Source organism: Cupriavidus malaysiensis, from assembly GCF_001854325.1.
Taxonomy (GTDB): domain Bacteria; phylum Pseudomonadota; class Gammaproteobacteria; order Burkholderiales; family Burkholderiaceae; genus Cupriavidus; species Cupriavidus malaysiensis.
Genome location: NZ_CP017754.1, coordinates 1,017,997 through 1,248,682, shown reverse-complemented (window position 1 = coordinate 1,248,682; position 230,686 = coordinate 1,017,997). Strand labels below are relative to the sequence as shown.

At 69.3% G+C, this 230,686-nt stretch carries 191 protein-coding genes and 1 tRNA gene (2 of these 192 running past the window's edge); 90 read left to right on the top strand and 102 right to left on the bottom strand.

Going from position 1 to position 230,686, the window contains the following annotated elements:
• On the top strand, positions 1-192 hold the 3' portion of the coding sequence (locus tag BKK80_RS05415) for an SGNH/GDSL hydrolase family protein (protein WP_071068687.1). 549 nt of this gene lie to the left of the window's left edge; the window shows 192 of its 741 coding nt (coding positions 550-741); its start codon lies beyond the left edge, outside the window; its stop codon occupies positions 190-192.
• A gap of 329 nt (positions 193-521) precedes the next feature.
• Here BKK80_RS05415 and BKK80_RS05410 read toward each other — a convergent pair whose 3' ends face one another.
• A complete protein-coding gene (locus BKK80_RS05410; protein ID WP_071037420.1) occupies positions 522-1,430 on the bottom strand; it encodes a LysR family transcriptional regulator in 909 nt (302 codons plus the stop codon).
• 115 nt (positions 1,431-1,545) lie between these two features.
• On the opposite strand from BKK80_RS05410, the gene BKK80_RS05405 reads away from it, so the two are divergent.
• A complete protein-coding gene (locus tag BKK80_RS05405; RefSeq protein ID WP_071068686.1) occupies positions 1,546-2,514 on the top strand; it encodes an NAD-dependent epimerase/dehydratase family protein in 969 nt (322 codons plus the stop codon).
• A 36-nt stretch (positions 2,515-2,550) separates the two neighbouring features.
• Here BKK80_RS05405 and BKK80_RS35355 read toward each other — a convergent pair whose 3' ends face one another.
• Positions 2,551-3,435, bottom strand: a complete 885-nt coding sequence (locus BKK80_RS35355) for a LysR family transcriptional regulator (RefSeq protein WP_162287343.1) — start codon at positions 3,433-3,435, stop codon at positions 2,551-2,553.
• 213 nt (positions 3,436-3,648) lie between these two features.
• Between BKK80_RS35355 and BKK80_RS05395 the strand changes: the two genes are divergently transcribed.
• Together BKK80_RS05395 and BKK80_RS05390 are read left to right on the top strand one after the other, a co-directional pair.
• Positions 3,649-4,764, top strand: coding sequence for a Bug family tripartite tricarboxylate transporter substrate binding protein (locus BKK80_RS05395; RefSeq protein WP_084545486.1), 1,116 nt, complete (start codon positions 3,649-3,651; stop codon positions 4,762-4,764).
• 86 nt (positions 4,765-4,850) lie between these two features.
• Positions 4,851-6,566, top strand: a complete 1,716-nt coding sequence (locus tag BKK80_RS05390) for an N-acyl-D-amino-acid deacylase family protein (protein ID WP_071068685.1) — start codon at positions 4,851-4,853, stop codon at positions 6,564-6,566.
• Positions 6,567-6,594: 28 nt separating this feature from the next.
• On the opposite strand, the gene BKK80_RS37945 is transcribed toward BKK80_RS05390, so the two are convergent.
• The 6 genes from BKK80_RS37945 to BKK80_RS05360 form a co-directional block, all read right to left on the bottom strand.
• Positions 6,595-7,155, bottom strand: a complete 561-nt coding sequence (locus tag BKK80_RS37945; RefSeq protein ID WP_236903723.1) for a LuxR C-terminal-related transcriptional regulator — start codon at positions 7,153-7,155, stop codon at positions 6,595-6,597.
• 327 nt (positions 7,156-7,482) lie between these two features.
• A complete protein-coding gene (locus BKK80_RS05380) occupies positions 7,483-9,081 on the bottom strand; it encodes a sensor domain-containing diguanylate cyclase (RefSeq protein ID WP_084545485.1) in 1,599 nt (532 codons plus the stop codon).
• A gap of 130 nt (positions 9,082-9,211) precedes the next feature.
• Positions 9,212-9,784, bottom strand: coding sequence for a DUF4337 domain-containing protein (locus BKK80_RS05375; protein WP_071011365.1), 573 nt, complete (start codon positions 9,782-9,784; stop codon positions 9,212-9,214).
• A 46-nt stretch (positions 9,785-9,830) separates the two neighbouring features.
• Positions 9,831-12,932 (bottom strand): efflux RND transporter permease subunit, encoded by a 3,102-nt coding sequence (locus BKK80_RS05370; protein ID WP_071068682.1) that lies wholly within the window; start codon positions 12,930-12,932, stop codon positions 9,831-9,833.
• 1 nt (position 12,933) lies between these two features.
• Positions 12,934-14,103, bottom strand: coding sequence for an efflux RND transporter periplasmic adaptor subunit (locus BKK80_RS05365; protein WP_071068681.1), 1,170 nt, complete (start codon positions 14,101-14,103; stop codon positions 12,934-12,936).
• Between the two features lie 30 nt (positions 14,104-14,133).
• Positions 14,134-15,552 carry a TolC family protein gene (locus tag BKK80_RS05360; protein WP_236903722.1) on the bottom strand — a complete coding sequence of 473 codons (1,419 nt, stop codon included), beginning with the start codon at positions 15,550-15,552 and terminating at the stop codon, positions 14,134-14,136.
• A gap of 584 nt (positions 15,553-16,136) precedes the next feature.
• Between BKK80_RS05360 and BKK80_RS05355 the strand changes: the two genes are divergently transcribed.
• Positions 16,137-17,123 (top strand): YeiH family protein, encoded by a 987-nt coding sequence (locus BKK80_RS05355; RefSeq protein WP_071068680.1) that lies wholly within the window; start codon positions 16,137-16,139, stop codon positions 17,121-17,123.
• Between the two features lie 10 nt (positions 17,124-17,133).
• On the opposite strand, the gene BKK80_RS05350 is transcribed toward BKK80_RS05355, so the two are convergent.
• The gene (locus BKK80_RS05350; RefSeq protein ID WP_236903744.1) at positions 17,134-18,873 is read right to left on the bottom strand and encodes a chloride channel protein; all 1,740 of its coding nucleotides are present in this window, start codon (positions 18,871-18,873) and stop codon (positions 17,134-17,136) included.
• A 442-nt stretch (positions 18,874-19,315) separates the two neighbouring features.
• Between BKK80_RS05350 and BKK80_RS36230 the strand changes: the two genes are divergently transcribed.
• From BKK80_RS36230 to BKK80_RS05320, 6 genes are all read left to right on the top strand, one after another.
• Positions 19,316-21,034, top strand: coding sequence for a CHASE2 domain-containing protein (locus BKK80_RS36230; protein ID WP_071068679.1), 1,719 nt, complete (start codon positions 19,316-19,318; stop codon positions 21,032-21,034).
• A gap of 4 nt (positions 21,035-21,038) precedes the next feature.
• Positions 21,039-21,437, top strand: a complete 399-nt coding sequence (locus BKK80_RS05340) for a hypothetical protein (RefSeq protein WP_071011357.1) — start codon at positions 21,039-21,041, stop codon at positions 21,435-21,437.
• Between the two features lie 4 nt (positions 21,438-21,441).
• Positions 21,442-23,100 (top strand): M48 family metalloprotease, encoded by a 1,659-nt coding sequence (locus tag BKK80_RS05335; RefSeq protein ID WP_236903721.1) that lies wholly within the window; start codon positions 21,442-21,444, stop codon positions 23,098-23,100.
• Between the two features lie 576 nt (positions 23,101-23,676).
• Entirely contained in the window at positions 23,677-24,087 is a 411-nt protein-coding gene (locus BKK80_RS05330; protein WP_231907981.1) for a hypothetical protein, read from the top strand.
• On the top strand, positions 24,084-26,408 hold the full coding sequence (locus BKK80_RS05325) for a S53 family peptidase (RefSeq protein ID WP_071068678.1): 2,325 nt from the start codon (positions 24,084-24,086) through the stop codon (positions 26,406-26,408). Before BKK80_RS05330 ends, BKK80_RS05325 begins: the two co-directional genes overlap by 4 nt.
• 217 nt (positions 26,409-26,625) lie before the next feature.
• Positions 26,626-27,687 (top strand): HPP family protein, encoded by a 1,062-nt coding sequence (locus BKK80_RS05320; RefSeq protein ID WP_084545630.1) that lies wholly within the window; start codon positions 26,626-26,628, stop codon positions 27,685-27,687.
• A 142-nt stretch (positions 27,688-27,829) separates the two neighbouring features.
• Here the strand turns inward: BKK80_RS05320 and BKK80_RS05315 are convergent, their stop codons facing one another.
• From BKK80_RS05315 to BKK80_RS05300, 4 genes are all read right to left on the bottom strand, one after another.
• Entirely contained in the window at positions 27,830-28,834 is a 1,005-nt protein-coding gene (locus BKK80_RS05315) for a tripartite tricarboxylate transporter substrate binding protein (protein WP_071068676.1), read from the bottom strand.
• Between the two features lie 38 nt (positions 28,835-28,872).
• On the bottom strand, positions 28,873-29,193 hold the full coding sequence (locus tag BKK80_RS05310) for a DUF4387 domain-containing protein (protein ID WP_071011350.1): 321 nt from the start codon (positions 29,191-29,193) through the stop codon (positions 28,873-28,875).
• A gap of 19 nt (positions 29,194-29,212) precedes the next feature.
• Positions 29,213-30,574, bottom strand: coding sequence for an acyclic terpene utilization AtuA family protein (locus BKK80_RS05305; RefSeq protein ID WP_071068675.1), 1,362 nt, complete (start codon positions 30,572-30,574; stop codon positions 29,213-29,215).
• Between the two features lie 166 nt (positions 30,575-30,740).
• A complete protein-coding gene (locus BKK80_RS05300; protein WP_071068674.1) occupies positions 30,741-31,754 on the bottom strand; it encodes a sigma-54 interaction domain-containing protein in 1,014 nt (337 codons plus the stop codon).
• 305 nt (positions 31,755-32,059) lie between these two features.
• On the opposite strand from BKK80_RS05300, the gene BKK80_RS05295 reads away from it, so the two are divergent.
• Complete coding sequence (locus tag BKK80_RS05295; protein WP_071068673.1) at positions 32,060-32,458, top strand: hypothetical protein; 399 nt, start codon at positions 32,060-32,062, stop codon at positions 32,456-32,458.
• A gap of 232 nt (positions 32,459-32,690) precedes the next feature.
• The gene (locus tag BKK80_RS05290; RefSeq protein ID WP_071068672.1) at positions 32,691-33,770 is read left to right on the top strand and encodes a helix-turn-helix transcriptional regulator; all 1,080 of its coding nucleotides are present in this window, start codon (positions 32,691-32,693) and stop codon (positions 33,768-33,770) included.
• Positions 33,771-33,791: 21 nt separating this feature from the next.
• On the opposite strand, the gene BKK80_RS05285 is transcribed toward BKK80_RS05290, so the two are convergent.
• Positions 33,792-35,159 carry an FAD-binding oxidoreductase gene (locus BKK80_RS05285; RefSeq protein ID WP_231907980.1) on the bottom strand — a complete coding sequence of 456 codons (1,368 nt, stop codon included), beginning with the start codon at positions 35,157-35,159 and terminating at the stop codon, positions 33,792-33,794.
• Between the two features lie 209 nt (positions 35,160-35,368).
• Here BKK80_RS05285 and BKK80_RS05280 point away from each other — a divergent pair, with 209 nt between their 5' ends.
• Both BKK80_RS05280 and BKK80_RS05275 read left to right on the top strand, forming a co-directional pair.
• Positions 35,369-36,154, top strand: coding sequence for an IclR family transcriptional regulator (locus BKK80_RS05280; RefSeq protein WP_071037435.1), 786 nt, complete (start codon positions 35,369-35,371; stop codon positions 36,152-36,154).
• A gap of 266 nt (positions 36,155-36,420) precedes the next feature.
• Positions 36,421-37,566: an IS481 family transposase gene (locus tag BKK80_RS05275; RefSeq protein ID WP_071037586.1), complete on the top strand. Its 1,146-nt coding sequence runs from the start codon at positions 36,421-36,423 to the stop codon at positions 37,564-37,566.
• A 1,646-nt stretch (positions 37,567-39,212) separates the two neighbouring features.
• Here the strand turns inward: BKK80_RS05275 and dmpG are convergent.
• Together dmpG and BKK80_RS05265 are read right to left on the bottom strand one after the other, a co-directional pair.
• Positions 39,213-40,220, bottom strand: a complete 1,008-nt coding sequence (dmpG, locus tag BKK80_RS05270; protein ID WP_071011341.1) for a 4-hydroxy-2-oxovalerate aldolase — start codon at positions 40,218-40,220, stop codon at positions 39,213-39,215.
• 11 nt (positions 40,221-40,231) lie between these two features.
• On the bottom strand, positions 40,232-41,173 hold the full coding sequence (locus BKK80_RS05265; protein ID WP_071011340.1) for an acetaldehyde dehydrogenase (acetylating): 942 nt from the start codon (positions 41,171-41,173) through the stop codon (positions 40,232-40,234).
• A 454-nt stretch (positions 41,174-41,627) separates the two neighbouring features.
• Between BKK80_RS05265 and BKK80_RS05260 the strand changes: the two genes are divergently transcribed.
• From BKK80_RS05260 to BKK80_RS05240, 5 genes are read left to right on the top strand one after another with little or no spacing between them, the layout of a single operon-like run.
• A complete protein-coding gene (locus BKK80_RS05260) occupies positions 41,628-42,725 on the top strand; it encodes an AI-2E family transporter (protein WP_083383963.1) in 1,098 nt (365 codons plus the stop codon).
• Between the two features lie 8 nt (positions 42,726-42,733).
• Positions 42,734-43,453 (top strand): paraquat-inducible protein A, encoded by a 720-nt coding sequence (locus BKK80_RS05255; protein WP_084084571.1) that lies wholly within the window; start codon positions 42,734-42,736, stop codon positions 43,451-43,453.
• Positions 43,450-44,205 (top strand): paraquat-inducible protein A, encoded by a 756-nt coding sequence (locus tag BKK80_RS05250; protein ID WP_071011338.1) that lies wholly within the window; start codon positions 43,450-43,452, stop codon positions 44,203-44,205. Before BKK80_RS05255 ends, BKK80_RS05250 begins: the two co-directional genes overlap by 4 nt.
• Positions 44,198-45,859: a PqiB family protein gene (locus BKK80_RS05245; RefSeq protein WP_071011336.1), complete on the top strand. Its 1,662-nt coding sequence runs from the start codon at positions 44,198-44,200 to the stop codon at positions 45,857-45,859. The genes BKK80_RS05250 and BKK80_RS05245 overlap by 8 nt, the downstream gene beginning before the upstream one ends.
• Positions 45,859-46,542 (top strand): PqiC family protein, encoded by a 684-nt coding sequence (locus BKK80_RS05240; RefSeq protein WP_083383961.1) that lies wholly within the window; start codon positions 45,859-45,861, stop codon positions 46,540-46,542. The genes BKK80_RS05245 and BKK80_RS05240 overlap by 1 nt, the downstream gene beginning before the upstream one ends.
• A gap of 102 nt (positions 46,543-46,644) precedes the next feature.
• Here the strand turns inward: BKK80_RS05240 and BKK80_RS05235 are convergent, their stop codons facing one another.
• The 3 genes from BKK80_RS05235 to BKK80_RS05225 form a co-directional block, all read right to left on the bottom strand.
• Complete coding sequence (locus tag BKK80_RS05235; RefSeq protein WP_071016121.1) at positions 46,645-47,145, bottom strand: nucleoside 2-deoxyribosyltransferase; 501 nt, start codon at positions 47,143-47,145, stop codon at positions 46,645-46,647.
• Positions 47,146-47,224: 79 nt separating this feature from the next.
• Positions 47,225-48,022 carry a TetR/AcrR family transcriptional regulator gene (locus BKK80_RS05230; RefSeq protein WP_236903720.1) on the bottom strand — a complete coding sequence of 266 codons (798 nt, stop codon included), beginning with the start codon at positions 48,020-48,022 and terminating at the stop codon, positions 47,225-47,227.
• 97 nt (positions 48,023-48,119) lie between these two features.
• Entirely contained in the window at positions 48,120-49,463 is a 1,344-nt protein-coding gene (locus BKK80_RS05225; protein ID WP_071011334.1) for an MFS transporter, read from the bottom strand.
• Positions 49,464-49,829: 366 nt separating this feature from the next.
• On the opposite strand from BKK80_RS05225, the gene BKK80_RS05220 reads away from it, so the two are divergent.
• The 4 genes from BKK80_RS05220 (at position 49,830) to BKK80_RS05205 (ending at position 55,924) form a co-directional block, all read left to right on the top strand.
• The gene (locus BKK80_RS05220; protein ID WP_071037437.1) at positions 49,830-51,107 is read left to right on the top strand and encodes an alkyl sulfatase dimerization domain-containing protein; all 1,278 of its coding nucleotides are present in this window, start codon (positions 49,830-49,832) and stop codon (positions 51,105-51,107) included.
• Positions 51,108-51,224: 117 nt separating this feature from the next.
• Positions 51,225-53,378: an acetate--CoA ligase family protein gene (locus tag BKK80_RS05215; protein ID WP_071068671.1), complete on the top strand. Its 2,154-nt coding sequence runs from the start codon at positions 51,225-51,227 to the stop codon at positions 53,376-53,378.
• Between the two features lie 125 nt (positions 53,379-53,503).
• A complete protein-coding gene (locus BKK80_RS05210) occupies positions 53,504-54,550 on the top strand; it encodes a Bug family tripartite tricarboxylate transporter substrate binding protein (RefSeq protein ID WP_084545483.1) in 1,047 nt (348 codons plus the stop codon).
• A gap of 72 nt (positions 54,551-54,622) precedes the next feature.
• Positions 54,623-55,924, top strand: a complete 1,302-nt coding sequence (locus tag BKK80_RS05205; RefSeq protein WP_071068670.1) for a DUF1254 domain-containing protein — start codon at positions 54,623-54,625, stop codon at positions 55,922-55,924.
• Positions 55,925-56,182: 258 nt separating this feature from the next.
• On the opposite strand, the gene BKK80_RS05200 is transcribed toward BKK80_RS05205, so the two are convergent.
• The gene (locus BKK80_RS05200; RefSeq protein ID WP_071068669.1) at positions 56,183-57,340 is read right to left on the bottom strand and encodes a porin; all 1,158 of its coding nucleotides are present in this window, start codon (positions 57,338-57,340) and stop codon (positions 56,183-56,185) included.
• Positions 57,341-57,761: 421 nt separating this feature from the next.
• On the opposite strand from BKK80_RS05200, the gene BKK80_RS05195 reads away from it, so the two are divergent.
• Together BKK80_RS05195 and BKK80_RS05190 are read left to right on the top strand one after the other, a co-directional pair.
• The gene (locus BKK80_RS05195; protein WP_071068668.1) at positions 57,762-58,703 is read left to right on the top strand and encodes a 2-hydroxyacid dehydrogenase; all 942 of its coding nucleotides are present in this window, start codon (positions 57,762-57,764) and stop codon (positions 58,701-58,703) included.
• 109 nt (positions 58,704-58,812) lie between these two features.
• Entirely contained in the window at positions 58,813-59,007 is a 195-nt protein-coding gene (locus tag BKK80_RS05190; RefSeq protein ID WP_071011323.1) for a DUF1059 domain-containing protein, read from the top strand.
• A gap of 52 nt (positions 59,008-59,059) precedes the next feature.
• On the opposite strand, the gene BKK80_RS05185 is transcribed toward BKK80_RS05190, so the two are convergent.
• Together BKK80_RS05185 and BKK80_RS05180 are read right to left on the bottom strand one after the other, a co-directional pair.
• On the bottom strand, positions 59,060-59,908 hold the full coding sequence (locus BKK80_RS05185) for a tetratricopeptide repeat protein (protein ID WP_083383960.1): 849 nt from the start codon (positions 59,906-59,908) through the stop codon (positions 59,060-59,062).
• Positions 59,909-59,915: 7 nt separating this feature from the next.
• Positions 59,916-62,000, bottom strand: a complete 2,085-nt coding sequence (locus BKK80_RS05180; protein ID WP_071011321.1) for a bifunctional 2',3'-cyclic-nucleotide 2'-phosphodiesterase/3'-nucleotidase — start codon at positions 61,998-62,000, stop codon at positions 59,916-59,918.
• A 341-nt stretch (positions 62,001-62,341) separates the two neighbouring features.
• Here BKK80_RS05180 and modA point away from each other — a divergent pair, with 341 nt between their 5' ends.
• The 3 genes from modA to BKK80_RS05165 all read left to right on the top strand — a co-directional run bounded on the left by modA (position 62,342) and on the right by BKK80_RS05165 (position 64,607).
• Entirely contained in the window at positions 62,342-63,136 is a 795-nt protein-coding gene (gene modA, locus BKK80_RS05175) for a molybdate ABC transporter substrate-binding protein (protein WP_071068667.1), read from the top strand.
• Between the two features lie 69 nt (positions 63,137-63,205).
• Positions 63,206-63,880 (top strand): molybdate ABC transporter permease subunit, encoded by a 675-nt coding sequence (gene modB / locus BKK80_RS05170; protein WP_071070694.1) that lies wholly within the window; start codon positions 63,206-63,208, stop codon positions 63,878-63,880.
• 7 nt (positions 63,881-63,887) lie between these two features.
• Complete coding sequence (locus BKK80_RS05165) at positions 63,888-64,607, top strand: sulfate/molybdate ABC transporter ATP-binding protein (protein ID WP_071011319.1); 720 nt, start codon at positions 63,888-63,890, stop codon at positions 64,605-64,607.
• Positions 64,608-64,630: 23 nt separating this feature from the next.
• Here the strand turns inward: BKK80_RS05165 and BKK80_RS05160 are convergent, their stop codons facing one another.
• The 5 genes from BKK80_RS05160 to BKK80_RS05140 all read right to left on the bottom strand — a co-directional run bounded on the left by BKK80_RS05160 (position 64,631) and on the right by BKK80_RS05140 (position 69,867).
• On the bottom strand, positions 64,631-65,143 hold the full coding sequence (locus BKK80_RS05160) for a class IV adenylate cyclase (protein ID WP_071011318.1): 513 nt from the start codon (positions 65,141-65,143) through the stop codon (positions 64,631-64,633).
• Positions 65,144-65,330: 187 nt separating this feature from the next.
• On the bottom strand, positions 65,331-66,125 hold the full coding sequence (locus BKK80_RS05155; protein ID WP_071016114.1) for a TOBE domain-containing protein: 795 nt from the start codon (positions 66,123-66,125) through the stop codon (positions 65,331-65,333).
• A gap of 111 nt (positions 66,126-66,236) precedes the next feature.
• Positions 66,237-66,479 (bottom strand): RNA recognition motif domain-containing protein, encoded by a 243-nt coding sequence (locus BKK80_RS05150; RefSeq protein WP_071011316.1) that lies wholly within the window; start codon positions 66,477-66,479, stop codon positions 66,237-66,239.
• A gap of 100 nt (positions 66,480-66,579) precedes the next feature.
• Complete coding sequence (fabI, locus tag BKK80_RS05145; protein WP_071011315.1) at positions 66,580-67,359, bottom strand: enoyl-ACP reductase FabI; 780 nt, start codon at positions 67,357-67,359, stop codon at positions 66,580-66,582.
• Between the two features lie 99 nt (positions 67,360-67,458).
• Positions 67,459-69,867 (bottom strand): DUF3141 domain-containing protein, encoded by a 2,409-nt coding sequence (locus tag BKK80_RS05140; protein WP_084545629.1) that lies wholly within the window; start codon positions 69,865-69,867, stop codon positions 67,459-67,461.
• Between the two features lie 445 nt (positions 69,868-70,312).
• Here BKK80_RS05140 and BKK80_RS05135 point away from each other — a divergent pair, with 445 nt between their 5' ends.
• Complete coding sequence (locus BKK80_RS05135; RefSeq protein WP_071011313.1) at positions 70,313-71,254, top strand: phosphate acetyltransferase; 942 nt, start codon at positions 70,313-70,315, stop codon at positions 71,252-71,254.
• 58 nt (positions 71,255-71,312) lie between these two features.
• Positions 71,313-72,548: an acetate/propionate family kinase gene (locus BKK80_RS05130; RefSeq protein WP_071016113.1), complete on the top strand. Its 1,236-nt coding sequence runs from the start codon at positions 71,313-71,315 to the stop codon at positions 72,546-72,548.
• 329 nt (positions 72,549-72,877) lie between these two features.
• On the opposite strand, the gene BKK80_RS05125 is transcribed toward BKK80_RS05130, so the two are convergent.
• A complete protein-coding gene (locus tag BKK80_RS05125) occupies positions 72,878-73,699 on the bottom strand; it encodes a tyrosine-protein phosphatase (RefSeq protein WP_084545482.1) in 822 nt (273 codons plus the stop codon).
• Between the two features lie 294 nt (positions 73,700-73,993).
• Here BKK80_RS05125 and BKK80_RS05120 point away from each other — a divergent pair, with 294 nt between their 5' ends.
• Positions 73,994-75,517 carry a DASS family sodium-coupled anion symporter gene (locus tag BKK80_RS05120; protein WP_084084579.1) on the top strand — a complete coding sequence of 508 codons (1,524 nt, stop codon included), beginning with the start codon at positions 73,994-73,996 and terminating at the stop codon, positions 75,515-75,517.
• Between the two features lie 69 nt (positions 75,518-75,586).
• Positions 75,587-76,279 (top strand): transglycosylase domain-containing protein, encoded by a 693-nt coding sequence (locus BKK80_RS05115; protein ID WP_071011310.1) that lies wholly within the window; start codon positions 75,587-75,589, stop codon positions 76,277-76,279.
• A 79-nt stretch (positions 76,280-76,358) separates the two neighbouring features.
• Here BKK80_RS05115 and BKK80_RS05110 read toward each other — a convergent pair whose 3' ends face one another.
• From BKK80_RS05110 to BKK80_RS05095, 4 genes are read right to left on the bottom strand one after another with little or no spacing between them, the layout of a single operon-like run.
• Positions 76,359-76,580 (bottom strand): formate dehydrogenase subunit delta, encoded by a 222-nt coding sequence (locus BKK80_RS05110; RefSeq protein WP_071011309.1) that lies wholly within the window; start codon positions 76,578-76,580, stop codon positions 76,359-76,361.
• Positions 76,581-76,640: 60 nt separating this feature from the next.
• Entirely contained in the window at positions 76,641-79,490 is a 2,850-nt protein-coding gene (gene fdhF / locus BKK80_RS05105; protein ID WP_071011307.1) for a formate dehydrogenase subunit alpha, read from the bottom strand.
• A 39-nt stretch (positions 79,491-79,529) separates the two neighbouring features.
• Positions 79,530-81,113, bottom strand: coding sequence for a formate dehydrogenase beta subunit (locus tag BKK80_RS05100; RefSeq protein WP_071068666.1), 1,584 nt, complete (start codon positions 81,111-81,113; stop codon positions 79,530-79,532).
• On the bottom strand, positions 81,110-81,652 hold the full coding sequence (locus BKK80_RS05095) for a formate dehydrogenase subunit gamma (protein ID WP_071016108.1): 543 nt from the start codon (positions 81,650-81,652) through the stop codon (positions 81,110-81,112). The genes BKK80_RS05100 and BKK80_RS05095 overlap by 4 nt, the downstream gene beginning before the upstream one ends.
• Positions 81,653-81,865: 213 nt before the next feature.
• On the opposite strand from BKK80_RS05095, the gene BKK80_RS05090 reads away from it, so the two are divergent.
• Positions 81,866-82,963: a substrate-binding domain-containing protein gene (locus BKK80_RS05090; RefSeq protein WP_071011304.1), complete on the top strand. Its 1,098-nt coding sequence runs from the start codon at positions 81,866-81,868 to the stop codon at positions 82,961-82,963.
• A gap of 285 nt (positions 82,964-83,248) precedes the next feature.
• On the opposite strand, the gene ppk2 is transcribed toward BKK80_RS05090, so the two are convergent.
• The 3 genes from ppk2 to BKK80_RS05075 all read right to left on the bottom strand — a co-directional run bounded on the left by ppk2 (position 83,249) and on the right by BKK80_RS05075 (position 87,094).
• Complete coding sequence (gene ppk2, locus BKK80_RS05085) at positions 83,249-84,163, bottom strand: polyphosphate kinase 2 (protein WP_071011303.1); 915 nt, start codon at positions 84,161-84,163, stop codon at positions 83,249-83,251.
• Positions 84,164-84,250: 87 nt separating this feature from the next.
• Positions 84,251-85,312, bottom strand: a complete 1,062-nt coding sequence (locus BKK80_RS05080) for a transporter (RefSeq protein ID WP_071011301.1) — start codon at positions 85,310-85,312, stop codon at positions 84,251-84,253.
• An 84-nt stretch (positions 85,313-85,396) separates the two neighbouring features.
• Positions 85,397-87,094, bottom strand: a complete 1,698-nt coding sequence (locus BKK80_RS05075) for a M14 family metallopeptidase (RefSeq protein WP_071068665.1) — start codon at positions 87,092-87,094, stop codon at positions 85,397-85,399.
• Between the two features lie 134 nt (positions 87,095-87,228).
• Here BKK80_RS05075 and BKK80_RS05070 point away from each other — a divergent pair, with 134 nt between their 5' ends.
• Positions 87,229-88,125, top strand: coding sequence for a LysR family transcriptional regulator (locus BKK80_RS05070; RefSeq protein WP_071068664.1), 897 nt, complete (start codon positions 87,229-87,231; stop codon positions 88,123-88,125).
• 41 nt (positions 88,126-88,166) lie between these two features.
• On the opposite strand, the gene BKK80_RS05065 is transcribed toward BKK80_RS05070, so the two are convergent.
• The 6 genes from BKK80_RS05065 to BKK80_RS05040 all read right to left on the bottom strand — a co-directional run bounded on the left by BKK80_RS05065 (position 88,167) and on the right by BKK80_RS05040 (position 94,394).
• Positions 88,167-88,670 (bottom strand): lytic transglycosylase domain-containing protein, encoded by a 504-nt coding sequence (locus tag BKK80_RS05065; protein WP_084084581.1) that lies wholly within the window; start codon positions 88,668-88,670, stop codon positions 88,167-88,169.
• Between the two features lie 75 nt (positions 88,671-88,745).
• Complete coding sequence (locus tag BKK80_RS05060; RefSeq protein ID WP_071068663.1) at positions 88,746-89,105, bottom strand: hypothetical protein; 360 nt, start codon at positions 89,103-89,105, stop codon at positions 88,746-88,748.
• A 14-nt stretch (positions 89,106-89,119) separates the two neighbouring features.
• Positions 89,120-89,443: a hypothetical protein gene (locus BKK80_RS05055; RefSeq protein WP_071038453.1), complete on the bottom strand. Its 324-nt coding sequence runs from the start codon at positions 89,441-89,443 to the stop codon at positions 89,120-89,122.
• A 773-nt stretch (positions 89,444-90,216) separates the two neighbouring features.
• Entirely contained in the window at positions 90,217-91,398 is a 1,182-nt protein-coding gene (argE, locus tag BKK80_RS05050; protein ID WP_071037446.1) for an acetylornithine deacetylase, read from the bottom strand.
• Positions 91,399-91,475: 77 nt separating this feature from the next.
• Positions 91,476-93,083: a thiamine pyrophosphate-binding protein gene (locus tag BKK80_RS05045; RefSeq protein ID WP_071037447.1), complete on the bottom strand. Its 1,608-nt coding sequence runs from the start codon at positions 93,081-93,083 to the stop codon at positions 91,476-91,478.
• A gap of 111 nt (positions 93,084-93,194) precedes the next feature.
• Positions 93,195-94,394 (bottom strand): pyridoxal phosphate-dependent aminotransferase, encoded by a 1,200-nt coding sequence (locus BKK80_RS05040; RefSeq protein ID WP_071068662.1) that lies wholly within the window; start codon positions 94,392-94,394, stop codon positions 93,195-93,197.
• Positions 94,395-94,520: 126 nt separating this feature from the next.
• On the opposite strand from BKK80_RS05040, the gene BKK80_RS05035 reads away from it, so the two are divergent.
• A complete protein-coding gene (locus BKK80_RS05035) occupies positions 94,521-95,423 on the top strand; it encodes a LysR family transcriptional regulator (protein WP_071037448.1) in 903 nt (300 codons plus the stop codon).
• A gap of 39 nt (positions 95,424-95,462) precedes the next feature.
• Here the strand turns inward: BKK80_RS05035 and acdA are convergent, their stop codons facing one another.
• From acdA to xseA, 4 genes are all read right to left on the bottom strand, one after another.
• A complete protein-coding gene (gene acdA / locus BKK80_RS05030; protein WP_071011290.1) occupies positions 95,463-96,650 on the bottom strand; it encodes a 3-sulfinopropanoyl-CoA desulfinase in 1,188 nt (395 codons plus the stop codon).
• A gap of 81 nt (positions 96,651-96,731) precedes the next feature.
• Positions 96,732-97,922 (bottom strand): CaiB/BaiF CoA transferase family protein, encoded by a 1,191-nt coding sequence (locus tag BKK80_RS05025; RefSeq protein WP_071068661.1) that lies wholly within the window; start codon positions 97,920-97,922, stop codon positions 96,732-96,734.
• A gap of 644 nt (positions 97,923-98,566) precedes the next feature.
• The gene (sodB, locus tag BKK80_RS05020; RefSeq protein WP_071011287.1) at positions 98,567-99,148 is read right to left on the bottom strand and encodes a superoxide dismutase [Fe]; all 582 of its coding nucleotides are present in this window, start codon (positions 99,146-99,148) and stop codon (positions 98,567-98,569) included.
• Between the two features lie 126 nt (positions 99,149-99,274).
• Positions 99,275-100,660, bottom strand: coding sequence for an exodeoxyribonuclease VII large subunit (xseA, locus tag BKK80_RS05015; protein WP_071068660.1), 1,386 nt, complete (start codon positions 100,658-100,660; stop codon positions 99,275-99,277).
• 1,010 nt (positions 100,661-101,670) lie between these two features.
• Here xseA and BKK80_RS05010 point away from each other — a divergent pair.
• From BKK80_RS05010 to BKK80_RS04980, 7 genes are all read left to right on the top strand, one after another.
• Entirely contained in the window at positions 101,671-102,291 is a 621-nt protein-coding gene (locus tag BKK80_RS05010) for a MotA/TolQ/ExbB proton channel family protein (RefSeq protein WP_071016100.1), read from the top strand.
• 42 nt (positions 102,292-102,333) lie between these two features.
• The gene (locus tag BKK80_RS05005) at positions 102,334-102,765 is read left to right on the top strand and encodes an ExbD/TolR family protein (protein WP_071011285.1); all 432 of its coding nucleotides are present in this window, start codon (positions 102,334-102,336) and stop codon (positions 102,763-102,765) included.
• Positions 102,766-102,919: 154 nt separating this feature from the next.
• Complete coding sequence (gene lpxK / locus BKK80_RS05000) at positions 102,920-104,026, top strand: tetraacyldisaccharide 4'-kinase (protein ID WP_071011284.1); 1,107 nt, start codon at positions 102,920-102,922, stop codon at positions 104,024-104,026.
• A complete protein-coding gene (locus BKK80_RS04995; protein ID WP_071011283.1) occupies positions 104,007-104,195 on the top strand; it encodes a Trm112 family protein in 189 nt (62 codons plus the stop codon). Before lpxK ends, BKK80_RS04995 begins: the two co-directional genes overlap by 20 nt.
• Positions 104,196-104,205: 10 nt before the next feature.
• Positions 104,206-105,015, top strand: coding sequence for a 3-deoxy-manno-octulosonate cytidylyltransferase (gene kdsB / locus BKK80_RS04990; RefSeq protein WP_071068659.1), 810 nt, complete (start codon positions 104,206-104,208; stop codon positions 105,013-105,015).
• 368 nt (positions 105,016-105,383) lie between these two features.
• Complete coding sequence (gene adk / locus BKK80_RS04985) at positions 105,384-106,049, top strand: adenylate kinase (RefSeq protein WP_071011281.1); 666 nt, start codon at positions 105,384-105,386, stop codon at positions 106,047-106,049.
• Positions 106,050-106,287: 238 nt separating this feature from the next.
• Positions 106,288-107,046, top strand: coding sequence for a 3-hydroxyacyl-CoA dehydrogenase (locus BKK80_RS04980; RefSeq protein WP_071011280.1), 759 nt, complete (start codon positions 106,288-106,290; stop codon positions 107,044-107,046).
• Between the two features lie 64 nt (positions 107,047-107,110).
• Here BKK80_RS04980 and BKK80_RS04975 read toward each other — a convergent pair whose 3' ends face one another.
• Positions 107,111-107,998, bottom strand: coding sequence for an MmyB family transcriptional regulator (locus tag BKK80_RS04975; protein WP_084545481.1), 888 nt, complete (start codon positions 107,996-107,998; stop codon positions 107,111-107,113).
• 145 nt (positions 107,999-108,143) lie between these two features.
• Between BKK80_RS04975 and BKK80_RS04970 the strand changes: the two genes are divergently transcribed.
• On the top strand, positions 108,144-108,902 hold the full coding sequence (locus BKK80_RS04970) for a class I SAM-dependent methyltransferase (protein WP_071068658.1): 759 nt from the start codon (positions 108,144-108,146) through the stop codon (positions 108,900-108,902).
• A gap of 71 nt (positions 108,903-108,973) precedes the next feature.
• Here the strand turns inward: BKK80_RS04970 and BKK80_RS04965 are convergent, their stop codons facing one another.
• On the bottom strand, positions 108,974-109,879 hold the full coding sequence (locus BKK80_RS04965) for a LysR family transcriptional regulator (RefSeq protein ID WP_071011278.1): 906 nt from the start codon (positions 109,877-109,879) through the stop codon (positions 108,974-108,976).
• 136 nt (positions 109,880-110,015) lie between these two features.
• On the opposite strand from BKK80_RS04965, the gene BKK80_RS04960 reads away from it, so the two are divergent.
• Positions 110,016-111,044, top strand: coding sequence for a bile acid:sodium symporter family protein (locus BKK80_RS04960; RefSeq protein ID WP_071011277.1), 1,029 nt, complete (start codon positions 110,016-110,018; stop codon positions 111,042-111,044).
• 131 nt (positions 111,045-111,175) lie between these two features.
• Here the strand turns inward: BKK80_RS04960 and BKK80_RS04955 are convergent, their stop codons facing one another.
• Positions 111,176-112,723, bottom strand: coding sequence for an N-acetylmuramoyl-L-alanine amidase (locus BKK80_RS04955; RefSeq protein ID WP_071011276.1), 1,548 nt, complete (start codon positions 112,721-112,723; stop codon positions 111,176-111,178).
• A complete protein-coding gene (gene tsaE / locus BKK80_RS04950; protein WP_071011274.1) occupies positions 112,717-113,229 on the bottom strand; it encodes a tRNA (adenosine(37)-N6)-threonylcarbamoyltransferase complex ATPase subunit type 1 TsaE in 513 nt (170 codons plus the stop codon). The genes BKK80_RS04955 and tsaE overlap by 7 nt, the downstream gene beginning before the upstream one ends.
• 16 nt (positions 113,230-113,245) lie before the next feature.
• Between tsaE and queG the strand changes: the two genes are divergently transcribed.
• Positions 113,246-114,472 carry a tRNA epoxyqueuosine(34) reductase QueG gene (gene queG, locus BKK80_RS04945; RefSeq protein ID WP_071011273.1) on the top strand — a complete coding sequence of 409 codons (1,227 nt, stop codon included), beginning with the start codon at positions 113,246-113,248 and terminating at the stop codon, positions 114,470-114,472.
• Here the strand turns inward: queG and BKK80_RS04940 are convergent.
• Positions 114,469-115,362: an AEC family transporter gene (locus BKK80_RS04940; protein ID WP_071011271.1), complete on the bottom strand. Its 894-nt coding sequence runs from the start codon at positions 115,360-115,362 to the stop codon at positions 114,469-114,471. The two genes, queG and BKK80_RS04940, sit on opposite strands and share 4 nt — an antisense overlap.
• A 181-nt stretch (positions 115,363-115,543) precedes the next feature.
• Between BKK80_RS04940 and BKK80_RS04935 the strand changes: the two genes are divergently transcribed.
• The 4 genes from BKK80_RS04935 (at position 115,544) to xerD (ending at position 119,181) form a co-directional block, all read left to right on the top strand.
• Positions 115,544-116,164, top strand: coding sequence for a chalcone isomerase family protein (locus tag BKK80_RS04935; RefSeq protein ID WP_071011269.1), 621 nt, complete (start codon positions 115,544-115,546; stop codon positions 116,162-116,164).
• A gap of 287 nt (positions 116,165-116,451) precedes the next feature.
• Positions 116,452-117,423, top strand: a complete 972-nt coding sequence (locus BKK80_RS04930) for a tripartite tricarboxylate transporter substrate binding protein BugE (protein WP_071011268.1) — start codon at positions 116,452-116,454, stop codon at positions 117,421-117,423.
• A 340-nt stretch (positions 117,424-117,763) separates the two neighbouring features.
• Positions 117,764-118,240 (top strand): methylated-DNA--[protein]-cysteine S-methyltransferase, encoded by a 477-nt coding sequence (locus BKK80_RS04925; RefSeq protein WP_071016096.1) that lies wholly within the window; start codon positions 117,764-117,766, stop codon positions 118,238-118,240.
• Positions 118,237-119,181 carry a site-specific tyrosine recombinase XerD gene (gene xerD / locus BKK80_RS04920; RefSeq protein WP_071011266.1) on the top strand — a complete coding sequence of 315 codons (945 nt, stop codon included), beginning with the start codon at positions 118,237-118,239 and terminating at the stop codon, positions 119,179-119,181. The genes BKK80_RS04925 and xerD overlap by 4 nt, the downstream gene beginning before the upstream one ends.
• Here xerD and BKK80_RS04915 read toward each other — a convergent pair.
• Positions 119,178-119,876 carry a GntR family transcriptional regulator gene (locus tag BKK80_RS04915; RefSeq protein WP_071011264.1) on the bottom strand — a complete coding sequence of 233 codons (699 nt, stop codon included), beginning with the start codon at positions 119,874-119,876 and terminating at the stop codon, positions 119,178-119,180. The two genes, xerD and BKK80_RS04915, sit on opposite strands and share 4 nt — an antisense overlap.
• A gap of 287 nt (positions 119,877-120,163) precedes the next feature.
• On the opposite strand from BKK80_RS04915, the gene BKK80_RS04910 reads away from it, so the two are divergent.
• From BKK80_RS04910 to plsY, 4 genes are all read left to right on the top strand, one after another.
• A complete protein-coding gene (locus BKK80_RS04910) occupies positions 120,164-121,585 on the top strand; it encodes an amidase (protein WP_071068657.1) in 1,422 nt (473 codons plus the stop codon).
• A gap of 64 nt (positions 121,586-121,649) precedes the next feature.
• A complete protein-coding gene (locus BKK80_RS04905) occupies positions 121,650-122,660 on the top strand; it encodes a Bug family tripartite tricarboxylate transporter substrate binding protein (protein ID WP_084545480.1) in 1,011 nt (336 codons plus the stop codon).
• Between the two features lie 97 nt (positions 122,661-122,757).
• Positions 122,758-123,252: an aminoacyl-tRNA deacylase gene (locus BKK80_RS04900; protein ID WP_071011261.1), complete on the top strand. Its 495-nt coding sequence runs from the start codon at positions 122,758-122,760 to the stop codon at positions 123,250-123,252.
• A 175-nt stretch (positions 123,253-123,427) separates the two neighbouring features.
• Entirely contained in the window at positions 123,428-124,039 is a 612-nt protein-coding gene (gene plsY, locus BKK80_RS04895) for a glycerol-3-phosphate 1-O-acyltransferase PlsY (protein ID WP_071011260.1), read from the top strand.
• Positions 124,040-124,195: 156 nt separating this feature from the next.
• Here plsY and BKK80_RS04890 read toward each other — a convergent pair whose 3' ends face one another.
• Both BKK80_RS04890 and BKK80_RS04885 read right to left on the bottom strand, forming a co-directional pair.
• Positions 124,196-125,479, bottom strand: a complete 1,284-nt coding sequence (locus BKK80_RS04890) for an ATP-binding protein (RefSeq protein ID WP_071011258.1) — start codon at positions 125,477-125,479, stop codon at positions 124,196-124,198.
• A complete protein-coding gene (locus BKK80_RS04885; protein WP_071011256.1) occupies positions 125,476-126,207 on the bottom strand; it encodes a response regulator in 732 nt (243 codons plus the stop codon). Before BKK80_RS04885 ends, BKK80_RS04890 begins: the two co-directional genes overlap by 4 nt.
• A gap of 345 nt (positions 126,208-126,552) precedes the next feature.
• Between BKK80_RS04885 and BKK80_RS04880 the strand changes: the two genes are divergently transcribed.
• Genes BKK80_RS04880 through BKK80_RS04865 form a run of 4 tightly spaced genes read left to right on the top strand, consistent with a single transcriptional unit; the run spans position 126,553 to position 136,118 of the window.
• Positions 126,553-128,040: an MdtA/MuxA family multidrug efflux RND transporter periplasmic adaptor subunit gene (locus BKK80_RS04880; RefSeq protein WP_071068656.1), complete on the top strand. Its 1,488-nt coding sequence runs from the start codon at positions 126,553-126,555 to the stop codon at positions 128,038-128,040.
• A gap of 9 nt (positions 128,041-128,049) precedes the next feature.
• Positions 128,050-131,211, top strand: a complete 3,162-nt coding sequence (locus BKK80_RS04875) for an MdtB/MuxB family multidrug efflux RND transporter permease subunit (RefSeq protein WP_071037459.1) — start codon at positions 128,050-128,052, stop codon at positions 131,209-131,211.
• Positions 131,208-134,507, top strand: a complete 3,300-nt coding sequence (locus BKK80_RS04870) for an efflux RND transporter permease subunit (RefSeq protein ID WP_071068655.1) — start codon at positions 131,208-131,210, stop codon at positions 134,505-134,507. The genes BKK80_RS04875 and BKK80_RS04870 overlap by 4 nt, the downstream gene beginning before the upstream one ends.
• A 9-nt stretch (positions 134,508-134,516) precedes the next feature.
• Complete coding sequence (locus BKK80_RS04865; RefSeq protein WP_418235881.1) at positions 134,517-136,118, top strand: efflux transporter outer membrane subunit; 1,602 nt, start codon at positions 134,517-134,519, stop codon at positions 136,116-136,118.
• Positions 136,119-136,215: 97 nt separating this feature from the next.
• Here BKK80_RS04865 and BKK80_RS04860 read toward each other — a convergent pair whose 3' ends face one another.
• A complete protein-coding gene (locus BKK80_RS04860) occupies positions 136,216-137,706 on the bottom strand; it encodes a sensor histidine kinase (protein WP_084545478.1) in 1,491 nt (496 codons plus the stop codon).
• On the bottom strand, positions 137,699-138,409 hold the full coding sequence (locus BKK80_RS04855; RefSeq protein WP_071037460.1) for a response regulator: 711 nt from the start codon (positions 138,407-138,409) through the stop codon (positions 137,699-137,701). The genes BKK80_RS04860 and BKK80_RS04855 overlap by 8 nt, the downstream gene beginning before the upstream one ends.
• Positions 138,410-138,586: 177 nt before the next feature.
• Between BKK80_RS04855 and BKK80_RS04850 the strand changes: the two genes are divergently transcribed.
• Both BKK80_RS04850 and BKK80_RS36225 read left to right on the top strand, forming a co-directional pair.
• Entirely contained in the window at positions 138,587-139,588 is a 1,002-nt protein-coding gene (locus BKK80_RS04850; RefSeq protein ID WP_071068654.1) for a tripartite tricarboxylate transporter substrate binding protein, read from the top strand.
• Positions 139,589-140,165: 577 nt separating this feature from the next.
• Positions 140,166-141,020, top strand: a complete 855-nt coding sequence (locus tag BKK80_RS36225) for a hypothetical protein (RefSeq protein WP_157903157.1) — start codon at positions 140,166-140,168, stop codon at positions 141,018-141,020.
• Positions 141,021-141,032: 12 nt separating this feature from the next.
• Here the strand turns inward: BKK80_RS36225 and BKK80_RS04840 are convergent, their stop codons facing one another.
• Positions 141,033-141,947 (bottom strand): LysR family transcriptional regulator, encoded by a 915-nt coding sequence (locus tag BKK80_RS04840; protein ID WP_071011246.1) that lies wholly within the window; start codon positions 141,945-141,947, stop codon positions 141,033-141,035.
• A 106-nt stretch (positions 141,948-142,053) separates the two neighbouring features.
• Between BKK80_RS04840 and BKK80_RS04835 the strand changes: the two genes are divergently transcribed.
• The 6 genes from BKK80_RS04835 to dacB all read left to right on the top strand — a co-directional run bounded on the left by BKK80_RS04835 (position 142,054) and on the right by dacB (position 148,015).
• Positions 142,054-142,527, top strand: a complete 474-nt coding sequence (locus BKK80_RS04835; protein ID WP_071016090.1) for a PACE efflux transporter — start codon at positions 142,054-142,056, stop codon at positions 142,525-142,527.
• A 139-nt stretch (positions 142,528-142,666) separates the two neighbouring features.
• Positions 142,667-143,938 carry a flavin-dependent oxidoreductase gene (locus BKK80_RS04830; RefSeq protein ID WP_071011245.1) on the top strand — a complete coding sequence of 424 codons (1,272 nt, stop codon included), beginning with the start codon at positions 142,667-142,669 and terminating at the stop codon, positions 143,936-143,938.
• Positions 143,939-144,054: 116 nt separating this feature from the next.
• Positions 144,055-145,197 carry an ABC transporter substrate-binding protein gene (locus BKK80_RS04825; RefSeq protein WP_157903156.1) on the top strand — a complete coding sequence of 381 codons (1,143 nt, stop codon included), beginning with the start codon at positions 144,055-144,057 and terminating at the stop codon, positions 145,195-145,197.
• Entirely contained in the window at positions 145,194-145,718 is a 525-nt protein-coding gene (locus BKK80_RS04820; protein WP_071037463.1) for a DUF3237 domain-containing protein, read from the top strand. Before BKK80_RS04825 ends, BKK80_RS04820 begins: the two co-directional genes overlap by 4 nt.
• 48 nt (positions 145,719-145,766) lie before the next feature.
• On the top strand, positions 145,767-146,297 hold the full coding sequence (locus BKK80_RS04815; protein ID WP_071011239.1) for a MarR family winged helix-turn-helix transcriptional regulator: 531 nt from the start codon (positions 145,767-145,769) through the stop codon (positions 146,295-146,297).
• 170 nt (positions 146,298-146,467) lie between these two features.
• Positions 146,468-148,015 (top strand): D-alanyl-D-alanine carboxypeptidase/D-alanyl-D-alanine endopeptidase, encoded by a 1,548-nt coding sequence (dacB, locus tag BKK80_RS04810; protein ID WP_071068652.1) that lies wholly within the window; start codon positions 146,468-146,470, stop codon positions 148,013-148,015.
• 82 nt (positions 148,016-148,097) lie between these two features.
• Here the strand turns inward: dacB and BKK80_RS04805 are convergent, their stop codons facing one another.
• The 7 genes from BKK80_RS04805 to BKK80_RS04775 form a co-directional block, all read right to left on the bottom strand.
• A complete protein-coding gene (locus BKK80_RS04805; RefSeq protein WP_071068651.1) occupies positions 148,098-149,090 on the bottom strand; it encodes an L-threonylcarbamoyladenylate synthase in 993 nt (330 codons plus the stop codon).
• 80 nt (positions 149,091-149,170) lie between these two features.
• Positions 149,171-150,415, bottom strand: a complete 1,245-nt coding sequence (locus BKK80_RS04800) for a 5-(carboxyamino)imidazole ribonucleotide synthase (protein WP_071011233.1) — start codon at positions 150,413-150,415, stop codon at positions 149,171-149,173.
• Positions 150,416-150,453: 38 nt separating this feature from the next.
• A complete protein-coding gene (gene purE, locus BKK80_RS04795; RefSeq protein ID WP_071011231.1) occupies positions 150,454-150,951 on the bottom strand; it encodes a 5-(carboxyamino)imidazole ribonucleotide mutase in 498 nt (165 codons plus the stop codon).
• Between the two features lie 431 nt (positions 150,952-151,382).
• Positions 151,383-152,291: a phosphoribosylaminoimidazolesuccinocarboxamide synthase gene (locus BKK80_RS04790; RefSeq protein WP_071011229.1), complete on the bottom strand. Its 909-nt coding sequence runs from the start codon at positions 152,289-152,291 to the stop codon at positions 151,383-151,385.
• Positions 152,292-152,431: 140 nt separating this feature from the next.
• Positions 152,432-153,496, bottom strand: coding sequence for a class II fructose-bisphosphate aldolase (gene fba, locus BKK80_RS04785; protein ID WP_071011227.1), 1,065 nt, complete (start codon positions 153,494-153,496; stop codon positions 152,432-152,434).
• Positions 153,497-153,600: 104 nt separating this feature from the next.
• Positions 153,601-155,037, bottom strand: coding sequence for a pyruvate kinase (gene pyk / locus BKK80_RS04780; RefSeq protein ID WP_071011225.1), 1,437 nt, complete (start codon positions 155,035-155,037; stop codon positions 153,601-153,603).
• A gap of 99 nt (positions 155,038-155,136) precedes the next feature.
• Positions 155,137-156,333 carry a phosphoglycerate kinase gene (locus BKK80_RS04775; protein WP_071011224.1) on the bottom strand — a complete coding sequence of 399 codons (1,197 nt, stop codon included), beginning with the start codon at positions 156,331-156,333 and terminating at the stop codon, positions 155,137-155,139.
• 362 nt (positions 156,334-156,695) lie between these two features.
• On the opposite strand from BKK80_RS04775, the gene BKK80_RS04770 reads away from it, so the two are divergent.
• Together BKK80_RS04770 and BKK80_RS04765 are read left to right on the top strand one after the other, a co-directional pair.
• A complete protein-coding gene (locus BKK80_RS04770; RefSeq protein ID WP_071070685.1) occupies positions 156,696-157,802 on the top strand; it encodes a helix-turn-helix transcriptional regulator in 1,107 nt (368 codons plus the stop codon).
• A gap of 52 nt (positions 157,803-157,854) precedes the next feature.
• Positions 157,855-158,982, top strand: a complete 1,128-nt coding sequence (locus tag BKK80_RS04765; protein ID WP_071068650.1) for a helix-turn-helix transcriptional regulator — start codon at positions 157,855-157,857, stop codon at positions 158,980-158,982.
• Positions 158,983-159,033: 51 nt separating this feature from the next.
• Here BKK80_RS04765 and BKK80_RS04760 read toward each other — a convergent pair whose 3' ends face one another.
• From BKK80_RS04760 to BKK80_RS04745, 4 genes are all read right to left on the bottom strand, one after another.
• Positions 159,034-159,357, bottom strand: coding sequence for an AzlD domain-containing protein (locus tag BKK80_RS04760; RefSeq protein ID WP_071011220.1), 324 nt, complete (start codon positions 159,355-159,357; stop codon positions 159,034-159,036).
• Positions 159,354-160,148 carry an AzlC family ABC transporter permease gene (locus tag BKK80_RS04755; RefSeq protein ID WP_071011218.1) on the bottom strand — a complete coding sequence of 265 codons (795 nt, stop codon included), beginning with the start codon at positions 160,146-160,148 and terminating at the stop codon, positions 159,354-159,356. Before BKK80_RS04755 ends, BKK80_RS04760 begins: the two co-directional genes overlap by 4 nt.
• 294 nt (positions 160,149-160,442) lie before the next feature.
• Complete coding sequence (locus BKK80_RS04750; protein WP_418235890.1) at positions 160,443-161,456, bottom strand: Bug family tripartite tricarboxylate transporter substrate binding protein; 1,014 nt, start codon at positions 161,454-161,456, stop codon at positions 160,443-160,445.
• Positions 161,457-161,895: 439 nt separating this feature from the next.
• Positions 161,896-164,901: a DEAD/DEAH box helicase gene (locus BKK80_RS04745; RefSeq protein WP_084545477.1), complete on the bottom strand. Its 3,006-nt coding sequence runs from the start codon at positions 164,899-164,901 to the stop codon at positions 161,896-161,898.
• Positions 164,902-165,406: 505 nt separating this feature from the next.
• Between BKK80_RS04745 and BKK80_RS04740 the strand changes: the two genes are divergently transcribed.
• From BKK80_RS04740 to BKK80_RS04720, 5 genes are all read left to right on the top strand, one after another.
• Entirely contained in the window at positions 165,407-165,601 is a 195-nt protein-coding gene (locus tag BKK80_RS04740) for a zinc-finger domain-containing protein (RefSeq protein WP_071011215.1), read from the top strand.
• 124 nt (positions 165,602-165,725) lie between these two features.
• A complete protein-coding gene (gene waaF, locus BKK80_RS04735; protein WP_071011213.1) occupies positions 165,726-166,748 on the top strand; it encodes a lipopolysaccharide heptosyltransferase II in 1,023 nt (340 codons plus the stop codon).
• A gap of 41 nt (positions 166,749-166,789) precedes the next feature.
• A complete protein-coding gene (locus BKK80_RS04730; RefSeq protein WP_071011211.1) occupies positions 166,790-167,233 on the top strand; it encodes a YybH family protein in 444 nt (147 codons plus the stop codon).
• A gap of 125 nt (positions 167,234-167,358) precedes the next feature.
• Positions 167,359-168,345 carry a YheT family hydrolase gene (locus tag BKK80_RS04725; protein ID WP_071070680.1) on the top strand — a complete coding sequence of 329 codons (987 nt, stop codon included), beginning with the start codon at positions 167,359-167,361 and terminating at the stop codon, positions 168,343-168,345.
• 89 nt (positions 168,346-168,434) lie between these two features.
• A complete protein-coding gene (locus BKK80_RS04720) occupies positions 168,435-169,025 on the top strand; it encodes a DUF2946 family protein (RefSeq protein ID WP_071068649.1) in 591 nt (196 codons plus the stop codon).
• Positions 169,026-169,125: 100 nt separating this feature from the next.
• Here BKK80_RS04720 and BKK80_RS04715 read toward each other — a convergent pair whose 3' ends face one another.
• Positions 169,126-170,880 (bottom strand): M48 family metalloprotease, encoded by a 1,755-nt coding sequence (locus BKK80_RS04715; protein ID WP_083383949.1) that lies wholly within the window; start codon positions 170,878-170,880, stop codon positions 169,126-169,128.
• Between the two features lie 120 nt (positions 170,881-171,000).
• Between BKK80_RS04715 and moaC the strand changes: the two genes are divergently transcribed.
• The 3 genes from moaC to BKK80_RS04700 all read left to right on the top strand — a co-directional run bounded on the left by moaC (position 171,001) and on the right by BKK80_RS04700 (position 172,810).
• Complete coding sequence (gene moaC, locus BKK80_RS04710) at positions 171,001-171,477, top strand: cyclic pyranopterin monophosphate synthase MoaC (RefSeq protein WP_071037472.1); 477 nt, start codon at positions 171,001-171,003, stop codon at positions 171,475-171,477.
• A gap of 324 nt (positions 171,478-171,801) precedes the next feature.
• Positions 171,802-172,227, top strand: a complete 426-nt coding sequence (locus BKK80_RS04705; RefSeq protein ID WP_071011192.1) for a hypothetical protein — start codon at positions 171,802-171,804, stop codon at positions 172,225-172,227.
• Positions 172,228-172,285: 58 nt separating this feature from the next.
• A complete protein-coding gene (locus tag BKK80_RS04700; RefSeq protein WP_071068648.1) occupies positions 172,286-172,810 on the top strand; it encodes a YMGG-like glycine zipper-containing protein in 525 nt (174 codons plus the stop codon).
• An 87-nt stretch (positions 172,811-172,897) separates the two neighbouring features.
• Here BKK80_RS04700 and BKK80_RS04695 read toward each other — a convergent pair whose 3' ends face one another.
• From BKK80_RS04695 to recA, 9 genes are all read right to left on the bottom strand, one after another.
• The gene (locus BKK80_RS04695; RefSeq protein ID WP_071011188.1) at positions 172,898-174,736 is read right to left on the bottom strand and encodes a PglL family O-oligosaccharyltransferase; all 1,839 of its coding nucleotides are present in this window, start codon (positions 174,734-174,736) and stop codon (positions 172,898-172,900) included.
• 229 nt (positions 174,737-174,965) lie between these two features.
• A complete protein-coding gene (locus BKK80_RS37820; RefSeq protein WP_084545475.1) occupies positions 174,966-175,436 on the bottom strand; it encodes a pilin in 471 nt (156 codons plus the stop codon).
• A 34-nt stretch (positions 175,437-175,470) separates the two neighbouring features.
• Positions 175,471-175,941 (bottom strand): pilin, encoded by a 471-nt coding sequence (locus BKK80_RS04690; protein ID WP_071070677.1) that lies wholly within the window; start codon positions 175,939-175,941, stop codon positions 175,471-175,473.
• A gap of 368 nt (positions 175,942-176,309) precedes the next feature.
• The gene (locus BKK80_RS04685) at positions 176,310-177,005 is read right to left on the bottom strand and encodes a TerC family protein (protein ID WP_071011186.1); all 696 of its coding nucleotides are present in this window, start codon (positions 177,003-177,005) and stop codon (positions 176,310-176,312) included.
• 376 nt (positions 177,006-177,381) lie between these two features.
• Positions 177,382-178,263 (bottom strand): succinate--CoA ligase subunit alpha, encoded by an 882-nt coding sequence (sucD, locus tag BKK80_RS04680; protein ID WP_071011185.1) that lies wholly within the window; start codon positions 178,261-178,263, stop codon positions 177,382-177,384.
• A gap of 94 nt (positions 178,264-178,357) precedes the next feature.
• On the bottom strand, positions 178,358-179,524 hold the full coding sequence (gene sucC / locus BKK80_RS04675) for an ADP-forming succinate--CoA ligase subunit beta (RefSeq protein ID WP_071011183.1): 1,167 nt from the start codon (positions 179,522-179,524) through the stop codon (positions 178,358-178,360).
• A 62-nt stretch (positions 179,525-179,586) separates the two neighbouring features.
• Positions 179,587-180,258: a DUF2889 domain-containing protein gene (locus BKK80_RS04670; RefSeq protein ID WP_231907977.1), complete on the bottom strand. Its 672-nt coding sequence runs from the start codon at positions 180,256-180,258 to the stop codon at positions 179,587-179,589.
• Between the two features lie 396 nt (positions 180,259-180,654).
• Complete coding sequence (gene recX / locus BKK80_RS04665; RefSeq protein ID WP_071011182.1) at positions 180,655-181,134, bottom strand: recombination regulator RecX; 480 nt, start codon at positions 181,132-181,134, stop codon at positions 180,655-180,657.
• A 349-nt stretch (positions 181,135-181,483) separates the two neighbouring features.
• Positions 181,484-182,539 (bottom strand): recombinase RecA, encoded by a 1,056-nt coding sequence (gene recA / locus BKK80_RS04660; RefSeq protein ID WP_071011180.1) that lies wholly within the window; start codon positions 182,537-182,539, stop codon positions 181,484-181,486.
• Between the two features lie 315 nt (positions 182,540-182,854).
• Between recA and BKK80_RS04655 the strand changes: the two genes are divergently transcribed.
• The 12 genes from BKK80_RS04655 to BKK80_RS04600 all read left to right on the top strand — a co-directional run bounded on the left by BKK80_RS04655 (position 182,855) and on the right by BKK80_RS04600 (position 195,527).
• The gene (locus tag BKK80_RS04655) at positions 182,855-183,583 is read left to right on the top strand and encodes a response regulator (RefSeq protein ID WP_071011178.1); all 729 of its coding nucleotides are present in this window, start codon (positions 182,855-182,857) and stop codon (positions 183,581-183,583) included.
• Positions 183,584-183,632: 49 nt separating this feature from the next.
• Positions 183,633-185,210 (top strand): sensor histidine kinase, encoded by a 1,578-nt coding sequence (locus BKK80_RS04650; protein WP_071037473.1) that lies wholly within the window; start codon positions 183,633-183,635, stop codon positions 185,208-185,210.
• 2 nt (positions 185,211-185,212) lie between these two features.
• Positions 185,213-185,515: a DUF4212 domain-containing protein gene (locus BKK80_RS04645; RefSeq protein ID WP_071011175.1), complete on the top strand. Its 303-nt coding sequence runs from the start codon at positions 185,213-185,215 to the stop codon at positions 185,513-185,515.
• Between the two features lie 274 nt (positions 185,516-185,789).
• Complete coding sequence (locus tag BKK80_RS04640; RefSeq protein WP_071011173.1) at positions 185,790-187,490, top strand: MFS transporter; 1,701 nt, start codon at positions 185,790-185,792, stop codon at positions 187,488-187,490.
• A gap of 153 nt (positions 187,491-187,643) precedes the next feature.
• Positions 187,644-187,720 (top strand) — tRNA-Met (locus BKK80_RS04635).
• A 513-nt stretch (positions 187,721-188,233) separates the two neighbouring features.
• On the top strand, positions 188,234-188,608 hold the full coding sequence (locus BKK80_RS04630) for a type IV pilin protein (protein ID WP_071068647.1): 375 nt from the start codon (positions 188,234-188,236) through the stop codon (positions 188,606-188,608).
• 3 nt (positions 188,609-188,611) lie between these two features.
• On the top strand, positions 188,612-189,109 hold the full coding sequence (locus BKK80_RS04625) for a GspH/FimT family pseudopilin (RefSeq protein WP_071011169.1): 498 nt from the start codon (positions 188,612-188,614) through the stop codon (positions 189,107-189,109).
• Positions 189,106-189,696 (top strand): type IV pilus modification PilV family protein, encoded by a 591-nt coding sequence (locus tag BKK80_RS04620; protein ID WP_071068646.1) that lies wholly within the window; start codon positions 189,106-189,108, stop codon positions 189,694-189,696. Before BKK80_RS04625 ends, BKK80_RS04620 begins: the two co-directional genes overlap by 4 nt.
• Complete coding sequence (locus BKK80_RS04615) at positions 189,693-190,733, top strand: PilW family protein (protein WP_071068645.1); 1,041 nt, start codon at positions 189,693-189,695, stop codon at positions 190,731-190,733. Before BKK80_RS04620 ends, BKK80_RS04615 begins: the two co-directional genes overlap by 4 nt.
• Positions 190,734-190,736: 3 nt before the next feature.
• Entirely contained in the window at positions 190,737-191,288 is a 552-nt protein-coding gene (locus BKK80_RS04610) for a pilus assembly PilX family protein (protein WP_071011164.1), read from the top strand.
• Between the two features lie 65 nt (positions 191,289-191,353).
• Positions 191,354-194,593 (top strand): pilus assembly protein, encoded by a 3,240-nt coding sequence (locus BKK80_RS04605; protein WP_071070675.1) that lies wholly within the window; start codon positions 191,354-191,356, stop codon positions 194,591-194,593.
• Between the two features lie 229 nt (positions 194,594-194,822).
• Positions 194,823-195,527, top strand: a complete 705-nt coding sequence (locus BKK80_RS04600; protein ID WP_071068644.1) for a dienelactone hydrolase family protein — start codon at positions 194,823-194,825, stop codon at positions 195,525-195,527.
• A gap of 119 nt (positions 195,528-195,646) precedes the next feature.
• Here the strand turns inward: BKK80_RS04600 and BKK80_RS04595 are convergent, their stop codons facing one another.
• The 21 genes from BKK80_RS04595 to BKK80_RS04495 all read right to left on the bottom strand — a co-directional run bounded on the left by BKK80_RS04595 (position 195,647) and on the right by BKK80_RS04495 (position 225,475).
• Entirely contained in the window at positions 195,647-195,862 is a 216-nt protein-coding gene (locus BKK80_RS04595) for a leukotoxin secretion protein D (protein WP_236903718.1), read from the bottom strand.
• Between the two features lie 32 nt (positions 195,863-195,894).
• The gene (locus tag BKK80_RS04590; protein ID WP_071068643.1) at positions 195,895-196,131 is read right to left on the bottom strand and encodes a hypothetical protein; all 237 of its coding nucleotides are present in this window, start codon (positions 196,129-196,131) and stop codon (positions 195,895-195,897) included.
• Between the two features lie 1,189 nt (positions 196,132-197,320).
• A complete protein-coding gene (locus BKK80_RS36220) occupies positions 197,321-197,797 on the bottom strand; it encodes a DUF5625 family protein (RefSeq protein ID WP_157903155.1) in 477 nt (158 codons plus the stop codon).
• A 690-nt stretch (positions 197,798-198,487) separates the two neighbouring features.
• Positions 198,488-200,449 (bottom strand): putative Ig domain-containing protein, encoded by a 1,962-nt coding sequence (locus tag BKK80_RS04580; RefSeq protein ID WP_084545473.1) that lies wholly within the window; start codon positions 200,447-200,449, stop codon positions 198,488-198,490.
• Between the two features lie 250 nt (positions 200,450-200,699).
• A complete protein-coding gene (locus BKK80_RS04575) occupies positions 200,700-200,891 on the bottom strand; it encodes a hypothetical protein (RefSeq protein ID WP_071011155.1) in 192 nt (63 codons plus the stop codon).
• A 179-nt stretch (positions 200,892-201,070) separates the two neighbouring features.
• Complete coding sequence (locus BKK80_RS37815; RefSeq protein ID WP_071011154.1) at positions 201,071-202,120, bottom strand: OmpA family protein; 1,050 nt, start codon at positions 202,118-202,120, stop codon at positions 201,071-201,073.
• A gap of 244 nt (positions 202,121-202,364) precedes the next feature.
• Positions 202,365-210,131 carry an ESPR-type extended signal peptide-containing protein gene (locus tag BKK80_RS04565; RefSeq protein ID WP_071068641.1) on the bottom strand — a complete coding sequence of 2,589 codons (7,767 nt, stop codon included), beginning with the start codon at positions 210,129-210,131 and terminating at the stop codon, positions 202,365-202,367.
• 499 nt (positions 210,132-210,630) lie between these two features.
• Complete coding sequence (locus tag BKK80_RS04560) at positions 210,631-211,143, bottom strand: lytic transglycosylase domain-containing protein (protein ID WP_071037482.1); 513 nt, start codon at positions 211,141-211,143, stop codon at positions 210,631-210,633.
• A gap of 197 nt (positions 211,144-211,340) precedes the next feature.
• Positions 211,341-212,084: a TadE family protein gene (locus tag BKK80_RS04555; protein ID WP_071011149.1), complete on the bottom strand. Its 744-nt coding sequence runs from the start codon at positions 212,082-212,084 to the stop codon at positions 211,341-211,343.
• Positions 212,069-212,431: a DUF192 domain-containing protein gene (locus tag BKK80_RS04550; RefSeq protein WP_071011148.1), complete on the bottom strand. Its 363-nt coding sequence runs from the start codon at positions 212,429-212,431 to the stop codon at positions 212,069-212,071. Before BKK80_RS04550 ends, BKK80_RS04555 begins: the two co-directional genes overlap by 16 nt.
• Positions 212,428-213,309 (bottom strand): type II secretion system F family protein, encoded by an 882-nt coding sequence (locus tag BKK80_RS04545; RefSeq protein ID WP_071011146.1) that lies wholly within the window; start codon positions 213,307-213,309, stop codon positions 212,428-212,430. The genes BKK80_RS04550 and BKK80_RS04545 overlap by 4 nt, the downstream gene beginning before the upstream one ends.
• A 3-nt stretch (positions 213,310-213,312) precedes the next feature.
• The gene (locus BKK80_RS04540) at positions 213,313-214,161 is read right to left on the bottom strand and encodes a type II secretion system F family protein (RefSeq protein WP_071011144.1); all 849 of its coding nucleotides are present in this window, start codon (positions 214,159-214,161) and stop codon (positions 213,313-213,315) included.
• Between the two features lie 9 nt (positions 214,162-214,170).
• Positions 214,171-216,039, bottom strand: a complete 1,869-nt coding sequence (locus BKK80_RS04535; RefSeq protein WP_071068640.1) for an ATPase, T2SS/T4P/T4SS family — start codon at positions 216,037-216,039, stop codon at positions 214,171-214,173.
• Between the two features lie 20 nt (positions 216,040-216,059).
• The gene (locus BKK80_RS04530; RefSeq protein WP_071068639.1) at positions 216,060-217,781 is read right to left on the bottom strand and encodes a type II and III secretion system protein family protein; all 1,722 of its coding nucleotides are present in this window, start codon (positions 217,779-217,781) and stop codon (positions 216,060-216,062) included.
• A 12-nt stretch (positions 217,782-217,793) separates the two neighbouring features.
• Entirely contained in the window at positions 217,794-218,828 is a 1,035-nt protein-coding gene (cpaB, locus tag BKK80_RS04525; protein WP_071011139.1) for a Flp pilus assembly protein CpaB, read from the bottom strand.
• An 18-nt stretch (positions 218,829-218,846) separates the two neighbouring features.
• Positions 218,847-219,077 carry a hypothetical protein gene (locus tag BKK80_RS04520; RefSeq protein ID WP_071011137.1) on the bottom strand — a complete coding sequence of 77 codons (231 nt, stop codon included), beginning with the start codon at positions 219,075-219,077 and terminating at the stop codon, positions 218,847-218,849.
• The gene (locus BKK80_RS04515; protein ID WP_083383941.1) at positions 219,078-219,845 is read right to left on the bottom strand and encodes a hypothetical protein; all 768 of its coding nucleotides are present in this window, start codon (positions 219,843-219,845) and stop codon (positions 219,078-219,080) included. It lies immediately after the preceding gene.
• Positions 219,842-220,732: a hypothetical protein gene (locus BKK80_RS04510; RefSeq protein ID WP_071068638.1), complete on the bottom strand. Its 891-nt coding sequence runs from the start codon at positions 220,730-220,732 to the stop codon at positions 219,842-219,844. The genes BKK80_RS04515 and BKK80_RS04510 overlap by 4 nt, the downstream gene beginning before the upstream one ends.
• Positions 220,729-222,348, bottom strand: a complete 1,620-nt coding sequence (locus BKK80_RS04505) for a hypothetical protein (RefSeq protein ID WP_071068637.1) — start codon at positions 222,346-222,348, stop codon at positions 220,729-220,731. Before BKK80_RS04505 ends, BKK80_RS04510 begins: the two co-directional genes overlap by 4 nt.
• 17 nt (positions 222,349-222,365) lie before the next feature.
• A complete protein-coding gene (locus BKK80_RS04500) occupies positions 222,366-222,662 on the bottom strand; it encodes a Flp family type IVb pilin (RefSeq protein ID WP_157903154.1) in 297 nt (98 codons plus the stop codon).
• Between the two features lie 482 nt (positions 222,663-223,144).
• Positions 223,145-225,475, bottom strand: coding sequence for an IPT/TIG domain-containing protein (locus BKK80_RS04495; protein WP_084545471.1), 2,331 nt, complete (start codon positions 225,473-225,475; stop codon positions 223,145-223,147).
• Between the two features lie 330 nt (positions 225,476-225,805).
• Here BKK80_RS04495 and BKK80_RS04490 point away from each other — a divergent pair, with 330 nt between their 5' ends.
• On the top strand, positions 225,806-226,699 hold the full coding sequence (locus BKK80_RS04490; protein WP_071068635.1) for a hypothetical protein: 894 nt from the start codon (positions 225,806-225,808) through the stop codon (positions 226,697-226,699).
• Positions 226,700-226,855: 156 nt separating this feature from the next.
• On the opposite strand, the gene BKK80_RS04485 is transcribed toward BKK80_RS04490, so the two are convergent.
• The 3 genes from BKK80_RS04485 to BKK80_RS04475 form a co-directional block, all read right to left on the bottom strand.
• Complete coding sequence (locus tag BKK80_RS04485) at positions 226,856-228,004, bottom strand: GGDEF domain-containing protein (protein WP_071037488.1); 1,149 nt, start codon at positions 228,002-228,004, stop codon at positions 226,856-226,858.
• 286 nt (positions 228,005-228,290) lie between these two features.
• Positions 228,291-228,557 carry a hypothetical protein gene (locus BKK80_RS04480; RefSeq protein ID WP_231908026.1) on the bottom strand — a complete coding sequence of 89 codons (267 nt, stop codon included), beginning with the start codon at positions 228,555-228,557 and terminating at the stop codon, positions 228,291-228,293.
• A gap of 249 nt (positions 228,558-228,806) precedes the next feature.
• Positions 228,807-229,403 carry a ParB-like protein gene (locus BKK80_RS04475; RefSeq protein WP_071011127.1) on the bottom strand — a complete coding sequence of 199 codons (597 nt, stop codon included), beginning with the start codon at positions 229,401-229,403 and terminating at the stop codon, positions 228,807-228,809.
• 236 nt (positions 229,404-229,639) lie between these two features.
• On the opposite strand from BKK80_RS04475, the gene BKK80_RS04470 reads away from it, so the two are divergent.
• The gene (locus BKK80_RS04470) at positions 229,640-230,092 is read left to right on the top strand and encodes a PA2169 family four-helix-bundle protein (protein WP_071011125.1); all 453 of its coding nucleotides are present in this window, start codon (positions 229,640-229,642) and stop codon (positions 230,090-230,092) included.
• Between the two features lie 58 nt (positions 230,093-230,150).
• Here the strand turns inward: BKK80_RS04470 and BKK80_RS04465 are convergent, their stop codons facing one another.
• Positions 230,151-230,686, bottom strand: the 3' portion of a protein-coding gene (locus BKK80_RS04465) for a cyanate transporter (RefSeq protein WP_084545470.1). It continues 784 nt past the right edge of the window; 536 of the gene's 1,320 nt are visible here — the last part of the coding sequence; its start codon lies beyond the right edge, outside the window — the gene reads right to left on this strand; the stop codon is at positions 230,151-230,153.

Genomic DNA, 230,686 nt, shown 5'->3' with positions numbered 1-230,686 from the left:
GACCGCCTGCTGCGGCGCTGGATCGACCAGGAGGCGCGGGCCCGCTACGTCTCGCTGCAGTGGGCGGCGGTGCCGGAAGAGATGGCGCGCGACCGCTTCCATCCCGGGCCGCTGCAGTATCGCCGCTGGGTGGAAATGGTGGCGGCCCAGGTGGTCGACCTGCTCGCCTTGCGGACGCAGCAAGGCACCTGAACCAGGACCGGCGAGCGCTCGTGGAAGGCGGGCGCCATGGTGCCGGCGAAGGCCGGCCCTCTCCCCCGGCCCCTCTCCCGCAAGCGGGAGAGGGGAGCAGACCGGCGCGGTGCGAATCACGTCGCGCTGGACAAAGCCGACGATGCACCAACACCAATCGCCAAGCACACGGTCTTGGCTCCCTCTCCCCTCATGGGGAAAGGGTTGGGGAGAGGGGTGGTCTAGCAAGGCGCCACACGCAAGCGAAGCCAACGGTGTAGTCCAGCACGCGAGCACAGAGACGAAGCCGATGGTGTGTGATCCCAGCCACCACGGCACAGCCGACGGCGTCATGCCGGCCGCTGCTCCCCCTCGATATACGCCTGCAGCCCCGCCACCAGCGCGGCGAACACCGCCGCGCAGCGCGCGCTGTCGCGCAGGTCTTCGTGCATGGCGACCCACGTCTCCAGGGCCGGCGCGAACGCGCGTGGCAACACGCGCACCAGTTCGCCGTCGCGCGCCGCCAGCGCGGCCTGGCACGCGCCGATGCCGAAGCCGGCGCGGATGGCGCTGAGCTGGGCCAGGTCGCTGTCGGCGCGGAACGCCACGCGGTCGCGCACGAGCATCGGGTATTGCTGCTGCAGGCGGCGGATGAAGGCGGTTTCACGGTCGTAGCCGATCAGCGTGTGGTGCGCCAGTTGGTCCAGCGATTTCGGCGTGCCGTGCGCGGCCAGGTAGCGCCGGTGCGCGTGCAAGCCGATTTCGATGGCGCCCACGCGCCGCGCCACCAGCGCTTCCTGCTCGGGGCGGAACATGCGCACGGCGATATCGGCCTCGCGCCGCAGCAGGTCGTCGGGCTGGTTGGACAGCACCATTTCGATGGTGAGCGCGGGATGCGCGGCGCGCAGCGCGGCCAGGACCGGGGGCAGCACTTCGACACCGATCACTTCGCTCGCGGTCAGGCGCACCGTGCCGCGCACGCCGTCGCCATGGCCGCTCGCCACGCGGCGCAGCGAGGCGGCGGTGGCGGCCAGGGCGGCGGCATGGGGGCGCAGTTCGTGCGCGGCATCGGTGGGCGCGAAGCCGTCGAAGGAGCGCGTGAACAGCTTGAGCCCCAGCGTGGCCTCCAGGTGGTCGATGTGGCGGCCGACGGTGGGCTGGGTCAGGCCCATGGCGCGGGCGGCGGCCGACAGCGAGCCCGTTTCCAGCACCTGCAGGAAACTGCGGTACCACTCCCAGTTCGGTTCGGCATCGGACATGCTATGCATTTTTCTATAGTGGCTACGCGATTCTAGGCGATTTTCTTTTCACTATCGCCGGCGCACACTGCGTCCATCCAACCCGGCCGCCAGGTCGTCTGAAGGGAGTCTTGCCATGTCCAAGGTTGCATTGTTCGGCGCCGCCGGTGCCATCGGCCAAAGCCTTGCCGCCGCGCTGCGCGCCCAGGGCCGGCCCTATCGCGTGGTGGGCCGCAGCGCGGACAGCCTGCGCCGGGCCTTCGGCGCGGATCCGCTCGCCGAGATCGTGGCCTGGGATCCGCAGGTGCCGGCATCGGTGCGGGCTGCGGCGGAGGGCATCGACACGCTGATCTACCTGGTCGGCGTCAACTACTGGCAGTTCGAACTGCACCCCGAGCTGATGCGCAAGACGCTGGATGGGGCCATCGCTGCCGGGGTCAAGCGCGTGGTGCTGATCGGCACCGTCTACCCCTATGGCCGCGCGCAGCAGAACCCGGTCAGCGAAGACCATCCGCGCGTGCCGCATACCTTCAAGGGCCGCATGCGCCTGGCGCAGGAAGACCTGCTGATGCAGGCCCACGCCGAGGGCAGGATCCAGGCCACCGTGCTGCGCCTGCCGGACTTCTACGGCCCCGGCGTGGCCAACAGCTTCCTGCACCGTGCCGCGCTGGCGGCGGTCAACGGCGGCACGGCCGACCTGATCGGCCCCATCGACCGTCCGCACGAGTTCGTCTTCGTGCCGGACGTGGGGCCGGTGGTGATGCGGCTGATCGACACGCCCGCCGCCTTTGGCCGCATCTGGCACCTGGCCGGCGCCGGCGTGACCAGCCAGCGCGCGCTGGTGGCCGAGATGGAGCGCCAGAGCGGCCGCCCGATGCGGCTGCGCATCGTGGGCAAGCCGATGCTGCGCCTGCTCGGCCTGTTCAACCCCTTGCTGCGCGAAATGGTGGAGATGCACTATCTGCTGACCGACCCGCTGATCCTCGACGACAGCGCGCTGCAGCGCCTGCTCGGGCCGCTGCCCAAGACGCCCTATGCGGAAGGCATCCGGCAGACGCTGGCGGCGGTGGATCGCAGCGCCAGGCTGGCGCCGGCGGCCGCCTGAGCAGAGCCGGCCCCGCCGGCGCCCCGCTCCCGCCCCCTACTCCCTGAAATACGCCTGGATCCGCTCCATCATCCAGCGCGCCGCCGGCGACAGGTAGCGGTGCTCCGGATAGACCAGCGAGAGATCCAGCACCCCCTCGGCTTCGCTCATCACGGGCAGCCAGACGAACTCCCCGCGCAGCAGCTCTTCACGCAGGTTCTCGCGGGTGGAGAACAGCACCACGTCCGAGCGCAGCGCGAGGCGCTTGAGCATGGGCGCGTTGTCGCAGCGCAGGCCGCCGATCTCGTCGAAGGCGGGCTTGCCGAACAGCCGCGCGATGCGCTCCTTGGCCGCCGCCGGCATCTCCGGCGACAGCAGGGGATAGCCCTGCAGGCGCGCGCGGATCTCGCCGGCACCGGCGCCGGCGAGCGGATGGCTGCCGCGCACGAAATATCCCTGGTGCTGCGGCGGCAGCGGGATGATGCGGTAGCCGGAAATGGGCGGCAGGCTGCGCGTCATGGCCACGACGAAATCCAGTTCGTCGCGCTGCAGCCGCTCATACAGGCGCACCCAGCTGGAGATGTCGGCGTGCACGGTCAGGTGCGGCCGCTCCGCCGCCTGCCTGGCCAGCACTTCCTCGAGGAAGACCGCTTCCGGCAGCACCCCGACGCCGAAGTTGACCTGCCCCACCTCGATGCCGCGGATCTGCTCGGCCTCGGACTGCATGGCGCCGGCCTCGCCCAGCACGCGCTTGGCGCGCGCCAGCATGGCGCTGCCGGCGCTGGTCAGGGTGATGCCGTCGTGGCGCCGCTCCAGCAACTGCAGGCCGAGGGATTCCTCCAGCGTCTGCATGCTGCGCGTCAGCGCCGGCTGCGTCAGGTGCAGGCGGCGCGCGGCGCGCGAAAAGGCGCCTTCTTCGGCAAGGACCAGGAAGTGTTGCAAGCGGCGGAGGCTGACCATAACTTTTATTTTGTTTTGCGCCCAGCAATATGCATTGGATTTGAATCCTAGCGGGCACCACAATGGTCTGGCAATGCCCCCGGTACCAGGGCGCCGAGGCGCCAAGGCTCGCGCCCCGGCCCCGGGCGGCATGACGGCCTCGCAGAAGGCCAAGCCGACGATGCACATTGCGTTGCACAACGAGGAGACAAGGACATGAACCACGCCCCCATCCGTACGGGTGTCGCCCCCGGCTGCGCGCCGGGCGGCGGCCGGCACGCCAGCCATGGCAGCTCGACCGCCAGGACCACCACCCGGACCGCCACCCGGGCCGCCACCAGCATCGCCAGGACGGCAGCCGCGGCCTGGCTGCTCGCCGCCACCGCAACGGCACAGGCGCAGCCCGCCCCATCCGCCTCCGCCGCCGACTGGCCGCAGAAGGGCCGGCCGGTGCGCGTGGTGCTGCCCTTCCCCGCCGGCGCCGGCAGCGACGCCTCGCTGCGCGTCATCCTGCAGCGGCTGGCGGAGCAGACCGGCGGCAGCTTCATCGTCGACAACAAGCCCGGGGCCGGCACCTTGATCGGCGCGCAGGACGTGGCACGCGCGGCGCCCGATGGCTACACGCTGCTCTACACCATCGTGGTGACGCACACGCAGAACCCGCACCTCTACCGCAAGCTGCCGTACGACCCCTTCAAGGACTTCACGCCGATCGTGCAGGCGGTGCGCTCGGCCACCATCCTGGTGACCCAGCCGAACGCGCCGTACAACAACGTGCGCGAGCTGGTGGCCTACGCCAGGCAGCATCCCGGCGAGCTGAACTACGCCTCCTACAGCATCGGCTCCACCTCGCAGCTCAATGCCGAGATCCTGAAGCGCAACGCCGGCCTGGACATCGTGCACGTGCCCTACAAGGGCGTGACCGACGCCACGCGCGCGGTGATGGCGGGCGACGCGCAGCTCTACTTCGACGGCACCGCCTCGGCCATCGAAAGCGCGAAGGGCGGCAAGTTCAAGCTGCTCGGCGTGGCCGCGGACAAGCGGCTGGCGGTGCTGCCGGACCTGCCCACCATCGCCGAGCAAGGCGTGCCGGGCATCGACATCGTGGGCTGGCAGGGCTTCTTCGGCCCGGGCGGCATGCCCAGGCCGCTGGCCGAGAAGATCGCGCGCAGCCTCGACAAGGTGCTGCGCTCACCCGAGATCGCCGAACTGGTGCGCACCCAGGGCAACGAAGTGAGCGGCGCCGGACCGGACGCCTTCGCCCGGATCGTGCGCCAGGACTACGAGCGCTGGGGCGAGGTGATCCGGCGCGCCGGCATCCGCCTGGACTGAGGCGGCGCCCTCCATCGCCATCCATCACTCCTCTGCGGCATCGACCACCACCAGACTCTACGCACTACTCACCACTACCAGCCACTATGTACGATCTCGTTATCCGCGGCGGCACGCTCGTCGACGGCAGCGGCGCCCCGGCGCGCACCGGAGACCTGGCCATCCAGGACGGCATCATCCAGCAGGCCGGCGGCAGCGCGGGTCCCGCCCGCCGCGTCATCGACGCCAGCGGCTGCCTGGTCACGCCGGGCTGGGTCGACATCCACACCCACTACGACGGCCAGGCCACCTGGGACCCCTACCTGACGCCCTCCACCTGGCATGGCGTCACCACCGCCATCATGGGCAACTGCGGCGTGGGCTTCGCCCCGGTGCGGCCGCAGGACCGTGACTGGCTGATCCGCGTGATGGAGGGCGTCGAGGACATTCCCGGTGCGGTGCTCTCCGAGGGCATCCAGTGGGACTGGGAGAGCTTTCCGCAGTACCTCGACGCGCTGGCGCGGCGCCCCAAGGCGCTCGACATCGGCGCCCAGGTGCCGCACTCGGCCTTGCGCACCTACGTGATGGGCGAGCGCGGCGTGCATCACGACGAGGCCACGCCGGAAGACATCCAGCAGATGTGCGCGCTGCTGGGCGAGGCCATGCGCGCGGGCGCGCTCGGCTTCTCCACCTCCCGCACCTTCCTGCACAAGTACGAGGGCAGGAAGTACCCGCCCGGCACCTTCGCCACCCTGGCCGAGATCGGCGCGCTCGGCGAGACCTTGGGCGCGGCCGGCCACGGCGTGTTCCAGATGACCTCCAACCATGTGTCGATGGACGGCGAGATCCCCTGGCTGCGCAAGCTGGCCCGCCACAACCGGCTGCCGGTGCTGTTCAACCTGCAGCAGACCGATCCCGAGCCCGACCTGTGGCAGACGCTGCTGGCGGCGCTGGAAGACGCCCGGGCGCAGGACATCCCGCTCTTCGGCGGCATCTGCGGGCGTCCGCTGGGATTGCTGTTCTCGTGGGAGACCAGCCTGCATCCCTTTATCCAGTCGGTCGCCTACCAGCGCCTGCAGGGCCTGCCGTTCGCGCAGCGCATCGCCGCGCTGCGGCAGCCCGATACGCGCCACGCCATCCTGCACGGCGAACGCACGCTGGCGGACAAGAACCTGGAGCGCATGTTCAGCCAGTTCTCCCGCATCTACCCGATGGAGGCACGGCCCGACTACGAGCCCGCCGAGGACAAGAGCGTGGCCAGCCTGGCGCGGCAGAGCGGGCGCGACCCGCTGGAGGTGATCTACGACCTGATGCTGGAGCAGGACGGCAAGGCCATCCTCTACTACCCCAGCTTCAACTACTCCTACGGCGAACTGTCGCAGATCCACGCCATGCTGCAGACCCCGAGCACCGTCAACAGCCTGGCCGACGGCGGCGCGCACTGCGGCTATATCTGCGACGTCAGCATGCCCACCTTCATGCTCACCCACTGGACCCGCGACCGCCGGCGCGGCCCGCGCCTGAGCGTGGAAGCGATGGTGCGGCGGCAGACGCTGGAAACCGCCCGGCTCTATGGCCTGCATGACCGCGGCCTGCTGCAGCCGGGCAAGAAGGCAGACATCAACGTGATCGACTACGCGCGCCTGAACCTGCACGCGCCGCGCATGGTCTACGACCTGCCGGCCGGCGGGCGCCGCCTGGTGCAGGACGCGGACGGCTACGTGGCGACGCTGGTGGCCGGCATGCCGATCTTCGAGCACGGGCAGGCCACCGGCGAGCTGCCAGGACGCCTGCTGCGCGGGGCCGCGGGCGGGGCGCGCTAGCTGGTGGTTGGCGGCTGGTGGTTGGCGGCTAAAGCAGCGAGAACGGCCGCATCAGCACCATCACCTGCGAGCGGGTACTGGCGTTCAGCGCCCGCAGGATGGCCGTGACGTGCCCCTTGACCGTGTCCTCTTTCAGCCCGAGCTGCCGCGCGATGCCCCGGTTGCCTGCGCCGTCGAGCAGCAGCCGCAACACATCGGCCTGGCGTGCCGTCAGGCCGAGCTGGGCCGGGGAGATCGCCTCCCCGCGCGCAGGCTCCCGCCGCGCCAGGTGGGTCGGCGGCGTGTGGCAGCCGGGCAGGCAGGCCTGCCGGATCAGCTGCCGGCGGTTGCCCACGCCCAGCCTGGCGAAGATCGCCGAGACGTGCTCCTTCACGGTGTATTCCTGCAAGACCAGCCGCTGGGCGATCCGTTTATCCGGCTGGCCATCGAGCAGCATGGCGTAGACCTCGGCCTGCCGCGGGGTCAGGATGGTGACCTGCTCGCCTTGCCCTGCCTCGGCAGGCAGGCCCGCATGCCCGCCCACCGGGTGCAAGGAGGCCGAGGAGGCCGAAAGCGGTGAAAAGGGTGAAAAAACGACGTCGAACCGCACCACGACACCGCCCGACCTGGAAATATTATTGTTAGAAATACGATACATGTAACCCCCAAGCGCTCCCATTCTACACAATAGACTCCCGGTATATGAGACACGGAGATGGCGGTCAGGGCTGGGGCGAAGGTTGCCCCGCACCGCCGGCGGCCTTGCGGGAATACTTGTGGGAATACTTGTGGGAATACTTGTGGGAATACTTGTGGGAATCGGCCTGCCCGCACGCAAAGGCATGGACATGCGCGGCGCCGGGAGCCATCGGCAAGCACCGCCGGCAGCGCGCGGCGGGCCTTGGCCGCCCCTGGCGGGAAGCGGCACAGCGGGGGTTCAGCCCCGCTCGGTGAAAGGATGGGCGGCGCCCCCGCCGGCGGCTGGTGTGGCGGCTGGTGTGGCGGCTGGTGTGGCGGCTGGTGTGGCGGCTGGTGTGGCGGCGGCCGTCGCCGGCCGCACCGTATTGCGCCCGCCGGCCTTGGCTTCGTAGAGGCGATGATCGGCGGCGAGCAGCAGTTCCTGCCGGCTGCGATAGCGCTGTGTATCGCCATCGAAGGCGGCGACCCCGATGCTGACGCTCAGCCTGTCCTCGCCTGCGCCCAGCGCAGCCGGATCGATGGCCTGCACGGCGGCGCGGATCCGCTCGGCAACGCGGATGGCATCGTCCAGGCCGGTGCCGGGCAACAGCACGCAGAACTCTTCGCCGCCGTAGCGGCCGACGAAGTCTCCCGGCCTGCGCGCGCTGGCGGCGATGCATTGTGCGATGGCCCGCAGCGCGGCATCGCCCGCCGCATGGCCGAAGCGGTCGTTGAACGACTTGAAGCGGTCGGCATCCACCATCAGCAAGGACATGCGCTGCCGCTGCCGCCTGGCGGCGCGCCAGGCAGTGTCCAGCGTCTCGTCCAGCAGGCGGCGCGTGCCGACCCCGGTCAGGCCGTCGGTGCTGGCTAGCCGGTGCAACTGCGCTTCCATCGCCAGGCGCTGGCGGAGCTGGTTCGCGAAGAGGACGGAGATAGCGATGAAGAAGGCATCGAGCAAGGCCACCACCATGCCGATGGCCCAGGCACGGCGCCGCCATTCGGCATAGATGTCCTGCGTCGACAGCCCCACCACGATGATCAGCGGCGGGGTGCCGATATGGCGGAAGCTGTAGAGCCGGCGCTCGCCGTCCAGCGCCGCGGTGCCGATGAAGCTGCCGCTGCTGGCCAGCAGCAGCGGCTTGAAGGAAGCCGCCGCGGCGATGCTGCGCCCGATCTCCGACACGCTGTAGGGCCGGCGCATCAGCACCGTGCCGTCGCTGCGCAGCAGGGTCAGGGAACCGTGGTCGCCGAGCGTCATGCCATCGAACAGGCGGTGGAAATAGTTCAGGCGAAGCGTGCCCACCACGGCCCCGGCAAAATCCCCGTGCGGGCCGGCCAGCCGCCGGCTCAGCGCGATCGCCTGGTCTGCTGCCTGCGCGCCCGGCACGAAGGGACGGCTGATGAAGAGTCCTGCCCCGGCGGCGCGCTGATGGACGGTGAAGTAGTCCTCCTCGGCGAGATTGCGCCGCCTGGGAGGATAGCCTGCGGAGTCGAACACGACCTCGCCTGTCCGGTCGGCCACCAGCAGCGTCCCCATGTCGCGCGCGTGGGTGGAACGGTCGAACAGGACGCGCTGCCGGATCCCCGCCGGCAGGCGCAGGGTGGCCGGGTCGCTGACGCCGTCCACCACGGCGTCGATGGAGAGCTCGTAGACCTCGAGGTTGCGTTCGATATCCCGCTGCAGGATCAGCGCCAGGTTCTCGGCGCCGTCGCGCGCACGCCCCAGCGCGTCCATGCGCATCTCGTAGAGCACCATGGCGGCGATGCCGGCGAGCGCCAGCGCGCCGGCCACCGCGCCGACGATGAACAGGGTCGGCCGGCTGAAGAAGATGCCGGAGATCCGCTTCAACGGCATCGGCTGCCCTCGGCCGGGACGCACGCCGGCGGCGGACGCGCAGGACCCCGCCGGCCGGCCCTGTTTCGGCCGGCTCGCATGGCGCGCCCGCTTTCCTGCCGTACCGCCCGCCGCACTGGCTGCGCCCCGATTACAGGTGCAGCGCCGCGAGCGCCGCCAGGATCCCGCCGACCGTCGCCACGCCATAGGAGACGGCCTGCAGCCAGCGCCGCCGCGACAGCAGCGTGATGGCGGCCAGCGCGATCGACACCTGGATGGCGACGACCGCCTGCGCCCAGCGGTGGTGATGGTGCACCGCGGCCTCGCTGGCCTCGTCCGCCTGCCGGGCGGCCTGCTCCTGGGCGTCGGCCTTCTGCCGGATCACCTCCTTCTCGGCGGCGTAGCGCTGCGCCTCGCGCCTGGCCGCCGCCTGGTCGACACCCGGCAACTGCGCCGTCAGTTCGGCGATGGCCTGCTTCTGCCCCTTGGCCTGGTAGTAAGCCCATTGATTGGCCGCCTCGGTCTTGTGGATGGCGGCCTCGTTCTTCAACAGCAGCGCCTCGTTCTGCGTGGCGCCGCCCTGGTAGCCGAACACCGCGCCCGCCGTCGACAAGATCGCCGTCATGACCGCGATGCGGCCGGCGAAGCGGTCCGCATGGCCCGCCTCCGCAGCGTGCTCGAGGGCGTGGTCGTGCGCGCCATGCACGTGAAAACCTTCCGACATGCTTTCCTCCTTCCCTTGCCTTACTGTTTTCCTGCCCGGCGCATGCTCACACCCCTTCGGCCGGCGTCAGCGATGCCGCATCCGCGCCGCCCTGGCCGCCACGGCGGCGGTTGACCCAGGCGAACACCACCGGCAGCACCAGCAGCGTCAGCAGCGTGGTGGTCACCATGCCGCCCACGATCACCAGTGCCAGCGGACGCTGCGCCTCCGAGCCGATGCCGTGCGACAGCGCCGCCGGCAGCAGGCCCAGGCCGGCCAGCATGGCCGTCATCACCACCGGGCGCAGCCGCAGCGAGGCGCCCTCCACCACCGCTTCATGCAGGTCGTCCGCGCCGGACTGCGACAGGCGGTTGATGTAGGAGATCAGGATCACCCCGTCCTGGATGGCGATGCCGAACAGCGACAGGAAGCCGATGCCCGCGGAGATGCTCAGCGTCTCGCCGGCGATATGCAGCGACAGCAGGCCGCCGATGGCCGCGAACGGCACGTTCAGCACCACCATCAGCGCGTCCTTGAAGTTGCCGAAGGTGCTGTACAGCAGCAGGAAGATCACCAGGATGGTGAGCGGCACGATCACCGCCAGCTTCTTCTGCGCCACCTTCATCTGGTTGAACTGGCCGTCCCAGAACATGGTGTAGCCGGCCGGCAGCGCGACCGCCTGCTTGACCTTCTCCTGCGCCTCCGTCACGGCGCTGCCGAGGTCGCGCCCGCGCACGCCGAACTTGATGGCGATGTAGCGCTTGCCGGATTCGCGGTAGATGAAGAAAGGACCGTCGGTGACTTCGACCTTGGCCACCATCGACAGCGGAATGCGCTGCCCGTCGGGCGTGTCCACCAGCAGGCGGTTGATCACGTCGGCGTTGTTGCGCGCGCTGTCGTTCAGGCGCACGGTCAGGCCGAAGGTCTTCTCGCCGTCGAGGATCTGCGTGACCGGGTCGCCGCCGATGGCGTACTGCACCAGGGTCTGGATGTCGTTGACGCTGAGGCCGAAGCGGGCGGTCTTCTCGCGGTCCACCGAGATGTTCAGCGTGGGCTGGCCCAGCTCCTTGAAGATACCCACGTCGGCCAGGCCCGGCACGCGCTTGAGGATGGACTCCACTTCCTTGGCCTTGTCCTGCAGGGCGAGCAGGTCGGGGCCGAAGATCTTGACCGAGTTCTCGCCCTTGACCCCGGACAGCGCCTCGTTGACGTTGTCCTGGATGTACTGCGAGAAGTTGTACTCGATGCCCGGCACGCGGTTCAGCCGCTTGGTCAGGCGATCGACCACCTGCTGCTTGGTCGTGCCCTTGGGCCAGTCTTCGCGCGGCTTGAAGTACAGCGCGTATTCCTGGTTGAACACGCCGGTGGAATCGGTGCCGTCGTCGGGGCGGCCGATCTGCAGCGAGACCGCGCGCACCTCGGGCTGCTCGCGGAAGTAGGCGCGCAGCTCGCGGCCGATCGAGGCCGAATAGTCCAGGTCGACGGTATTGGGCAGCGTCACGCGCAGCCACAGGTTGTTCTCTTCCAGCGTGGGCAGGAACTCGGTACCCAGGTAGCGCGAGCTGTACAGGGTGCCGCCCAGGCCGAGCGCGGCGGCCAGGAAGACCATGCCGGGGCGCTTGAGCAGGGCGCGCAGCAGCGGCTTGTAGCCGTTGAGGATGATCTCGATGAAGCGCGGCGAGTGCGGCCGCAGCGAACCGCTGAAGACGAAGGAGGTCACCGCCGGCACGAAGGTCAGCGCCAGCACGATCGAAGCCAGCAGCGCGAAGCCCATGGTGAAGGCCATCGGCTTGAAGATGATGCCTTCCACCCCGCCCATGAAGAACAGCGGCGAGTAGGCCACGATGATGATGCCGGTGGAGAAGATCATGGCCCGCTGCACTTCGCTGGTGGCCTTGACGATGGCTTCCTCGGTGTTCGACTGGCCTTCCTCCAGGTGGCGCATGATGTTTTCCATCACGATCACCGCCGCGTCGACGATCAGGCCGAAGTCGATGGCGCCGAGCGAGATCAGGTTGGCCGGCACCTTGAAGTGGTCCATGTTGATGAAGGACACGCACAGCGCCAGCGGGATCACCGCCGCCACCACCGCGGCCGCGCGGAAGCTGCCGAGGAAGACGAACAGCACGATCAGCACCAGCGAGATGCCGACGAACAGTGCATGCTCCACCGTGCCCATGGTGAGATCCAGCAGGTTCTGCCGGTCATAGAAGGGCTTGATCTGGATATGCTTGGGCAGCGTGTTCTCGTTCAGGTCCGCGATCTTGTCGCGCACCCGGGCCAGCACTTCTGAGGCGTTGTCGTCGCGCTTGAGCAGCACGATGCCCTCGACCACATCGTCCTGGCGATCGAACTGCACCATGCCCAGGCGCTGCGCATGGCCCTCGCGCACCTCGGCGATGTCGCGCACGCGCACCGGCACGCCGTTGGTCGTCGCCACGGCGACGTTGCGGATATCCTCCAGCGTCTGCAGCAGGCCCACGCCGCGCACCACGAACTGCTGTTCGCCGGCCTTCATCAGCCCGCCGCCGGTGTTGGCGTTGGCATTGGTCACCGCGTCGATGACCTGCTTGAGCGTGAGGCCGTAGGCCTGCATCTTCTCCGGCGTCGGCACGATCTGGTACTGCTTGACCATGCCGCCGAAGGCGGACACGTCCGCCACGCCGGGGATGTGCTTGATTTCCTTGTAGACGGTGTAGTCCTGGACGGTCTTGAGCGTGGTCAGGTCCACGCCGTCGCCCTCCAGGCGGAAGCGCATGATCTCGCCGGTGGCATCGCTGTCGGGCGACAGCGCGGCCTGCACGCCTTGCGGCAGGTTGGCCTGCGACAGGTAGGTGACGAAGTTCTGGCGCGCCTTGAAGTTGTCGACGCCTTCCTTGAACTTCACCGTCACCACCGACAGCCCGAACAGCGACACCGAGCGGAAGGACTGCACGTCCGGCACGCTGGCCAGCGCGTTCTCCACCGGGATGGTGATCTGCTGCTCCACCTCCACCGTGCTGCGGCCCGGCCATTGCGTGATGGCCTGCACCGTCACCGGCGCCACGCCGGGATAGGCCTGCAGCGGCAGGCGCAGGAAACTCAGGACCCCGGCCACCAGCAGGGCGACGGCCAGGAAGACGATCATCAGGCGGCGCTTGAGGATGGCGCGGATCGGGGTGAACGCCATCTCAGGACTCCTGCTTGAGCAGCATCTCGTTGAGCAGCATGCCCCCTTGCGTGAACACCTTGAGCGGCTGCGCCAGCGGCACGCCGTCGGTCACGGCGAACATGCCGTCGCCGTGCGGCATGCCCTGCACCACCTGCCGGCGCACGTGCTGCGCGTCCGGCTGCGTCAGCAGCACCAGCTTGCCCTGGTCCTTGACGATGGCCGACTGCGGCACCACCAGCGCCTGCCGGCTGCCGGTCACGATGCGCGCGGTGGCGTACATCTCCGGCTTGAGCAGCCCGTCCGGGTTGGGCACGTCGCAGCGCACCTGCAGCGTATGCGTGTCGGCATCGACGTTCGGCGCGATGAAGCTCACCCGGCCGGTGTAGCGCCGCCCCGGGTAGGCCGCCGTCTCGATCTCGATGGCCTGGCCCAGCTTGACGTTGCGGATATCGTGCTCGTACAGGTTGCCGGTGAACCAGACCGAGCTGGTGTCGATCACGCTCATCAGCGCGTCGCCCACGTTCAGGTAGGAACCCTGGTCCATCTCACGCTTGACGATGGTGCCGCTGATCGGCGCCCGGATCGTCAGCGTCTCGCTGACCGTGCCGCGCTCGCGGATGCGCGCGATGTCCTCGCTGCTCGCGCCCAGCACGCGCAGCTTGTTCTCGGCCGACTGCATGGTCTGGCGCGCATCGTCCAGCAGCTCCTTCAGGTCGCTGCCCGACAAGGTGTGGTAGGCGTTGTGCGACAGCAGGAACTCGTTCTGCGCCGCGATGTACTCGGGCGAGTACAGCTCGGCCAGCGGCTGGCCGGCGCGCACCTTGGCGCCCTCGTACACCAGGATGCGTTCCACCCGGCCCGCCACCCGCGCCGAGGCCAGCTTGGCCTGCTGCACGTTGTAGGCCAGCCGGCCCGGCGTCGGCATGTCCACCCGCACCGGCTGCGCGCTGAAGGTCGCGCTCTGCACGATCTTCGGGTCGAAGCCGCCTTCGGGCAGCGCCAGCGTGGTGGGGATGGCGCGCGCGCGCGGCTGCGCGGCCTGTCCGGCCGCCGCGTCGGCCAGCGCCGTCGGCTTGCCGGCAGCGCCCGGCACCTGTCCGGCATTGCGCTGCGCCCAGAAATTGCCGCCCACGGCGCCGCATGCCAGCGCCACCACCAGGCCGGCGCCCATCATCAGGTTCTTGTTCATCCGCTCAGATCCCGCTAATCCTGCATTCCATCAAAGAGATTCCCGCCCCACCGCCGCCGCCAGCGTGTAGTACGCCTGGCGCGCGTCCGCCTCCGCCTGCGCCACCGCCAGCTCCGCGTTCTTCAAGGCGGTGCTGGCCGTCAGCAGGTCGGTGAAAGCGGCGTTGTTGTTGGCGTAGTTGGTGAAGGCCATCTTGTAGGCGGCCATCGCCTCGGGAAGCTGCCGGCGGCGCAGGAACTCCATCTGGTTGACGGCCTGGCGCAGGGTGTTGTGCGCGGTGTTCACGCCCAGCAGGGTCTGCTGGCGCACGGATTGTTCGTTGGCGTCGGAGGCCACCTTGTTGGCCACCGCCTCATCCACCCCGTAGCGTTCCTTGGTGAAGAAGAACAGGGGAATGATGATGTCGAATTCGATGCCGTAGCTGGCCGGCCGGAAGCCCAGCGGCGGATTGTTGCCGTTGAAGGTGCCGATCACCTGGAAGTCCGGCAGGTAGGCCTTGCGCGCCAGCCGCACGCCCTTCTCGGCGGCCTCCACCAGGTAGCGCGAGGCGCGCACGCCCGGGTGCTCGCGCAGCGCCATCTCCTCCAGCTCCGGCAGCGGCGCGGCCGGCAGCCGCGTCGCGCTGCTGTCCTGGCGCAGTTCCAGCGGGAAGGCCGGCGCCTTGCCGATCAGCGTGTTGATCGACTTCAGGCCGTTCTCGTACTGCCGCTCCAGCGTGAAGGCATCGTTCTGCGCGCTGCTCTGCGCCACCTGCGCGTTCAGGTAGTCGACGTAGCCGGCGGCGTTGTTGGCATAGCGGATGCGCGCCACCTGCTTGACCTGTTCGAGCCGCTTCAGGTTGAGCCGCAGCACCTCGAGCTGGGCCTTCTGCGACAGCGCCTGGAAATAGGTGGTACTGAGCTGGGCGTAGAGCTGCAGGAACAGCGCATCGCGCTGCGCGTCCAGCGACTCGGCCTGGGTGTCGGCGATCTCCGCCGCCAGCGCCTTCTTGCCGGGGAAGGGGAAGGACTGCGTCAGCGTGTAGCTGAACTGCTCGGCGCGGGCAAAGGCCAGCGGGCTGTTCTTGGGCAGGTTGTTCCAGATGAAGCCGACCTGCGGGTTGTTGGGCGCGGCGATCTGCGGCACCTGGGCCTTGGCGGCCTGGTACAGCGCGCGCGCCTGGATCAGCTGCGGGTTGTTGGCGCGCAGTTCCTGCGTCAGTTCCCACAAGGAGAAGCCAGGGCCGATCACACCGTTGGCCACGCTGCCGTCGGCGCCAGCCGGCGCACCAGCGGCGCTTGCCGGAGCGGCTGCCGCCGCCGAAGCCGGCGCGGCGCTGCCGCCGCTGCGGCCCCAGCCGCCGGCTTCGCGCACGCGTTTCCCCGCGCGCATGGCGGCGCCCGGGTCGGTATCCCCATTCAGCTCCACAGCAAAAACCGGCTGGCCGAACTGGGCCAGCAATGCCAGCATCCCCGTCGCGAGGCCGGCAGACGTCATCCGCTTCAACACGCGTATCCCTTCTTATTGACTTGTCGCGCGCATTTATCGCAAGCAAGGCTTTCAAATGCATTTCAGAAACGGCCGGCTCGCCACATCGACACACTAGGACTTACCCTGTCAACCGTAAGGCCGCCTCATGCGTGCCGAAGGCAGGCGCCAGCACAGGTCAGCATCGTGTCAGCGCGCCGGCCCGGCAGCGGCCCGCTGGCAACGCACCGGACCCCGGCCAGCCGATCCGGATGCCCATGCGCGCCGGCCGGACGGGGCGTGGCCGCTGGGCGGGCCCTGCGGAACCCGTCGACCCGACCCCCAGCCCCCCCCCCCCGCGGCGTACAGCTGCGCCGCCATCTCCGCAGAATTCCCCCTCCCGAATGGCAGACGCCCCGGCGCTGATCCGCCTGGCATGGTCGAATCGCGCCGGCTGAGCGCCCTATAGTCGACTTTTTCCAGCCTTCTTATCGATTTTTCAGATAGAAGATAGAAACTTTATTCGTTTGTCTCCTTAGACATAAAACAAATAACGTTATGCAAAATTCGAACATAAGCCGACGACCATGCATAACAAGCTTCTCAGCGGTAAAGCCCCCGGCCTGGCCCTGGTGATCGCCATCGCCGTTCCTGCCATGTTCCTGGGCCATCTCTTCCCCTTGCTGGGCGGGGCGGTGATCGCCATGCTGCTGGGCCTGGGCTGCCGCAGCGTCTACCAGCCGGGCGCGGCGCTGCAGCCTGGCCTGCAGTTCGCTTCCAAGCAGGTGCTGCAGTATTCGATCGTGGGGCTGGGCTTCAGCTTGCCGATCCATGAGGTGGTGCGCACCGGGCTGACCTCCCTGCCCGTCTCCCTGATCACGCTGGCCGTGGCCTTCGCGGTGGCGCTGGCGGTGGGCAAGCTGCTGCACATCCCCGAGAAGCTGAAGATCCTGATCGGCGCCGGCACCGCCATCTGCGGCGGCTCGGCGATCGCGGCCATCACGCCGGTGCTGCGTCCCGACGACCATGACACCGCCTACGCGCTGTCGACCATCTTCCTGTTCAATATCGTCGCGGTGATGATCTTCCCGGCGCTGGGCCGGCACTTCGGCATGTCCGACACCGGCTTCGGCCTGTGGGCGGGCACCGCCATCAACGACACCTCATCGGTGGTGGCGGCGGCCTACGCCTGGAACAACTTCGCCGGCGAGTACGCCACCATCGTCAAGCTGACCCGCGCCATGATGATCGTGCCCGTCACGCTGGTCCTGGGCCTGCTCTTCAGCCGCGGGCGGGGCGGCGCCGCCGTGCCGCTGCACAAGAACGTACCCTGGTTCATCGTGCTGTTCGTGCTGGCCTCGGTGGTCAATGAATGGCTGCCGCCCGCCCTGACCGCGGCGATCCGCCAGCTCGCGCCGTTCATGATCGTGCTGGCCCTGGCCGGCATCGGCCTGAGCACCGACGTGCAGCGCCTGCGCCGCGCGGGCTGGAAGCCCCTGCTGCTAGGCCTGGTGGTGTGGTGCAGCGTGGCGGTGAGCAGCCTGCTGGTGCAGCACCTGACGGGGATGATCTGAGCCGGCGGCTTCAGCTCACCGCCGACGCCGCCTCGCCCGCGGCGCTGGCACTGCCGCCACCCCCGCCGCGCAGCCGTTCGCGCTGCGTCTCCTCCAGCCACAGATGCCGGCTCGGGCGCAGCAGGTCGCGCAGGGACACGATGCCGGCCAGCCGCATCGACCGCGCATCGTCCACCACCGCCAGCCGGCCCACGCCCAGGGCCGCCATGCGCCCCGCCGCCGCGCGCGCCGTCTCTTCCGGCAGCAGCACGGCCGGCGCGGCCGCGCCGGCGAACAGCGCGGCGCAGGGCGTACCCTCCTGCTCGCGCCCGCGCAGCAGGGCGCGGTCCAGCAGGCCCAGCACGCGGCCGTCCTGCACCACCGGGTAGCCGCGATGCGCGGCGTGCTCGCCGAAGTAGGCCTGCGCGGCCTGGGCCAGGGTCAGGCCCCCGTCGATCCAGATCACCTCGCGCGTCATCAGGTCCGCCACATGCTGGCGCGCGAGCGGGTCGACGCTGTATTCGCGGTAGATGTGCAGGCCGCGCCGGGCGATCTTCTCGGTCATGATGGAGCGCTTCATCAGCAGCGCCGTCAGGCCATAGGCCACTGCCGTGGTGAGCAGCAGCGGCAGCAGCGCCTCGCTGTCGCGCGTGAGGCCGAAGGCGAACACGATGGCGGTGAGCGGCGCGCCCAGCACGCTGCCCAGCACCCCCGCCATGCACACCAGCGCCCATAGCTGCGGCGAGCCGCCCGGCAGCCAGGGCGACAGCACCGTGCCGAGGCCGGCGCCGAGCATCAGCAGCGGCGCCAGCACGCCGCCGGAGGTACCCGAGCCGAGCGCGATCACCCAGATCACTGCCTTGACCGCGAGCAGCGCCAGTGCGGCCTCCAGCAGCAGGCGATGGTTGAGCAGGTCGCCGATGACGTCATAGCCCACGCCCAGCGCGCGCGGCACGAAGTAGCCGCCGATGCCGACCGCCAGGCCGCCCAGGGCGGGCCACCACATCCAGTGCAGGCGCAGCTTGCCGAAGGCATCTTCCACCTTGTACAGCCCCAGCGTGAGCACCGCGCCGAGCACGCCGCTCAGCAGGCCGGCCACCACGCAGGAGGCCAGCGCCAGCGTGGATGCCGGCGCCGTCTGCAGCGGGAACAGCGGCCCCGCCTCGAACAGCCAGGGCCGCAGGAAGCCGGCCACGCCGCAGGCGAGCGCCACCGGCAGCAGGCTGCGCGGGCGCAGTTCGAACAGCAGCAGTTCCACGCCCAGCAGCACCGCCGCCACCGGCGTGCCGAAGATGGCGGTCATGCCGGCACAGGCGCCGGCCACCAGCAGCGTCTTGCGCTCGGCGGCTGTCAGGTGCAGGTACTGGGCCAGCAGCGAGGCGATCGAGCCGCCGGTCATGATGATCGGCCCTTCGGCGCCGAAGGGGCCGCCGCTGCCGATCACGATGCCCGAGGCCAGCGGCTTGAGCACCGCCACGCGCGGCGACATCTTGCTCTTGCCGAACAGCACCGCCTCGATGGCCTCCGGGATGCCATGGCCGCGGATCTTGTCGCTGCCGTAGCGCGCCATCAGGCCGACGACGAGGCCGCCCAGCACCGGCACGGCAATCACCCAGGCGCCCGGCGCGTGGCCCGCGGGCGAACGCTCGGCCAGCGACAGCGACTGGAAGAAGAACAGGTTGGTGAAGAAGCGGATCAGCTTGAGCAGCACGTCCGCCGCCAGCGTGCTGACGGCGCCGATGCCCAGCGCCACGCCGGCCAGCAGCAGCATGCGGCGGTCGACGTGGTAGTCGCGCCTGGAGATCGGTGGCGCGGCAGGCGGGTGGCAAGACGGCGGGGAGGACGGCACGGGGGGCGGCAGGGAGGACATGGCTAGGTGCGGACGGCTGGAGAGGGCGGGAGTCGTGCAAGGGCGCCGGCTGGCGCGGCACGGCGCCCGCCCTGGGGACCGAGGCGCGGCGCATCGGCCGGAAGCGTCTAAATATATCATGGCATGATATATCTGCGCAGACCGCGGCGACATGCCGGGGCCGCCCGCCGAGGTGTCGGCGCCATGCCACAGCGGCGGCAAATGTAAGCATTTGTAATGTCCGCGATAGTATGATGGCGCACATTGCCCGCATTGATATCGCTTCTGACACATTTGGCACTCCGGCCCGAGCCAGGCCGCCGGCGCCATGGCGGGAGCCGCAACAAGACACAAGAAGAAGCACGTGCCCAGTTCGCACCACTCCCACGCCGCGCCGGCCGCCGCCGGCGCCCTGCCGGAAGCCGGCGACCAGGACCGGACCGCTCCGCACAAACCCGCCACGCGCTTCGCCTTCTCGCTGCCGGTGGCGCTGGTGATCTCCTTCCTGATGCTGTGGGGCATTCCCAAGGTGGTGCCGTCCAGCGACGCCATCACCCATGTCACCGCGCGCCTGCAGAGCGCGCTGGTCGGCGCCTTCTATCCCTCTACCCACCGCGACGACGTCACCGTGCTGCTGATCGACGACGCCTCGCTGACCGAACTGGGCCAGGGCTGGCCGGTGCCCTACCGCACCCATGCACGCTGGCTGTCGGTGCTGGGGCAGGTCTACAAGCCGCGCGCGATCTTCCTCGACATCACCTTCACCCAGGCGCGCGACGATGCCACCCTGCCCGCCCTGGTGCAGTCACTGTGCCGGTTGCGCGACCGCGGCGTGCCGGTGTTCCTGGCCGCGCTGCCCGGCCCCGACGGCAAGCTGGCCCTGCGGCCGGGGCTGGAAACGCCGCCCGGCGAGGCGCCGTGCTTCCAGCTGGTGGGCGTGGACTACGAGGCGGACCGCATCGACCGCCTGGTGTGGAGCTATCCGCTGTGGCGCGAGGCGGAAGGTCATGAAGGCGGCCACGCGGGTAGCGACGCCGGCGCCCATGCCGGCAGCCATGCCGGCAGCCATGCCGGCGAAGGCGCCGGGAAGGGTGCCGCGCCCGGCGGCGAGGCCGGCCACGGCGCCGGCCAGCCCGCGCGCAGCGCGGCATTGGCGATGGCCGAGGATGCCGGCGGCCTGCGGCTGGCGCGCGAGGAGGAGCCGATGGCCCTGGTCTGGGGCGTGCGCAACGGCGACCTGCCGCGCTACGCCGAGTGGTGCCGCCCTTCCTCCGGCCTGGCCGAGGTCCTGCCGGCGCCGCTGCGCGCGCTCTGGCAAGGCAAGGAAGCCTACCAGCCGATCTGCCCCTACAGCCGCGCGCTGGCCATGCGCCAGCTCAAGCCGTCGAGCGAGGCCGACGAGCGCACGCTGCGCGAGCGCCTGGACGGCCGCTTCGTGCTGATCGGCACTTCCATGGCCGGCTCCAACGACCTGGTGGCCTCGCCGGTGCATGGCCCCATCCCGGGCGTGTTCCTGCATGCGATGGCGCTCGACAACCTGCTGACCTACGGCACCCGCTACAAGCGCGCGCTGGAATGGGAACTGCTGCCGCCCTGGCGCCTGGCCTTGCTGGGCACGGCGGTGGTGATCCTGGCGCACTGGCTGCTGCACCGGCGCTACCTGCTGTCCGCCGGCCACGGCGGCAACGACGCCCCGGCGCGGCGCCACGCCTGGCTGGGCCGGCGCTGGTGGCGCGCGGCGCGTGCCTGGCTGGCGCGCCGCCGCCATGCGCTCGAAGCGATCGCGCGCGGCCATGCCCGCTGGACGCCGCAGCACCTGCTGGCCGAGGCGCTGCTGGCCGCCGGCCGCCTGACCGACTTCCTGGCGCGCCAGCTCGGCCGCATCGTTTTTTCCACCGCGGTGATCCTGCTGGTGATCCTGCTGGCGCAAGGCGTGCTCGACATCGGCACCCTGCCGGTGGTCGACCTCGCCGCCATGGCGCTGGCCGCCGAATGGCTGGGCTGGACCCGCAAGATCACCGATGTCGCCCTGGGCGAAGACCCGGACGAGCCGCCGCTTCCTGAATCGCACCACTCGGAGTAGAACCATGCGCCGCTTTGCCCTCCGCCAAACGCTTGCCGCCGCCTCGCTGTCGCTGCTGGCCGGCCTGTCCGCCACCGCCATGCAGGCCGCGCAGGCCGCCACGCCGGCCACCCTGGGCCAGGTCACCGCCGCCGTGCAGAAGCCGCTGCCGCTGTATGCGCATCCGGGCGATGCCAACGCCGCACAGACGGTGGCCGCCGACAACCTGCCCTGGGCCATCCTGGAGGCCAAGGACGACTTCTACCGCGTGCGCGTGGGCGGCCGCGACTACTGGGTCGACGGCATGACCGTGCGCGTGGCGCGCGCCGCCAAGGCGGCCTGCGACGCCACCGTGACCCAGGGCAAGACCAATAACAGCCCCACCGGCTCCACCCCGGGTGCCGGCGAGAACGCTTGCCGCTGAGCCCATGCGAGCCGGCAAGAACCTGGCGCGCCATGGCCGCATGGCGCGCATGGCACGCATGAGGGGCTGGACGCGCCTGCTGCGCGCCACCGCGCTGGCGGCTGCCGCGGCACTGCTGGCCAGCGCCTGCGCCACGCTGCCGGGCGGCGACAGCTTCGTCGTCACCACCGGCGAGCTGCCGCCGGTGCCCACCGGCCGCACCTGGCCCGATGCCGCGCAGGACGTGCGCAACCAGCGCGCGCGCGGCAATGGCCTGGTCGAGATGCCCGAGATGCAGGCCTACCTCAACGGCCTGCTGGCCAAGGTCAAGACCGCCGCCGGCGTGCCGAACTGGCCGGGCGCGGTCTATATCACCGCCTCCAACGACCTCGAAGCCTACTGCACCGGCGCCGGCAACATCTACCTCTCGCTCGGCTGGCTGTCGTCGGCCGAGTCGGAAGACGAGATCGTGGCCATCCTGTCGCACGAGTACGGCCACGTCTATCTCGACTACCACCAGCTCGAGGGCGCGAGCAACACCGCAGACAAGATGGCGCTGTGGGCCTCGGTCGGCATGGTGCTGGCGCAGAAGGCCGGCAATGCCACCGGCTGGGGCATCGGCGACAGCATGGTGGCCTCCTACCTGCTCGGCAAGGGCGTGCTGGTGCCGGCCTGGGGCCGCCAGCAGGAGGAGAACGCCGACCGCTTCGGCGCCACCGTCAGCCTGCGCCTGGGCTACTCCTTCACGCAGGGCTTCAAGGCTTTCCTGGAGCGCCAGGACACCTGGGAGCAGCAGAATGCGGCGCGCCGCGAGGCGCAGAAGCAGCGCGTGCTGGAGCAGGTCAAGCTGGCCGCCGCCGACAACGCGCGCAAGAAGAGCGCCGCGCAGGGCAACGACGCCGTCAACCACGCCATGCGCGAGATGCAGGCCTCGCTCGAATCGGGCACCGCCGGCCTGTTCCAGAGCGTGGACAGCGGCGTGCGCGACCTGTGGGGCCAGTTCACCGAGTCGCACCCGTCGACCAGCGCGCGCCTCGACTCGCTGACCGCGCAGGTAATGCCGCTGATGGCCGGCAGGCCGCGCCCGCGCCCGAGCGTGGAGCCGTGGACGCGCGCCCTGGCGCAGAAGCGCAGCGCCGCCACGCTGAAGAACTACCAGCTCGCGGCCGATGCCCAGGGCGCGCTGCAGGCCCAGGATTTCGTCCGCGCGCGCAAGCTGGCGCTGGACGCCGCCTCGGGCCCGACCGCACGCCAGGCGCTGCCGCTGCTGACGCTGAGCCTGGCCGAGATCGGCCCGGGCGGCAACGGCATGCAGATGCAGCGCGCCGCCATGGTGCTCGACCGCAACCTGCAATCCGAGCCGGACCGCGCCTGGACCGTCTACGTGACACGCGCCAACGGCCTGCTCGGCTCCGGCCAGGGCCGCGCGGCGCAGACGGTGATGGACCAGGGCTTCACCTACTTCAACGACGCGCCGGCCGCCTGGCCCGATGCGATCCGCTTCTACGGCCAGGCCGGCGACTGGAACCGCGCCAAGCAACTGGCCGCGCAATGCGCCAGCCGCTTCCCCACCTACGCCAACGGCTGCAACACCGCCGCGCTCACGCCGGCGGAAAAGGCCGAGCAGGAGCGGCGCAACGAGCAGAAAGCCAAGAGCCTGGTGGACCGGTTGACGAAGAAGTAGCGGAAGTCTGCGGCGGAATTCGATAGCGGAAGCCGCCGCGGTCGGCCAGCGCCTGCCCTCTCCCCCGGCCCCTCTCCCGCAAGCGGGAGAGGGGAGCAGACCGGCGCGGTGCGAATCCCCTCGCGCTGAATAGAGCCAAAACGATGCGCCAACACCGCCGGCCAAGCACGAGGTCTTGGCTCCCTCTCCCCGCACGGAGAGGGCGGGGGAGAGGGGTGGTTCAGCAAGGTGCCACATCCAGCGAAGCCCTCGGTGTGATCCGGCTCACGAACGCCCAGCGAAGCCCTCGGTGCGATCCAGCACGCAGGCCTACAGACCCTGCCCCGCCCGCCGATATCCCTAGCGTGCGCCAGGGCCACACCACCACGAGGAATCCACATGCCGCGCGACGCCTGTTTTGCATGCGAGTCCGGCCATCCCGTGCCTGGCGGTGCCACACATTGCCCGCCACCTGCGCAGCACCCGCTTTCCTGCACGCCATCTTCCCCGCGCACGACACCGGCAGCCGTCCGCTGCGGACGGCCGGTGCCGCGCCGACCCAGCCATCGACCTCGATGGCAAACCCGGTGAGACACCATGAGGCACAGCCAGATTGACGCGGGCATCGCGCCCGCCCCGGAACAGGCGATTCCCGCCCCCGACACGGTTCACTCCCCCGCCACCACGCCGGCGCCCGACGCCAGCGGCACCAGCGCAAGCCATTCGCTGGCCCGGCTCGGCTGGCGCCAGACGGTCGTCGCCGGCGGCAGCGCGCTCGCCGCGGCGGCCCTCGCCGGAGGCTGCGCGGCCGACGCGCCGCCGCCGGCGGTGCAGGCCCAGGCGCCCGCCGCCCAGCAGCTCTGGTGCCAGGCGCCGGAAGGCTACTACCCCGAGGTGCAGCAATGTGCGGGCGGCTGGGTCCGCCGCGCGCCCGCGCATGCCGCTTCCGATGCCGCGCCGCCGGTGCTGGTGATTCCGGTGCAACCGCCCGCGGGAGTCCGCCCATGAAGCGCCCCGCCCTGCCGAAGCGCCCGCTGCTGCCGGCTCCGATATCCGCCCTGGTGCCGCTGCTGCTGCCTGCGCTGCTGTCCGCCTGCGGCGGCAGCACCGACGGCTCGGGCAATGCCGCGGCCCCCGCCACGTCGACCAGCATCACCCTGACGCCGCTTGCGGCCGACGTCGCCAGCGCGGCGCTGACGCCGCACTTCTCGCTTGCGCCGGTGGTGCTGGCCGCGCCCGCCGACCTCGACAGCCTGGCCCCGTCCGCTTCCGCGCTGCAGCCGGCCGCGACGCAGGCCGTCCCGGCGGCCCTGGCGGCCACGTCCACCACCCGGCTCACGCCCCAGGCGCTGGCCGCCAACCCGTTGGCAGCGGCCCCGGCGGCGAGCGGCTCGACCACGGTCACGACCTACACGCCGGCACAGATCCGCGCGGGTTACGGCCTGCCCGCGCTGCCGGCCTCGTGGACCGGCCTGAGCGCGAGCGTGGCCGCGCAGATGGGGGCCGGACAGACGGTCTACATCGTCGACGCCATGAGCGATCCCAATATCGCCGCCGAGCTCGCCGCCTTCAGCCAGAAATTCGGCCTGCCCGGCTGCACCACCACCGCGATCGCGCCGGGCGCCACCCTGCCGCTGCCGGCGGCGAGCACCGGGGGGTGCCAGTTCTCGGTGGTCAATGCCACCAGCTCCGGCGCCATGACCTCGATCGCTCCGCCCTACGATTCCGGCTGGGCCACCGAGATCGCGCTCGACGTGCAGTGGGTCCATGCCACCGCCCCGCTCGCCCGCATCATCCTGATCCAGGCCTCGAACGCCTCCACCGCCAGCCTGCTGGGCGCCATCAACCTGGCCAACGCCATGGGCCCGGGCGTGATCTCGATGAGCTTCGGCGCCGCCGAAGGCAGCTGGACCAGTTCGGTCGACTCGGCCTTCACGCGCACCAACATGACCTACATGGCGGCGACCGGCGACAGCGGCACCGGCGTGGAGTGGCCATCCGTCTCGAAGAACGTGCTCGGCGTCGGCGGCACGCACCTGGTGCTGAACGGCAGCACCCGCACGGAGTCGGTCTGGAGCGGCACCGGCGGCGGCATCAGCCAGTACACGACGGTGCCGTCGTACCAGACGCCGGCCGTGCCCGGCGTCGGCTCGCTGTCGATGCGCTCGGTCGCCGACGTCGCGTTCAACGCCGACCCCTACACCGGGCAGTACGTGGCGGTCATCCCGCCGGGAGGGTCGACCGCCAGCTGGTACAGCGTCGGCGGCACCAGCCTCGCCACGCCCCAGTGGGCCGCCATCGCGGCCATCGCCAACGCCTTGCGCGCGCAAGGCGGCAAGGCGCCGCTGGGCCTGGCGCAGACGCTGCTCTATGGCAACGTCGGGGCCAACGCCGGCGCCTATGCCGCGGCCTTCCGCGACATCACGCAGGGCAGCGACGGCGCTTGCGCCACCTGCGCGGCGCACACCGGCTATGACCAGCCCTCGGGCCTGGGCACGCCCAATGTGTCGAGCCTGCTGACGTCGTTGACGGCGAATGCCCAGCCGCCGGCACCGGTGGTCACGCCGGTGACCGTGAATGGCACGGCCGGCAGCGCGCTGAGCTTCACCATGGCGGTGAGCGCGCCGGACGCGGTCACCTGGTCGCTGGCCAATGCGCCGGCGGGCATGAGCGTCAGCGCGGCGGGCCTGATCAGCTGGCCTCAGCCGGTGGCGGGCAGCTACGCCGTCACCGTGACGGCGACCGACAAGGTCACCGGCAGCGCCGGCCACGCCACCGCCACCATCGGCATCGCCGCGCCCCCGGCGCCCGTGGTGGAGGCCACGACGGTCGCGGCCCAGCCGGGCAGCGCGCTGCGCTTCCAGGTCCAGTTCAGCGCATCGGATCCGGTCACCTTCGCGCTGAGCGGGGCACCGTCCGGCATGACGATCAGCAGCGCGGGCGTGCTCTCCTGGGCCTCGCCGGTGGCCGGCAAGTACAGCGTGACGGTGACCGCCAAGGACACCACCACCGGCAAGAGCGGCAGCGCCGTGCTGACGGTGCAGGTCTCCACCAGGCCGATCGGGCCGGTGCTCTCCGCGGCGCCGATCCGCGGCGTGGCGGGCCGGGCCCTGAGCGGCGTGATCGGCGTGTCGGACCCGGGCGCGAGCGCCATCCTGGTGAGGATTTCGGGCGCGCCGCCCAGCATGACCTTCGCCGCCAGCGGGCAGGGGATCCTGCTCAACTGGACGAACCCGGTGGCCGGGACCTACACGCTGGTCCTCAGCGCGACCGATTCCGCCGGCCTGAGCACGCAGAGCACGCTGGTGCTGACCATCAGCGCCAACTGACGCTGACGTGTGGCCGGTGCGCCGCGTGCGCGCCGGCCGGGGTGGCGGTGCGGGCACCTGCCTGCCGCGGCAGGTGCGGGCGCCGGCGACTTATATCATCTTCTGATATATTTCGCCGACGCCCTCTCCCGATCCTCCCCGCCGTACCGTGCCGCCCTCCACTTCCCTGCCGCTCGCCCCCCAGCGCACCGCCGCGTGGCTGCGCACCTTCCTGCCCATGCCGATCGCGGCCAGCCGCCGCGAGCGCATCAAGTCCTGCGCCGGCGCGCTGCTCGGGCTGTTCTGCACCGAGTGGATCAGCCGGCATCTGCTGGCCGGCTTCAATCCCTGGTTCGTCGCCCCGATGGGCGCCTCCGCCGTGCTGCTGTTCGCGGTGCCGTCGAGCCCGCTGGCGCAGCCGTGGTCGATCATCGGCGGCAACCTGGTGGCGGCCCTGGTGGGCGTGGCCTGCGCGCAATGGATTCCGGCCCCCGGCCTGGCCGCGGGCGTGGCGGTGGCGGTGGCCATCGCGCTGATGTTCCAGCTGCGCTGCATCCACCCGCCCAGCGGCGCCGTCGCCATCACCGCGGTGTTCGGCGGCCCGGCGGTGCGCGCGCTCGGCTTCGGCTTCGTGGTGATGCCGGTGCTGGTCAACTCCATGCTGCTGCTGTTGCTGGCGCTGGTCTTCAACAACCTCGCCCGCCGCCGCTATCCGCACCGCCCGCCCGAAGCGGCGCCGGGACACGGCACCGCCGACCCGCCGCCCGCGCAGCGCGCCGGCATCACGCGCGCCGACCTGGACCAGGCCCTGGCCGAGCGCGGCGAGTTCCTCGACATCGAGGAAGACGACCTCGAAGCCATCCTGATCGCCGCCGAGCAGCACGCCTACCGGCGCCGCTTCGGCGAACCGCGCTGCGCCGACATCATGTCGCGCGATGTCGTTGCCGTGCAGCCGGGGCAGGCGCTGGAGGACGCCTGGGACCTGCTGGCCCGCCATCGCATCAAGGCGCTGCCGGTGGTGGACGAACAACGGCGCCTGCGCGGCATGCTGAGCGCCACCGACCACCTGCTCGGCCGCGACGCCGCCGGCCCGCGCCAGCGCGTGGCCGACCGCATGACCCCGGCCGTGCTCACGGCGCGCCCCGACCAGCCGATGATCGAACTGGCGCAGGCGTTCTGCGATGGCGGGCTGCATCACGTGCCGGTGGTGGACGCCGGCGGCATCGTGGTGGGCATGGTGACGCAGTCGGACCTGATGGCGGCCCTGCTCAAGGACAGCCTGCTCGGCGCCGGACGCTGAGCGCCGCATGGCTGCCGCGGGCGACGTGCGGGGTGTCGCTGTGGCGAATGCCTGCCCTCTCCCCCGGCCCCTCTCCCGCAAGCGGGAGAGGAGAGACAACCAGCGGCAAAGGCGAGCGAACCCGCGCCCTGCCCCCTCCCGACTACTCCACCACGATCTTGTGCTCGACCGCCAGCCGCTTCCACTGCGCCAGTTCCTGCTTCATGCGCGCAGCGAAGTCCGCCGGGCTGAGCGCCTGCGGCAGTGCGCCGTCGGGATCGAGCACGGCACGCATCTCGCTCGAGGCAGCGGTGTCGTTGATCTCGCGATTGAGCCGCTGCACCAGCGCCGCCGGCGTGCCGGCCGGTGCCAGCACGCCGACCCAGATGTCCATCTCGTAGCCCGGCACGGTGGCCCCCAGCGCGGGCAGGTCGGGGAAGGCGGCACTGGGGCGCTGCGATGTCACCGCGAGCGCGCGCACCTTGCCTGAGCGGATCTGCGGCGCCATCGAGCTGTAGTTGCCGATCATCACGTCGATCTGGCCGGCCGACAGGTCCAGCAGCGCATTGGAGGCGCCCTTGTAGGGCACATGCATCATGCGCACCTTGGCAGCGTCGCTCAGCAGTTCGGTCGCCATCTGGCCGAGCGAGCCGATGCCCGCCGAGCCATAGGTGATGGCGCCCGGGCGCGCCTTGGCCGCGGCCAGCAACTCGGCCGGCGTGTGGAACGGCTTGGCGGCCGACACCGCCAGCAACAGCGGGCCGTTGCCCACCATCGCGACCGGTGCGAAGGCGGCGATGGCGTCGTAGGGCGACCTGGGCTGGGTGGCCGCCGCGGTCAGGAAGGTCGACGACGTCAACAGCAGCACGGAGCCGTCGCGCGGCGCGCGGGCGACGAAGTCGGCCCCCATGGCGCCAGCCGCGCCAGGCTTGTTCTCGACGATCACATTGGCGCCCAGGCGGCGCGCCAGGCCGGGGGCGAGCGCGCGCGCGATGACGTCGTTGCTGGCTCCGGCCGAGAACGGCACCACGATGCGCACCAGCGGCGGCACGGCCGCGGCGGTATCGGCGCGCGCCGGCAGCGGCGCGATGGCGCCCACCAGGGCACCGGCGGCCGCAAGGCCTTGCGCGAAGCGCGCCACCCGCTGCAAAGCGGAGTTCTTGTGCATGGCTACCTCTTCGATCTGGTTGGCCTGGCGCGGCGCGCTCAGGCGGGAATGTCGAGGTCGAGCAGCGGTGCGTACTGCTGCGCGCCGAAGATGTCGCCATCGCCGGCGCTGCCGCTGGGCCGGCTGCGGTAGATGGTGAACTTGATGGCGAAGGCCGGATCGTAGGCGACGAAGTCGGAGATGCGCTCGCCGGCAATGCCGTACAGCGCTGCCACACGCTCGCGCGACAGCACGCCCGAGCGCTTCACGCGTTCGTACTCGGCGGCATCGCGGAAGATGATATCGAAGGTGATCTTGTTGACGCCGGCATTCTTGCTGCGAATGGTCTTGGCCAGCTCGTGCAGTTTCTGGGTGCTCATCGTGGTCTTCCTCGGTCCTTCAGATACCGGCTTCGGTCAGGTGGGTGGGGAACAGCGCCATCGGATCCGCCACCTCGATGGTGTGGTTCAGCGTCCAGCGGTAGGCCGGGCTGGCGCGCAGCACTTCGTCGAGCGGGAACGAGACCGAACCCGCCGTGCCCTTCACGTCCGGCAGGCGCGCGTAGAACATCTGGCGCAGGCCGATCATGGCCACCTCCTCCGCCATCCCGGCGGTGGGGGCCACGCCCTGCACCATCACGCACAGCTCGTGGCCGGGCCGGTCGCGCAGCGGCTCCAGCTCGCCCATCACGCCGTCGCGCCCGTACACGTTGTAGTGCAGCGCGTAGCCATCGGGGCCGAAGCGCGCGCGCACCTGCTCGCGTGCCCAGGCGATCACGCGGTCGACGTTGGCGATGGTGTAGGGATCGCGGATGCCGCACAGGCCGACGTAGCGTTCGCCGACCTTGCCCGCGCCTTCCAGCTTCACGCGCACCGTGCCGGCCTCCTCGAAGCGCGCGCCGGTGATGCGGGTGGTGCGGGCATCGACCTGTTCGTAGCGGCAGTGCGTCATGTCGAGCCGGCCGCCGGCGACGAATTCCTCGAAGGGATTGGAGCGCTCGTACATGGCGTGCCCGGCGACCGAAGCCACCGTGCAGCGCTGCTCGGGATGCATGGCGGTGACGCGCACGTCATCGTGCGAGATGGTGCCCATCACCGTCTCCTTGCCGCCATAGGGCTCGGCGCAGAAGGAGGCGCATTCCAGCACCTTGCCGAGGTAGTAGGCGTGGTCGGCCGGGAAGCCGTGGTGCAGGGCCGGCGCGGCGAACAGCGCGGCGTCCGAGCTGCGCCCGCCGATGATCACGTCCACGCCCTGCGCCAGCAGCGCGCGGTAGGGATGCACGCCGGCCATGGCGACCACGCGGTCGGTGGCATCGAGTTCGGCGCGCGTGAGGTCGGCGAAGCCGTCCAGGCCGCGGATGGCCTGGCCCCGCTCGAGCGCGGCGCGCAGCGTGGCCTTGTCCACCTCGGAGTAGAAGTAGCCCAGGCGGAAGCGCTTGAGCCCGTGCTTCTGTGCCAGCTCGCGGATGATGCGCACGTAGAGGTCGACGCGGCTGTTGCTGCCGGTGTCGCCGGCCGAGCCGATGATCATCGGCACCCCCAGCCGGCGCGAGGCCAGCAGCATCTGTTCGAGGTCATGCCGCTGCCAGGCCTCCGGGCTGGTCGAGGTGTCCGAACCCAGCGGCACCGGGCCGACGTCGTCGCTGCCTGAATCGGCGGCGATGTAGTCGGGCCCGGCCGCCACCCCGAGTTCGAAGCTGGCCGTGCGCAGCGGCGCAAAGCCGAGATGGCCGTTGGGGCAGATGATCTTCAGCGACTGCATGGAGGAAGCTCCCGAGAAGCGCCGGCTGGCGCGGATGCCTGTCCCTACGCAGAAGCCGTGCCATCCGCCGGCGCGAAATACTTCCCTTTTTATTCAACCACTTAGGAATTCCGACCCGCAGCCTGCGTGCATTTCACGCGATAATCTCCACGCCAATGCGTGGATTTCACGCATCTGTCAGGCCGAGCTTGAGCATCTGGTGGCGCAGGGCGTGGCGGCTCAGGCCCAGCCGCTGCGCCGCCTGGCCAGCGTTCTGCCCGCAGGCATCGAGCGCCGCGCGGATCAGCCGCGCCTGGAAGCGCGCGGTGGCGGCGTGGTAGTCCTCGCCGGGCACCGGCGCTGCCGCCATGGCGGCGTCCGTGCCGGCGGAGGCATCGGCGGACGCATCGGCGCGTGCGTCGACCTCGCGCAGGATGCGCGCCGGCAGGTGGCGCGGCAGCACGCAGTCGCCCTCCTCCAGCAGGCAGATGCGCTCCAGCAGGTGTTCCAGCTCGCGCACGTTGCCGGGCCAGCGGTAGGCGCGGAAGATGCGCTCGACCTCGGGGTCCAGGTGCGCCATGCGGCTGCCGTACTGCTGCCGATAGCGCGCCAGGGCCTGCTGCGCCAGCAGGAAGATGTCGTCGCCGCGCTCGCGCAGCGGCGGGATGTTGATGGCGATCACCTGCAGGCGGTAGTACAGGTCTTCGCGGAACTTGCCATCCTTGACCTCGCTCAGCAGGATCTTGTTGGTGGCGGCGATGAAGCGCACGTCCACGCTGATGGGGCGTACCGCGCCGACCCGGCGGAAGCGCCGCGTGTCGAGCAGCGTCAGGATCTTGGACTGCATCACCGGGTCGAGCTCGCGCACCTCGTCCAGGAACACGGTGCCGCCGTTGGCGGCCTCGACCAGTCCTTCCTTCTTGCCGACCGCGCCGGTGAAAGCGCCGCGCTCATGGCCGAACAGTTCGGATTCGAGCAGCTGCGCCGGGATGGCCGCGCAGTTGATGTCGATGAACTCGCGCGCGGCGCGGTCAGACTGCTCATGGAGGATGCGCGCGACCAGGCTCTTGCCGGTGCCGGTCTCGCCATAGATCAGCACCGTGCGCGCCTGGCTGCGCGCCACGCGCGCGACCAGGTCGCGCAAGGCGGCGATGGAGGGATGGCGGCCGGCCAGTTGCAGGCCGGAAGGCTCTTTCGTCATCGGGAACGGCGGGTGGCGGAATACGGGATTACGGATCCCGGGATTGCGGGGCAACCGCGGGCGCGGCCATCATACCGCGCCGGACCCCGGGCGCTGCCGGCGCGCTCCATCGCCGCCCCCGGGCCTGGCCGAAGACAGCAAAAGACAGCCAAAGACGGCATGGCACCGCGATGGGGCAATGCTTCGGCATCCCCTCGACAGGAGTAGCAATTCCGGCCGCGTGAACGCGCACAATGTCCTGGCAGCACAGCATGGCGGTGGCGTGCGATCGCCATCGGTGGCGGCAGCTCCACGGGATACCGCATATGAAGCAGCACGCACTTCTGATTCTCCTCGCCCTGAGCGCCGGGGCACACGCCGGCACCTACGGCTCCTATGCCTCGATGTCCGGCCTCGGTCCGACCGGACGCGCGCTGTACGGCGGCGGGGAGGCTGGCGGCGCAGCCGGCGGCGTCTACGGCCAGGCAGCGAACTCGACCTATTCCGGCATCCGCACCACGCCGGACCAGATCAAGATGTACACGCGCGGCGGTGTCAATGCCGGCATCGGCGAGCGCTACAGTGCCGTCGGCAGCAAGGCGGCCGCGCGCAACGCGCCGCCCGATCTCGACCAGATGCCGACCTCGAAGTCGCAGTCGCGCTCGCTGTCGCACTCCGCCGGCGGCGCGCAGCGCAGATCGCCGGGCGATTCTTCCGGCCAGTAGTACCCGTTGCACCAGTAGTACCTTCCCCGCTCCGCCCCTCCCGCACGCGGCACCCACACCGCGTGCGCTGCGCCACGCCCTCCTCGTTGCTCCCCTCGTTGCTCCCCCGCGCCCCGTCGTGCCGGGCCGGCACCGCTGACAATCCCCTCCGCAGCAGCGCTTGACGTCGTGCCGAACCGCTCACCAGAATGCCCGCAGGAAGAATCCACCAGAAAAACGAGGGGAACATCACGTGCACAGCACCACCAGCTTCCGGCGCGCCAAAGACGCCGTGCAGGCGGTCGCCTCCGGCCAGGGCTGCTGGCTGGATGTGATACGGACCGCGAGGGATTTCCTGGGCGCGGACAGCGCCTCCTTCGTCTGCCACGACAAGGCCAGCCAGACCGTGCGCTACCTGGAGCACGTCGGCGTCGACGAGCAGGCCGTCATCGAGTACGGACAGCACTTCTTCCAGTATGACGACTCCCGCCGCCGCTACTGGTACGCGCCGGCCGGCACCTGGAGCGACTCGTGCGCCGAGCGCGAGCACGAGACCGCGCACGACCGCCTGTTCTGGACCGACTTCATGCTGCCCCACCAGATGCGCCAGCTGACCGGCGTGGTGGTCTGCAACGACGACGAAGTAATGTGCGGCCTCAGCGTGCAGCGCACGCGCGTGAGCACGCCCAGCCACGCGCATGCCGATCACCTGGCCGAGTACGGGCGCCTGCTGACGCACGCCTACGCGGCGCGGCGCCTCGCCGCGCAACGCGGCATGGACCTGCTGGGACAGGTGCTGGATGGCGGCCGCGAGAGCTATCTCGTGTGCCGCAGCGACGGCTGCGTGCAAGCCTGCATGCCCGCGCTGGAGGCCCTGCTGTGCGGCGACAGCTACCTGAGCCTGCAGGCCAGGCGCCTGGTCCACCGGGAACCGGCATGGCAGGCGCGCCTGCTTGCCGGCATCCGGCAGGTGGCCGCCACCGGCCGGCCCGCCATGCTGGCCATGCCCGACGGCTGGGGCCGCTCCTTGCGGGTGGCCATGCGGCCGGTGGACAACGACCTGAACCAGGGCCTGAGCGGCTGCGTCGGCATGCGCGTGGAGCGCCGCAATATCTTCGACGTGCCGAACGCCGAGATGCTCGCCGAACTGTTCGCGCTGACGCCCGCCGAGGCACGGCTGTGCCACCACCTCGCGGCCGGCCTCACGGTGGACGACTGCAGCAAGGTGCTGGAAGTCAGCCTGCACACGCTGCGCAAGCAGCTGTCGGCCATCCTGCGCAAGACGGGCTGCACGCGCCAGGCCGAGCTGATGCGCCTGGTGACGACACTGTAGTGCCGCGGCGGGGCCGGCAAGCTACAGGATGCGCCCTGCGTTCAGCGCGTCGCCCGCATCCAGCGTGCGCTTCAGCGCGCGCATCACCTCCAGCTCGGTCTCGCTGCGGCTCAGATGCAGGAAGGGCTTCTTGATGCGGCCGATGCCATGCTCGGCGGAGATGCTGCCGCCCACTTCCGCCACCAGCCCGTAGACGATCTCGTCGACCGCGAGCTGGTCGGCCTCGCTGGCATGCGGGCCGCTGACGATATGCAGGTTGCCGTCGCCGAGGTGGCCGAAGAACAGGTGCGAGGCCTGCGGGAAGGCCGCCTGCAGCCGCGCGCGCGCCGTCTCCACGTAGTCGGCGGTGACGCGCAGCGGAATGCCCACATCGAAGGAGACGAAGGGCGAAAGCTGCTTGAGCAGCTCGCCGATGGCATCGCGGAAATCCCATAGCGACTGCGCCTGCTCCTGCGTCTGCGCGACGATCACGTCGGCCACCACGCCCTCTTCCAGCATCTCGCCGAGGAAGCCTTCGAAGATCTCCTGCATCTGCGGCGCGGTGCTGCCTTCGGCCTCGACCAGCACGTAGATGGGGTGGCCGCCGCCCAGCGGCACCGCGCGCCCGAGCGCGCGCGCGGCGGCCACCAGGTATTCCTGCCACATCACCTCGAACGAGGACAGCCCGGGCAGGCGCCCGCGCGCCTGCTTGAGGAGCTGGGCCACCTGCGCGAACGATGCCACCGCGCACAACGCGCTGCGCCGCACCGCCGGACGCGGGAACAGGCGCAGCACCACGCGGGTGACGATGCCGAAGGTGCCTTCGGTGCCGATGAAGAGGTGCTTGAGGTCGGGACCGGTGTTGTTCTTCACCACGCGGTTCAGCATCGGCATCACGGTGCCATCGGCCAGCACCACTTCCATGCCCAGCACCAGGTCGCGCATCGGCCCGTAGCGCAGCACGCGGTTGCCGCCGGCATTGGTGGACACGTTGCCGCCGATCTGGCAGCTGCCGCGCGCGCCGATGTCCAGCGGGAAGTACCAGTCCCTGGCCTCGACGATCTCGGCCAGCTTCGCCAGCGGCACGCCGGCCTGCACGGTGATGGTGCCGCCGATGTCGTCGAAATCCTCGACCTGGTTGAGGCGCTCCAGCGAGATCACCACGTCGCCGGCATCCGGCGCGGCGCCGCCGGCCAGGCCGGTGAGGCCGCCCTGCACCGTGATGCGCGCGCCCTGCGCGCGGCAACTGCGCACGATCGCGGCCACCTCGGCCGTGCTGGCCGGCCGATACACCACGGCCGGCAGCCCGCCCTTGAGGCCGCTCCAGTCGCCGCGGTACTTCTCCAGGTCGGCGGGCTCCCGCAGCGTGCCGGGAATGTCGATCGGATCGACGGGCTTGGCTTGGGTCAACGTATTCTCCTTCTGGCCATCCATGCCTCCATGGATTCGTTCACTGATGGCGCGCCCGCCACGGCGGCGCGCCGCATCCGCTGCAGCGGATTATCCTCCCGCCCGCGCCGGCGTTCCAGTGCCATCGCACTGCGCGCGGCGCGCACTGGACTAGAATGGAGCGCCGCCTGCCACGCGCGGCGAACACCCCGCACCACACGCTCCCATCCATGCCTACCCGCACGCCCGACTCCGACGAACCCGCCAAGCGCACCAGCGCCAGCCAGACCCTGTTCCGCGGCCTGGAGATCGTCGAAACCGTCGCCAAGGGCTTCACCTCGCTGCCCGAGATCGTCAAGCACACCGGCCTGTCCTCCAGCACCGCGCACCGGCTCGCCTCCGCGCTGGTCGAGGCGCGCTACCTGCAGCACGAACCACGTCGCGGCTACAGCCTGGGCAGCAAACTGATCGAACTCGGCTTCCAGGCCCACCGCGAGTCCGACGTGCTGGCCAGCGCCAAGCCCTTCCTCGAACAACTCGCCGCGCAGACGCGCGACACCGTGCACCTCGCCACGCTGGTCGACGAGGAAGTGATCTATCTCGACAAGCTGCCCGGACAGCGCGCGGTCGAGATCAGCTCGCGCATCGGCGGGCGCAATCCCATCACCACCACCGGCGTCGGCAAGGCCCTGGTACTCGACCGCGGCGAGGACGAGTGGCGCCGTATCCGCGCGCACGAAGCCGCCGCCGGCAAACCCGCGCCGGGCGAGGAAGAATGGCTGCGCCTGATGCGCGGCTATGCGGCGCGCGACAGCGCCTTCGACCTCGGCGAGGACGAGCCCTCGATCCGCTGCGTGGCAGCGCCCGTGCGCGACGCCACCGGGCGCATCGTGGCGGCCATCAGCGTGACGAGCGCGGTGCAGTATATGGGGCCGGAGCGGATGGAGGAGCTGGTGGGGGTGGTGAAGGAGGCCGCGGCGGGGGTTAGCCGGCAGTTGGGGGGGAGGAGGAGGTGATGGTCGAGGGGGTGATGGTCGAGGGGGTGATGGTCGAGGGCTTGGATTCGAGCGATGTCGGATTGCGAGGCAACGGCCTGTCTCGGCCCTCGTGACTCTGTGCTTGTCTTCGGGCGGTGTCGGTGTGCGAGGCAACGGCCTGTTTCGACTCCCCTGCGGGGAGCCGACTCACTTTCTTTGTCTCGCTGTATAGACCGGGGACATAGGTGACACCTGTGCGAGGACATGGTTGACACTTCACGGCAGAGTTTCTGCCGGAGTCCGTCATGCCGTGGAGCCCACGCGACACCATGAGCCTGCGCCACGAATTCGTCCTGCTCGCCCAGCAAGAGGGCTGCAATCGCCGCCAGCTATGCCAACGCTACGGCATCTCCCCGCAGACCGGCTATAAGTGGATTGCTCGGTACACCGAACAGGAGATGGCTGGCTTGGTCGAGCGGTCGCGCCGGCCCGCGACCAGTCCGACCCGAACGGCGGAGGAACTGGAGCGACTGGTCGTCGCCCTGCGCCTGCAGCACCCGGCTTGGGGCGGGCGCAAGATCAGCCGGCGGCTTCAGGATCTGGGCCACACACCGGTGCCGGCTCCGAGCACCGTGACGTCCATCCTGCATCGACATGGCCTGATCTCACCCGAAGCCTCGGTCAAGGCCCAGCCCTGGCAACGCTTTGAACATGCGGCGCCCAATCAGCTGTGGCAAATGGATTTCAAGGGCGGCTTTCGCACGCACGATGGCCAGATGTGCTCACCATTGACGGTACTGGACGATCATTCCCGCTTCGCCGTCACGCTGGCCGCCTGTACGCAGACCCACACCGCTGTGGTCCAGGAGCACCTGGCCCAGGCCTTTCGCCACTTCGGACTGCCTTGGCGTATCAACGCCGACAATGGGGCGCCGTGGGGCAGTCCTTCACAACCGGGGCAGCTCACCGGCCTGGGGGTCTGGCTCATCCGGCTGGGCGTGCGCCTGACCCATAGCCGTCCGGCCCATCCTCAAACCAATGGCAAGGACGAACGCTTTCACCGCACCCTCAAAGCCGAAGTGATCAATGCCCGTGGCTTTGCCTCCAGCCTGCAAGCCCAGCATGCGTTTGATGCCTGGCGCGATATCTACAACTTGCAGCGCCCACACGAGGCACTCGGCCTGGCGACGCCGGTGACACGCTATCAGCCCAGTCCTCGCTCCTATCCGGAGGTGCTACCGGAGATCGAATACGGCCCTGACGATCTGGTGGTGAAGATCAAATGGGACGGACAACTGCGCTTTCGCGGGCAAACCTTCAAAGTGTCCAATGCCCTACGAGATTTCCCGGTCGCCTTGCGCCCACAACCCAACCACGATGGACGATTCGATCTGTATTTCGTCGATCACTGCTTCGGCTACATCGATTTGAACGACCACCAGGCGGCTTAATATGTGTCAACCATGTCCTCGCACAGGTGTCACCTATGTCCCCGGTCTATACATCTCGCCAAAGAAAGTAAGCAAAGAAAGGCGACCCGGGTGCGGCGAACCCCCCTCGCGAATGGGCCCCGGCCGCCGCGCCCGTCCGAACTCGCGGCCTGCGGCCGCTCAGACAGCGGACGGGCTTCATCGGCGGCCGGGGCCCATTCGCGAGGCGCCGCACACGGGAGGGAAAGGCCAACCGTTGGTCTGCGAGCGGGCTCACTTTTGCGTGACGGCCTGGTTGGCTGAGCCTTGTGTTCGGCCAGCGAGCTGGCCGAACACAGCCCACCCGAAGCGAAGCGAGGCGTGGCGTCTGTTCCCTGCCGTGTGCGGCGCCTCGCGGGCTGGGGCAAAGAGCGGATTAGAGGGCCCCCTGTCTGAGGATCGCCCTAAGGCGATCCGAGTTGGGGCCCGGCCGCTCTTTGCCCCAGCCCGCGAGGGGGGGTGAGCCGCACCCGGCGCGCCTTCTTTGCCTACTTTCTTGGGCAAGACCAAGAAAGTAGGTCGGCTCCCCCGCAGGGGGAGTCGAAACAGGCCGTTGTCACACTGACCGATACCACTCGAATCCACGCGCAAAAGCCTTGCGTCACGAAAGCGAGTCGGCTCCCCGCAGGGGGTCGAAACAGGCCATTGCCCCGCACACCAACACCACCCGAAGACAAGCGACAAGGCATCGAGTCACGCGTGCATTGGTGTTCGGCCAGCAAGCTGGCCGAACACCGCCCACCCGAAGCGAAGCGAGGCGCGGCGTCTGTTCCCTGCCGTGTGCGGCGCCTCGCGGGCTGGGGCAAAGAGCGGATTAGAGGGCCCCCTGTCTGAGGATCGCCTTAAGGCGATCCGAGTTGGGGCCCGGCCGCTCTTTGCCCCAGCACGCGAGGGGGTTTTAAGCCGCACCCGGCGCGCCTCCTTTTGCCTACTTTCTTGGGCAAGACCAAGAAAGTAGGTCGGCTCCCCCGCAGGGGGAGTCGAAACAGGCCGTTGTCACACTGACCGATACCACTCGAATCCACGCGCAAAAGCCTTGCGTCACGAAAGCGAGTCGGCTCCCCGCAGGGGAGTCGAGACAGGCCGTTGCCCCGCACGCCAACACCGCCCGAAGACAAGCGACAAAGCATCGAGTCACGCGTGCATTGGTGTTCGGCCAGCAAGCTGGCCGAACACCCCCCACCCGAAGCGAAGCGAGGCGTGGCGTCTGTTCCCTGCCGTGTGCGGCGCCTCGCGTGCTGGGGCAAAGAGCGGATTAGAGGGCCCCCTGTCTGAGGATCGCCTTAAGGCGATCCGAGTTGGGGCCCGGCCGCTCTTTGCCCCAGCACGCGAGGGGGGGGTTGAGCCGCACCCGGCGCGCCTTCTTTGCCTACTTTCTTGGGCAAGACCAAGAAAGTAGGTCGGCTCCCCCGCAGGGGGAGTCGAAACAGGCCGTTGTCACACAGACCGATACCACTCGAATCCACGCGCAAAAGCCTTGCGTCACGAAAGCGAGTCGGCTCCCCGCAGGGGAGTCGAAACAGGCCGTTGACTCGCACACCAACACCGCCCGAAGACAAGCGACAAGGGGCACCGAGTCACGAATGCAAATCAGGCCACCGGGACACCGGAAAGTCGATCAGCGCTGCTCAGCGCGCCAGATCGAGCGCCACGTCGACGATCATGTCCTCCTGACCACCGACCATGCGCCGCTTGCCCAGTTCCACCAGAATATCCACCGTAGGCACACCGTACTTGGCCGAAGCCGTCTCCGCATGGCGCAGGAAGCTCGAGTAGACCCCCGCGTAGCCGAGCGCCAGCGTCTCGCGGTCCACCCGCACCGGGCGGTCCTGCAGCGGACGCACCAGGTCATCGGCAGCGTCCATCAGCGCGCGCACGTCGCAGCCGTGGTTCCAGCCCATGCGGTCGGCCACGGCGATGAAGACTTCCAGCGGCGCGTTGCCGGCGCCCGCGCCCATGCCCGACAGGCTGGCGTCGACGCGGTTGGCGCCTTCTTCCACCGCCACCACCGAGTTGGCCACACCCAGGCTCAGGTTGTGGTGGGCGTGCACGCCGATCTCGGTCTCGGCCTTGAGCGTGTCGCGCAGCGCACGCACGCGGTCGCGCGCGTCGTTCATGGTCAGCGCGCCGCCGGAGTCCACCACGTAGATGCAGGTGGCGCCGTAGCCTTCCATCAGCTTGGCCTGCTCGGCCAGCTTCTGCGGCGTGGTCATGTGGCTCATCATCAGGAAGCCGACCGTGTCCATGCCCAGCTTGCGCGCGCTCTCGATGTGCTGGCGCGAGACGTCGGCCTCGGTGCAGTGGGTGGCCACGCGCACCACGCGCGCGCCGGCGTCGTAGGCGGCGTGCAGGTCGTGCACGGTGCCGATGCCGGGCAGCAGCAGGGTGGCGATCTTGGCGCGCTTGACGCTTTGCGCGGCGGCGCTGATCCACTCCACGTCGGTGTGGGCGCCGAAGCCGTAGTTGAAGCTGGCACCCGACAGGCCGTCGCCGTGCGCGACTTCGATGGAGTCGACGCCGGCGGCATCCAGCGCCGCGGCGATCGCCTTGACGTGCTCGACGCTGTACTGGTGGCGGATGGCGTGGCTGCCGTCGCGCAGCGTGACGTCGGAGATATAGAGTTTGTTGTCGCTCATGTCGGCTCCTTTCAGGCGGCGCAAAGCTGGGTTTCTGCCATGCGCTCGGCGCAGGCCAGCGCGGCCGAGGTCATGATGTCGAGGTTGCCGGCGTAGGCCGGCAGGTAGTGGGCGGCGCCCTCCACTTCGAGGAAGACCGAGGTCTTGAGGCCGGCCACGCGGCCCAGGCCCGGGACGTTGGGCGCGTTGCCCGCGTCGAAGCGGTCGAACTGCACGGCCTGCTTGAGGCGGTAGCCGGGCACGTAGCGCTGCACCTTCTCGACCATGGCGTGCACGCTGTCTTCGATGCGCGACTGCTCGGTGAGGTCGGACAGCACGAACACGGTGTCGCGCATGATCAGCGGCGGCTCGGCCGGGTTCAGCACGATGATGGCCTTGCCGCGCTTGGCGCCGCCCAGCACCTCGATGGCGCGCGAGGTGGTCTCGGTGAACTCGTCGATGTTGGCGCGCGTGCCGGGACCGGCCGACTTGCTGGAGATGGAGGCCACGATCTCGGCGTAGTGCACCGTCGCCACCTGCGACACCGCCGCCACGATGGGAATGGTGGCCTGGCCGCCGCAGGTGACCATGTTGATGTTGGGCGCGTCGAGCTGCTGGTCCAGGTTGATGGCCGGGATCACGTAGGGGCCGATGGCGGCCGGCGTCAGGTCGATCACGCGCACGCCGTGCTGCTGCAGCCTGGCGTTGTGGTGCTCGTGCGCGCCCGCCGAGGTGGCGTCGAACACCACGCGGATGTCCTGGAAGCCCGGCAGGGCCAGCAGGCCGTCGATGCCTTCCGCGGTGGTGGGAACGCCCAGGCGCGCGGCGCGCGCCAGTCCGTCCGAGGCGGGGTCGATACCGACCATCGCGCCCATTTCCAGATGCTGGCCGTGGCGCAGCACCTTGATCATCAGATCGGTGCCGATATTGCCCGAGCCGATGATCGCGACCTTGACCTTGTCTCCTGTTGTCATCAGAGCACTCCTAAGTGGCGGTGGATGTCTGCCGCGGCGGCGCCCGGCATGCCTTTGGTGCTGCCATCCTAGGCGGCCACTCCTTTAGTGTCAATATATAATATTGACTCCCATATATTGGTACTAAAAAGCTTCGCTTACGCCATAAGGAAGCACGCTGGCGCTGCCGCGGCGTGGAAGGGCGGACAATGGACAAGGGGACAAGGGGGCAAGGTCTCTGCAGCGGCTGGCGCCGCCTTGCGCGCCGGGCACCGGCAGGCGTAGCGGGCGCGGCCGCCGCGGCTTTCGTCATGGCTTGCCGGCCGCGAACGAAGTGGCGCCGGCGCGGTCTGAGCCACCATCGCGCACCGGCGGCACGGCGGTGTGCACCGCAGCAATCATTTCCGGACCAGAAACGGTTTTCCGATATATTTACGTTCCAATCGTCACACCGGCAGCAAGGGAGAGCCATCCAATGAGTTCCGGCCAATTGATCGAAAGGCTCGCCGCCGTATTCGCCCTGATCGTGCTGATCGGCGGCTCGCTGCTGGTGCTGGCCCCCTTCACCACCGCCCTGCTGTGGGGCGCCATCCTGGCCTACAGCTCCTGGTATCCCTACACGGTGCTGTCGCGCTGGCTGGGCAACCGGCGCGGCGTGGCGGCGCTGATCTTCGTGCTGCTGGCCTTCGTGGTGGTGCTCGGCCCCTTCGTCTACGCGGGTGCGAGCGTGTCCGCCCATATCGACGAGATGTCGGCCCTGGTCGACCGCTACGTGGAACACGGCCTGCCGCAGCTTCCCGACTGGCTGACCAGCCTGCCCTACCTGGGCAGCTACCTGCAGACCTCGTGGGACAAGCTGTTGCATGCCGACTCGGAGATGCTGGCCAATGTGCGCAAGCTGCTGGCGCCGGTGGGCCATGCGCTGCTGGGCGCCGGTCTGTCGGTCGGCGCCGGCCTGGGACAGCTGGCCCTGTCCATCGTGCTGGCCTATTTCTTCTACACGGGCGGCGAGTTCGCCGTGGCCTGGCTGCGCGCCGGCATGCGCCGCATCGGCGGCGAGCGTGCCGACCACCTGCTTTCGCTGGCCGGCAACACCATCAAGGGCGTGGTCTACGGCGTGCTCGGCACCGCCTTCGTGCAGGCCCTGCTCGCCGGCATCGGTTTCTGGATCGCGGGCGTGCCCACGCCGGCGCTGCTCGGCCTGGTCACGTTCTTCCTCTCCGTGATCCCGGTCGGCCCGCCGCTGGTGTGGATCCCGGCGGCACTGTGGCTCTATCACGCGGGCTCGGTCGGCTGGGCCATCTTCATCGTGGTCTGGGGCATGGGCGTGGTCGGCATGGCCGATAACGTGATCAAGCCGCTGCTGATCAGCAAGGGCACCGATATGCCGCTGATCTGGATCATGCTCGGCGTGCTGGGCGGCGCCCTCGCCTTCGGCTTCCTCGGCGTCTTCATCGGGCCGACCGTGCTGGCGGTGGCGTACGCGCTGCTGCGCGACTGGACCGTGGGCCAGGCGGTGGCACTGCCGGGCGCCGCCGCGGAGGCGCCGCCCGTGCGCAAGGAAGCGCCCTGAGCCCGCCCATGGATCCGCGTCCACCGACCCCATCCGCACCGCCGGGCGATGCGCCACCGCAGAGCGCCGCGCCACCCGCGCTGCCGCCTTCGGCTGCCGCCGAACTCGCGGCCAGCGGCACCACCAACGCGCTGGTGGCCTGCCACTATTGCGATGCGCTCTACCAGCGCGCGGCGCTGGCGCCGGGCGAGCGCGCCTGCTGCCTGCGCTGCGGCAGCCCGCTCTACCAGGACAGCCGGCGCGCCTACCGGCGCCAACTGCCGCTGACCCTGACCGCGCTGATCCTGTTCCTCATCTCCAACGCCTACCCCATCGTGGCGATGGACCTGCAGGGCGTACGCACCCACACCACGCTGCTGGGCGCGGTGGAAGCCCTGTATGCCGACCACATGGAGCTGGTCGCCTTCCTGGTCTTCGCCACCACCATCCTGTTTCCGCTCACCGAACTGCTGATGATGTGCTACCTGCTGGTGCCGATGACGCGGCACCGCATGCCGGCCGGCTTCGAGCGCATCGTGCGCGGCATCTGCCAGACCCGGCCGTGGGGCATGATCGAGGTCTTCATGATCGGCGTGCTGGTCACGCTGGTGAAGCTGTCGAGCATGGCCGAGGTCCTGCCCGGCGTCGCGCTGTGGTCCTTCGGGGCCCTCGTGGTGGTGCTGGCCGCGCTGCTGTCCTTCGATCCGCGCGACCTGTGGCAGCACCTGGACGAGGCACCCGCGCCATGACACCAGCAGGCAAGCCCTCCCCCGCGGAGGAACGCGGCACGGCGGCCGGCCCTTCGCGCCTGCAGCGCTCGCGCGCGCTGGCGGCGGAAGTGGTGGCCGGGATCACCGATGACGACGAGCGCACGCCGCTGGCCCAGGTGCCGACAGCGCGCGCGCAGGGGCTGCTGTCCTGCCACGCCTGCGCCGGCGTCAGCCCGGCCAGCCTGGCCGGCGAGCCGTGCCCGCGCTGCGGCGCCACGCTGCACGTGCGCAAGCCGGCCAGCCTGACGCGCACCTGGGCCTTCCTGCTGTCGGCCTACATCCTCTACATCCCGGCCAACCTGCTGCCGGTGATGATCACCCAGACCATCCTCGGCACCCAGCGCGACACCATCTTCTCCGGCGTGGTCTACCTGTGGCTGTCGGGTTCGCACCTGCTGGCCGGCGTGGTGCTGGTGGCCAGCATCGTGGTGCCGATGCTGAAGATGGCGATCCTCACCTTCCTGCTGCTGTCCGTGCAATTCCGCTCCACCTGGCGCATGCGGCAGCAGACCAAGCTGTACGAACTGGTGGAAGTGATCGGCCGCTGGTCGATGCTCGATGTCTTCGTGGTGGCGCTGCTGGCCTCGCTGGTGCGGGCCGGTGCGCTTGCCACCATCATCCCCGGAGGCGGCGCCCTCGCCTTCGCCTCGGTCGTGGTACTGACGATGCTGGCCTCGCTCAGCTTCGACCCGCGCCTGCTGTGGGATTCGCTGGAAAATGAACATGTCTGAAGAAACGGACCGCAACGCTCCCCCGCCCGCCCGCCCTCCTGCTCCCCCATCGCCACCGCTGCCACCCGAGCCCGCGCGCAAGCGCCGCGCGCGCTGGCTGCCCTCGGTGGTGTGGCTGATCCCGATCGTGGCGGCGGTGGTCGGCATCACCCTGCTGGTCCATACCATCACCTCGCGCGGGCCGGAGATCACCGTCACCTTCCACACCGCCGTGGGGCTGACGCCGGGCAAGACCGCGGTACGCTACAAGGAGGTCGACATCGGGCTGGTGAAATCGGTACGGCTGGCCCCCGACCGCTCGCACGTGGCCGCCATCATCGAGCTGACCAAGGACGCCGAGTCCTTCGCGGTCAAGGACACCCGTTTCTGGGTGGTGCGTCCGCGCTTTGCCATCAGCGGCATATCGGGGCTGGAAACCCTGCTGTCGGGCGCCTACATCGGCGTGGACGCCGGCAAGTCCGACGAGCACGTGCGCGACTTCACCGGCCTGGAAGCGCCGCCGGTGGTGACCTCCGACTCCTCCGGCAAGCAGTTCGTGCTGCGCGCCGCCGACCTCGGCTCCCTGGAGATCGGCTCGCCGATCTACTACCGGCGCCTGCCGGTCGGCCACGTGGTGGCCTACCAGCTCGCGCCCAACGGACGCGACATCACGCTGCGGATCTTCGTCAACAAACCCTATGACAAGCTGGTTACGGCCGACACCCGCTTCTGGCACGCCAGCGGCGTCGACCTGAAACTCGATGCGGGCGGCCTGAAACTGTCCACCCAGTCGCTGGTGACGGTGCTGCTGGGCGGCGTGGCCTTCCAGCAGCCGGAGCATTCGCCCGCCACCGAGGCAGCGGCCGAGAACACGCAGTTCCTGCTCGCCGCCGACCAGACCGAGGCCATGAAGGAGCCCGAGGAGCTGGCGCCGACGCTGGCCGTGCTGAACTTCGACCAGTCGGTGCGCGGCCTGGCGCCGGGCGCACCGGTCGACTTCCGCGGCGTGGAGGTGGGCCAGGTACGCTCCATCGGCATCGAGTACGTGCGCGCGACAAAGACCTTCCGCCTGCCGGTGGTGGTGGAGTTCTACCCGTCGCGCATGGGCTTCCGCCAGCGCGACGTGCGCGACGAGCAGCTCGCCCACGCCATCGTGCAGGGCCTGGTCAAGCGCGGCCTGCGCGCGCAGCTGCGCACCGGCAACCTGCTGACCGGCCAGCTCTACGTGGCGCTCGACTTCTTCCCGAAGGCGGCCCCGGCCACCTTCGACGGCAACGCCACGCTGCCCGAGCTGCCCACCACGCCGGGCACCTTCGACGAACTGCAGGCGCAGCTCGGCGACATCGTGGCCAAGATCGACAAGATCCCGTTCGAGCAGATCGGCCAGGACCTGCGCACCACGATGGCCTCGCTCAACCGGATGATGGCCAATGCCGACAAGCTGGTGAACCAGCTCAACGGCGACGTCGCGCCGCAGGTCACCGCGGCGCTGCAGGACGCGCGCAAGACGCTGAACGCGGCCAACGGCACGCTGGCTGCGGACGCACCGCTGCAGCAGGACACGCGCCGCATGCTGCAGGAGCTGACGCGCACCGCCGCCTCGCTGCGCGCGCTGACCGACTATCTCGAACGCCACCCCGAAGCGCTGTTGCGCGGCAAGACGGAGAAGCCGTGATGAACCGCCCCCGATTCGACGCCCGCCGCACCGACCCGCGCCGCCTGCCGGCCGCCACTGCGCGCACCGGCGCGGCAACCCTGGCGAACACCCTTGCCGCGGCCGCCCTGGCTGCCCTGCTGGCCGGCTGCGCCTCGCCCGAGCCGCGCTACTACACGCTGGCGCAGGCCAGCGGCACCGGCGCGGCCGCCGCGCCGCAGGCCACGCCTCAAGGCAAACCCGTGTGGATCGAAGTAGCGCCGGTACACGTGCCCGAGCGCCTGAACCGCGCCGAACTGGTGGTGGGCGAGGACGGCAGCGCCGATGGCGACAGCCGGCTGCGCCGCCTCGAACTGGCGCGCTGGTCGGCGCCGCTGCCCGATGAGCTGCGCGATGCGCTGTCGCAGCGCCTGCAGGCCGCGCTGGACGCCCAGGACACTTACCGGCAGGGCCTGTCCGGCGTCGAGCCAGTCTACCGAATCACCGCCGACGTGGTGCGCCTGGATGCCGCGCCCGGCGGCCGCGCCGGCGCCCTGATCAACTGGACCGTGCGGCGGCTGCCGGACGGCAAGCTGGCCAGCGGCCAGAGCCGTGCCGACCTGCCGGCCGGCAGCGGTGTGGACGGCGTGGTGGCGGCCTACCGCCAGATCCTGGCGGGCGCGGCCGACGACATCGCCGGCGGCGTGCGCGCGCTGCAGCCTTGATGCCGCGCGGAGGCGGCCAAGCAGCCAGGTGATTAGGCGGAGTTAAGCGGGTTAAGCGGGTTAAGCGGGTTAAGCGGGTTAAGCAGCCAGGCGGCTTGTCCACTAGGACGCCGCGCGTGCGATCGCCTGCAGGCATTCGCGCGCGCCACCCTGCACCATGCGCGCCGCGCACGCCAGCATCAGGTTCTTGCCCAGGCCGAAGTCCTCCACCACGTAGCCGCGCGCATCGAGGCCGCGGCCCTCGGCGTCGGTCACCACCGCCACGCGCTCCAGCAGCGTGCCGGCATCGGCGCTGTAGGCCCACACCGGCTTGCCCAGCGCCACCGCGTAGCCGACCTCGAAGGCGGTGCCGGCATCCGGCTCGCCCGGGCCGCGGAAGTCGTCCAGGTTGGCCATCAGCAGGTCGGCGCGCCGGATCAGCGCGAGATTGGCCTGGTAGATCCACTGCGCCGCGGCGGGACCGCTCAGCCCGGGCGGCAGGGCATGGTCGAGCGGGTAGAGGCCGTCGCAGCCGTAGGTGGCGCACAGCGCCTTGAGCGCTTCGCCGTGGGCGATGGCATCGCGGCGGAACACGTCGAAGCCGGCGAGATAGATGGTGGGCATCTTGATGGGTCCGGTCATGCGGGCGCGGAACACGCCCGCTGCGCTGCAAGCATACGCGCGCGGCGTGCGGCGTGCGGGCTCAGGCCGCGCGGCCCTTGCTGCTGCGCCAGACGCGGCGCCCCTTGCTGACCGGCGCGGTCAGCGCGGCGGTGCAGTAGTCGGCCAGGTCGGCCACGGGTGGCTGCTCTGGCTTGCCCTCGGACTGCTGGCACCACTGCGCCAGCGCGTAGACCACGCTCTGGTTGAACCACTGCTGCCGGTGATGCATCACCTTGCGCGGGATGCCGGGCAGCGCAGCGGCGATCAGGCGGCGCGCGCGGATCACGCCGGACATGGCCGCCGGATCGATCATCTCCTCGTTGACCAGGCCCGGGCTCAGGGTAGCCTGCGCCAGCACCTTGACGTAGCGCGCGCCCCACGGCGTGTCGCAGATGGTATCGGCCAGCGCGCTGATCGAGGCCTCGACGATGGTGCGCACGTCGCCGCCCAGGCCGGCGGCCTCGACCTCGTCCAGGTAGCGGTCGCGCAGCACGTTGACCTGGGCCAGGCGGAAGTTCAGCAGGTGGCTGACCAGGGCCTCGCGCGAGCCGAAGTGATAGTGCAGCGCGGAGCGGTTGCGCTGGCCCGCCTCCACCACGATCTGGCGCAGCGGCACCAGTTCCACGCCGTGCTCGGCAAAGAGGCGCTCGGCGATCTCCAGCATGCGCCGCGCGGTCTCGTTCTCCAGCGGGTTGGCGGCCGGGGCGCCGGGCGTGCCGGCGGGCGCCGCCTTGCGCGGGGCAGGCGCCGGGCCGGGCGGCGGGTCCATCACGCTGGCGTCGGCCAGGAAGGAGGAGAGCGATCGGTTGCGCACGCGGCTCATCTGCCAATACCTCATAAGCTAATCCGGAGGATTATCGGCGCAGGCCCTGGTACCGGCAAGCCGGGACAAGTGCGGAGTCGCCCCTGCCCTTTGCGGGCGGGGCCCCGGCGTCTCAGGCGCGCAGGCGCTGCCTGGTGCGCTCCGGGTGCTGGCCGAGGATGCCGACCAGGCAGCCCGCCACCATCACCGCGCCGCATACGCCGAAGCCGAGTTCGAAGCCGTGCGCGGCGCCGGCGTGGGACTGCGCCTGCACCAGCTTCCCCATCACCACCGGCGCGACGGCACCGGCGCTGGTGGAGACCGCAGTGCTGATGGCGATGAGCGCGCTGCGCTGCGCGTCCGGCACGATCTCGCCGAGCACGGCCGGTCCGAGCGCGAAGGTGATCGGCGGCAGCACCGCGGACACCGCCAGCAGCGCCACCTTGCCGCCCGGCGGCAGCGGCAGCAGCGGCAGTGCCAGCAGCAGCACGCCGCCGAGGCCGACACAGACGCAGCTGAACACCACGCGCGCGGAGCGCGAGGAGGCGCCGCGGCGCAGCATGCGCTGCGAGCACCAGCTCAGGCCCATGCTGACCGGCACGCCCGCCGCCACGATGATGGCGAACATGCGGCCGGCGGCGGCGGCGTCGAAGCCCAGGCCCTGTTCCAGGTAGGACGGCAGCCAGGTGAGGGCCAGGGCCAGCCCCCAGTAGGCAGCGAAGCCGGTCAGGAAGCCGCACAGCACGGTGGTGTCGGTCAGCAGGCGGCGGTAGGACACGGGCGCCTGCGCGCGCGCCGGCTCGCTGCCGCCCGCCTGCACCTCGGTGCGCAGCGTGCCTTCGCGCCCCCAGATCAGCCAGCCCAGCGCCCACAGCAGCGACGCGGCGGCCAGCACGACGAAATTGGCGCGCCAGCCCCACTGATGGGTCACCAGCGGCACGCCCAGGCCGGCCAGCAGCAGGCCGATGGTGGCGCCCTGGTTGATCAGCGAGACCGGCAGGTTGCGCTTCTCGTGCGGGAACCACTTGTAGAGCGCGTGGACCGAGACCGGGAAGCCGGGCCCCTCGCCCGCGCCGAGGATGACGCGCGAGACCAGCAGCGCGGTGGCGCTGGAAGCCAGCGCCACCGGGAACTGCACCAGCGACCACAACACCGCCATCGCCAGCAGCAGCCAGCGTGCCGGCACCCGGTTGCCGACGAAGCCGACCACCGCCGCGGAGATCGAGAACAGCCAGAAGAAGCTGCCGGCAACCACGCCGAACTGGGTCGGGGTGAGTTGCAGGTCGCGCATCAGCGGCACCGCCACCATGCCGAGCACGACCTTGTCGAGGAAGTTGATGGCCGAGAAAGCGGTCAGCCAGGTGGCGATGGCCCAGGCCTTGCGCGGCTGGTAGACGCCAGCGGCGGCGGCCGGAGCGCCATCCGCGTCGGCCCGGGCGGTGCCTTGCGGCGGTGAAGTCGTCAGCGTGTCTGCCATGCTTCCTGCGCTCCTGTCTGGTGCCGCCGGCCGCCCCCTGGCGCCGGCGCCGCGCCTGCCGCCGAGCGGCCGCGGGCGCTTGCCTGGTCCCGTCTCCCCTCGCCTGCCGGTACCGCATGCAACACATGCACCGGCCGGAATTAATGCAGGGGATTACCTGATCTTCCGAGAGTAGAGGGTCGCCCGGATTCAGCCCACTGGGGTTTTCCCCGGCACGGCCCGCCGGCCGAGACGCGGCGCCGGCTGACGGCCGATACGCCCCCGGCGCGGCTCCGCAGGAGCCCCACATGTGCTTGACAACGCGGGGCCATCCGGTAAATTTAATCTCCATGCTTAATCCAAAGTATTAAAAAGAGGAGACTCCGCATGACAGACAACACACGCAAGGCCGGCGCCGACCGGACCCCGCTCGACACCGGCAGCGGCATCGAGCCGGTCGCCGCGGGCGTCTGGCTGCTGCGCGGCCAGGGACAGAGCTTCGTGGCCGAGATCGACGAAGGCCTGGTGGTGGTGGACGCCGGCCCGGGCGGGCGCGTCACCGCCGGCATGATCGCCAGCCTGCGCGAGGTCAGCACGCGGCCGGTGGTCGCGCTGTGCTACAGCCATGGCCACGTCGGCTACAACGCCGGCGTGCCGTTGTGGCTGGAGGATGCGGTGCAGCGCGGGCACGCGCGCCCGCGCCTGGTCGCCCATGCCAACGTGCCGGCCCGCTATGCGCGCTACCGCCGCACCGAAGGCCTGCAGAACCGCATCAATGCGCTGCAGTTCCGCCGCCAGCCGGACCAGGCCGCCGGCCTGCTGCGCCTGCACGATCCGGACCAGACCTATGCCGAGCAGCTGGTGCTGGGCAGCGGCGCGCGCCGTGTCCACCTGCTGTGGGCGCCGTCGGAGACCGACGACGTCAGCGCGGTGTGGGTGCCCGGGGCGCGCGTGCTGTACGGCAGCGCCGCGGTCATCGACTCGATTCCGAACATCGGCACGCCCTTCCGCACGCTGCGCGACACCCTGCGCTGGGCCGGCACGCTGGAGCGCCTGGCCGACCTGCGCCCGCTCAAGGTAGTGCGCGAGTTCGGCGCGGTGCTGGAGGGCGAGGAGACCGTGCAGCGCGTGCTGGGCCATACCGCCGGCGCGCTGCGCTGGCTGCACGCCGAGGTGGTGCGGCTGATGAACGAAGGCCGCGGCGAGCGCGAGCTGCTGGCCGAGATCACCTATCCGCCCGAGTGGTTCGACGTGCCCTGGATGAAACCGACCTACGGTGATCCGAGCTATATCGTGCGGGACATCTACCGCTCGGAGAACGGCTGGTGGGACCGCAACCCGACCAGCCTGCATCCGGCGCCCCCGGCCGCGGCCGCCGCCGAGCTGGCCGCCGCCATCGCCGACAAGGGCGCGCTGCTGCGCCACGCCGAGGCCCTGGCCGCGCGCGGCGAGCACCAGCTCGCGCTGCACGTCATCGACGCGCTGGCCACCGTGCCCGACGGCGGGCCCGGTGCAGCACCCGAGATCGCGCAGGCCCGCCGGCTCAAGGCGGCGTGGCTGCGCGAGCGCGCCGGCCAGGTGCGCAGCTATGTGTCGCGCAGCATCTACCTGGGCTGCGCCGACCGCATCGAAGACGGCAGCGCGGCGGCCTTCGGCATGCGCTGAACGATGCGCTGAATGATGCGCTGAACACGCACGATGCCCCCGGGGCGTGCCCCCGGAGGCTTCCCTCCTCTTGCCCAGGGGCCGGAACCGCTTCCGCCGCCCCATTCGTCCACGCCCATGCCAGACACCACCACCCCAGCCTCCGCCGCTGTCTCCGCCTCCCTCGACAGCTTCTTCTCGCCGCGCAGCATCGCCATCGTCGGCGCCTCGGCCAGCGCCGGCAAGATCGGCGCGATCCCGCTGCGCTACCAGCTCGAATGCGGCTACCAGGGCAAGGTCTATCCGATCAACCCGGCCCGCGCCGAAGTGCAGGGGGTGCGTGCCTGGCCGTCGCTGCGCGGGGTGGAAGCGCCCATCGACCTGGCCGTGTTCGCGGTGCCGTCGGCACAGGTGGACGGCGCGCTGGACGATGCCATCGCCGCCGGCGTGCGCAATATCGTGCTGTTCTCGGCCGGCTACGCCGAGGTCGGCGCCGACGGCGCGGCCATGCAGCGCCGCCTGGCCGACAAGGCGCGCGCGGCGGGCATCCGCCTGCTCGGACCGAACTGCCTGGGCTTCATGAACGTGGCGCAGGATGTCTACGCCACCTTCTCGCCGGTGGTCGGCGCCGGCAAGGCACGCGCGGGCTCGATCGCCATCGTCAGCCAGAGCGGCGCCTTCGGCGCCTATGCCTACGCGCTGGCGCGCGAGCGCGGCCTGGGGCTGTCCTGGTGGGCCACCACCGGCAACGAGGCCGACATCCAGGTGGCCGACTGCATCGCCTGGCTGGCCGCCGACCCCGCCACGCGCGTGATCCTGGCCTATCTCGAAGGCTGCCGCGACGGCGAGCGCCTCAAGGCCGCGCTGGCGCTGGCGCGCGCGCACGGCAAGCCGGTGGTGGCGGTCAAGGTGGGACGCACCGGCCTGGGCGCCGCCGCGGCCGCCTCGCACACCGCTTCGCTGGCAGGCGACGACGCCGTCTACGATGCGCTGTTCCGCCAGTACGGCGTGTGGCGCGCGCACGGCATCGAGGAGTTCTTCAGCATCGGCTACGCGCTCTCGGTGGGGCGGCTGCCGCCCAACGACAAGCTCGGGCTGCTGACCGTCTCCGGCGGCGTCGGCGCGCTGATGGCGGACGACGCCGCCGACGCCGGCCTGGACGTGGCACCCATGCCGGAGGCGGCGCAGCGCTGGCTGACCGAACGGGTGCCGTTCGCGGCGCCGCGCAACCCGGTCGACGTGACCGGGCAGGTCACCTCCGACCCGGGCCTGCTCGAAGCCACCGCGCAGCGCATGCTGGGCGACGGCGGCTATGGCAGCCTGCTGGTTTTCCTCGCCGCCGGCGGGCTGTCGCCATCGATGGCGCCGGTGCAGACGCGCATGGCGGCGGCGCTGCGTGCCGCCTGGCCCGATCGCCTGATCGTGTTCAGCACCCTGTCGCATGCGCCGCTGCGCGCCGAGCTGGACGCGCTGGGCTGCCCCAGCTTCGACGAGCCTGGCCGCGCGGTGCGCGTGGTGGCCGCGCTCAACCACTTCCGCCGCCACCTGGGCAGCGGCGCCGCAGCGCCCGCGCCGACACCGGTGCTGCCTGCGCTGGCGCTGGCGCGCGGCACGCAGAACGAGGCGGACTCGATGGCCCTGCTGGGCGCGCACGGCCTGCCCTGCGTGCCCTGCCGTGCCGCGCGCGATGCCGATGCCGCCGTGGCCGCCGCCGAGGCGCTCGGCTACCCGGTGGCACTCAAGGTGCTGTCGCGCGACATCCTGCACAAGAGCGATATCGGCGGGGTAGCGCTCGGGCTCGCCGACGCCGGCGCGGTGCGCGCCGCCTGCGCGCGCCTGCAGGACAACCTCGCGCGCCACGCGCCGCAGGCCGTGCGCGAAGGCTTCCTGGTGGCACGCATGGCCGCGCGCGGCGGCATCGAGTGCATCCTCGGCGCGCACCGCGACCCGGTGCTGGGGCCGGTGGTGATGTTCGGCCTGGGCGGCGTCAACGTCGAGGTGTTCCAGGACGTCAGCTTCCGCCTGGCGCCGGTCGATCGCGCCGGCGCGCTGGAGATGATCGGCGCGCTGCGCGCCGCGCCGCTGCTGTGCGGCCATCGGGGGCAGCCGCCGGCCGACCTCGACGCGCTGGCCGACGCCATCGCCGCGCTGTCGCGCCTGGCCGCGGCGGCGGGCGATTCGCTCGAGTCGATCGACATCAACCCCTTGCTCGCCTACCCCGCCGGCGCAGGCGCGCTCGCCCTCGATGCGGTGGTGACCGGAACCGCGGCGACAGCGGGACCGGCCGCTTGATTGCAGCACGCGGGCCGGCGCCGGCCCGTCCGCACATACGTACATACGCACGCACATACGCACACACACAAGCCAGCGATACAGCCGGCATCGCGGCCCGATGCCGCCCCGAACAGGAGACAACCATGCATGCCACGCCATCCCTTGCCCCGTCCCATCGCGCCGCGCGGGCGCCTGCGCGCCGGCGCTCTCCCTCGCACGCCTGGCGGTTCGGCACCGCACTGCTGGCCGCCACCAGCCTGGCGGCCGGCGCCGCACCCGCGCAGGAAGCGGCCTGGCCGTCCCACCCGATCCGCCTGGTGGTGGCCTCCGGCGCGGGCAGCGGCACCGACATCTTCGCGCGGGTCTTCGCCGAACAGCTCGGCAAGGCGCTCGGCCAGCCGCTGGTGGTGGACAACAAGCCGGGCGCCAACGGCATCCTCGGCAGCGCCGCGGTGGCCAAGGCCAGGCCCGACGGCTACACCCTGCTGTTCACCTACGCCGCCTCCATCGTCATCAACGCCACGCTGCAGCCGGCCCTGCCCTACGATGCGCAGAAGGACCTCGTGCCGGTGGCGCAGGTCGGCTCGGGCGGCAACCTGCTGGTGGTCTCGCCCGACCTGCCGGTGCACGATATCCGCGAGCTGGCCGCCTACGTGCGCGCACAGCCGCAGGGGCTGGACTATGCCTCGTGGGGCATCGGCTCGGGCGGCCACCTGACCATGGAATCGCTGAAGGCGCAGACCGGCCTGAAGCTGCGCCACGTGCCCTACAAGACCGTCTCGCAGATCCTGACCGATATGCAGGGCGGCATCGTCAAGCTCGCCTTCGTCGACGCCAGCTCGCCGCTGCCGCTGATCCGCGCCGGCAAGCTGCGGCCCATCGCCGTCTCCGGCACGCGCCGCGCGCCCGCCTTTCCCGCGCTGGCCACCATGACCGAGCAGGGCTACCCCTTCCAGGCCGACAGCTGGTACGGTCTGTTCGTCCCGGCCGGCACGCCGCCGGCCATCGTGCAGCGCCTGAACGCCGAGATGAACCGCGCGCTGGCCGCGCCGGCGCTGCGCGAGCGCTTCACCGCCTACAACATGGGCACGCCGCCGATCAAGAGCGTGCAGCAGTTCGCCGACACCGTGCGCGCCGACACGCGCATGTGGGGCGACGTGATCCGCGCCGCCGGCGTCACGCCGGAGTAAGGGCCGCCGGCCGCGCCATCGCTTGTCCATCCGCATTCCCCGCATCCCCCACCACCGACGAGAGAGACATCCATGCACGACGACACCACCCTGCACGCGCGCATCCGCGACGCGCTGGTCTACAGCTTCCCGGTCCACGACGTGGCGCAGACCCGCTGGCAGTTCACGCAGAACCCGGATAACCACAGCCAGCGCGGCGCGCCGCCCAATGTGCTGCATCACAACCGGCGCCTGCTCAACCACCGCGCGCGCACCGTCACCATGCCGAACAACGACACGCTGTACTCGATCGCCTGGCTGGACCTGTCGGGCGGGCCGCTGCTGCTGTGGCTGCCGGATATGCAGGACCGCTACTACAGCTTCGCCTTCCTCGACATCTTCACCAACAACGCCGCCTGCATCGGCCGGCGCACCACCGGCACGGCCGCCACTGGCTTCCTGCTGGCCGGCCCCGGCTGGCAGGGCGAGGCGCCGGCCGGCACCCGGCTGCTGCGGCTGCCCAGCAACGACATCTGGGCCCTGGGCCGCGTGCTGGTCGACGGCGAGGAAGACCTGCCCGCCGTGCACGCGCTGCAGGACGCCATGCGCCTCGCGCCGCTCGACGCCGGCAGCACGCCCAGGCTGCTGCAGGCGCGGCCCGACGAGCGCTCGCCCGAGCACTACCTGGAACTGGTCAACGAGGTGATGGGCCGCAACCCCGTGCCCGCGCACGAGCAGGCGCTGGTGGCGGGCTACGCCGACCTCGGCCTGCGCCCCGGCGCGCGCAACGCCTGGCAGGCGCTGGACCCGGCGGTGCGCCAGGCCTGGACCGAGACCCACGCCGCCAACCTGCACGCCCTGCGCAAGGCGCCGCCCGACACCTCCTATCGCAGCGGGCGCGGCGGCAGCTGGTCGTCCGGGGTCGACCACCTGGGCAACTTCGGCGACGACTATGCCTACCGGGCCTTCGTCTCCCTGGTCGGGCTGGGCGCGCTGGAGCGCGAGGAAGCGATCTACTTCACCGCGCTGACCGACGGCCGGGGCGAAGCCCTCGACGGCGCCCACCGCTACCGGCTGGCCATTCCCGCCGACATGCAGGTGGACGCCTTCTGGTCACTGACGATGTACGAATTCGCGCCCGACGGGCGTCGCTTCTTCACCGACAACCCGCTGCAGCGCTACGCGCTGGGCGACCGCACGCCCGGCCTGGTCCGGCACGCCGATGGTTCCTTCGACATCTGGCTGCAGCACGCGGCGCCCGACAGCGCCGACGCGCGTGCCAACTGGCTGCCGGCGCCGGCCGGCCGCTTCTCGCTGGCACTGCGCTTCTACCAGCCCCGGCGCGCGCTGCTGGACCGCAGCTTCGATATGCCGGAAGTCGAGCGGGTCGACTGAGCGACCTCGGCCGGCCGGCATTCGCCAGTACGTCGGCGCTCGCTTCGTGCCAGCGCCCACCCTCTCCCCCGGCCCCTCTCCCACAAGTGGGAGAGGGGAGCGAACCGATGGCATAGCTGAAGCCGTCGTTCGCCCACGCGGCACATTGCCCATCGCACCTTGCCAGCCCGGCGCAGCCACAAAAAAGGCCCCGCCGGCATCGCCGGCGAGGCCTTGCGAATCCGGCCGGCAGGCCGGACTGGGTCCGCCCGGTCCGGGTCAGAAGATGGTGCGGATGCCCAGGGAGATGCCCAGTTGCCCGCTGGAACCCGGCGTCTTGTAGTAGGTCTGCGCGGTGGCGGGCAGGTAGCCGACGGATTGCCCGCTCGGCAGGTAGCCGATGTTGTCCCAGTTCAGCGAAGCGTTGTGCGCGTAGATGACGGCGGCGAACAGGTCGGTGCGCTTGGACAGGTTGTAGTCGGCCAGCGCCAGGTATTGCTGCGGGTTGGGCGGATTGACCACGGTGCCGCCGATGTTCGCGCGCTTGATATTGTCGTAGTACCACGCCAGCGTCAGTTGCAGCGCCGGCAACGCCTGCCAGTTCACGCCGGCCCAGTACATATCGTCGCGATGCGGCAGCAGTGTCGGCGTGCCGGTGGCCGGCGCCACCGAATTGCCCCAACGGTACCCGCCCATCAGCTTGACCGGGCCCAGCATGTAGCTGAGGCCGATGGCGGCACGCATGTCGCGCCCGTAGTCGCTGCCACCGGAGGCGCCGGTCGCCTCGGCCGTGTTCAGCGTCTTCACTTCGTCGTAGCCGACGCCGATGCCGAAGCCGTTGCTGAAGTAGGTCGCGCCGGCGCCGTAGGCCGAGCCCGCCGTCACCGAACCGGCGCGCTCGCCGAACGACCAGTGCGTGTAGAGCGTGACCGGGCCGAAGGTGCCGGTGTACTGCGCCATATTGCTTTCGCGGAAATTGGGGCCGGCGAAGCCGACCACCGGTTCGAACTCGGGCGCGTAGGCGGTGGGCATGAAGTTCGCCAGCGCGAAGAAGGACGAGGTGTACTGCCGGCCGAAGGTGACCTTGCCGTAGGCGCGGCTGTTCAGGCCGACATAGGCCTGGCGGCCGAACATCAGGCCGCCGGCGAGCTGGCCGTTCTCGGTGGCGAACTGGTTCTCCAGCACGAACACGCCCTGCAGGCCGCCCCCCAGGTCCTCGGTGCCGCGCAGGCCCCAGCGCGAGTTGGCGATACCGGACGAGTTCATCAGCACGGCCGAGCCGCTGCCGGGCGCCAGCACGCCGCCGACGGTGTTCTGCGCGTGGTTGACGTACTGCACGGCGGCGGTCACCACCCCGTACAGGGTCACGGAGGTCTGGGCGTGGGCGCCCTGCGCCATCAGCGCCGATGCGGCGGCGGCAAGCAACAGCTTCTTCATTACCTGGTCTCCCATGTCTCGGCGGCACGGCCCGCGCCCGTGCGCGAGCGGCGCGGTTCGCCTTGCCGCGCCGACTAATCCCAGAGATTAATCACTAATCCGTGAGATTAATCCCGGAGATGAATTCGCATAGGTGGGGATTTCCCGAGGGGCGGCCGCGGTGCGGCAAGCGCGCAACGGTGACTTGGGCTACCATTGCCTGCCGCCGCGGGAGACCACCCCGGGTGGCCGCGACACGCACCGCGCAGGTGCCGCTTCTTCCGACTCCCGACGTCCTGAGTCCTGCATTCGTTGAAGAGCGCTGTCTGTCGGGTAGCCGCGCGAGCCTGTGTGATGACGGATCGCGCTGCCCCTCGGCGGAATCAGGGCGGACTCAGTCGACGAACCTGCGGTTCAGGACCCAATCCTTCACAGATCTCCCATGTCCGACAACGCCATCCTCCAGGTCGGCCCGCTGGCGCCGCAACTCAACGACACCCTGCAACAACAGTACGGCGCGGTGGCGCTGTGGCAGCAGGCCGACCGCGCGGCCTGGACGGGCGCGCACGGCGCCTCCGTGCGCGTGGTGGTGACCTCGGCGCGCCATGGCTGCGATGCCGCGCTGATCGCGGCGCTGCCGAAGCTGCAGGCCATCGTCAGCTTCGGCGTGGGCTATGACTCCATCGATCTCGAGGCAGCGCGCGCACGCGGCATCGTGGTCAGCAACACGCCCGACGTGCTCAACGATTGCGTGGCCGACCTGGCCTTCGGCCTGCTGCTGGACAGCGCGCGCGGCATCGCCCACGGCGACCGCTTCGTGCGCGCCGGCAGCTGGCTGCAAGGCGCCTTCCCGCTGACCACGCGCGTGTCCGGCAAGAAGCTCGGCATCCTCGGCCTCGGCCGCATCGGCGAGAAGGTGGCGCGCCGCGCCGCCGGCTTCGACATGAAGATCGCGTACCACAACCGCGGCCCGCGCGCGGGTGCGCCGTGGCGCTTCGAGGCGGACCTGCTGGCGCTGGCGGACTGGGCCGACTTCCTCGCCATCACCTGCGTGGGCGGCCCGCAGACCGAGGGACTGGTGTCGCGCGCGGTGATCGAGGCGCTGGGCCCCCGCGGCATCCTCGTCAATGTGTCGCGCGGCAGCGTGGTGGACGAGGACGCGCTGGTGGAGGCGCTGCGCACGGGCCGGCTCGGCGGCGCCGGACTCGATGTCTTCCGCGACGAGCCGCGCGTGCCGCAAGCGCTGCTGGCGCTGGACAATGTGGTGCTGGCTCCGCACATGGCCAGCGGCACGCACGAGACGCGCGCCGCCATGGCGGCCCTGGTGCTGGAGAACCTGGCCGCCTTCCTGGCCGGGGGCAAGGTGGTGACGCCGGTCGCCTGAGCGCCCCCTATACTGGATAGGCCGGCCGCGGGGCGCCCCCCCGCCGTCCCCCGCCGTCCCCCACCCAGACGCCTCATCCGCGCCGGATCCTTCGCTCCAGGAGGCAAGCATGGCACGCAAGTACATCGACTGCCGCGACTATCCCAGCGAGTCGCAATGCACGGTCGCGCTCAGCGCCGACACCGAAGAAGAACTGCTGGAGGCTGCCGTGCAGCATGCGGTGCAGGTGCACCGGCACCAGGACACGCCGGAGCTGCGCAGCCAGCTCAAGGCCTGCTTCAAGGAAGGCAGCCCGCCGGCCTGAGCGGCGAGCACTGCCAGCACCAGCAGCCGGGCCCGGCGGCCCGGCCGCACCCTCAAGGCGCCAGCGCCGGATGCCGCAGCGCATGCGCGGCTTCGGCCAGGTGCGAGCGGAAGCGGCGCTCGTCGCGCGCCAGCCCCAGTTCACCATTGCGGTAGGCCATGGCCAGCGCCTGGCTCGATTCCGGATGTTCGCGCTCGGCCGCCTGCTCGTACCAGGCCAGCGCGCGCGCCGGGTCGAGCGGCACGCCGTCGCCTTCGCGATAGGCGTTGGCGAGCATGAACATCGCATGCGGCACCCCGCCCTGGGCGGCCAGCGTGAACCAGTGCGCCGCTGCCTTGGGATTGGCGGGCTGGCCGTAGCCGCCACGGTGCAGCAGGCCGAGGTAGTAGGCGGCACCGGGGTCGCCCGCGTCCGCGGCGGCGCTCAGGTGCGCGCGGGCCCGGGCCGGATCCATGCCGCTGCCGGCCGGCACGCCGAGCAGGGCCGCCTTGCCGAGCAGCAGGTGGGCGCGCACGTCGCCGCCCAGTGCCGCCTTCTGCAGCCACTGGCGTCCTTCGGCAAGCGGCTGCGCCTCGGCGCGGTCCCACAACGCCTCGCCCAGCGCGGTCTGCGCCGCCGTCTCGCCGCGCGCGGCGGCCGCACGCAGCGCGGCCAGCGCCTGCGCATCGCCGGCCGGGCCGGCCAGCGTGCGCAGTTCGGCGAGCTGCGCGCGGCGCGTCTCGGTGTGGTGGCGCCAGGCCCCGGCGCCACCGACGCCGGCCGCCGCGACCGCCACCGCCGCCAGCGCGGCGGCCAGCAGCGGATGGCGCCAGCGCGCCGGGCGCCCCCCGGGCGCAGGCTGCGCCCGCGGCACGCTGGCCAGGCCGCGCCGGGACCCGCCCGGCACGGCCGGGGCGCGCATGGCACGCTCAGCCATTGAGGTCCACCAGGTAGCGCGACAGGTTCTTGCCCGAACCGTCATCGGCCTTGTCCAGGCTGATGTTGGTCAGGCCGGCCGCCTGTGCCTGCGGCAACTGTCCCTGTGCCGAGCTGAACACCACCTTGCCGGCGGTCGCCACCTTGGTGAAGCGCCAGCTGCGCGCGTTGCCGTTGGCCGCGCGCGTGATCGAGGCTGCCTTCTTGATGTAGGCGATCAGCACGTCGCGGTTGGCATCCGGCGAGGCATAGACCGTCTTGCTGCCGTCCAGGCCCGGGAAGTTGCCGCCGCCGCTGGCGCGGTAGTTGTTGGTGGCCACGATGAACTGCTGCGCGGCGGTCAGCGGTGCGCCCTTGTAGGTCAGGTTCTTGATGCGGCTGCCGACCGGCTGCGTCACGTCGATCTCGTACTGCAGGTCGGGCGTGGTGAACATGTCGAAGTTGTAGCCGGGGAAGCTGCTGATCAGCTGCTGGTCGGCGGTGGTGGTGGTGCTGATCTGGTTGAAACGCTTGGCGGCGGTCTCCAGCCAGGCCTTGACCTCGTCGCCGTTGACCTTCACGGCGTAGACCGTGTTGGGGTACAGGTAGAGATCGGCCGCGTTGTTGATGGCCAGGTTGCCGGCCTGCACGTCGGTATAGTCGTTGCCGCCGCCGAAGCCGCTCTTGAACGGCGCCGACACCGACAGCACCGGCAGCGACTTCAGGGCCGGCAGGTTGGCGTCGATGTAGTCCTTCACATAGGCCGCCTGCGCCTGGTTGACGATCTGGATCGCGCCCGGATCGCCGACGTCGGCGAAGTAGCTGCTCATGCGGTAGTCGGTGGTGCCGATCGGCGTCTTCACGTAGGTGATGGTGGCCTTGTGCTCGGTATCGACCTTGGCCGCGACGGCGGCGTCGGCCGCCACATAGGTCTTGTCGGCGTTCTGGATCGAGCGCGCTTCCACCTTGGTGGCGCTGGTGTCGACCGTCCAGCGCGAGCCGGTGTGGGCGAGCTGCAGCTTGATCACGCCCAGGTGCTTGCCCCAGTAGTTGGCCATCACGGTGGGCACGCCGTTGACGGTGCCCTTGGCCTTGTCCACGCCCGGCAGGTTGAACTGCGGCACGGTGCTGGCGGCGTCGGGGAAGATCTGGTGCGAGTGGCCGATCAGCATGGCGTCGACGCCGGCCACCTTGGACAGGTGCCAGCTGCCGTTCTCCATGTCGGGCGAGTAGGCGGACGAGTCCAGGCCGCCGTGCGAGATCACCACCACCAGGTCGGCGCCCTTGGCGCGCATTTCCGGCACGAACTGTTCGGCGGCTTCCTTGACGCCGACGGTGTAGACCTTGCCGTCGAGCCAGCGCTTGTCCCAGCTCATGATGGCCGGCGGCGCGAAGCCAATGATACCGATCTTGACCGGCACCGTGACAGCCTTGCCGTCGGGAGCGGTGGCCTTCACCTGCTTGGTGATGATGGTGTAGGGGTTGAACAGCGGCTTGCGCGTCTTGACGCTGTAGACGTTGGCCAGCACCTGCGGGAAGGCCGGGCCGGCGCACGCGGTCTGCTGTGCGGGATCGGGCAGCCCTTCGACGCTGAACTTGTTGCCGGTGACCTGGTTCAGGTAGGCCAGGCCGTAGTTGAACTCATGGTTGCCGATGCCGCCGCCATCGTAGCCGGCGTCGTTCATCACCTTGTACATGGCCAGCGTCTCGCTGCACTTGAGCGGATTGACCTGGGCCTGGTAGTCGGCCAGCGCGGTGCCCTGGATGGTGTCGCCGTTGTCCAGCAGCACCGTATTGGGAAACTCGGCGCGCGCCTGCTTGATCAGCGTGGAGACGCGCTCGAAGCCGAGCGAGCTGTCGTCGGCCAGCTTGAAGTAGTCGTAGCTGCGTACGTTGGTGTGCAGGTCGGTGGTTTCCAGCAGGGCCAGCGTGGTCTTGGTACCGGCCGCGACGGCGGCCTGGCTGGTGCCGCCGGCGGTGCCGGCGCTGCCGCCCGCGCCGCTGCCGCCGGCGCTGTCATCGGAACCGCAGGCCGCGAGGGCGGCCGCTGCCGCGGCCAGCACCGCGAGGCGGGCGACCTGGTAGTGAACATCGGACATCTATGAGCTCCCTTCTTTGTTGTGATGTGCTCGGAGCCCCGGATTCTGGACAGCGGGAGTGGCAAACGTTTTGCAATCCGGTGACAAGACCGTGACGAACGCGCGGCAGCCTGCCTTGACCAGCTGGCAGGCGAAGCGCGCCCACGCCCCGGGCTGCCGTGGGCGGGAATATGCCGCAAAGAGCCTATTCAGCCGACGTGATGTCGATCTTGCGCCGCACCGCATGGACGCGGGCCTCGGCCTGCCCTACCATTGACCCTCGTTATATACAGATTTATATTGCGCCTGCGACGCCGCTTTCCGCCGGCGCCGGCCCGTTCGTCCTGCCACCGGATCCCGACATGCCCTTCCGCTCGCCCTTGCCCGCCCGCCGCCCGCTCGGCGCGCTCCGCGCCGCCGCCGCCACCGCCCTCTCGGCGCTGGCCTTCGCCGCCGCGCCGGCCCATGCCGCCGACCTCGTGGTGTCGGCCGCGGCCAGCCTGACCAACGCCTTCAAGACCCTGTCGGAGTCCTACGAGCGCGCCCACCCCGACACCAAGGTGCTGCTCAACTTCGGCGCCTCCGATGTGCTGATGCAGCAGATCATCAAGGGCGCGCCGGCCGACGTGTTCGCCTCGGCCGACCAGACCGCGATGGACAAGGCCGAGGCCGAGCACGTGGTGCAGCCCGCCAGCCGCCGCGACTTCGCCGCCAACCAGGTGGTGATGATCGTGCCGGCCGACAGCAAGCTGAAGCTGGAGTCGCTGCAGGACCTGGCCCGCCCCGAGGTCAAGCGCGTGGCCTTCGGCAACCCGGCCTCGGTGCCGGTGGGCCGCTATACCAAGGGTGCGCTGGAAGCCGCCGGCCTGTGGGACGCGGTCTCGGCCAAGGGGGTGCTGGCGCAGAACGTGCGGCAGAGCCTGGACTACGTCGCGCGCGGCGAGGTGGAGGCCGGCTTCGTCTTCGCCACCGACGCGGCCGTGATGCCCGACAAGGTCAAGGTGGCGGTGCGCGTGCCCTCGCGCACCCCGGTGACCTACCCGATCGCCGTCACCACCCAGAGCAGGCAGGCCACGCAGGCCGCCGCCTTCGTCAACTATGTGCTGTCGCCGGAGGGCCAGGCCATCCTGGCCAAGTATGGTTTCCACAAGCCCTGAGCGCCTGTGCCTGTGCCTGTCCCTGTGCCTGTGCCTGTGGCTGCTCCGGCGGCCTGACCGGACCGGATGATGGACGCCGCCTGGGTACCGCTCGCCCTGTCCCTCAAGGTGGCCGGCTGCGCCACCGTGCTGAACGCCGTGCTGGGCGTGGCCGCCGCCTTTGCGCTGGCGCGCTGGCGCTCGCGCGCGCGCGACGTGGTCGATGCGCTGCTGACGCTGCCGCTGGTGCTGCCGCCCACCGTGCTGGGCTACTACCTGCTGGTGCTGGTGGGCCGGCGCGGCGTGCTCGGCGCCTGGCTGGACCGGCTCGGCATCGAACTGGTCTTCACCTGGCAGGGGGCCGTGCTGGCCTCCACCATCGTCGCCTTCCCGCTGGTGCTCAAGTCCGCGCGGGCGGCCTTCGAAGGCGTCGACCACCAGTTGGAAAATGCCGCGCGCGTGCTGGGCGTATCGGAAGCCGGCATCTTCTTCCGCGTCACGCTGCCGCTGGCGATGCGCGGCATCGTCGCCGGCGTGCTGCTGGCCTTCGCGCGCGCGCTGGGCGAGTTCGGCGCCACGCTGATGGTGGCCGGCAACCTGCCGGGCCGCACGCAGACGCTGTCGGTGGCGATCTACGAGGCGGTGCAGGCCGGCGACGACCGCACCGCCAACCTGCTGGTGCTGGTGACCTCGGTCACCTGCGTGGTGCTGCTGGTGGTGGCCGCACGCCTGGTCCCCGCCTCCGCGCGCCAGCCACTCCGCTGAGTCCACCATGAGCCTGCAAGTCAGCCTGCGCAAGCGCATGGAATCCGCCGAGCGGCACTTCCTGCTCGATATCGCCTTCACTTCGGCGAGCCGCCGCATCGCCCTGTTCGGCCCCTCCGGCGCCGGCAAGAGCCTGACGCTGCGAGCCATTGCCGGGCTGCTGTCGCCCGACGCCGGCCGCATCGTGCTCGGCGAACGCGTGCTGTTCGACACCGCGGCGCGCATCGACGTGCGCCCGCAGCAGCGGCGCGTGGCCTATCTGTTCCAGGACTACGCGCTGTTCCCGCACCTGACTGTCGGGCAGAACATCGCCTTCGGGCTCGCCACCGGCTGGCGCAACCCGGGCCGCCGGCAGCGCCACCCCGAGGCCGAACGCTGGATCGACGCCTTCGGCCTGCGCCAGCTGGTAGGCCACTACCCAGCGGAGATCTCCGGCGGGCAGAAACAGCGCGTGGCACTGGCGCGCGCGCTGGTGGCGCGGCCCGACATCATCCTGCTCGATGAACCGTTCTCGGCGCTCGACCCCGCGCTGCGCGCGGCCCTGCGCGCCGAACTGCGCGCCCTGCAGGCCAGCCTGGACGTGCCGATGGTGCTGATCTCCCACGATCCCGAGGACGTGGAGGCGCTGGCCGAGCACGTGCTGGAAATCCGCGACGGCCGCATCCACGCCGCCGCGACGAACGGCCACGCACGCGTCTACGCGCCGGCCGACGCGCGCGTGGCCTGAGCCGCGCACGCCGCCGGCGCGCGCTACGCGGCGCGCAGCAGGTCGACGTAGGCACCTTCCAGCAGGCGCTCCGGCCCGACCCCCAGGTGCGCCAGCAAGGCGTGCGCCTCGGCCACGCCATCGGCCTCGCTGTCGCCGTCGGCCAGCACCACTTCCAGCTCCAGGAAATCGCCCAGTCCCTCCACGCGGTCCAGGTGGATGCGGGTGCGGCCGGCCAGGTACAAGGTGCGCAGCTTGCGCACGCGGCCGCTGACGCCATAGGCATCGGCCAGCGCGGCGCGCAGCGCATCCGGCTCGGCGGTGGGCACGATGCGGTAGTCGCTCAGCTTGGGCCCCGCGCTGTCGGCGCGCCGGTAGAAGATCAGTTCGCCGCGCTCGGGGCCGAAGGCGCGCAGCTTGAGGCGGCCGGCAGCGCAGGCGAAGAAGGTGTCGTCCTGCTGCAGCAGTTCCGGGCCGCGAGCATCCAGCGCCGCCACACGCGGCAGCAGAGCGTCGATGTCGTCGAGGCGGGCTTTGATTTCGATATTGCGTGGCATGGTGTCACCTTGCTGGCGGATGGAAGGCGGGCCGGCGCTTGCGCCAGGCAGCGCGCAGGCACGGCAGCACGGGGAGTGCGCCGGGCGTGACCCGGCATTGTGACAGGTGCGCCGTCGGGCGTGCTTCGGCCCGTACGTCGGCCGTACGTCGGCATGTGCCTGGAAGGCCGGCAGGCGCGTAGCGCGCTCAGCCCAGGGTACCGAGGATCACACTCGAAGCCTTGAAGATGGCGTGCGCGCGGTGGCCCGGCTGCAGCCCCAGCGCCTCGGCGCTGGCCAGCGTGATGACGGCGGCCACGGTGCCGCCGCCATCCAGTTCCAGCACCACTTCGCTGTTGACCGCACCCGCGATCACCCGGGTCACTTTGCCTGCCAGCTGGTTGCGGGCCGACAGGCGCAGGCCGGGCTCGGGCAGGCCGAGCAGCACGGAGGTCGCCTTGACCAGGGCGAAGGCTTCCACGCCGGGCGCCAGGCCGAGCGATTCCACGCTCTCGCGCGTGACCGTGGCGACCACCTGCTGCCCGCCCGGCAGCGCCAGCACCACCTCGTCGTTGACCACGCCGCCACGCACCTGGGCCACCGTGCCGAACAGCTTGTTGCGGGCACTGGTCTTGACCTGGAAGCGCCGCATCAGGTCGAGGTCGTCGGCGGCCGACTCGCCCAGCCGCGCCAGGTGCTCGACGAAACGTCGATGCTCCGCCTCCAGCGCGCGGTAGGTGCGGATCAGGCGCTCGGCGCGCTCGGTCAGGCGGGTGCCGCCGCCGCCCTTGCCTCCGGCGGCACGCAGCACCAGGGGCTCGCCGGCGCTGTTGTTCATGGCGTCGATGGCGTCCCAGGCTGCCTTGTAGCTGAGCCCGACCGCCTTGGCCGCGGCCGTGATCGAGCCCTGCTCGCCGATCGCCGCCAGCAAGGCGATGCGGTCGTGCCCGCCCCAGTCGCGTGAGCCGGAGCGGAACCAGATCGCCCCGTCGAGTTCGAGCATCGAAGCCATGGCAGGACGGCGCCTGCGCGGCGCCGGGAACAGTGGAGGAACGCTATGGTACCGCTGGAAACACCGCGCGGCGCCGCGCCCCGCGTGCTGCGGTCGCGGCCGTCAGTCCTGGTGGGCGGGGATGTACCAGCGCATCATGCTGCCGGCGAAGTATTGCCGGTCGAAGCGGCGCAGCAGGTTCCAGGCGGAGAAGACATCGACGCCGAGGTCGACGAACGCCCAGGGATGGTCGGGATCGCCATCGCGCACGAGCTCGACCGAATTGACCGGCGCGTACGGCGACAGCTTGTCTCGCAGCATCTGCTCGGTCACATCCCGATGAAGCCCGCGGATCAATACCTGCATGTCGATATTCCTTGACTGGCGCAGCGCCTCGAACAGTACGGCAGTACTCCAAGCGGCGCCCCTGCATTTTCAATTGTAGGCGCCGCCACGGCGGCCGCCATCAACCCATGACGTGGACACCGCCGTCCACATAGACGGTGTTGCCGGACAGCCGCCGCGCGTAGCGTGTGGCGAGATAGGCAGTGGCGAAGCCCACGTCCATGATGTCGACCAGTTCGCCCAGCGGCGCGCGCCCCGCCGCCTGTGCCAGCAGCAGGTCGAAGTCCTTCAGGCCGGAAGCCGCGCGCGTCTTCAGCGGCCCCGGCGAGATCGCGTGCACGCGGATGCCGCGCGGGCCGAGCTCGTAGGCGAGGTAACGGCAGCAGGCCTCGAGCGCGGCCTTGACCGGCCCCATCAGGTCGTAGTTGGGCACCACCCGCCGCGCGCCCTCGTAGCTCATGGCGAACAGCGTGCCGCCATGCGACATCAACGGCACCGCGCGACGGGCCATGCGCACGAAGGAGTGGCACGAGATATCCATGGCGCGCGCGAAACCGGCCGCCGACGAGGCCAGCAACCCGCCCTGGAGATCGGCCTTGGGCGCGAAGGCGATCGAATGCACCATCGCGTCCAGGCTGCCCCAGGCCTCGCCGATACGGGCGAACAGGGCCTCGGCCTGCTTGTCGTCCTCGACGTCGAGCGGCATCAGGATCGGCGCGCCGATCGCTTCGGCCAGCGGCGCGACGTGCGGCAGGGCCTTGTCGTTGAGGTAGGTCAGCGCCACTTCGGCGCCCAGCTCATGGAAAGCGCGCGCGCATCCCCAGGCGATGGAATCGGCGTTGGCAACGCCTGCCACCAGCACGCGTGCCCCGTCCAGCGGCCGTCCGGCTGCTTCGTTCATGGTGTTTCTCCTGCCGCCCCCGGGCGGCCTCGAGCCTCATGGTCCTGCGCGATGGCAACGCCCGCCGCCTATGCCGGGCCTATGCCGGGCCTACGCCGCCTAAGCCTTGCGCTGCGCGCGCGCCGGCGCGCGCTTGCGCACGGCGGCACCCGCCCCGGCCTGCGCGGACTTGGCCGCCGTCCCCGCGCGACGCGTGGTGCGCCGGTTGGCGCCTGCCGCCGCGGCCGGCCTGTCGCCGGCATCGGCACGCGCATCGGCATGGGTATCGGCATGGGTATCGACCTCCGCGCCCGGTGCCGGGATGTCGCGCCCGGCCTGGCCGCCATCCGCGGCGCCGCCCTGCGGCAGCGCCTCCTTGTGGTCCGTGCCCAGCACATGCGCCACCTCGCGATAGCGTTCGAGCTCCCCACCTTGCAACGGGCCGGGCAGCGTCAGCACGCGATGGATGGCGATCATCAGCAAGGGCCGCAACGACAGGTCCGGCATCAGCGCCGGCAGCGTCTCGAGTGCGCGCCGCGCGTCGAGCGAGACCAGGAAGGTCTGCTGCCGCGCGGCCTGCTTGAGGTCGTTCAGCGAGGCCTGCTGCTGCATGTGCTCGCGCGCCATCTTGCGCATCAGGTTGAAGGGACGCTCCTCGATCGAGGCATAGTCGCTCTTGACGTAGGCCAGGATGCGCACGAAGGCATCGACCGGGCCGCCCTGGTCGAAATCGCCCTGCGCATCGCGGATGCGGCGCGCGGTGAGTTCGCGGCGCAACGCATCGATCGCGGCCGGCGCCGCCTGCGTGGCGGCGGCGCGCTCATCCATGCCGACCATGGCCTGGACCAGCGGCGAGCGGTAGATGGTCTCGAAGACGTGTTCGTACCAGGCATCGCGTGTGTCGCGGTACTGGTTCAGTGCCGCCACGATGGCGGCCGACACCGCGTGCTCGAGCGCCAGCAGGGGGTTGTCGCGCGCCACCGGACGCCGGTGCTCGCGCACCATGGGCGCCAGGGCGCCGACCCAGCCCATGCACGGATTGGCGTCCGACTGCAGCGTGCGCTCCAGGCGCGAGGACTGCAGCCCGCGCAACAGGTGGGCGCTGGCCTCGTTCGACAGCGCGCGCACGGCCGGCGAGACGAAGGTGTCGTAGCAGCGCTGGTTGATCTCGGCCACGCGCCGCACCACGCGGAAGGCCTGCTCGTCGTCGCGGCCGTCGTCCAGGGCCAGGATATCGTCGATGGTGCGCCGCGCGAAGCGCATCAGGTAGCGCCCCTCGATCAGGTCGGTATGCGGGGTGTCCGGCGCGATGTCCTCGATCACGGCCTCGTAGAGGCCGGGCGGCAGCACGTCGATCAGGTCGAGTGCTGAAAACAGTTCGGTGTGCTCGCGATTGGCCACGCCGGACGAAACGAAGATGCCCAGGTGGCCCACGGAATCGTGCAGGCAGTAGACGATCACCTGCTCGTTGGCGACGATCTCGTCGACGTCGGCGTAGAGATCGGGAATCCAGTTCAGCGCCTGCTGCGGCGGCGTGATGTTGTCGCCCCAGGAGGCGAACACCACGATCGGCGAGCGCACGTTGCGCAGGTCGATCACCGACTTGCCGTCGGGGCTGCGCAGCTCGCCCGAGGTCAGCCGGTTGCCGACGAACAGGTTCTGCACGATCCAGTCGATCTCGTCGCGGTTGAGCTGGTAGTGACCGCCCCACCAGCGCTCGAAGTCGAGAAAGCGCGGCCCTTCGGTATCGGCCTTGGCGTAGAGGTTGTAGAGCTTCTCCCACAGCGCGTTGGCCGGGTTGAGCTGCTCGAAGTTCTGCACCAGGTAGGCGCCGTCGAAATGGCCGTTGCCCAGGTCGGCGGCGAACGACGAGGCCCACGAACCGCCCAGCAGCCCGCCGCTGTAGCGCATCGGGTTGCGCCCGCGCTGGCCGGACCAGTAGGCCAGCGGTGAACCGGCCAGCAGGATGGGGCCGACCAGGTCCGGCGCGCTCGCCGCGAGCAGCATCAGCGCCCAGCCGCCCTGGCAGTTGCCGATGACGAAGGGCTTGACGTCGGACTGCGGGTGGCGCTCGGCCACGGTGCGCAGGAACACTTCCTCGGCGCGCGTCACCGCCGCGATGGTCTGTCCGGGACAGGGCTCGGGGAAGAAGGACACCAGGTAGCAGGGATGGCCGCCACGCAGCGCGATACCGATCTCGCTGTCGATCTTGAAGCCGCCGATGCCGGGCCCGTGGCCGGCGCGCGGGTCGATCACGACGAAGGGCCGCTTGCTGTCATCGGTCTCGTCGCCTTCCGGCGCGACGATGCGCAGCAGGGCGTAGTTGACCGGATCGGGCAGCGTGCGTCCGTCGAGCACGATCTCATAGTCGAACACCAGCACCGGCGGCATGCCTTCGCGCTCGTGCTCGACGGTCTGGTTGCCGCGCTCGCGCAGGATGTCGAGCGTGAGCACCATGCGCTGCCAGGCATCGACGCCATAGTCCCAGGCCGCCTGCGGCCAGGCCGGCAGCGGCAGGGTGGCGGGCATCCCGAAGGGCGCGAAGGGTATGAAGGGTGTGAGGGCCGTTGTGCCGGCCGTGACATGCGCCGCCGGCTGCGCGGGCTCCGCCGGGGCCGCCTGGCCGTGGCGGGAGACGGGTTCGCTTGCGTTCACTCGCTTGCCTCCTTGATCCAGCACACAGGCGCCCTGCGGCGGCTATCGTGGCATCGGCCGGCAAGTGCCGGGCAGGTCTGGCAATGCCGTCGCGGGCCGCAGGATGCTGCTATGCAACAACGGGCAATCTACCAGCTTGTCATGGCACCCGCAATCACACAAGCGAGGCAATCCGGGCATTTCTTGCGCCATCTCAACAAAGACATGCCCCGCGGAGCGCAACATGTGGCCTATACTGGTCCTGCTTTTTGCGCATTGCAGTATGAACAGCGCGAACACCCGGCCAGCATGACGAATCCGTGAAATACCGCGAGACACCATGGACACGCCAACCGACAAGTACGCCGCCCTGCTGGCACGCTGCGCCGGCCAACCCGCCATCCCCACCGCCGTCGCCCATCCTTGCGACGCCGCCTCGCTTGGCGGCGCGCTCCAGGCCGCGCGCCTCGGCCTGATCGAGCCGCTGCTGGTGGGGCCCGCTTCCCGCATCCGCGAGGTCGCCGACACGCACGACCTCGCGCTCGGCGGCGCGCAGATCATCGACGCACCGCACAGCCACGCCGCCGCCGCACGCGCGGTGCAGGCGGTGCGCGCGGGCGAGGCCGAACTGCTGATGAAGGGCAGCCTGCATACCGACGAGCTGCTGCACGAAGTCACCAGCGCCAGCAGCGGCCTGCGCACCGAGCGGCGCCTGTCGCATGTGTTCGCCATGGACGTGCCGAGCTACCACAAGGCGCTCTTCATCACCGACGCCGCGGTCAATATCTTCCCCTCGCTCAACGACAAGGCCGACATCTGCCGCAATGCCATCGACCTGGTGCGCGTGCTCGGCATCGACCGCCCCAAGGTGGCCATCCTGTCGGCGGTCGAAACGGTGACCGACAAGATCCCCTCCACCATCGACGCCGCCGCGCTGTGCATGATGAGCCGGCGCAGGCAGATCGAGGGCGGCGTGCTGGACGGCCCGCTCGCCTTCGACAATGCCATCAGCCAGGCGGCCGCCGAGGCCAAGGGCATCGCTTCGGAAGTGGCGGGCGACCCCGATATCCTGCTGGTGCCCGACCTGGAGGCCGGCAATATGCTCGCCAAGCAGCTGACCTTCCTCTCCGGCGCCGAAGCGGCCGGCATCGTGCTGGGCGCGCGCGTGCCCATCGTGCTGACCAGCCGCGCCGACAGCGTGCGCGCGCGCATCGCCAGCTGCGCGCTGGCGGTGCTGCTGGCCCATGCGCGGCGCGCCGCGGTGGCCACGGCGCGCATCTGAGGCCGGCGCCATCGTGTCCGCCAGCCACCATCCGCCATCCGACAGGAGCCTGCGCAGCGTGAACCATCCGTCCCCCACCATCCTCGTCGTCAATGCCGGTTCGTCCAGCGTCAAGGTGTCCGTCTACACGGTGCCCGAGGCCGCCCATGGCGACGGTGATGTCAATCCCGAGCTGAGCGCCCACGGACAGATCGAAGGCATCGGCGTGGCGCCGCGCCTGACCGTGCACATGGCCGATGGCCGCCCGGTGGCCGACGAGCGCTTCCCGCTCGCCCAGGTGGCCGACCACGACGCGGCTTTCCGCCTGATCCGGCTGGTGCTCAGCATCGGCCTGCGCGACAACCCGCCGGTTGCGATCGGCCATCGCGTGGTGCATGGCGGCGCGGACTTCACCGAGGCCGTGCGCATCGACGACGAAGTACTGGCGAAGCTGGAGGCCCTGGTACCGCTGGCGCCGCTGCACCAGCCGCACAACCTGACCGCCATCCGCGCCGTGCGCGAGGCCGCGCCCGAACTGCTGCAGGTGGCCTGCTTCGACACGGCCTTCCACGCCGGCCACGACGTCATGGCGCAGTTGCTGGGCCTGCCTTACCGCTACTTCGAGCAGGGCATCCGGCGCTACGGTTTCCACGGCCTCTCCTACGAGTACATCGCGCGCCGGCTGCGCCAGGTGGCACCCGACCTGGCCGAGGGACGCGTGGTGGTGGCCCACCTCGGCAACGGCGCCAGCCTGTGCGCCCTGCGCGACGGGCGCAGCATCGACAGCACCATGGGCCTGACCGCGCTGGATGGCATGCCGATGGGCACGCGCTGCGGCGCGGTCGATCCGGGCGCGGTGCTGTGGCTGGCGCAACAGGGCATGCGGGCCGACGAGATCCAGGCCATGCTGTACCAGGAGTCCGGCCTGAAGGGCCTGTCCGGCGTCAGCAGCGACATGCGCGTGCTGCAGGCCAGCGCCGAACCGCGCGCGCGCCTGGCGATCGATTTCTACGCCTATCGCGCCGCGCAGGAAGTGGGCAAGTTGGCCGTCACCCTGGGCGGGCTCGACGCCCTGGTCTTCACCGCCGGCATCGGCGCCAACTCGCCCGAGGTCCGCGCGCGCATCTGCGCCCACCTGACCGGCCTGTTCGGCATCGAGCTCGATCCGGGCGCCAACGACGACAACCGCCAGCGCATCACCCACGACGGCAGCCGCATCCCGGTGCTGGTGCTCCCCACCGACGAAGAAGGCATCGTGGCGCTCAGCACCGCGCGCCTGATGCGCGAGGCGATGGCGCAGAAGGCGGCGGCCTAGCGCTGGGGCTCAGCGTTGGCTTCGTTGCTGTGCTCGCGTGCTGGATCACACCGAGGGCTTCGTTTCCGTGCTCGCGTGCTGGACCACACCGATGGCTTCGCTGGATGTGGCGCCTTGCCAAACCACCCCTCTCCCCCGCCCACTCCCCATGCGGAGAGGGAGCCAAGACCTTGTGCTTGGCGCTTGGTGTTGGCGCATCTCGTTTCGGCTTCGTCCAGCGCGACGGGGATCGCACCGCGCCGGTCTGCTCCCCTCTCCCGCTTGCGGGAGAGGGGCCGGGGGAGAGGGCAGGCGCCCGCCATGCCGGCCTCGCCCCCCATGCCTGCGCCCTACCCCTCCAGGTAATGCGCGCGCAGCTGCTCCGCCTCGACACTCAGCGCCGTGCCGACATAGGCCGGCACGCTGCCCCAGCCCTCCTCGATCGCCTGCAGCGAGGCCTGCAGGTATGCGGGCTTGACCTCGAGCAGCGGCATCATCACCTCGGCGGCGATGCCCAGCGGCGCCATCTTCTGCAGCACGCCCTGGATAAAGGCGGCGTTCCAGCGGTTCGACTCCAGGTAGTTGGCTTCGATGACGTCCGGCGCGACACCCAGCGCCGACAGCAGCAGCAGGGTGGCGAAGCCGGTGCGGTCCTTGCCCGCGGTGCAGTGGTAGAGCATGCTGCGGCCGGCTTCGGCATGCTTCATGAAGCCGCCGAAGGCCTCCTGGTACTTGAGGGGGAAATCGCGGTAGACCTGCAGCATGAAGTCGTCCATCTCCCGCGCCGTCGCCGTGCGCAGCCGCGGCAGCAGTTCGCCCATCGCCATGCTGCCTTCCAGCACCGGCGTGGCGACCCAGTGGAACACCTGGCCGAAGCCGCTTTCCTCCGCTGACTTCTCGCCCGGCGAGCGGAAGTCGACCACCAGGTCGAGCGACAGCGCACGCAGCCGCGCGATATCGTCGGCGCTGGCCAGGCCCGGGTTGCCGCTGCGCAGCAGGCGGCCGCTGCGCAGGCGGCGGCCGCCTGCGCCGGTGAGACCGCCGAGGTCGCGCGCGTTGGCAACTTTCTCGAAGTGCAGCGGCGTGTCGGTCGATGCAGCGCCGGCGCCGGCACCGTCGGGAAGGATGGCCGGCGCCACGCGCGCCTGCCAGGATGCGAACCACTTGAACATAGTGCTTGGCCAGGAGAATCGTTGGAAAGGAACGCGCAGCCGGCGGCGATGACCGCCGCGCGCGAAAACATTCATCAGGTCGCCCCAATTATTTCAGATCGCCGCGCATGCCGGGAAATCGCGCCGATCGCATCGCCCCGGCCCTTGCGCTGGCGCAAAGGACGCCGGCATCGCCCTCGACAGCGCCACCGCGCGGGCCGGATAATTTTTTTGCCATGCCGGGCGCGCCTTCCTGGCGCTCCGCGGCCGTACCATCCGGCCCCCGCTGCGCGGGCCGCTACCGCGAGGAGTCCCATGCCCGATCCCAGCCCGCAATCCACGCTGCCCGATGCCAAGGCGGGCAAGCCTGCCGCGCAGTCCACCGCCGCCAGGGCGCAGCCCTGGGGCCTGTATGCCGCCGCCGTGGCACTGCTGGCCGTGCTGGCACTGCCACTGCCGGCCGACCTGCCGGTCGCCGGCCACCGCATGCTGGCCATCCTGGCCTTCGCCGTGGTGGTGTGGATCACCGAGGCAGTCTCCTACGAAGCCAGCGCCATCATGATCACCTCGTTGATGGCGGGCCTGATCGGCTTCGCTCCCGACGTGGCGGCACCCGACAAGCTGTACGGCACCGGCAAGGCGCTGGGCATGGCCCTGTCCGGCTTTTCCAATACCGCGCTGGCGCTGGTGGCGGCCGCCCTCTTCATCGCCGCGGCGATGACGGTGACGGCGCTCGACCGCCGCATCGCGCTGGTCACGCTGTCGGCCATCGGCACCAGCACGCGGCGCATCCTGATCGGCACCATCGCCGTCACCATTGCGCTGAGCCTGGTGGTGCCCAGCGCCACCGCGCGCAGCGCCTGCGTGGTGCCGATCATGATGGGCGTGATCGCGGCCTTCGGTGTCGACAAGAAATCCAATATCGCCGCCGGCATCATGATCACCGTGGCACAGGCCACCAGTGTCTGGAACGTCGGCATCCAGACCGCCGCCGCGCAGAACCTGCTCACCGTCGGTTTCATGGACAAGCTGCTGGGCGAGCGCGTGACCTGGCTGCAATGGCTGATCGCCGGCGCGCCGTGGGCCATCGTGATGTCGGTGGTGCTCTATTTCCTGGTGCGCGTGCTGCTGCCCGCCGAAGCCGACGCAATCCCCGGCGGCAAGGAGGCCGTGCAGCAGGAACTGGCCGCGCTGGGCCCGATGACGGGCCCGCAGAAGCGGCTGGCGGCAGTCTCGCTCGGGCTGCTGTTGTTCTGGGCCACCGAGGGCAAGCTGCACCAGTTCGACACCGCCACCGTCACCTTCGTCGGCCTCGTCATCCTGATGCTGCCGCGCGTGGGCGTGATGGACTGGAAGACCATGCAGCAACGCACCCCCTGGGGCACGCTGATCGTGTTCGGCGTGGGCATCAGCCTGGGCACCGCCCTGCTCACCACGCAGGCCGGCCAGTGGCTGGGCAGGTTCGTGGTGGCGAACTCCGGCCTGTCCGGGCAGGGACCGCTGTTCGTGTTCGCCGTGCTGGCCGCCTTCCTGATCCTGATCCACCTCGGCTTCGCCAGCGCCACGGCGCTGACCGCCGCGCTGCTGCCGATCCTGATCGCCGTGCTGCAGACCCTGCCGGGCGACCTCCACCAGGTCGGGCTGACCATGCTGCTCGGCTTCACCGTGAGCTTCGGCTTCGTGCTGCCGATCAATGCACCGCAGAACATGGTCTGCCTCGGCACCGACACCTTCAACGGCCGCCAGTTCGCCAAGGTCGGCATTCCCATGACGGTGATCGGCTACGCGCTGATGCTGCTGTTCGCCGCCACCTACTGGCGCTGGCTGGGCTGGCTGTAGGCCGGCCGCACCGCCCCCCCGGGGCATCCGCAGTGCCCCTGGCGGGCGGAGGCTGGCACAATACGCGCCATGAAACTCTGGTCCGCCTTTCTCAAGCTGGTGGCGATGCTGGCGCTGGCAGCGGCGCTGCTGGGCGCGCTGGCCGCCGTCGTGGCCAGCCGGCAGCTGCCGCCGCTCGACGCCCTCTACGCCTTCCGCCAGACCCCCGGCTACGTATCCATTGCGGACTTCCCGCCGCACCTGGCCCAGGCCGTGGTGGCGATCGAGGATGACCGCTTCTACCTGCACGACGGCATCGACTACGTGGGCGTGGTCCGCGCCGGCGTGGCCAACCTGTCCGACGACCTGTCGCAGGGCGCCTCGACCCTCACCATGCAGGTGGCGCGCAACTTCTTCCTGTCGCGCCAGAAGACCTATACGCGCAAGCTCTACGAGGCGCTGATGGCGTACCGCATCGAGCATGCCTTCAGCAAGGACGAGATCCTGGAGCTCTACCTGAACAAGGTCTACCTCGGCGAGGGCGCCAATGGCTTCGCCGAGGCCGCGCAGACCTATTTCGGCAAGCGGCTCGACCAACTCACGCTGGCCGAGTGCGCGATGCTGGCCGGGCTGCCCAAGGCGCCGTCGGCCAACAATCCGGTGGTCAACCCGCGCCGCGCGCGCCAGCGTCAGGCCTATATCCTGCAGCGCATGCTGGAGCTGGGCAAGATCTCGCGCGGCGACTACGACGCCGCCCTGCTGGAGCCGCTGCGGCTGCGCTAGCCGCTCCGGCTCCGGCTCCGGTTCCGGCTCCGGCTCCGGCACCACTGGGCGGGGGCGTCGCCTGCGCCCCCTCGCCGCGCTACCAGCCCGCGCGGTAGCGTCCCACCGCCTCGCACACGATCGCATCCAGGCCCGGCGCATCGCCACGGTCCATGGCCTGCAGCAGCGCCTCGCGCATGCGCGGCGCCCAGAAGCGCTTGATGTGGCCGGCGATATCGGCCAGGGCCTCCTCCCGGTCGGGCATGGCTTCGAAGAAGCCGCCGATCTGGTTGGCCATCTTGATCAGGTTGTCGACATTCATGGGGATGGCAATAGCGATGGCAATGACAATGGCATGGCGGGCCGTGCGGTCGGCGCCACCTCAGCCCGCCTCCGCGCCGGCCGCCTGCAGCAGCTGCAACTGGCGCTCGTTGAAATCGCGGTACTGCTGCTGCCAGGCCGAGGGCTGCGCCACCGGCATCACCTGCACCGCGGTCACCTTGTACTCGGGACAGTTGGTGGCCCAGTCGGAATTGTCGGTGGTGATCACGTTGGCGCCGGACTCGGGGAAGTGGAAGGTGGTGTAGACCACGCCAGGCTGCATGCGCTCGCTGACCAGCGCACGCAGCACCGTCTCGCCCGCGCGGCTGTGCACGCCGACCCAGTCGCCGTCGCGGATGCCGCGCTCCTGGGCGTCGTGCGGATGGATCTCCAGGCGGTCCTCGTCATGCCAGCGCACGTTGTCGGTGCGGCGCGTCTGCGCGCCCACGTTGTACTGCGACAGGATGCGCCCGGTGGTCAGGATCAGCGGATAGCGGCGGTTGACGCGTTCGCTGGTGGCCACGTAGCGGGTGATCATGAAGCGGCCCTTGCCGCGCACGAAGCCATCCACGTGCATGATCGGCGTGCCCTGCGGCGCGGCATCGTTGCAGGGCCACTGGAGGCTGCCCAGTTCGTCGAGCCGGTCGTAGCTGACGCCGTGGAAGGTGGGCGTGAGCCGCGCGATCTCGTCCATGATCTCGGACGGATGGCGGTAGTCCATGGCATAGCCCAGCGCATTGGACAGCAGCATGGTCACTTCCCAGTCGGCATAGCCGGCGCGCGGGCGCATCACCCGGCGCACGCGCGAGATGCGGCGCTCGGCATTGGTGAAGGTGCCGTCCTTTTCCAGGAAGGAGGAGCCGGGCAGGAAGACGTGGGCGTACTTGGCGGTCTCGTTGAGGAAGATGTCCTGCACCACGATGCATTCCATCGCCGACAGGGCCGCCGCCACGTGCTGGGTGTTGGGGTCGGACTGCACGATGTCCTCGCCCTGGCAGTACAGGCCCTTGAAGCTGCCGGCCAGCGCCGCCTCGAACATATTGGGGATGCGCAGGCCGGGTTCGGGCTGGATGTCGACGTTCCAGGCCGACTCGAACAGGCCGCGCGTGGTGGCGTCCGAGACATGGCGGTAGCCCGGCAGCTCATGCGGGAAGGAGCCCATGTCGCAGGAGCCCTGCACGTTGTTCTGGCCGCGCAGCGGATTCACGCCGACACCCTCGCGGCCGACGTTGCCGGTGGCCATGGCCAGGTTGGCGATGGCCATCACCGCGGTCGAGCCCTGCGCGTGCTCGGTCACGCCCAGGCCGTAGTAGATGGCGGCGTTGCCGCCGGTGGCATAGAGGCGCGCGGCGCCGCGCACGGTCTCGGCGGGCACGCCGGTGACGTCGGCGGTCGCTTCCGGCGAGTTCTCCGGCAGGCTGGCGAAATCGCGCCACTGCTGGAAGGCGCGGTCCTCGCAGCGCGCGGCGATGAAGGCCTCGTCCAGCAGGCCCTCGGTGACGATCACGTGCGCCAGCGCGCTCAGCAGCGCGACATTGGTGCCGGGGCGCAGTTGCAGGTGGTAGTCGGCACGCACGTGCGGGGTCTCGACCAGGTCGATGCGGCGCGGATCGACCACGATCAGGCGGGCGCCGGCGCGCAGCCGCTTCTTCAGGCGCGAGCCGAACACCGGATGGCCGTCGGTCGGGTTGGCGCCGATCACCATCACCACGTCGGCCTTCTCGACGGAGCGGAAGGTCTGGGTGCCGGCCGACTCGCCCAGGGTCTGCTTGAGGCCGTAGCCGGTGGGCGAGTGGCACACGCGCGCGCAGGTGTCGACGTTGTTGTTGCCGAAGGCGGCGCGCACCAGCTTCTGTACCAGGTAGCCCTCCTCGTTGGTGCAGCGCGAGGAGACGATGCCGCCGATGGCATCGCGGCCGTGCTCGGCCTGGATGCGGCGGAACTGGCCGGCGGCGTAGGCGATGGCTTCCTCCCACGAGACCTCGCGCCACGGATCGGTGATGCGGGCGCGGATCATCGGCTTGAGCATGCGGTCCTGGTGGGTGGCGTAGCCCCAGGCGAAACGGCCCTTGACGCAGGCGTGGCCGTCGTTGGCCTGGCCGTCCTTGTACGGCACCATGCGCACCACTTCCTCGCCCTTGGTCTCGGCCTTGAAGGTACAGCCGACGCCGCAGTAGGCGCAGGTGGTGACGGTGCTGCGCTCGGCCTGGCCCAGGCGGATCAGCGAGGTCTCGGTCAGCGTGGCGGTGGGGCAGGCCTGCACGCAGGCGCCGCAGGACACGCAGTCCGAGTCCATGAAGCTGCCGCCGGTGCCCGCGGTGACGCGCGCCTCGAAGCCGCGCCCGCCGATGGTGAGGGCGAAGGTTCCCTGGGTTTCCTCGCAGGCACGCACGCAGCGGTTGCAGACGATGCACTTGGACGGGTCGTAGGTGAAGTACGGGTTCGACTCGTCCTTGGCCATGGCCGTATGGCTGGCGCCGTCGAAGCCGTAGCGCACCTCGCGCAGGCCGACCGCGCCGGCCATGTCCTGCAGCTCGCAGTTGCCGTTGGTGGGACAGGTGAGGCAATCGAGCGGGTGGTCGGAGATGTACAGCTCCATCACGCCGCGGCGCAGCTCGGCCAGCCTGGGGCTGTGGGTGCGCACCTTCATGCCGGCCTCGGCCGGCGTCGTGCAGGATGCCGGATAGCCCCGCCGGCCCTCGATCTCCACCAGGCACAGGCGGCAGGAGCCGAACGGCTCCAGGCTGTCGGTGGCGCACAGCTTGGGCACCTGGGTGCCGGCTTCCATCGCGGCGCGCATCACCGACGTGCCTGCCGGGACGGTGACGGCGACGCCGTCGATTTCGAGGGTGACCTCACGCTCCGCTTCGCTGCGGGGCGTGCCGTAGTCGATGTCGTCGATCGATTTCATGCGTGTCTCGTGTTCCGTTCTCTGTGGCACTGCCCGGCCTCAGGCCGCGCGCTGCGCCCCGGCGTCGAGGCCGAAGTCCTCGGGGAAGGCATCCAGCGCCGACAGCACCGGATAGGGGGTCATGCCGCCCATCGCGCACAGCGAGCCGTTCAGCATGGTGTCGCACAGGTCGCGCAGCAGCACGGCCTGCTCGCGCCGGCCGGCGACCAGCTTGTCGATCACCTCGACACCGCGCGTGGAGCCGATCCGGCATGGCGTGCACTTGCCGCAGGATTCGATGGCGCAGAACTCCATGGCGTAGCGCGCCTGGCGTGCCATGTCGACGGTGTCGTCGAACACCACCACGCCACCGTGGCCCAGCACGCCGCCGAAGGCAGCATAGGCTTCGTAGTCGAGCGGCTCGTCGAAGCGGGCCTCGGGCAGGTAGGCGCCCAGCGGCCCGCCCACCTGCACTGCGCGGATCGGACGGCCGCTGCGCGTGCCGCCGCCGAAGTCCTCCAGCACCTGGCGCAGCGTCAGGCCGAAGGCCTTCTCGACCAGGCCGCCCTGGCGCACGTTGCCGGCCAGCTGGAACGGCAGCGTGCCGCGCGAGCGGCCCATGCCGAAGTCGCGGTAGTAGGCGGCGCCGCGCGCCAGGATCACCGGCACCGTGGCCAGCGAGATCACGTTGTTGATCAGCGTGGGCTGGCCGAACAGGCCCTGCAGCGCCGGCAGCGGCGGCTTGGCGCGCACTACGCCGCGCTTGCCCTCCAGGCTCTCCAGCAGCGCGGTCTCCTCGCCGCAGACGTAGGCGCCGGCGCCCTTGCGCACCTCCAGGTGGAAACGCCGGCCGGAACCGCGGAGATCGTCGCCCAGCCAGCCCGACGCGGTGGCGATGGCGATGGCCGCCTCCAGCATGGCGATGGCGTGCGGGTACTCGGAGCGCACGTAGACGTAGCCCTGCTCCGCGCCCACCGCGAGGCCGGCGATGGTCATGCCCTCGATCAGCAGGAAGGGATCGCCTTCCATCACCATGCGGTCGGAGAAGGTGCCCGAATCGCCTTCGTCGGCGTTGCAGACCACGTACTTGAGCGGCGCCTGCGCGCCCAGCACGGTGTTCCATTTGATGCCGGTGGGAAAGGCCGCGCCACCACGGCCGCGCAGGCCGGAGTCGGTCACGGCCTGCACGATCTCACGCGGCGCCATGGCCAGCGCGCGCTCCAGGCCGGCATAGCCCTCGTGGGCGCGATAGTCGTCGAGCGAAAGCGGATCGGTGATGCCCACGCGCGCGAAGGTCAGCCGTTCCTGCTGCTTGAGGAAAGGAATCTCGCCGGTCGGCCCGAGCCCGAGGGGATGGGCCCCACCCTGCAGGAGGCCGGCCTCGAACAGCGCGGATACGTCGGCCGGAGCGACCGGGCCGTAGGCCACCCGGCCCTGCGCGGTGGCCACCTCGACCAGCGGCTCCAGCCAGAACATGCCGCGCGAGCCATTGCGCACGATACGCACGGCTTCACCGCGTGCGGCAGCCTCGCGGGCGATGGCGGCGGCCACGGCATCGGCGCCCACGGCGAGCGCGGCGGAGTCGCGCGGCACGTAGACGGTGACCGGCAGGCGGCCTGCCTCGAGGAATCGGTCTGCGCTCATGCCCCGCCCTCCCCGGCCTGCGCCGTGCGCGCGGCGTCCAGCAGCGCATCGAACCGTGCCGCGTCGACGCGGCCGTGCAGTTGCTCGCCGAGCATCATGGCCGGGCCGCTGGCACACAGGCCCAGGCAGTAGACCGGCTCCAGCGTGAAGGCGCCATCGGCGCTGGGCTGGTGGAAGGCGCAGCCCAGCACGCGCTGGGCGTGCGTGGCGAGCGCCTCGGCGCCGACCGCCTGGCAGGCCTCGGCGCGGCACAGTTGCACCACCTGCCCGGCCGGCGGTTGCTGGCGGAAATGGTGGTAGAAGGTGATCACGCCGTGCACCTCGGCACGCGACAGGTTGAGCGCGCGCGCCAGCAGCGGCACCGCCTCGTCCGGCACGTGGGAGAAGGCATCCTGCAGGGCGTGCAGCATCGGCAGCAGCGCACCAGGCCGCTGCCGGTGCGCGTCGATGAGGCGCGCGATCTGCGCGGCGCGCTCGCCATCGGGCTGGGGCACGGCGGCGAGCGAAGCCGGCGCGGCCGGCTGGGCGATGTCAGGCATGGGCATCCGTGGGCATGGGCAAGGCCGCGCCCGGAGCGCATCCGCGGCCAGTCGCTGGCGGGCTGGGAGCGGACAGGGAACGGGCTGGGTTGCGGCGGCCTTATATGCTATTTTTTTCATATTGCTCGTTCGAACCGAACGAGCAACGGCTGATTTTGCGACTATAGGCAGCCAACTGTGCTCTATCAATAGGCTTTTTATTTCATAAACGACATGCTTCGCATCGCCATCCACCCCCAGCTGCAGCTCCGCGAGGAACACGGCGACACACGCGCGCCGCTGGATATCTCACGGCTGGTCGCCTTGCTGGACGCCATCGAGGCGAGCGGCAGCATCCGCAGCTCGGCCGAGTCGGTGGAGCTGTCCTACCGCTATGCCTGGGGCATCCTGCGCGACGCGGAGGCGCTGTTCGGCGGGGCGCTGATCGAGAAGACGCGCGGGCGCGGCAGCGTGCTGACACCGCTGGCGCAGCAGCTGGTGTGGGCCAGCAAGCGCATCGGCGCGCGCCTGTCGCCGACGCTGGAGAGCCTGGCCTCGGAACTGGAGATCGAACTCGACAAGCTGGTGCGCGCCGCCGATCCCGCGGTACGCCTGCACGCCAGCCACGGTTTCGCCGTGGCGGCGCTGCGCGAATTCCTCGACGAGCATCATGTGCGCCATGACCTGAAGTACTGCGGCAGCCTGGAAGCGGTGGCGGCGCTGGCCTCAGGCGGCTGCGACATCGCCGGCTTCCACGTGCCGGTCGGTGAGTTCGAGGCACCCGTGCTGGCCCGCTTCCGCGCCTGGCTGCGGGCGGACACGCACTGCCTGGTGCACCTGGCCGTGCGCACCCAGGGATTGTTCGTCGAAGCCGGCAATCCGCGGCGGATCGTGGGGCTGGAGGACCTGTGCCGCCCCGGCGTGCGCTTCGTCAACCGGCAGGAGGGCTCCGGCACGCGCCTGCTGCTCGACCTGCTGCTGCAGGCGCGCGGCATCGCGCCCGCGCGCATCGACGGCTACCGCAACGGTGAGTTCACCCATGCGGCGGTGGCCGCCTATATCGGCAGCGGCATGGCGGACGTGGGCTTCGGCGTGGAAACCGCCGCGCGCCGCTTCGGCCTCGGCTTCGTGCCGGTGCTCAAGGAGCGCTACTTCTTCGCCATCGAACAAAAGATGCTGCAGACGCCGGCCCTGGCGCGCGCCGTCTCGGCGCTGCGCAGCGACAGCTTCCGCGAACGCGTGGACGCCCTGCCCGGCTACGACGCGACGCTGACAGGCACGGTGCTGACGCTGGAGCAGGCGTTCGCGGGATATGAGGGGAGCGGGGGATAGCGGCGGGATGCGCCTGAGCCGATCGAGAGAGCCAACGGGTATCGCCAACGCCATCGGCCAAGCATAGTGTCTCGGCTCCCTCTCCCCGCACGGGGAGAGGTTTGGGGAGAGGGGTGGTTTAGCAAGGCGCCACGCAGAATCGAAGCCGTTCAAGAATGAAGCCGACGGTGTGATCCCGACCACCGCGGCCAGCCGGCGCCTGCCCTCTCCCCCAGCCCCTCTCCCGCAAGCGGGAGAGGGGAGCAACCCGGCGCGGCGCGAACCCGATCGCGCCGGCCTTCTCGTTCAATACACTTCCGGCACGATCATCGTGGCCGGCACCGGCAGGCGCACGTAGTCCTTGCGCCGCTCGCGCGCGGGCAGCACCACTTCCGCGTGCTCGACGTCGACGTAGGGCATCTGACCCAGCAGGTGATGGATGCAGTTCAGGCGCGCGCGCCGCTTGTCGACGGCCTGCACCACCCACCATGGCGCTTCGGCGATGTGCGTGCGTTCCAGCATCACTTCCTTGGCGCGCGTGTAGTCTTCCCAGCGCCGGCGCGATTCCAGGTCCATCGGGCTCAGCTTCCACTGCTTGAGCGGGTCATGGATGCGGCTGAGGAAGCGCAGGTGCTGCTCGTCGTCCGAGATCGAGAACCAGTACTTGATGACCTGGATGCCGGAGCGCACCAGCATGCGCTCGAATTCGGGCACGGAGCGGAAGAACTCTTCGTACTGCTCGTCGGTGCAGAAGCCCATCACGCGCTCGACGCCGGCGCGGTTGTACCAGCTGCGGTCGAACAGCACCATTTCGCCGGCGGCCGGCAGGTGCGAGACGTAGCGCTGGAAGTACCACTGGGTGCGCTCGCGGTCGTTGGGCGCCGGCAGCGCCGCCACGCGGCATACGCGCGGATTGAGGCGCTGCGTGATGCGCTTGATCACGCCGCCCTTGCCGGCGGCGTCGCGCCCTTCGAACAGGATCACCACCTTGTGGCCGCTGGACACCACCCAGTTCTGCAGCTTGACCAGCTCACCCTGCAGGCGGAACAGCTCGTGGAAATACTGGTGCCGGGCCTCGCGCTCGGCTTCGTCCGGTCCGGCGCCGGCATCGCTGAGCGACTCCGGCAGCCGGTCTTCGAGCTCCAGCTCGATTTCCTCGTCGTAGTGGTCGGCCAGCTCCCGATAGATGCGCCGGATCAGTGCGTCTTCGTTTTGTTCCATATTGTTCTCCCAGAGATGCCGTCGGGCCTCCGCCGATGCTAAGCGACGCAGATGGCAAGCGCGTGACGCAGGCGCGGCTCCATCGGCTCAACCCGCGCTGCGGCGGAAGGCCCAGCGGCCCGCCAATACCGTGAAGGTGGCCACCAGCACCACCAGGATCCAGAAACCGTGCGGGTGGTCGCCCAGCGGGATGCCGCCCACGTTCATGCCGAAGAAGCCGGCCACGATATTGATGGGCAGCGCCAGCACGGTGACCAGGGTCAGGGTGAACAGCGTGCGGTTGGTCTGCTCGTTGAGCGCGGCGGCGATCTCTTCCTGCAGCAGCTTGATGCGCTCGACCAGCGCGGCGAGGTCGTTGAGCACCAGCGAGAATTCTTCGGTGGAGGCGCGCAACTCCAGCAGGTCGTCCTCGCGCGCCCACTCGGGCGGCCGGTTCAGCAGGCGGAACAGCGCGCCGGGCTCGGGCGCCAGCAGGCGCTGCAGCCGCACCAGGCCGCGCCGCATGGCGCCCAGCGCGGACCGGTTGCCCTGCAGCCGCTGCGACAGCAACTGGTCTTCGATCTTGTCGACGTTGGCGCTGGTCTCGCGCACGATCTGCACCAGCACGTCGGCCTGGTCGCGGAACAGGTGCACCAGCGCATCCAGCGGCGAGCGGAAACGCTCGCCGGCACGCACCGAGGCGCGCAGCCGGTCGACCGAGCGCAGCGGCCTGGCGCGCGCGGTCACCAGCAGCCGGCGGTCGGCGCAGGCCCACAGGGTGGAGATATCGGTCGAGACCACGCCGAAGTTGTAGATGACGTCGTTGACCACGGCCAGCAGCGTGGATTCGAGCCGTTCGATACGGGTCGAGCTGGAACCCTGGCGCAGCGCTTCGAAGAAGGCCTCCGGCAGGCCCAGGGTGGTGCGCAGCCAGCGCTCGCAGGCGCTGTGCGACAGGTTGAAATGCAGCCAGACGAAGTCCTGCGCTGCCTCGTCGCCTGTCGCTGCGCCCTGCTCCGCAGCCTGCGGCACCGCGCCGGCTTCCTTGAGCCAGGCCACGGCGGCCGCGGAGTCGATCTCCGCGCCGGGCTGGCCGGCGCGGAAGCGGAAACCACTGACCAGACCTACCGGGTCCGAGCCATAGTTGGATTCGACCAGGCCAGCATGCATTGCGACATATCCGGAAAACGCGATATGCAACCTTAGCACGAGCCGATGACGGCGCGAACGCCGTGGCGGCGCCTCCCGCCCCGCTCAGCCGAGCCAGCCCTCTTGCAGCAGTTCCGCCGCATGCAGCACCGTGCGCATATGGGTGGTGTGTGCCAGGCGGAAGGCAGCGCCGTAGACGGTCTGGTCCGGGAACTCGGTCACCAGCGTGAACGGCACGGTGGAACGGTGGTCCTCCATCAGCATGCAGGGGATGCCGTGGCGCGCCGCGAACGGCAGTTCGCCCGCATGCGCGTCCCACACGGCGAGCTGCGCGGCGTTGAACGCGGCCAGCTCCGGATCGGCCGCCAGCCGGGCGGCGAGCGTGTCCAGGAAGGCCGTGCCATCGAGGCCGGCGTGGTAGCGCAGGATCAGGAAAAAGCCCTTGGGGATGGTCCACTGGCTGAAACCATGCGGCACGTAGCCGTTCAGCGGCCGCGTCCACTCGTGCGCCGGGTAGCCGTGCAGGCTCAGGTGCAGGCGCGCCGATGTCCGCGCGATGGCTTCGAGGCGGGCGCCCTTCTCGCCGTACGGCGGCGCCTGGCGTGCCTCGAGGTCGTCGCCCAGCGCGGTGTAGCGCGCGGCATGCAGCATGTGGCGCGCATGGTCCTGGCGCAGGCGCTGGTGCAGCGCCGCGCCATCGGGATTCTCGCTGGCGACCACGGCGAAGTGGGCACCGCGCTGCTTGAGCGCCTGCGCAGCACGCAGTGCGCCCACCACGCCCGAGGTCTCGTTGGCATGCTGGCCGCCGGTCACCACCAGCGCCGGCCCGGCGCCCGCGAAGTAGGCTCCGCGCACCGGCCTGCCCTGCGTCGACGCGTGCAGGAAGGGCTCGCCGCCGAGCGCCGCCATGGCCGCGTCGGCCTGTGCCGGCGTGAGCGGCGCGATCGCCGCCGCCAGCCCGCCCGGCGCGGCCTCGGCGGGTACCGGCACGGATGCCGGCGCGGCGGGCGCCAGCGGCAGCACGGACACGCGCACGCGGGTGTCGCCGCTGCCGGCGCGCAGCAGCGGCACGATCTGGCCGGGTTGCAGGGTGCGGTCGCCGTCGGGCTTGCCGGCGCGCTGCTGGAACCCGGCCAGGATGGCGAAATAGAACTCCTCGTGCAGGGCCTCGCGCGTGCTCAGGCACTCGTCCTGCCAGGGCAGGCGCCGCTCGATGCCGCCGGTTTCCACCTCGATCTGCAAGGTGCCGAAGTACGGCGCCGCCGCGGGCCAGGCATGCGCGCCGACCGCCGCCATCACGGCCTGGTAGGCCTGCTCGAACTCGGTCTCGAGCGGCCCGTCCTCGACCAGCGCCTCGCCCTCCCAGACGCGCAGCCAGCCGCACGAGCCGCCTTGGGCACCGGCACGGTGCGGCACGAAGACGTGCTGCACCTGCCCGTCGACGTCCACTTCGTACGCCAGCGGCAGCTCGCCCGGCACGAAACTCAGCGCGGTGTCCGGCAACAGCGCGGCAAGCGGATACGCTTCGAGGCGGAAGCGGGCGAAGTCGCCCGCCGGCGTGCGCACCGTCACACGGCGCGGCCGCACCGGCGCCACCGTCTCGAGGAAATGGTGCAGCAGCGGCTTGTAGGCGCTGTACAAGCGCGCCTCGGTACCGCTGCCCGCCAGGACTGCCTCGGCCTCGCGGCGGGCCGCCTCGTCCTCGAACAGCCAGGCCTCGACGCGCGTGGCGGGACGCTGCGCGAAGCGGGCCAGCAGCACGTCCAGCGTGCGCGGAATCGTGGTATCCAACAGCAGGGTCATGCACGGTCTCCCGGCGGTGCCGGCCGGCGGCCCATCCGCCGGTTTGCGCGCCTCCCGCCGCTGCGGCCGATTTTAGGCCGGCTCCCTATAATCCGGCCATTGAATCCGCGTCATGTTCGATATGCGAGAGTGGCATGAACCTGCATGATCTCGAAGCCTTCGTGGCCGTGGTGGAGACCGGCTCCATCGTGGGCGCCTCGGCCCGCCTGCACCTGACCCAGCCGGGCATCACCCGGCGCGTGCAAAGCCTGGAGGAGCGGCTGGGCGCGGTCCTGCTCGACCGCCAGGCCAAGCCGCTGCGCCCCACCGGGGCCGGACGCACCGCCTATGAGCACGGGCGCCGCGTGCTGCACGCGGTCGAGGCGCTGCGCGGCGGCGTGTCCGGCGAACAGGATGCCGCCGGCGAGTTCCGCCTCGGCATCACGCCCTACCTGTCGGAAGTCGCACTGGCGGCACCGCTCGACCGCCTGCACCGGACCTTTCCACGCCTTGCCCTGCGCGTGCAGTCGGGCTGGCCGGAGGCGCTGGCCGAGCAGTGCCGGCGCCACGAGATCGACGCGGCCGCCTTCTGCCTGCCCGAAGGGGCACCGCTGCCGGCCGGCCTGGAAGCCTGCGACCTGGGCGGCCAGCCCGTGCTGGTGGTGGCCGCGCGCGAACTGCCGCTGCCGGCGGACCCGTCACTGGCGGACCTGGCCGAGCAGGCCTGGGTGCTGAACCCCGACGGCTGCGGCTTCCGCAGCGCGATCCGCCAGCGGCTGGCAGCGGCCGGGCTGCCGCTGCGGGTCGGCATCGAAGCCCATGCCAACGAACTGCGCCTGTCGCTGGTGGCGCGCGGGCTCGGCCTGGGGCTCACCACCGCGGCGGCGCTGGCGGACAGCGCCTGGCTGCCGGCGCTGCGCGTGGTGACGGTGCGGGACTTCCAGCCGCGCGTGCGGGCCTGGCTGGTGCATCGCGAAACGCCGGGGCGGCTGGCGCCGCCGCTGCGCGAACTGCGCGCGGCGCTGGCCGAGGCGCTCGACGAGGCCGCCTGAGCGCCGCCTGAGCGCCGCCTGAGCGCGGCGTCGGCGCCGGATCAACGCGCCGCCTGCAGCTCGCCCCAGGCCACCAGGATGCGCTGGATGCGGCGTGCGTAGTCGTCGCGCTGGCCTGGCGACTCGGAGTGATAGGCGCCGATGGCGCGCCAGGTGTTGCCGTACTTGACCATCTTCTGCTTGAGCAGCCAGGCGGCCACGTAGATGTTGACGCAGGCATCGGTCAGGGCCTGCCGCGGCACGCCGTAGCGCGCCAGGGTGCCGAAGTGGACCGAGTTGATCTGCGCCTGGCCGACGTCGACCGAGCCATTGGTATTGCGGTGCACGACCGCGGGATCGCCCTTCGATTCGTGCCAGGCGATCGCGCGCAGGACCAGGGGATTGACGCCCTGGTAGACCCCGGCCTGCTCGAAGCAGTCGCCGGCGTGGGCGGACAAGCTCCATAGCGAGGCGGACAAGGACAGGGCCAGGGCTGCCGCGCAGGCGGCGCGGCGCGGTAATCGACGGTGCGTGGACTCGGGCCGGGACGGCGCTGCGCAGGGCATGATGGTCGGGCTCCAGGATCGGCGGGTGGCGGGAATGGTGTGGCGCATCGGATGCTCGGCGCGGCTCGGCGCGGCTCAGCGCTTGAGCGCCTGCTCGAGCTGCTGTTCGATGCCGGCCAGGTAGGCATGCGATGCCTCCGACACCACCAGGCGTGGCGCCGGCACAGCAGCCGGCTTGCGCACCAGCGCCACGGGCAGCAGCACCGGAGCGCGCCGCTTGCGGCCTTGCGCGTGCGCCGAAGACGGCGCGGGCTCCGCGCCATCGTCCGGCGCCGCTGCGGTGCCGGCGGGCAGCAGGGACATCGACGGCAGCGGCGGATAGACACGGTCCGGCGCCGCGCCATCGGCCGGCGCGGCCACGGCAGGCCGCCACAGCGTCAGGCAGGCGGCAAGCGCAAGCACGGGGAAACGCAGGGATACGAAGACGCGAGGCATCGGCGGGACTCCGGTCACTCGGCGACGCGGATCGCCACGCTATAGGGCTGGCCCGCGCCGACGGTGAGGTTTTCCAGGCGCACGCGCGTCGCCGCACGTGCCGGCACGCCGGCCCACAAGGCCTGGTTCAGGTAAGGGAAATCCTGGCCCAGCGCGCTCACCAGGATGGTCGCGGGCTGCTTCTGCGCGGCCGCCAGCGCGCCCGCCTTGCCCAGCACGGCGGTGAGCTGCGGGTCATGCGCGCCCAGCGCGTCAGGGGGCAGGGCAAAGCGGAAGACCTCGCTGCCACGCTTGGCGCCCTCCGGCGCCTCGCCGGGCAGCTGGGCGCAGCCTGCCATGGCCAGCAGCGCGGCAGCGCCCGCCAGCCACACGGGCCCCGGCAGCCGCGGGCGGCGCGGCCACCCGGCCGCGCGGCGGGCATCGGCGCCACAGACATTGGAAATGCGATTTGCTTCCATCACTTGATCCGACCCGTTGAATGCGGGCGTACTGTACAAGCCGGGCCCACACGCCAAAACGGGGAATTGGCCGGCATTCCCCGGCTTTCATTGCGGATCGGAAGCGGATGGCTGCAATTCATGACAGCGGCATCACATTGCCACTGTCATGCGTACACCCTGCACAGGCGCCATGAACGGCACTTGCGCATGGCGTGCAGGCAGCGGGAACCACATTCAAGGGGGCGGCAGTGATGCCGGCGCTACTGCCTGCAGCCTGTCACGCGGCAGCGCCGCGCACGCGCGCTGGCAGGCTGGCGCGGCGCTGCCACCGGCCTTAGTGTCGGCACCGTACAACGCGCCGGGGCTCGCCCGCAGGCGCCAAGGGAACTGCACGACCTGGATCGAGCAACCGCCGGGCACGGCGGTTGCACAGCGGATGCTCGGCGTTGATGGCGGCCAGCATCGCGCTGCCGACTGGTTGTCGATCTGGCTCAGCACCGACGGCGGAAGGATGACACCGAGGACATTGCCCACCGCGAACGCCCGCACTATCCGCCGGGAACCACCCGCATGGCGAACCATGCCCAGGCGAACGCCGTGACGTCGCCCGGCATGCTGGGAGAGGCGGCAGGCTGGGGCTGCCCGCGCCCTGCACGCGCCCTGCCCGAGCCCTACCCGCGCCCGAGCAGCGCCAGCAAACGCTCGAAGAAAACGTGCGCGGCGGCGATCTGCGACTTGTCGATGAACTCGTCGGCCGTATGCGCCTGGGCGATATCCCCCGGGCCGCAGAGGATCGCGGGAATGCCGGCCTGCTGGTAGAGCCCGCCCTCGGTGGTGAAGGCGACGTGCCGGCCGGGCCGCGCACCCGCCTGCAGCGCCATGGCGGCGACACCGTTCGCGCCGTCTGCCGGCGCGAGCGCGGGAACCGAGGTCCGCCGCTCGATGCGCACGCTGGCGTCGGCCACCCTGGACCGCATCTCCCGCTCGATCGCCGCTGCCGTGTCGAGGATCGGCGCCATCACGGCCTCCGGATCGGTCGATGGCAGGAAGCGGAGATCGAAATCGAACTCCGCCGTCTCCGGGATGACATTGTTGGCGTGGCCGGCCATCATGCGGCAGGGCGCCATGGTCGAATACGGCACGTAGAAGCCGTCGTCGTGCTCGGTCTGCCGCAGCAGGTCCGCGCGCTCGCCCACCGCGCCGACGATCCGGCTGGCGGCAAGCAGCGCATTGACGCCGGCGCCGGACAGCGACGAGTGCGCCGCCTGGCCTTGCACATGGCAGCGGTAGGCCTGGCGTCCCTTGTGCGCGCGCACCACCTGCATGGCGGTGGGCTCCCCCACGATGCAGGCCGATGGCCGTATGCGCGCCGCCGCCAGGTCTTCGATCAGCCTGCGCACGCCGAGGCAGCCGATCTCTTCGTCATAGGTCAGGGCGATATGCAGGGGCTGGCCCAGCCGGCTCAGGTCGGCCGCTTCGACCGCTTCGACCGCGCCGAGCAGGCTGGCAATGAAGCCCTTCATATCGCATGTTCCGCGCCCATAGAAGCGCTGCGCATCCTCGGTGAGCTCGAATGCCGGCCGGCTCCACGCCTGTCCGGCCACGGGCACGACATCCGTGTGGCCCGACAGCAGCAGCCCGCCGTCCCCGGCTCCGATCGACGCGAACAGATTGGCGCGCGCCCCATCCTGCGACTTGCTGTAGAAGGTGCGGAAGCCCGACCGGGCCAGCGCGGCCTCCACGCATTCGAGCAGCGCCAGGTTCGAGTCGCTGCCCGATACGGTCTTGAAGCCGATCAGGGTCTTCAGCCAGTATCGCGTGCGCTCCGGGACTGTCTCCTCCGTCCTGCTCATTCTGTCTCCTCGTCAGCTTGCCGGTGCCAGGGCTTGCGCCGGGGACATGCCTCGCCTTCGTCCCCGCGCGCCGGTCCTCAGATGCGCCCGTCGTACGCCTTGCGCGGGATGTGGCAGCAGATCACGCTGAAGCAATCCGCCTCCAGGCTCTGGCCGATCGCATGCTCCAGTTCGTCTCTGGACCGGACGTCGAAGCCGAGGCCTCCCAGCGCGCGCCCGACCGCGGCGAAGTCGGTGCCGGCGAAGTCCACGCCGAGGTTCTCCTGCCCGTTGGCGCGCTGCTTGATCTCGATCAGCGAGAGCGACTCGTCCGCGAAGACAAAGACGATGACCGGCGTCTGCGCGTCGCGGGCGGTGGCCAGCTCGCCCAGCGTCATTTCCAGGCAGGCATCGCCGGTGAATACCGCGACCGCGCGCGCCGGATCGGCGAGCTTGGCGCCAATGCCCAGCGGCAGCGAACAGCCCATGGTGCACAGGCCGGACGACTGCATCAGGCCGCGCGGCTCATAGCATTTCCAGCTCTGGCTGAGCAGGATCCGGTGCGCGCCGCTGTCGACCGAGGCCACGGTATCGTCGGGAAGGACGCGCCGCGCCACGTCGACGATCGCGCCCGGCCCCCACGTTTCATCAGTGCGGCAGATCGCGGCAAGCGCGCCGACGATGGTGCCGACCTCCGCCGCGGACCAGGTCGAGGCGCGCCGGATCCCGCTGCGCAGCTTGCGCAGGCCTTCCTTGATACTGCCCACGAAGGTGTGGGAAGCCTGGTGCATATAGTGCGTGTTGCGCGTCGCCGAGAACTCCACCACCCGCTGGTCCGCACCCCATACATTGCGCCAGTTCACGCGCATCTCGATGGGGTCGTAGCCGGCCAGCAATACCAGGTCCGCTTCCTGGATCAGCGGCAGCAGCACCTTGTCGGCCATGGGCGACAAACCCGCGCCGCCGATGACGAAGCCATGGCGCTCGTCGACGATGCCCTTGGCCTTGTAGGTGGTGATCAGCGGGATGCCCAGTTCCTCCACCAGCGCGCGCACTTCGTCCTGCGCGCCGTGATGCAGCGCCTCGACGCCGGCGATCATCACCGGGCGCTTCGCCGCGGCCAGCCACTGCCTGGCTTCCTCGAAGGCCGGCGAGTCCGCGGGAACGCTCGGCGCCGGAACGGCGCGCCGGCTGCCGGCCGCGGGCTTCGCCGGCTGCACGGCCACCGAGATCGGCACGTCGATATGCACCGGCCCCGGCGGGTCGTCCATGGCGATCGCGATGGCCTTGTCGATGATGGCCTCGGCCGCCTCCGCCGTCATGCGCAGCGAGGCCTTGGTGATGGGGCGCATGAGCTGGGCGTGGTCGAACACCTGGTGCGTGTAGGTCGCCGCTTCGCTTTCGTCGACGCAGCCGGTGAGGAAGAGCATGGGCACGCGGTCCTGCCAGGCGTTCGCCACCACGTTCACGGCATTGGCCACGCCGGGCCCCAGGGTCGCGACCAGCACGCCCGGCGCGCCGTCGCGGTGATGAACGCCTTCGGCCATGAAGCCGCCCGCGTTCTCGTGCTTGACGAGGGTGAACCTGACGCCGGCCTGGTCGAGCCCCTGCATCACGGCAAGCACCTCACCGCCAGGGATGCCGAATGCGCGGCGACAACCGGCGGCGTGGAGACGTTGGCCAATCAATTCAGACACAGTGGTCATGATGAAGCATCCTCGAGGTAGGACAGGCAGTCCGGTTGATACAGTCGATAAGAGTGAAGGCGCGGCGCCGAGCGCGACCAGGGGCCAGCGGCCGGCGGTCGGCGCGCCGGCCTATTGCAGCCGCTCGATGGCTGCCTTGATCCGCGCTGCCGCGCTCTCCAGCTTGTCTTCCGAGGTGGCGTAGGAGAGGCGCATGAAGCCTGGCATGCCGAAGCCCGACCCCGGCACGACGGCGACGCCGTGCTGCAGCAGATAGGCGGCGAAATCCACGTCATTGGCGATGCGGCCGCCGTCCGCCCTGGACCTGCCGATGAAGACCCGCACATCGGGGAAGAGATAGAAGGCCCCTTCCGGCCGCGGCGTGCGCAGCCCTTCGATGTGCGCGAAGCGCTCGAGCAGCAGGTCGCGCCTGGCCTGGAAGGCGGCACACCGCCGCCGCACCTCGTCCTGCGGGCCTTCCAGCGCGGCCACGGCCGCGGCCTGCGAAACCGAGGACGTGTGCGAATTCACCTGCATCTGGATCTTCGTCATCGCCTCGATCAGCGGCTTGGGCCCGCATGCGAAGCCGACGCGCCACCCGGTCATGGCATAGGCCTTGGACACGCCGTTGACGGTCAGGATGCGGTCCTTCAGATCCGGCGCGATGTTCGCCAGGGTCGAGAACACGGCGCCATCGAACACGATGTGCTCGTAGATGTCGTCGGCCAGGATAAAGAAGGACTGGTTGGGACTGCGCCGCAGCACGGCGCAGAACGCCTCCATCTGCGCACGCGTGTAGGCCGTGCCGCTGGGATTGCTCGGCGAATTCAGGATCAGCCATTTCGTGCGCGCGGTGATGGCCGCCTCCAGCTCTTCCGGCTGCATCGCATAGCCCTGCGCGGGGCTGGTCCGGATCGGCTTGAGCACGCCGCCATGCATGGTGACGATGTCGCCGTACGATGCCCAGTAAGGTGCCGGGATCAGGACCTCGTCGCCCGGATTCAGCGTGGCGAGCATCGCCTGGTAGATCACCTGCTTGCCGCCGCAGCCGACGCTGATCTCGCCGGGGGTGGTGTGGATGCCATTCTCGCGCCGGAACTTCTCCACGATCGCCTCTCTCAGCCTCACCGTGCCGTTGATCGGCGTGTAGCGGGTCTGGCCATCGGCGATGGCCTTGACGGCGGCCTCGCCCACGTGCGGCGGGGTGGGAAAGTCGGGCTCGCCGAGCGTCATGTCGACCACGTCCTGGCCGGCGGCGACGGCGCGTCGGCTCAGTTCCGCCATTTCCTGGATGGGCGAGGGTCGCAGCGACGCCATCATTGTCGAAAACATGATCTTCAAACTCTCCATGGTTCTGCAGCAGGAATCGGTCCGGGACCGGGCTGGAATCGATCTGGGCGATCGGATGGAACACAGTCTAGAATTCAAGTCCGTCACACTCAATTGAGAATGAACTCAATGCCAGACATCGCCCAAAGCACGCCGACGCTGCGCCAGCTCGAGCTCTTTCTCTCGCTGGCCTCTTCCGACGGAATCGCCAGTGCCGGCGCGCGGCTGGGCATGACGCCCTCCGCCACCAGCCATGCGCTGCGCGCGCTCGAAACGGTGCTCGGGACCGCGGTGGTCGACCGCAATGGGAGCCACCTGGCGCTGACCCATGCAGGACAGCTGATCCTGCCCCATGTGCGCGATGTCTTCATGGCCCTGCACCTGGTGCAGACGACCGCCGCCGCCAGCGCGGGGCTGAAGACGGGGAAGCTGCGCATCGGCTCCTTCGGTCCCAGCTCTTCGCTGAACCTGCTGCCGCCGCTGCTGGAGAAGTTCAAGGCGCGCTATCCGGGTATCGAGGTCTATGTCACCGAGAAGCCGGATGCGGAGATCGAGCAGGACCTGGTGGAGAAACGCATCGAGATCGGCGTGGTGACGCTGCCCAAGGCGCAGTTCGACACCCATCCCCTCGCGGTCGATGAATTCGTCGCGGTACTGCCCGAGCAGCACCCGCTGGCCGCGCGCGCGACGGTCTCGCTGAAGGATCTCGCCGCCTATCCCCTGGTCCTGACCCACGCGGGTTCCCAGGAGCTGGTCTCGCGGCTGTTCGCGCGCTCCGAGATACGCCCCACGGTGACGCACGAGCTGTCCCAGCTGCTGTCGATCCTGGAATTCGTGGCGCGCGGGCAAGGCGTGTCCATCATCGCCGCGCTGGCCGCGCCGGCCAGGTTCGAGGGCGTGGTGTATCGCAGCCTCGCGCCGCGCGCATCGCGCCGCATCGGCCTGGCGTGCCTGAGCGAGAAGCGCCTCTCGCCCGCGGCGTGGGCGCTGTGGCAGCAGGCGAAGACGCTGCCGGCGAAGAAGACGGCCTGAGGCCTGCGCAGCGCGCTCCGGCGCGCCGCGACGTCCGGCTTACCGCGCCAGGTACCCCTGCCTGGTCTGCGGCAGCTTCATGCCCAGGATGCTCCCGGCCACCTGCGTCCGCAGGATCTGCGCGGTCCCGCCGGCGATGGTGAACATCCTGGCGTCGCGCACGTGCCGCTCCATCGGCAGGTGGCGGCCGTAGCCCGAGGAGCCGTGGACCTGCAGGGCATCGCTGGCGACCTTGTTGGCGGTCTCGGCGGCGAAGATCTTGGCGCGGGCGGCCATGGCGATGTCGGGGAAATCTGCGCCGCTGCATGCGGCCGCGTGCAGCAGCAGGCGGGCGGCCTCGAGCTGGATCGACATATCGCTGATCATCCACTGGAGGCCCTGGAACTCCGCGATCGGGCGTCCGAACTGCTCGCGGGATTTCGCATAGGCCACGGCCTCTTCATAGGCCCCTTGGGCGATGCCCAATGCCACCGTGCCGGCACCGACGCGCTGCGCGTTGTAGGCGTTCATCAGGGCCGCGAAGCCGCGCTGCAGCCCGCCCGGCGGCACCACCAGCATGGATTTGTGGAGCTTGAGGTCGTGGAACTCGAGATGGGTTTCCGGAATGCCCCGCACCCCCATCGCATACAGCCGCCGGCCCACCACCAGGCCCTGCGGGCTGTCGCCGTCGCGCATGCAGAGGAAGGCGCCGATACCCTGCTCGATGCCATCGTCGAAGACGCGGGCAAAGATGAGATGCAGCCGGGACACGCCGCCGCCGGTGATCCAGTACTTCTCGCCGTTGAGGATGTAGTGATCGCCCAGGCGGTCCGCGCGCGTCGTCATCTCGCTGGCCGCGCTGCCGGCGTTCGGCTCGGAGATGCAGATGGCCGGCTTGTCGCCGCCGAGCACGGCCTCGGCCGCGAGCCGGCGCTGCGCGTCGGTGCCGTAGCGCATGATGGCGCCGATCGCGCCCAGGTTGGCCTCGACCGTGATGCGCCCCATGGTGGCGCAGGCCTTGGCCATCTCCTCGATCACGATGACGGTATCGTGATAGCTGCGGCCCTGCCCGCCGAGCGCCTTGGGGATCGTCATCCCCATGAAGCCCTCGGCGCGCAGGCGCTCGACATTCGCCCACGGATAGGCCTCCGTCTCGTCGGTGGCGGCGGCGGTGGGGGCGAACACGCCCTGCGCGAGCTCGCGCGCCCTGCCCTGAAGTGCCTTCTGTTGTGCGGTGAGTTCGAACATGTCTTCTCCTGCGGTGTCGTCTTCGCCTTCGTTTTCGTTTTCGTTTTCGTTTTTGTCTTCGTCTTCGTCTTCGTCTTCGTGTCAGTCAGGCAGCCAGTCGCTCAGGATCGCGCGGCGATGCTCGTCCAGGCGCGGCGGCGGCCTGCGGTAGGTCGCCGGTGTGCGCGACAGCTTCAGCGGGTTGGCCAGCAGCCTGACATGTCCATCGCCGGCCCACTCGCACGGCACGCGGACCTCGACCCCGCGTGCCTTGACATGGGGATCGCCGAAGACTTCCTCGAGGTTGTTCACGGGGCCGCACGGCACGCCGGCCGCTTCCAGCGCCGCCAGCCAGTCGGCCCGCCCGCGCCGGCCCAGCGCGGCGGCGACCCGCTCGCACAGCGCCTCCCGATGCGCGACGCGCGCCGGATTGGTGCTGAACCTGGCATCGCACGTCAGCGGCACCAGGTCGGCTACGCGGCAGAAGCGCTCGAACTGCGCATCATTGCCCACGGCAAGGATCATCGGCGCATCGGCGGTGTCGAAGACCTGGTAGGGAACGATGTTCGGATGGCCGTTGCCCAGGCGCCTCGGCAGCTTCCCGTCGGCCAGGTAGTTGGTGGCGCCGTTGACCAGCCAGGCGATCTGCGCATCGAGCAGGGAGATGTCGATATGCTGGCCTTCGCCATGCTGGTTCCGATGATGCAGCGCTGCCAGGATCCCGACCGCCGCATACATTCCCGTCATCACATCCGCAATACCGACACCGACCTTCATCGGCTGCCCCTCGGGCTCGCCTGTCAGGCTCATGATGCCGCCCATGCCCTGGATCAGGAAATCGTAGCCGGGCCGCTCCGCATAGGGCCCCGTCTGGCCGAAGCCGGTGATGGAGCAATAGACCAGCCTGGGATACCGCTCCCTGAGCTGCTCGTAGGACAGGCCGTAGCGGGCGAGGCCGCCGACCTTGTAGTTCTCCACCAGGACGTCCGCGCGCTCCAGCAAGCGGTGGATCAGGGCCTGGTCCTCGTCGCACGCCAGGTCCAGCGCGATCGAGCGCTTGTTGCGGTTGGCGCTCAGGTAGTAGGCGCTCTCGTCGGTCGGGTTGCCGTTCGCATCCTGGATATAGGGCGGGCCCCACTTGCGCGTGTCATCGCCCTCGCCGGGCCGCTCCACCTTGACGACATCGGCACCGAGATCGCCCAGCAGCTGCGTCGCGCTCGGGCCCGCGAGGATCCGTGACAGATCCAGTACCCGGATGCCGGCCAGGGCCATCTGCTCCATGGCGCCGGTCATCTGGCACCCCGCGTCGAACCGCTATCCCGGTGTGCGCCGCCGGCGCGGCGCTGGCCAGCGGCTTCTCTCACTGCTCGTCGCACGGTGTCCCTCCGTCTATCAGCCTGCGACGATTCTAGAAATCAACTGTGGTCAAGCTCAATTGAATTGCGCCGCAAGTCGGGACGACGCGATGCGCCAACACCAATCGCCAAGCACGAGGTCTTGGCTCCCTCTCCCCGCACGGGGAGAAGGTGGGGGAGAGGGGTGGTTCAGCAAAGTGCCACGCATGGCGAAGCCGTCGGTGTGGTCCAGCACGCGAGCATAGAGACGAAGCCGACGGGGTGATCCAGGCCGCCGCGGCCGGCCAGCGCCTGCCCCCGGCAGCTTCTGCGCAGATCGACGGACTTCTGGAGACAATCGAATGGAGATACCGGAAGATGCGCGCCTGCAGTCAAACTGCGACCTCAGCCACGGCAGGCCCCGGAGCGTGCCGGAGCACAAACAAAAAGCCCCGGAATCTCCGGGGCTTCGATGCGCTGTCTTGCCGAGGGCGTGAACAGCCTCTCGGACAGGCAGCCGTCAGGTAAGGCAGACGGCATTGCCAAGGATTGTCATGCACGTGTCTCGCGGGCCGCTGGCGGCCCGTGAGACACCGGCGGCAATCAGCCGGCGAAGTTCTGGCCGACGAATTCCCAATTGACCAGGTTCCAGAATGCCTCGACGTACTTCGGACGGGCATTGCGGTAGTCGATGTAGTAGGCGTGTTCCCACACGTCGCAGGTCAGCAGCGGCTTGGCGTCGGTGGTCAGCGGGGTGGCGGCGTTCGAGGTCGAGACCAGGTCCAGCGAACCGTCGGCCTTCTTGACCAGCCAGGCCCAGCCCGAACCGAAGGTGCCCACGGCGGTCTTGGTGAACTCTTCCTTGAACTTGTCGAAGCTGCCCCACTTGGCGTTGATGGCGTCGGCCAGCGCGCCGGCCGGAGCGCCGCCGCCCTTGGGCGACAGGCCGTTGAAATAGAAGGTGTGGTTCCAGACCTGGGCGGCGTTGTTGAAGATACCGCCGGACGACTTCTTGACGATCTCTTCCAGCGTGGCGTTCTCGAACTCGGTGCCCTTGATCAGGTTGTTCAGGTTCGTGACGTAGGTCTGGTGATGCTTGTCATGATGGAACTCCAGGGTCTCCTTCGAGATGTGCGGAGCGAGCGCATCATGTGCGTAGGGAAGCGGGGGGAGAGTATGTTCCATTGTTCTGTCTCTGCGGGTTGTGGGTCAGGAATAAAAGATTGTAGGGGACTTGCCAGACCCGCGCAAACGCACCCGGCAATGCCCCTGCGTCCCTATCCCCTTCATTCCGGATCGCCCCGCCGCGCCTCAGAAGTCGGACAGCTTGGGCTGCACGCTGGCGATGGCGAGATCGGCCACGCCCTCCGCCAGGTGGGCCTCCACCACGCTGCCGGCGCGCAATTCGGAGGGTGCGCGCAAGGCCTTGCCGCGCGCATCGAGCAGCACTGCATAGCCGCGCTCGAGCGTGCGCTGCGGCGCCAGCAGCTCAAGCGCACCGGCGGCGCGGTGCAGGCGCTGCGCGGCCCGCTCCTGCCCGCGCGCGGCGGCGGCCTGCAGGCGCAGCGCGAGGCGGCCGAGCTCGGCGCGCACCGGCGCCACGTCGGGACGGGCCGCCGCCCAGCGCATGCCGAGCAGCTGCTGGCGGTGGCGGCGCGCGACCAGCCCGCTCTGCAGGGCGGCCCGCAGGTGGCGCGCCAGGTTGTCGACGCGGGCGCGGTGTTCCTGCAGTTGCGCCTGCGGGCTGCGCAGGCGGCGCGCCTGCCAGTCGAGGTGCTGGGCACGGCGGTCCATGGCCGCGCGCATGGCGCGCACGAGGCGCTCGCGCTCGCGCGCGGCCTGCCGCAGCAGCTGGGCGCGGTCCGGACTCACCAGCTCGGCCGCGGCGGTCGGCGTCGGCGCGCGCACGTCGGCGACGAAGTCGGCAATGGTGAAGTCGGTCTCGTGCCCCACGCCCGATACCACCGGCACCGGGCTGGCCGCCACCGCGCGCGCCACCACCTCTTCGTTGAAAGACCACAGGTCTTCGATGCTGCCGCCGCCACGGCACAGGATCAGCACGTCGCACTCGGCCCGGCGGCCGGCCAGTTCGAGCATGGCGGCGATCTTCTCGGCCGCTCCCGCGCCCTGCACCGGCACCGGGTAGACCACCACCGGCACGTGCGGCGCACGCCGGCGCAGCGTGGTCAGCACGTCGCGCAGCGCCGCCGCCTGCAGCGAAGTGACCACGCCGATGGTGCGCGGGTGGGCGGGCAGTTCGCGCTTGCGCGCGGGATCGAACAGTCCTTGCGCCGCCAGCTTTTCCTTCAGGCGCAGGAACGCCTCGTACAGGTTGCCGACGCCGGCGCGGCGCATCGCCTCCACATTGAGCTGGACCTCGCCACGCGCCTCGTACATCGAGACCAGGGCCCGCACTTCGACCGCCTCGCCCTCGCGCGGGGCGAAATCGACATGCTGGTTGCGGCCGCGGAACATCACGCAGCGAATCTGCGCGCGTGCATCCTTCAGCGAGAAATACCAGTGGCCGCTCGCGGCCCGCGTGAAGTTGGAGATTTCGCCGCGCACCCAGGCCAGGGGAAAGCTGCGTTCCAGCAGCGAGGCAATGGCATGGTTGAGCTCCCCGACCGGGATCACCTCGCGTCCGCCGGCCGGTGCGGGAGATCGCGTTTCACGCTGGAAGTTCTGGAAATCGGTCATGCTCGGGGCCTGTCAAGCGGCTGGAAGTGGACATGTCCACAGCATAACGGGTCTGTCAAGTAGGCTACCGAAATATGACAGCATCTCCCGCAAACCCGCGGGATACTCGACAAGCCCTTGATTCTTATGAGGATTCGCCCAAGCCAAAAATTAGGCAAGTTAAGCAAATTCCTTACGCGTCAACGACTTACCGGCCGCACCCAAGGCTTGTTCACAAAGTTATCCACAGTATCTCTGGAAAACCCTGAGACGCAGCCCGGGGATCGGCAAACAAGTGCCGCAAAACATACCTCAAAGCGTCTTGCTGGCCGGCGACGGGAATCGCTGCGGCATCCGGACCGGCCCCGAGGGCGGCGCGGCAGGCACTGCCCAATTTTTGAGCGGGAGGGGCTTCCGCCTTGGGAATCAACGGTTTACGTTTCCGCTCCCCAACTTATCCACAACCGCTCCACAGGACTGTCCCTGAGCGATGTGGAAAGTACGGCAGGCCGTCGCGGGGCATCGTCTTGCCGCCGATGCGCCGGCTACTGCCCATTATTTAGGCAGGATGAAACAAACTCTTTCCAATCAAAGGCTTAGGCCATTTCTCCGAAGTCTTTCCACAACCGATCCACAGCACTGTCCCGCTTCCATGTGGAAATCGGCGCCTGACGGCACCGGCAGGCACGTCCGCGCTGCCGCCAGCGGTCCGCGATGGGCGAAAAGGCCCATGCCGCCATCCCGGGCGGCATCGGGAAGGCGCCTGCCTATTTTTTAAGCAGAGATTCCTCTTCCCTTTGGCATCAATGACTTAGCGCTCTTGTCCGGGCGCTTTCCACAATCCGTCCACAAGACTGTCCCTGTCCCGTGTGGAAAGCGCGCCGCGTGCGGCGATGCGCCGGCCCGACACTGCGCCGCGGCGGCTTGCCCACCATCCGGGCGCGCGTTAGAGTGGCGCCTGATTTTTTTGATAACAGCCGGCGCAGGACTTGGGAGCCGGCGCCATGCTGCAGTCGATTCCGGGGTTCCACGTGTTTTCCATCATTCAAGCGGCCGGCTGGCCGATCTGGCCGTTGTTACTGGCCTCGGTGCTGGCGCTGGCGCTCATCGTCGAGCGCTTCCTGAGCCTCCAGCGCAGCAAGGTGCTGCCGCCCAGGCTTTATGACGAAGCCCTGGCGGTGGCGCAGCAGCGGCGCGCCACGCCGGAGGCGGTCAATGCCCTGGAACAGGGTTCGCCGCTCGGCCGCGTACTGGCCGCGGGCCTGCGCCATGTGGCGCTGCAGCCGCACACCACGCGCGATGCCGCCAAGGAGGTGGTCGAGGAAGCCGGCCGGGCAGTGGCCCACGAACTGGAGCGCTACCTGAACGCGCTCGGCACCATCGCCTCGGTCGCCCCGCTGATGGGGCTGCTCGGCACGGTGATCGGCATGATCGAGATCTTCGGCAGCCAGGGGGGCACCGGCACCAACCCCGAGCAACTCGCGCACGGCATCTCGGTGGCGCTCTACAACACCGCGCTCGGGCTGATCGTGGCGATCCCCGCGCTGATCTTCTGGCGCTTCTTCCGCCGCCGCGTCGACGACTACGTGGCCGAGCTGGAATTCCGCGCCGCCTCCTTCCTCGACGCGATCCTGCCGCCGCGGCGCGGCTGACGGCCGTCCCACCCGCCCCGCCTGCCCCGGATATCCGCCATCATGCGCTTCCGTTCCCGCCAGCGGCGCGAGGAGCCGGAGATCAATCTGATCCCGCTCATCGACGTGCTGCTCGTGATCCTGATCTTCCTGATGATCACGACCACCTATTCGCGCTTCAGCGAGCTGCAGATCCAGCTGCCCACCGCCGATGCCGAACGCACCCGGCAGCGCCCGGCCGAGATCCTGGTCTCGGTTTCCGCGCGCGGCGTCTACGCGGTCAACAAGGAAATCCTGGAGTTCAAGGATGTCACCAGCCTGGCCGACCACCTGCGCAGTGCGGCCGGCCCGGACAACGGCGGCCAGCCGCCGGTGGTGGTCGTCAACGCCGATGCGCAGGCCACCCACCAGGCTGTCATCAATGTGCTGGAGGCAGCGCGCCTGGCCGGCCTGCCGCGCCTGACCTTCGCCACGCAGAGCCAGCAGCCGCGCTGAGACCCGCCGGCCGCGGGCTTGCAGCATGCGCTGCGCAATGCCCATAATGATTGGAGCCGCCGTGCCGGCCGCCTGCCGGCGCCCTTGCCATGGCAGGGCGGGCCGGTTCCACCTGCCCTGCCATCCGCCCTTCCACCCACCTGCCCTCCGCACCATGCCCGTTCCACGCCACCATCTCGCTGACTTCGTCACCGCCCAGTGGCAGCGCCGTGGCGGCTTCGCCTGGCTGATGTGGCCCCTGTCGCTGCTGTTCGGCGCCATCAGCGCCGCGCGGCGGCTGGCCTTCCGGCGCGGCTGGCTGCGCTCGACGCGGCTGCCGGTGCCGGTGGTGGTGGTCGGCAACGTGACCGTGGGCGGCACCGGCAAGACCCCCGCGGTGATCGCCCTGGCGCAGGCACTGCAGGAAGCCGGGCTGCGTCCCGGCGTGGTCTCGCGCGGCTACGGCGTCAAGCTGGAGCGGCCGCGCCGCGTCAGCGCCAGCTCGCGGGCCGCCGACGTCGGCGACGAGCCGCTGCTGATCGCGCGCAGCACCGACGTGCCGGTCTGGGTCTTCCCCGACCGCGCCGCCTGCGCGCAGACGCTGCTGGTACGCCACCCCGGCGTCAACGTGCTGCTGCTCGACGACGGCCTGCAGCACTACCGCCTGCAGCGCGACTTCGAGATCGTCATGTTCGACACCCGCATGGGTGGCAACGGCTTGCTGCTGCCGGCCGGCCCGCTGCGCGAACCGCTGTCGCGCCGGCGTGACGCCACCCTGATCAACGACCCGGATTTCCGCGCTTCGCCGGACCGCCCCGACGTCTACGGCATGCGGCTGGAGCCCGGCGACGCCTGGCAGCTGGTCGACCCGGCCATGGCCCGCCCGCTCTCCGGTTTCGCCGGGCAGCGCGTGCTGGCCGCGGCGGGCATCGGCAATCCGGAACGCTTCTTCGCCAGCCTGCGCGCGGCCGGCCTCGCGCCCGCCACGCTGCCGCTGCCCGACCACTATGACTTCGCGATCGACCCCTTTGCCGACGACGAAGCCGCGCGCAGCGCCGATGCCATCCTGATCACCGAGAAGGATGCCGTAAAATGCGAGCGCTTCGACGACCCGCGTATCTGGGTCGTCCCCACCACGCCCGTGATCGATGCGGGCCTGATCGACAAGATCCGCGGCGCCGTGGCGGCGCGCGCGCAGGCAGCCGCACCGGCTGCCGCCGCGGCCGCAGCGGCGGCGGGAAGCCTCACCAAGGAACACCGAGATGGACAACCGGCTGCTTGAAATCCTGGTCTGCCCCCTGTGCAAGGGCAAGCTCGAATACGACCGCGCCGCCCAGGAACTGATCTGCCACGCCGACAAGCTGGCCTACCCGATCCGCGACGGCATCCCCGTCATGCTGGCCGACGAGGCACGCCAGACCGTGCCCGGCCGCGTGGTCAACCCCGAGTGAGCGTGCGGCCATGAGCATCCCCGCCTTCACCGTGGTGATCCCGGCGCGGCTGGCGTCCACGCGGCTGCCCGACAAGCCGCTGGCCGACATCGGCGGCAAGCCGATGGTGGTGCGGGTGGCCGAGCGCGCCCATGCGTCGTCGGCAAACCGCACGGTGGTGGCCACCGACGCCGACAGCGTGCTGCAGGCCTGCGCGGCGCACGGCGTGGAGGCGCTGCTGACACGCGCCGACCATGCCACCGGCACCGACCGGCTGGCCGAGGTGGTCGGCCTGCTGGGCCTGCCCGACGATGCCATCGTGGTCAACGTGCAGGGCGACGAGCCGCTGATCGCACCGCAACTGATCGACGAAGTGGCCCTGCACCTGGCGGCGCATCCCGACTGCGCCATCAGTACCGCAGCGCATCCGCTGCACGAGGTGGCCGAAGTCTTCAACCCGAACGTGGTCAAGGTGGTGTGCGATGCCGCCGACCGCGCACTGTACTTCTCGCGCGCGCCCATCCCCTGGGCACGTGATGCCTGGAGCCAGGTGCCCACCCAGCCGGCAGCCGGCGCCCAGGTGCCGCTGCCGGCCATGCCGGTGCTGCGCCATATCGGCCTGTACGCCTACCGGGCCGGTTTCCTGCGCCGCTTTCCGGCGCTGGCGGCGGCACCGGTCGAGCAGACCGAGGCGCTGGAGCAGTTGCGCGCCATGTGGCACGGCGAGCGTATCGGCGTGCTGCAGACCGACGCGGCCCCGGCGCCCGGCGTCGACACCCGGGCCGACCTGGAACGCGTGCGCGCGCTGTGGGCCGAGGCCATGGCCCAGGAAGGGCCCTGAGCGCCCGGGGGGCGCGCAAATTCCTGGCGGGCCGGGGCCCTGTCAAGCGGGAACATTGCTGTCAATACAGCTTAACTCCCGCCGGCAGGCCGATTTCCCGCGCCCTCGTGGCATAATGCTTGACCATACAGAGCCGCCGGCCGCCGGGAGCGACCGGACAAGGCTCGGTGGGGAGATAGAGATCGAGCCCGTTCGGCGGCGCCGGCCCCTGCCCTTGCGGCGGGCCGCGGGCGTACCGACCGTCACCTGACCTGAACCCGATGCGGCCCGCGGCAACAGCCCCGCGGTAAGCCCTGCGTCAAGTTCAGGCGCTACCCTCCGTCTTGTTCCCCCCGCCTGACCAGATTCAAAACTCTGAGGACCCGTAAATGCGTTTGATCCTGTTGGGCGCGCCCGGCGCCGGCAAAGGCACGCAAGCCAAGTTCATCTGCGAGAAGTTCGGCATCCCGCAGATCTCCACCGGTGACATGCTGCGCGCCGCAGTGAAGGCAGGCACGCCGCTGGGCGTGGCGGCCAAGAAGGTGATGGATGCGGGCGGCCTGGTGTCGGACGACATCATCATCGGCCTGGTCAAGGATCGCCTGCAGGCAGACGACTGCAAGAACGGGTACCTGTTCGACGGCTTCCCGCGCACCATTCCCCAGGCCGAGGCCATGAAGGAAGCCGGCGTGGCGATCGACTACGTGCTGGAGATCGACGTCCCCTTCGACGCCATCATCGAGCGCATGAGCGGCCGCCGCGTGCACGTGGCCTCGGGCCGGACCTACCACGTCAAGTACAACCCGCCCAAGGTCGACAACGTCGACGACGAGACCGGCGAGGCCCTGATCCAGCGCGACGACGACAAGGAAGACACGGTGCGCAAGCGCCTCGACGTCTATTCGCAGCAGACCCGCCCGCTGGTGGACTATTACTCGGACTGGGCCGCCAAGGGCGACGCCGCCGCCAAGGTGGCTCCGCCGCAGTACCGCAAGATCCTGGGCCTGGGCAGCGTGGAAGACATCACCGCGCGCGCCTTCGACGCCCTCAAGTAAGCCGGCACCGCCGCGAACGAAGCGACCCGCAAGGGTCGCTTTTTTTTTCGTCGCCGCCCGCACCGTGCCCGTGCGACACCCCCTTGCGCTGCGCCTGCCGCCCCGTACAATACCGATGCATTGACGTTTACGTAAACGTTAGACGAGAAGCCGCGCCGGCACCGACCCGGCGTGCGGCACATCCGACGGACCGAGCGGCCGGGCGAACCGCCGCCAGAGCGAAAGGAAGAGACAGCAAATGGAAATCCGCGACAACGCATTCATCGTCACCGGCGGCGCCTCCGGGCTGGGCGCCGGTACTGCCCGCATGCTGGCGGAAGCCGGCGGCAAAGTCGTGATCGCCGACCTCAACGAGGCCGCCGGCAGCGCGCTGGCGGCCGAGATCGGCGGCCGCTTCGTCAAGTGCGACGTCACCTCCGAGGCCGATGGCCAGGCGGTGGTCGCGGCGGCCCTGGCATTGGGCAAGCTGGCCGGCCTGGTCAACTGCGCCGGCATCGCCACCGCCGGCAAGACCGTGGGCAAGAACGGCCCGCTCCCGCTCGAGCAGTTCGACAAGACCATCCGCATCAACCTGGTCGGCACCTTCAATATGATCCGCCTGGCCGCCGCCGCCATGGTGCAGAACGCACCGAACGCCGAAGGCGAGCGCGGCGTGATCATCAACACGGCCTCGGTGGCGGCCTTCGACGGCCAGATCGGCCAGGCCGCTTATGCCGCCTCGAAGGGCGGCGTGGTGGCCATGACCCTGGCCATCGCGCGCGACCTGTCGCGCGACGGCGTGCGCTGCATGACCATCGCCCCCGGCATCTTCGAGACGCCGATGCTGCTGGGCATGCCGCAGGAAGTCCAGGACGCGCTGGGGCGCTCGGTACCCTTCCCGCCGCGCCTGGGACGCCCGGCCGAATACGCCAAGCTGGCACGCGCCATCCTCGACAACACCATGCTCAACGGCGAGGTGATCCGCCTGGACGGCGCGATCCGGATGCAGCCGAAGTAAGGCGGCGCCGCAACGCCGGCTGTTCCTGCCCCGGACCCTCCGGGCAGGAACGGGTCAGGCCGGCTCAGGCCGGCAGCAGCATCACCAGCATCAGGCCCGGCGCCGCCGCCGGCAGCAGCGTGAGCTGCTCGAAATGCAGCAGGCCGCGGCGCGGGTGACGGAAGCCGCGCCGCCCGCCCTGGCGCTCCTCCACGTCCTGCGACAGCCAGTCGGCACGGAAGGCCGCGCTGTCGCGCAGCAGGCCTTCGACCAGCGCGCGCGTCGGCGCTTCGCCGGCATAGCGGATGCTGTGCGCACGAAACTCCGCCACCAGGCGCGCTGCCCGGTGCGGCCAGTCCTCCACCAGGGCCTGCAGCGGCGCCGACAGGAACATCGCGCGCAGCAGGTTGCGCTCGGTGCCGGCACCGTCGGCACCGCAGGCGCCGTCGAGCCAGCCGACGAACAGGTCCGCCGCCGCCTCGTTCCAGGCCAGCGCGTTCCATTGCCGGTCCAGAACGTAGGCAGGACCTACGATCGACTGCACGCTGGCGAGCACCGCCGGCGGCGCCGCTTCCTCGCCGGCGAGCTGCGGATCCCGCCGCCCCGCCAGTTCGAACAGGTAAGCCCGTTCGGCGCGCGACAGCCGCAGCGCCGCGGCGAGGCTGGCCAGCGCCCCGGCCGACAACGACACCGGACGCCCCTGCTCCAGCCAGGTCACCCAGGTCGCGCTGAGCCCGGCCAGCTGCGCTACTTCTTCACGCCGCAGGCCGGGCGTGCGGCGCCGGCGCCCGGGCGGCAGGCCGACCTCGGCCGGCGCCAGCCGCTCGCGGTGGGCGCGCAGGAAGCCGCCGAGCGCGGCTTCACGGCTGAGCGTGCCGGGCAGGCCGCCGGCAGCGTCGGGGGCGGCGTCGGGGGCGGCGGCGGGCGCGGGATCGAACCCTGTGGCATCAGGGTGGGAAGGCAGTGGGGACATGGCAGGCTGGTGATTCTTATACCAGGATAAATTGACGACTTGTCCCGGGAAACGGGCCTGCCTACAGTAGCTCCAGGCCATGCGATGCGCAAGGCCGCAGCGTGGCCGGGACGCCACGCCGAGCAACCCCATCCAGGAATCCGCCATGCAACAACAAGAACTCGTCGCCTCCCAGTTCGGCGCCACCGCCAGCGCCTACCTCACCAGCACGGTCCATGCGCAGGGCCCGGACCTGCCGCGCCTGGCCGCCGAGCTGGCGACGCTGGCGCGTCCGCGCGTGCTCGACCTGGGCTGCGGCGCCGGCCATGCCAGCTTCGCCGCCGCGCCCGTGGCCGCCGAAGTGACGGCTTACGATCTCTCCGAGGACATGCTGGGCGTGGTGGCGCAGGCCGCGCGCGACCGTGGCCTGGACAATGTCCGCACGCGCCACGGCGCGGCCGAGGTGCTGCCCTTCGCCGACGCCGCCTTCGATGCGGTGATCTCGCGCATGAGCGCCCACCACTGGCGCGACGTGCCGGCCGCGCTGCGCGAGATGCGGCGCGTGCTGGCCCCCGGCGGCAAGGTGGTGCTGATCGATATCGCCGGCTCGACCGATCCGCTGTGCGACACCTGGCTGCAGTCGGTCGAGCTGCTGCGCGATCCCTCGCACGTGCGCGACTACACCGGCCCGGCCTGGCTGGAGATGTTTGCCGAGGCCGGCTTCGCCGCCACGCTGTCGCCGGGCTGGCGCATCGAGATCGAGTTCGACAGCTGGGTCAAGCGCATGCGCACGGCGCCGGTGGCCGTCGAAGCGATCCGCCACTTGTGGCAGCTGGCGCCGGCCGAGGTGAGCCGCCACTATCGGGTCCAGCCCGATGGCAGCTTCGCCCTGGAGGCGTTGATGGTCACGGCCCAGCCGGGCTGAGCACCGCACCGGAGCAAACGTAAGCGAGGACTGACATCGTCTGGCCTCCACTCTCCCTGGCCCGGCACGGCTCACGCCGCGCCGGGCTCCTGCGGCAGCGGCAGGGTACGGACCATGTCCCAGACCGCGGCGGCGGCGGGCGACAAGGAGCGGTCTTCGCGGCATACCATCACGATGCTGCGCTCCTCGCGCGGCACCAGCGGCCGCCATACCAGCGGCGAGGCCTCCGGCAGCGGCAGCGACAGCGAAGGCAGCACCGAGGCGCCGATACCGGCCTCGACCATGCCGAACACGCTCGCCGAGTGGCCCAGCTCCTGCACCACTTGCGGTACCACGCCGTGCCGCGCCAGGATGCGGTCGATCAGCGGCCGGCTGCCCGAGGCGAAGTCGAGCAGGGCCAGCGGCACGCCGTCCAGCGCGCGCCAGGGCACCGTGGCCTGCTGCGCCAGCGGGTGGTCGCGGCGGCAGACGAAGCAGAAGGGGTCGGTGGCCAGCGGCTCGATGGTCAGCGCCTCGCGCGCCTGCGGGTCGACCAGCACACCGAAGTCGACCGCGCCGGCGTGGATCTGTTCGAGGCCGCCGGCCTGCACGTTGTCGCGCACCGTCAGGCGGATCTCGGGGAAGCGCCGGGCACATTCCGCCACATAGAGCGGCATCAGCCTGGCCGAGATGGTGGGTGCACTGGCTATCACGACGCGCCCGCGATAGCGTTCGCCAAGCTGACGCGTTTCTTCCAGCGTGTCGTCGAGCTGCTCCAGCAGGCGCTCCAGCGCCGGCACCAGCGCCTGTCCTGCCTCGGTCAGCACCACCTCCCGCGTGGTGCGGTCGAGCAGGCGCACACCCAGCACGTCTTCCAGCTCCGCCACGCCGCGGCTGACGGCGGGCTGCGTCAGGCCGACCGCATCAGCGGCCCGGCTGAAGCTGCCATGCGCGGCCACCGCGAGGAAAACACGCAATTGACGGAGGGTGTAATTCATACGATTAATGCATCAATGGATTCGATAAATGAATTTGCATTCTAGACATCGATGGCGTTCAATACCACCCAGTCCGTCTTTCCCTCTCTTTAGCGGTCCTTAGCCGTCCTTAGCCATCTTCAGCCGCCCCACCCACATGTCCACCCTGCTCTTTCCTTTCAAGAAACTGTATGCGTTGATCGACGGCTTCATCCTGGTGATGCTGACCGCGATCGGCATCGCCCTGCTGGCGCCGGAGATCGGCACCGGTGATGGTCCGCTGCATCTCGGCCTGGTCACCAACCTCGGTGTCGCACTGGTGTTCTTCCTGCACGGCGCGGCGCTGTCGCGCGACAAGCTGGTTGCCGGGGCGCGCCACTGGCGCCTGCACCTGTTCGTGCAGAGCTTCACCTTCGTGGTCTTCCCCATCGTGGGCGTGGCGCTGATGATCGGTCTGCGCAAGGTGCTGCCGCCCGAGCTGCTGCTCGGCGTGTTCTACCTGTGCGCGCTGCCGTCCACGGTGTCGTCGTCGGTGGCGATGACTTCGATGGCACGCGGCAACGTGCCGGCCGCCATCTTCAACGCGACCATCTCCGGCCTGATCGGCATGCTGGTGACGCCGCTGCTGATGGGCCTGGTGATCAGCGCCAGCGGCGCCTCGATGCCGCTGGGCAAGGCCCTGCTCGGCGTGGCGCTGCAACTGCTGCTGCCGTTCGCGCTGGGCCAGGTTGCGCGCCCGCTGATCGGCAACTGGCTGGCCAAGAAGAAGCAGGTCACCAACAAGATCGACCGCGGCGTGATCGTGCTGATCGTCTACTCCTCGTTCTGCGATGCCACCGCCGCCGGCCTCTGGCACAAGTACCACTGGCAGATGATCGCCAGCGTGATGGCCCTGGCCGCCGTGCTGCTGTTCGTGATCCTGTGCACCACCACCTTCACCGCGCGCCGCATGGGCTTCCCGGTCGAGGACGAGATCACGGCGGTGTTCTGCGGCTCGAAGAAGAGCCTGGCCAACGGCATCCCGATGGCCAAGATCCTGTTCGCCGGGCACCCCGCCCTGGGCCTGCTGGTGCTGCCGCTGATGGTCTACCACCAGCTGCAGCTGATCGTCTGCTCGGTGATCGCCTCGCGCTACGCCAACCGTGACGAGGCCAGGAACCCGGGTGCCGCGCCGGTGCGCGCCTGAATCCGACCCTCCCGCGCGGCCCCGGCCGCATGCAGGACGGGGCGCCCTTGGGCGCCCCGTCTTGTTTTGTTGTGCCACGCACGGCCGGCCGGTGTCCTGGGATTGGCCCAGGGCTTCAGCGCCTCAGATCATCAGACCGAAGGGTTCTTGGACAGCGGCGGATTGCGCGCGAAGTAGTTGCGGATGCCGCGCAGGATGGCGTTGGCCAGCTGTTCCTGGTGGCTGTCGTCGTTGAGCTTGCGCTCTTCCTCGGGATTGCTGATGAAGGCGGTCTCGACCAGGATGGACGGGATGTCCGGCGCCTTCAGCACGGCGAAGGCGGCCTGCTCGACGCTGCCCTTGTGCAGCCGGTTGACGCCGCCGATCTCGCCCAGCACGGACTTGCCGAGCTGCAGGCTGTCGTTGATCTGCGCCGTGGTGGACAGGTCCAGCAGCACGCGCGCGACCTGTGCATCCTTGTTGCTCATATTGGCGCCGCCGATCAGGTCGGCGGAGTTTTCCTTGTTGGCCAGCCAGCGCGCCGCGCTGCTCGAGGCACCGCGCTCGGACAGCGCGAACACCGAGGCACCGCGCGCCTCCGGCGACAGGAAGGCATCGGCGTGGATGGAAACGAACAGGTCGGCCTGCACGCGGCGGGCCTTCTGCACGCGCACGTTGAGCGGCACGAAGAAATCGGCATCGCGCGTCATCATCGCGCGCATATTGGGCTGGGCGTCGATCTTGGCGCGCAGGCGGCTGGCGATCTGCAGCACCACGTCCTTCTCGCGCGAGCCGGCCGCGCCGATCGCACCAGGATCCTCGCCGCCGTGGCCGGGGTCGATGGCCACCGTCAGCAGGCGGCGCATCTTGAGCGGGCGCTCGGCGGGGATATTGGCCTGCGCCATCGGCGGCGGCGCCGCGGGCGCGGACGGAGCACGCTCGGGTGCCGGGACCGGTGCGGGCCTCGGCCTGGCCGCGGCCATCGGCGGCAGCGGCGGCGGTGCCGTCGTGCCGGCCGGGCCCTTCTCGTCGAAGCGCCGCACCAGGGCACCGATGGCATCCTCCTCGCCCGCACCCTGGGCACCCGCGATGGCGGCGCTGCCCAGGCCGCCCGCGCCGGCGGCGGCCGTGCCGTCCGCCAGCGGGGGCGCCGCCTCGGCGTAGCGCCGCTGCTTGTCCTCGGTTTCGCGCACCAGCTTCCACAGCGGGTCGGGCGGATTGACCGGGTAGAGGTCGAACACCAGGCGATTGCGGTAATTGCCGATCGGCGCCAGCGTGAACACCTGGGGCGTGACGTCTTCCTTCAGGTCGAACACCAGGCGGACCACGCGCGGGCGGTTCTGGCCGACGCGCACGCTCTGGATATAGGGATCGTTGGGGGTGACCTTGGCCACCAGCTCGCGCAGCGTGGGCGAGAGGTCGAGGCCGTCGACGTCCACCACCAGGCGATCCGGATTGCGCACCATCTGGTGCACCGCCGCCAGCGGCGCATCGGATTCGATGGTGACGCGCGTGTAGTCTTCGGCGGGCCAGACCCGCACCGCCACGATGCCGGCGCCGCGCGCGATCTGCGTGCCGGCCAGCGTCAGCACCACCGTGCCGGCGCCCGCCTTCAGGCATTGCGCCATCCATTTGCGGCGGGCCGGCAGCAGGCCGTCTGGTCCATCGGGTCGGTCGGTGGCGAGTCGCTTGATCAGCATGCGTTCAGCAAGGTCAGTCCAGTGGGAGTATAGGCGCGCAGCAAGGCGATGCGCCCCTCGGCTGCGATATCGGCCGCGGCCGTGTCCGTTTGAAGCAACAGATGCAGGTCTGGTTCCCCGAGCAGGGTGCCGGCCTTCTCCGGCCATTCGACCAGGCTCAGGGCCGGCTCCGCGAAGCAGTCGCGGAAACCGGCGTCGATCCACTCCTCGGGGTCGGCGAAGCGGTAGAGGTCGAAGTGGTAGACCGTCAGCGGCGAGCCGTCGGCGCGCGCCACCTGGTAGGGCTCGCACAGCGTGTAGGTGGGACTGCGCACCTTGCCCGCATGGCCCAGCGCCCGCAGGATGGCGCGCGACAGCGTGGTCTTGCCCGCGCCGAGGTCGCCGGACAGTTGCACATGGATGGCCTGGGGCGGCAGGATGCGCACCGCCTGGGCGAGCGCGGCGCCGAGGGCGGCGGTGGCCGTCTCGTCGGGCAGGGGCAGGGAGCGTTCTTCGAGCAGGGGCATTGCGTACAATTCAGGGATGATCGACCGAGTCGCAGAAGCGCCAGCCGCCTCCTCTTCACGCGCCGCCGGCGCGCCGGCCGGGACCGGTGACGGCCACGGCACCGCAACCGTGCCCGCCGCCGCCGGGCTGGCGGCGCTCGCCCAGTCCATCCGCGGCTGGGGTGCCGAGCTGGGCTTCGATGCGGTGCGCATCGCCGACGTCGACCTCAGCCATGCCGAAGCCGGGCTGCTGGAATGGCTGGCGCAGGGCTTTCACGGCGACATGGATTATATGGCGAACCACGGCACCAGGCGCGCGCGGCCGGCCGAACTGGTGCCCGGCACGGTGCGCGCCATCGTGGCCCGCATGCCCTACCTGCCGGCCGGCACCGGCGACGGCTGGCGCCGCAGCGAGCTGGCGCGGCTGGACGACCCGGCCACCGCGGTGATTTCCCTGTATGCGCGCGGACGCGACTACCACAAGGTGCTGCGCAGCCGCCTGCAGGCGCTGGCCAGCCGCATCGAGGCGGCCATCGGGCCGTTCGGCTACCGCGTCTTCACCGACTCGGCGCCGGTGATGGAGGTCGCGCTGGCCGGCAACGGCGGGCTCGGCTGGCGCGGCAAGCATACGCTGCTGCTCGACCGCGCCGCCGGTTCGATGTTCTTCCTGGGCGAGATCCTGGTCGACATCGCGCTACCGGCCGACCCGCCGGAACCCGGTCACTGCGGCCAGTGCCGGCGCTGCCTGGACATCTGCCCGACCCAGGCCATCCTGGCACCCTACCGGCTCGACGCGCGCCGCTGCATCTCCTACCTGACCATCGAGCACAAGGGCGCGATCCCCGAGGCGCTGCGCGCGCCGATGGGCAACCGCGTCTACGGCTGCGACGATTGCCAGCTGGCCTGCCCCTGGAACAAGTTCGCGCGGCGCGCCACGCTGCCCGATTTCGATGTGCGCAACGGCTTCGACGCCCCGGACATGGCCGAACTGTTCGGCTGGAGCGAGGCGGAATTCAACCAGCGGCTGGAGGGCAGCCCGATCCGCCGCATCGGCCACGAGCGCTGGCTGCGCAACCTGGCGGTGGGACTGGGCAACAGCCTGCGCGCGGCGAGCGCGGCCGAAGGCGGCGATGCCGCCCTCGCCGCGCGCCTGCGCGCCGCCCTGGCGGCGCGCAGGGACAGCGCCAGCCCGCTGGTGCGCGAGCACATCGACTGGGCCCTGGCGCAGGACCGCGCAGCGGCCGCCGGGCCCGGCGGCAACTAGACCAGCAAGGCCATCCAGAACGGCATCGTGACGATGGCACCGACCGTCATCGCCGAGATGGTGGCCGCCACCATTGGGCCGTTACCGCCCATGCGCACTGCCAGGATGTAGCAGCTCGAGGCGGTCGGCAGCGAGGCGTACAGCACCACCATCTGCAATTGCAGCGGGGTCAGCGGCAAGTGGCGGCCGACCAGCCAGGCAAACGCCGGCATGGCGACCAGCTTCACCACGGTCCACCAGGTCATGGCGCCCACCGAGCCGCTCGCGGCGCGCAGCTGCAGGCCCGCGCCGACGGTGATCAGGCCTAGCGCGGTCGAGGCCGAGCCGAGCCGGTTCAAGGTGGTCGCCAGCACCTCCGGCGCGTGCAGCCCCAGCAGGTTGGTGCCCAGCCCCGCCGCGGTGGCCAGGATCAGCGGGTTGCGCGCCAGTTCGGCGAGCAGCCGCGATTCGCCATGGCGCGCCAGCGCCCACACCGCCACCACATTGGCCAGCGGCACGGTGAAGCCCACCAGCAGGGCCATCATGGCCAGGCCGGTGCCGCCGCCCAGGCGCGCAGCCAGGGCCAGGCCGATGTAGGAATTGAAACGGAAGGCGGTCTGCAGGCCGGAGGCGAAGGCGACCGGGTCCGGGCGCAGCACCCACCTGACCGCGTAGCCGGCCGCCATGCCGAAACCCATCACCAGCAGCCCCAGGCCGAGCATGGCCGAGGTGGAGGAGAAATCCAGCTGGGCACTGTTGGTCGATTGCAGCAGAAGCGCCGGGAACAGCACGAAATAGACCAGGCGCTCGACGCCGGACCAGAACACGCGGTCGAACGAGGTATAGCGCACCAGCAGCCATCCGATCAGGATCAGGCTGAAGTCGGGCAACAGCAGCAAGGCGGAGGACATGTCGGCCTTCTTGTCTTTATTGTTCTGGTCGGGCCGTGTGCGGCCGCTGTGGTCCGGGGGGCGGGCCTTGGCTGATGAGCGCACGCCACTTGCTGAAATGTGCGCCCTAGGGCAGATACGGATAGGTATTGTTCCAGATTTCCGGCAGCATGACACACTTTGCCGTACCTTTCTTGCCGCAATGCCGTCCGGTAGCACCCTTCCCAAGCCGCTGCGCGCCAGCCGCCGCCAGCTTGCCGCGCGATGCGCGGCGGCCGCGCTGCTGTGCCTGGCGGCAAGCGGCGCAAGCGCCGGCATGATCGCGGGGCTGCGCCTGGACGACGCCGCCCGGGTCGGCGGCAGGACACTGCAGCTCAATGGTGCCGGCCTGCGCGCGGGCTTCCTCGACAAGGGCTATGTCGCCGCGCTCTACCTGCCCGAGAAGGTCCGCAACGCCACCATGGTGCTGGGCGGCAGCGGGCCCAAGCGCCTGCAGATCCGCCCGCTGCGCGAAGTCGAGCCCGACACCTTCATCAAGGCGCTCGACAAGGGGCTGCGCATCAACCTGAGCGAATCGCAGCGCCAGCAGATCCATGACCGGCTGACACAGTTCGGCCTCACCATGAACCTGATCGGCACGGCCCACAAGGGCGATGTGATCGATATCGATTTCACCCCGGACACCGGCATGGTGGTGGCCATCAACGGCACGCCGCGCGGCCGGCCGATCCCGGGCGAGGATTTCTACCAGGCGGTGCTGCGCACCTACCTGGGCAACAACCCGGTCGACCGCGAACTCAAGCGCGGCCTGCTCGGTGGCTAGTGTCCTGAGTCTTGAATTCGTGGAAGCACTAAGTCTGTCGGGAAGACGCGCGAGGCCAGGAACGAAACGCAGCAAGGCTGGAGCCTTGCGAGCATTCGTGACGACGCATCGCGTGGCTTGTCGGCTGACTGAGTCCACGAATTTGTGATTCAGGACCTCAGCTCCGCGGCACCGAACGGCGCATGACAAAGGTCCGGCGCGCCACCCGCCACCTGCGCACGCGGCACGCCGGTTTTCACACCCCGGGCCCGACCCTGGCCCGGACCTCAGACGGGAGACACGATCTCATGCACAAGCACAGCAACATCGCACTGGCCCTGGCGCTGGCCGCCAGCGCTTCCTTCGCGCAGGCGCAGAGCTACCCCAGCAAGCCGATCCGCCTCATCATCCCGTTCGCACCCGGCGGCACCACCGACATCGTCGGCCGCGGCGCGGCCGACCAGATGAGCCGCATCCTGGGCCAGCCGGTGGTGGTCGAGAACCGCGCCGGCGGCGGCGGCTCGATCGGCGCCGACGCGATCGCCAAGGCGGCGCCGGACGGCTACACCATCGGCATCTCGACCGTGTCGACCATGGCGGTCAACCCCGCCTGCAACCCGCGCCTGCCGTTCGACCCGATCAAGGACTTCAAGCCCATCACCAACCTGGCCAACGTGGCCAACGTGATCGCCGTCAACCCGAACTTCCCGGCCAAGAGCTACAAGGAATTCCTGGCCGTGCTGAAGGCCAATCCGGGCAAGTATTCCTACGCCTCGTCCGGCACCTGCGGCTTCGGCCATATGCTCGGCGAGCAGTTCAAGGTTGCGACCAAGACCTTCATCGTGCACGTGCCCTACCGCGGCGCCGGCCCGGCCCTGAACGACGTGATCGCCGGCCAGGTGCCCATCATGATGGACAACCTGCCCTCCTCCATGCCCTTCATCAAGGCCGGCAAGCTGCGCCCGATCGTGGTGGCCTGGAACAAGCGCATCGACACCATGCCCGATGTGCCGACCTTCGCCGAAGTCGGCCTGAAGGAGCCGAACGATCCGGCCTGGTACGGCCTGGTGGCACCGGCCGGCACGCCCGACGAAGTCATCGCCAAGCTGCATGACGCCGCCGTCAAGGCGCTGCAGGACAAGGGCTTCCAGGAACGCCTGCGCGCCGCCGGCGCCGAGCCGTCCGGCAACACGCCGGCGCAGCACGCGGCCGAGATCAAGAAGGAATTCGAGAAGATGAAGAACCTGGTCAAGGTGCAGAACATCAAGCTGGAGCAGTAAGCGGGCCGGCAGGGAGAGCCCTCCCCTAGCCGTGCCTGGCGGTGCCTCGGCGCCGCCAGGCTGCAGGCTCCAAGGCCCTTTTGAAGCCCCCTTGGCCGGGGGCTTTTTTCATTGGCGTTCGCCGGCAGCGCGGAACGCTCTGGTCCATTGCGTCAGGGAGAGCGAAAGCGCCCCCCAAGAACGTACCCGCGCGGCAGTGCAGGTCGCAGGCCAGGTGCAAAGCGCCGCCATGGCACGGCGATGGCGAGCCCTTGCGGCGCTGCATGCGGCCCGGGGCGCTGTCGAGCGGGGCTGCCCTTCACCTGATGCAGTGGACTAGAATGCCCGCATGCCATCCCTGATTCCTGCCCGCTTCGACGCCATCCTGCCGGCCCCCTTCGGCAGGGTGGGCGTGCGCGCGGACGCCGCCGGCATCCGCGAGATCGCCTACCTGCCGCCGGATACGCCCGTCAAGGCGAGCGCGGACGCGCTGGTGTGCCGGCTGGCCGCGCAGCTCGAGGCCTACTACGCCGACCCCGACGCCCCCTTCGACCTGCCGCTGGCCCTGGCCGGCACCGGTTTCCGCCAGCGTGTGTGGGAGGCCATCCGCGCGGTGCCGCGCGGCGCCACCACCACCTACGGCACGATCGCCCGACAGCTCGACAGCATGCCGCGCGCGGTTGGCCAGGCCTGCGGCGACAACCCGCTGCCGCTGGTGATTCCCTGCCATCGCGTGGTCAGCCAGCAGGGGCTGGGCGGCTTCGCCCACCACAGCTCGGGCTACCTGCTGGACGTCAAGCACTGGCTGCTGCGCCACGAAGGCGTGCTGCTGCTATGAACCATCCGCAGGACCTGGGCGAGGCGCTGGCCGCGGCGGAGCCGGCCCCCGCCGACACCGCGCTGATCGAGCGCTTCTGCGACGCGCTGTGGCTCGAGGACGGGCTGTCGCGCAATACCATCGATGCCTACCGCCGCGACCTGACCCTGCTGGCGCGCTGGCTGCGCCATAGCGGCGGCGGCGAACTGACCGGCGTCGACGATACGGCGCTGGGGGCCTATTTCGCCGCGCGCCACCACGACACGCTGGCATCGTCGGCCAACCGGCGGCTGACGGTGTTCAAGCGCTTCTTCCGCTGGGCCCTGCGCGAACACCTGATCGCGGCCGATCCCTGCCTGCTGCTGCGCCCGGCCAAGCAGCCGCCGCGCTTCCCCAAGACGCTCAGCGAGGCCCAGGTCGAGGCGCTGCTGGACGCGCCCGACACCGCCGCGCCGCTCGGCCTGCGCGACCGCACCATGCTGGAGCTGATGTACGCCAGCGGCCTGCGCGTGTCCGAGCTGACGCAGATGCGCACGGTGGAGATCGGCCTGAACGAGGGCGTGGCGCGCGTGGTGGGCGGCAAGGGCGGCAAGGAACGCCTGGTGCCCTTCGGCCTGCAGGCCGGCGACTGGCTGCGCCGCTACCTGGCCGAAGCCCGGCCGGCGCTGCTGGCCGGGCGCGCCTGCGACGCGCTGTTCGTCACGCAGCGCGGCGAGGGCATGACACGCCAGGCCTTCTGGCACCTGATCAAGCGCCATGCGCGCGAGGCCGGCATCCATGCGCCGCTGTCGCCGCACACGCTGCGCCATGCCTTCGCCACCCACCTGCTGAACCATGGCGCCGACCTGCGCGTGGTACAGCTGCTGCTGGGCCACGCCGACATCTCCACCACGCAGATCTATACCCACGTCGCGCGCGAGCGGCTGCGCGAACTGCACCGCCACCATCACCCGCGCGGTTAGTCCTGGTTCTTGGATGGATGGACCCAGTCCTCGCCGCCGGCACCCAGGGCGCGCAGGCGCGCCATCGAATTGCGGATGTGCGCGCGCGCCAGTGCCTCGGCCGCCTCGCCGTCGCCCTGCTCGATCGACTCGACGATGCGCAGGTGCTCGTCGATCGCCGTGCGCGCGCGGTCTGCCTCGAACAGCACGCGCGGCGCGAACACCTGCGAGGTCATATGGACGATCGGCAGCTGACGTGACAGGTAGGCATTGTCGGCCAGCTCGATGATGGTGGCGTGGAAGTCCACATTGGCCGCGGTGTACACCTGCGGCTGCCACGGCGCCAGGGCCTCGCGCTGGCGCGCGACGATGGCGCGCAGGGCAGCGCCGGCACGCTCACCAAGGCGCTGCGCGGCGAGCCGGGCGGCCAGCCCGTCCACCATCTCGCGCAGGGCGTAGGCATCCATCAGCTGCTTGAAGTCGGCGTTGACGACGTTGACGCCGCGCGCCGTCTCGGCGCTGACCAGGCCTTCGCGCTCCAGCAGCCGCAGCGCCTCGCGCAGCGGCGTGCGGCTGATCTTCAGGTCTGCCGAGATCTCCACCTGCCGCAGTGGCTTGCCGGGCGGATAGTCGCCCCGGTAGATACGCTCCCGCAGGACCTGCGCCACCTCCTCCACCAGACGCACCCGGTTCTGCCACGCGAACGTTTCGTCCATCTTCCCCCTCGCCTAGTCTTCTTGTCTCTGTCGCCGTGCCCCTGCTGCCATTGCGCCATTGCGCCGTGCCACTGTGTCCGCGCCGGCGATCCGGCACCGGACAGGACCGGGCGGGCGACGCCGATCCGCGCAGTTTACAAGGGCCGCCCGCGCGTCTACTATAGGTCGGAATCCTGTATTCTGGATCCAGAATACAGAAATGCGATACACAAACAAGAGGGGATGGCGGGAGCGCGGTGCCCAGCGAGCCGCCCGGCCGGACGCCCTCGCCGTCGGAGACTGCCTCGATGCACGAGGATCCCTGCCTCTTGCCCGCCACCGTGCTGCGCGAGCGCATCGCGCGCCGCGAGCTGTCGCCGGTGGAGCTGACCGAAGCCGTGCTGGCGCGAGCCGCCCGGCTCCAGCCCGAACTGAACTGCTTCATCACCTTGTGCGCCGAGCAGGCCATGGGCGCCGCGCGCGCCGCCGAGCAGGCGCAGATGGCGGGCCGGGCGACGGGGCTGCTGCACGGCATTCCCTTCACCGTCAAGGACATCGTCAACACGCAGGGGGTGCGCACCACCTTCGGCGCGCTGCCTCACCAGCACAATGTGCCGGCGCAGGACGCGGTCTCGGTGGCGCGCCTGCGCGCGCAGGGCGCCATCCTGATCGGCAAGACCACCACGCCCGAGTTCGGCTCCAAGTGCCTGACCGATTCGCCGCTGTTCGGCCGCACCCGCAACGCCTGGAGCGCCGCGCGCACCTGCGGCGGCTCCAGCGGCGGTGCCGCGGTGGCGGTGGCGAGCGGCATCGCGCCGCTGGCGGTCGCCACCGACGGCGGCGGCTCGACGCGCATCCCGGCCGCCTGCAACGGCGTGGTCGGCATCAAGCAAAGCCAGGGCGTGATCCCGCACAGCCAGGCCCAGGACCTGTTCGGCAACCAGACCTATGTCACGCCGACCACCCGCACCGTGGCCGACACCGGCCTGATGATGCAGGTCATGGCTGGCGAGCACGAGTGCGATCCCTGGTCGATCGGCGTGCCCAAGCCCGACTATCTCGAGGCCGCGCAGGCGCGCGGCGACCTGCGCGGCCGCCGCGTGCTGTACTGCCTGGCGCCGCCCGGACGCCCGGTGGCGGCCGATGTGGCACGCGCCTTCGAGGCCAGCCTGCACCGCCTGGAGACGCTCGGCGCCGAGCTGGAGCCGTTCTCCGGTGAGGGCTTCGATGTCGAGCCGATCTGGCGCGCCATCAACCACACGGTCTGGCGTACGCGCTTCGCCCCCATCGTGGCGGCCCACGGCGACCAGCTCAGCGACACCTTCAAGCGTCAGATCGAATCGGCGGCGGCCTTCAGCGGCGTGCAATACCAGCAGGCCATGTTCGAGCGCTCGGCCCTGTTCCTGCGCGTGCAGGCCCTGCTGCAGCGCGCCGACCTGCTGGCCATGCCCACGCTGACGCGCACCGCGCTGCCGCTCGACCAGGACCTGTTCGGCACCATCGATATCGACGGGCAGTCGCTGGAGAACGTGCGCGCGCACTGGTTCCCCTGGACCATGCCCTTCAACATGACCGGCCACCCCGCCATCAGCCTGCCCTGCGGCTTCGGCGACGACGGCCTGCCGGTCGGCCTGCAGCTGGTCGGCCGCTTCCGCCAGGACGCGATGCTGCTGCGCGCCGCCGCCCTGTTCGAATCGACCCACGACCTGCTGGCGCGCTGGCCCGGCTGAACGCTGCTGCCGCCGCACCCTCTCCTTTCCGCCCAACCGCACAGCGCCCGCCCCCGCCTCCATCATGAAGACCGCCATCCGTCGCCCCATCCGTCGCCGATTCCTGCTCCACGCCGTGGCCCTGTCCGCCTGCGCGGCCGCCGTCGCCACCCTGCCGCGCCCGGCCGCGGCCGAGGATGACACGCCCATGCGCATCATCGTCGGCTATGCGCCGGGCGGCGCCGCCGACAGCCTGGCCCGCATCTATGCCGAGCAACTGCGCCAGGACGGCCACGGCACGGTCATCGTCGAGAACCGCCCCGGCGCCTCGGCGCGGCTGGCGCTGGACTACGTCAAGCGCGCCAGGCCGGACGGCAAGACGGTCTTCATCGGCCCCTCGCCGCTGTTCACCATCTTCCCGCTGACCTACCGCAAGCTCTCCTACGACGCGGACAAGGACCTGGTGCCGGCCGCCCTGCTTACCGAGGTGCCGACCGTGGTCGCCGCCGGCGTGCACCAGCCGTACCGGAACATGAAGGAATACCTGGCCTGGGCCAGGCAGAACCCGTCCAAGGCCAGCCTTGGCCTGGCGACCATCGGCAGCGCCGGCCACCTGGGCGCGGTGGCGCTCGGCACGGCGACCGGGACGCAGATCACGCCGGTGGCCTACCGCGGTGCCTCGCCGATGCTGGTCGACGTGGTGGGCGGCAATGTCTCCATCGGCTGGGACGCGGTGGCGAGCATGATGCAGCTGTACAAGGGCGGCAAGCTGCAGTTCCTCGGCGTCAGCGGCACGCGGCGCGCCAAGGCCTTGCCCGAGGTGCCCACGCTGAAGGAGCAGGGCTTCGACCAGTTCGAGTTCGCCACCAGCTGGTACGGCGCCTTCCTTCCGGCCGGCACGCCGCCGGAGGTGGTCGCCAGCGTCGGCAAGATGTTCGTGGCGGCGTCCGGCAACGCCACCACGGCCGCCAAGCTGGAAGCCCTGGGCCTGGAGGTGGATGCCAAGCCGGGCAGCGAAGCACAGCGCCGCATCAAGGCGGAGCGCGCCGCCTGGAAGCCCATCGTCGAGGCCACCGGCTTCGTCGCCGAGGACTGAGGCGGCGGGCGGCCGACGATCGCCGGCCGCGAGCACCGGCCGCGAGCACCGGGCCCGCCTCGTGTATCCTTCTCGCGATCGGGCAGCCCACCGCACCATGAGCAAGAACAAGCACGTTTCCGAAACGCCGGCCACGCAGATGCTGCGCCAGCACCGCATCGCCTTCGGCGAGCACGTCTACGACTACGTCGACCACGGCGGCACCGGCGAGTCCGCGCGCCAGCTCGGCGTACCCGAGCACGATGTGGTCAAAACCCTGATCATGGAGGACGAGCGCGCGCAGCCGCTGGTGGTGCTGATGCACGGCGACTGCTCGGTCTCCACCAAGAACCTGGCGCGGCAGATCGGCTGCAAGAGCGTGCAGCCATGCAAGCCCGAGGTGGCGCAGCGCCACAGCGGCTACCTGGTGGGCGGCACCTCGCCCTTCGGCACGCGCAAGCGCATGCCGGTCTACGTGGAAGCCAGCGTGCTCGAGCTCGAACGCATCTACATCAACGGCGGCAAGCGCGGCTACCTGGTCAGCCTGGCCCCGGCCGCGCTGACCGGCCTGCTGGGCGCGACGCCTGTGCAGTGCGCGCTGCTGGACGGCTGAGCACGGCCGGCCGCAGCACCCCCGTTTCGCCCGGAGGAAACGCGGTTGGAGCGCGGTTGGAGCGCGGTTGGAGCGCGGCTGAAACGCGGCTAAGGGAAGTCACCAAGACCGCGCCGGCCTTGCCGTGCTTCCCGCCGCGCTACAATCGCGCCCAGCTTCAGCACAGACTCCCCACATGGCCAACCTGCTCTTCGCCCTCGCCGCCTACCTGATCGGTTCGATTTCCTTTGCCGTCGTCGTCAGCAAGGCGATGGGCCTGCCGGACCCGCATACCTACGGCTCCGGCAATCCCGGCGCCACCAATGTGCTGCGCTCGGGCAGCAAGAAGGCCGCCGTGCTGACGCTGCTGGGCGACGCCCTCAAGGGCTGGGTCGCGGTCTGGCTGGCGCAGAAGTTCGGCCCCGCCTACGGCGTCGACGAGACCGGCGTCGCGCTGGTCGCGGGCGCGGTGTTCCTCGGCCACCTGTTCCCCGTCTTCTTCCGTTTCGCCGGCGGCAAGGGCGTGGCCACCGCGGCCGGCATCCTGTTCGCCATCCATCCGCTGCTGGGCGCTGGCACGCTGGCGACCTGGCTGCTGATCGCCTTCTTCTTCCGCTACTCCTCGCTGGCCGCGCTGATCGCGGCGGTGTTCGCGCCCTTCTTCTATGTGCTGATGTTCGGCACCGACGTCACGGCCGGCGCCGTGCTGCTGATCGCCGTGCTGCTGATCGTGCGGCACCGGCAGAACATCGCCAAGCTGCTGGCGGGCAAGGAAAGCCGCATCGGGGAGAAGAAGAAGGCGCAGTGATCGGGGGGGAAGGCGCCGGCGGATTGCGGGCGCCTGCCCTCTCCCCCGGCCCCTCTCCCGCTTGCGGGAGAGGGGCGCGAACCTACGCGAGAGAAACCTCACTGCGCCGGTCGAAGCCGCTGGCGGCCAGCCCCAGCCAGCCCCCTCCCCTACGCCTCAGGCCGCCTGCGCCACCGGCGCGAACGGAAACACCATCTCCACCATCAGCCCGCCTTCGGGCCGGTTGCGTAAGGCCAGCTTGCCGCCGGATTGCCGCACCAGCCGGTCGACGATGGCGAGGCCCAGCCCCGAGTGGGCATTGCCGCCGCGCGCGGGATCGAGGCGCACGAAAGGCAGGGTGACGCGCTCGACGGCGTCGGTCGGGATGCCCGGCCCGCTGTCTTCGACGATCAGGTGCCAGCCGTCGGCCTGCCGCTGGGTGGCGATGCGCACTGGCGGCAGGCCGTAGGCATAGGCGTTGTCGACGAGGTTGCCGACGATGCGGTCGAGCTGGGTGGCGATCAGGCGGAAGCCTTCGCCGGCCGCCAGTGCCAGTTCCACCGGGCGGTCCTGCTCGGACAGCGAGGCGGCCAGCTCGGTCATGCGCTTGTCCACCGGCACCGGGCGCGCCGCCGGCTCGCCGCTCTGCGCGAAGGTGAGAAATTGTTCGACGATGGCCGACATCGACTCCACGTCACGCGTGACGCCGGCCGCCGCCTTCGGATCGGACAGCATTTCCGCGCGCAGGCGCAGGCGCGCCAGCGGCGTCTTGAGGTCATGGGCGATGCCCGCCAGCATGGTATTGCGCTCCTGGTCGATGCGCGCCAGGTCGGACACCATCTGGTTGAAGCGCTGGATCAGCTGGCGCAGTTCGTGCGGCCCGCGCTCGCGCAGCGGCTGGACCCCGCCCTGCTGGCGCGCCAGGCGCTCGGCGGCCCCGGCCATGTCGCGCACCGGCCGCTGGATCTGCCAGGCGACCAGCAGGGCGAACACCATGGCCACGCCCACCACCAGGATCACACCCGGCACCAGCCGGTTGTCGGGCGGCGGATTGACCACCCACAGCATCGGCATGGCGATCCACTCGTGCCGTGTCGGCAGCTTGATCCACAGGCGCGGCGTGCTCTCCTCCTCGACGCGCAACTGGGTTCCGGCCGGCAGGCGGCGCGAGAACTGTTCGACCAGCCGGCGCGAGCGCCCGCCCTTGGGGGCGGTGGCATGCTCGGCCGCGCTGGCCGAGCCGGCCACCTCGACCAGGCTGGGCAGCGGCAGCGGCGGCCTGGCGTCCAGGGCGTGCTCGATGCTGTTGAGCTGGAACAGCATCTGTTCGACCGAATAGTCCACCTGCTGCTGGCGCCGATCCATGCGCAGGATGGCCAGCCAGGAGAAATGGCTGATCACCAGCACGGCGGCGATCAGCAGCGCCATGCGGCCGAAAAGCGTGTCGATGCGTAACTTCATTGCGTGCCGGGATCGGCCTCGTCCGGAACAAAGGTATAGCCGCGCCCGCGCACCGTCTGGATATAGCGCGGGCGCTGGGCATCCTCGTCGAGCAGGCGGCGCAGCCGCCAGATCTGCACGTCGATGCCACGGTCGCTGATGCCGCTGGCGGTGCCGTACATCGACTCGACGATGCGTTCACGCGACATCACTTCGAGCGGATGCATCAGCAGCAGCTTCAACAGCGCGAACTCGGTGTCGCTGATCGCCACGTCCTCGCTGCCGCGCGCCAGCGAGCGCTGGCGGAAATTGACGCGGAAGGGGCCGAAGCCGATCGATTCGCGGTCCTCCGGCGCCGCCGCGGGCCGCGGCAGCTTGCGGCGCAGCACCGCGTTGATGCGGGCCAGCAGTTCGCGCGGGGAGAACGGCTTGCCGAGATAATCGTCGGCACCGATCTCCAGCCCTACGATGCGATCGATCTCGTCGCTGCGCGCGGTCAGCAGGATCACCGGGATGTCGTCGTTCTTGGCGCGCAGGTTGCGCAGCGCGGTGAGGCCGTCGGTCTTCGGCATCATCAGGTCGAGCACGATCAGCGCGGGCCGCTCGCGCTCGAGCCGGGCCGCAAGCCCGTCTCCATCGTGCAGCACGGATACGGCGAATCCTTGCTGGCTCAGGTATTCGCGCAGCAGGTCGCGCAGTTCGGGATCGTCGTCGACGACCAGGATCTGGGTAGGCTGGGTGGCTCGCATAGGCACATGATAATCAGACTGCTCGGCACGGGATGTTGCTTTTGTTTCCGCACATTACACCCCCGGGCTGCGCGTAATCGTCTGTAATATTTGCCTCAGAGTTCGAAATACATGCGCCCGGGTCCGCACATTATGCTAGCGCTATATCCGATGCCGCCCAGCCGCGCCTGACACCCGGCCCCTTCCGACCCCAACCGCGAAGCGTCGATGCGGCACATGCGCGCAGACCCCATGGGCCGGACCGTCCGTCCGGCCGGTCTGCCATTGCGTTACGGCATACTGCCGCTTCCTCCTTCTTCGAACCCGTGCCGATGCGCGCAGCGCGTCGCCCCCTGGATCCCAGACATGGCTCAACCTGAACAAGACCCGTCGCTCAATCCGCCTCCGGCAGCCACCGGGCAGCGCGCGCGCTCGCCCCGCCGCAAGCTGATCGCCGTCGTGGTGCTGGCCGCGCTGGCGGCAGGCGGCTGGTACTGGGCCAAGCACCGTGCCGGCCAGAGCGCCGATGCCGCCGCCGGCGCCTCGGCCCCGGCGGGGCGCGGCGCGCCGGGCGGCCGCGGTGGTCCCGGCGGCCCGGGGGGCCCGGGCGGTATGCCGCGCTCTCCGGTGGTGGTCAGCCGCGTGCTGCAGCGCGACATGCCGGTGGTGCTGAACGGCCTCGGCAACGTCACACCGGTGGCCAACGTGACCGTCCATGTCCAGGTCTCGGGCCCGATGCTGCGCGTCCTGTTCAAGGAAGGACAGATGGTCAAGGCCGGCGACGTGCTGGCCGAGATCGACCCGCGCCCCTTCCAGGCCACGCTCGACCAGGCCGTGGGCACGCTGGCGCGCGACCGCGCGCTGCTCGACAACGCGCGCCTGGACCAGCAGCGCTACCGCACCCTGCTGGCCCAGGATTCGGTCTCCAAGCAGCAGGCCGACACCCAGGACGCGCTGGTGCGCCAGTACGAGGGCACGGTCAAGACCGACCAGGGCAATGTGGACAGTGCCCGCCTGCAACTCGGCTACACGCGCATCCTGGCGCCGGTATCGGGCCGCATCGGCCTGCGCCAGGTCGATCCCGGCAATATCGTCAGCCCCAGCGACACCAACGGCATCGCGCTGATCACCCAGGTCGCGCCGATCGCCGTGCTCTACACCATTCCAGAGGACAACCTGCCGACCGTGCTGCGGCGCCTGAACGCCGGCGAGAAGCTGCCGGTGGTGGCCTTCGACCGCCAGGCCCGCAACAAGCTGGCCGAGGGCGAACTGCTGACCACCGACAACCAGATCGACACCACCACCGGCACGGTCAAGCTCAAGGCCATCTTCCCCAATGCCGACGGCATGCTGTTCCCCAACCAGTTCGTCAACGTGCGCACGCGCGTCGACACCTTGCAAGACGCTACCGTGATCCCGGTGGCCGCCGTGCAGCGCGGCCAGCAGGGCACCTTCGTCTACGTGGTGGACGGCAACAGCCAGGTCAAGTCGCAGCCGGTCACGCTGGGCCCGGGCGACGACAATCACGTCTCGGTCTCCAAGGGCCTGCAGCCGGGCCAGCGCGTGGTGGTCGACGGCGCCGACCGGCTCAAGGACGGCATGACGGTGGAGACGGTCGACCCGGCGGCGCGCGCCGCCGAGCTGGTGCCGGCCAGCCAGCCGCGCGGGCGGCGCCATCGCCGCGAGGGCGCCAGCGGCGCCAGCGCAGGCGGTGCCAGCGCGGGCGATGCCAGCGCGGGCGCGGCGGCTGGTACGGGCGGTGCCGAGCGCCGCCGCCGCGGCGGCGACGGGGCCTCCGGTGCATCCGCCGCGGCCGCCGCCCCGCACGGCGGCGCGGCGCCGGCCCGACAGTAAGGACCGCGCATGAACCCGTCACGCCTGTTCATCGAGCGACCGGTGGCCACCGCGCTGCTGATGCTCGCCATCCTGCTGTCCGGCCTGGTGGCCTTCAAGCTGCTGCCGCTGTCGGCGCTGCCCGAGGTGGACTACCCGACCATCCAGGTCACCACGCTCTACCCCGGTGCCAGCCCCGACGTGATGACCTCGTCGATCACGGCCCCGCTGGAGCGCCAGTTCGGCCAGATGCCGGGCCTCAAGCAGATGTCGTCGACCTCCTCGGGCGGCGCCTCGGTGATCACGCTGCAGTTCGAGCTGACGCTGTCGCTCGACGTGGCCGAGCAGGAGGTGCAGGCGGCCATCAACGCCGGCGGCAACCTGCTGCCGGCCGACCTGCCGATGCCGCCGGTCTACAGCAAGGTCAACCCGGCCGACGCGCCGATCCTGACGCTGGGCATCACCTCCGACACCCTGCCGCTGCCCAAGCTGCAGGACATGGTCGACACGCGCGTGGCGCAGAAGATCTCGCAGGTGCAGGGCGTCGGCCTGGTCACGCTCAGCGGCGGCCAGCGCCCGGCGGTGCGCGTGCAGGCCAACCCGACCGCGCTGGCCTCGCTCGGCATGTCGATCGACGACCTGCGCACGGCCATCGGCAGCGCCAACGTCAACGGCTCCAAGGGCAGCTTCGACGGCCCTGCGCGGGCCTCCACCATCGACGCCAACGACCAGCTCAAGTCGGCCGACGAATACAAGCAGATCATCGTCGGCTACCAGAACGGCGCGCCGATCCGCATCACCGACGTCGCCAACATCGTCGACGGCGCCGAGAATACCCGCCTGGCGGCCTGGTCCAACGACAAGCCTGCCATCATCATGAACATCCAGCGCCAGCCCGGCGCCAACGTCATCGAGGTGGTGGACCGCATCAAGACGCTGCTGCCGCAGCTGCAGAAGTCCCTGCCGGCGGCGGTGCACGTGCAACTGCTGACCGACCGCACCACCACCATCCGCGCCTCGGTGCGCGACGTGGAATTCGAACTGCTGCTGGCGGTGGCGCTGGTGGTGATGGTGATCTTCGTCTTCCTGCGCAACGTGCCGGCCACCATCATCCCGGGCGTGGCCGTGCCGCTGTCGCTGGTCGGCACCTTCGGCGTGATGTACCTGGCCGGCTTCTCGATCAATAACCTGACACTGATGGCGCTGACCATCGCCACCGGCTTCGTGGTGGACGATGCGATCGTGATGATCGAGAACATCATGCGCTACATCGAGGAGGGCGAGAAACCGATGGCGGCGGCCCTCAAGGGCTCCAGGCAGATCGGCTTCACCATCATCTCGCTGACCTTCTCGCTGGTGGCCGTGCTGATCCCGCTGCTGTTCATGGGCGACGTGGTCGGCCGCCTGTTCCGCGAATTCGCCATCACGCTGGCGGTGTCGATCCTGATCTCGGCGGTGGTATCGCTGACGTTGACGCCGATGATGTGCGCGCGCCTGCTGTACCACGTGCCGGAAGAAGAGCTGTCGCGCTTCCACCGCGCCACCGGCCGCTTCTTCGACGACGTGATCGCCAGCTACGGCCGCGCGCTCGAGTGGGTGCTGGACCGCCAGAAGAGCACGCTGCTGGTGGCCATCGGCACCCTCGTGCTGACCGTGCTGCTGTACCTGGCGGTGCCCAAGGGCTTCTTCCCGGTGCAGGACACCGGCGTGATCCAGGCCATCACCGAAGCTTCGCAGAGCACCTCGTTCCCGGCCATGGCGCAGAAGCAGGAAGCAGTGGCCAAGGTGGTGCTGCAGGACCCGGCAGTGGAGAGCCTGTCGTCCTTCATCGGCGTGGACGGCACCAACGCCACGCTGAATGCCGGCCGCATGCTGATCAACCTGAAGCCCAAGGACCAGCGCAGCGACAGCATCGAGGACATCGCGCGCCGCCTGCAGGCCTCGGTCGAGAAGCTGGGCGGCATCTCGCTATACCTGCAGCCGGTGCAGGACCTGACCATCGAGGACCGCGTGGCGCGCACGCAGTACCAGTTCACGGTGCAGGATCCCGACCCCGCCAACCTGGCCACCTGGGTGCCGCGGCTGGTCGAGCGGCTCAAGCAGGAGCCGGAGATGCGCGATGTCGCCAGCGACCTGCAGAACAACGGCATGCGCGCCTACGTGGAGATCGACCGCGACGCCGCCGCGCGCTTCGGCATCACCACCGCGGTGATCGACAGCGCGCTGTACAGCGCCTACGGCCAGCGCCTGGTGTCCACCATCTTCACGCAGTCCAACCAGTACCGCGTGGTGCTGGAGACCATGCCCGAGTTCCGCACCGGCCCGCAATCGCTGTCCGAGCTGCGCCTGCCCTCCTCCTCGGGCGGCCAAGTGCCGCTCGGCTCGGTGGCGCGCATCAGCGAACGCACCGGCCCGCTGGCGATCAACCACCAGGGCCAGTTCCCCTCCTCCACCATCTCGTTCAACCTCGCGCCGGGCGCCTCGCTGGGCGCGGCAGTGGACAAGATCAGCAAGGTGGAGCAGGAGATCGGCCTGCCGATCTCGATGCAGACCGACTTCCAGGGCGCCGCGCTGGCTTTCCGCGCCTCGCTGTCGAACACGCTGTGGCTGATCCTGGCGGCGGTGGTGACCATGTACATCGTGCTCGGCGTGCTGTACGAAAGCACCATCCACCCGGTCACCATCCTGTCGACGCTGCCCTCGGCCGGGGTCGGCGCGCTGCTGGCGCTGCTGGTGTCGGGCCAGGACCTCGGCATCATCGCCATCATCGGCATCATCCTGCTGATCGGCATCGTCAAGAAGAACGCCATCATGATGATCGACTTCGCGCTCGAAGCCGAGCGCGAAGGCGGCATGAAGCCGCGCGATGCCATCTTCCAGGCCTGCCTGCTGCGCTTCCGCCCCATCCTGATGACGACCATGGCGGCGCTGCTGGCGGCGGTGCCGCTGATGCTGGGCACCGGCATCGGCTCGGAGCTGCGCCGGCCGCTGGGCATCACCATGGTGGGCGGCCTGCTGGTCAGCCAGGTGCTGACGCTGTTCACCACGCCGGTCATCTACCTGGCCTTCGACCGCATCGCCGCGCGCCTTGCGGCCTGGCGCCGCCGCCACATCGGCGATCCGGGCAACCCGGACGACGAGGGTGACGGTGGCTGGGGCGGCGGCGTGCCCGAACCGGCGGAGCCGCGATGAACCTGTCCGCTCCGTTCATCCGCCGCCCGGTCGCCACGGCGCTGCTGACGCTGGGCATCCTGCTGGCGGGCCTGGCGGCGCTGCGCATGCTGCCGGTGTCGCCGCTGCCGCAGGTGGACTTCCCCACCATCTCGGTATCGGCCTCGCTGCCGGGCGCCAGCCCCGAAACCATGGCCGCGACCGTGGCCACGCCGCTGGAGCGCGCGCTCGGCGCCATCGCCGGCGTCAACGAGATCACCTCGTCGAGCTCGCTCGGCTCGACCCGCGTGACGCTGCAGTTCGACCTGTCGCGCGACATCGACGGTGCCGCGCGCGACGTGCAGGCCGCCATCAATGCCGCGCGCGGCACGCTGCCCACCAGCCTGCCGAGCAACCCGACCTACCGCAAGGTCAATCCGGCCGACGCGCCGATCATGATCATCGGCCTGACCTCGCCGACCATGACGCGGGGGCAGCTCTACGACGCCGCGTCCACCATCCTGGCGCAGAAGCTGTCACAGATCGAGGGCGTCGGCCAGGTCACGGTGGGCGGCGCCTCGCTGCCGGCGGTGCGCGTGGAGCTGAACCCGCACGCGCTGAACAAGTACGGCATCGCGCTGGAAGACGTGCGCAACACCATCAGCGCCACCAACGCCAACCGCCCGCTCGGCACGGTCGAGAGCGCCGCCAGGAACTGGCAGGTCTACGCCAACGACCAGGCCCGCACGGCGGCCGAGTACGCACCGCTGATCATCCGCTACGCCACGCCGGGCACCTACTCGTCGACCTCGGCCGGCGCGCTGATCGCCAGCACCGCCAACGCCACCGCAGGCGGCGGCGTCAGCACCAAGACGATCAACGGCGTCACCATCACCACCATCACCACCAGCAGCGGCACCAGCACCATCAGCAGCGGGGCCACCGGCGGCAACGCCGCGGGCAAGGGCCCCAGATCCTTCTCGGTGCCGGTGCGGCTGTCCGACGTGGCGACCATCGTCGACTCGGTGGAGGACATCCGCAACGCTGGCTCGGCCAATGGCAAGCCCTCGGTGCTGCTGGTGCTCAACCGCTCGCCGGGCGCCAACATCATCGAGACGGTCGACCGCGTCACCGCCGTGCTGCCGCAGCTGCAGAAGATGATCCCCGCGGCCATCCAGATGGACGTGATGATGGACCGCACCCCCACCATCCGTGCCTCGCTGCGCGAGGTCGAGCACACGCTGATGATCTCGGTGGCGCTGGTCGTCATGGTGGTCTTCCTGTTCCTGCGCAATGTGCGCGCCACGCTGATCCCCAGCGTGGCGGTGCCGGTCTCGCTGATCGGCACCTTCACCGTGATGTACCTGGCCGGCTTCAGCCTGAACAACCTGTCGCTGATGGCCCTGACCATCGCCACCGGCTTCGTGGTGGACGATGCCATCGTGGTGCTGGAGAACATCTCGCGCCACATCGAGGCGGGCATGAAGCCGATGGCCGCCGCGCTGCGCGGCGCGCGCGAGGTCGGCTTCACCGTGCTGTCGATGAGCCTGTCGCTGATCGCCGTGTTCATCCCGCTGCTGATGATGGGCGGCATCGTCGGCCGCCTGTTCCAGGAATTCGCCATCACGCTGTCGGTGGCCATCCTGGTCTCGCTGGTGATCTCGCTGACGACCACGCCGATGATGTGCGCGCGCCTGCTCAAGAGCGCCGAGCCGGAGAAGCAGGGCCGCTTCTTCCAGGCCAGCGAGCGGGCCTTCGACTGGATGCACAGAGGCTATGCCCGCTCCCTGGACCTCGCGCTGCGCCACAGCAAGCTGGTGTGGCTGATCCTGCTGGCCACGGTGGGATTGAACGTCTATCTCTACACCGCGGTGCCCAAGGGCTTCTTCCCGCAGCAGGACACCGGGCGCCTGATCGGCTTCATCCGCGCCGACCAGGCCACCTCGTTCCAGGCCATGCGCATCAAGCTGGACAACTTCATCCACATCGTCCAGTCCGATCCGGCGGTGGTCAACGTGACCGGCTTCACCGGCGGCTCGCAGCGCAACACCGGGCAGATGTTCGTCACGCTCAAGCCCTTGTCCGAGCGCAAGGAAAGCGCCGACCAGGTGATCGCGCGGCTGCGCGGCAAGCTGGCCAAGGAGCCGGGCGCCAGCCTGTTCCTGCAGTCGGTGCAGGACATCCGCATCGGCGGGCGCCAGAGCAGCTCGCAGTACCAGTTCACCCTGCAGTCTGACGACCTGCAGATGCTGCGCGACTGGGAGCCCAAGGTGCGCGCGGCGCTCTCCAATATCAAGGGCATCGAGGACGTCGACACCGACACCAACGACAAGGGCCTGCAGACCTCGGTCATCATCGACCGCGACACCGCCTCCAAGCTGGGCGTCACCACGCAGCAGGTCGATGCCGTCCTCAACGACGCCTTCGGCCAGCGCCAGGTGGCCACCATCTACAACCCGCTGAACCAGTACCGGGTGGTGATGGAGCTGAGCCAGGAGTACCTGCAGAGCCCGCAGGCGCTCAAGGACGTCTACGTGGTCACGGGCGGCGGCAAGCGCGTGCCGCTGGCGGCCTTCGCGCGGGTGCTGCCGACCAGCACCCCGCTGGGTGTCAACCACCAGGGCCAGTTCGCCGCCTCCACCATCTCGTTCAACCTGGCCGAGGGCTTCTCGCTGTCGCAGGCCACCGAGGCGGTGCAGCAGGCGATGGCGCGCATCGGCGCGCCGGAGACGCTGCGCGCCAGCTTCCAGGGCAGCGCACGCGCCTTCCAGGACTCGCTCAGCAGCCAGCCGCTGCTGATCCTGGCGGCGCTGATCACGATCTACATCGTGCTCGGCATGCTGTACGAGAGCTACGTGCACCCGCTGACCATCCTGTCGACGCTGCCGTCGGCCGGGGTCGGCGCGCTGCTGGCGCTGCTGGCCACGGGCACGGACTTCACCATCATCGCGCTGATCGGCGTGATCCTGCTGATCGGCATTGTCAAGAAGAACGCGATCATGATGATCGACTTCGCCATCGACGCCGAGCGCCGCGAAGGCCTGTCGCCGCAGGAGGCGATCTACCGTGCCTGCCTGCTGCGCTTCCGCCCCATCCTGATGACCACCATGGCCGCGCTGCTGGGCGCGGTGCCGCTGGCGCTGGGCCACGGCGACGGTGCCGAGCTGCGCGCGCCGCTCGGCATCTCCATCGTCGGTGGCCTGGTGATGAGCCAGCTGCTGACGCTGTACACCACGCCGGTCGTCTACCTGACGCTCGACCGCCTGCGCCTCAAGGTGCTGGCCTGGCGCCGCCGCCGTGCCGGCCCCGGCGCGCGTCCCGCCGGACTCGAATCCTGAATGCGATACATGAACGCCTCCCTCCGCCCCTTCCGACGCCACGCCCCGCTGGCCCTGGCCTGCGCCCTGTTCCTGGCCGGCTGCGCGGTCGGTCCCGACTATCACCGGCCCGACGCGCCGATCGCCCCCGCCTTCAAGGAGGCCGGCGGCGCCGGCAGCGCGGCGGCGGCGGCGGACACGTCGCAATGGGGTGAGTGGAAGCCGGCCGACCCGCAGGATGCCAGCGAGCGCGGCCGCTGGTGGTCCATCTTCGGCGACTCCGACCTCGACCGGCTGATGGCGCAGGTGCAGATCTCCAACCAGAACATCAAGGCGGCCGAGGCACAGTACCGCCAGGCGCAGGCCTTGCTGCAATCGTCGCGCGCGGGCTACTTCCCCACCGTGGGCGCCTCCGCCAACGCCAGCCGCAGCAGCAGCGGCAACGGCGGCATCAGCGGCAACGCGACGCGCATCGCCAACAGCCAGAGCGCCGCGCTGACGGCGAGCTGGGAGCCCGACCTGTGGGGCAAGGTGCGGCGCCAGGTGGAGAGCAGCGAAGCCAGCGCGCAGGCGAGCGCCTCGACGCTGGCCTCGACCCTGCTGTCGACCCAGGCCACGCTGGCGCAGACCTACTTCCTGCTGCGCATCACCGACCAGCAGAAGGCGCTGCTCGACCACACCGTGGCCGACTACGCGCGCTCGCTGCAGCTCGTGCAGAACCAGTATGCGGCCGGCACCGCCCAGCGCTCCGACGTGCTGCAGTCCCAAACCCAGCTCAAGAGCGCCCAGGCCCAGCAGATCGACATCCAGATCACGCGTGCGCAGTACGAGCATGCCATCGCCATGCTGACCGGCAAGCCGCCCGCCTCGTTCTCGCTGCCCCCGCGCGACTTCACCGCGCGGGTGCCGCATGTGCCGCTGGCGCTGCCGTCCGCCCTGCTCGAGCGCCGCCCCGACATCGGCGCCGCCGAGCGCCAGATGGCCGCCGCCAACGCGCAGATCGGCGTGGCGCAGGCCGCCTTCTATCCCACCCTGACGCTGTCAGCCTCGGGCGGCCTGTCGGCGGCCACGCTGGCGCGCTGGCTGTCGCTGCCCGACCGCGTCTGGTCGCTCGGCCCGGCACTGGCCGGCACGCTGTTCGACGGCGGCCTGCGCAGCGCGGCCAAGGCCCAGGCGGTGGCCGCCTACGACCAGTCGGTGGCCAACTACCGCCAGGCCGTGCTGGCCGCCTTCCAGGAAGTCGAGGACAACCTCGCCGCGACGCGCCTGCTGTCACAGGAGGCGACGGTGCAGAACGACGCCCTGCGCTCGGCGCGCGAGGCGCTGTCGCTGGTCAACAACCGCTATCGCGCCGGCACCGCCGCGCTGCTCGACGTCCTGACCGCGCAGACCACGGCCTACAACGCCGAGGTGACGGCGCTGACCATCTACGGGCGCCAGCTCACCTCCAGCGTGGTGCTGATGCGCGCGCTGGGCGGCGGCTGGCACGTGGAAGGCGCCGCGCCCGCCGGGGCGGGCGGAGCCCTCCCAGCCGGCGCCGCGCCGGCTGCCGCCACACCGGCGTGGACGCCGCTGGCCCGCGCGGATCAGCCCGCGGCGCAGGGCACGGCACAGGCAACGACCAAGGAATAACGAGGCGGCACTGGGGCCGCGCCCGCTGCCCGCTGCCCGCTGCCCGCTGCCCGCTGCCCGCTGCTAGCATGCGGCGCGGGCAGGCATGCCGTCGCCCTCAGCCGCGCGGCACCCCGTCGCCCACGGCGGGGGAAAACGCCACGCGCACCCGCAACCCCCTGCCGCCGGCCCCGTCCCGCAGCTGCAGCGCCGCGCCGTGGGCCGTGGCAATCTCCCGCACGATCGTCAACCCCAGTCCGCTGCCGCCGGGGCCGGCGCCCTTGCCGCGGTAGAAGGGTTCCAGCACGGCGTCGCGCTCGGCCTCGGGGATGCCCGGACCGTCGTCCTCCACTTCGAGCACGCAAGCATCGTCTTCCGCCAGCGTGCGCACCGTGACCGTGCCGCCCTGCGCGGCATGGCGCAAGGCGTTGTCGACCAGGTTGACCAGCAGCTCGTGCAGCAGTTCGGTGCCCGCCACCCACTGCCCACCCCCGGCTTCCAGGCCGAGGTCGATGCCGCGCGCGCGCGCCGCCGGCATCAGTTCGAGGCAGACCTGGCGCGCCAGCGCCGTCAGGTCGAGCGGCGTGGCGGGCGCGGCGGCACCGTGCGCGGCGCGCGCGCTGGACAGCAGCTGGTCGGCCAGCGCGGCCATGCGCGCGCTGCTGTCGGCGAGGCTCTGCGCGATGCGGCGCAGTTCGGCCGGATCGGTCTCGCGCGCGGCGAGCTGGGCCTGCGTGCGCAGTACCGTCACCGGCGTGCGCAACTGGTGCGCGGCATCGGCGATGAAGCGCCGCTGCGCCGCCAGCGCCTGGTCGAGGCGGCCCATATAGCCGTTCAGGGCCTGCACCAGCGGCAACGCCTCGCGCGGGGCGGCGTGCAGCGGCAGCGGCGTGGTGGTGCCGGGCTGGCTGGCGGCCACGGCATCGCGCAGCGCATCGAGCGGCGCCAGCGCGCGCCGCGTGAACAGCCAGATGACCAGGACCGCCGCCAGCGTCAGGATCAGCTGGCCCCACAGCACCTCGAACAGGATCTTGCGCGTGAGTGCCTGGCGCGAGCCGACCGTCTCGGCCACTTCGATCAGGGCCATGCCGCCATGGGCGCCGGTGGCATCCATGACCGGCTGGTGCAGTGCGGCCACCCGCACCGGCTCGCCGCGGTACTGCGCATCGTAGAAGCTGACCAGTGCCGGGTAGAGCGCGGTGCGCGGCTGGCTGTCGTCGTAGGGCGGCAGGTCGCGGTAGCCGGAGACAAATTCGCCGTGCACGCCGCTGACGCGGTAGTACATGGTGGCGTTCATGCCCACCTCGAAGGTGTCGAGCGAGATGTAGGGCGCGTCGACGCGCACGCCGGCTGGCGTCAGCGAGACGCGCTCGGAGATATTGCGCGCGGAGGCCAGCAGGGTACGGTCGTAGGCCAGGTCGGCCGAGGCCAGCGCCTTGCGATAGGCCACCACGCCATAGGCAGCCTGCAGCAGCAGCAGGGGCGGGATCAGCCACCACAGCAGGCGCGCGCGCAGGCTGGTGCCGCGACGCGGCCGGGCGCCGCCGCCGGCGCCTGCGGCCGGCTCAGGTACCCGCCCAGGTACCCGCTCAGGTACCCGCTCAGGCACCGGCCGCCTCCAGCAGGTAGCCGAGGCCGCGCAGGGTCACGATGGCCGCGCCCGAGCCCTCCAGCTTGCGCCGCAGGCGGTGCACGTAGACCTCGATCACGTCGGGCTGGGTATCCTCGGCCAGCGTGAAGATGCTGGCGAAGATCTTGTCCTTGCTGGCGGTGCGCCCCGGCGGGCTCATCAGCACCTCCAGCACGGCATGCTCGCGCGGCGTCAGCGGCAGCGGCTCGCCGTGCACGCTGAAGGTACGCGCCACGGTGTCGAAGCGCAGCCCGCCGCAGGCGACCTGCGGCAGTTCTGTCTGGCGCGAGCGGCGCAGCAGCGCCTTCACGCGCGCTTCGAACTCGGCCAGGTCGAACGGCTTGGCGAGGTAGTCGTCGGCACCCAGGTCGAGGCCGCGCACGCGCTCGCCCACCGCGCCGCGCGCGGTCAGGATCATCACCGGCACGCGGCAGCCGCGCCGGCGCAGCGCGGCCAGCAGGTCGAGGCCATCGCGATCGGGCAGGGTCAGGTCGAGCAGCACCAGCGCATAGTCGCTGCCGGGCCCGGCGGCGCCGACGCCGCCGCCGGCGTGTGTGCTGAACAGCAGCGCCTCGGCGCTGCCGGCATCGGGCGCGTGCTCCACGGTGAAATGCAGGGCGCGCAGCGCCTGCGCCACCCAGGTGGCCAGTTCATCGTGGTCCTCGACCAACAGTACTCTCATGCCCGCTGCTCCTCCTCGTTCTTCTGGTGCCCTGGTGTCCCGCACCGGGTGCCGGCCGCGATGCGGCGCGCGCCGCACGCGATGCTGCGCGCGCCGCCGACAGGCGCTATTCTCGCACCGACGCGCGCCGGCGCCGCAGCCGGCGCCGCACCCGCCCGCCCTGTCTGGAATACCACGATGACCCACCGTCCCGCCGCCGCGGCGCGCCGCGCCGCCGGCCTCCTGCTCGCCACCTGCGCCATGCTGGCGCCGACCGCCACGCCCGCCGCCGGCGCGGTGGCCCCGCCCGAGTGCATCGTGCCGGCCAAACCCGGCGGCGGCTTCGACCTGACCTGCAAGCTGGCCCGCGCGGCGCTGCCGCTGGTGGCGCCGGCCTCGCCGCCCATGCAGGTGAGCTACCTGCCCGGCGGCATCGGCGCGGTGGCCTACAACACGCTGATCACGCAGCGCGCCGCCGAGCCCGACACCCTGGTGGCCTTCTCCGGCGGCTCGCTGCTGGCGCTGGCGCAAGGCAAGTTCGGCACCTATGGCATCGACGACGTGCGCTGGGTGGGCACGCTGGGCGCCGACTATGGCGTCATCGCCGTGCGCGCCGACTCGCCCTACCGCACGCTGCGCGACCTGGTCCGCGCGCTCGCGGCCGACCCGTCGCGGGTGGTGTTCGCCGCGGGCGGCACCATCGGCAACCAGGACTGGATGAAGGCGGCACTGGTGGCACGCGCGGCCGGCGTCGACTTCAAGCGCTTCCGCTTCATCGGCGTGGAAGGCGGCGGCGAAGCCTTCACCGCGCTGCGCGCGGGCTTCGTGCAGGCGGTCTCCGGCGACGCGTCGGAGGCCGTGGCCCAGCTCGGCATGGGCCAGGTGCGCCTGCTGGCAGTGCTGTCCGAAGCCAGGCTGCCCGGCCGGCTGGCGGCGGTGCCGACGGCGCGCGAGCAGGGCTACGACATCGTCTGGGAGATCGCGCGCGGCGTCTATATGGGCCCGCAGGTGGCGCCGGCCGACTACCGCCGCTGGGTCGACCGGCTGGCACGGCTGCAGGCCAGCCCCGCCTTCGCCGCACTGCGCGAGCAGGCCGGCCTCTTTCCTTTCGACCGGCACGGCGATGCGCTCGCCGCCTATGTGCGGGAACGCGTGGCGCGCTACCATGCGTTGGCGCGCGACATCGGGCTGGGTCGCTAGTTGTGAAGCGTCAGGACGTTATTTCTCGATACTGGAAGTCGGGACATCGGGGCGAGGCCAGGAGCAGAGCGCAGCAAGGCTGGAGCCTTGCGAGCATTCGTGACGGCGCATCGCGTGGCCCATCGACGGAACCAGGGCTGACTTAGTCCAGGAATTCGTGATTCAGGACACTAGCGCCCTGCCCCCACCAAGGCCGGCGGCCTGACCGCCGGCACACCAGGCATCCCCGCAGCGCTCATCCCCGCCCCGCACCTTCGTCCTAGACGCTTCGGCCTAGTACGCCAGCCTTAAGGCTTCCGGCCGATAGCGACACCCCGCCCCGTCTACCACACTCCAGTCACAGGCAGCAACGGATGCCATCCATGCACAGCCGCGCATCGCGGCTGTGCCATCAACATCATGCCGGTTGCCGGGGTCGGCACGCGGCAGACGTGCCACCCCCGCACCGGCCGACCGACCGGGGGACCTTGCCATGACCAGCGCCTTCCCATAGCCAGCCGGACCACGCCCGCTCCAGGGGCCCGCGGCCATGCCGCCGGCCGTCCCCGCGGACCATCCGCTTTCTGAAGGAGCCGTCATGCAACGCTCCCCCCGACACGGCGCCAGCGCGCGCCCGTGGCGTATCCCCTATCGCCTCGCACCCGTGTGTGCCTGCCTGGCCGGCCTGGCCCTGTGCGTCGCGCTGCCACCGGCGCCGGCCTGGGCGGCCGATACGGCGGGCCCGGTCAACGAGGCTGGCGAGAGCGGCGCAAGCAACGCACGCGCCGAGGACCTGCTGGCGGCGTCGGCCACCTCGACCGCACCGGACGCACCGAGCGCGCCGGACGCATCGGCCACACCAGACACGTCGAGTGCATCGACCGCACCCGGAGCACCGGGCGCACCGGGCACCGGACCCGTTTCCGTTGCTGCGGCAGACGCTTCCGCCGCAGGTGAGGTGGCTGCCGCGGACACCGCGCCGCCCCCGGATCAGGCCCCGGCCCAGACCCAACCCGAGACTCCGGCCCCAGCCCCGGCCAAGGCCGCCAAGGAACCCTTCCACAGCCAGATCTGGCTGGACGCTGGCTTCCTCTCCTACCACTTCAAGGACAGGGGTACGCTGAATGCCTTCAACTGGGGCTTCGGCGCGGCCTGGCGTTTCACCGAGGATTTCACCCTGGTCGCCGGCACCTACCGCAACAGCATGCGCGCCCAGTCGACCTACGGGGGCCTGGCCTGGCAGCCGCTGCACCTGGGGCCGTTCCGGCTCGGGGTGATGGTGGGCGCGATACGCGGCTATCCGGACGTGGACCATGGCCGCTGGTTCCCGCTGGCGGTACCCGTGCTGAGCGTGGAATTCGGCCGCATCGGCGCCAACCTGGTGGTGGTGCCGACCACCAAGGAGAAGGGCACCGGCTGCGTGTCGCTGCAGATCAAGGTGCGGGTCTGGTAACGGCCGCGCGCCTCATCCCGCCTGGCGGCGCGGCAGCGCGGCGGGACGGGGCAGCGGCTGGCGGCAGATGCGCTGCTTGAGCCAGGCCGCGGCCTTGCCCAGCGGACGCTGCTTGTGCCACACCAGCTCCATCGCCACCGGCCAGTCCTGCTCGTCGAAATCGAGCGCGGGCGACACCAGTGCCGCCGCGGCCGGCGAGTTGGCGGCGACGTGCCATGGCACGAAGGCCCAGCCGAGCCGGCGCTTGACCAGTTCCACGATGACCCATTGGCTTTCCACCCACCACACGTCGGCGGCCACGCGCAGGCGCATCTTCTCCTCGCTGTCGCTGCGCGTCGCCACCATCAGCTGGCGGTACCGCTTGAGTTCTTCCCAGCCGACGCGCTGCCCCGCCAGCGCATGGTCCGGCGCGCACAGGATCTGCATCGGCACCCAGCCCAGGCCATGGAAGGCCAGCGCCGGCGGCAGCACTTCCTGCCGCCACATGATGCCCAGGTCGGCGCAGCCTTCGCTGACCAGGCGGCTCACGTCCTCCATCAGCGGGAACAGCAGTTCGAGTTCGACCGCGGGGAAGCGCGTCGAGAACTCCTCCAGCATGACTCCCAGGGTCTCCTCCGGGTAGAGCTCGTCCACTGCCAGTACCAGCCGGGTCTCGACCCCCTCGCCCAGGCTCGCGGCCACACCACGGAAATGCTCGCAGCGCTCCAGGATCACCTTGGCCTCGGCCAGCAGGCGTTCACCGGCCGGGGTCGGCACGGGATAGCGGCCGCTGCGGTCGAACAAGGCATTGCCCAGGTCGATCTCGAGATTGGCGACCGCCGTGCTGACCACGGACTGGGCCTTGCCCAGGCGGCGCGCGGCGGCCGAGAAGGAGCCGCATTCGGCCGCAGCGACAAAGGCCTGCAATTGTTCGAGTGAAAGACTCATCACGCAGATTCCCGATCCATCTGTTTTCCGGATACTACCTAACTTGATCTCCCACTGCGCCCGGATAGACTGGCCGCTTTGCTTTCGCGTGGACAAGACCATGAAGATGCGCACCCCCATGGACAGGATCCGGCATACGGTCGGCTTCGAGCTGATCGGCCTGCTGATCTTCGCGCCGCTGGCCAGCTGGGTGTTCGGCTACGGACTGCCCCAGATGGGCCTGATGGCCGTGGTCGCCTCGGCCATCGCCGCGGTATGGAACTACGTCTACAACCTGCTGTTCGACAAGGCCATGCTGCGCTTGACCGGGCAGCTGCGCAAATCGACGGCGGTCCGCGTGCTGCACGCCGTCCTGTTCGAACTCGGCCTGCTGGTGGTGTTCCTGCCGGCAGTGGCCTGGTACCTGGGCATCAGCCTGCTGCAGGCCCTGCTGATGGACATCGCGGTGGCGATCTTCTACATGGTCTACGCCTTCTTCTACAACCTCGCCTACGACGCGGTCTTCCCGCTGGAATCCGGCCAGCCGGACGATGCCGGCGCGGACGGCACAGGCAAGGGCGGCAAGGCCGCGCTCGGCTGACGCCGTACCCGCGGGTTTCCCCCAGGGCCCGCACGCCTTGCGGGCACGGCTCCGATTGTTATACTGCATAACAATATTTCAGCAACCGGAGCCCGCGCGTCCTGCGTTCCAGGTGCGCTCATGGGCAGGGGGAGACATCATGAAGATCGCCATCGCGGGCGGCGGCATCGGCGGGCTGGTGCTGGCGCTGATGTGCCATCGCCGCGGCATCGAGGCCGAGGTGTGGGAAGCCAGCGAGACCCTGCGTCCGCTCGGCGTGGGCATCAACCTGCTGCCGCACGCCGTGCGCGAGCTGGCCGAGCTGGGCCTGCAGGACGCGCTGGCCGAGATCGCCGTCGAGACCGCTTCCCTGTCCTACTACAACAAGCTGGGCCAGCGCATCTGGCACGAGCCGCGCGGGCGCGCGGCCGGCTACGACTGGCCGCAGTTCTCGGTCCACCGCGGCGAGTTCCAGATGCTGCTGCACCGCGTCGCGGTGGAGCGGCTGGGCGCCGCGCGCGTGCACACCGGACATGCGTTCGAAGCGGTGCTCGATACCGGCGAACGCCGGCGCGGACCGGGCGAGGCGGCGACCTTCCGCCTGCGCCGCCGCGCCGACCAGGCCGAGGTGCTGGCCCAGGCCGATGTGCTGGTCGGCGCCGACGGCATCCACTCGGCGGTGCGCCGCCACTTCTATCCCGAGGGCGACCTGCCGCGCTTCTCGCGCCGCATGCTGTGGCGCGCGGTCACCGAGTCCGCGCCCTACCTGGATGGACGCTCGATGTTCATGGCCGGCCACCAGGACCAGAAGTTCGTCGCCTACCCGATCTCCGAACCGCTGCGCCGCCAGGGCCGCTCGCTGGTGAACTGGATCGCGGAACTGCGCGTGCCGGACCACGTGGACGACACGCCGCCGCGCAGCGACTGGAACAAGCAGGTCGACAAGTCCGTGTTCCGCGAGGCCTTCGCCGGCTGGCGCTGGGACTGGATCGACATCCCGGCCCTGATCGACGGCGCCGCGGCCATCTATGAATTCCCCATGGTGGACAAGGACCCGCTGCCGCGCTGGACCTTCGGCCGCGTCACCCTGCTGGGCGACGCCGCGCACCCGATGTACCCGATCGGCTCGAACGGCAGCGCCCAGGCCATCCTGGACGCGCGCCACCTGGTCGACTGCCTGGCGGGCAGCACCGATGTCGCCTACGCGCTGCGCGAGTACGAGGCCGAGCGCCTGCCGCGCACCGCCGGCATCGTGCTGCGCAACCGCCTCAACGGCCCCGAGCAGGTGATGCAGCTGGCCGAGGAGCGCGCGCCCGCCGGCTTCGCCGAGATCGGGCAGGTGATCGCGCACAGCGAGCTGGAAGCCATCGCGCTGCGCTACAAGCAGCTTGCCGGCTTCGACCGCCAGTCGCTGCAGGGCGGCGGCCGCTGATGCCGCCGGCGCGGGCGCCACGTCCGCGCCCGGCCGCGACGCCTGGCCGGCCCACTGCAGCGGAGAATGCCGTGGACCGGACCAACTAGAAAGACTGTATGAAAGAGGAGACCACCATGCCGCGCCCCCGCCTTGCCCGCCTGTTGCTGTCGCTCGCCGCCACGCTCGCCTGCGGCGCCGCACTGGCCGACGTCACCGTCGGTGTCAGCCTGTCCACCACCGGGCCATCGGCCTCGCTGGGCATTCCCCAGCGCAACAGCATGCCGCTGCTGCCCGAGCGCATCGGCGGCGAGGCGATCCGCTATGTGGTGCTCGACGACGCCTCCGACCCGACCCAGGCGACCAAGCTGGCGCGCCGCTTCGTCACCGAGGACAAGGTCGACATCATCCTCGGCTCGTCGGCGGTGGCGCCGTCAATTGCCATCGCCGAGGTGGCGGAGGAGAGCAAGACGGTGCAGCTGGCCTTCTCGCCCATCGAACTGCGCCCCGGGCGCGGTGAGTGGACCTACCGGCTGGCGCAGCCCACCGGACTGATGGCCCAGGCGGTGGCCGCGGCCGCGCACAAGAACGGCGTCAAGACCATCGGCTTCATCGGCTTCGCCGATGCCTATGGCGAGACCTGGCTCAAGGAGTTCACCAGCGCGGCGGCGGCCAACGGCATCCGCATCGTCGACACGGAACGCTATGCGCGCTCGGACAGCAGCGTCACGGCACAGGTGCTGCGCCTGATCGCCGCCCGCCCCGATGCCGTGCTGATCGCCGGCGCCGGCACCGGCGCGGCGCTGCCGCACACCACCTTGCGCGAGCGCGGCTGGAACGGCCCGGTCTACCACACGCACGGCGCGGCCACCAAGGACCTGATCCGCATCGGCGGCAAGGCGGTCAACGGCGCCATCCTGCCGGCCGGGCCGGTGATCGTGGCCGAGCAGCTGGCGGCGGGCACGCCGTCGAAGGCGGCCGGGCTCGATTACGTGGGACGCTACGAGAAACAGTACGGCACCGAAAGCCGCACCCAGTTCGGGGCGCACGCCTATGATGCCGGCCTGGTGCTGCAGCGCATCGTGCCGGTCGCGCTGAAGCAGGCGCGCCCCGGCACGCCGGCCTTCCGCCAGGCGCTGAAGGACGCGCTGGAGCACGAGCGCGACATCGTGGTCTCGCACGGTGTGCTGAACTACAGCGCGCAGGATCATTTCGGCTTCGACCAGCGTGGCCGCGTCATGCTGACCATCGACAACGGCAACTGGAAGCTGCTGCCGTGAGCGCCGCCGCTGCGGCCGACGGCCATGTCCTGCCCGCGCCCACGCTGGAACACGTGGCGGACTTTTCCTTCCGGCTGGCGCCGGCGCTCGAAGCCGGCACCAGCGTGCTCGGGCGGCGGCGCGTGATCCCCATCCTCGACGGCACCGTCGAGGGACCGCTGCTGCGCGGGCGCATCCTGCCCGGCGGTGCCGACTTCCAGCTGATGCGCCACGACGCGCCGGACGCCGACGATGGAAGCGACGCCATCAGCGTGGCCGACATCGAGGCGCGCTACGTGCTCGAGACCGATGACGGCGCGCATATCTACATCGTCAACGCCGGCCTGCGCAGCGGACCGCAGGCGCTGGTCGCGCGCCTCGCCGCCGGCGAAGCGGTCGATCCGGCCCGCCTCTACTTCCGCACCACGCCGCGCTTCGAGACCGGCGCGCCGCGCTATGCCTGGCTGATGCAGCACTTGTTCGTCGCCACCGGCGCACGCTATCCGGACCGGGTCGACATGCGATACTTCCGCGTCCGCTAGCCGCCCCGCGCCGGCCGCGCCTCACATCGACCCGTCCCTCCTCACACCATGGCCCCAGCTACGCCGCGCCAGCACGGCAACCGCGAGGCGCTCGCGCCCGATCCGGCACTGCAGGATGCCGGCTTCGACCCGCACCTGCCCGACGTCGACTACGGCGTGCTCGACAGCCTGGTGGGCTATGCGATCCGGCGCGCGCAGATCCGCATCTACGAGGACTTCGTCACCTCGCTGGCACCGTGGCAGATCACTCCACCGCGCTTTTCCGCGCTGATCATCATCGCGCGCAATCCGCACCTGAAGCTGACCGACCTCGCCCGCATCCTCGGCATTGCGCGCTCGGGCGCCGTGCTGCTGGTCGACGCGCTGGAGGCCATGCAACTGGTCGAGCGGCGCCCCGCACCAGCTGACCGGCGCGCCTACAGCCTGGCGCTGACCCATGGCGGACGCAAGACCCTGGAGGCGGTCACGGAGGCGGTGCGCGCGCACGATGCGCGCATCGCGCAGGCGCTGTCGCCCGAGGAGCAGGCCACGCTCAAGTCACTGCTGTCGCGGCTGGGCATGCCGCCTCCGGCGGCCTGAATGGCGCTCTGACAGGCGCTCTGACAGGCGCCCGGCCAGGCGCACCGGGCGACGCCTGCGCCGCCTGGCGCACGCGCGCCGGCAAGGTCTCGGCATCTTTGCAACGCCCGCAGCCGTTCCGCACCGCGCGGTCATCCGGAAGCCGGTGGGCATGCGTTAACATCGCCACCATGCCCAATCGCTCCACCCTGCTCCGCCGCGGCCTGCTGCCGCTCTGTGCCGCCGCCCTGCTGTGCGCAGGCCACCTGTCCACCGCCGCTGCCAAGCCCGTCACCGCCAAGGCTGCCGCCGGCAAGACCCGCCATGCCGGCCAGGCCCGCCGCGCCGAGCCGGCGCAGCGGCTCGGCGGCCTGCCGGCCACCGTGGTCGCCGCACTGACGCGCGCGCAGGTGTCACCCTCGGCCGCCAGCTTCTATGTCATCAAGGTCGGCGCGCCCCAGCCGGTGGCGAGCTGGAATGCCCAGGCGCCGATGAATCCGGCCTCGACCATGAAGCTGGTCACCACCTTCGCCGGCCTGCAGCTGCTCGGCCCCGGCTTCCGCTGGCAGACCTCGCTCTACGCCGACAACCAGCCGGACAACAACGGCACCATCAACGGCAATGTGTACCTGCGCGGCCACGGCGATCCCAAGCTGGTGCCCGAGGAAATGGCCAAGCTGATCGGCACCGCGCGCACCGCCGGCGCCACCACCATCAATGGCGACCTGGTGCTCGACCGCAGCTATTTCGACGGCAGCCTCGACAACGGCAGCACCATCGATGGCGAAAGCCTGCGCGCCTACAACGTGCAGCCCGATGCGCTGCTCTATGCCTTCAAGACGCTGTCGTTCACCGTGGTGCCCGACCCGGCCACGCAATCGGTCGCCGTCTCGGTCACGCCGGCGCTGGCCCAGCTCAAGCTGGACAACCGCCTCACGCTCTCGCGCGGCAAGTGCCGCGACGGCGGCTCCCACGCCGACCCGGTGCTGTCAGCGCAGCCGGACGGCACCGTGCTGGCCGCCTTCAACGGCAGCTACTCGGCCGAGTGCGGCGAGCACGTGGTCAATATCGCCGCCCTGTCGCACAACGACTTCGCCTGGGGAGGCTTCGTCGCCGAATGGCAGCAGGCCGGCGGGCGCTTCGCCCACGCGCCGGCGCTGCGCCTGGGCAAGGTGCCGCCGCGCGCCTTCCTGCTGGCACGGCACTACAGCGCCCCGCTGTCGGACATCGTGCGCGACATCAACAAGTTCTCCAACAACGTGATGGCGCGCCAGCTGTTCCTGACCATCGGCGCCGAACAGGACCGCAGCGGTCCCGCCAATACGGCGCGCTCGGCACGCGTGGTGCAGCGCTGGCTGCACAAGCAGGGCCTGGACATGCCCGACCTCGTGCTCGACAACGGCTCCGGCCTGTCGCGCGAGGAACGCATCAGCGCCTATGACATGGCACGCCTGCTGCAGCAGGCCGTAGCCAGCGACGTCGGCCCGGCGCTGATCGACTCCCTGCCGATCCTCGGCGTGGACGGCACGCTGCGCCGCCGGCTCACGCGCAGCAATGCGGCCGGCAACGCCTACCTGAAGACCGGCACGCTGCAGGACGTGCGCGCGCTCGCCGGCTATGTCGACGCGCTCGACGGCAGCCGCTATGTGGTGGTGGCCTACATCAACCACCCGAATGCCGCGCGCGCGCAGGAAGCGCATGACGCGCTGATGCAGTGGGTGTATCGGGGGGCGCAGTAGGCGCCGGGAGGCGCGGTAGGCGCCGGGGGAGAGGGCGGGCGCTCGCCACGGCGATGCCGCGCCCCGATGCTCCCGGCGTGTGCTACTCGAACTCGAACGCCGCGGCGGCACGCTGCAGGCGGTCGCGCACGCCGTCCCATGCGTGGCCCGGGGGCACGCGTTCGAAGGCCAGGCAGGCGAAGCCTTCCTTGTCCAGGCGGCGCAGCAGGCGGTACAGCTCGCGTGCGTAGGCCTCGGGCTCGGCCGGGGCCTGCACCCAGCTGCAGCGCGCATCGGCCGGCGCGGTAGCGCCGACCCAGGCGATGCGGGCATCGGCGGGGAAGCCGGCGAGCCGCGCTGCCAGCGTGCCGGCCTCGGCCAGCAGCAGCGGCGTGCGCGGCGCGTAGTGAGCCTTGAGCGTGCCGGAGGCGCGCGGCGCGGCGGCGTCCGGCGGCTGCGGCGCGCTGCCGAGCACGGCGGCCATCATTTCCGGCGTGATCGCACCGGGGCGCAGCAGCACCGGCCCCACGCCCTGGGCCAGGCGCGACAGGTCGACGATGGTCGATTCAATGCCGACCTCCACGCCATCGCCTTCGAGCACGTAGACGCTGTCGCCGAATTCGTCGCGCACGTGCTGGGCGGTGGTCGGGCTGACCTGGCCGAATTTGTTGGCCGACGGCGCGGCGATGCCGCCGCGGCCGCGCTTGAAGCGCGACAGCAGCGCCTGCGCGACCGGATGGGAGGGACAGCGCAGGCCGAGGCTGTCCTGCCCGCCCGCGACGGCCGCGGGAATATGGGCCGCGCGCTTGAGGATCAGCGTCAGCGGTCCCGGCCAGAAGGCGTCGATGAGCTTCTGCGCGACCTCCGGCACCTCATCGGCCCAGTAGCTGATGTCGGCTCCGTCGACCACGTGCACGATCACCGGATGGTTGGAGGGCCGCCCCTTGGCAGCGAAGATGCGCGCCACCGCCTCCGGGTTCTCGGCGTCCGCGCCGAGGCCGTAGACGGTCTCGGTGGGGAAGGCGACGAGCTGGCCCGCTTCGAGCAGGCGGACGGCTTCGTCCAGTTCGGCGGCCGTGGGCGTGCGCGGCGACATGGGGATCCTTGTGATGCGGTGGTCGGTGGGCAGGAAAGCGGGGCTGCGCGCCACGGCGGCGGCGCGCGGCCCGCTTGCGGTCAGCTCGGGATGTGCAGCGCCGCCGCTGCGCCGGCGAAGGCCGCCGCCGCTTCCTCGGCGTTGTCGCCGATGCAGTTGACATGGCCCATCTTGCGCGCCGGGCGCGCATCGCTCTTGCCGTACAGGTGCAGCTTCGTTCCCGGCAATGCCATCACCTCGTCCCAGGCAGGCGTGCGCTCCAGGCCGAATTCGTACCAGACGTCGCCGAGCAGGTTCAGCATCTTGCCGGCCGAATGCTGGCGCGTGCGGCCCAGCGGCAGCCGCGCCATGGCGCGCACCTGCTGCTCGAACTGGCTGGTCTCGCAAGCGTCCATCGTGATGTGGCCGGAATTGTGCGGGCGCGGCGCCATCTCGTTGGCCACCAGGGTGCCGTCGGTCAGCACGAAGAATTCGATGCACAGCACGCCGACGTAGCCCATCTCGGAGGCGATGGCGGCGGCGGCGGCGCGGGCCCGGTCGGCAATGTCGTCCGACACGCTGGTCGAGGGCATCACGGTGGAGAACAGGATGCCGTCGCGGTGGACGTTCTCGGCCAGCGGCCAGGTCACCGTGCTGCCGTTGGCGGCACGCGCGGCCAGCACCGAGACCTCATAGGCCAGCGGCAGCATCTTCTCCAGCACGCAGGGTACGTGCTGCATGGCCTTCCACGCGGCGCGCACGTCCTCGCGCGACTTCACGCGGGCCTGGCCCTTGCCGTCGTAGCCCATGCGCGCGGTCTTGAGGATGCCGGGCAGCAGTTCCTCGGGCAGCTGGTCGACGTCCGCATCGTGCTGGATCACCCAGTGCGGCGCGGGCGGCACGCCGGTGCGCTCGGTGCAGGCGGCGAAGAACTTCTTCTCGCCGATGCGGTTCTGCGCGATCGACACGCAGTAGCCGCGCGGCGCCACGAAGGCGCCGAGCTGTTCGAGCCGGTCCAGCGAGATCGATGGCACGTTCTCGAACTCGGTCGTCACCGCCGGGCACAGCGCAGCCATTTCAGCCAGTGCTGCCTCGTCGGTATAGGGCGCGCAGATATGCTTCTCCGCCACCGTGCCGGCCGGGCTGTCCTGGTCGGGATCGAGCACGCACACCTTGTAGCCCATCGCCTGGGCAGCATGTGTGAACATGCGGCCGAGCTGGCCGCCGCCCAGCATGCCCAGCCAGGCGCCCGGCAGGATGGGGGCGTCGGGGCGGTCGACGCCGAACTCGGCGCGCGATTCGGGGGTGTGGGCTTCGGCCAGGTTGGGATGGATATCGGTGGGCATGCTGGAGTTCCTGGTGGACGGATGGCGGGGCGGCGGCCTCAGACCGGCAGGGTCATGGCGCGCGCGGCCTCGGTCTGGCGGGCGCGGAAGGCTTCGAGCGCGGCGGCCAGCGCGTCGTCGGTGGCCGCCAGGGTGGCGATGGCATGCAGCGCCGCATTGGCCGCGCCGGCCTCGCCGATGGCGAAAGTGGCCACCGGCACGCCCTTGGGCATCTGCACGATGGACAGCAGCGAATCTTCGCCACGCAGGTACTTCGACGGCACCGGCACGCCGAATACCGGCACGATGGTCTTGGCGGCGATCATGCCCGGCAGGTGGGCAGCGCCGCCGGCACCGGCGATGATGGCACGCAGGCCGCGCGCACGCGCGGTCTCGGCATAGCGGAACATGTCGTCAGCCATGCGGTGGGCCGACACGACCTGGGCCTCGAAGGGCACGCCGAAGTCCTTCAGCATGGCCACGGCGTGCTGCATCACGTCCCAGTCGGAACTGCTTCCCATCACCACGCCGACCAGCGGCTTCGCGGTATTGCTCACGTTGGATCCTTCCAGTTTCTGGCGGCGCCGGCTCGAGCGGCGCCGTTGGCATTACGGCAATCTACTCCCCTCGCCCGCTTGCGGGAGAGGAGGTGGGGGTGAGGACGGGCCTTCGCCAGAACGAAGGGACTCGCTCTACGCGGGCGCCGGCCCTCACCCCCGGCCCCTCTCCCACTGGGTGGGAGAGGGGAGAAAACAGTCACCGACACGAGCGCGTCCGGCATCGCGGCGGTGGCCTCCCCTCTCCCGCTTGCGGGAGAGGGGTTGGGGGTGAGGGTGGGCGCTGGCTGGCGGCGACGTGCTGGACAATGCCAATGGCTTCGTCTGTATGTGGCGCCTTGCTAGACCACCCCTCACCCCAACCCTCTCCCCATGAGGGGAGAGGGGGCACACCTGTCGGCCAGTTCTAGCGGCACTGGCGCATCCTTTCCTTACTGCAGTTCTTCTCCCGTGAGGCGCGTCAGCGCCTCACGGTACTTCGCCGCGGTCTTCTCGACCACGTCTTCCGGCAGCTTCGGCGCCGGTGCGGTCTTCGGCCAGGGCTTGCCGTCGATGCGGACGGCTTCCAGCCAGTCGCGCACGAACTGCTTGTCAAAGGACGGCGGGTTGGTACCGACCTGGTAGGAGTCGGCCGGCCAGAAACGCGAGGAATCGGCGGTCAGCACTTCGTCCATCAGCGTCAGCGTGCCGTCCTCGTCCAGGCCGAACTCGAACTTGGTGTCGGCGATGATGATGCCGCGCGTGGCGGCGTAGTCGGCGGCTTCCTTGTACAGGCGGATCGAGATGTCGCGCATCTTCTCGGCCAGCTCCTTGCCGATGCGGGCTTCCACCTCGGCGAAGGAGATGTTCTCGTCATGCTCGCCCATCTCGGCCTTGGCGGCCGGGGTGAAGATCGGCTCGGGCAGCTTCTGCGCGTTCTGCAGGCCGGCGGGCAGCGCGATGCCGCACACGCTGCCGGTGGCCTGGTAGTCCTTCCAGCCGCTGCCGGCCAGGTAGCCGCGCACCACGGCTTCGACCAGGATCGGCTTGAGGCGCTTGACCACCACCGCGCGGCCGCGCACCTGCTCCACTTCCTCGGGCTTGACAACGCTCTCGGCAGCAACGCCGGTCTCATGGTTCGGCACGATGTGCGCCAGCTTCTTGAACCAGAAGTTCGCCATCTGGTTCAGCACACGGCCCTTGGCCGGAATCGGCTCGCCCAGGATGACGTCGAAGGCGGACAGCCGGTCGGTGGTGACGATCAGCAGCTTGTCTTCGCCGACGGCGTAGTTGTCGCGGACCTTGCCGCGGCCCAGCAGGGGCAGCGAGTCGATGGAGGACTGGTAGAGAGCGTTGGACATGGTGATTCCGATCTTGCGTCGCGCGGAGGAAAAGCGTGGCGCTCAAAAATGCGTCGTCCCCGCACGGGCGGGGACACGGAAAACTGGCGGGCCGCGCACCTGCCCGCAAGGCGAGGCAGGCGCGGCCGGCAGGCCTTACCTTACTGGACGACCTGGGCGAGCTTGCCCGTCTTGTACTGCGCCGCGATGTCGGCCAGCGCGACCGGCTTGATCTTGCTTGCCTGGCCTTCGCAGCCGAAGGCGACGTAGCGCGCCTTGCACACCAGCTTGGCGGCTTCGCGGGCCGGCTTCAGGTACTCGCGCGGGTCGAACTTGCTCGGGTTCTCGACGAAGAAGCGGCGGATCGCGCCGGTCATGGCCAGGCGGATGTCGGTATCGATGTTGATCTTGCGCACGCCGTACTTGATCGCTTCCTGGATCTCCTCGACCGGCACGCCGTAGGTTTCCTTCATGTCGCCACCGAACTGGCGGATCTCTTCCAGCAGTTCCTGCGGCACCGAGGAGGAACCGTGCATCACCAGGTGGGTGTTGGGGATGCGGGCGTGGATTTCCTTGATGCGGTTGATCGCCAGGATGTCGCCGGTGGGCTTGCGGGTGAACTTGTAGGCGCCGTGCGAGGTACCGATGGCGATGGCCAGCGCGTCGAGCTGGGTGGCCTTGACGAAGTCGGCGGCCTGTTCCGGGTCGGTCAGCAGCATGGAATGGTCCAGCTTGCCTTCGGCGCCGATGCCGTCTTCCTCGCCGGCTTCGCCGGTCTCGAGCGAGCCCAGGCAGCCCAGTTCGCCTTCCACGGTGACGCCGATGGCATGCGACAGCTGCACCACCTTGCGGGTCACTTCGATGTTGTACTCGTAGTCGGACGGGGTCTTGCCGTCTTCACGCAGCGAGCCGTCCATCATCACCGAGGAGAAACCCAGGTCGATCGCGGCCTGGCAGATGGCCGGGGACTGGCCGTGATCCTGGTGCATCACCACCGGGATGTGCGGGTAGGCTTCCACCGCCGCCTCGATCAGGTGGCGCAGGAAGTGCTCGCCGGCGTATTTGCGGGCACCGGCCGAGGCCTGCATGATCACCGGCGCGTTGACTTCGTCGGCCGCCTGCATGATGGCCTGGACCTGCTCCAGGTTGTTGACGTTGAAAGCCGGCAGACCGTAGCCGTTCTCGGCGGCGTGGTCGAGCAGCTGGCGCATCGATACGAGTGGCATGTCAGACTCCTAAAGGGAAAGATTTGGGGTATCTGGGGTTTCTTCTACTGATCGGATTCGTCCGCGGCGGTCCGTGGCGGTCGCTGGCTTCCGGCGCCGCGCGCTCAGCCGCCCACCCGGACGATCTTCAAGGTATTGGTTCCGCCCGGCTGGCCCATCGGCTCGCCCACCGTCAGCACGATGAAGTCGCCGCGCTGCACCACGCCCTGCGCCAGCAGCAGGTCTTCCGCCTGCTGCAGCGCCACGTCGCGGTCCGAACTGGCGTCCAGCGGCAGCGGCACCACGTTGCGGTAGAGCTGCATCTTGCGCTGCGAGGTCAGGTTGGGCGTCATCGCATAGATCGGCACATGGATACGGTGACGGCTCATCCACAGCGCGGTGGCGCCCGAATCGGTCAGCGCGGCGATGGCCTTCACCTGCAGATGATAGGCAGTGAACAGCGCGCCCATCGCGATCGACTGGTCGATGCGGGTGAAGGTCTGGTTCAGGAAGTCGGTGTCCAGCTGGACCACCTCGGACTTCTCCGCCTCGATGCAGACCGCGGCCATCGCCTCGACGGTCTCGACCGGAAAACGGCCGGCGGCGGTCTCGGCCGACAGCATCACCGCGTCGGTGCCGTCCAGCACGGCATTGGCCACGTCCGACACCTCGGCGCGCGTCGGCACCGGGTTGACGATCATGCTTTCCATCATCTGCGTGGCGGTGATGGCCAGCTTGTTGGCCTCGCGCGCCAGGCGGATCATGCGCTTCTGCAGCGCGGGCACCGCCGCGTTGCCGACCTCGACCGCGAGGTCGCCGCGCGCCACCATGATGCCGTCGCAGGCCTGCAGGATCTCTTCCAGCACGCCCGGCCGGATCGCCTCGGCGCGCTCGATCTTGGCGATCATGCGGGCCTTGTGGTTGTGCGGCTGACCTGCCACCAGCGCGAGCTGGCGGGCCATTTCCATATCGGTGGCGTTCTTGGGGAAGCTGACCGCGACGTAGTCGGCGCCCAGCGCCATCGCGGTCTTGATGTCTTCCATGTCCTTGGCGGTCAGCGCCGGCGCCGACAGGCCGCCGCCGAGGCGGTTGATGCCCTTGTTGTTGGACAGCTCGCCGCCCACCTTGACGGTGGTGAAGATCTCGCCGCCGAATACGCGCTCGACCACCAGCACGATCAGGCCGTCATTGAGCAGCAGCAGGTCGCCCGGACCCACGTCGCGCGGCAGGTCCTTGTAGTCGAGCCCGACGCGCTCCTGGTTGCCCAGGGTGCAGGCGGCATCGAGGATGAAGGCGTCGCCCGGCTTCAGGGTGATCTTGCCGTGCTCGAACTTGCCGACGCGGATCTTGGGCCCCTGCAGGTCGGCCATGATGGCCACCTCGCGGCCGCAGGCATGGGCGGCCTCGCGCACCATGCGGGCGCGCTCGAGATGATCGTCGGCGGTGCCGTGCGAGAAATTCAGGCGCACCACGTCGACACCGGCCGCGATCATGCGCGTGAGCATCTCCAGCGTGCTGGAGGCGGGGCCGATGGTGGCGACGATCTTGGTCGAACGGGTCATGGACGGGTTCCGGGTTTCCGTGGAAGAGGCGGCGCGCCCGCGGGCCCGCGGGACCCGTGCGGCGCGCCAGGGACGCCGCTCGGCGCCCCGGCGTCGGGCTCAGCCCGCCGCGCGTTGCTCCAGCACCTCGAAAGCGGGCAGCTTCTTGCCTTCCAGGAACTCGAGGAAGGCGCCACCGCCGGTGGAGATGTAGCCCACGCGGTCGGCGATGTTGTACTTGGCGATGGCGGCCAGGGTGTCGCCGCCGCCGGCGATCGAGAAGGCCTTGGAATCGGCGATGGCCTGGGCCAGCACCTTGGTGCCGTTGCCGAACTGGTCGAACTCGAACACGCCGACCGGGCCGTTCCACACGACGGTACCGGCGGCCTTGAGCTGCTCGGCCAGCTGCGCGGCCGTCTTGGGGCCGATGTCCAGGATCATGTCGTCGTCGGCCACGTCCTTGACGTCCTTGACGGTGGCCGTCGCAGTGGCGCTGAACTCCTTGGCGCAGACCACGTCGACCGGGATCGGCACCGAGGCGCCACGCGCGCTCATCACGTCCATGATGGCGCGTGCCTCGGCCACCAGGTCGGCCTCGGCCAGCGACTTGCCGATGTTCAGGCCGGCGGCCAGCATGAAGGTGTTGGCGATGCCGCCGCCGACGATCATCTGGTCGACCTTGTCGGCCAGCGACTTGAGGATGGTCAGCTTGGTCGACACCTTGGAGCCGGCCACGATGGCCACCAGCGGGCGGGCCGGCTGGCCCAGCGCGCGGCCCAGCGCATCGATCTCGGCGGCCAGCAGCGGGCCCGCGCAGGCCACCGGCGCGTACTTGGCGATGCCGTGCGTGGTGGCTTCGGCGCGGTGCGCGGTGCCGAAGGCGTCGTTGACGTAGACGTCGCACAGCTTGGCCATCTTCTGCGCCAGCTCGTCGCTGTTCTTCTTCTCGCCCTTGTTGACGCGGCAGTTCTCCAGCAGCACCACCTGGCCGGGCGCGACCTGCACGCCGTCGACCCAGTTCTGCACCAGCGGCACCTCGCGGCCCAGCAGCTCGGACAGGCGCGCGGCGATCGGCGCCAGGGAGTCCTCGGGCTTGAACTCGCCTTCGGTCGGGCGGCCCAGGTGCGAAGTGACCATGACGGCTGCGCCGGCCTTCAGGCAGGCCTCGATGGCCGGCACCGAGGCGCGGATGCGCGTGTCTTCCGTGATGTTGCCTGCGTCGTCCTGCGGCACGTTCAGGTCGGCGCGGATGAAGACACGCTTGCCGGAGAGTTTGCCTTGGGAAATGAGATCGGAAAGACGCAGGACAGTGGACATATCAGTTTCGAGAAAGACGGAAACGGAAAAATGGGAGAGAAATCGCGGGAATCCGGCATTTTACCCGAACGAGCCCCCTGATTCGCGGATTCCTGGGGTGCCCCTCGCAGTAAAGTGCTATCTACATCACAACCGAGGCGGTTACGCTTTCAATCTCAACCTGCCTACCCTTCCTAGGAAGGGTTACCAATTCGAGCATCCCCACGGTCGTTGGGATAATGTAATTAACGTCTGCATATAGGTACAGGCAGATCCGCAAGCCCTCACAGAAGGGCTGCACTCATGACCAAGAATATTCCGGTCAAGTCGCGACACAACTCGAAGATTCCCAGCGCGACTGCCATTGGCACAAGGGGTTGATGATGACTGAGCCGGACATGCACGCGGCCATCCGCGGCCTGTACGACGGCATTCTGGAGCCGGATGCGTGGCAGGCGAGCCTGCGCATCCTGAGCGGCATGGCCGGCAGCGCCCATGCCTCGATGCTGGTGTACGACACGGTACACGACCAGGTCACCCTGGGCGAGACGCACAACCCCGTGCGCGAGTTGCACGAGCGCTACGAGCGGCAGTACCAGGCGATCGATCCCGCCAAGGACTTCGCCGCACGGCTGGGCGTCGGCGACTGGTACGTGGACGCGCGCGACCTAGGCGAAGGCGCGATGGCGCGGCATCCGTTCTACCAGGAGTTCTTCCACACCTTCGATCTGCGCTCCTATGCGGCCTGCCTGGTCGAACGCCAGCCGCACTACGAGGTGTATTTCTCGCTGCAACGCGCCTTCCCGCGGCCGGCCTGGCGGCCCGAGGATGCCCGCGCGCTGGATTGGATCATCCCGCATATGCGCAGCGCCATGCGCCTGCGCGACCGCACCGTCGAGGTCGCCTCGCTGGCCGGCATGGCCGACGCGGTGCTGGAGCGCCTCGCCTTCGGGGTGGTCGTCTACTCGCCCGCCCAGCGCGTGCTGTTGTGCAATCGCATCGGCGAGCGCTGGGCGCGCCGGCTCGATCCGGCCGGCAAGGTCTCGGACTGGAAGCTGACCCGCCCCTTTCACGCCATGCTGCGCGCGGCCTGCGACCCTGCCGCGCCCGTCGCGGCCCAGGCCGCGCTGGCCACCGACGGCACAGGCAACGATGCCCAGGTGATCGTACTGCCGCTGGCGCCCTCGCACCGGCTCGCCAGCGCCTGGCAGAAGCCCGCCGCGCTGGTGGTGGTGCATGAGCGCGGCGGCGCCCCGCCGCTGCTGCCAGACGTGCTGCGCAGCCTGTACGGGCTGACGCCGGCCGAGACCCGCCTGGCCTGCGAACTCGCCACCGGCAAAGGGTTGCCGGAGGCCGCCGCGCGCCTGCACATCCGGCACGAGACCGCGCGCTCGCAGCTCAAGGCCATCTTCCAGAAGACGGGAACCGGCTCGCAAGCGCTGCTGGCCCATCTGCTGGCCCAGCTTGCCGCCGCCCTGGCGCAGGCTTGAACTCCCGCCGGGTGCCAGCGGCCCCGGCGCACCGTGACGAGGGCCCGGCAGCATGGACCACCGCGACAAGTACGAGACCGAAATGCACGAGACGATCCGCGGCCTCTACCAGGGCATCGTCGAACCCGATGCCTGGCAGCGCAGCCTGGCCGCGCTGTGCCGCGCCACCGACAGCGCGTACGGCTCGCTGGTGGTGCTCGACACCATCCACGACCGCTTCACCGTCAACCAGGTCGTCAACCCGGTGCCGGAAGCGGCGGCCGCCTATCACCGGGACTTCGAGCCGGTGGACCCGGCCCATCGCTTCACCGCTGAACTGAATGCGGGCGACTGGTACGTCGACACGCGCGAGCTGGGCGGCCACCACGCGATGTACCGCCTGCCCTTCTATGGCGAATTCATCCGTGCCTACGGCATGTCCTCGGTGGCCGGCTGCCTGGTGGAACGGCGCCCCGACTACGATGTCTTCCTCGCGTTGCAGCGCGCCGCCGGCCGCGACAGCTACCTGCCGCACGAAGTCCAGGGGATCGACTGGGCCATTCCCCACCTGCGCCAGGCCATCGCCCTGCGCGAGCATGCCCAGGCCTGCCTGGCCATGAGCGCGCTGTCGGCCACGCTGCTCGACCAGTTCGCCTTTGCCGTGCTGGTACTGCTGCCCGACGGCCGGCTGCTGATGGGCAACCGCCAGGGGAAGGACTGGCTGCGCCGGCTGCTGCCGGCAGCCGGCCGCACCACGGCATGGACCCTGTCGCGCTCCTTCCACGAGATGCTGCAGGCCGCTTGCGACCCGGCTGCGCCGATCCCGGCGCGCGGCGCCCGCGCCCGCGCGGCCGACGGCTGCGAGGCCAGCGTGGTGGTGGTGCCGCTGCCGCCCCAGCACCGGCTCGCCCAGGACTGGCAGCAACCGGCGGCGCTGGTCATGGTGCATGAGGTCAAGGAGGTGCCGCCGCTGCTCGGCAGCCTGCTGCGCGACCTCTACGGCCTGACCCCGGCCGAGATCCGGCTGGCCACGGCGCTGGCGGGCGGTACCGGCCTGCCGGAGGCCTGCGCCCGCCTGGGCATCCACCGCGAGACCAGCCGCTCGCAGCTCAAGAGCATCTTCCAGAAGACCGGCACCGGCACGCAGGCGCGGCTGGCCCACCTGCTGACGCAGCTCGGCGCGGCGCTGGTCGACGCCTGACCACCGGCGCAGGCGGCCGTCAGTCGTTTGTCATCGGCCGCCGATCATTGATCAGCCGAACAGGCGCAGGCCGGTGTAGACGGCCATGCCGGCCACGATCATGCCGATCATGCTGCGCGTCACCAGGTAGAAGGCGGTGGCGGCGATGCCGGCCAGCAGCTTGAGGTTGTCCATCGCCAGCGTGAAGTGGCCCTGCCAGGTCAGCAGGTCCGGCAGCACGATGGCCACCAGGGCCGCCGCCGGCGCGTAGCGCAGCGCACGCTGCAGGCGGTCCGGCACCGTCACGCGCTCGCCCGCGATCAGGAAGAAGGCGCGCGTGACGATAGTCACCACGGCCATGCCGACCAGCGCGATCCAGATCTCGAGATGGCTCATGCGCGGTCTCCGGCGTCGCTGCCGGCGCGGCGGCGGCGCAGCCCGCGCAGCGTGGCGCGCGCGGCGAACTCGTCGCTGGCCATGCCGGCGGCGAGCGCGCCGCAGACGGCCACCACCAGTCCCAGGCGGTACGGCAGGTCGAAGCACAGCAGCGCCAGCACGGCCGAGACCGCGACCGCCAGCAGCGTGGAGCGGGTCTGGATGGTGGCCACCATGACCGGGATCAGGGCCAGCGTGCCGGCCACGGCCAGCCCCCAGGCATCGGGCACGAGGCTGGCCAGCAGGATGCCGGCGATCGAGGAGGTCTGCCAGGCCAGGAAATTGGTCAGCGCCATGCCCCAGAAATAGCCTTCCTTGCCCGGCTCGTAGCCCGGCTCGCTGTAGCGGCGCATGAAGTAGACGAAATGCAGGTCGCCGTTGAACGAGCCCAGCAGCGTGCGCCGCCACAGCGGCAGGTAGCTGAAGTGAGGCTGCAGCGCCGCGCTGAAGATCACGAAGCGCAGGTTGATCACGGCCGCCGTCATCCACACGGTCCACAGCGGCATGCCGGCCGCGAACAGCGGCAGCACGGCGAGCTGGGCCGAGCCCGCGTAGACCAGCAGCGACATGCCGATGGCCTCGGGTACCGTCATCACCGATTTGCTCATGGCGATACCGGTGACCAGCCCCCAGGAAAAGGTGGCCGGCAACGACGCCGCGAAATAGCGGGCACCGTCGACGAAGGCGGAACGCTCGGCGGGCGCAATGCGGTGCCAGGGCCGCAACAGGGCCTGGCGCAATCGGAGGATCATGGCAGAGGGCGCGAGACAGCACGACCGGATGGCTGGCGCCGCCGCGCGGCCGGGAAGGCCGCAGCGGCTGGCAAGGCCGGTCGGGGGGACGTCGCCCGCCGGACGGCGGACGCGTCACCATTATAGGGCCAGGGCCGGCCCTGCTAAGCACCCGCTTAAGAAATTATTGCGAAAACATCACATTCGACAAGGCGCCTGTGTGCCATGCCATGGCGCCCTGCCCGGACCGCCGCGGATCGCGGCGGATCACCGGACCCGCCCTCGCCCCCGGGCAGGCGATGCCGGCCCGCACGCTTAGTCGATGGAGGCGCCGACCGACTTGACCACGCCGGCCCACTTCTGGCGGTCGGCCTTGACGGTGGCACGGAACTGCTCAGGCGTCTCGATGCGCGGGGTATTGCCGGCATCGACCAGTTTCTGGCGCACGGCCGGGTCCTCCAGCGCCACCTTGACCGCCTCGCTGACCTTCTGCACCACCTTCGGATCCAGTCCCTTGGGGCCGAAGAAGCCGAACCAGATCGCGCTGTTGAAGCCGGGCAGCCCGCTCTCCGCCACGGTCGGCACCTCGGGAATGGCCGGCACGCGCCGCGCGGTGCTGACGCCGAGCAGGCGCACCTTGCCCGCGCGGTACTGCGGCAGCACGCTCTGCACCTGGTTGAAGATGCAGCAGACCTCGCCCTTGAGCACGGCCTGCAGCGCGTCGGGACCGCCCTTGTAGGGCACGTGCACCATGTCCAGGCCGGCGCGCGCGTTGAACTCGGCGAAGGCCAGGTGGGTGCCGGTGCCATTGCCGGTCGAGGCGAAGTTGTACTTGCCGGGGTTGGCCTTGACCTTCTCGATGAATTCCTTGACCGACTTCACGTCGATCACGGCCGGATTGATGGTCAGCACATTGGACACTTCCACCAGCGGCGCGATCGGGGTGAAGTCCTTGTCCGCGTCGAAGGCCAGGTGCTTGTACAGGGCCGGATTGATGCCATGGGTGGCGGCCGTGCCGAGCAGCAGCGTGTAGCCGTCGGGCCTGGCATGGGCCACCACTTCCGAGGCCACGTTGCCGCCCGCGCCCGGGCGGTAGTCGAAGATGATCGTCGTCTTCAGCGTCTTCTGCAGCGACTCCTGCAGCGTGCGCCCGACCATGTCCACGCCGGAGCCCGCGGTGAAGCCGGTCAGGATGGTGACCGGCTGGGCGGGCCATTCCGCCGCCCGCGCCGGAGCCGGCGCCAGGGCGAGCGGCAGGGCAAGCGACAAGGCAGCCGGCACGGCGGCCAGCAGGGCGAGCGGGGAATACAGGCGGGAAGCGGAACGGATCATGTCGGGGGCAGCCTGGCTGAGTGGATCGTGTGATGCGTGGATCGTGTGATGCGGTATTCGGTCGGGCCGTGTCGATGCCGGTGCGCCCAGGCTCGTCGGCGCGCAAGCGCGCTTCCTGGCGTACCGCTCCGACCGGCTGTCTTGTCGTGGCTCGTTGTGGCTCGTTGTGGCTCGTCGTGGCTCGTCGTGGCGTCTGCTGATGCGGCCCGCCGCGCAGCGGGCCGAAGGCAGCAAGATACCAACGATCGGGCACATTACCAACGATGCATATCGCTTGAAGGTATGCCGGCGGGGCATAAGCGCCCCTTGCTGCACTGGAATGGGGCGGCATGGCCAGCGCTCCCTTGGTGTCACGCAAGCCACGGGCCAGCCGTGCCGGGCCTCTGTGCCAGGAATCGCCACACCGCGCCCACCCTGGCGCCACCACGCCCCCCCCTCAGCGCCGCAGCAGCATCACCAGTTCGTCCACGTCCGGCAGCGGCGCCGCCGCGCCCTCGCCCGCCGCCAGGATGCCGTCGGCCAGTTCGCGCTTGCCCTGGTGCAGGGCGACGATGCCCTCCTCCACCGTGCCGGCGCCGATCAGCCGGTAAACCGTCACCGGGCGTTGCTGGCCGATGCGGTGGGCGCGCCCCATGGCCTGGTCCTCGGCGGCCGGGTTCCACCACGGGTCGGTGATGATCACGTAGTCGGCCGCGGTCAGGTTCAGGCCGAAGCCGCCCGCCTTCAGGCTGATCAGGAAGCAGTCGCCCTCGCCCGCCTGGAAGGCGGCCACGCGCCGGGTGCGCTCCGCCGCGGGGGTGGCCCCGTCGAGGTACTGCCAGCGCAGCCCGGCCTCGTCGAGCGCGGCGCGCAGCAGTTGCAGGAAATCGACGAACTGGCTGAACACCAGCGCGCGGTGGCCGGCGGCGGCCAGTTCCTGCGCCAGCGCGACGAAGGCACGCACCTTGGCGCCCGGCCGTTCGAGCTCGGGCGTGACCAGCCGGGCATCGCAGGCGGCACGCCGCATGCGCGTCAGCTGGGCCAGCACGTGCAGGCGCGCCTCGGCTTCGCTTGCGGCGGCGCCGGCCGCCGGCGCAGCGGTGCCGCCGGCCGCGGACGGCGCACCCGGGCGCCTGGCCCGGGCCGCGGCGCGCAGCGCCTGCTCGGCGGCCGTCTCGGCCTGGCGGCGCAGCGCCTCGTAGTGGGCGGCCTCGAGCGGATCGGGCTCGATGCGCAGCACCCGCTCGGTGCGTGCCGGCAGCTCCTCCAGCACTTCGGCCTTGGTCCGGCGCAGCACGAAGGGCGCGATCATGCGGCGCAGGCGCAGGCGCGGCTCGCGCGCGCCGGCCTGTTCGATCGGCGCGGCGAAGTGTTCGTTGAATCGCACCAGCGAGCCCAGCAGGCCCGGATTGCAGAAGCGCATCACCGACCACAGCTCGGCCAGGCGGTTTTCCAGCGGCGTGCCGCTCAGCACCAGGCGGAAATCGGCCCGCAGCGCGAACATGGCCTGGGCGCGCTTGGCGCCGGCGTTCTTGAAGGACTGGGCCTCGTCGGCCACCACGGTATGCCAGGCCTGCGCGCAGAAGTCGGCGCGCGCCTGCTGCAGCAGGGTGTAGGAGACCACCACCAGGTCACCCGCGCCGGCCTGCGCCAGCACCGCCTGGCGGCCGTCGCCGGCGTAGTCGTGCACGCGCAGCGAGGGGGCGAAGCGGCGCGCCTCCTCCAGCCAGTTGCCGCATACCGAGGTCGGCGCCACCACCAGGGCCGCGCCGCCGCCGGCGCGTGCCACCAGTACGGCCAGCGCCTGCACGGTCTTGCCCAGGCCCATGTCGTCGGCCAGGCAGGCGCCGAAGCCGGCCTGCGCCAGTTGCATGGCCCAGCGGTAGCCGTCCTGCTGGTAGGGGCGCAGCTCGGCCGCCAGCGTGGCCGGCAGCGGCGCCGGTGCCGCCGCGCGCGCCTGGCGCAGGCGCGCCACGCGCTCACGGAAATGACGGTCGGGGTCGATGCCGGCACCGGCCAGCACGTCATCGAGCCAGGGCGCGGCCATGGCGGGCACGCGCAGGCCGCCGTCGCGGGCGGCCGGGGCGGCGACCGCGGCCAGGTCGCGCAGGCGGCCGCGCAGTTCGCGCGTGAGCGCCACGTAGAGACCGTCGCCCATCGGCACGAAGCGCCCGGGATGGCCGGCGGCCCAGGCCAGCAGGCGTTCCAGTTCGAGCACCATGCCCTCGGCCACGGTCAGCTCGCCGGCCAGCTTGAACCATTCGCCGGCAGCCGCCACGCGCACCGCCAGCTGCGGCAGGCCCGCGCCCAGCACCCGCATGGCGCGGCCCTTGGGCCATTCCAGCGCCTGCACGCCGGCCAGCCCGGGCAACTGCTCCAGCACGGCCAGCGCGATCTCGGGATCGTCCAGCGTCCACTGCAGCTCGCCATCGTCCGACGCCAGCGGCACCAGCTCGGGCAGCGCGTGGAAGCACTCGGCGACATGGGCCTGCTCGGCGGCGAGGTCGCGCCGCGTCGCGCGCGTCTCGCCCTGGATGGTGGCCAGCAGGCGTTCGCGGCCGGCACCCGGCGCCAGGCGGGGGCCGAGCGGCCCCAGCGGCGTGACCACCAGGCGCAAGGCCACGCCGCGGCCGTGCGGCGCCAGTTCGGCGCGCAGCCGGTGCTCGGGCGCCACTTCGAAGGCCAGGCCACCTTGGTCGGCCTGCACCTGGAAGTGCGCGGCAAGCGCGCGCAACGCGCCGTCCAGTTCGGCCTGGGCCTCGAGCGGCACCGGCAGCCCCCGCGCCAGCACGCGCCCGGCGGCGAGCTGGGCCGGCGTATGGCGGACCACGCGCAATCGCTGCGGCCCGTCGCGTACCACGGTGATCTGGCGCAGCGTCTCCGCTTCCTGGCGCGCCGCCGCGTCGAGATAGCCTTCCAGCAGGCGCGATTCGCGTACCGGCGGCCAGGCCCGCAGCAGGTAGTGCCCGGGTTCGCGTACCACCTCCAGCACCGGCTCGCCGGCCTCCACCGCCAGCGGCTGCTCGGGACGGCCTGCCAGCACCACGCCGGGATGCCCGATCAGCGCCAGCATGGCGGCCGCGCGATCCAGCACGAAGCGCCGCCCGTAGCCGCGCACCGGCCGGATCGCGCGCGCCACGCGCGCGTCGTCCGGGCCCAGGCTCTCGCTTTCGGCCAGCCGCGCCAGCGCCACCGGCCGCGGCTTGCCCCAGCCGCGCGCGCCCTGGCTCTGTTCGAGCGGCTCGATGGCGGCCACCGCCCCGTCCGGCTCCAGGCTCACCATCCACAGCAGGCGGGTGCGGGGCGCGCCGCCGGCCGCGTCTTCCGGGGCGGCGCCCGGCTCGCCGGCCAGCGCGCGCAGTGCCTGCAGCGCCTCTCGCCAGTCATCGGTCCGTGCCGTGCCCGCGCCGGGATCGGACGACGGGTCCGGCGTCAGCGCGGAAGGTGGCCGGGATGCGGACATGGGTGCTGGCAACAGGGAAAGAGGGTCAAGAAGAAGGTCAAGAAAAACCGAAGGGCAAGATAAGCGGAATAAACGTAAGCGGAATAAACGTAAGCGAAATGAACGGAAAGACCGGCGGGTGCGACGCGGGGGAGTCCGGACGCCCCGGCGGTGCCGTCCCGCGCACGCGCGAGAGACGCAAGCGGCACGGCAACCGACCGCTGATTCTAGCCCGGCGCGCCCGCGTGCGTTGGCACCTCGGTTCCCGCGGCTTACAATGTGGGTTTTGCAGCTTTTACGGCGTGCGGGAGAAGACCATGTCGATGGCGGCTCCCGCCGGCAGGATCCGGATGGACGGCAAGCTGATCGACTGGCGCAGCGCCAACGGTTGCCGGACTCCCCTCCTCTGCCGGGCATCTTCTGCGCGGCCGTGGGCGGCACCGACGAACGCAACAAGCACTGGCTCACCCAGGTCTGATCCCGGACCGGCCAGCCGACGACGAACAACACCCCTCCCTGCAACACCATGACGCAAACCGCCAGCACCATCGAGATCGGCGCAGAAGACATTCCGCTGCATTGCCCCACCAGCAAGACCCCGGCGTGGAACTACCATCCGCGCGTCTTCCTCGACGTGGCCGACACGGGTGAAGTCAAGTGCCCCTACTGCGGCACCGTGTACAAACTCAAGCCCGGCACCGTCCTGAAGGGCCACCACTGACCGCATCCCGCCCCCGCCCGGCGCACGTACCCCGCCCCCTTCCCCGACGCGCCCGCGGGCGCGCCGGGGTATCGGTGCTGGCGGCGCGCGTGCCGGGCGCCGGCCGGCCTGCCGCCCCCCGCTCATGAAGAAAGCCCTCGTCATCGCCCCGAACTGGATCGGCGACGCGCTGATGGCGCAGCCGCTGTTCGCGCTGCTCAAGGCTCGGCATCCGCGCATGCAGATCGATGCGCTGGCACCCAAATGGGTGGCCCCGGTGCTCGCCCGCATGCCCGAGATCGGCAAGGTCTTTCCCACCGACCTCGCACACGGCAAGCTGCAGCTCTCCGCACGCCTGCTGTTCGCCCAGCAGCTCAAGAACGAAGGCTATGACGCGGCCTACGTGCTGCCCAATTCCTTCAAGTCGGCGCTGATCCCCTGGATGGCCGGCATTCCGCTGCGCATCGGCTATCGTGGCGAAGCGCGCTTCGGCCTGCTCAACATCCGCCACGCCAACCCGCCGCGCGACCAGCGCCCGCCGATGGTCGAACACTACGCCCGGCTGGCGCTCAAGCCCGGCGCGCGGCTGCCCGAAGCACTGCCCGAGCCGCGCCTGCGCATCGACCCGCAGCGCGTGGCCGCCACCGCACAGCGCTTCGGCATTCCGCCGCAGACGCGCCTGATCGCCTTCTGCCCGGGTGCCGAATACGGCCCGGCCAAGCGCTGGCCGGCCGCGCACTTCGCCGAACTCGCGCAGATGCTGCGGCGTTCCTTCCCCTACGCGCAGATGATCACGCTGGGCTCGGGCAAGGATGCCGAGATCGCCGCCGAGATCGTGCAGGGCGCGCCCTTCGTGCGCAACCTGTGCGGCCAGACCTCGCTCGACGACGCCGTCGACCTGCTCGCCCTGTCCGAGGCCGCGGTCTGCAACGACTCCGGGCTGATGCACGTCACCGCCGCCCTGAACCGGCCCCAGGTGGCCGTGTTCGGCTCCAGCGACCCGCGCCATACGCCCCCGCTGTCGCAGGCTGCTAGTATCATGTGGCTCCAATTGGAATGCAGCCCATGCTTCAAGCGCGAGTGTCCCCTCGGCCACCTGCGCTGCCTGAAGGACATCCAGCCCGAGATGGTGTTCGTCGAGCTGCGCAAGCTGCTGCAGCAGCCCTGAGCCCGGACCCCACCGGATCGATTCCCAGACCATCGCCACCCATGCCCCGCTTCGCCCGCCTGTTCGATTCCGCCGAAGACATCGTCGAGGCCTACCGCGACGCCCTCAAGCTGCGCGACGCCGAAGGCGCGCTGCGGCTCTGGCTCGACGAGGACTCCATCACCTGCGTGATGCCCGACGGCCACCGCCTGATCGGCCATGAACAGCTGCGCCAGGCCTACGCGCAGCTGCTGGAGGAGCAACCGGTGCTGGTCGACGTGATCGAGGCCAGCAGCCATGCCTCGCTGGGCGTCTCCATCTTCGACGTGACCGAGGCGCTGCGCTTCGGCGGCGACCGCGTCGAGGCCGACCTCTACGTGCATACCACCTACGTGCTGATGCAGAACCACGAAGGCTGGCGCATCGCCCACATCCACTGCAGCCCGGCCAATGCGGCCCAGCTCGCCGGCGCCAGCAGCGCCGTGCCGGGCCAGGCGCTGCACTGAAACGGGAGGGCTGCCCGGCGCTCCGCCACGGCAGCCCTGCAGGCATGCGGCATCCGACCTTCGCCAGCCCCCCGGCGCCGGCCGCCCCCACCGAGGCCGAGGCCGACTTCGGCGCCGGGCAGCGCATGCCCTGGTGGCTGTGCGACGGCCATACCCAGACCATCATCCCGGCGCGCTTCACGCGCCGTCCGCAGGTCGGCTTCCGGCGCGAGCGCTGGACCACGCCCGACCGGGACTTCATCGACCTCGACTGGACCACGCATGACACCGCGCCCGATGCGCCGCTGGTGGTGATGTTCCATGGACTGGAGGGCGACTCGGGCAGCCACTATGCCCAGGCGCTGATGCACGCGCTGGCGGCGCGCGGCTGGCAGGGCGTGGTGCCGCACTTCCGCGGCTGCTCGGGCGAACTCAATCTCGCGCCGCGCTTCTACCACTCGGGCGATGCCGAGGAGATCGGCTGGATCCTGCAGCGCCTGCACGCGCAGCACTGCGCGCCGGCGCGCCGGCTGCTGGCGGTCGGCATCTCGCTGGGCGGCAATGCCCTGCTGCGCTACCTGGGCGAGCAGGGCCAGGCCGCGGGGCGGCTGGTCGCCGCGGCCGCCTCGGTGTCGGCACCGCTCGACCTCGCCGCCGGCGGCGCTGCGCTGGCGCGCGGCTTCAACCGCGTCTACACGCGCATGTTCCTGCAGACGCTCAAGCGCAAGTCGCTGGCCAAGCTGCTGCAGTATCCCGGCCTGTTCGACCGCGATGCCATGCTGGCGAGCCAGGACCTCTATGCCTTCGACAACGTGGTGACGGCGCCGCTGCACGGCTTCCGCGACACCGACGACTACTGGACACGGGCGGCCAGCAAACCCGTGCTGGGCAGCGTGGCCGTGCCGACGCTGGTGCTCAATGCGCGCAACGACCCCTTCCTGCCGGCGCGCCACCTGCCCGGCCCGGAGCAGGTCAGCGCCGCGGTCTGGCTGGAGCAGCCCGAGCACGGCGGCCACGTCGGCTTCATGACGCCGCGCGAAGGCCTGCTGCGCCAGCTGCCGCTGCTGCCGTATGCTGGGCATATCGGCTGGCTGCCGCAGCGCGTGCTGCGCTTCTTCGACAGCGTCGCCTGAGATCCGGCGATGCCCCGGAGCGCCACGGTGCACGGTGGCGCCGGAGGCCCATGCTTGCGGGCGGCACGCCCGCGCAGGAGACAAGACAGATGGATGAGATCGTCAAGCAGGCCATGGCCCGCTGGCCCGACGTGCCGAACTGCTATGGCTGGCTGGCACTGGACCGCCGCGGGCAATGGCGCATCCGCAACGAATACGCGCAGCAGCACGGCCTGTCCGGCGATCCGGTCCGGAACGAGGCGCTGGTCCGCTTCATCGAGCGCAACTACCAGCGCGACGCGCGCGGCGCCTGGTACTTCCAGAACGGCCCGCAGCGGGTCTTCGTCGCGCTGGGCTATGCGCCGTGGGTCGCGCGGCTGCACCAGGGCCGGCTCGCCACCACCAGTGGCCACGCGCTGGTGCCCGTCGCCTGCTACGCCGACGAGCATGGCAACGTGGTGCTGGCATGCCGGATGGAGGAGGAACTGACGGGCGCAAGCGGCGTGCAGGCCGTGCTGCTGCACGACCATGACCTCGATGCCTTCAGCAGCGCCAGCACCTGGCACGGCGAAGCCTGCGGCGCGGCGCTGGGCGCGTTCCATCACGGCAGCGCGGACCTGCCGATCGAACCCATCCTGGACAAGGAAGTGCCAGCGCGCTTCGGCTTCGTGCGCACGCCGCAGGCGGAGCCGGCCGGATAGGCGGAGAAGGCCGAGAAAGCCGAGAAAGCCGAGAAAGCGAAAGGGGCGGGAAAGCAGGGATAAGCGAGAAAGGCAGACGGCCGGCAGCGCCCGCCCGGGCTCAGTTCGGCATGCCCTTGTTGTCCTGGCGATCCTCGCGCGCCAGGCGCTGCAGCTGGTGCAGGCGCGCATCGACCTCGGACAGGGTGTAGAAGTCGCCGTCGCCCGCCTTGCGCGCGATCTGCAATTGCTCGATCGCTTCCTGGTAGGAGCCGTCCATCGCATAGCGCTCGGCCAGTGCCTGGTGCTGCAGCAATTGCTGGCCCCTGCCGGCATAGGCGCGCGCCAGCAGGCCCCACCACTCGGGACGGGTGTTCTCTTCGCGGGTGCGCTCGCGCAGATAGGCCACCGCTTCGTTCCAGCGGCCGACCGACAACAGCGTCTCGCCATAGCACAGGGCCACCGCGTGCGACAGCGGGAAGGCGCGCATCGACGCCTGCGCCTGGCTCAGCGCCTGTGCGGTCCGGCCCTGCTCGCGCGCCAGCTCGATGGTCATCACGTCCAGCATCGGCGTGCCGGAAGTCGCGCCCGGGATATTGCCGTACAGGCGGCGTGCCTCGGTCAGCGCGGTCTCGGCGGCGGCATAGCGTCCCAGCCGCTGCTCGGCGAAAGCGATGCCGTACCACAGCGCCGGCTGCCGCGCCGGCGCGGCGCCGGCCAGTTGCGTCTGCATGGCATTGCGCACGTTCTGCAGGTCGCTCGGCGTGGTTTCCTGCAGCACGCGGGCGCGCACGCGGGCGAACTCATAGTCGGGCGTGCTGACCACCTTGCGCACGCTGACGTGGCTGGCGCGGTCCTGCATGTCGGCGATGCGCTCCGAGGTCAGCGGGTGGGTCCGCACATAGGCCGGCAGCGAGTTCTCGGAGATGCCCATCACGCGCTGCAGGCGGCGGAAGAAGTCCGGCATGCCCTGCGGATCGAAACCGGCCGCGGTCATGATCTGGAAACCCACGCGATCGGCCTCGCGCTCGGCGCTGCGCGAGAACGACAGCTGGTTGGCCACCGCCATGCCCTGGCCACCGATGGCCAGCGCCGCGGCGGCATCTCCGCTCTTGGTGGCAGCCAGGCCGGCCAGCGCCATCGCGGCCAGCGCGATCCACATCGATTGGTCCTGCTTGGTGATGCCGCGCGCGATGTGTCGCTGCATCACGTGGCCGATCTCGTGGCCCAGCACCGACGCCAGCTCCGATTCCGTCTCCGACTGCACCAGCAGCCCGGTATGCACGCCGACGTAGCCGCCGGGCATGGCGAAGGCGTTGATGGTGCGGTCGCGCACCCCGAACAGTTCGAAGCCGGTGGCAAAGGTGCCGGCGCCGTTGGCGCCCGAGATGTTCTGCTTGCGCGCGGCCTCGACCAGGCGGAAGCCGAGCGCGTTCAGGTACTCCGTCAGCAGCGGGTCGGTCAGGTAGTCAGGGTCGCGGCGGATCTCGCGCATGATGCGATCGCCCAGCCGCCGTTCCATATCGGGCGACAGCGCCGCGCTGGAGGGATCGCCCAGGTCCGGCAACTGCGGCCCGCTGCCCTCGACCACGGTGTTGCCGCCGTGCACGAAGTCCGACTTCTGCCCCGCCTTCACGCTGCGGTTCAGGTTGTCGTAGACCTGGTCGCTTACCTCGGCGCCCGGCGCACCGCCCACCGAAAGCCCGGGCGGCAGGACGGTCTGCGCCCAGCCGGGCGCCAGCAGGCTCACGGCCAGCAGCGCCGCCAGCGGCCGGCGCAGACGCCACGGCCGCGCGGCAATACGGCGGAGCGGGTCATGGCCGGAGTCGTGGCGGGCGCGGACGGAGCCGGTGCGGAGCGGTCGGGACGGTAGCATATTGCTATGATAGCGGCCTTCCCATGCCGTTCCCACGGGGCTTGCCCTGCCCGGCCGCGGCGCAGGCCGCTACGCCGGCGGCAGCGCCGCGGCCTTCACCCTCCACTCTCCAGTCCCGCCATGAGCCAGCTCACGCACTTCGATACCGCCGGACAAGCCCATATGGTCGACGTCGGCGACAAGGCCAGCACCCATCGCGTCGCCGTGGCCAGCGGCACCATCACCATGCAGCCCGACACGTTCGCGCTGGTGCGCGACGGCAGCGCGAAGAAAGGCGACGTGCTGGGCATCGCACGCGTGGCCGCCATCATGGCCACCAAGCGCGCCGCGGACCTGATCCCGCTCTGCCACCCCATCGGCCTGACCAAGGTCGCGGTCGACTTCGCGCTCGACGCGGCCGGCGCCAGCGTCACCTGCACGGTGCGCACCGAGACCCGCGGCCAGACCGGCGTGGAGATGGAAGCGCTGACCGGCGTGCAGGTCGCGCTGCTGACCATCTATGACATGTGCAAGGCGGTGGACCGGGGCATGGTGATGGGCAATGTGCGGCTGCTGGAAAAGCATGGCGGCAAGTCGGGGGACTGGGTGGCGGGCTGAAGGCGGCCGCGCCCGGACTACCCCGGACTACCCAGACGACTCCGGACGACTCCGGACGACTCCGGACGACCTGGATCATTCCGGGCCATTCCCGATCATTCCGGCTCACCGCCCGCCTGCGCCCGGGCGGTGAACGCGTGTGGCGTGGCGTCGGCGATTCTTAGCGCCGATGTCACAGGCTTACAACATCACAGGCCGCTCTGTAATAAGCGTAACGGCCCATTTCCACGCCATCAGGGGCGTGGGCTTGCGCGTTAAATTGGTATTCAATTCACATCGGGAAAGCCGCACCACGCGGTGCCCTGAGATACCAAGGTGAGCAACATGAACGCGCGAGATCTCGGCCGCATCGGCCTGCTTGCCGCCGCGCTGGCGGCTGCCGCAGGGGCCAGCCTGCCGGCCCAGGCCCACGGCTGGTACGGCCGCGGGCGGGTCGGCGTCGGTGTCTATGTCGGGCCCGGCTTCTACCCTTACCCTTATCCGTACTACTACCCCGGCTACTACTACCCGCCCGCGGTGGTAGCGGAGCCGAGCGCGCCGCCGCAGTATATCGAGCAGGGTGACGTCGATCCCGCCGGCATCCCGCCCGCCGCGGCCGGCGGCGCGCCGGACCAGGGGCCATCCTACTGGTACCACTGCAGCAAACCCGAGGGCTACTACCCCTACATCAAGGCCTGCCCGGGCGGCTGGCAGCAGGTGCCCGCGCAGCCGCCGTCGAGCCGCGCCGACGGCGCCCCGCCGCCGGCCTGACCAGCCTGATCCCGACGGAGCACCGCGCACGCGCCGTCCCCATGCCAGAGGAATCGCCATGAAAGCCCTCCCCCTTCTCGGCCTGCCGCTTGTGGCACTGGCCCTGAGCGCCTGCACCGTGATGCCGACCGGCCCGAGCGTGATGGCGCTGCCCGGCACCGGCAAGAATTTCGACCAGTTCCGCGCGGACGACGCCAGCTGCCGCCAGTTCGCCTATGCGCAAATCGGCGGGGTGAGCGCCGACCAGGCCGCCGCCAATACCGCGGTCGGCGGCGCCGTGCTGGGCACGGCGGTCGGCGCGGCCGCCGGTGCGGCCTTCGGCGGCGGCCGCGGCGCGGCCATCGGTGCCGGTGCCGGCCTGCTTACCGGCTCGGCCATCGGCGCCAACAACGCCTACTACTCGGGCTATGGCAGCCAGCGACGCTACGATGCGGCCTACGTGCAGTGCATGTACGCCAGCGGCAACAAGGTGCCGGTCTACGGCAATATGGCGATCCGCAGCGCGCCGCCGGCCGGCGCCGCCTACTACCAGCCCGCGCCGCCGCCTCCGCCGCCGGGCTACTACGCCCCGCCGGCCTACTGAGCCTCGGCGCACCCGGCATATCGGCCTGCTGAGCGCCGGCTGCCGGCGCACGGCGGGCCGGCGCTGCCGGCGCAATCGGCGGCCCGCTCAGTCTTCCTGGTGCGAGGCGGCCTGCTTGCGCACCCAGTCGCAGAAGGCCTCCGGCCGGTCCTCGGCGCGCACGCCGGTACAGGCCTTGTTCACGGTGGCATACTGCGCCGCCTCATCTCCCGCGTAGTAGAAACGCAGGCGCATCAGCCAGACGCGCGCCTGCGCCTCCTTGCCCGTCAGCGCCATCAGCCACGCGGTGCGCGCGATCATCTCCGGCGTCGGCAGCAGGTGCACGGCGGCCAGGTGGCCCGGCAACAGCGCCGCCGCATTGGCCGGCGTGATGCGCGCCAGCTCGGCGCGCTCGGCGCCGGCATGGGTCTGGAACCAGAAGCGCGGCAGCGGCAGGCCGGCACGCTTGGCGCTGCCGGCATACTCGCGCGCCTCCAGGCGCCGGTAATCCTGCCACATGGTGGCCAGTACCACGCCGGCCGCCAGCACGAACAAGGCCGCCGCCAGCCGGCGCGCGGCGCGCGGCGGCTGCCAGCGCACCAGGCCGGACGGCTCCAGCCAGGCAATCAGGAAGCAGAACGGCAGCAGGAAGTAGGCATAGTGCAGCGGGTATTCGAGCATCGAATGCGCGCACAGCATGGCCAGCCAGGTCAGCGCCAGCAGGCTCTGCGCGCGTTCGTCGGCATCGCCGCGCCACAGGCGCGCGCGCACCACCCGCCACAGCCAGCCGGCCAGCACCAGCAGCACGCCCACCGTGCCCACCAGCCCCGTCTTGGCCAACAGGTCCAGCACGGCATTGTGCGCGTGCAGGGACATCTCCGCCGTCACCCCGACCAGCGCCAGCTGCTCGAACTGGGCCCAGCCGAATTCGCCCCAGCCCACCCCCAGCCAGGGGTGGGAACGGAACATGGCCCAGGCATGCGTCCACAGCGCGCCACGCGAAGAGATCTGGTCGGCCGCCTGCAGCTGGGCGATGGTGTCGAACAGGTTCCAACCGAAGGCCTGCCCCGCCGCCTTGACCAGGGGCTGCAGCACCAGCAGGCCCGCCACCAGCGCCACCGCCGCGAACAACAGGCCGGCCGGCCGCGCCAGCGGTCCGGCGCGGCGCGCGCTGGCGCCCAGTCGGCCACGCTCGCCATCCATCGCGCCCGCGCGCGCCAGCCAGGCCATCAGCAAGGCGCACAAGGTCGCCAGCCCCACGTGCAGCACGCCTGTGCGCGAGCCGGACAGTACGATGCCGCTCTCGAGCAGCAGCGCCGCCGCCAGCCAGGCCGGCGCGCCCAGGCGGCCGCGCGCGGCCAGCCAGACCGAGGCCGCCAGCGCCAGCCCCTCGACCGTAGCCTGGTGGTTGGGCTGGTTCAGGTTGCCCCACAGGCGGCGGTTGTCATCGTAGAAATAGGAAGAGACCAGGCCCAGGCTACCCGGCTCCAGGTGGAAGACCTGCGCCCATTGCGCCAGCGTGCCCAGCAACCCCGCCACCAGCCAGGCGGCGGCCAGCGCATCGAGCAGGTGGCGGCGCCCGTCGCGGCCCGCGGCCTGCCCGTAGCGCCAGGCGGCCAGCATCACCACCGCGCCCAGCGCCAGCGCCAGCTGCGTCAGCAGGCGGCTGCCGGTGATGTCGGGCATGCCGGCGGCGGCCTGCAGCAGGCCGGTCAGGATCAACCAGAGGGGGAACAGCGCGGCGATGGGCAGCAGCGGCGCCTCGCTACGCTGGCCGGCGCGCGTGGCGAGGCTGCACAACAGCCAGGCGCTCAACGCGAACAGCAGCAGCGAGGCCCATTCGCCGTAGAAAGTAGCGAGCGGCAGGGTATGCCGGGAAACCAGCGGGGGAAACGCGACAGCGAGGAAAACGGCTAGGGCCGGAAGCGAGAACCTGAGAGGCGGCATGCGGGTGCCTGGTGGGGGCAAAGGCGCATGATAGCTTGGGGGGGTGGGGAAAGAAAATGAACTCGGCGTTCGTCCGTCTTTAGGCATTCCTGCTGACTGCGCTCTCAGCAGTACGCCAGCGCCCCAACAAACGGAGAGGTAACGTAGACCCTAAAATTGAAAAGAAGCACCCTAAGGCGCCTCCAGATCGAAACTATGCTCTTCTTGCGATCGCGAAGAAGCACAGTTCTTAGCACTTCAATCCGCGTACACCACCGTCACAGGCGGTACCGCTCGCCACCCAAGTTACATTCACGCCGGCCGTACCTGTAAGAGGAGTCAGCACCAGGGATTCCCTCATTCCCGACGAATCCTTCGCCTCCAACGTCGCCGTAATGATGCCATCAGTGATTGACGCTATCGACTGCACATAGCTGGGAAGCGGATCGGCAGCAGTGCCAGCAGGAATGGCCGGCACATTGTTCAAGCCAGCACTGCATCCTGCAGTCGTGCCCCGCTCCTGCAAGCAAGTCGCGATTGCAGTCCTGAACGCAGCAAGTGCACTAACAGCACCGTTCGCTTTAGTCCTTTGTGTGTAGTCCTGATACTGGGGAAGCGCGACAGCAGTGAGAACCCCAACAATCGCCACCACGATCATTAATTCGATCAGAGTGAAGCCATCATTAGTATTCCGATATCCACGACAATGCATGGATTGCATGTCGCTCCCCCCCCCGGATTGGCTCAGAGCGAGATCAGCACTTGAGGCCGCGCTTGCCGCCGTCGCAAGCGGTGCCGGTAGAGACCCAAGTGACGTTGGTCGCATTGACCGTCGGGGTCAGCGTCAACGTATCTGCGGCGCCAGCGGCGTCAGTTGCTTCGAGCGTCGCAGAGATAACACCATTCGTGATCGATGCGATAGCCGTCACATACTTGGGCAGCGGATCTGCCGCAGTACCAGCGGGTATGGCGGGAATATTATTCGCGCCGGCATTGCAACCCGTCAGAGTCCCTTGCTCTTGAGAACACATTGCAATAGCCGTCTTGAAGCTTTCCAGACCGGCAACTGCGCCGTTCGCTTTGGAGCGCTGCGTATAGTCCTGATACTGCGGAATCGCAATCGCCGCCAGGATGCCGATGATCGCCACGACGATCATCAGTTCGATCAGCGTAAAGCCCTTCTGGGCACGGCGGCCCAGCTTCTTCAGTTGTTGTACGCGTTGCATGGTGATTTGACCCCTTGAAGGTATTTTCCCGATGTGATGAAACATCGTGTTTCATGTGATGCGGGACATATAAAGCAGTCTTCATGCCAGCCTTTTGGAGGGTATGTGAAGGCACGAAGTGACAATTTTCGGCAGTTGGGCGGCCGATGGCTTTGCGCTGGCGCAAATTTTGTCACCCAGGCTGACAGGCTGCGGCAGGCGATGGAAGCGCCGTTTCGATCAGAAACGAATCCAACTGAAATCCGGCGCCTCCCGGGCAGCGCGCTGCTCCCCGCTCCTGCAGAAAAACGGGCGGCCGCATCGCTGCGGCCGCCCGGAACGACGGCGCCCGGGCTTCACGCCCAGTCGCCGCTGAGAGGACGGGTCGGTCAGGCGGTCTGTGCGCCGCGGCGCTGCAGCAGCTTGCCGATCAGCACCACCAGCACGGCGCCGACGACGCCGAACACGAGGTGGGCGTGCGGCACGTTGGCCTCGAACCAGGCGGCGTCGACCGGGTCGCTGACCAGCATCTCGCCGGCCAGGTAGCCCAGCAGGGCGGCACCCAGCACGATGATGATGGGGAAGCGCTCCATCACCTTGAGCAGGATGGTGCTGCCGAACACGATCAGCGGGATCGACAGGCCCAGGCCCAGCACCAGCAGCATCAGCTGGCTGCCTTCGGGGCCCTTCTGCGCGGCGGCGGCCACGGCCACCACGTTGTCGAGCGACATCACCAGGTCGGCGATCAGGATGGTGCGGATGGCGGCCCAGATATTGTCCTTGGCATCGTGGCCGTCCTCGTCATCGTCGCCGGTCAGCAATTGCACGCCGATGTAGACCAGCAGCAGGGCGCCGACGATCTTCAGGTAGGGCAGGCTCAGCAGCTTGACGGCCGCCACGGTCAGCACCACGCGCATGATGATGGCGGCGGCGCTGCCCCAGAAGATGGCTTTCTTCTGCTGGGCGGGCGGCAGGTTGCGCGAGGCCAGGGCGATCACCACGGCGTTGTCGCCCGACAAGACGATATTGGTCAGGATGATCGATCCCAGCGCGATCCAGAACGCGGTGGAGGACAGCAATTCCACGGTGAAGCTCCTCGGTTTCTATGACTTGGTGTTGATGGATAACGACAGGTCCGCGCGCTGGCTCGGCGCGCGACTGCGGCATTTCGGATGTCTGAAAATTCAGACATGGAGATTTACCGTATGAACCTTTCGATTAGGTTTCAATCAGGATACCAGCAGACCTGGGAGATACCCTAGTGTCCCGGGTCTCAAGTTCCTTGAGCAGCTTAGTCTGGCGGGAAGTCGTGCAAGGCCGGGGCGTCCAGGCCCCCGGATTGCCTCCGCCAGAATGACAATGCCCCCGCATGAGGCGGGGGCATTGCATGGCCGGCCGGGGCCGGCGGTCGGTGCCGGCGCCGCGCGGGGCGCGGCGGGACACCGGGAATCGGACGCCGAATTACAGCGCAGCCTTCAGCAGGCGGCCCATTTCGGACGGGTTGCGCGTGACCTTGATGCCGCACGCTTCCATGATTTCCAGCTTGGCCTGGGCGGTGTCGGCACCGCCCGAGATCAGCGCGCCGGCGTGGCCCATGCGCTTGCCCGGGGGCGCGGTCACGCCAGCGATGAAGCCGACCACCGGCTTCTTCATGTTTTCCTTGATCCAGTAGGCGGCGTTGGCCTCGTCCGGACCACCGATCTCGCCGATCATGACGACGGCGTCGGTATCGGGATCGTCATTGAACATCTTCATGACGTCGATGTGCTTCAGGCCGTTGATGGGGTCGCCACCGATGCCGACGGCCGACGACTGGCCCAGGCCCAGCGCGGTCAGCTGGCCCACGGCTTCGTAGGTCAGCGTGCCCGAGCGCGACACCACGCCGATGCGGCCCTTGCGGTGGATGTGGCCGGGCATGATGCCGATCTTGATTTCGTCCGGGGTGATCAGGCCGGGGCAGTTCGGACCGAGCAGCAGGGTCTTCTTGTTCTGCTTGCGCATCTTGTCCTTGACTTCCATCATGTCGCGCACGGGGATGCCTTCGGTGATGCAGACCACCAGGTCGAGGTCGGCGTCAACGGCTTCCCAGATCGCGGCGGCGGCGCCTGCGGGCGGCACGTAGATCACCGAGACGGTCGCGCCGGTGGCGTCCTTGGCTTCCTTGACGTTGGCGTAGATGGGGATGCCCTCGAAGTCCTCGCCGGCCTTCTTCGGGTTCACGCCGGCGACGAAGCAGTTCTTGCCGTTGGCGTAGTCGCGGCAGCCGCGGGTGTGGAACTGGCCGGTCTTGCCGGTGATCCCCTGGGTGATCACCTTGGTATCTTTGTTGATCAGAATCGACATGCTGTAATCCTTTGCTTGGCTTCAGGCGGCGCGCGGGCTCAAGCCCCGGCGCGCCGCGTGCGTTCGCGAATGGTTGGCGTGACTGCGCGGCTTGTTACTTGCCGGCGGCAGCGGCCACCACCTTCTGGGCAGCCTCTTCCATGGTGTCGGCCGCGATGATGGGCAGGCCGGAGTCGGCCAGCATCTTCTTGCCGATCTCTTCGTTGGTGCCCTTCATGCGGACCACCAGCGGCACGGACAGCGACACGGCCTTGGAGGCGGCGATCACGCCTTCGGCGATCACGTCGCAGCGCATGATGCCGCCGAAGATGTTGACCAGGATGGCCTTCAGGCCGGGGTTCTTCAGCATCAGCTTGAAGGCTTCGGTCACCTTCTCGGTGGTGGCGCCGCCGCCCACGTCGAGGAAGTTGGCCGGCTCGCCGCCGAACAGCTTGATGGTGTCCATGGTGGCCATGGCCAGGCCGGCGCCGTTCACCAGGCAGCCGATGTTGCCGTCCAGCGAGATGTAGGCCAGGTCGAACTTCGAGGCCTCGATTTCGTTGGCGTCTTCTTCATCCAGGTCGCGGTAGGCGACGATTTCCGGATGACGGAACAGGGCGTTGGAGTCGAAGTTGAACTTGGCGTCCAGCGCGATGACCTTGCCGTCGCCGGTCAGGATCAGCGGGTTGATTTCGGCCAGCGACGCGTCGGTTTCCCAGAAGGCCTTGTACAGGCCTTGCAGCGCCTGGCGGGCTTGCGCCACGCTGGCGTCGGGCACGCCGATCTTGCGCGCGATATCGTCGGCGTCGGCATCCTGCAGGCCGGCAGCCGGGTCGATGATCAGGGTGTGGATCTTTTCCGGGGTGTGGGCAGCGACTTCTTCGATGTCCATGCCGCCTTCGCTGGAGGCCATCAGGGCCACCTTCTGCGACACGCGGTCCACCACCAGCGAAACGTACAGTTCCTTCTTGATGTCAGCGCCTTCTTCGATCAGCAGGCGGTTGACCTTCTTGCCTTCCGGGCCGGTCTGGTGCGTGACCAGTTGCATGCCCAGGATGTTGCTGGCGTAGGTCTTGACCTCGTCCATGCTCTTGGCAACCTTGACGCCACCGCCCTTGCCGCGGCCACCCGCATGAATCTGCGCCTTCACGACCCACACCGGGCCGCCCAGGGTTTCAGCGGCCTTCAGGGCCTCGTCGACCGAGAAGGCCGGAATGCCGCGCGGAACCGGCACATTGTATTTGCGCAGGATTTCCTTGCCTTGGTACTCATGGATATTCATGCGTGTTTCCTTTCGGGTAGGCGTAAGAGGGAAAGTGTTGATGCGGGTCCGCGGCGCCGGCGTCAGCCGGCGGGCACCGTGGACCTGCCGGGCGTGGACCGCGTTTCGCCGGATTCGCCGGCTTCGGGCCGCGGCACCGTGGGAGTCTGCGCCCCCTGGGGCCCGGTCTTCGGTTTCGGCTGGTAGCCATACCAGCGCGGATAAAACTGGCGGACCACCTCGCCCTCGAAATGCAGGGCATGGCAGCCGTGCAACTGGTAGGGGGGATCGGTCCGGGTATCGTCTTCGCCATCGCGGATGCTGATGACGTCGCCCGCGAAGGCCTGGATGGCGGTGGTGGGCAGCACTCCGGCCAGTTCGGTCAGGTGCGTGCAGCCGGCCACGCTGCCGAGGCGCTCGCGCACAGCCTTGCGGAAACCCTTCATCAGGTTCAGGCCGATCAGCTTGCGGTAGGCGGGGCCGATGGTGTCGCAATGGCCGGGATAGGGCACCCAGTCGGAGCAGGCGTCGGCGTCGACCACGTTCATGCGCAGGTCGATCGTCACGCGCAGCCACAGGTCATGCAAGGGCTGGCCCTCCGGGCGCACGCGGCCGCCGGCCAGCTCGATCTCGCGCGGCTTGGTGTCGGTCAGGCGCGCCTCGATGTCCCACAGGCCATCTTCCCTGAGATAGGCCTCGGCCGTGATGGCACGGCGATGCCGCAGGGCGCGGTTGACGGGCGGGGAGAGGGGCATGAAACCAGGCTGAAGCGAGGACAGATGGACGGCAGAAATCGGACGGCGGAGCCGAAAAACCCGAGGAGTTTAACATGCCGGGCCGCATTGGCCGGGAACTGCGCGCAGGTCGCGCTGTCGGCAGCACATTGGCGCACCGCGGCCGCTACCCGGCCATCCGCGCCACACCGGTCGCACGGCGAAGCCCGGCGCGGCATGCCGGGCGGACGGACGCCCAGCGGCAGGCGGCATCGCCGGCGGCCACTTGCACATCGGCGCGTACTGGCGCGTACCGGCGTGCACAATACACCTGCCGGCGTCATTGGTATTTCCCAGCAGACATGGATGGAAGGACCGGAGCCGGACAGCTGGCTGGCTGGCCGCTTCCCGCCACGGCGTTCCGGCAGTCAGGGGCAATCAGTCGTCCCCTGGCCACTCATCGGACGGCTCATCGCCCTGCCCCGCGATGACCTTGCCGATCACGCTGCGGGAAAAGCCCCGCGCCATCATGAAACGGATCTGCTTGGCCCGGGCCTCCGGCGACTCCGGCGCCACGCCGAAGCGCTTCTGCCAGACGGCGCGGGCGCGCGCCAGTTCGGTATCGGCCAGCCGCTCCTTCAGCGCCTGCAACTGCTCTCCGCCCAGCTGGTGGGTCTTGGCCTCCTGCATCACGCGCGCCGCGCCATAGCGCGCCGCGCGCCGATGCACGAGGCTGTCGACGAAACGGACATTGGACAGCCAGTTCTCGCGCTCCAGCGCGTCCAGCAGTTGCTCGACCTCCTCGGGCGACTCGGCATGCGGCGCCAGCTTGCGCGCCAGTTCGGCACGGCTGTGCTCGCGCCGCGACAGGTAGCCGATGGCACGGGCCTTGAGGGAGAGCGGGGGACGGGTGGACATGGCTGCGGGGCGGGATGCCCGAGGCCGGGCAGCGGAAGGAAGCGGAGGTTGGATAGAGCGGCTGCAGCGATTTCAGCGGTGACAGCGGTGACAGCGGTGACAGCGGTGACAGCGGTGGCGGAAGGCGTGCCGGCTCCGCGTGAGGCCGCCTCCAGCGGAATGCCACGCGGAGGGCATCGCGAAGGCACTGCAAGTTACCCAGAGGTACAACAAAGGCACAGCGACTAAGGTACAACGAGGGCACCGGCAAGGCCGGCGCCCTCGTGGCAGCCCGGCTCAGGTAGTCCGGGCAGGCAGTCCGAGGCATGACAGCCGGCGATGCGCGCCGCCCGACCGCCCCGGCGCCGGCTCATTCCTCGAGCGCCGCGACCGCCGTGCCGTTCAGCGGGGCCACGCCCAGCGCCACGCGCACCTTGTTCTCGATCTCGTTGGCGATATCGGGATTCTCGCGCAGGAATTCGCGCGCATTGTCCTTGCCCTGGCCGATCTTCTCGCCGTTGTAGCTGTACCAGGCGCCCGACTTCTCGACGATCTTGGCATCCACGCCCAGGTCGATGATCTCGCCCTGGCGGGAGATGCCCTGGCCGTAGAGGATATCGAAGAAGGCTTCGCGGAACGGCGGCGACACCTTGTTCTTGACCACCTTGACCTTGGTCTCGTTGCCGATCACGTCGTCGCCCTTCTTGATCGAGCCGATGCGGCGGATATCGAGGCGCACCGAGGCGTAGAACTTCAGCGCGTTGCCGCCGGTGGTGGTTTCGGGCGAACCGAACATCACACCGATCTTCATGCGGATCTGGTTGATGAAGATCACCAGGCAGTTGGTGCGCTTGATGGTGCCGGTCAGCTTGCGCAGCGCCTGGCTCATCAGGCGGGCCTGCAGGCCGGGCAGCGCATCGCCCATCTCGCCTTCGATTTCGGCCTTCGGCACCAGCGCGGCGACCGAGTCGATCACGATCAGGTCGATGGAGCCGGAGCGCACCAGCGCGTCGGCGATTTCCAGCGCCTGCTCACCGGTGTCGGGCTGCGAGATCAGCAGGTCGCCGACATTGACGCCCAGCTTGCCGGCATAGTTGACGTCGAGCGCGTGCTCGGCGTCGATGAAGGCGCAGGTGCCGCCCAGCTTCTGCATCTCGGCGACCACCTGCAGCGTCAGCGTGGTCTTGCCCGACGATTCCGGACCGTAGATCTCCACCACGCGGCCGCGCGGCAGGCCGCCCACGCCGAGCGCGACGTCCAGGCCCAGCGAACCGGTGGACACGACCTGGATGTCCTGCTCGACGTCACCGTCGCCCAGGCGCATGATCGAGCCCTTGCCGAATTGCTTCTCGATCTGGGAAAGCGCCGCGGCAAGCGCCTTCTGCTTCTCCGCGCTCACGCCTGCACCCGCCTTCTTGTCGTCCATGGTCGTCCTTCCGTCAATGGTGTATAAATAGGCCGCATGTGGCGCGGCGCCTGGTTTCCGTGCGTGCCGCGCCGGCCCGCCGGCGCATCCTGGCCCCGGCGCAGGCGCCAGGGCGATCCCGCTCCCGCGCCGCCGTCTTGCCGGGCGCCGCGGGGCACCGACCCGGCAGGACCGCCAGGCCATGCCGCCCCGATGCCGGTCCTCGCCGAACGTGCGAGTACTGTATAAAAAAACAGTATGCTTGGCAAGCCCCGCCCGCGCCACGGACGCAAAAAGTAAAGGCGCCCGGGCCTGGCCAGGGAGGAGACACTGACTATGCGCATTCTCATCGCCGAAGATGACGACGTGCTGGCTGACGGACTGACGCGCTCGCTGCGCCAGTCGGGCTATGCCGTCGACCATGTCGCCAGCGGACTGGAAGCCGATTCGGCGCTGTCCACCCAGAGCTTCGACCTGCTCATCCTCGACCTGGGCCTGCCGCGCATGTCCGGCCTGGAAGTGCTCAAGCGGCTGCGCGCGCGCGGCGCCATGCTGCCGGTGCTGATCCTGACCGCCGCCGACAGCGTCGACGAGCGGGTCAAGGGGCTGGACCTGGGCGCCGACGACTACATGGCCAAACCCTTCGCCCTGACCGAACTGGAGGCGCGCGTGCGGGCCCTGGTGCGGCGCGGCGCCGGCGGCGGCGGCACCCTGGTCCGCCACGGCCCGCTGGCCTTCGACCAGGTCGGCCGCGTGGCCTACCTGAACGAGCAGATGCTGGAGCTGTCGGCACGCGAACTCGGCCTGCTCGAGATCCTGCTGAGCCGCACCGGCCGCCTGGTGTCCAAGGAGCAGCTGGTCGACCATCTGTGCGAATGGGGCGAGGAAGTCAGCAACAACGCCATCGAGGTGTATGTGCACCGGCTGCGCAAGAAGATCGAGGTGGGCGGCATCCGCATCGCCACCGTGCGCGGGCTCGGCTACTGCCTGGACAAGTTCCAGGCCGCGCCGCTACCGGAGGACGCGGCCGGCGCGGCCGGCGCCTCGACCACCGTGCACGCCTGAGGACCGCGCTGGTGCCCTCCCCCGTCCAGGCCGGCTGCCCGCACGCGACATGACCCTGCTCAGACTGCCCTGGCGGCGTGGACACGCGCGGCAGGCCCGCCGCGCCGCCGCCAGCCCGCCGCCGGCCGCGGCGGATAGCGCGGCCCTGCCCGACGACGTCGCCCTGGCCGACGCCCTGCCGCACCTGGAGGACGATGCCCGCCAGCCGGCGGCGCGCTCCCTGTTCGGCGAGATCCTCGACTGGATGCTGGCGCCGCTGCTGCTGCTGTGGCCGATGAGCATCGCCGTGACCTACCTGGTCGCCAAGTCCATCGCCAACGGCCCTTACGACCGCTCGCTCGAAGCCAGCGCCATCGTGCTGTCGCAGCAGGTGCGCGAGGTGAACGGCCGCGTCACGCTGCAGTTGCCGCTGTCCGCGCGCGAGATCCTGCGTGCCGACGAAACCGACAATATCTATTACCAGGTGGTCGGCACGCGCGGCGAGTACATCGCCGGCGACCGCGACCTGCCGCTGCCGAACGAGGACGAACAGGGCCACGCCGGCCTGGTCTCGCTGCGCGACGACCGCGTCAAGGGCAACGATGTGCGCGTGGCCTACACCTATGTGGAACTGCGCAACGTGTCCGGCGAGCAGCCGGTGCTGGTGCAGGTGGCCGAGACGCTGGACAAGCGCGCCCGCCTGGCCAACGAGATCATCAAGGGCGTGATCCTGCCGCAGTTCGTCATCCTGCCGCTGGCGGTGGTGCTGGTGTGGTTCGGCCTGACGCGCGGGCTGGCCCCGCTCAACGCCATCCAGCAGCGCATCCGCGCGCGCAATCCCGGCGACACCAGCCCCATCGAGGAGGGGACGGCGCCGCAGGAGATCACGCCGCTGGTGTCCTCCTTCAATGAACTGCTGGCGCGCCTCGACCAGTCGGTGCAGACGCAGAAGCGCTTCATCGCCGACGCCGCCCACCAGATGAAGACGCCGCTGGCCGGCCTGCGCATGCAGGCCGAGCTGGCCCAGCGCGAGCAATCGCCGGAGGAGCTGCGCCGCTCGCTGGCGCAGATCGCCGGCAGTTCGGAGCGCACTGCCCACCTGGTCACCCAGCTGCTGTCGCTGGCACGCATGGAGAACCTGGCCAGCAGCGCCGGCATGGCGCCGCTGGACCTGGCCGCGCTGGCGCGCGAGGTGGTCAAGGACTGGCTGCCGCGTGCGTGGGAACGGCAGATCGACCTGGGCCTGGATGCCGACGACCATCCGGTCATGGTGCAAGGCAACCGGCTGATGCTGACCGAGATGCTGAACAACCTGATCGACAATGCCATCCGCTACACCCCGCCCGGCGGCCACGCCACCGTGCGGGTCAGCGCCGACCCCTTCGAACCCTTCGCCTACCTCGACGTGGAAGATACCGGCCCGGGCATCCCCGTGGCCGAGCGCGAGCGCGTGATGGAGCGCTTCTACCGCGTGCTCGGCACCAATACCGAGGGCAGCGGGCTGGGCCTGCCCATCGTGCGCGAGATCGTGCAGCAGCACGGCGGCGAGATCCGCATCCTCGACCATGTCTACCAGCAGGAGCCGCGCCGCGCCGGCGCCCGCCTGCACATCACGCTGCGGCGGCCGGCCGAGGACGCGGAGCACTGAGCATGGCAGGCCATCGCGACACCCCGGACGAACGGCGCGCCTGGTACCGCAATGTGCGCTGGATCGGCGCGCTGCTGGGCGTGTGGTTCGTCGTCACCTTCGTGGTGAGCTGGTTCGCGCGCGAACTGCGCTTCGACTTCTTCGGCTGGCCCTTCTCCTTCTGGGTCAGCGCCCAGGGCGCCCTGATCGTCTACGTGCTGATGGCAGCCATCTACGCCTGGCGCATGAACCGCGCCGACGATGCAGAGGCCGCCGCAGCCGCGGCGCAAGCGGCACCCGAGAACTGGCGCGACGATGCTGCGTAGCGGCATTCCCTGCATCGCGCCAGCCGTCTTTTCCTCCCGTTTTCCAAGCTCTCTTCCTTGCGCGGCGCAGCAGGCGGAGGCCTTGCGCAGGCCTGCTTCCGGCCTAGCGTATACCCCGACGAAACTCCCCATTTCCGATGGGAATCTGTCAGAACTCAGTAAGTTTCGCCTCCCACAATCCAAGCAACTTCGGCAGGCCGGGAGCCTCCGCAAGTGCTCGCGCAGTGTCGCCCCCGGCCCGCACGGAGACCTTACGACAATCGAAGGAGACATCATGGCCAATGCGCAGCACGTTGCGATGCCGGGGGGCGGCACTCAGAACGCACCCATGACGAGGGAGGAGAGGAAGGTCATCCTGGCCTCCTCGCTCGGCACGGTGTTCGAGTGGTACGACTTCTACCTGTACGGCTCGCTGGCGGCGATCATCGCCAAGCAGTTCTTCGCCGGCCTGGACCCGACCTCCGCCTTCATCTTCGCCCTGCTCGCCTTCGCCGCCGGCTTCATCGTGCGTCCCTTCGGCGCGCTGGTGTTCGGCCGGCTGGGCGACATGATCGGCCGCAAGTACACCTTCCTGGTGACCATCCTGATCATGGGCATGTCGACCTTCATCGTCGGCCTGCTGCCCGGCTTCGCCACCATCGGCTGGGCCGCGCCGGTGATCCTGATCGCGCTGCGCATGCTGCAGGGCCTGGCGCTCGGCGGCGAGTACGGCGGCGCGGCCACCTACGTGGCCGAGCACGCGCCGCACGGCAAGCGCGGCTCCTATACGGCGTGGATCCAGACCACCGCCACGCTGGGCTTGTTCCTGTCGCTGCTGGTGATCCTGCTGTGCCGCGAGCTGACCGGCCCGGCCTTCGACACCTGGGGCTGGCGCATCCCCTTCCTGGTCTCCATCCTGCTGCTGGGGATGTCGGTCTACATCCGCCTGTCGATGAGCGAATCGCCCGCCTTCCAGAAGATGAAGGCCGAGGGCAAGACCTCCAAGGCGCCGCTGACCGAGTCCTTCGCCCAATGGCGCAACCTGAAGATCGTGATCGTGGCGCTGCTCGGCCTGACCGCCGGCCAGGCCGTGGTCTGGTACACCGGCCAGTTCTATTCCCTGTTCTTCCTCACCCAGGTCCTGAAGGTCGACGCCAAGACCGCCAACCTGCTGATCGCCGGCGCCCTGCTGATCGGCACGCCCTTCTTCATCTTCTTCGGCTCGCTGTCGGACAAGATCGGCCGCAAGTGGATCATCATGGCGGGCTGCGCGCTGGCCGTGCTGACCTACTTCCCGATCTTCAAGGCGATCACGCACTACGCCAACCCGGCGCTGGAGCGCGCCCAGCAGTCCGCGCAGATCGTCGTCACCGCCGACCCGGCGCAGTGCTCCTTCCAGGGCAGCCCGATCGCCCGCGAGATCGACTTCCGCAGCTCCTGCGACATCGTCAAGCGCACCCTGGCCCAGGCCAGCGCCAGCTACGAGGTGGTCAGCGCCCCGGCCGGCACGGTGGCCTCGGTGAAGATCGGCGACAAGGAGATCCCCGCCTTCAACGCCGGCCTGACCGAAGACCGCCACAGCTTCAGCGAAGACAGCAAGAAGCAGATCGCCGGCTTCAAGAAGTCGGTCGGCGAAGCAATGAGCGCCGCCGGCTACCCGAGCAAGGCGGATCCCGCCCAGATGAACACCATCATGGTGCTGGTGCTGCTGGTCATCCTGGTGATCTACGTGACCATGGTCTACGGGCCGATCGCCGCCATGCTGGTGGAGATGTTCCCGACCCGGATCCGCTACACCTCGATGTCGCTGCCCTACCACATCGGCAACGGCTGGTTCGGCGGCCTGCTGCCCACCATCTCCTTCGCGCTGGTGGCGCAGAACGGCAACATCTACTACGGCCTCTGGTACCCGATCATCATCGCCGCCGTCACCTTCGTGATCGGTGCCCTGTTCGTCCGCGAAACCAAGGACGTCAACATCTACGCCCACGACTGAGCCCCGCGGCCCCCGACACCCCCGCCGCGCGCGGACGGGGGCGCCGGAGGCGGCCGGCGGCCCCGGCCACCCCGGCGGAAAAACGCCTAGGAAAAATCTTTGCACAAAGGTGTTGACAGGCTCTGAAGTCCACGTATAATTGCGGTCTTCAACGGCGAATTAGCTCAGTCGGTTAGAGCGACGGAATCATAATCCGCAGGTCCGGGGTTCGAGTCCCTGATTCGCCACCAAATATGAAACCCCGGTAGATCCACGATCTACCGGGGTTTTTCATTTTTCACTAGGGGCTCCGCCGGTTTTTTGCGCGGGCCCCTTTGCGTTTCTTCCCGGGCGCCGCTCCGCGGCATTCACCGCCCCTCAGTCCAAACGAACCCGGACGAACCCGGACGGCCCCCGATCGAAGGTGGCCGCGAGCACGGCGGCAAGGAGCCACGCCCCCCCCTTCGGTCCCTGCCAGTTGAATCCATACAACGCGCACACCCATCTTGCGGTTCAACTTTGACCACCACGAGGTTCCCGTCTACACTCGCTGCAACTACAAGCGGGCTTGCATGACAAGCCCGCGATAGATTTTCGGGTCAAGGAGCGCGAGCATGGGCCAAAGAAGCCCGGCAGTGCCACAGCGATGGGATGACTGTCGCTTTTATCGGGAAACATGGGTCAAAGCCGCACGCCTCCCAGGCGTCGCGCGATGGCGCTATGGCCTGCCGCGCAAGCAGCCGGGATTCACCCTCATTGAGTTGATGGTGACGGTTGCCATCGTCGGCATTCTCGCCGCTGTGGCGTACCCTTCGTATATCCAGTACGTTGTGCACTCCAATCGCGCAGCGGCGGAGTCGTTCCTGCTAGAGGTTTCCGCCACGCAGGAGCGCTACCTGCTGGACAACCGCGCCTATGGCACCAGCCTGGCCGCACTGGGCTATTCCGCCCTGCCCTCGAGCATTGCCGCCAGCTACCAGGTCAGCGTCTCGGCAAATGCCGGCCCGCCGCCCACGTACACGCTGACGGCCACACCGATCGGCGCTCAGTCCAGCAACGACACGCGCTGCGGTACGCTTTCCCTGTCCAACGCAGGCGTCAAGTCCGCCTCCGGACCGGCGTCCGATTGCTGGCAGTAGGCCATGACGCATCGGACCCATCGCCTCGCCGAGCGGACCCGCCGCCCTGCCAAGCCGGCGGGCTTCACCCTCATCGAGCTGCTGGTGACGCTGTCCGTGCTGGCCATCCTCGCGTCCATGGCCGCGCCGTCCTTTGCCAGCTTCGTTGCCACGCAGCGCATAAAGAATGCCTCGCTCGATCTCGCGGCCGCGCTCACGCTCGCGCGCAGCGAAGCGGTAACGCGCAATACGAGCGTTTCGGTGAATGCATCCAGCAGCTGGAGCGGCGGCTGGGCGGTGACGGCAGGCACGACGCAGGTGCGCAGCTTCGGCCCCTACCAGGGCATCGCCATCTCCACGACCAGCGGCACGTCCCTGGCCATGGGCAACGACGGCCGTCCCGTCGCCGGCGGAACCAGCTTCCAGCTTTCCACGGCCGCCCCCGCGCAGAGCACGACCGTGCTCTGCGTCGTACTGAGCGGCACCGGGCGCGTCTCGGTCGTCAATGGAGCTTGCGCATGAGGGCCATCCCTTCCCACCGAGGACGCCCCCGACCACGCAGGCCGGCGCGCGGCTTCGCGCTGATCGAGATCCTCGTTTCGGTCGTGATCCTGCTGGTGGCCCTGCTCGGTGCCGCCGGGCTGCTGGCCCGCTCGAACCAGATGGAAATGGAGACCTACCAGCGTGTCCAGGCCCTGACGCTGCTGCAGGACATGGCGGCACGGCTGAACGCCAATCGCCAGGTCGCCCCTTGCTACGCGGCGGGATCCCCGATGACGGTGCTGGGCAGCGGCTCGACCTCGGCACCGGCCTGCGCGCTGGGCAACGCCGCCCAGCAGGCGCTGACGACGACGGACCTCGCCGCCTGGAACACCGCCCTGCTCGGCAGCGCCGAGACCAGCGGCGGGAAATCCCTCGGCGCCATGATCGGTGCGCTGGGCTGCATCGAATCCGTCGACCCGGTCAACCAGGTCTACCGCATCTCGGTCGCCTGGCAAGGCCTGGCCAAGACCGTGGCGCCCGCGCTGCCGTGCGGCAGCGGCAGCTTCGGCGATGACACCACGCGCCGCGTCGTCAGCATCCAGGTCCGGATCGCCACCTTGTCATGAACCGCCTCCGCCTCCACCGCCCCTCGCAGCGAGGATGGACGCTGGTCGAGCTGATGATCGGCATCACGATCGGGATGCTCATGCTCATCGCCCTCGGCAGCCTCTACTTCTCGACCACGCAGTCGCGCTCCCTGCTGGCGTCCGTCTCCGACCAGATCGAGAGCGCGCGCTATGCGCTCGACATGATCGGGCACGAAACCGAACTGGCGGGCTTCTATGGCGAGACCGGCCAGGCCAGGAGCGCGACGGTATCGATGCCGTCGCTGTGCGCCACCACCAGTACCGCGCTCGGCTTCGCCAACAGCCCGGTGACCATGCCGGTGCCCATCCAGGGATTCGCGGCCGGCACGGTCGCCTCCTGCCTGCCGAACCTCAGCGCACAATCGGAGATCCTGGCGATCCGCCGTGTCTCGACCACCAGCGCCGCGGCCGCAACGGCGTCGGCCACCACGGGCCAGGCCTACCTGCAGAACTCCGCCTGCGGCGGCGACCCGGTTCCCTTCGTCTTCGACACCAGCGCGGCGGCCTTCACCCTGCAGACCAAGGCCTGCACCTCGAGCGCGCTCGCGCCGCTGCGCGCAGCCGTGGTCCGCATCTTCTATCTCGCCGCTTGCGACAACTGCGCCGGCAGCGGCGACGGGATCCCCACACTGAAGATGGCCGAACTCATCAACGGCGCCTTCCAGGTCAACTCTATCGCGCAGGGCATCCAGGATATGCACTTTTCCTTCGGCGTCGACCAGGACAACAACGGCTCCGCCGACTGCTACGTCGACAATCCCGGCATCGACAACAGCGGCGCCTGCACGAGCGTCACCGGCTATTCGTGGGCTACGCCGTCGGCCAACTGGCATAACGTGACGTCCGTGCGCATCAGCCTGCTGGCGCGCACCACCACCCGCGCCAACGGCTGGACCGACACGCGCCAGTACGACCTCGGGCGGAGCAGCCCGAGCGGGCCGTTCAACGATGGCTACAAGCGCCATGTCTACGCGCAGGTTGCCCGGCTGGCCAACGTAGCCGGCCCGAGGGAGTAGGCCATGCCATCGCTGCGACAGCACAAGCAGGCGCGCGAGCAGGGCATGACGCTCGTCGTCACGCTGATCTTCATGGTCATCTTCCTCCTGCTGGTGATCTCCCTGATCCATTCCAGCGTGGTCAACGTGAAGGTGGCCGGCAACCAGCAGCACACAGTGGAAGCCCGCAGCGCGGCGCAGCAGGCCATCGAACAGACCATCAGCCAGGACTTCACCGCCAACCCGGCCGCGGCGGCCTCCAGCGTGGCGGTCGACGTGAACGGCGACGGCACCGCGGACTACGTGGCGCAGGCCTCGGCGCCTGTGTGCACCAGCAGCCAGCCGATCAAGGACACCGACCTCGATACGACCAATGCCGACGACGTGTCCTGCTACCTCGGCAATGGCAACCAGAACACCGGCATCCTGACCTCGACCGCCAGCGGCGGCAATTCCCTGTGCAATTCCACCCAGTGGGACGTGCAGGCGAGCGTCAACGACAGCACGACCGGCGCCAACGTGACCTTGCACCAGGGCGTTGCCGTACGCGTGCCGGTCGGCACCACATGCCCATGATCCATCGCCGCGCCGGCCTGCGATCCGGCGCGCCCACCGACTCCCGCTGCCTGCCCTCTGCCGCCATGCGCCATCTCTTCCTCATCGCCTTCCGGCTGGCCGCCATCGCCGCACTCGCCTTCTCGGCGGCCTCGCCCGCCCATGCCGAGGACATCGACCTGTACACCGGGCTGCAGACCGGCGCGGGGCAGCCGAACATCCTGCTGGTGATGGACAATGCCGCCGCCTGGGACGCCTCCGTGACCATCCCGAGCAGCGCAGGGTGCCCGAGCTGGACCCCGTCCAGCGCCAAGGATGCCGACTTCATGGCCTGCGCGCTGTACAACGCGCTCGGCGCGATCGGCTCCAACCCGGCCCTGCTCGGCAAGATCCGCCTCGGGCTGATGATGTTCGCACCGGCCAGCACGGGTGGCGGCCTGTTCTACTATCCGAACCCGTCGCCAGTGCCGCCCGGCCCCCTGCCGGTGATGGACAGTACGGCCATCGCCAACTTCCAGACACTGGTACGCAACAACATCAACGTGACTGCCAAGGCCAGCAAGAACCTGCTGGACGAGTCCATGGCCGAAGCCTGGGCCTACTTCACGGGCGGCACCGGCATCTCCGGCACCAAGTACACCTCGCCGCTGACGGACCATTGCCAGAAGACCTTCATCATCTATATCGCCGGGTCGTTCAACAACAACGCCCCCAAGACCGCCAACGGCACACCGCCCGCGCTCGCAGCGCTGCAGACGGCCGGCGCCACCTCGGCACAGCAGGCGCAGCTCGTCCTGCCGTCCAACGCCAACAAGTACCAGCAGAACTGGGGCGACGAGTGGGCGCGCTTCATGTACCAGAGCGACCTGTCCGGCGGTGCCAACACAGCCTACAAGCAGAATGTCGTCACCTACACCATCGACGTGACCGATGGCAGCAATCCGTCCTACGACGCGCTGGTCAAGAGCATGTCCAGCAACGGCGGCGGTTCCAACTTCACGGTGAGCGTGGGCGACGCCAAGGCCCTGCAGAACGCCTTGATGAGCATCTTCAATGAAGTGCAGGCCGTCAACAGCGTGTTCGCCTCGGTGAGCCTCCCGGCCTCCGTCAACGCCCAGGGACAGTTCCTGAACCAGGTCTACGTCGGCATGTTCCGCCCCGATGCCAGCGCGGCACCGCGCTGGCTGGGCAACCTCAAGCAGTACCAGATCGGCTACGACGCCAACGGCAACATCGTGCTGCAGGACGCCAAGGGGCAGAAGGCCATCAGCAACGCCTCCACCGGATTCATCTCGCCCAACGCGGTCAGCTTCTGGACCGCCGACCCGCCCCCCACGTACGGTGCCAGCGGCTACGGCACGGGTTCGGTGGCCAACTGGCCGGCGCAGGGCTATTGGCAGAACAGCCCGTCGAGCGCCGGCTGGAAACTGGATCTCCCCGACGGCGAGATCGTCGAAAAAGGCGGCGCCGGGGAAATGCTGCGCGCCACCAACCTGACCAGCCAGCAAGGGCGCACGCTGCTGACCTGCAACGCCAGCTGCCAGGCCAGCACCGCCTTCACCTTCTTCGACACCAGCAACAGCTGGCTGACCGGTTCGGCGGGACTGGCCGCCATCAATGCCGGCGAAGCCGGCGTGCCGACCATCACCAGCACGGAGCTGCCCAAGCTGATCGCCTGGATGCGCGGACAGGACACCAACGCAGCCGACTCCACCAGCATCGCCGGCAAGGAAGCGGAAGCCGGACCCGGCTCGCCGGTCACCGTGCGCAGCTCGATCCACGCGGACGTGCTGCACTCGCGCCCCGCGGTGGTCAACTATGGCAGCACCGGCGTGGTCGTGTACTACGGCACCAACGACGGCGTGTTCCACGCCATCAACGGTAACCAGAGCGCGGGTATCAACGGGGTGCGGCCAGGCGGCGAGCTATGGGGCTTCGTGGCGCCCGACTTCTTCGGCAAGCTAGGCCGCCTCTACGTCAACTCCCCGGAAATCCAGCTGTCCACGACCCCCGGCGGAATCACGCCCACGCCCCTGCCGCGCGACTACTTCTTCGACGGCAGCACGGCGGTGATGCAGGACCTGCGCAATCCGTCCAGCCCCCGCGTGGTCATCTACCTGACCGCCCGGCGCGGCGGCCGCTTCCTCTACGCCATCGACGTCACCAACCCGCTCAGCCCCAGCTTCCTATGGCGGCACAGCTACGCGGACCTGCCCGAACTCGGCCAGACCTGGTCGCAGCCGCGCGTGCTGCGCGTGCGCGGCTACGCGAACCCGCTGGTGATCATGGGGGCGGGCTACGATTCGACGGAAGACAGCGATCCCTACAACGCGAACGCCAGCACCGGCGGCGACACCATGGGGCGCGGCCTGTTCGCCTTCGATGCGGTCAGCGGCAGCCTCGTCTGGAGCGCGCTGCCGGACTGCACCGGCATGAGCGGCGCCTGCGTCAAGGTGGCCGGGCTCACGCGCGCCATTCCCTCGGACGTTACCCTGCTCGACCGCAACGGCGACGGCTATAGCGAGCGCCTCTACGTCGGCGACCTCGGCGGCAACCTGTGGCGGGCCGACTTCGAGGCTGCGGCCGGCAATGCACCGGCCAACTGGACCATGACCAAGCTGGCCGCGCTGGGCGGCTCGGCCGGCAGCAACAACGCGCGCAAGTTCTTCTATCCGCCCGACGTGGTATCCACCGCGGGCTACGATGCCGTCATGATCGGCTCCGGCGACCGCGAACATCCGCTCTATTCGACCTCGCCCACCCCGGGCCTCGCCTACAACGTGGTCAACCGGCTCTATATGATCAAGGACAGCAATATCTCCGGCATGCCGTTCGCCTGGACGCCAATCACGGAGGCCGGCCTGTCCGACATCACGACCAGCACCCAGCCCTACAGCGGCGCCGGCTCCGGCTTCTACATCACGCTCACCAATCCCGGCGAAAAAGCCGTCAACGCGGCGCTGACCGTCGCCGGCTACACCACCATCGGCACCAACACGCCGACGGTACCGAGCCCCAACCAGTGCTTCCCCAACCTGGGCGCGGCCCGGACCTATTCCTTCAACTTCGTCACCGGCGCGGGACAGAACACCGCGCGCTCGATCGTGCTCGACGGTGGCGGCTTCCCCCCCTCGGCCGTGTTCGGCATCGTGCCGGTAACCAATGGCAGCAGCACCACGCTGGTGCCGGTCGTGATCGGCGGCGGCAGCCAGACCGCCACCGGAGGCGGCGATGCCACCTCGCCGATCGGCGTGCAGCAGGTGAAGATCGCCGGCGCCGGCAAGCGCAAGCGCGTCTACTGGTACCCGGAAAGCGACCGCCATTGACATGGCGCCGGGCGCGCGGGCGGCCGGCTCAGTGTTGTAGCGGGCGCCGGCCGGCTCGTCCGCCGCCCCTTCACCGCCTCCTGCGCCGCGACCGGCCACGCCGTGGCACGATGGGCATTACAATCGCCCGGGAACCGGTGGCCGCCACATCCGCCACCGCCGCGCTTCCCCGGCCCGCGCCAAGGCGCGGCCTCCGCCCCAACGCTCCCACAGCCACAGGAGACCATCCATGACGCAAGCAAACGGCACCACGATCACGTTCCAGCGCCCCGACGGCAAAGAACTCCAGGGCTACCTGGCCACCCCGGAAAAGACCGAAGGCGCGCCCGCGGTGGTCGTCATCCAGGAATGGTGGGGCCTGAACGACCAGATCCGCGGCGTCGCCGACCGGCTCGCGCGCTGCGGCTACCTCGCGCTGGTGCCCGACCTGTACCGCGGCAAGTCGACCGTCGAGGCCGAAGAAGCCCACCACCTGATGAGCGGGCTCGACTTCGGCGATGCCGCCTCGCAAGACATCGCCGGCGCCGTGCAATACCTGAAGACCCGCGCCAGCCGCGTCGCCATCACCGGCTTCTGCATGGGCGGCGCCCTGACCCTGCTGGCACTGGGCCAGAACCCCGACCTCGCCGCCGGCGTGGCATGGTACGGCCTGCCGCCGCTCGAATACATCGACCCCGCCAAGATCCGCGTGCCGCTGATGGGCCACTGGGCCACCCAGGACACCTTCTTCACCCCGGAATCGGTCGACGCGCTGGAAGCCAAGCTCAGCGAAGCCAAGGTCGACTTCACCTTCCACCGCTACCTGGCCCACCACGCCTTCGCCAACGAAACCGCCGTCGGCCCCGGCCGCCTGCCGGCGACGCAGTTCGACCCGGTTTGGGCGGAAATGGCCTGGGACCGTACGCTGACGTTCCTGGCGCGTACGCTTTACTAAGGCTCTACCAAGCGGCATCTACGCCGCGTCGCTGCCGCGCTCCTGCTCGGGGCGGGCAGCGCCACATCCACCCAAAGGGCACAGCACCGCTCGCCAGGGAAGCGGTGCCCCGCCCCCCCTCAACGCTCACGCAAGCTCTCCTTCCGGTACGTCATCAACGGGCTCAGGAAGTACTCGATCACGCGCCGCTTGCCGGTCTTGACCTCGACCGCCACCGACATGCCTGGCGACAGGCCTACCTCGGTGCCGTCCACCTGCATGGTGCTGCGGTCGAGGCGGATCCGGCTCGAGTAGATCCGGTTGCCTTCGGGCGGGCAAAATCCACTTTTTCTCACAAAACTGACGAGCCCCATCCGCCGCAAACACGTCATCTCCCGCCAAAGAACAGGATTCCGTACAGGACAAGAGCAATCACGCCGAGCCCGGCACCCATATTTCTCCAAAAGAAATAGAGCCGCCCGATACCCGTTTCCCTCACGAAATCCTTGATCTCTTTTTCAGACATCCTATCAACGTCACGAAACCTCTTTATCTTTAATTTTTCCAAAAGAAAAAGCAACTGGATAACGACCAAAATCACAGGAAGAAAATAGATATTCTTCATCTCATTTCACACAAAATCACACCATCACCCGAATCTATCAATAATATTTCTATCCAGGGGGCGGCACACTGGATCCGGGATATCCTATTCCGCGCAGAGAGCTATTCGAGATAGCTCCCTGGAGAGACTTGAAGCACCGGAATTGACAACCGCAAGGCCATTGGTGCCGGAATCGCTCGTCCAATCACGTTGCAGTTGGGAGCCAGTCAGGAGCGTCTAATCGTCGATCGATCGACTGGAACACCCGCTCCTGTCCCCTCGGCCAGGTGGATCACGCTTAGGCCGCCGCGTCGTACTGTGCCAAGGGAACCCTACCGCGGCGATCGGCTTGCCTGGCATCCCAACCTCGGCCAGCCGACGCCCCGCCGACGACACGCGCAGACCAGCCCATTTCCTCACTCCCTCCGAATGCAAAAGAAGATCAATCCCCACACTACTTCCCCCGATATGGCTTGATTACCAACACATTTGCCCTTAACGAGGAAAATTGGACCGAATTCCGTAGCCCATCGACCCTTAAAATGTAGTTCCCAGGCACCAGATCCATCACTAAGAGCCTTGAATTAACCCGCCCCCAGCCTGACGAATACGGCTTCGAAATTTCAACCTCGCTATCCACCAAACTCACAACTCGCCCTTCTTCAAATCGCTCAACAATAATCCGATATCGAGGCTGCGTCTCAGATCCAGGAAGACCCTCAATTGCATCCCATATCATTTTTCTCCCGTACGCATCCTCCGAATCGTACAAAAACGAAAGCACAACCGCGTATTCCTGAGCCCTTTCAACACAAAACCCAGCCAATATGCCATCGCCGGATTTACCCGCGTCAAACGGGATAGGCGCCAATGGTCGATTTTCGTTACGATCTCGCCAGCACCCCACAAGAAGCGATGCCAGAAGAATCAGGGCTGCGACTGACAAAATTCGAAGATGACCAGTCCTTCCACTGAAAAAAATAATGCCCCACAACCTAAGCATCTATATGCCCCCGTAGAAATCCGACCCCTGAACTAAGGCAGAAATTCCCACATCATCAAAGCCGCCCCAACAGTTCGTCGAGCTGCCAGGAAGAATAGATTCGGCAGCAACCCTTTGCCTCTAGCTTTCAGTGCAGCACCTTGAATCAAGTCAGATGTTGCTCTGGAAGCTAGAGACAAAGCTGTTCGCACACTCATCTCCATCAAACTATTTTCCGCGATATGCCTTAACAACCCTGATCGTGGTATCCACAGACGAGAATGTCGGCAGTCCTATCAACGTCTCGGCACGCAGCCTATATTCCCCGGGAACCAACCTTACGGCGAGAAGCTCTGAATTGAGGTAGTAGGTGCTCCAAGAAGAGACCTTTGGCATGGACACATTCTGATCGAGGACACATTCCCAGCCATTCTCGTCGCGCCTGAATATAGCGACGCTAATCTCTATTTCAGCCCCAAGCTCCGCCAGCGCCATAACGGCCTCTCTTTCATCTCTATCCCGAACGTTATATGTAAGATCTACCGCATAGAGCTGCTCTCTTTTGACAAAAAAATCAGACGCCGCACGCGCCCCCGCTAGACCCACATTGAGCGGAATTGGCTCAAGGGGAAAATTCCTCATATCTTTATTTGAACAGGCCTGCAGAACCGGAACCATCAAAGCAAGCAATATCCACGTACGCATCCATGCCCCTCCGACAAGCATCTCATCGCAGCTCCATCATTCTCCGAGGGAAAAAGAGCGAATTCTTATCATCCCGAACCTAATGACGAACACCGCGGCGTAAAGCGGCAACGCCTCCAACAAACACACTCAGACATTGAAGGTTCCGCTCAGCCAGGCAACAAATTAGCAAGAGGTACCACCTCACAGGAGTGGGACGCTTCTGCTTTTTGTTTAATTGTTTTTAAGACAGAATTAAGACCCACTTTCTCTTGGGTGGGCACCTGACACATCTTCTGAAGTGGCGGATCCCAAGGATGGGACTCCAGGAGGCGAAGCGGGCGTCGTTGTGCAGTGCAGAGCCATCGCGACAATGGCGCCCTGTGCCGCGCAGATGGACATCCGAGATAGCTTCCCGAGGAGACTCGAAATACCGGACTTGATGGCGGCAAGACCCTTGGCGCCAGGATTGCTCCTCCAGTCGGGAGATAGCAATGCGACTGGAAGAGCGCATAGCCGTCGAGCGGTCGACCCAATCACCGCTTCTGCGTCCTGGACGGGCTTGGCCATCGCGACATGGCGTGCCAGGAAGACCAGATGGCGGCGATTGGTTTGGCTGGTATCCTCCCGCCAGGACGCGTCAGCGCAAAACCGAAGTCAACGAGCGGACACCCGATGCCCCACGATGTCCGCTCGCGAGGACCATCTGGATCAGCGGTAGATCTCCGCAGACGATGTCCACGCCCCGCCGACGACGAGGACTCCCCCGTCGGTCAACAATACCGCTGCATGCTGCGAGCGATTGACCGCCATGCTGCTGGCCTGGATCCAGGTTGCCGAATCAGGCTCATACAAGAAGGCGGAGTTGTCGTCGCGGGCGAGAAGATTCAGTACCGAGCGCCTACCGCCCGCAATCAGGACGTTGCCGTTCGGCAGCAACACGGCGGCATGTTCGCCAACGGGATCGGGCAGCGTTCCGCCGCTCGCCCACTGGCCTGAGGCAGGGTCATACAACTCGGTCTGCGTGCCACCGTTGCCGACGATCAAGACCTTTCCATTCGGCAACAATGTCGCGGTATGCATGGAATGCTCTGCCGTCGGGCCCGCTGTCTTGGTCCAGGTATCAGTTGCCGGATCGTAGAGCCTGGCATTCGCGCCAAGCATGACCAGTACCCTGCCATCGGGCAGGAGCGTGGCGGTGTGCTTCCTGTGGGACCGGTAGCCGGGATCCGCCTGATCGATGGCCGCTGCCTGGGACCAGGTGCCCGTGGTGGGATCATAGAGTTCGGCCATGGTCACGTTGCCGTCGCCTTCGCCGTTCAGCTTATCGACGTTCCCGATGACGAGTACCTTGCCGTTGGGCAGCAGCGTTGCTGTATGGGGCTCGTAGATCTTGTTGCCGGTGATGGTGTTGAAGGTGCCGGTGCCCGGATCGTAGAGCGTGGCCGAGGGGCCTATCCATCCGCCAACAAGCAGCACAAGGCCATTCGGCAGAAGCGTCGCAGTGTGATGGGTCCGCATGGTTGCCACTTCACCGGCCGACGTCCATTGTCGCGTTGCCGGATCGTACACGTCGGCCGTATTGATAAGACTCTGCGGTGGAAATATCCCCGCCTGATGGCCTGCACGCGTCGATCCAGGTCCGGGAACGGACACAACGCCGCCGACCACCAGGACTTTGCCATCGGGCAGCAGTGTGGCAGTCGTCCGTTGAGGGCCCTGGAGCCGACTGCCGGCCGTCTCCCACCTGCCGGTGGCGGCAACGGCAATCCGCACCGTTGCCGAGACGCTACCGGCGGCGTTCTTGCCCAGCACTGTATGGACAGACTCCCCCTGCGCCCGCGCGGGGGTGCCGCTGATGACACCGGTCGATGGATGAAGACTGAGGCCGGCTGGCAGCGCAGGGGTCACCGAGTACGCGGTAATCTTGCCCCCTGTGCTCTGCGGCACATTCTCGGCGATGGCCTGCCCCTGGCTGTAGACGACCGAAGCGGCTCCGTACTGCAGCGATACCGGCGCCACCACGCGCTCGCTCACTTCGATGCGCAGGCTCACGGACACGCTGCCTTTGGCGTTGCTGCCTGTGACGACGTAGGACACAGGCGCGGCCGCCGCCCGGGGGGTGCCGCTGATGACGCCGGTGCCACGATGGAGCGCCAGCCCGGTAGGCAGCGCGGGGCTGATCTCGTAAGACGTGATTTCGCCACCGAGATTGCGCGGCGCGTTGGGCGGAATGCTGGTGCCCGCCTCGTACACGACCGATTCGTCCTGATAGCGGAGCTGCTCCGGCGCAACGGCTTCTGCCTTGACCTCGATCTGCACGCGCGCGGTGGCACTGCCTGCCGGATTGGTCGCCGTCACGGTGTAGTGAGCCGCAGCGGTCACCGCCGACGGCACACCCGTGATGAAGCCGGACTGCGGATCGATCTCAAGCCCCGCCGGCAAGGCCGGCGCGACGCTGTAGCGCATGGGGCTGCTGCCGGCAACGTTCGGACGATTCGCCGCGATGGCCTGGTTCTGCACGTAGACGATGCTGGCGTCGGAGTAGGCTAGGCCGGCCGGTGCGTGGAGGGAGGATTGAGTGTCGAGGGACGGGCTGCCGCCGTCTCCGCCGCCGCAACCGCCGAGGATGGCGGCCGCAAGCAGCAGGCTTGCACAGGAGTTCTTTTGCATGGTTGTCTCAAGAGCTTTGTTTCACATGCGTCCTTGCGGGGCATAGCCCGTCACGACACGACGCAGTTGGGAAATGCGCAATGCATCCATTCTTTCTGAACCCTTCTTCACCCTCCTATTGCCCTATCCTCCACAGGCCACTCCCCCTCTTCCTGAGAGGCACTGTGTCGAATGATCAGATTCGACGGAAACAGCGGAATGTGTCTTACCTCCTCCTGCGAACGCGAAGTCCGCGTAACTACCTCTCTCTTCAATCCCCCAGCCGCCGTATCTGCCAGCCGCATGCCAGCACCGCGAGCCCGGCCAGCATCGAGCCCTCGCGCTTGAGTTGCATGCCAGCGGCGCTGTAGGCCAGGCCGAAGGCGATGAGGGCGGAGCCGAGGCGGGAGACGATCTGCTTTTGCCTGCCGTGCTGTTGCTGCTGTTGCCTGCGGTGCTTCATCAGGTCTCCATGCGAGTGGTGGGACGTGACATCTGGCGCTGGCGGCGGCTGCCGCGAGGCGTGCGGCGCACACCAAGGGATGCTGACGGCCTCGCGCCAGCGCCGCTGGGTCGCGGCGGATGGCGGAGGCCTGTGGGAAATGGCGCGGATCAGGGCCCGCGGGCCCGTCCGCTCCGCGTTCAGTCCTTGCGGATGAACATTTCCACCCGGCGGTTCGGCGCCAGGCATTGGATCAGCGCGGTGCGGTTGCGCTGCTCGCAGGACACGAGCGGGTTGCCCGCGCCTGCGCCTCGGGCGTTGATCGGCACGCCGACGCCACGCTGCTCCAGGTAGCGCTTGACGGTCTCGGCGCGCTGGACGGACAGGCGCTGGTTGTAGGCTGCCGAGCCGATGCGGTCGGTGTAGCCGATCATGTCGATACGCGTGACGTCCTGGTTCCCTCGCAGGTCGGTCGCCAGCTTGTCGAGCGTGGAGCGCCCGGCTGCGAGCAGGCCCGATTCGTCGCCTTCGTCGAAGCCGAAGGTGGCGTCGGCCTGCAGCGTGATCTTGGGCGGCACCACGGCGACCGGAGGCGGTGCCGGCGGCTTGCACGCCTCGATGCCGGCGGCGACCTTGGCGAGCCCTTGCGCAACGTCGTCGGCACGCTGCTTGGCGCTGGTGAAATTGCGTGCCCAGGCGTCATGCCCGGCGTGGATCAACTTGACCTCGGCGCAGGCGAGCTCCGGCTGCAGTGTCGGGCAGGCGTTGATGCGGGGGTCGGCCTTGTAGCCGTTGATGGCCTGCCACAGGTCGGGCCGCACGACGGAACTGGTCCGCAGTTCCTGGTTGGCGGCCGACAGCGGCTCGCGGCCTTCCACCATGGCGAGCTGGCGCGCGGCTTCGCCGATGCTTTCTTCCACGAAGCCCCAGCGGTTGCTGGCCGCCAGTTCGGCCTTGCCGGCCTCGACCCAGCAGCGGCCCTTGGCCGCGAAGTAGCTGCCCCTGGCCTCGTCCGGCAGCGCTTCGAAGCGCTGGGCGGCATTGGCAAGCGCTTCGGCAGGCTTGCCGACGGCGCCGTAGGCGGCCACCCAATGATCGGTGACCGCGCCGGCGTTGACGCTCTGCTCGGCGCCCAGCCCCCTTTTCAGCACGGTGGGATCCTGGATGCCCAGGCTGTCCCGTACTGTCGTACTGGTGCAGCCGGCTAGCGTCGCCGCCGCCATGGCCAGCACCAAGATTGGTGTTTTCATCACGTGTTGTCCCTGTCGAGAAAAGGCCGCGCAGGCGGCCTTGCCGTTCGATGTAGGTATTCGAGGGAAGCGGGCCTGCGGTTCACGCCCGGCAAGCGGGCCGCGCAGTCACGGCATTGGCGCCGTGGCTGCGCGGCCACCGTCTTGCATAGGCGTGGGACACAAGCCGCTCCGCCCGACCGAACGGCATTGCCGCGGAAGCCGGAGCTTCCGCGGCCCTTCGCTTATCGACCTCTACCGAGGATCACTGGCCGAAGACCACGCCGACACCAGCGCGCACGATGGTGCTGTTGCCGCCAGCCGAGGACACGCCTGCGTTCAGGTTGATGTTCCCCTTGCTGTTCCAGCGCGAGACCGTGATCGCCACCGCCGGATGGCCGCGGTAAGCCGCGATGCCAGCGTTGAGCGAAGTCCGGCCCGGCAGGTAAGGCGTGACGTTGTTCAGCGCGGCAGCCGCAGCGATACCACGGCTCAGCGTGCGGTCCATCCCGTCGATGCGGGTATTGAGACCGCTGACGGCCTGGTCCGTGTACTGATTGGCCGACTGCAGCGTATCGGCCGCGCTGCGGGCGATCGCGCTATTCATCGTCGTCGCGTTCACCGCGCTCATCGCGTTGGCAGCCACGGTCGGGTCGACGCTGGCGATATTGGTCAGCTCCCGCTCGTTGCCTGCCGAACCGAAGGAGACGGTGTTGGCACGGTCAGCCACGGCGCCGGCACCGATCGCCACCGAATTCTCCGCCTTGGCGGTCGAGCCATGGCCGATCGCCGTCGACTTGGTGGCGCTGGCCACCGAGTTCGCACCGGTCGCCGTGGCGTGCATACCCGTGGCGTTGGCGTTGGCGCCGGAGGCCGTCGAGTGGGTACCCGTGGCCACCGCGCCTTCGGTGCTGGCATCGCCGTGTGCGGCGAACAGCCCGTTGCTGCCGGTACCGCTGCTGCCACCGCCGGTGCCGCCGCCGGTGCCACCGCCGTTACCGCCGCCAGTGCCGCCGCCATTGCCGCCGCCCGTGATCGACTCCAGCGTGTCCACCCGCTTCGTCAGCGAGAAGAGCTGGCCACCATTCACGGCCTGCGTGCTGCCTTCGGAGATCTTGCCATCGGCGACATTGCTCAGCAGGACCGGAGCGCCGCCGAGGTTGCCGAAGTAGACGGCTTGCCTCTTATCATCCGAGTAGGTCACCGCCAGGCTGGTCTTGCCATCGGTGCCCAACAGACCGGCATCCTTCAGCTGCTTCAGGTTGATTGCATCGGTATCTTCCGTGCCAGCCGCAAGATTGCGGATCTTGGTGCCCTTGCCCTTGGTACCGGCCAGGGTGAGCGCCTCCTTGGTGTCGTCGTCGTACATCACACCGAGCGGATCGCCGGTGCCGGCGCTGGCGCGGATGGCGTCGTTCATCTGCTTGACGTTGACCGCGTCCGTCTCGTCCTTGCCGGCGGAAACGTTCTTCAGCTTGGTCGCATCGCCGCCCTTGTTGAAGGTCACCGAACCCTTGCCCTTGTCGTCGTAGGCGACAAAGGTATTGGTCGACTTGCCGGTGTCGTCAAACGTCAGGCCAGCATCCGTCAGCTGCTTCAGGTTGACCGCATCGCCATCCGAGCGGCCGGCGGCCACGTTCGACAACACGGAGGCCTTGCCGCCCTTGTTGAACGTCACGTGCTCCTTGCTCGCGTCGTCGTAGGCGACGAAGGCATTGGTCGCATTGCCATCGCCGTCGATCGTGACGCCGAGGTCCTTGAGCTGCTTCATGTTGACGGCGTCGCTGTCGGCCTTGCCGGCGGCCACGTTGGTCAGCGTGGTGGCACTGCCGCCCTTGTTCAGGGTCAGCGTGGTGCGCTGGTCGTTGTCATAGAGAACCGACAACGGGTCCGTGCCGCCACCGCCGCTACCGCCGCTGTTGGCCGCCGCCGCCAGTGCCGAGCCCACGTCCGTGTAGGTCTTGCCGCCGATGTTGTAGGTCGGCGACTTGACGCTGCCGTCCGCATTCAGTTCGGCACCGCCGCCGAGGGCCTTGGTCACGCCCTTGAGCTGCGAGACGTTGACGGCGTCGGTGTCACCGGTACCGGCGGCGAGGAAGACCATGCGGCGTTCGTTGCCCTTGGCGCCGACGGAGATGACGTTGTCAAGCGCGCCATTGCTGTTGGCGCCGAGGACGACACTGTTCTTGCCTTCGGCGTTAATCAGGTTACTGCCGATCAGGACGGTATCCGTTGCCGTGTCCCGAGTGGAAGAGTTGTAACCGATAACGACCGAACGCACTGCATTTCCTGCCGCCTTGGCACCAATTGCCACGACCTCATCAGCCGAGGAGGAGCCTCCTTGCCCGATCACCACCGAATTGGTGCCGTCAACTGCGAGTTTGCTGCCGACGCCGACAGATCCCTTGCCGCCGACCGACACGCTGTAGCCAAATGCGGCGGCCTCTTCCGCATTGGCTCGTGCGCTAAGTCCAACTGCAATGGTGTCCCTGTGCGTCGCCGACGTCTCATTCTGCTTATTGGTCGGTCCAGCCATGATCAGTTGCTCTGGTTTAGCCGAGGACTCCGCACTCAGCATGCGCGACTCCTTCGCTGGTGCCGTGTTCAAATCGGCCAGCAGCCTGTTGACCTGTCCGAGATTGACCGCGTCGGTATCACCAGTGCCCTCCGCGACGTTGACTATACGACGGAGATTGCTGGTGCCCCCAACGGCAAAGGTATTCTTCTCCATGGCTACAGAGCCAAAGCCGACTGCGATGGCATCGTCCTGCGCTGCCACTGCTCCGTAGCCAAGAGCTAGAGCACGATCCCCGCTGGCGTTGGCACGGTAGCCCATCGCCATTGCCTGATCGCCCTGGCTACGCGCATTGCGGCCAACCGAAAGCGCCTGATTACCCATAGCGAATGCGTTACCGCCAATGGCGACCGCATCCGTTCCGGTGGCCTGCGCCTGCGCGGCGTCCGAAGGACCGAACTTCATGTACTTCAGGTTCGGCGCGATGCCCTGCATGCTTTCGGTCACCGCCGACAGGGCCGATCCGACGTCCTGATAGGTGTGGGCATTGCCATTCGCGTCGTTGATGATATAGGAGGGCGACGACAGTCCGCCCTTGCCGTCGGCCGCGGCACCACCTCCCAGCGCGGCGGCAACGTGTCCCATACCGGTGTTGAGCTGCTTCAGGTTGACCGCGTCGTTGTCAAGGGAGCCTGCGGCGACGTTGCTCAGCGTTGTAGCGGAGCCGCCACTGTTGAAGGTGACCTTGGTCTTGGTGCTGTCGTCATAGGTCACGACCCCGCCCTTGACTTCACCATTGCTGCCAAAGTCCATACCGGCATCCTTCAGCAGCTTCAGGTTCACCGCATCGCTGTCAGCCTTGGCAGCCGCCACATTGGTCAGCGTCGTCGCCGCCCCCCCCTTGTTGAGCGTCACCTTGGTCTTGTTGCTGTCATCGTAGGCCACGGACAGTGCGCTGCCCGGCGCGGACTTGATCGCGTCATTGAGTTGGTCGACGTTGACCGCATCACTACCGTCCACGCCCTTGGCCACATTGCTCAGCGTCGTAGCGGAGCCGCCCTTATTGAACGTCACCTTGGTCTTGGTGCTGTCGTCATAGGTCACGACCCCGCCCTTGACTTCGCCATTGCTGCCGAAGTCCATGCCCGCATCCTTCAGCAGCTTCAGGTTCACCGCATCGCTGTCGTTCTTGGCCGTGGCAACGTTAGTCAACTGGACTGCCGTCGTGGCATCCTTACCGCCCAACGTCACCTTGGTCTGGGTGCTGTCGTCGTAGGTGACCACCTTGTTGTTCACCTTGCCGCCCGTGCCGACGTCCAGGCCCGCGTCTGTCAGTTGCTTGACGTTGACCGCGTCGTTTTCCGACACGCCAGCCGCCACATTGCTCAGCGTCGTAGCGGAGCCGCCACTGTTGAAGGTGACCTTGGTCTTGGTGCTGTCGTCATAGGTCACGACCCCGCCCTTGACTTCGCCATTGCTGCCGAAGTCCATGCCCGCATCCTTCAGCAGCTTCAGGTTCACCGCATCGCTGTCGTTCTTGGCCGTGGCAACGTTAGTCAACTGGACTGCCGTCGTGGCATCCTTACCGCCCAACGTCACCTTGGTCTGGGTGCTGTCGTCGTAGGTGACCACCTTGTTGTTCACCTTGCCGCCCGTGCCGACGTCCAGGCCCGCGTCTGTCAGTTGCTTGACGTTGACCGCGTCGTTTTCCGACACGCCAGCCGCCACATTGCTCAGCGTCGTAGCGGAGCCGCCACTGTTGAAGGTGACCTTGGTCTTGGTGCTGTCGTCATAGGTCACGACCCCACCCTTGACTTCGCCATTGTTGCCGAAGTCCATGCCCGCATCCTTCAGCAGCTTCAGGTTCACCGCATCGGTATCGTTCTTGGCCGTGGCAACATTGGTCAGCGTCGTCGCCTCACCGCCCTTGTTGAACGTGATCTTCGACTTCTTGTCATCGTCATACGATACCGCTAGCGCATTGGTCGGGACCGACTTGATCGCCTCATTGAGTTGATCGACGTTGACAGCATCTGTGCCCCCGGTACCCTTTGCGACGTGAATGATGCGGCGCTCGTTGCCCTTGGCTCCGATCGACATCACATTGCTCACATTCGCATCGCTGGAATCGCCGAGGATGATGCTGTTCGTAGCGGTGCCTGCAATGCGCGATCCGATTGCGACGTTCTTATCACCTGCAATCGCGACGGTATCGCCGATGCCGACCGAACTGTCTCCATCGATACTGGCCCGATAGCCGATACTCACGGCGCTTTTTCCAGCCGAGGTGGCAACGCTGCCGATCGCGATAGAGTTCGTGCCACCCGTCGAGACGTTCTGACCGATGCCGACGCTGCCCGCCTGCCCTGAGGTCACGTTCGAACCGATGGCGACTGCGCTGTCGGCAGTGGCCTTGGCATTCAGACCAATCGCCAGTGCCTCGGCGCCTTGAGCCTCAGTCCCTTCGAGTTTGTTTGTGCTTCCGATCGCAATGAGCTTGTCCAGCGGGGGAAGTGCGGCCCTAGTCTCCGCCGACAGAGTCGAGTAGTTTTCCGGATTAGGCTTGATACCTTTCAGCAGACTATTGACCTGCCCGAGGTTCACCGCATCGTTTTCGCCTACGCCATCCGCAACGTTAATGATGCGGCGTGCGTTCGAAGAACTGCCGACTGAGACAACGTTGACCTGGTCCGCCACGGAATTGGCGCCGAGCGCCACGGACCCCGTCTGCACAGCCACCGAACCGATGCCGATGGCCGTTGCCCGATCCGCCGAGGCGTTCGCGCGATAGCCGATCGCTACGGCATCATCCCCTTGCGCACGCGCATTGCGGCCAATGGCACTGGCGTGCTCGCCCATGGCAAACGCATTACCGCCGATCGCCACCGCATCGGTACCGCTGGCCTGCGCCTGCGCTGCGTCGGAAACCCCGAACTTCATATACTTCAAGTTCGGCGCAATATTGCTCATATTCGCATTGAGCGCATCAACCGCCGAACCCACGTCGCTGTAAGTGCCATCCTTGCCATCCAGCCCCTTCACCGTATAGGTGGGTGCCTTGACCTTGCCTTCGGCGTCAATGGTGGCGCCGCCGCCCAGCGTGGACACGGTGTCCTTGAGCTGGGCCAGGTTGACGGCATCCGATGCGCTGCGGCCATTCGCGACATTGGTGATGGCGGCGGCGGAACCGCCGCTGTTCAGCGTGATCTTGGCCTTGGTGTCGTCGTCGTAGCTGACGGCCAGCGGATTGGCGCCGCCCGCCGTGCTGGCTGCCTGCAGCGCGTCGCCGACGTTGCTGTAGTCCTTGCCGCCGATGGTGTACTTGGGCGCGTTGAGCTTGCCGGTGGCGCTGTCGATGCCGGCGCCGCCGCCGAGCGCTTGGGTCACGCCGGTGAGCTGCGAGACGTTGACGGCGTCGGTAGCCTGGGTGCCGGCGGCCACGTGGATGATCTGGCGCGTATCTTCCACCGGCGGAATAGAAGGATTGGTCGACGTGGTGATGGAACCCACCGATACCACGTTCTGGCGGCCGGCAGTATTGGCGCCTGCGCCGAGGGCGACGGAATTGCTCCCATCCGCGGAGGCGCCAGCGCCGATGGCGATGCCGTTGGTAGCGCGTTCGGCCACCTGGGCGTCAGTGCCGAGGGCGATGCCGTCGTAGCCCTTGGCCACTGCCACCGGACTGCCTCCCTTGCTGTTGACGGCAAGGAAGTCGAGCTTGGTGGGTTCGACCATGCCGCTGGCGACAGCATCCTTGAGCTGCTTGACGGTGACGGCGTCGGTGTCGGACTCGCCCTTGCTCAGGTTGATCAGCTTCTTGCCGGCGGCATTGGCTTCGCCGTTGGCGCCGTTGAACAGCACCACCTGGTTGGCCACGCCATCGTCACCGAGAACGCCCGCCTGCTGCATCTGCAGCACGTTGACCGCATCGTGCTGCGCCTTGCCTGAGGCCACGTTGTGGATGATGGTGCCGGTCTTGCCCTTGAGCGTGATGTCGTCGCGATTGCCGTTGTCGTAGGACACGGCCAGCCCGACCTGGTCGCCGGTCACCGGGTCCTCGGTGAGCAGGCCGGCGTCCTTCAGTTGCCTGATGTTGACCGCATCGAGATCGGCCTTGCCGGCTTTCAGGTTGGTGATGGTGGTGCCGCCCTTGGCGCCGGCCAGCGTCACCAGGTCCTTGGTTTCGCTGTCGTAGGCGACGAACGCACCCTTGACGTTACCGTTGCCGTCCACTTTCAGGCCGGCATCGGTGAGCTGCTTCAGGTTCACCGCATCGGTATCGGCAGTGCCGGCAGCGATATTGCGCAGGGCCACGCTGCCGCCGCCGTTGCGCTTCAGGGTGACGCTGGCATGGCTGGCCGCGTCGTCGTACATGACCGCATCGGCAATCGAATTGTTGCCGCCGCCGGTGACATTCTGGATGGCATCGTTCAGCTGGCCGACGTTGACGGCGTCGGTGCGCGAGGACCCCGCCGCCAGGTTGGTGATCTGGCGCTGCTGTCCTTGGGTGCCCACCGATACGCTGTTGTCGCGGTCGGCTACGGACCCGGCGCCGAGCGCGACGGTGTTCGTGGCGTTGGCGTGCGCACCGGCGCCGATGGCCACGGCGCGCAGGGCGCTGGCCTGGGCGTCGTCGGAGCCGTCGCTGAGACCCTGCGCCTTGAAGTAGCGGTTGCCCTGCGCGGCCAGCACAGCGACCTCGCTGAGCTGGGCGACGTTGACGGCGTCGGTTTCTTGCACGCCCGCCTTGACGTTGGTGATCTGCCGCTTGTAGCTGTCGGTGCCGACCGAAATGGTATCGGCACGGTCCGCCACGGACTTGGCGCCGAGCGCCACACTGTTGCGCCCGGTAGCGGTAGCCTGGTTGCCCATGGCGGCACTGTAGGCCGCCAGCGCGGCGGCATCGTTGCCGAGCGACAAGGTACTGTCTGCGGTCGCCGACGAGCGCGTGCCGATGCTTACGCTCCGGTAGCCGCTGGCGCGCGCATCCGCGCCCGCTGCGATTGCGCTGTCACCGCTGGCCTGAGCCCGCGCGCCAAGCGCGGTGGAGGTCTTGCCGACGGCCTTGGACTGCGCACCGATGGAGGTGGCGTGCTCCGCGCTGGCGTCTGCCTGCAGGCCGAAGGCCGAGGTGCGGTCTCCGATCGCATGGGAGCCATAGCCGACCGCGGTGGCTGCGTGCCAGAAGTTGGGATCGCCGCTCCCGCTCGGCGTCGAGCTTTGTGCGACGGAACTGGCGCCGATGGCCATGTCGCCGGGATCCCTGGCCTGCGCAGGCTTGACGGAACTCGCACCGGCATCGAGACCGGGCCGGATCTGGATCAACTGATCGCTTGCGGGCGCCGCCTGCGCGCTCCCCGCCGCCAGCATCAGTCCGCCTGCGGCGAGCCCGGCGGCGCGGCTGCGCCTGACGGCCGCGCGGCCACCCTTGCATTTGCCGCGCCCGGCCGTGATTTCGGAGGCCACGGCCCATCCGTTCTGGGCTTCGCTCCAGATGATCTTGTATGACTTGTTCAAGGTGTTTCTTCCCTAATCTGAACGGCCGAATTGCATTGCATGAGATCGTTGCGTCGGCCTTGGAAAATAGAACTGCGGCGTGTGGAAGTGCCACTTCAAGGCATGAAAACGATAGCGAAAGCCTCGCTGGAAAGGCATTGGACGAGTCTGAAAGTGCAGAGGATTTCGCTGCGAAGCGTCTTACGAAAAGACCGGTACCGACGGAGATTTGCCGCAGCACCGGCGCCTGGGCATACCTGCTGTCCAGCCGCGGCCTGCAAGGCATGCGAAGCCCGCGATCCGAGCGCCTCGGCGCCTTTTCCCAGCCCCTCGCGGCGAAGGGAACCATCAGACCGCTACGAATCCGCGGAAGCAGGCGCTCGGAAAAGGATGAGGAGAAGGGAAAGGGAGAGCGAGGGGGAAGACGAGAGGAAACGGTGCGCTGGCGGCGGGCGGAAGGAAGACCGGCGCAGGCCGGATTCCCAAGACGATGCGCCGACAGGCCGCCGCCGGACGACGGCTACCTGGCCCGCAGGTTCATGCGGTCATAGAACGCATAGCGCTCCATCACCATCGGCACGTAGGCCTGCGTCTCGGTGTACGGGGGGATCCGTCCGCCATGCCGTGCCACGGCCCCGCTGCCGGCGTTGTAGGCGGCCAGCGCCAGCGGCAGGCTGCCGAAGCGCTTGAGCAGCATGGCCAGGTGGCGGGCGCCGGCCATCACGTTCTGCCGCGCATCGTAGAGATCGGCCGCGCCGTGCTCCGCGCCGGTGGCCGGCATCAGCTGCATCAGGCCCGTCGCCCCCTTGGGCGACAACGCGCGCGGGTTGCCGCGCGATTCCACGTCGATCACGGCCATCAGCAGCGACGGGTCGACGGCGGTGGCGAGCGCGGCCTCGCTGATGATGGGCGCCAGGCGACCGATGCGCGCGGCCGTGGCCACGGCGGGCGGGCCCGCTAAGCCGCGCGGAGCTGACTGCGCGCCAATCTCCACGATCCGCGCCAGCCGCTCGTCCGGCTCCGGTTCGCGCATGGGCCCGACGCCCTCGCCCAGGCCACCGCGGATAACCTGAACCGCGCCCGATGGTGTGCCAGTCGTCGCACCGTGCGCACCTTGCGCAGCGGCAGCGGCCAGCAGTACGGCAAGCGCCCAGCGCGGCAGACGCCGGCCGCCGCACAGCTGCCGCACGCCGCAGGCTTGCCGTCCCGATTGCCCTCCCACCTTCGGCCTCACTTGCCACCCCGGAACGGCGACTGCATCCGCACCAGCGCCTCCGATTCGAGCGCCAGCGGCCAGCGGCCGGTTTCGATGCCGTCTTCCAGCTTCACCAGGCAAGGCGAATCGGGATTGGCGGGCCTGCCGTAGGGATCGCCCGGCTCCGCCGGTTCGCGCGTCAGAATGCCGCCGCTGCCGATATTGCCGATGACGTTGGCCACGTAGTAGAAGACCTTGTTGGCCAGTGGCACGTACATGTCGTAGCAGTACAGGGCGCGGATCTTGAGCAGGTTGGCATCCTGGATGTTGACGCCGGATTCCCGTCCCGCCCGCGTATTGCGGTAATAGAGCGTATCGTTGGCGATCTCGGTGAAGGTCTTCCCGTCGTAGCCGACCGGCTGGCCGAAGTCGCGCAGCATGGCAGGCGTCGGGCTGACCAGCGTGATCACGCTGTGCGCGCGCACGTCGGCTCTTGCCTTGTCGAAGGCGGCCTGGCTGCCGTCGGCATCCGCGGCGCGCGCGTACAGCGGCGCCAGGCCGCGCGCCAGGCCGATGCGCATGCTCTCCAGCGAACCGTGGTTGACGGCCCCCTCGCGCGCAGCCTGCAGCGTGGCGTAGTCGAGCGTCGCCTTGGCCTGGTAGAGCAGCGCGAACTGGAGGATGCCCAGGCAGAAGAACAGCAGCAGCGGCGCGATCACGATGAACTCGACCGCGGCCTGCCCGTGCTGCCGGGCGGGAGGCCTCAGATTGGCTCGCATTGCCGTTCCTCGAAGGCGAGCGTATCGCCGACCCGGATGCGGTGCCGCTCCGCCGCGCCTGCTGCCAGTTCGAGTACCTGCAGGGCACGTATCTTGAACAGCGCGCGGCGCGGTGGCACCTCATGCTGGATTTCCAGCACCTGCTGCTTGCGGTCGAGGAAGACCACATCGATGGCAAAGCGCATGCCGAAGGTATGCACCGCGCCGCATGGCCGCAGCAGCAGGCCGGCGTCGTCGCTCAGGCCGTCGCGGCCCAGCAGCCCGACCATGCGCTCGACCGAGGTCTGCGCCACCTCGACCAGCACCGGCGTGCTGCGGCCGGCAACGTTCAACAAGGTCAGCTTCACAGCAATCCCTCCTGCATGAATTTCATCACGATGGGGAAAGCCAGCACGATGAAGGTAATGGGAAAAATAAAGACCAGCAGCGGGAACACCAGCTTCACCGGCGCTTCCATGGCTTGCTTCTCCGCACGCTGGAAGCGCTCCACGCGACGCTGGTCTGCCTGGAAGCGCAATGCGGCGGCCATGCCGGAACCCATGCGGTCGGCCTGGATGACCACGCCGACGAAGTTGCTGATCTCACGGATCTCGACCCGCTCGTCGAGCCGGCGCAGCGCCTCGGTACGCGACAGCCCCGACTTCAGGTCGCGCAGCATGTGCTCGAACTCGCGCCGCAGCGGCCCGTCCGGCCCCTTCTCCACCGCATGCTTGAGCGCGCCGTTCAGGTTGAGGCCGGCCTCCACCGCCAGGGTCAGGAAGTCGAGATAGATCGGCAGTTGCTTGAGGATGCGGGCAACGTGGCGGCGGCGGATGTCGTGGACCCAGATGCGCGGGTAATACCAGCCCAGCAATGCCATGCCGAGCAGGATCCACGGCGAGAACGACGACAGCAAGACCATCGGCAGGATGCCCATCATCATGGCGATCAGCGTCGACAGGATGCGCAGCGCGGCGAACTGGCGCGGCGACAGCAGGAAGAGCAGGCCCGTCACGCGCAGCTGCTGCTCGATCCGGCTCAGCGTGCCAGGACGCACGAGGACGCCGAAATGGTGGTCGACGAAATTCACCAGGGGCCAGAGCGCGCGCAGCATCGGCGGCAGCGGGTCGAGGTAAAGGCGGTCTTCCGTCGGGACCGCGCCGGTCAGGCGCTTGATCGACAGGAACATAATGACCACGGCGGACAGGGATCCTGCCCCGATAAGAAAGGCGATCAGCAGCAGCATGGCTTACACATCGATATGGGTGATCTTGGTGATCGACTTGTAGCCGAGGAACTCCATCACCGCGATGACCGAGAGCGTGGCCCACCCCACTGGCTCCGAGAACAGCGGCACCATTGCCTCGGGCTCCATGTGGCGCAGCACCAGCATCATCAGCAAGGGCAGGCAGGTCATCACGATGCCCTGCATGCGGCCCTGTGCGGTGAGGGCGCGGATCTTGCCCTCCATCATCGACTTCTCGCGCAAGGTGCGCGCCACCGACTCCAGCGATTCGGCGAGGTTGCCGCCGACCTCGCGCGAGATGGCGATCGCCGCCGTGACCATCATGAAGTCCGCCAGCGGCACGCGCTTCTCCATGTTGCGCATGGCGATGCCGAGATCGACGCCCAGGCGCAGCTCACGCAGCAGCAGGTCGAACTCCTGGGAAACGGGCGGCTGCGCTTCCGCCACCACGCTCTCCAGCGCGATCGGGAAACTTGCGCCGGCACGCATGGCGCCGGCCATCATCAGCAGGGCATCTGGCATCTGCTGCTCCAGCATCTGCAGCCGGCGCTTGCGCATCCAGGCCATGTACTTGCGCGGCACCATGAACGCCATCGGCGCGGCCACCGCGGTAGCGAGCAGGTTGCCGGTGGCGACGAAGACGCCGAGCGGCAGCAGGACCACCGCCCCGGTGGTCCAGGCCAGCACCTTCTGGCGGCTGACGAAGACGAAGGTGTCGGCCAGCGAGGCGGCCAGTTCGCCGGCGACGTGCTCGGTACGGGAAGTGAATAACTTCTTGCCCTGGCTGATCAGGATCCAGCCGATCAGCAGGATGCCGCAGAAGATGACGGGCAGGACGACGGTCAGACTCATGGCAGCGCCTCACTCCCCCGTGTGGGTAAAGATATCCGTATTGACCGGGATGCCGCGACGCAGGAGATCCTGGTAGAAGTCCGGCACGTAGGACGTCGGCGTGAAGCGGCCCTGGATCTTGCCGTCGCGGTTGAAGCCCTCTTCCTTGAACACGAAGACATCCTGCAGCAGGATCACGCCGGACTCCATGCCGCTGACCTCGGTGATGTGCGTCACGCGGCGCGAACCGCACGAGAAGCGGGTCTGCTGCACGATGATGTCGATGGCGGAGCTGACCTGCTCGCGGATGGCGGTCACCGGCAGGTCGAGCCCGGCCATCAGGGTCATGACTTCGAGACGGGCCAGGCAGTCGCGCGGCGAGTTCGCGTGCGCGGTGGTCAGCGAGCCGTCGTGGCCCGTGTTCATCGCCTGCAGCATGTCCAGCGCCTCGCCGCCGCGGCATTCGCCGACCACGATGCGGTCCGGGCGCATGCGCAGGCAGTTCTTGACCAGTTCGCGGATGTGCACTGCCCCCTTGCCTTCCATATTGGGCGGGCGGGCCTCCAGCGAAACCAGGTTCGGCTGGGTGAGCTGCAGTTCGGCGGCATCCTCCACCGTGACGATGCGTTCGTCATCGGGAATGAAATTGGACAGCACGTTCAGCAAGGTGGTCTTGCCCGAGCCGGTACCGCCGGAGATGATGATATTGGCACGTCGCTCGACCGCCACCTCGAGGAACTCGAGCATATCGGGTGACATCGAGCCAAAGCGGATCAGGTCCTCGCCGACCAGCTTGCGCTTGGAGAACTTCCGGATGGTGATGTTCGGCCCCTTGAGCGCCAGCGGCGGGATCACGGCGTTGACGCGTGAGCCGTCGGCCAGGCGCGCGTCGACCATCGGCGAGCTCTCGTCGATGCGCCGCCCCAGCGGCGCGACGATGCGCTCGATGGCGCCCACCACAGCGCGGTCGTCGGTGAATATCACCGGGGTTCGCTGCAGCTTGCCGGAGCGCTCGATGAAGATCTCGTCATGGCAGTTGACCATGATTTCCGACACGGAGTCGTCGGCCAACAGCTCTTCCAAAGGGCCGAGTCCGATGATCTCGTCGAACACTGACTTCTTCAGCACCTCCAGAGGGATCTCCGGCACCTTGAAGCGCGGGTCGCCACCCAGTGCCTCGTCGAGCGTGGCGCCGACCGTTTCGCGCAGTTCCCGCTCATCCATGCGTGCGACGTTGAGCCGGCGCAGGTCGAGCGCGCCGATCACCTTCTGGTGGGCGCGCTTGCGCAGTTCAATGCCGAGCGGGCTGTTGATCGGCGCTACCTGCTGCGGTTCGGCGGACGGACTGGCGGTCGCGCGTCGGCGCGGCTGCACCTCGGTGGCGACCGCCGGCGACGGCTTGGCAACGCTTGCCGTGGCGCCGCTCGGCGCCACCGCCGGCGCTGGCGCCGGCAGGTCATCGGCCGGGCGTGGCATGGCAAAGGGGTCGCGCGGCAACTGCGGCGCGTCCCCTTGACCGGGGACGGCGCCGTTCAGCCGCGCGGCATAGGCCACCGCGTCGACGGTCCCGCTGGCTGGAGCCTGCGCGGCGGCCGCGGCGTGCGAGCGCGATGAGAAGCGCAGGACACGGATAGTGGCGGTACCGATCTCGATGGTGTCCGAGGCATTGAGCGGACCGTAGCGGGTCACCGGCTCGCCGTTGACCAGCGTGGCCACCATGCCGCCCTGGTCCTCGATGTAGTACGCGCCGTTCTCCAATGCGATGCGGGCGTGCACACGGCCGACCAGCAGCCCCTTGACGATGACGTCGCAGGATGCGTCCTTACCGATCACGCAGGCCTGGTCGAACTCGATCTCCTGCGGCGCCTCATTGCGCCGATTCACCTGGATAGTCAACATAGTCCGTTTCCTCCTGAGCGTCAGCGCATCGGCACGGCGCCGCCGCCGAGCACGTCGACCTGCTGCGGCATGCGCTTGGCGCCCCCCGGCAGCAAAGGCCGCTGGGCGCTACGCGCCTGCGGCTGCTCCTGCCCCTGGCGCACAGCAGTCACTCGTGCCTCGTCCGCGCTTGCCGACCGCGGCATGGCGCCATCGAGCAAGCGCGGCTTGATAGCGGCAATGCCCGCCGAGGTACCCGCCGGTTCGGCCGGCGCCGGTGCCGGTGCCGGTGCCGGTGCCGGTGCCGGTGCCTCCACGGGGGCCTGAAGCGGCGCTGGCGCGAACTTCCCGGCCTCTTCCACGGGCGCCGCCTCCACGGGCACCGCCTTGGCACGCTGGCCGTCCGGCTTGATGACCGACAAGGGGCTCGGATCGCCATAGCGGGATCGGTAGTTCTCGTCGATCTGGCTGGCGCGCGACATCAGCCCGGCGTTCGGCTCCTGCCCCGGCTGCGATGGATCGGAGATCAACGGCGTGACGAAGATCACGAGATCGCTCTTCTTGGCGCGGAAGTCGTCGGAGCGGAACAGCCGGCCGAGGATGGGAATCTGGCCCAGGAAGGGCAGCTTGGACGCCATGTCGGATGCATCCGCGCTGACCAGGCCGGAGATCGCCAGCGTCTCGCCCGCTCGGATGGACACGTCCGATTCGGTACGGCGCGTCAGGAAGCCGGGCATGCCGCCGTAGCTGACCGAGGGATCGATCTGGCTGATCTCGGTCTGCAGCTTGGCGGAGATCACGTTGTTCGAATCGACCACCGGGCTGATGTCCAGCTTGATGCCGTAGGGCTTGTACTGGATATCGATGGTGCCGAGCGCGCCGGCGCGCGGGATCGGCACCTCGCCACCGGCCAGGAAGGTGGCAACGCCACCGCTCTTGGCGTTGAGCTCGGGGGCGGCCAGGATATAGGCGTCGCCGTCGAGCACGGCAAGGTTGATGCGGGAAGCGAGCTGCGTCGAGATGCCGGCGAGGAAATAGCCGGTCCCCGACAAGGCGGCACTGGCCATGCCGGTGGCGATATGGCCCTGCCCGCCGATGTTCGGCCCGGCAATCTGCGTATCCCAGGCGATGCCGAGCTTCTTCTGTGCGGTGCGGGAAATCTCCACGATCTGCACCTTGAAGTGCACCGTCTTCTTCAGCGCATCGCCTTCCTCGATCGTCGTGGTGTCGATCACGTGCTCGAGGCCGTCGATCGCCGCCTTGATCAGCGGCAGCTTGTCGCGATGCACCGGTCCGGACAGCACGATATTGGGGCCGGTAGCGCTCACCCGCAGGCCGGGGATGTTGCCGAGCACCTGGCGCAACTGGGCCGCGTTTTCCTCGACGTTGGCCTTGGCCACACGCACCTTGGTCTCCAGGGCGACCCCCTTCTCCGTCCACACGATCAGCGAGGTCACGCCCGCCCCATCGCCCAGCAGCAGCAGGCGGCCATCGACCACGCTGGCCGACAGGATGCGGCCGTTGCCGACCGCGATGCGCTTGATGGTGCCGGGTATGGACAGCGTCCGGGCTTCGCCGCGGAACATCTCGAGCACACCCTCGGAGGTCTGCGTGAAAGCGGCGGGAACCGCCTGGACCCAGCCGGCATTGCCGGCCGCATGGGCCACGGGCAGCGACTGGACGATCAGTACCGCGGCGATGCACGCCGGCAGCAGGGTACCGCGGCGCGGCTGGCGCACCGGTTTCTTTTCTACGAATGACATGAGCGCGACTCGTTATCGGTTCTGACCCGGCGCCGCGCGCTCTTGCAATTGCTGCACGATGGCGTTCGCCTGGTCGACAAGGCTGTGGGTGGGCGCCTGGGGCGCGGCGGCGGGCGCGGCCGTGGATGGCGCGGAGGGTGCGGAGGGGCCGGTGCGGCGCGCCGGCTCGGCTTCGTCCGGCACGCGCATCATCTGGCGTCCCATGCCGCCGGCGATGATCTCCACCGCGCGCTCGGCTTCCCCACCCGCCGAGAACAGGTTGCTCTCGTTGAGGCCGGTGGGAACGGTGAAGCCTTCTTCATCCGCATTGCGTAACAGCAGGCGCAGTCCGCCGATACGCTGCGCCAGCGCCACGCGGGGCGCGTCCTCGACGGCGATCTGCACGGTAACCGTGTCGTAGTCCGTCCGGCGCCGGCCGTCCTGCTCGTCGAGCGCCTCGCCGGCATCGCGCGGGCGCACATCCTGGCCGACCGCCAGTACCAGCACGTTCGACAGCATCAGGCGGATCATGCGCGGCTCTTCCCGGCTCGCACCCTCGCTGTTCACGACACGTGGCGTGCCGGTCCAGTAGAGATCGACCCGGTCGCCGGGCTTGACCATCTTGGCCGTGGAGTTGATAGTGTCGATCTCCAGCGTCACCGCGCGCTGCCCGGGGGCCAGCCGATCGGAGAAGTCGCGCCCGCGCAGGGCCTCCACATCGGCGCGGCGCAGAGGCCTGCCGCGGAGCACGGGCTTGATCGTCTGCGAGGCCTCGAGCGCGGCGAAATCCTCCGCGCGCACCATGTCGTCATAGACCAGGTCAGGGGGAATCTCGCGCATGGCGAACACGCCCGACGCCAGCGAGGTGCCGGCTTCGATATCGCGCACCGGCACCACGACCTGGACGCCGGCCTGGCGCTGCTGCGCCATCGACTCCTTCAGTCGCTCCTCGCGGGCGGCGAGGTACTGGTAGGACAGGTAGGTCAGACCTGAGGCGATCAGTGCGGCAAACAGCAGCAACGCCCAGGGATTGCCAAGGATGGACCCGATCTTGATTTTTTTAAGCATAAGACTGGGCTGCCCCGCTCAGGGCAGCGACAAGGAAAAGCTGTAGGCTTGGAAAAAGGACTTCAGGGCGGTGATCAGTGCCTCTTCGGTCCAGGCGAAACGAAAGAACAGCAGGAAGCCGAACACGGTGCAGGACAGCAGCACGATGTACTCGGCATAGGCCTGTCCGGCCTGGGCCCGCGGTCCCGCGCACCTTGCATGGCCGGTGCGCCGGCGCGGCGCGCCGGATCGGGTTGCAACGAACGTCATTCAAAAACTCCGGATCACATTGACGACGGCCCGGCTCGAGGCGCCGCCGTCGGAGAACACCGCGTCGAGCCGGTCCTTGCCGCGCTGCATGGCCAGCGCATGGCCGTTCACGGCATTGCTGCCATCCAGCGCATAGGCCGGTGCCTGCGCAACCAGGCGCCAGCCCTCGCCGGCCAGCCGGCGCTGGTAGGCCTCCATGCCCTCCTTGCCGCGGCCGGGCACGTCCAGCACCCAGGTACGGCCCGTCTGCCGGATATCGCGGCTTTCGATATCGGACAGGGTGCGGCCACCGGCCGGCAGGGCGACCTGCTCCGCGCGGATCTGATGCTGGCGCGCGCGAGGGGTCAGGCGCGTCACACTCAGGATGCCCCGCACCGCCTCGGCCGTGGACTGCCGCGGAAGCTGCAGCAGGTAGAAGCAGTCTCCGTCGAGCGCGCTCAACGCCAGCGATGCACCGAGGCTGCGCCCCTTGGCCGGCACGTCTTCCCGCGACCAGAAGTCACGGAAGGCGGCCGACACGTCCTGCGAGGAGCCCGGCAGCGTCACGGCGGTCACCGTGCTCTCCAGGCCATTGATCAGCATGTCGCGCCCGACCATTTCGATGCGCTCCGGCGCGACCGGCTGCTTGTCGCAGCGCTCTTGAGCCGGCGCCGCGAACGGCAGCATCAACAAGCAGGCGGACAACAGTGCCTGCCGGCATGCGCCCCGCAGCCCTTCGACCGATTTCATGTCACGCATCTGCATGGCGTTCATCTGCATGGCGTTCATTGGCTCACCCGCTCGTAAGGCACCACGTCCGGGGCCAAGCGCCCGAACTGCAGATCGGCGATTTCAGGGGCATAGATGGCCAGTTGCCGGTACTGGCCCGGCTCCACCAGGTTGGCCCGGCTGGCCGGGACGGCCTGGGCGAACAGTGCCTGGTGGGAGTCCGTGCCCTCCGGCATCCACGTATTGCTCAGCATGACCGTGGTGTCGGTGAAGGTCAGCCCCTTGAAGGTCGGCCACAAGCGCACCAGCGCGGGATTGCGTGCGCCGGCATCCACCGATACTGCGGCGCGCTGCAGATTGCGGGTACTCAGGTTCATGCGCGCAACGACGGCGCGGCCGCGGGAGTCGTTGACCGAGCCGAAGGGCCCGGCGGTCTGCGCCCGCAGCGCTTCCGCGCCGGGATCGCGCACGTCGGACACCACGCGGACTTCGTCCGAGCGGCCGACCAGCGCCTTGCCGCTGTGGTCGTGCCACATGGCCTGCAGGTTCTTCGGCAGGGAGTAGCTCACCTCGCGGTCGGTCTTGCGCAGGGGCTCGCCGTTGGCCGTGACGACGCGGCGCAGGAACTCCGCCTTGAGCTCGATATCGTCCTTTCTCGCCGCCAGCGCGTTGGGGCCGTACTGGCTGTACCAGCCCTGGTCGGTCGCGGGATCCTCCCAGGCCGGCGGCCCGCTCTCCGGCTTGTTGAAATTGCCGTCGATCCAGAGGGTCCGTTCCCAGGCCGCGTAGCGGGAACCCATCAGCACCTTGTTGCGGACATCGTTGAGCTTGGCCAGCGAGACGATGGCGAGCAGCAGCACGCTCAGCACGAACACGGCCAGCACGACGAACTCGGCCATCGCCTGGCCGTGCTGGCCGGCGCGCAATGGTTTCTGCATCCTGATCATCGGCGCTTCCCGTCGTCCTGTGCCCCGCCGGCCTGCGCGGCGATCGCCGCCTGGCGCTCCGCGTCGCTGGTCGGTGCCAGCGTCGCCTGCCAATAGGGGCTGAAAAGGTTCGGATACTCGATCTTGGCATCGTCGCGCCGCCATCCCGCCGGCGTGACCAGCATGCCGGCCGCCTTGCCCACCAGGCCCGGCTCGTCGGGCCGGAGGAAATAGGCATTGGCGCTCGCCAGCGAGCGCATCACGCCGCCGGCGCTGCGGTCTTCGACGCGCATGCGTCCGCCACCGTTCAGGCCAGGCGTCTTGACCAGCGACGCGGCGCTGCGTTCGACCTCGATGGTGATACGCGGCGCACGGTTGGGCGGCAGGTCCCGCCCAGGACGCGAGCCGGCGCTGCCGCGCACTTCCATATAGGGCTGCAGCCCGCCATGCACCGCGTCGAGCGACTTGCCGGGCCCGGCCTGGAACTGGTCGGCGATGCCGCCCAGCACGTTGCGGCCGGGCACGCCGCTGCGATGGTCGCTGAAGTTGTAGTAGCCACCGTAGCCCTTCCAGTTGGCCGGCAAGGGGACTGGCATGACCATGTACGAATCCACGCCGCTGACGCGCAGCAGTTCGCCGTTGGCAGCGCCGCCGCGCCCGGTGGTCATGTCGAACGACACATTGCGCGGGTAGCCGAAGTAGACACATTCGATGCGGCTGCTCGCCGTGGTGGCATCGATCGCGGCCCAACCCTTCAGGTTCATGCGCAACTGGGTGCCACCCTTGTGCGAAGTATGGGTGACGATGCGCGAAGCGGTCGAACTCCAGCCACAGGCCCGGTTGGCGCTGTCATCGATCTGCTGGTAGCCGGGCGGCATGCTGCGCGGCGCGGTGCGGTCCTTGATGAAGCCGTCCAGCGTCTTGCCGTCGGTGGTGACCTCGGCAAAACGGTCGCGCACGTCGATGCCGCCCTGCTGCGGATCGAGCGTGATGGTGTACTGCTGCCACTCGGCCAGCTGCGCGGCATTGCGGGCGCTCGAGAAGTAGCCGCCGGTGACGTGGGTATCGCCCTGGTTCTCGCGGGCGACGAGGTCGGCCGTTTCCGGCACGGCCAGGAAGGTGGCCGCGTGGTAGTTGGCCTGGGCCAGGCTGAGCGCGTGGATGATCTTGTCCACGCCGGTGACCAGGGTAGGCATCAGGGCGTCAAAGGCTTCGCGCACCGGCCGGATCTGCTGCTTGCCCGCGCGCTTCGGTGAATTCCATTGTTCGGGATGGTCGGCGTACTGGTTGATCAGGGCGTCGAGGTCGGACCAGTCCCGGGTATAGGTGTTGTCCAGGTCGTCGATCCAAGACCTCAGGCTGACGGCCTGCGCGACGGTCACCTGGTTGGCCACCATGGCACGGTTGGTGTACGCGGCGAAGTTGTAGTCGCGCGCCTGCAGCACCGCTGCGCTGTAGGCGGCGGCGTCCGCGGTGTTCTGCAGCTTGATCTTGGCGGTCGTGCCCTGGAAGGCATGGAAGACCACGTAGACGGCCACGCAACCGGTCAGCAGGAAGGCCAGGGCGAAGGCCAGCGTCTGCCCGCCCTGGGAGCGGGCGACGCGGCCTGCCCTGCCCGGGTGGGCAGGACGATGCATATGAGCGATTGCTTGGCTTACTTGCCGCCGCCCACGTTGTTGTCGAGGTCGTAGTTGCCCAGGTTCTTCGTCTTTTCGGCGTTCGTCGCAGCCTTGCCTGCGTTTGCCTTCGCCTGGCTGATCTCGCCCGCGCCGCTCTGACCGGACATTTCCTTGGTCAGGCCCGCAGTCTGGTTACGGATCGTCTGGCCGAACAGCGAGTACACGCCGATCGCCGACACGGCGATCAGCGCGACGATGATGATGTACTCGGTCATGCCCTGGCCCTTCTGCTGCTTCAGGCTCTTCAAGGTGATATTGCGCAGTGGTTTCATGATGTTTTTGCTTGGACTATTGGAGGAATGAACAGGAAAGCGCTTGTGCGACACCGATGGAAAAGCTATCGGTTTGCAACCACGATATTAGGTAGCGGCACAAGGGATGCACATCAGACGCGTCCGGAATTTCGGAGGAATTGTGTGAGCCATTGCCGCACCGAGCGATGAACTTCGAGGGCCTTTCCCTATATCGCCTGCACAAGCGAGAAGCCGGCTGGAGGGCGATCCACCGCTGGTGTCCAGCGTCTTGGGTTCGTGGAAGAACTCAGTCTTTCGGGGATGTCGTGCGAGGCGAGGGACGATATGCGGGAAGGCTGGGGCCTTGCGAGCCCTCGTGGTGACGCATTGCGCGGCCCATCGGTGAACTGAGGGCGGACTCAGTCCGCGAATCTGTGATTCAGAGCATCAGGGTGCCGGCCTGCGCCGACACCCTGATGTGGGACCCATGGCGGGCCCGTGGTGGACCCTGCCATGAGCCCTTACGGCGTGATGCGTTCGAGCCGTCCGTTGAGGCCGTCGCTCAGACCGATGACGAGGCCGCGCACCGATTGCCCTCGCAGCGCTTCCTCCAGGCTGCCGCCGGTGCGGCTCACCGCGAGCGGCTTGAGGCCGCCCTCACCGTCCTGCCACACACTGAGCCAGGGCCAGCGCCGCGCATCCCAGGTCAGCGTCAGCTTGCCGTCGCGCAGCAGGTAGCTGCCCCAGTCGGTAGACGTGGCCCCCGGCCCCGGCCGCGCGGCCATCAGCGGGCGTGGCGCGCCTTGCGTGGCGTCGCGCGTCAGCAGCGGGCTGCCATCGCGCAGGACCCGGATCGAGCGGATGGCTTCGATGGGCGGCACGGCCAGCTCGAAGGCAAGCGCTGCCGCCCCCTCGCCGTGACTCAGGCCGACCGGGTGCACCGGATAGCGGAAGCGGCCGCCGGCCGCGTCGATTTCCACCACGAGGTCTCCCTGCTGCACGACCGCCTGCGGAGCGAGCGCCACGGTATCGGGCACGATCGGCATGCGCAGCAGCGGCGACAGCGTGGCCGCCACGCCATCCTTGCCGATACTGCCAGCGATGTAGAGCGCGTCGGCGGATTTTGCCGCTGCATCCTTGGCGTCTGCCGACCGTGTTTCGCGCGCCGCAGGCTTCTGGGACAGTGGCGCCGCCTTTTCGAGGTAGGCATAGGCGCCGCTATACGTGTAGTCCGAAACGGTCTTGGGATAGCTGTAGGACATCACGTCATACTGCTCGGCCGGGTCATAGAGGACGCGGTCGCGCAGCAGGTTGATCACCCAAGGACCGCCGAGACGATTGGCACTAATAGTGTGGTAAGGAAAGGCCGCATCTTCAAAGCTGTGCTCGCGGCCGAAGTTGTGGCCCAACTCATGCATCATCACACCGCCCGTGGCGTAGTCTTTTCTGCCGTACCAGCGGTGCGAGGCCACCGCCGTACGGCCGGGCGTCCAGCCCAGGCCGGTGCAGCCATCGCAGGGCAGCACGCCGAAATAGAAGTCGCTCCCCGTCGGCGCGCTGGCCTTGCGCAGGGCGCCGACAGCCCCGAGCCACGCCTCGCTGTCGTTCAGCCGTGTGCCAGGCTGCTTCAGCGGCGGCTCGACGATGAACTCCACTTCCGACAGCGGATAGAGCCCGCGCACATTGCGCTGGAAGGTGTCGAGATCCAGGTCGACCGTCTCGCCGGAATCGGGTTGGATCGGCACCAGGTGCAGGCGGATATAGGTACCGACACCTAGCACGCCGGCAGGCGGCTCATAGGCAAAGCGTGCGGTGACGCCCGGGAAGCGCTTCTCATTGGCCTCGACGTCGAGCCTCAGCCCTCGCTGCACCCACTCTCCCGGCAGCTCGTAGGTATAGCTGCCGGCCAGGTCGTCCTCGGCCACGGCCTGCGCCCCCAGCTTCGGCGGGCCTTTCATGGCCACGGTGCGCGTGCCGAGCGCATCGTTGCGTACGGTCAGGCGCACCTCCGGCTCGATCGTCTGCGCCCCGTCGCCGGGTTCCAGGCGCACCCGCACCAGCAACGGCTTGCCCGGCACCAGCCGCAGATAGCGGCTGGGCACGGCGCCACTGACGGAGTGCAGCTGGGCCTGCGCGACCTGCACGTCCGAAATCTTCACCGCCAGGCCCGTGCCGCCTACCTCCAGCGGCGCCACCGCGAAGCGGCGGTCCTTGGCATCGATCACCACGACGGAGCCGCTCGCCGCCTGCGCCGGTACGACGAAATCCAGCCACGTGCCGTCGGCCGCGGTGGCGCTGACCGCCACTGACTGGTCGCCGATGGCGATGCGCGTGGCCAGCTGCAGGTTGGCACCGCGCACACGCACCAGCTGGCCGACACTTGCCGAGGCGATGCTCAGCGCGACCGGCTCGGGCACGGCCTCGATGGTGAGCGGCTGCGCCCCGCTCGCTTCGGCACCATCCTCGCGCCGCAACGTCAGCGCTCGGCTGGTGTCGGCCGCCGCATGCGTGGACGGCAGCACGAAGGTTATCTGCGTGGCGGACTGGAACACGCCGTCGAGCGGCTTGTCGCCCCAGGACAGGCTGGTGCTGCGGGTAAAGCCTTCGCCGCTGATGGTGACGCTGGTGCCGGGCACGCCGGACTGCGGCGTGATGTCGTGCACGGCGAGCGTTGCGACATCCGGCCGGCCGCCGCCATCGGGCGCGGGCGTGACCGGAGCCGGGCCGGGGCCGGCCTGCGTGCTGGTGGAGCCGCCGTCGCCACCGCCACAACCATGCAGCATGACACAGGCCGCGGCGGCCATCGCGAGGTGCGCCAGCCTGGCGCGCCTGGGGGAGGGGAGGACGTTCATGGCGCATCGGTTCACTAAGTTGACGTCCGTGCAAATTAGCGAAGATGCGCCTGCATCAGATTAAGCGTTTTCTGATTTTTAGTAGGAAGTAGCTCCATCAATCGCATGCGCAGTCGGATGAGCAATCCGATACGAAATCATGGGCTCGACATCGCGCTCTCCCCGGTCGCGGACCGGCTCTCCGCCTGTTGGATGGCAGATATTGGCCTCCGCAAAATCAGACGAATCCCATGGTGGATAGACAGAACCTGCTGCTAGCATGGCCTGCATTGAAATCGACCGATCCGTGCGAGTGATGCGCGGACCTCTGCTTCGGGAGCCGGGACTCAAGTGTCCGCCACCACCTTTCCTCAGCTGTTCTCCACCTTGCCCCTGCCGCCGCCGTACGGGCCGGCGGAAGAGGTCACGCAAGCGTTGAACGCGATCCGCGCGGATGCGGTAGCGAGACACGAGTCGGCACGCCGCCAGCAGGCGCACAGGCGAAGCCAGCGGCGCCGGCGTACCCTGGTCCGCTATGGCAAGCTCGCCGCCCTTGCCGCGATCGCCGCTGCCCTCCTCGGCGGGGCCGTGGTCTGGTACCAGGACACGGAGCACCCGGCGGCCGAGGCGGCAATCGGCACGGCGGCAACTGCGGCAACCGGGGAAATGGCAGCAACGGCGGCAACGGCCGAACCGGCCAGCATCCCTGCTGCCCCGGTCACGCTGGCTGTGCCCCAGGAGACGGCGACGGCCGACGCCGCCATGGCCGCGTCCGCGCCAGCACCAGCACCAGCGCCCGCGCCAACGCAGGCACCTGTCACGGCCGGCGCTGCGGCAGCGGAAGTTCATGCGGACAAAGCCGCCACGCCCTCGCCCGGGCGAGCCGAGCCGCCTCCGGCGGCGGCCTCCGACAAATCGCCCTCCGCCAAGGCGGCGGTAGCGCCCGCGCCGCAAGGCACCACGCAAGCCATGCCGGCGCAGGCAGCCCCGCCCGCGCCGAAGGAAGCGGACGCGAGTGCGAAGGCATTGCCGGCAAGCAAGCGACCACGCGCCGCGCCCCAAGGCAGCCGGCCGGCCACGGTTGGTCATCCTCGCCGCGCCGCCGCACCGGCACTCGACGAGGAGGCCAGGCACGACAAGGCCCTGCGCGACAGCCTGGTCTCGGCCGCGCGCCTCTACCCCGACCTCCATAGGAACTGGCAGCGCTCCGGCGCCGTCGCCTACGCCCCGCTCGGCGAGCCTTGACCTGATGCGCCCACGGTGCGCCGGACTGGCGCGGTCCACGACCTAGCACAGCGCAGCAGTTGGCTGGATCGCTTCCTTCGGCCGGACAGGGGAAGTCCGTCTCTCCTGCCCGCGGATGGCGGCTGGCCGACCGGCTTCGCGTGTCCAGGCGCGGCGCTACGCCGTGCCAGCCATGTGGAAACGCCCCTTGCCGCGCGCCTTGGCGGTGTATAGCGCGCGATCTGCGGTCTTCAGCACGGCATCCGCGCTCTGGCCATCGGCCGGCACCGGCGCGATACCGATGCTGACGCCGATGACCGCCTGCACGCCACCGTGCAGCTGGTAGGGCGCGCCGATCTCCACCAGCAACCTTCCTGCCAGCGCCCGCACCCCATCGTCACCATGGCCGGCGAGCAGGATCACGAACTCGTCGCCGCCGATGCGCGAGACCTGCGCGCCGGCAGGCACGGCAGCGCGCATGCGCACTGCCACCTGCTCCAGCAGGTCATCGCCGCAGCCATGCCCGTAGGCATCGTTGACCGCCTTGAAGCCGTCGAGGTCCAGATACAGCAACACCGGCCGCACCGCCACCGCGCGGCCGCGCCGCATGGCGGCGCCGATCTCCGCCAGCAGGCTGGCACGATTGAGCAGGCCGGTCAGCGAGTCGTGGCGGGCGCGATAGGCATTTTCACGCTCTGACTGCATGGTGGCGACCACCATCGCGTTCAAGCGAAAGGACGCGCTGGTCATGCTGGCCACGTAGACGGGCAACTGCACCAGCGTCAGCAGGAACAGCGGCTCGCGCGCGACCACCGCGCCCAGGCAGCAGGGCCCGAGCGCCAGCAGGATCATCAGCCCGGCCATGCGCGGCGCGCCGAAATTACGGAAACAGATACCGCCGACCATGGCGGCGGAGGACAAGCAGGCCAGCGCGGCCGCCAGCCAGTCGCCGCTGGTGATACTGAGGAAGGTCCCCAGCCCGACGCTGAACGCCCACGCCAGGCTGAGCAGGATATGGATATCGGTATGCGTCGAGCGGCCGGCGCGTGCGCGGCGCGAGGCTGACAGCAGCACGCCGATACGCGCGACGCAGATCAGGCATTCGAGTGCCAGCCAGGCGAAGAACTGCGGACGCTGGAGATGCCAGGCGATCAGGGCCGCCACCAGCAGCGTGTTGACGACCCCGCCGACGAAGATGGAGAGTGTGCCGAACAGGCTGCCGATCAGGGCATGCCGGATCTCGTCCGGGACATCGGCGTCGATCTTCACCAGCCAGCGGGTGAAGCGCCAGCGCGGCAGCGTGAACGTCTGGTTAAGTTCCGGCATGGGAGGTCGGGGACGGCATGGCCGGACGATGCCTTCCGCCTTGCGGGCGGCCTGTGTGGCCCGGGCGGCCTCGTCCCTGCCATGGATTGGGTGGCGCCAAGCATACCATCCGGCACTGCCGCCCCCTCTATCGCCTCACACGCCGCCTCACACGCCGCCTCCCATGCCATCAAGCAGCCCTGAGCCGGATACAAAAAGAGGGGCCGCAGCCCCTCTTCCCTTCTCCCATCCGCGTGGTCCGGTCCGCGCGCCCGGCGTCCGGCACCGGCCGGCGGACCGCGGCGCGTCACTTGCCGATCTGGCGGCTCACGGCATTTTCCTGCTGGTTGAGCGCGCGCTGGTCGGCGCGCGTGATGTGGCCGCCGTCGTGGCTGGCCATCACACGCTCTTCCTGGCGGATCTGATGATCTTCCCGATGCAGCCTGGCGGCCTGCGCGTGCGAGATCTCGCCCTCCCGCACTTCCTTGTGGATGCGCTGGTTCTGGTTGGCCAGCCGCTGGTTCACCTCTTCGCGGCGCGGATGGTTCTTGTCCCATTGGCTCTCGCTTGCCATGGCGCCGCCTGCCAGGCCGGCGGCGAGCAGGGCGAAAGTCAGGCCACCAATCAGTTTGCGCGTTTGCATGAAGCACTCCCGGTTTGTCGATGCCGGGCGCGGATCGCCCGGCATGCCCCAACTAACGTGGGCCGGAAATGCCCCGCTGACAGCCACGCGGGTTCGCTTTGTAACTGTCTATGTACTCTGTAACAAGCCCGCCGCCGCGAGGCCAGCCGCGGCGACCTGCGGCAGGTCCGGGCAGATTGCCTAGCGTGTCTTGCACCCCGGCAGTCCGGAGGCCAGGCTGCCCTTGGCCAGGGCGATCCCTGCCTGCACCGCCCGCTGGAAATCCGTGCTGACGTCCTCCACCGGGATGGCGCGCCGGAAAAAGTCCGCCCAGACGAACTCCGCGAATGCCGTCGGCGTCTTCTCGTAGCCGCCGGCGTCGCGCACATAACCCGCCAGGGAGCGGTAGGGATCGTCGACCAGCTTGCTGAGGTGAGACGGGATCTGCGCGTAGTAGTGGCGCACACCGTTCTGGTCGAGCGGATGGACCCAGAGGTTCTTGTTCATCTCGGCCCAGAATGCATCGATCGCATGGTCGGACAGGTCCGCCTCCACCGTGAAAAAGCCGCTGGTGACGCCCGCTTCGAGCGCGGCGCGTCCCAGATGGTGGTGATCGGTGATGAACAGCTTGCCGGCAGGGCCTACCACGGCCGGGATCGGATGGGCCTGCATGAAGGCCTTCTGCTCCGCCGCGCTCAAGGCAGCGAGATGCTTCTTCTTGTCATGCACCTCGATCATGCCGACGGTGATCTGTGTCGGATGCAGATCATGGATCAAGGCTTCGCGGAGCTTTGCCATCTTGCTTCTCCTTGCTTGCTGGCGCATTTCGGTAGCACCGGCCCGAACGCCCGCTGCGGGCGGCAGCCGAGGCCCCTGGCGCACCGCCCCTCTCGATATGCCCCCGCCGCGAACGCCGGCCCGCTGCCTATACTGGTGCTGACGATGGCGCGCGAGCCAGCGCCGCCGCGCCGGCATCGCCCCGGCGCCGGGTGCGCAGCGCATCGCGTCATCCGGTGACAGCAAAGGAGACTGCCATGGATCAAGCGCAAGGCCAACTGGTTTCCACTCTGAACCACCTGATCGAGGTCGGCAAGGATGGTGAGCTCAATTGCAGCGCGGGCGCGCGCGAAGTGAAGGATGCGGAGATCCGCGCCGTCCTGAGCGGGACCGCCGAGTCCTGCCGCACCTCGGTCAGCGAACTGCAGGCGCTGGTGACTTCACTCGGCGCCGCGCCGCGTGATCGCGGCACCATGGGCGGCACGATGCTGCGCAGCTGGATGGAAATCCTTCATGTGATCGCGCCGAACAACGACGACGTGGTGCTGCAGCAATGCGAACGCGGCGAGGCCGCCGCCCGCCGCGAATACCGCTCCGCGCTGAAGCTCGATATGCCGGAGGCGATCCGCAACGTGGTGCAGCGCCAGTACGAAGGCATGCAGCGACACCATGAGCGCATCCACGCGATGCGGGGCATGCAGGTGCATTAACCCACTGCGTCATTCGAAAGGCCCCGCCGCTCGGGTGCGCTTTCTCCGACGCAATGGACTAGCCCCGAGGCTGGTCCGCCACGCGGGGGCCGTTGCCCGCTCGCCCCGGTTCGCCGGGGGGATGCCAGGCACGCCCCGGCGGTGACAGCGCCACGCCATAGCCGCGCGGCGCCAGCCGTGCGACCAGCAGGGACACCACGGCGACACAGCCGAGGTGGGCGAGCCAGCCTGCGGTAAAGCCGCCGCTTGCGTCACGCAGGGCGGCGCAGACCCAGGGCGCCGTGGCGGCGATCAGGAAGCCGCCGCCCTGCATCAGCGCGCTCAGTTCGCCAGCCTGCTCCGCGTCGGGCAGGTGATCGAGCGCCACGATCAAGCACAAGGCGAAGCAACCACCCAGCCCCGCACCGGAGATGGCGGCCCAGGCACGCGGCGCCAGGTCCGGCCATGCGGCGAAGGCGGCGAAGCCTGCCGCCTGCAGCGCCAGGGTCAGCCACAGCCAGGGCCGGCGGTCGCGCCAGCGCGCCGTCAGCGCGGGCAGCAACAGCGCCGCGCCGGCCTGGGCCAACGCCATCAGTGCGAGCAGCCCACCGCTGT

Bases quoted from the DNA above. Each gene is read 5' to 3' on its own strand.
- sucD (WP_071011185.1), bottom strand. From the start codon at position 178,263: ATGTCGATTCTGATCAACAAAGATACCAAGGTGATCACCCAGGGGATC.
- BKK80_RS04715 (WP_083383949.1), bottom strand. From the start codon at position 170,880: ATGCTACCGTCCCGACCGCTCCGCACCGGCTCCGTCCGCGCCCGCCAC.
- BKK80_RS05040 (WP_071068662.1), bottom strand. From the start codon at position 94,394: ATGTTTTCGACAATGATGGCGTCGCTGCGACCCTCGCCCATCCAGGAA.
- BKK80_RS05265 (WP_071011340.1), bottom strand. From the start codon at position 41,173: ATGACAACAGGAGACAAGGTCAAGGTCGCGATCATCGGCTCGGGCAAT.
- BKK80_RS04830 (WP_071011245.1), top strand. From the start codon at position 142,667: ATGAAGATCGCCATCGCGGGCGGCGGCATCGGCGGGCTGGTGCTGGCG.
- BKK80_RS05350 (WP_236903744.1), bottom strand. From the start codon at position 18,873: ATGCTGCTGCTGGCCGGCGTGGCGCTGGGCATCGGCGCCGTCAGCACG.
- BKK80_RS04720 (WP_071068649.1), top strand. From the start codon at position 168,435: ATGGATGAGATCGTCAAGCAGGCCATGGCCCGCTGGCCCGACGTGCCG.
- BKK80_RS05210 (WP_084545483.1), top strand. From the start codon at position 53,504: ATGCATGCCACGCCATCCCTTGCCCCGTCCCATCGCGCCGCGCGGGCG.
- BKK80_RS04995 (WP_071011283.1), top strand. From the start codon at position 104,007: ATGGACAACCGGCTGCTTGAAATCCTGGTCTGCCCCCTGTGCAAGGGC.
- BKK80_RS36225 (WP_157903157.1), top strand. From the start codon at position 140,166: ATGCAACGCTCCCCCCGACACGGCGCCAGCGCGCGCCCGTGGCGTATC.
- sodB (WP_071011287.1), bottom strand. From the start codon at position 99,148: ATGGAACATACTCTCCCCCCGCTTCCCTACGCACATGATGCGCTCGCT.
- BKK80_RS05235 (WP_071016121.1), bottom strand. From the start codon at position 47,145: ATGCCCACCATCTATCTCGCCGGCTTCGACGTGTTCCGCCGCGATGCC.
- modA (WP_071068667.1), top strand. From the start codon at position 62,342: ATGCCCTTCCGCTCGCCCTTGCCCGCCCGCCGCCCGCTCGGCGCGCTC.
- BKK80_RS37820 (WP_084545475.1), bottom strand. From the start codon at position 175,436: ATGCAATCCATGCATTGTCGTGGATATCGGAATACTAATGATGGCTTC.
- BKK80_RS04540 (WP_071011144.1), bottom strand. From the start codon at position 214,161: ATGAGTCTGACCGTCGTCCTGCCCGTCATCTTCTGCGGCATCCTGCTG.
- BKK80_RS04555 (WP_071011149.1), bottom strand. From the start codon at position 212,084: ATGCGAGCCAATCTGAGGCCTCCCGCCCGGCAGCACGGGCAGGCCGCG.
- BKK80_RS04825 (WP_157903156.1), top strand. From the start codon at position 144,055: ATGCCGCGCCCCCGCCTTGCCCGCCTGTTGCTGTCGCTCGCCGCCACG.
- BKK80_RS04505 (WP_071068637.1), bottom strand. From the start codon at position 222,348: ATGCATCGTCCTGCCCACCCGGGCAGGGCAGGCCGCGTCGCCCGCTCC.
- BKK80_RS04775 (WP_071011224.1), bottom strand. From the start codon at position 156,333: ATGTCCACTGTCCTGCGTCTTTCCGATCTCATTTCCCAAGGCAAACTC.
- BKK80_RS04905 (WP_084545480.1), top strand. From the start codon at position 121,650: ATGAAGACCGCCATCCGTCGCCCCATCCGTCGCCGATTCCTGCTCCAC.
- fabI (WP_071011315.1), bottom strand. From the start codon at position 67,359: ATGAACGAAGCAGCCGGACGGCCGCTGGACGGGGCACGCGTGCTGGTG.
- BKK80_RS05045 (WP_071037447.1), bottom strand. From the start codon at position 93,083: ATGACCACTGTGTCTGAATTGATTGGCCAACGTCTCCACGCCGCCGGT.
- BKK80_RS05240 (WP_083383961.1), top strand. From the start codon at position 45,859: ATGAACCGCCCCCGATTCGACGCCCGCCGCACCGACCCGCGCCGCCTG.
- BKK80_RS05225 (WP_071011334.1), bottom strand. From the start codon at position 49,463: ATGGCAGACACGCTGACGACTTCACCGCCGCAAGGCACCGCCCGGGCC.
- BKK80_RS04835 (WP_071016090.1), top strand. From the start codon at position 142,054: ATGCGCACCCCCATGGACAGGATCCGGCATACGGTCGGCTTCGAGCTG.
- modB (WP_071070694.1), top strand. From the start codon at position 63,206: ATGGACGCCGCCTGGGTACCGCTCGCCCTGTCCCTCAAGGTGGCCGGC.
- BKK80_RS04575 (WP_071011155.1), bottom strand. From the start codon at position 200,891: ATGAAGCACCGCAGGCAACAGCAGCAACAGCACGGCAGGCAAAAGCAG.
- BKK80_RS05370 (WP_071068682.1), bottom strand. From the start codon at position 12,932: ATGGCGTTCACCCCGATCCGCGCCATCCTCAAGCGCCGCCTGATGATC.
- BKK80_RS04900 (WP_071011261.1), top strand. From the start codon at position 122,758: ATGAGCAAGAACAAGCACGTTTCCGAAACGCCGGCCACGCAGATGCTG.
- recA (WP_071011180.1), bottom strand. From the start codon at position 182,539: ATGGACGACAAGAAGGCGGGTGCAGGCGTGAGCGCGGAGAAGCAGAAG.
- BKK80_RS05185 (WP_083383960.1), bottom strand. From the start codon at position 59,908: ATGCGCGCCCCGGCCGTGCCGGGCGGGTCCCGGCGCGGCCTGGCCAGC.
- BKK80_RS04670 (WP_231907977.1), bottom strand. From the start codon at position 180,258: ATGCCCCTCTCCCCGCCCGTCAACCGCGCCCTGCGGCATCGCCGTGCC.
- BKK80_RS05405 (WP_071068686.1), top strand. From the start codon at position 1,546: ATGTCCAAGGTTGCATTGTTCGGCGCCGCCGGTGCCATCGGCCAAAGC.
- BKK80_RS05200 (WP_071068669.1), bottom strand. From the start codon at position 57,340: ATGAAGAAGCTGTTGCTTGCCGCCGCCGCATCGGCGCTGATGGCGCAG.
- BKK80_RS04970 (WP_071068658.1), top strand. From the start codon at position 108,144: ATGCAACAACAAGAACTCGTCGCCTCCCAGTTCGGCGCCACCGCCAGC.
- BKK80_RS05080 (WP_071011301.1), bottom strand. From the start codon at position 85,312: ATGCATGCTGGCCTGGTCGAATCCAACTATGGCTCGGACCCGGTAGGT.
- BKK80_RS05260 (WP_083383963.1), top strand. From the start codon at position 41,628: ATGAGTTCCGGCCAATTGATCGAAAGGCTCGCCGCCGTATTCGCCCTG.
- lpxK (WP_071011284.1), top strand. From the start codon at position 102,920: ATGCCCGTTCCACGCCACCATCTCGCTGACTTCGTCACCGCCCAGTGG.
- BKK80_RS04655 (WP_071011178.1), top strand. From the start codon at position 182,855: ATGCGCATTCTCATCGCCGAAGATGACGACGTGCTGGCTGACGGACTG.
- BKK80_RS04850 (WP_071068654.1), top strand. From the start codon at position 138,587: ATGACCCACCGTCCCGCCGCCGCGGCGCGCCGCGCCGCCGGCCTCCTG.
- BKK80_RS04630 (WP_071068647.1), top strand. From the start codon at position 188,234: ATGGTGACGGTTGCCATCGTCGGCATTCTCGCCGCTGTGGCGTACCCT.
- BKK80_RS04740 (WP_071011215.1), top strand. From the start codon at position 165,407: ATGACGCAAACCGCCAGCACCATCGAGATCGGCGCAGAAGACATTCCG.
- BKK80_RS04590 (WP_071068643.1), bottom strand. From the start codon at position 196,131: ATGAAGAATATCTATTTTCTTCCTGTGATTTTGGTCGTTATCCAGTTG.
- BKK80_RS04870 (WP_071068655.1), top strand. From the start codon at position 131,208: ATGAACCTGTCCGCTCCGTTCATCCGCCGCCCGGTCGCCACGGCGCTG.
- dmpG (WP_071011341.1), bottom strand. From the start codon at position 40,220: ATGAGCGACAACAAACTCTATATCTCCGACGTCACGCTGCGCGACGGC.
- BKK80_RS05155 (WP_071016114.1), bottom strand. From the start codon at position 66,125: ATGCTCGAACTCGACGGGGCGATCTGGTTCCGCTCCGGCTCACGCGAC.
- BKK80_RS05160 (WP_071011318.1), bottom strand. From the start codon at position 65,143: ATGCCACGCAATATCGAAATCAAAGCCCGCCTCGACGACATCGACGCT.
- BKK80_RS04620 (WP_071068646.1), top strand. From the start codon at position 189,106: ATGAGGGCCATCCCTTCCCACCGAGGACGCCCCCGACCACGCAGGCCG.
- BKK80_RS04880 (WP_071068656.1), top strand. From the start codon at position 126,553: ATGGCTCAACCTGAACAAGACCCGTCGCTCAATCCGCCTCCGGCAGCC.
- BKK80_RS04485 (WP_071037488.1), bottom strand. From the start codon at position 228,004: ATGCCGGAACTTAACCAGACGTTCACGCTGCCGCGCTGGCGCTTCACC.
- BKK80_RS05250 (WP_071011338.1), top strand. From the start codon at position 43,450: ATGACACCAGCAGGCAAGCCCTCCCCCGCGGAGGAACGCGGCACGGCG.
- BKK80_RS05335 (WP_236903721.1), top strand. From the start codon at position 21,442: ATGCGAGCCGGCAAGAACCTGGCGCGCCATGGCCGCATGGCGCGCATG.
- BKK80_RS05325 (WP_071068678.1), top strand. From the start codon at position 24,084: ATGAAGCGCCCCGCCCTGCCGAAGCGCCCGCTGCTGCCGGCTCCGATA.
- BKK80_RS04495 (WP_084545471.1), bottom strand. From the start codon at position 225,475: ATGAACGTCCTCCCCTCCCCCAGGCGCGCCAGGCTGGCGCACCTCGCG.
- BKK80_RS05125 (WP_084545482.1), bottom strand. From the start codon at position 73,699: ATGTTCAAGTGGTTCGCATCCTGGCAGGCGCGCGTGGCGCCGGCCATC.
- pyk (WP_071011225.1), bottom strand. From the start codon at position 155,037: ATGACCCGTTCGACCAAGATCGTCGCCACCATCGGCCCCGCCTCCAGC.
- ppk2 (WP_071011303.1), bottom strand. From the start codon at position 84,163: ATGGAACAAAACGAAGACGCACTGATCCGGCGCATCTATCGGGAGCTG.
- BKK80_RS05120 (WP_084084579.1), top strand. From the start codon at position 73,994: ATGCCCGATCCCAGCCCGCAATCCACGCTGCCCGATGCCAAGGCGGGC.
- BKK80_RS05115 (WP_071011310.1), top strand. From the start codon at position 75,587: ATGAAACTCTGGTCCGCCTTTCTCAAGCTGGTGGCGATGCTGGCGCTG.
- BKK80_RS05275 (WP_071037586.1), top strand. From the start codon at position 36,421: ATGCCGTGGAGCCCACGCGACACCATGAGCCTGCGCCACGAATTCGTC.
- BKK80_RS04650 (WP_071037473.1), top strand. From the start codon at position 183,633: ATGACCCTGCTCAGACTGCCCTGGCGGCGTGGACACGCGCGGCAGGCC.
- BKK80_RS05100 (WP_071068666.1), bottom strand. From the start codon at position 81,113: ATGAGCGCAGACCGATTCCTCGAGGCAGGCCGCCTGCCGGTCACCGTC.
- BKK80_RS04515 (WP_083383941.1), bottom strand. From the start codon at position 219,845: ATGAACGCCATGCAGATGAACGCCATGCAGATGCGTGACATGAAATCG.
- BKK80_RS05340 (WP_071011357.1), top strand. From the start codon at position 21,039: ATGCGCCGCTTTGCCCTCCGCCAAACGCTTGCCGCCGCCTCGCTGTCG.
- BKK80_RS05025 (WP_071068661.1), bottom strand. From the start codon at position 97,922: ATGACCGGCGCCATGGAGCAGATGGCCCTGGCCGGCATCCGGGTACTG.
- BKK80_RS05365 (WP_071068681.1), bottom strand. From the start codon at position 14,103: ATGAACAAGAACCTGATGATGGGCGCCGGCCTGGTGGTGGCGCTGGCA.
- BKK80_RS04605 (WP_071070675.1), top strand. From the start codon at position 191,354: ATGCGCCATCTCTTCCTCATCGCCTTCCGGCTGGCCGCCATCGCCGCA.
- BKK80_RS04965 (WP_071011278.1), bottom strand. From the start codon at position 109,879: ATGAATTACACCCTCCGTCAATTGCGTGTTTTCCTCGCGGTGGCCGCG.
- sucC (WP_071011183.1), bottom strand. From the start codon at position 179,524: ATGAATATCCATGAGTACCAAGGCAAGGAAATCCTGCGCAAATACAAT.
- BKK80_RS04790 (WP_071011229.1), bottom strand. From the start codon at position 152,291: ATGTCCAACGCTCTCTACCAGTCCTCCATCGACTCGCTGCCCCTGCTG.
- recX (WP_071011182.1), bottom strand. From the start codon at position 181,134: ATGTCCACCCGTCCCCCGCTCTCCCTCAAGGCCCGTGCCATCGGCTAC.
- BKK80_RS05180 (WP_071011321.1), bottom strand. From the start codon at position 62,000: ATGTCCGATGTTCACTACCAGGTCGCCCGCCTCGCGGTGCTGGCCGCG.
- BKK80_RS05110 (WP_071011309.1), bottom strand. From the start codon at position 76,580: ATGAATGTCGACAACCTGATCAAGATGGCCAACCAGATCGGCGGCTTC.
- BKK80_RS04625 (WP_071011169.1), top strand. From the start codon at position 188,612: ATGACGCATCGGACCCATCGCCTCGCCGAGCGGACCCGCCGCCCTGCC.
- BKK80_RS05150 (WP_071011316.1), bottom strand. From the start codon at position 66,479: ATGCAGGTATTGATCCGCGGGCTTCATCGGGATGTGACCGAGCAGATG.
- BKK80_RS04725 (WP_071070680.1), top strand. From the start codon at position 167,359: ATGCCCTGGTGGCTGTGCGACGGCCATACCCAGACCATCATCCCGGCG.
- BKK80_RS04910 (WP_071068657.1), top strand. From the start codon at position 120,164: ATGCACGAGGATCCCTGCCTCTTGCCCGCCACCGTGCTGCGCGAGCGC.
- BKK80_RS05395 (WP_084545486.1), top strand. From the start codon at position 3,649: ATGAACCACGCCCCCATCCGTACGGGTGTCGCCCCCGGCTGCGCGCCG.
- fba (WP_071011227.1), bottom strand. From the start codon at position 153,496: ATGCCACTCGTATCGATGCGCCAGCTGCTCGACCACGCCGCCGAGAAC.
- BKK80_RS04935 (WP_071011269.1), top strand. From the start codon at position 115,544: ATGCCGTCCGGTAGCACCCTTCCCAAGCCGCTGCGCGCCAGCCGCCGC.
- BKK80_RS04480 (WP_231908026.1), bottom strand. From the start codon at position 228,557: ATGGCAAGCGAGAGCCAATGGGACAAGAACCATCCGCGCCGCGAAGAG.
- BKK80_RS04755 (WP_071011218.1), bottom strand. From the start codon at position 160,148: ATGATCCTCCGATTGCGCCAGGCCCTGTTGCGGCCCTGGCACCGCATT.
- BKK80_RS05230 (WP_236903720.1), bottom strand. From the start codon at position 48,022: ATGAGGTATTGGCAGATGAGCCGCGTGCGCAACCGATCGCTCTCCTCC.
- BKK80_RS04530 (WP_071068639.1), bottom strand. From the start codon at position 217,781: ATGTCATTCGTAGAAAAGAAACCGGTGCGCCAGCCGCGCCGCGGTACC.
- BKK80_RS04615 (WP_071068645.1), top strand. From the start codon at position 189,693: ATGAACCGCCTCCGCCTCCACCGCCCCTCGCAGCGAGGATGGACGCTG.
- BKK80_RS05205 (WP_071068670.1), top strand. From the start codon at position 54,623: ATGCACGACGACACCACCCTGCACGCGCGCATCCGCGACGCGCTGGTC.
- BKK80_RS05060 (WP_071068663.1), bottom strand. From the start codon at position 89,105: ATGCCTCGCGTCTTCGTATCCCTGCGTTTCCCCGTGCTTGCGCTTGCC.
- tsaE (WP_071011274.1), bottom strand. From the start codon at position 113,229: ATGCCCCTGCTCGAAGAACGCTCCCTGCCCCTGCCCGACGAGACGGCC.
- cpaB (WP_071011139.1), bottom strand. From the start codon at position 218,828: ATGCTTAAAAAAATCAAGATCGGGTCCATCCTTGGCAATCCCTGGGCG.
- BKK80_RS05165 (WP_071011319.1), top strand. From the start codon at position 63,888: ATGAGCCTGCAAGTCAGCCTGCGCAAGCGCATGGAATCCGCCGAGCGG.
- BKK80_RS04580 (WP_084545473.1), bottom strand. From the start codon at position 200,449: ATGCAAAAGAACTCCTGTGCAAGCCTGCTGCTTGCGGCCGCCATCCTC.
- BKK80_RS04815 (WP_071011239.1), top strand. From the start codon at position 145,767: ATGGCCCCAGCTACGCCGCGCCAGCACGGCAACCGCGAGGCGCTCGCG.
- BKK80_RS04610 (WP_071011164.1), top strand. From the start codon at position 190,737: ATGCCATCGCTGCGACAGCACAAGCAGGCGCGCGAGCAGGGCATGACG.
- BKK80_RS05090 (WP_071011304.1), top strand. From the start codon at position 81,866: ATGCTTCGCATCGCCATCCACCCCCAGCTGCAGCTCCGCGAGGAACAC.
- BKK80_RS04855 (WP_071037460.1), bottom strand. From the start codon at position 138,409: ATGAGAGTACTGTTGGTCGAGGACCACGATGAACTGGCCACCTGGGTG.
- BKK80_RS05135 (WP_071011313.1), top strand. From the start codon at position 70,313: ATGGACACGCCAACCGACAAGTACGCCGCCCTGCTGGCACGCTGCGCC.
- BKK80_RS36220 (WP_157903155.1), bottom strand. From the start codon at position 197,797: ATGCGTACGTGGATATTGCTTGCTTTGATGGTTCCGGTTCTGCAGGCC.
- BKK80_RS05055 (WP_071038453.1), bottom strand. From the start codon at position 89,443: ATGGCAGGCTGCGCCCAGCTGCCCGGCGAGGCGCCGGAGGGCGCCAAG.
- BKK80_RS05095 (WP_071016108.1), bottom strand. From the start codon at position 81,652: ATGCCTGACATCGCCCAGCCGGCCGCGCCGGCTTCGCTCGCCGCCGTG.
- BKK80_RS05195 (WP_071068668.1), top strand. From the start codon at position 57,762: ATGTCCGACAACGCCATCCTCCAGGTCGGCCCGCTGGCGCCGCAACTC.
- BKK80_RS04875 (WP_071037459.1), top strand. From the start codon at position 128,050: ATGAACCCGTCACGCCTGTTCATCGAGCGACCGGTGGCCACCGCGCTG.
- BKK80_RS04940 (WP_071011271.1), bottom strand. From the start codon at position 115,362: ATGTCCTCCGCCTTGCTGCTGTTGCCCGACTTCAGCCTGATCCTGATC.
- BKK80_RS04915 (WP_071011264.1), bottom strand. From the start codon at position 119,876: ATGGACGAAACGTTCGCGTGGCAGAACCGGGTGCGTCTGGTGGAGGAG.
- fdhF (WP_071011307.1), bottom strand. From the start codon at position 79,490: ATGAAATCGATCGACGACATCGACTACGGCACGCCCCGCAGCGAAGCG.
- BKK80_RS05355 (WP_071068680.1), top strand. From the start codon at position 16,137: ATGCATAACAAGCTTCTCAGCGGTAAAGCCCCCGGCCTGGCCCTGGTG.
- BKK80_RS05245 (WP_071011336.1), top strand. From the start codon at position 44,198: ATGTCTGAAGAAACGGACCGCAACGCTCCCCCGCCCGCCCGCCCTCCT.
- BKK80_RS05410 (WP_071037420.1), bottom strand. From the start codon at position 1,430: ATGTCCGATGCCGAACCGAACTGGGAGTGGTACCGCAGTTTCCTGCAG.
- BKK80_RS04510 (WP_071068638.1), bottom strand. From the start codon at position 220,732: ATGATCAGGATGCAGAAACCATTGCGCGCCGGCCAGCACGGCCAGGCG.
- BKK80_RS04695 (WP_071011188.1), bottom strand. From the start codon at position 174,736: ATGCCGCCTCTCAGGTTCTCGCTTCCGGCCCTAGCCGTTTTCCTCGCT.
- BKK80_RS05330 (WP_231907981.1), top strand. From the start codon at position 23,677: ATGAGGCACAGCCAGATTGACGCGGGCATCGCGCCCGCCCCGGAACAG.
- BKK80_RS04640 (WP_071011173.1), top strand. From the start codon at position 185,790: ATGGCCAATGCGCAGCACGTTGCGATGCCGGGGGGCGGCACTCAGAAC.
- plsY (WP_071011260.1), top strand. From the start codon at position 123,428: ATGGCCAACCTGCTCTTCGCCCTCGCCGCCTACCTGATCGGTTCGATT.
- acdA (WP_071011290.1), bottom strand. From the start codon at position 96,650: ATGTTCGAACTCACCGCACAACAGAAGGCACTTCAGGGCAGGGCGCGC.
- BKK80_RS04645 (WP_071011175.1), top strand. From the start codon at position 185,213: ATGGCAGGCCATCGCGACACCCCGGACGAACGGCGCGCCTGGTACCGC.
- BKK80_RS04700 (WP_071068648.1), top strand. From the start codon at position 172,286: ATGAAAGCCCTCCCCCTTCTCGGCCTGCCGCTTGTGGCACTGGCCCTG.
- BKK80_RS04805 (WP_071068651.1), bottom strand. From the start codon at position 149,090: ATGTCGCCGCGCACGCCCACGGCCGCCGAACTGGACGAAGCCGTCCGC.
- queG (WP_071011273.1), top strand. From the start codon at position 113,246: ATGATCGACCGAGTCGCAGAAGCGCCAGCCGCCTCCTCTTCACGCGCC.
- BKK80_RS04770 (WP_071070685.1), top strand. From the start codon at position 156,696: ATGACTGAGCCGGACATGCACGCGGCCATCCGCGGCCTGTACGACGGC.
- moaC (WP_071037472.1), top strand. From the start codon at position 171,001: ATGAGCCAGCTCACGCACTTCGATACCGCCGGACAAGCCCATATGGTC.
- BKK80_RS05300 (WP_071068674.1), bottom strand. From the start codon at position 31,754: ATGACGAAAGAGCCTTCCGGCCTGCAACTGGCCGGCCGCCATCCCTCC.
- waaF (WP_071011213.1), top strand. From the start codon at position 165,726: ATGAAGAAAGCCCTCGTCATCGCCCCGAACTGGATCGGCGACGCGCTG.
- BKK80_RS05035 (WP_071037448.1), top strand. From the start codon at position 94,521: ATGCCAGACATCGCCCAAAGCACGCCGACGCTGCGCCAGCTCGAGCTC.
- xseA (WP_071068660.1), bottom strand. From the start codon at position 100,660: ATGACCGATTTCCAGAACTTCCAGCGTGAAACGCGATCTCCCGCACCG.
- BKK80_RS05360 (WP_236903722.1), bottom strand. From the start codon at position 15,552: ATGCTGGCATTGCTGGCCCAGTTCGGCCAGCCGGTTTTTGCTGTGGAG.
- BKK80_RS05075 (WP_071068665.1), bottom strand. From the start codon at position 87,094: ATGACCCTGCTGTTGGATACCACGATTCCGCGCACGCTGGACGTGCTG.
- BKK80_RS04520 (WP_071011137.1), bottom strand. From the start codon at position 219,077: ATGACGTTCGTTGCAACCCGATCCGGCGCGCCGCGCCGGCGCACCGGC.
- BKK80_RS04955 (WP_071011276.1), bottom strand. From the start codon at position 112,723: ATGCTGATCAAGCGACTCGCCACCGACCGACCCGATGGACCAGACGGC.
- BKK80_RS04600 (WP_071068644.1), top strand. From the start codon at position 194,823: ATGACGCAAGCAAACGGCACCACGATCACGTTCCAGCGCCCCGACGGC.
- kdsB (WP_071068659.1), top strand. From the start codon at position 104,206: ATGAGCATCCCCGCCTTCACCGTGGTGATCCCGGCGCGGCTGGCGTCC.
- BKK80_RS04980 (WP_071011280.1), top strand. From the start codon at position 106,288: ATGGAAATCCGCGACAACGCATTCATCGTCACCGGCGGCGCCTCCGGG.
- BKK80_RS04890 (WP_071011258.1), bottom strand. From the start codon at position 125,479: ATGAAGTTACGCATCGACACGCTTTTCGGCCGCATGGCGCTGCTGATC.
- BKK80_RS05215 (WP_071068671.1), top strand. From the start codon at position 51,225: ATGCCAGACACCACCACCCCAGCCTCCGCCGCTGTCTCCGCCTCCCTC.
- BKK80_RS05305 (WP_071068675.1), bottom strand. From the start codon at position 30,574: ATGCAGTCGCTGAAGATCATCTGCCCCAACGGCCATCTCGGCTTTGCG.
- BKK80_RS05140 (WP_084545629.1), bottom strand. From the start codon at position 69,867: ATGCCCGCCACCCTGCCGCTGCCGGCCTGGCCGCAGGCGGCCTGGGAC.
- BKK80_RS05380 (WP_084545485.1), bottom strand. From the start codon at position 9,081: ATGCCGTTGAAGCGGATCTCCGGCATCTTCTTCAGCCGGCCGACCCTG.
- xerD (WP_071011266.1), top strand. From the start codon at position 118,237: ATGAACCATCCGCAGGACCTGGGCGAGGCGCTGGCCGCGGCGGAGCCG.
- BKK80_RS37815 (WP_071011154.1), bottom strand. From the start codon at position 202,120: ATGAAAACACCAATCTTGGTGCTGGCCATGGCGGCGGCGACGCTAGCC.
- BKK80_RS04930 (WP_071011268.1), top strand. From the start codon at position 116,452: ATGCACAAGCACAGCAACATCGCACTGGCCCTGGCGCTGGCCGCCAGC.
- BKK80_RS05070 (WP_071068664.1), top strand. From the start codon at position 87,229: ATGAACCTGCATGATCTCGAAGCCTTCGTGGCCGTGGTGGAGACCGGC.
- BKK80_RS04975 (WP_084545481.1), bottom strand. From the start codon at position 107,998: ATGTCCCCACTGCCTTCCCACCCTGATGCCACAGGGTTCGATCCCGCG.
- BKK80_RS04865 (WP_418235881.1), top strand. From the start codon at position 134,517: ATGAACGCCTCCCTCCGCCCCTTCCGACGCCACGCCCCGCTGGCCCTG.
- BKK80_RS05390 (WP_071068685.1), top strand. From the start codon at position 4,851: ATGTACGATCTCGTTATCCGCGGCGGCACGCTCGTCGACGGCAGCGGC.
- BKK80_RS04760 (WP_071011220.1), bottom strand. From the start codon at position 159,357: ATGAGCCATCTCGAGATCTGGATCGCGCTGGTCGGCATGGCCGTGGTG.
- BKK80_RS05065 (WP_084084581.1), bottom strand. From the start codon at position 88,670: ATGCCCTGCGCAGCGCCGTCCCGGCCCGAGTCCACGCACCGTCGATTA.
- BKK80_RS05315 (WP_071068676.1), bottom strand. From the start codon at position 28,834: ATGCACAAGAACTCCGCTTTGCAGCGGGTGGCGCGCTTCGCGCAAGGC.
- BKK80_RS04470 (WP_071011125.1), top strand. From the start codon at position 229,640: ATGGATCAAGCGCAAGGCCAACTGGTTTCCACTCTGAACCACCTGATC.
- BKK80_RS04730 (WP_071011211.1), top strand. From the start codon at position 166,790: ATGCCCCGCTTCGCCCGCCTGTTCGATTCCGCCGAAGACATCGTCGAG.
- BKK80_RS05375 (WP_071011365.1), bottom strand. From the start codon at position 9,784: ATGTCGGAAGGTTTTCACGTGCATGGCGCGCACGACCACGCCCTCGAG.
- BKK80_RS04535 (WP_071068640.1), bottom strand. From the start codon at position 216,039: ATGTTGACTATCCAGGTGAATCGGCGCAATGAGGCGCCGCAGGAGATC.
- BKK80_RS04885 (WP_071011256.1), bottom strand. From the start codon at position 126,207: ATGCGAGCCACCCAGCCTACCCAGATCCTGGTCGTCGACGACGATCCC.
- adk (WP_071011281.1), top strand. From the start codon at position 105,384: ATGCGTTTGATCCTGTTGGGCGCGCCCGGCGCCGGCAAAGGCACGCAA.
- BKK80_RS05310 (WP_071011350.1), bottom strand. From the start codon at position 29,193: ATGAGCACCCAGAAACTGCACGAGCTGGCCAAGACCATTCGCAGCAAG.
- BKK80_RS04705 (WP_071011192.1), top strand. From the start codon at position 171,802: ATGAACGCGCGAGATCTCGGCCGCATCGGCCTGCTTGCCGCCGCGCTG.
- argE (WP_071037446.1), bottom strand. From the start codon at position 91,398: ATGAGCAGGACGGAGGAGACAGTCCCGGAGCGCACGCGATACTGGCTG.
- BKK80_RS05295 (WP_071068673.1), top strand. From the start codon at position 32,060: ATGAAGCAGCACGCACTTCTGATTCTCCTCGCCCTGAGCGCCGGGGCA.
- BKK80_RS05280 (WP_071037435.1), top strand. From the start codon at position 35,369: ATGCCTACCCGCACGCCCGACTCCGACGAACCCGCCAAGCGCACCAGC.
- BKK80_RS04475 (WP_071011127.1), bottom strand. From the start codon at position 229,403: ATGGCAAAGCTCCGCGAAGCCTTGATCCATGATCTGCATCCGACACAG.
- BKK80_RS05005 (WP_071011285.1), top strand. From the start codon at position 102,334: ATGCGCTTCCGTTCCCGCCAGCGGCGCGAGGAGCCGGAGATCAATCTG.
- BKK80_RS04545 (WP_071011146.1), bottom strand. From the start codon at position 213,309: ATGCTGCTGCTGATCGCCTTTCTTATCGGGGCAGGATCCCTGTCCGCC.
- BKK80_RS04765 (WP_071068650.1), top strand. From the start codon at position 157,855: ATGGACCACCGCGACAAGTACGAGACCGAAATGCACGAGACGATCCGC.
- dacB (WP_071068652.1), top strand. From the start codon at position 146,468: ATGCCCAATCGCTCCACCCTGCTCCGCCGCGGCCTGCTGCCGCTCTGT.
- BKK80_RS04500 (WP_157903154.1), bottom strand. From the start codon at position 222,662: ATGAAACCACTGCGCAATATCACCTTGAAGAGCCTGAAGCAGCAGAAG.
- BKK80_RS04690 (WP_071070677.1), bottom strand. From the start codon at position 175,941: ATGCAACGCGTACAACAACTGAAGAAGCTGGGCCGCCGTGCCCAGAAG.
- BKK80_RS04840 (WP_071011246.1), bottom strand. From the start codon at position 141,947: ATGAGTCTTTCACTCGAACAATTGCAGGCCTTTGTCGCTGCGGCCGAA.
- BKK80_RS04800 (WP_071011233.1), bottom strand. From the start codon at position 150,415: ATGCCCACCGATATCCATCCCAACCTGGCCGAAGCCCACACCCCCGAA.
- BKK80_RS04745 (WP_084545477.1), bottom strand. From the start codon at position 164,901: ATGTCCGCATCCCGGCCACCTTCCGCGCTGACGCCGGACCCGTCGTCC.
- BKK80_RS04960 (WP_071011277.1), top strand. From the start codon at position 110,016: ATGTCCACCCTGCTCTTTCCTTTCAAGAAACTGTATGCGTTGATCGAC.
- BKK80_RS05255 (WP_084084571.1), top strand. From the start codon at position 42,734: ATGGATCCGCGTCCACCGACCCCATCCGCACCGCCGGGCGATGCGCCA.
- BKK80_RS05220 (WP_071037437.1), top strand. From the start codon at position 49,830: ATGACAGACAACACACGCAAGGCCGGCGCCGACCGGACCCCGCTCGAC.
- BKK80_RS04560 (WP_071037482.1), bottom strand. From the start codon at position 211,143: ATGCGCGAACCGGAGCCGGACGAGCGGCTGGCGCGGATCGTGGAGATT.
- BKK80_RS05320 (WP_084545630.1), top strand. From the start codon at position 26,626: ATGCCGATCGCGGCCAGCCGCCGCGAGCGCATCAAGTCCTGCGCCGGC.
- BKK80_RS05190 (WP_071011323.1), top strand. From the start codon at position 58,813: ATGGCACGCAAGTACATCGACTGCCGCGACTATCCCAGCGAGTCGCAA.